This window comes from Terriglobus roseus, assembly GCF_900105625.1.
GTDB lineage: Bacteria > Acidobacteriota > Terriglobia > Terriglobales > Acidobacteriaceae > Terriglobus > Terriglobus roseus_B.
The window spans coordinates 3,629,907-3,860,592 of the sequence record NZ_FNSD01000001.1; the positions used below are offsets into that span (position 1 = coordinate 3,629,907).

A 230,686-nucleotide genomic window follows, 5' to 3' on the forward strand; every position below is an offset into this window, starting at 1 on the left:
CGAAGATCGCTGTTGTGTCGCGCGACAAGGACGTGGATCCGGTCGGCGCGTGCGTCGGCATGAAGGGGATGCGCGTGCAGTCGATCATTCGCGAACTGCGTGGCGAGAAGATCGATATCATCGAGTTCTCGGAAGAGATCACGACGTTTGCGGAGAAGGCTCTGCAGCCAGCGAAGGTTTCGCGCGTTTCGATCACGGACCTTGGCGAGAAGCAGCTGGAAGTCATCGTCGATGACACACAGCTTTCACTTGCCATTGGTAAAAAGGGTCAGAATGTCCGCCTTGCAGCCAAGCTTCTGGGCTGGAAGATCGACATCAAGAGTGAGGAAGAGAAGCGCCAGGAAGTGGAGCAGGCCATGTCCGCTCTGGGCGGCGGACCTTCCACCGCGATTGAAGCGGTCACCGAGCTGGGTGAGCACGTTCTCGAGAAGCTGATCGCGGCGGGTATCACCACGGTCGAGCATCTTTCCGACATGACGGCTGAGGAACTGGGCGAAGTCCCGGGCATCGGCGAGAAGTCGGTTGAGAAGATCGCCGTGGCGGTTCGTCACTACTTCGGTCAGTACGAAGAGGGTGAAGAGCGCCCGGCTGGTGCAGTCAGCGAAACCGCTGCGGCGTTGGGCGACAACGGCGCATCTGAATCTTCTGTGTCACACGACGCGCCAACCGAAGAGGATGGCAAGCCGTATGATCCGGCGACGGACAGCGAGGGCTCGGAAGAGGGCGAAGTGCTTCTTCTGGCAGCCGATGCGAACGAGCCGGGCGGCGTCGAGGGCGACCTGACGGAGGAAAGTTCCATGAGCAAGACACCGGAAGCGATTATTGCGGAGCGCGGCATCGACGGCATTGAGCCGGTCGAGGTCGAGGAGAGTGCCGACGAGTTGCTGGAGCGCGAAGAGGCCGAAGGCCAGATCGACGGCTTCGGCAGCGATGCGGACGTCCGCGAAGCGCAGATTGAAATGGATAACCAGACGATGGAAGACCTGGCCGATCAGGCTGGTGAAATCTCGAACGAGACCATCGATCCGGACGAGAACACCCGTGGTTAGCGGAGCAAAGGGCGGCGTGCAACTTTGCGCCGCCCACCCGCGTACCACGGCAAGCTGCTTTCCCGGCGCGAATTCTGTGTTGGTGAGCGATAATGGATGTACAGGGATTGATTCCTTCTGGAGTGGAGCTGCCATGAACAGCTAGCAGAGGGTTACGGAGTAATGAGGGCGGATGAGTAAAGTACGTATCAACGATCTGGCGCGTGAGCTTGAGGTCAAGAGCAAGAGCATTCTTGACGCGCTTACTGCTGTCGGAGTCCAGGAAAAAAAGACCCACTCGAGTTCCATCGAGGAAGATGAAGCGGAGAAGGTCCGCGGCTACCTGACCGGTGGACGCACTTCTTCACGCCCTGCCGCGTCGCAGGTAGACAGCCGGCCGAAGGTCGACCTTTCCAAGGCCACCAAGCCCGGCGATGTGTTGAAGGCGATTCTGGAGCGCAAGCAGGCGGAACAAGCTGCAGCTTCGCGCCCGGCAGTGGTCGCAGCACCTCGGCCCACCGTGGTTGCCGTCGCTCCTCCCAAGCCTGTCGCGCCGCTCGCCGAAGCTCCCGCACCCGTTGTTGTGGCACCGGCTCCGGCCCCTGTTGCAGCGGCGCCTGCTGTTCCGGCAACTCCAACGGCACCGCCCGCCGCACAGCCCGTCGCTCCGCGACCAGTTGCTGCCGCGCCGCCCGTGGTGGTTGCTGCTCCTCCTCGTCCCGCTCCAGCAGCACCCGCTGCCCCCGTCGCTCCTGTTATTCCGGCACGCGCACCGGTGACAACGCCGGTGATGCCGACCCTGAAGATTGCACAGCCGCGCACGGAAGCCGCGCCCTCGGGCGACGCTCCGCGCCGCATCGTGCCGCAGGTTCGCCAGGCTCCGTCGATCGTGCAGCCTGCCGCGCGCCCTGCCCTGGGAGCACGTCCCCCGGCCGGTGTCGTGGTTCGTCCCGGCGCACCTTCCGGCGATCGTCCCGCCATTGCCAGCAGCACGCCGCCACCGCAGGGGGTTGTGGTCGCCCGTCCCCCGACAAAGGTTGGCGAGTTCGTTCCTTCCGCCGCGATGACCGCGATGACCGCGCCCGCCGTGGTCGAAGCACCGGCACCTGCGCCCGTTGTGGAAGCTCCGCCGCCGCCGGTCCGTCGCGTCATCATGCCGCAGACGGGTCCGCGTCCCACGTATACTGCGCCGCCACCGGTTCCCGGTCAGGCGCCGCGCCGTCCTATCTTCCAGCGCCCTGGTGGCCCTGGCGCAGGCCCGGGTGGTCCCGGATCGCGTCCGCCGTATCAGGGTGGACCTGGCGGTCCCGGAGGCCCAGGCGGCCCCGGTGCACGCCGTCCGATGCACCCCACGCGTACGTTCCCCGGCGGACCTCCTGCCGGTGGACCGGGCGCGCGTCCCGGTTTCGGTGCACGTCCCGGCTTTGCCGGCCCTGGCGGCCGTCCAGGCTTCGGCGGACCGCGTCCGGGTGGCGCTCCCATGGGAGCCGAGGGCCCGGGCGCAACCAAGCCCGGCATGCGTCCTGCTGCTCGTAAGGGCGCAGCGAACAAGAAGCGTTACGAGAAGAGCAAGGAAGGCCCGATGAAGGGCTTTGCTCCGCCGTCACGTTTCGGCGGCGCACAGATCGCCATGGGCGATGCACCGATCACGCGCACCATCACCGTGACAGAAGGCATCACCGTGAAGGATCTGGCTGAGAAGCTTGATCTGCGCGGCAAGGATCTGATCGCAACCCTGTTGATGCGTGGCGTCTTCGTCACCGTGAACCAGTCGCTCGATAACGACCTGGTGAAGTCCGTCGCCGCCGCTTACGGTGCCGACGCACAGATCCAGACCGTCGAAGAGCAGATGGAGAACGAGGCCATCGAGGGCCTGCTGGAAGACACGACCGGCATGACCGAGGTCGTTCGTTCGCCAGTGGTCACCGTCATGGGTCACGTCGATCACGGCAAGACGTCGCTGCTGGATGCCATCCGCTCGACCGAGTCGGACGAGGTCAACGTGGCTGCGGGCGAAGCCGGCGGCATCACGCAGCACATCGGTGCCTACAAGGTCCATGTGCAGAAGCCCGATTCGCCGGCCTTTGGTCGCGAGATCGTCTTCCTCGATACCCCCGGTCACGAAGCGTTTACTCGCATGCGTGCACGCGGCGCAAAGGTCACGGACATTGTTGTCATCGTCGTTGCGGCGGATGACGGCGTGATGCCGCAGACGATTGAAGCCATCGATCACGCACGTGCGGCGAAGGTACCGATCATTGTCGCGGTCAACAAGATCGACAAGGAAGGCGCGAACCCCGAGAAGATCATGCAGCAGATGGCCGAGCGCGGTCTGCAGCCTGACACCTGGGGCGGCGACACGCCGTTCATCATGGTCTCGGCGAAGAAGAAGATTAACCTCGATGGCCTTGAGGAGATGATCTGCCTGGTCGCTGATACGAACGTGCAGCGCGCCATCCTCGATCGTCCGGCGGTCGGAACCGTCATCGAAGCCAAGCTGGATCGTGGCCGCGGTGTGGTCGCCTCCATCCTGGTGCAGAACGGCACACTGAAGATTGGCGACAGCTACATCGTCGGCAACACCTTCGGTAAAATCCGCGCCATGTTCGACGATCGTGGTCGCGCTATCGTGACAGCCGGACCCTCGACCCCAGTCGAGATCCTCGGTCTCGAGAGCATTCCGGACGCGGGCGACACGTTCATCGTCATGGCCGATCGCGATCGCGCCAAGGAGATTGCACGTTACCGTACGCTCAAGGAGCGCGAGGCACAGCTTTCGAAGAGCAGCCGCGTGTCCCTGGAAGGCCTTGCAGAACAGATCAAGCAGGCCGGCGTCAAGGATCTCAACCTCATTCTCAAGGGCGATGTGCAGGGTTCGGTGCAGGTACTGGTCGACAGTCTGCAGCGTATGTCGACGGACAAGGTACGCGTTCGCGTGCTGCACTCCGGCGTCGGCGCCATCACCGAGAGCGATGTGCTTCTTGCCACTGCGTCGAACGCCGTCATCATTGGCTTCAACGTGCGGCCGGAGCGCAAGGCTCAGGACCTGGCCGAGCAGGACAACGTGGAGATCCGTCTGCACTCGATCATCTACGAGCTGCAGGACGAGATGACCCGCGCGATGCTTGGACTGCTGGATCCCGTCTTCCGCGAGAACTATCTCGGCAAGGCAGAGGTGCTCAACGTCTTCAAGATCACAAAGGTTGGCCAGATTGCCGGTTGCACGGTTCGCGACGGCAGCATCCCGCGCAACGCACAGGTTCGCCTGATGCGTGGCACGGAGGAGATCTGGAAGGGCAAGATCACCAACCTGAAGCGCTTCAAGGACGACGTCAAGGAAGTGACCAGCGGTATGGAGTGCGGTATCGATCTGAGCTTCCGCGATGTCCGCGTGGGCGACATGATCGAGGCGTTCTCCACGGAGAAGATGGCAGCCGAGCTCGGCGAGAATATCGCCGACCGCAAGGCCGCCACGGCCAAGGCAGAGAAGGCAGCCGCGGCCACCGCCGCAGCCAATGCTGCCAACGAGCCAGCCGCCGTCTAACGCGTCCTAACAGCCACATCAGAAAGGCCGGGCGAAAGCCCGGCCTTTCTGCGTTGCAAAGAACGCTTACCCGCAGGAGGCGGACGCTGCAGTCCGCAATCGGGCGGTTGTCGACCGCGCATCCGTTCACTATTCTTCAGCGCAGACGCCCATGCGTGGCAGTGGTTTCCTATGCATAGGCATCTCGGAACAAAAGCGTATGAGGAGCGAATGGTTATCTCAGCGACTGTGGTGAATGAAGGCACACAGCACCGAGCCGTGGTGCGGACCGGCAGCAAGGAACAACAGCTGTCGATGACCGCAAAGCCGGAAGGCCCCGGGTCTGCTGTGAACGGGGGAGAGCTACTCTTCCTGGCCCTGGCGACCTGCTACTGCAACGACATCTATCGCGAAGCGGCGGAACGTGGACTGGAGATCACATCGGTCGAGGTGGAGGTCACAGGCCTCTTTGGCGGCCGGGGAGAGCCCTGCAGAGACATCCGCTATCGCGCATCCCTGCAATCGAAGGCCAGCGAAGCGGAGCTTTTCGATCTGATGCGCCATACCGATTCTGTCGCGGAGATCCACAACACACTACGGCTTGGAACCGCGGTGACAATGGAGGAGTGCCGGGTGGGTCGAAGCCTTTCGGACTGACGATCTTTAGCCGAGTTCGGCCTCTTCCTGCTTGTGCTTTTCTGCGTCTTCGCTGATGGCTTTTTCGCCTTCCTTGTCGGCGATGACCTGTCCGTATTCGAGCAGTGTGACGATGAGGACGCCGCCGCTGACGTTGCCGGCTACGGCGAGTGCGAGCCAATGGAAATAGCCGCTCCATGCGACCTGGTGCGCCAGGACTGCGGTCATCACTTCGCTGCTGCCTGCGATGCAGTGGGCGAAGTGGCCGAGGCCGATGACGAAGGTGAGCGTCCAGATGAGCATCATGGAGCCGGTGACGGAGTGCGACGCGGAGACAAGCCACGCCACCATGGCGATCATGCTGCCCGCTACGACGGCGCTCCAGAAGACTGCGCCTGGCGTCTGCTGCACAGCCTCAAGGCCGATGTGTGCGAGCTGCGACAGGAACGCTGGCCGGATCGCGGGTGTTCTGGCGACGAGCGATGCAAACCCGAAGGCGCCGACGACATTCGCGATAAGAACGATGACCCATAGCCGTAAGGTGCGCAGGAAATGCCTGCGCTCGGCAAAGAGCAGGGCGACTGGATACAGCGTGTTCTCCGTGAACAACTGTGCGCGGCCAAGGATGACGATGATGAAGCCGATGGGATAGAACATCTGCGCTATGAAGGCGGCCGTCGACGACGGGCCGAGCTGCGCCAACGTGATCGCGACTCCGAGCCCCGAGAAACCCGTGAAGATGCCACCAACCAGTCCGGAGATGCCAAGCGAAAGTCCGGAGCGTTTCAGCTCATCGCGGGCGTTACCGGCGACCTGAACGTAGATCTCTTTCGCGGTCGGACGCGATAGTTCTTTTTGCGGCTGTGAACTGCCGCCCTGCGATTCGTCACTCATGCATGCCCTCTGTCCCAGGTGACTCAGATGCAGAAGGGGTGCCGACGGTCCGCTATCGCGGGTCTTCCCAGGCCGGTTGCGGCAACGCATCCGGCCCGGGACGATGGCTACTGCGGGGTAGCCGGAGGCGCTGCAGCAGGAGGAGTTGCTGGTGCTGCCGGTGCCGTTCCACCGGGAGCCGGCACTGTTGGGGTTACTGGCACTGTTGGGTTCGCCGGCGCTGTCGGGTTCGCTGGCACCGTTGGGATCGCCGGTTCAGGCGTGGCAGATGCTGGCGGCGCCGGTGGCTGTGGCGTGTCCGCGGCTGGTGCTGCTGCTGGCTTGTCCATCGGCGTCGGCAGGATGACCGTGGCGACGGACGATGGATCATCCCGCAGCTTCAGGTACAGCGTGGTCCCGTCAGCTGGAGCGGGTGCCGTGAACGTCGCGTCGGAGAAGCCGGTGGGTACGTCGGCGGGCTTGGTGAAATCCTTGTCGGCGCTGAAGGTCTGCACCAGGAACAGGCTCCTGCCGTTGAGCGTGCAGTCGTTGTCCGGGGCTGCCTTGCATTGGATGGCGGTGATCTGCGGTACGCGTACCAGTGTGCCCAGTGGAGCCCACTCACCGGTGGTACCATCGCCCGCGACAGGCCGCATCTGCAGCTTGCCGAAGGCCGATGGGCCAAAGGCTTTGAGCGGCTCGAGGTTTGCGATGGCGGTGTGGTCGTCCTGCAGTACCAGTTGCGAATCGGCGAGTGACAGCAGTGTCTTCGTTGCACCGTTGGCCGTAGCGACCTCGATCTTCTCGGCGCGGTCAAAGGTGTCGCGCGTCTGGACGACGAAGGTCAGCGTGCCTTGTAGCGCAATCTCGTCCTTGCCGCCCAGCGTCACGGGAATGCCGTCACCCTGCGCAGGCTTTGCCTTCATGGACAGCAACGTGAGTGCGGGACGCGCGGCCGCGAGCGTCACCTTGACCGGCATGGTGCGCCCGTCCTTGAGCTTTGCCGTAGCCTCCGACCCGTCTTTGGGAGAGACGCCGGTCTTCGCTTCCAGGTTCAGCAGCTTGTCCGAGTTACCGGCCGCAGTTGGAGTGAACGTTGCGTCTGCAATCTGCACCGAGGTGATGTTTGCAACACCCTCTCCGGTGAGCTGCGCGAGCTTGTCACCGGCATGGATCTTCAACGCCTCCAGATGGATGTCGCCGCTATAGGCGACCAGCGGCACCTTGTCTCCGCTCGTCGCGCCGAACTGCTTCACCAGCAGGGAATAGTCGCCGGGCTGGGCGCCCTTCGTCTGCACATCCAGGTCGAGCGTGTTCTTTCCCTTGTCGCCGTCGGCAGGCTTGAAGCTGACGTCCATATCTTTGTCTTTGCCCGTCGTGAGGGCGATCTTCTCGATGCAGCCGATGCCGTCGCCCTGCAGTGACAGGTGTGCTTCCTGCCCTGCGATGACCTTTGCATCACCGACCACCTTCCAGTTCTTGCCATCGACCTGCTGCAACGTCAGGGTAGGACCTTCGAAGTCATCGAAGCCCCACGCACCGCGAACGGTGCCGGTCACGGTCAGATCGGTAGAGGCGCCGGTCTTCGCATCCGGCTTTGCCGCCGCGTCCGGCTTGATGTCTGTGAGTGGCTTGCGTCCACCTTCGTCGTTCGACACGACAAGGCCGCCTTCATAGGCGTCGGGCTTCAGTGGCAGGTCGGCGGGTGCTCCGGTACGGTTCAGGTGCAGAACCAGGTCGTGCGCGAAGCTGGTGGAGTAGACGAGCGGTGCGCCTTCCATCAAGAGAGCCAGCTTCGGCTGCAGCAGGCATGCCACCTGGTTGGCCGTGTGCGGATGCAGTGGTGGCGGTGCCGCCTTTTGAACGGCAGGCAGACCAACCACGATGACGGTCTTCGGATTCACGAAAGACGGAGGCGCGTTGAGCTTTAGGTTAAGCGTCTCCGCATTGGGAAAGCTAAGCGCCGGGATGTACTGGTACTGCGCCGTGCGGAGTGTGCCAACCAGGTGCACGAGGTCAACGACCGCGCCGACATATGCGGAGTAGACGCCAGCTCCCGCAGCCTGCGTGTAGGACGCAGCGTTCACGAAGTCGGAGGATGGGCCGGTGGAGAGCGCCTCGGCGACAGTCTGCCCATGCCCATCATTCAGGATCAGCGGGGCGCTTGAGACTGTCAGGCAGTTGATCTGCTGGTCTACCGGCTGCTTGAAGCAGTCGGCATTGGGCTTCAGCGCCAAGGTCGCCGCCAGCTTTGCGGAGTGCTCCTGAAGTGCCTTGGCATCGTTGGTGGGAGCAGCCTTCATCGCGGCCAGGTAGCGGTCGGTGCGCTGCTGTTCAAACGATGCTTGATTCAGATCCGCGTCCGCCCGGATGAACTGGCCGGGCTTGCCCTTGACCGCGGAGCGCAGTGTTTCAAAATCGCCGCCAGTCTCCGGCGCAACAAACAGCAGAGCCTGTTCGGCGCCATCTGGCACTGTGATCACAGTACCTTCGGCAGACTTCTTGTCCCATGTCTCAATTTTGGTGAACCACTTGTCTGGGGGCTCGTTCGTCGTGCCGCGCAGGAAGGCAACGATCAGCAGAAGGTGGTTCGACTGAGTGGGAGGCAGATCTGCCTTCACCCACAACTTATCGCCTGCGAGCAGGTTGGGAACCTGCGCGATAGGTAGCGTCTTTGTGCCGCGCGTGACGCGCACGCTAATCTTGGGACCAACCAGGTCGAAACGCGCGGGATCGTCCGCGTGCAGCAGTGCTGGCGCCATGACAGCAAGGACACAAAGAGCTAGCTTTTCAAGTTTCATCAACAACGTTGGACGCATTCGCGGTTTACCGTGTTGCGAGCGTTGCGCAATTGAAGCAAGAATCACGATGCGTCAGGATGAATGTACGGCCAGACCGGCGGTGCAGCCGTCTACGATTGCTCCGAAAATGCGAATCCCGTCTGCGCACTACTCACGGGTGGATGTCCTCTCGCCTCTCGGCCCATCTCTTCTGCAGTGCCGTACCAGCGCACCACCTGTCCCTGTTCGCTCTTACGTGCGGCGGCCCGGATGTGCATCCATAGCCAGTCGCCGTCCGCACAGCGAATGCGGTACTCCACATCCAGGGGGCTACCGGTCATGATCGACCTCGACCATTCTGAGAGCACGTGGGGAAGGTCGTCCGGGTGCAGCGATTGTTGCCACCCGTTTCCTAGAACCTCTTCCTGCGGGAGGCCTGTAAGCAGGCTCCACTGCGGGTGGACATCAAGAATCAATCCATTGGGGTCAGCAGTCCATGCGACCTGGGAGCTGTTTCCCGCAGCCCGCAGATACTGGGTCTCTACCTCGCGCAGAGCGTGTTCCGCCTGCTTTCGCCTGGTCACGTCGATGACGGCGACGGAGACGCCGACAACCTCGCCAACCTCATCCCGCGCCGGTTGGTAGTTCGCAAGCAACGAACGACCTTCCATGGTGATCTCAAAAGCCGTCGCTTCACCTTTGAGAGCGGCATCGAGCCGGAACCGAATCACCTCATAGACGCGGGGCAGCACTGCCGCAACCGTTCGGCCCAGGTGAGCCTCAACAGGCAGGTTGTTGATCTCTGCCAGCCGCTGATTCAGGCTGACGTAGCGTAGTTGACGGTCAAGAAAACAGATGCCGACAGGAGCGCCCTCGTAGATCGCTCGCAGCTGTGCCAGCCGCTCCCCCGGAAGCGCTTCGAGGGCCGAGACGACCGTCAGGGCGACGTCCTGCGAGGGGTAGCTGGGCAACTCGCGGGATGGTTCGGCGTTGACCATCTCGGTCGCCTCTGCGGCAGGAACAGCCTTGCCGTAGAGCCAACCCTGACCGACATGGCAGCCCAGACAGATGAGCATCTCAGACTGAACCTGCTCTTCTACGCCTTCGGCCACGGTGGTCAGGCCAAGACTATGGCCCAGGCCCACCACGGCAGCGACGATCTTCCGGTCCTCGCGCCTGAGCGTCATGGATCGAACGAAGCTCGCATCCACCTTGAGTATGTCGAAGGGCAGCGCGCGGAGATGGTTCAAGCTGGAGTAGCCAGTTCCGAAATCGTCGATGGCCAGGCGGATGCCCGCGTCCTTCAGGCTGCGCACGACATCTCTTGCGGTCCCCACATCCCCGAGCAGCGCGCTCTCCGTGATCTCCATGGTGATTCGGTCCATGGAGAAACCCGCTCCTTCCACCACGCTCCGCAATTGCCGCGCAAGGAGTCGGTTTCTTAGCTGGCTGGTCGAAAGGTTGACGGAGAGGCGAAGCGATCCCGGCCAGGTACTGGCGACCTTGCACGCCTGACACATAAGGCTTTCGGTCAGCGACTGAATCAGGCCGGATTCTTCCGCCTGACGGATGAAGTCAGCCGGTCCGAGGAATCCCCGTTTCGACTCTGGCCACCGCGCAAGCACTTCAAAGCCGAGCAGCCTACGATTGGAAAGTTCAACGACGGGCTGGAAGTACGGCACGATCGCGTCGTCTCGAATGGCTCGTCTCAGATCCCGATATTTTGAAAGCATAGGCATAGTTGGAGAGCCCTCGGGTGTGGCGGGCGACGCTTTGAGCCGTTTCGATAGGGCCGTCTATGATCCTGCGCGGAGGTCGGGGACAGTCTCAGGTGTCCTTGTGATGGATATCGAGGAAAGAACGATGCCAGCAGACGACAAGAATTGTTTGCGCTAATGAAAGTGTCTTTGACCCTGACGCTGATCCCCAGGGAGTGATCCGGCCAGCGATCAGCCTGGGATTTGCCGCAGGTCTGGCGGAGTACCGCGTACAATTCGCGTAAAGCCCAAACCCTTGTACCTCGGCAAAACCCGCATTCGCGGGTCTCCCTCTGTCGTTGCCGGTTGTCTCTACCGTTGTCCCTACCTGTTCTGCTGGAGGTTGTTTCTTGAAATCCCTGACGGCTCTTTCCCTTGTTGCGGTTCTATTGATGCCCGCGCCGGCGCTGCTCGCACAAACGGATGACGCGGCCCTGATTGCCAAGGCGAAGAAGATCCACAGCCACGTGATCCCGCTGGACACGCACAACGACATTGAGCCCTCCAACTTCACACCGGAGTGCAACTACACCATGCGGCTGAGCACGCAGGTGAACATTCCCAAGATGGTTGAGGGTGGCATGGACGTGTCGTTCATGATCGTCTACGTCGGCCAGGGACCGCTGACGCCCGAGGGGTATGACAACGCGTACAGGCAGGCGAGCGCGAAGTTCGATGCGATCCACATGCTGACCGAGAAGATCGCACCCGACAAGATCGGCCTGGCGCTGACACCAGCCGATGTCGTGTCGCTGCACAAGCAGGGCAAGAAGATCGCTGTCATCGGTGTGGAGAACGGCTACCCCATCGGCCTCGACGTGAAACGTGTGAAGGAGTTCTACGACCGCGGCGCGCGTTATATGTCGCTGGCACACAACGGCAACAGCCAACTGGCGGACTCCAACACGGGCGAGAAGGACGGGTATTCCTACAACAACGGCTTGTCCGACGAAGGCCGTCAGGTCATCGCCGAGATGAATCGACTGGGCATGATGGTCGACCTGTCGCACCCGTCCAAGGGCGCGAACCTTGAGGCCATCAAGCTGTCGAAGGCGCCGGTCATCGCGTCGCACTCCGGCGTGCGCGCCATGGCGCCCAGCGTCAGCCGCGACATGGATGATGAGCAGTTGCTGGCTCTGAAGAAGAGCGGTGGCGTCATCCAGATTGTTGGCTTCGCGTCGTACCTGAAGCCGGAGTCGCCGGAGCGCACGGAGGCCCTGTCCAAGCTTGCTGCAGAGTACTTCGGCACGGGTGCCGGTGCCGGCCGCCGCGGTGGTGCTGGTGGAGAGACGGCTGCGCCGCGCCCGTGCCCGGTGGAGAATCCCTCCGCACCTGCGCAGGCTCGTCGCAGCCCCTATGCTGCCTTCGCGAGTTCGCTGCCGGAAGAGAAGCGTGATGCCTTCATGAAACGTCTGGCAGAGATCGATGCGCAATACCCGGCTGTCCCGCGCGCCAACGTGAAGGACCTTGTGAACCAGATTGACTATGCCGTGAAGCTCATCGGCATTGATCACGTCGGCATTGCTTCGGACTTCGATGGTGGCGGCGGTATCGATGGCTGGAACAGCACGGCCGAGTCCTTCAACGTGACGCTGGAACTGGTGCGGCGCGGCTACACGGAAAAGCAGATCGGCAAGCTGTGGAGCGGCAACCTGCTCCGCGTGTGGGGCGATGTCCAGAAAGAAGCACAAAGAGAACAGATGGCTGCGAAGTAAGCACCAATCGGGTGCCCCATTCATGCGCGTTGTTTGCGCATGAGTGGGTCGCGCGACTCGCGACTGAGCGCCTCTGGCGCTCCCATTCATGACGATAGAGCTGTCATGAATGGGGAACCAGAGATTTGCGCTTCCGAACGGTTATGGATCGCGGTACTGGCGGCGCTTTAGCTCTCGCAGAGCCTGGTCGTGGCCTTGCTGTGCGGCGAGGTGGATCCAGTGGCGCGACTGGGTGTAGTCGTGCTCAACGCCCTGGCCCGTAGCGTACATATGGCCGAGCTGGAATTGTGCTTCGGCGTTGCCGTGCTCGGCAGAGCGGCGATACCAGACGGCCGCCTGCGCGTAATTAAGCGGGAGGCCAACGCCCATGTAGTACAGATCCGCCAGCTTCTGCTCGGCTTCCGGAAAGCCCTGCGTTGCGGCCAGCCGATACCAGTAGGCTGCTTCCGCATCGCTCTGCGGTACGCCTTCGCCCTTGCGATACATCAGTCCCAGGTTGTACTGCGCCCATGCCAGGTTGCTGTGCGCGGCACGCTGGCACCATGCGAAGGCCTGCGCAAAGTCGTTCGCAGCGTAGTAACGAAAGCTGAGATTCGCCTGCGCGTAGGCGTGGCCCTGATCGGCAGCACGACGCTCCCATAGCGCGGCCTCTGCGTCGTCCTGCGGAACGCCCTCACCCATGTCGTAGAGGGTGCTGAGCAGGTACTGCGATTCTGCGTGGCCTCCCTCTGCAGCCAGTCGAAAGCCGGCTGCGGCAGCAGCGAAGTCGCCCACGTTGTAGTCGAGCACCGCCTGCCGATAGTGCGGATTGGTGGCTGTGCTGGCGGCATCGCGCCGGCCACGTGCGATGAGGCCGGAACGCGTCGGAGAACCCAGCGCAAGCGTGCTGCCGGTGGCGATGTGTTGCAGGGCCTTGCTCTTATCGCTCATGCGCACCAGTGGGCTGGTCGACGAGATCGAAGCGACGCTGTGCATCGGCGATCTGTTCCCGGATGGTGCTGGCTAGCTCGGTCAGCAGGTCGCGGTGTTCCCGTGCCGCGGTCTCCGCGTCCAGGTGGAGCTGGGCGATCTCGCTAGACTGCAGCGACTGCTGCTCCACATCGAGCCGCGCGATATCGCGTTCAGCATGGCGGATCTGGCGGGTGATGCGAAGCACCTCGGCCGCGCTGTCTTCGCCTGCGACGGATGCGTTGATCTCAAGATGATCGTCGAGTAGACGTTGCAGCATTTCTGCATCGCCGCGACTGTAGGCCTGGTTGGCGCGGGCCATCAGCATGGTGAAGTACTTCGCCTCGGCTTCGTCGCGTGCGAAGTCCGGATGGATGCGTTTCGCGACTTCGCGGAAGAGCGTCTTCAGGCTGGATGGCGGCTCAAAGTCTTCGGCTTCGCTCGCGTCCCCGAAGGCGGCTTCGTGTGTCTCCTGCGCCTGGCGACGACTCTCTTCGGCGCGGCGGCGCGCAGCCTCCGAATCGAACAGGTCAGCCTCGCGTTTGGCGATGCGGGCCTCCAGATCGTCCAGCTCGGCGTAGAGCACGGCCACCTGCCGAAGGTAACGCCCTTCGAAGCTCTTGAGCTGTGCCCGCAGCTGCGCCACCTCAGACTCCCGCTCCGCCAGCGCATTGCGGACGGCAGCGAGCTGCTCCCGCTTTTCCTGCAGAGCGATGGCGTCCGGGTTGGGCTGAAGGATGATTTCGGAGGTCATGCGGCCGGCTTCCGTGCGACCTCCAGTTTAGCGGAGCGCGCGTAACCCATCTAAACTAGAGGCAGCATGTACACCGTTGCCGCCTACTATCGTTTCTTCGCCGTGGCCGATCCGTCGGCGTTGCGTGACGAACTGCGCGCGGCCTTTGTCGATACGGATCTGCTTGGTACCACGCTGGTGGCGCCGGAGGGCATCAACGGCACAATGGCCGGTTCCGCCGAGACCATCGATCGGCTGCTCCGCTTCCTGGCAGAACGGACGGGACTGGATCGGGCTGAGGTGAAGTTCTCGACCTCGGAGAAGGCTCCGTTTCGACGTCTGAAGATCAAACGGAAGCGTGAGATCATCACCTTCAACACGTCCGCAGTCGATCCTACGCGGCCGGGGCAGTATGTCGCTCCCGAAGATTGGAATGCGCTTCTGGCGGATCCCGAAGTGCTGCTGCTGGATACGCGCAATTCGTACGAGAGCGAGATCGGCACCTTTCACGGTGCGGTGGCGCCGCCACTGAATACCTTCTCGGATTTTGCGGAGTATGTCCGAGAAAATCTGGAGCCGGAGAAGCATCGCAAAGTCGCCATGTTCTGCACGGGTGGCATCCGGTGCGAGAAGGCTTCGGCTTACATGCTGCAGCATGGTTTTCCGGAGGTCTACCACCTGAAGGGTGGAATCCTGAAGTATCTGGAAGATGTTCCCGCCGAGCAGAGCCAGTGGAAGGGCGAATGCTACGTCTTTGACGAGCGCGTCGCCGTTGGACACAAAGACTACAAAGGCTAAAGCTTCGGCTGCTATGATCCGCTCGGGAGCGACCCATGAACTCTGAGCGTCCGAAACTGCCGATCGAAGCCGTCGAGTTGTACAACGAATTCATCCACGGTGGCATGAGCCGCCGCGCGTTCATCACACGCGTCCAGGGTCTCGCCGTGGCGGGGTTGGGCGCAACCGCCGTCATCGAAGCGCTGATGCCGAACTATGCACTGGGCCAGCAGGTCTCCAAGACTGACGACCGCATCAAGACCAGCTACGAGACCATTCCGTCGCCCAAGGGCAATGGCACCATCAAGGGTTATTTTGTGCGGCCAGTCAGCGCGGATTCTCGGAATGAGAAACCGTCCAAGCTGCCCGGCATCCTTGTGGTTCATGAGAATCGCGGACTGAACCCTCATATTGAAGACATTGCGCGTCGCATGGCGCTGTCGAACTTTATGGCATTCGCGCCGGACGGCCTCACCTCGCAGGGCGGCTTTCCAGGCGACGACTACAAGGGTGGACTGCTGTTCAACAAGATCGATAAGGCCAAGATGTTCGAGGACATGGTGGCCGCAGCGGAGTGGTTGAAGGCGCGAGCCGACTGCACCGGCAAGATCGGTGTGACGGGTTTCTGCTACGGTGGCAGCGTCTCCAACAACCTGGCAGCGCGCATGGGTGCGGACCTGGCAGCGGCTGTGCCGTTCTACGGTGGCGTGCCTCCTGATGCGGAGATCCCGAAGATCAAGGCTGCGGTGCTGGTGCAGCATGGCGAGTTGGATAAGAACACTGCTGCAACCTGGCCCGGATATGACAAGGCGCTCACAGCGGCGGGTGTGCCGCATGAAGGCTACATCTATCCCGGCGCTGTGCACGGGTTCAACTGCGATGCAACGCCCGAACGCTACAACAAGGCTGCGGCAGACCTGGCGTGGGGACGCACCATCGACTGGTTCAACAAGTACACGCGCGCTTAGGCTGCGTTGCGGACGAAGGTGCCGGGCATCTTGCCCGGCTCTTTCTTTGCCTGCAGGAACGTTACATGGGAATCAATGTGGAGGCCGCGGTGCCGTCTGGATCTGGCAACGTAAACAGCGGTAGTGCTTCAAACTCTGGCTTTGCCAACAGGTAGCCCTGCATCAGATGGATACCGGAGTCGCGGAGGGCCGCGTACTCGTCGGGGCTTTCCACACCCTCGGCAATCAGCGCGACGTCTATCTGCTGGCACAGACTCACCAGTGACCTCACGATGCGCCGTGCTTTTAGCCTCAGGTGCAGGTTCCGGGTCAGTCCCATATCCAGTTTTACGATGTCTGCTGATAAGTCCGCGAGTAGGTTCAGGTTCGCGAAGCCCGCACCGAAATCATCCATCGCGATCTTGAAGCCGTGCTTGTTGTACTCCCTTGCAATCGCCTCAAGATGATTCGGATTCTTCACCTTCTCACCTTCCGTGATTTCGAAGATCAGCTTGTGCAATGGGAAGTTCAGGTCGCGTGCCGTCTTCAGCGTGAGCTGGATGCATGCAGCGGGGCTGTAGACAGCGCCCGGCAGGAAATTGATGGAGAGCATTGCGCCACTGTCCGTGAGGCCAAGCTGGCTCGCCAGAGTGAGGGCACGGACCCGGCAGCTTTGATCGAAGGCGTACAGGTTCTCGTCGTTCACCTGCGACAGGACGGTGTCAGCACCCTGACCCTGCGGGCCGCGCACCAGAGCCTCATAGGCGTACACACGTCCCACCGATACATCCACGATGGGTTGAAATGCCATGCTGAACTGCATCGGCTGAGCAACGCCGTCCTTGCAGGCAGAACACTTGGAGATCACTTAGGCGACACCCTTCCGGTAGTGCTTATACGAACGGATGTAGGTCTGTCCGGAACTGTTGTACCGCTCGCGCCGAGCCGAGGTGCAACCTTCGATGTAGCTTGTTCGCTCATGGGATGTGTACGGACACCGCACGCTTAGATCATTTGCATCGGCTTGTGGGGGAATTCCGGCAGGATGACAACGATACCGGCACCCGGCGCAATCACGCCGTCCTGTACCACGATTGCCATGACGCCTGCCTTTGCCTGGATGATCCTGCTGCCATCGCGGTGGACGACCTGCTTTAGCAGGCCCGGGCAAAAGTCCTCGATCTTCTTGCAGGGCGTGCGCAATCCGGTGAGTTCCACGATTGCCTCATCGCCAAGGTGCAGGCGCGTCCCCACCGGCAGTGTCAGCAGGTCGATGTTCCGGGTTGTTATGTTCTCACCGAACTTACCCGGCTGCAGATCGAAGCCTGAAAAAGCTAGCTCATCGAGTAACTCCGACTGCAGTAAGTGGACCTGCATAAGGTTGGGCGCGGTCGGACTCTTTCGCTTCAGATACAGGTGCTGCACTGTCTCGCCGCAGTGCGCGTCGCCTTCAACGCCACGGCCTGACAGCAGGCGGATGGATGCCCGGGCTTCTTTGCTGAAGCCATGGCGCGGGCTTCTGCAGACGGCGAGAACATGTCCGGTAGATGCGTCGAGGATCATGCGACGGACTGGACGTCGACGGCGCCCTGTTCCGGACCATGCGAAGCGCCCGTGTCCTGTGCATCAAAGAGCGCGGTGCGATTGCGACCACCTCGTTTGGCAGCGTAGAGAGCCTGGTCGGCTTCATCATGCAGCTCTCGCCACGTCAGGTTGAAGCGGCCGCGCGTGTTGGTTGCGCCAATACTGATGGTTGTCTGCACGGTGGCGTCGCCCACCTGCAGGGTACGGGCGGCTACGGCCGAACGAATGCGTTCCAACACCGCCAGGGTCTCACTCTCCTGCGTGAGTGCCAGCAGAAGCACAAATTCCTCACCGCCGCTGCGGCTGACTACGTCGCTTTGCCGCAGCAGTTCGCGAAACAGGGATGCGGTGGAGCGCAGGACGTCATCACCACAGGCGTGACCATAGGAGTCATTCAGAGTCTTGAAGTGGTCAATGTCCACGACGGCAACGGCGAAGTCCTGGCGGACACGCGCGTAACGGGACAGTTCGCGCTGTGCTGCATCGTTCAGGCCGCGGCGGTTCAGCAGCTCCGTCAGCGGATCGACCAGGCTCTGCTTCAGAAGATCCTTCTGAATGCGTGCATTCATCATCCACACGATGGTGAAGGGAAGCACGCAGCCGATGACCGTCGAATTCAGGAAAAGACCTTGGTCTCTCCACCACGCCGCACGTGCCGAAGCATGGGACCACACGGCCCATGTCTGCGCGAAACGGCATGCGACGGACAAGAGGAACAGCACGCCAATGAATCGACGCGGAACACGTGTGGCCTTCTCCTTCGACAACAGAACGATGACGCACATCAGCGATAGCTGTACGGCAAGGAACAGGTAGAAGAGGCCGGAGATCACGAAGGGCGCAACGCCGGCGCGTGGCAGCAGGAGCAGAGAGGCAGAGAGCGCTGCGACGCCATAGGAGACCATCGCCAGCCAGCGCGATCGCCGGGTGAAGGCCGACATGGCACTGGCCAGGATGGCGTATCGAATGCTGATGATGGCGAAGATGCAACTGACCGTAAGGGTGCTAAGCGGCTGCGGCATCGCTACATCCAGAACGGACACAACCGAAGCGAGTACATAGCTCAGCCACGCATAACGGATCGTCTTGTTCTTGCGCATCTGCCACGCCATCACGCTGAAGATGATGGCAAAGCAGACGACCTGGAGATCCTCAATGCGATGGAGAACTGAAATCATTCGTACTGTACCCAGCGCGGCTCGTTGACCGCTGCAGACTGAAACGCGGCAGTCTCGGACTGCCGCGTTGTTGATCCACTACACGTTGAACTTGAAGAACAGAATATCTCCGTCCTTCACGACGTATTCCTTGCCTTCACTACGCAGCAGACCTTTTTCTTTCACAGCCTGTTCGCTGCCCAGGCGGAAGAGATCTTCGCAGTTGTAGGCATCGGCCTTGATGAAGCCGCGTTCAAAATCCGTGTGGATGACGCCCGCGGCACCCGGCGCCTTGGTGCCCTTGCGGATCGTCCATGCGCGGACCTCCTGCACGCCCGAGGTGAAGTAGGTAATCAGGCCGAGCATGCGGTATGCCGCGTGGATCAGTCGCGTCAGGCCGGGCTCGGTAACGCCCATGTCCTTCAGGAATTCATCGCGCTCTGCGGGGTCCAGCTGCGAGATCTCGGCTTCCAGTGCGCCGCAGATGCGCACGACTTCGTTGCCTTCTTCGGCCGCACGCTTTTCGACGGCAGCAGTATGCGCGTTGCCATCCTTGAGCCCGGCCTCATCGACATTGGCCACATAGAGCGTCGGCTTCATCGTGATCAGGTGCAGGTCGCGTACCAGCGGCTTCTCTTCGTCGGTCAGGTCCGCCGTACGTGCAGGCTTACCGGCATTCAGTGCCTCCAGCAGCTTGGTCAAGGCGCTGAACTCGTTCTTGATCTTCGAGTCCTGCGAGGTGCGCGCCAGCTTTGCGCTCTTCTCGTGGCGGCGTGTGACGGTGTCCAGATCGGCGAGCATCAGCTCGGTATTGATGACATCGATGTCGCTGATGGGATCGACCTTGCCCGCGACGTGGATGATCTCGTTGTCCTCAAAGCAGCGCACGATATGCAGCGTGGCGTCGGTGGAACGGATGTTGGCAAGGAACTGGTTGCCAAGGCCCTCACCCTTGCTGGCGCCGGCGACCAGTCCCGCGATGTCGACGAACTCCATCACCGTGGGGACGATACTGTTCGGTTTGACCAGCGCGACGATCTTGTCCTGTCGGTCGTCGGGAACGGGCACGATACCGACGTTGGGTTCGATGGTGCAGAAAGGGTAGTTCGCCGCGACGGCCTCAATGGCTGTCAGCGCGCTGAAGATGGTGCTCTTACCCACGTTGGGAAGACCGACAATTCCTACATTCAATGGCATACCTCTCCATTGTCTCGCGGGCAAGGGTTACGCGCCAATTCCCGCGGTCATACGAACGAGTTAGGGCATCGGCGACCCACTCAGCGCCAAGCCTGTGAGGCTGGGTTCCCCACCTTGCCTGCGCGAGGGTGGGGAACCCGTCAGTGCCTGCGATATAAAAGGTTAGTAACCCACAATTCTTTTCGATTGCACGGGGCCTCGTCGGATTGCGCGGCCCTGTTTGTTTCACCACGGGAGATACCGATGGATCGTCGACTTTTTCTGCAGGGATCCGGTGCGCTTGCCGGGCTTGGACTTTTGAACGGCTGTGCGAAGCGTGTTGCCGTGCCTGCGGTGGCTGCTGCGGGAGCACCGACGATGCCTTTCTACGACATGCCTGGCAACATCGTGCCCATCCGAGCCGATCTGGATCGCATCTTCCGCATCACGGTGTGCCTGCGTCCCTTCCGTGCGGCAGGACCGCGCATCGAGCTGGTCAAGGTGGGAGATAAGCCCGTCGTGACGAACTACGGTCACGGCGGCAGCGGATGGTCGCTCTCGTGGGGTTCCGCAGACTTTGCGGTGCGTAAGGCGATGGACGCTGCTCCCGGCGTGAAGGAGTGCGCTGTCATCGGAGCGGGCGCGCTGGGGTTGACAGCCGCGCTGACGGCGCAGCGCATGGGCTATAACGTGACGATCTATGCGAAGGAACGTGCGCCCTACATTCGCTCCGTCCGGGCGACAGGATCATGGACTCCAGATTCACGCATTGCTTTGGCGGACAAGGCTCCTGCGACCTTTGCAGCGGACTGGGAGAAGATGGCCCGCACCTCGTGGGGCATGTACAACAGCTACCTGGGCACGGCGGGCAATCCCATCGAGTGGACCGATCGCTACATGCTCTCGGACGCGGAGCCGCGCAACCCGAATGCACCTGCCGACCCAAACATGCCCACGGAAGCGGCGCAGGCGAAGCCAGTCCATGAGTTCGCACGCTACGCCGACAGCATCGCCGACCTTCACCCGAAGAGCCAGCTGCTGCCGCCGGGATCGACACCGTTTCCGACAAAGTATGTGCGGCGCTCCACCTCGCTGAGTTTTAACGTGGCGGGCTACGCGAAGCAGTTGATGCAGGAGTTCTTCATCGCGGGCGGCCGCATGGAGTATCGAGAATTTCACACGCCGAATGAGTTCGCCGCACTGCCGCAGGGCGTTGTCATCTGCTGCACGGGGTATGACTCTCGCGCGCTTTGGTCTGACGAAAGCGTCGTCCCAGTGCGCGGGCAGATCGCGTGGCTCATCCCGCAGGAGGGGGCGACTTACGGCATCGGCTACAAGGGGTTGAACATGCTGGCGCGGCGCGACGGCATCGTGATGCAGCCAAGTGTTGGCGGCGAAGATGAGGGTTGGAATGACACGAACGAACAGCCCGATCGTGCTGCGGCCGAAGCAGGCGTGAAGATCCTGCAGGAGCTTTACACGCGCATGGAACCGATCATCGCGAAGCGAGGCACTGCAGTTCGTGCATAAGTGACAACTTATTCTGAGTAAGTGGTCTGTCAGACATAAGGAATACTTCAGACACCGCGGCAACTATGCCGCGGTGTTTCTCTTCCAACGTGATGACTCAAGCGCGGCGATAAGCGCGCGGAGCACTCAGGGAGTGAAGACCAATGGCTTTGATGGATGTGTTGCTCGATGAAATGCGTGACCTGTATAGCGCGGAAAACCAGTTGGTAAAGGCCCTCCCCAAGATGGCGAAGGGTGCGGTTGATCCGTCCGTGAAGTCGCTGATCAAGAATCACCTGGAAGAAACCAAGGGGCAGGTTCAGCGCCTGCGTGATGCGTTCGGCATTCTTGGCAAGAAGCCCACGGGACAGCACTGCAATGGTATGGAAGGCCTGATCGAAGAAGGTCAGGACGCTCTTGAAAAAGATGAAGAGGGCGCGAACAAGGACCTCGGAATCTGTGGCGCCAGCAGCCGTGTGGAGCACTATGAGATCGCCGGCTACACCACTGCAATCGGTCTCGCGAAGGCGCTTGGTCTGAAAGATGTTGTGAACCTTCTGAACCAGAACCTGGAAGAAGAAGTCGCGGCTGCGAAGGCAATTTTTGCGGGAACCAAGCCCCTTCTGCGCGCCGCTCTCACGCAGGGTGATCCTTCCGAAAATGAGGAAGAGAAGAAGCCCAAGTCCGGGAAAGAAAAGTACAGCGAGAAGAAGAGCAAGGAAGACGAGAAGAAGGCTTCGGCCGACGTGGCTCGCAAGTCCAGGTAATTCTCACGCCGTTTTGCAGCAAAGGGCCTCCGGATACTCGGAGGCCCTTTGCTGCGTCTCAAGGTTGAGACAGAGAGGTCTTTCATGCGCATGACCGTCGTGGCTACCCTGGCCCTCGCCACCATAATGATGCCGTTGTCTCGCGCACAGCAGGCCGTCGAGCCGCATTGCACTGCCGATAAGAAGGTCGAGCACTACCTGTGTGACGCGCCCGCTTTTCAACGCCGGCTGTCCAAGGCCCATACCGTTCGTGTCGACGCGGATCGCATGGATCGGTTCGGCCGCAAGGAGATGGAAAAGCTCGTTGCCGATCTGGGTAAGCAGGTGGTCAGCGAGGGGCAGCGGCCGGATCTGATCTTCGACATCGCTCCCATCGACCGCAGTGGCCGCATCGACTTCGGGCCGGGTGACACGGCGCTTGCCACGCTCACCGTGTATGACCCGGCGAAGGGCGCAGGGCGACGCGGCATCATCTGGGTCGAGACGTTTGACGGGCAGGAAGATCGGCCATGGCCGACGGTTGTTGTGGACCTGATCCGGCAGTTCAAGACGAATGCGCTGAAGCAATAATGGGAGGAAGTGCAAGCCAATCGGTCGTCGGCACGTCTCTCTTGATAGGCTGAAGCCGTTGGTTTCGCGAGGAGATGTCTATGAAAAAGTTCGTGTTGGTTATGGCGCTCGCCGCCTGTTGCAGTACACCGATGTTTTCGCAGGATATGGGTGGCATGAAGATGGACAAGCCAGCCAGCAAGGAAGCGCTCCCAAGCCCGCGGCATGAGGCCGAAGTAGACCTGGCCGGCAAGAAGATCCACATCAGCTACGGCGCTCCAAGTGTGCGCGGCCGCAAGGTACTGGGCACCGACCTGGTGCCGTACAACACCTGGTGGCGTACGGGCGCGAATGAAGCGACCACCTTCGAGACCAACGGCGCCATGATGGTCGGCAGCCTGCATGTGCCGCCGGGTAAGTACACGCTGGTCACGCTGCCGTCTTCCGGTGTTTGGCAGCTCGTCATCTGCAAGCACACCGGCCAATGGGGCACGGAGCGCTTTGCCGAGGAAGACCTGGGCAAGGTGCCCATGATGTTCACCACGATCCCGCAGCAGGAAGTCCTGTCCATCGGCTTTGAAAAGACCGCTGGCAAGAAGACACAGTTGCACGTGAAGTGGGACACGTTCGATGTATTTGTCCCGGTCGTCGCGATGTAGTTTGCTGAACTGTCATCCCGAGCGCAGCGGAGGGCCGTGACGGTGTTCGCCTCAAATCATGTGTTCGCACCTTTCGGCCACGGAGATCGCATCCGTGGCCGAAAGACGTTCGGACGCTTCAGCCGTTCCATATCGCGGGTCGTCCGCTGCGCTCAGGAGGACAGTGCCGCGAGGAGGAAAGTTGTAGCCTTAGTCATAGAGGTGATTCATGGATCTGGCACGGGTACAGCAGGCGCTGCGCGACGCAAAGTTGGATGGCTGGTTGTTTTACGACCATCACGTCCGCGACCCGTTGGCGTATCGCATCCTGGGCCTCGATCCCGGCATGCACGTCACGCGGCGCTGGTTCTACTTCGTCCCCGCCATAGGCGAGCCGCGCAAGCTGAATCACCGCATTGAAGCCGGCAAGCTGGACACGCTGCCCGGCGATCGGACGGTCTACAGCACCTGGCAGGAGATGGAGCTGTCACTGGAAAAACTCCTGCAGGGTGCGACGACGATCGCCATGCAGTACTCGCCACGCAATGCCGTGATGTACGTGGCGATGGTGGATGCGGGCACCATCGAGGTTCTGCAGGGCATGGGTAAGACGATTGTGTCATCGGCCGACCTGGTGAGCCAGTTTGAGGCGGTGCTGACGGACCGGCAGATTGAAACACACCACGTCGCCCAGAAGAAGATCGACCGCATCCTGGAAGATGCCTGGCGCGAGATTGGTGCACGAGCGCGCGGCGACCGCGGTGTCACCGAGTTCGACATGGTCGAGTGGCTGCAGGCGGAAATCGCGAAGGAAGGTCTCATCACCGAACACGGTCCCAACGTCAGCGTCGGCGCCAACGCTTCGGATTCGCACTATGAGCCAGTGGCAGGAAGATCTTCGCGGATTGAGCGTGGATCGTTTCTGCTGATCGACATCTGGGGCAAGCTGAAGGATGATCCAACGGCTGTCTGGTACGACATCACCTGGACCGGTGTCGTGGATCGAGAGGCGACAGAGCTCGAGCGCCGCGTCTTCAAGGCGGTCACGGATGCCCGCGATGCGGCGATCCGGCTTGTGCAGGACCGCTTTGCTTCGAACCAGCCCATCGCCGGCTGGGAGCCCGACGCGGCAGCACGCGAGGTCATCGTGCGCAATGGCTTCGGCGAGTGGTTCACGCACCGTACGGGGCACAACATTGGCACGGAACTGCACGGCGCGGGTGCGCACCTCGACAACTTCGAAACGCACGACGAGCGGCTGATCCTGCCCGATACCTGCTTCTCGGTCGAGCCGGGAATCTACCTGCCGCCGGGCCGGGAGTGCTTCGGCGTTCGCAGCGAGATCGACATGATCACGCGGCCCGGGAGTGCCGTTGTAACCGGGAAGATCCAGCGGGAGCTCGTTCGCATCTAGTGGCTGGTATCATCAACAACGGAATGGCAGCGACACACTCAACAGCAGTCCCCGTGCGGCAGAGCACGATTTCACCCACGGTGGTGCTTCTTGCCGGATGGGTTGTTCCTGGCCTTGGCCACCTTCTTCTGAAGAAGCCGATCCGGGCCGGATTGTTGTTTGTTTCGGTCATCGTCATGTTCTGCCTGGGCCTTGCGATGCATGGCAAGATCTACACGCCGACTACAGGTGACCCGCTCGATGTGCTTGGATTCGTAGGGCAGGCCGGTGCAATCGGCCTTTATGCCATTGCGAAGATCGCCGGCATCGGCGCGACGCAGTTGAGCGACACGCTCAGCGACTACGGTACGAAGTTTGTCGTGGTTGCGGGTCTGTTGAACGTGATGGCGGCAGTTGACGCACAGTCGCTGGCGAACGGACGAAAGGCGGGGCTGTAATGTCGCAATTCTCCGCGCTCGCCGTGTACGCGCTCTTCGCCTCGGTGGTCTTCGGGATCACCCAGCGGTCGGAGCCGAAGATGATGATCCGTTTCGGCGCTTATTGCTTTGGCCTGTTCCTTCTGACGGCCATTGTGGTGAGCTGGGCCATGTACTTTCTCAAGCACTAACTCTTCCAATCAAAGACAGATTCCGGGCGCCCCATTCTTGCGAAGCAAGGGTGGGCTATCGCGCGTTCGCGTGACCTGGGATATCTCACGTTGCATGAAGGAGAGATGTTCGCGCCTTTGCGCGAGACCTCACCCTTTCGCGAGGAAGCTGCGAAAGAATGGGAACCCGGTTGGTCGCTCTAGCTTCTGGTGCGAGTCCATACGTTGGCGCAGAAGCTCAGGCGACGGCGGAAGCCCAGGCTCTCGTAGAGCTTCAAGGCCGGATGGTTCGCTTCTGTCACGGTCAGCGTGATGGCCTGCATACCCTTTGCTGCCAGCGAAGTTGCGACGTGCCGCAGCAGCATGCGGCCCAGGCCGTAGCCGCGCCTGCGTGGCGAAACGCAGAGTTGGGTCACATGCGCTACTTCAGGCTCCACCCGTGAGACAAGGGCGAGCGCCTCGAGCTGGCCGCTGCGGTCGTCGCGGATCACAAAGGAGTTCTCCGCATCGAAGATGCCGCAGCCGGGGAAGCGGACGATGTTGTGGAGGAATCGCAGGGAGCCCTGGACGCTGCGGTACTGGTCGTTAATGAACGAGTCGCCGTGGCCCTCGTAGCAGCGATGGATCAGGTCGCCTGCGGGCTGGTAATGCGGCGGGATCCATCGGGTCAGCTTGAGGTACTGCGGCAACTGTGGCACGGGCTCATCGGTCCGGCGGACGAGGCTGTTGTCCAGTAGCAGTTCACGCTCGTGCGGCAGATCAGCTTCCATGAACAGTCGCGTGTACGAACGGAAGTCGCATTCCTTGAAGGGCACCTGCAGCCGGTCGCTCTCCAGCAGCAACTGCGACTCGACGCGGTCTACGCCGGGCGTGTGTTGCAGCATGGGCAGCAGGTGATGCAGCAACGTCTCTTCCACCTCGCGCGCATCCTCGCCGACGGCGAAGACGTCCCCGACGACAGCCTTCTGTGTCTCGTAGACGGAGAAGCAGTAGCCCTGAATCTCGCCGCTCGCGCGGTCCACGGCGACAAAGCCGGGCAGAATGCGTGAATCGAGATACGAGATGAGCAATTCAATGGACTGTGTGTAGTCCCAGCGCAGCCGTTCGCGCCACTGTCGTCCCTCCTCCGCCAGCAGCGGGCGAAGGTCACGGCCGGTAAAGAGCCGCAGGTCGCGAATGTCGTAACGGTCGAGCACGTGGTGAGTCCGGTGGGGAGCAAACACCCAAAGAGAAGGGTAGCGGCTTTACCGGCGTGAGACGCGGTGTTTAGCGCCGGGGGAACCTTTGTGGTTCTCAACGATATCAGGGAGCGTCGCTATCGTAGACGCTGCCACCCGGTAAACCGCCAGGTCCTGCCAGCCGTTCACGAACATCTTCCGATAGGTACGATTCGGCAGCAGCTTGCCGAGAGCGCCCTCGTCCTGCACGCGGATGACGAGGATGTGCTCCTCATTCGGAATGCCCGTGATGACCGATTGTTTCTCGGTCGCGGACTCCTCCTGCAGGTAATGGCGAAGGGGCTGGTTGCGGTAGAAGCACAGGCCGTAGTCGGTGTCGCGGCGGATATGGTACGTTTCCAGCAGCTTCACGTCGGGTGCCTCTGCGGCGATCTGCCGAGCCATCGGACGTGCGGAGTAGTTCTCATCCAGCAGCCAGCCGTTCTGGTGCATCAGGAAGAACAGCAGGATGAAGATGGGCGCCAGGGTCAGCGGCCGAATCCATTTCAGACCGAAGCGCAGCGTCAGCAGAACGATCCCTGCACCGCACGCAATCGAAATGGTGAGCGCGGTCAGCAACGTGCCCATCGGCGGCACGATCTTCTGATAGATCATGTACTGCGGGCAGAGCAGCAGCACAAAGGTCAGGATGCCGCAGGTCGCTCCGTGCGCGATCAGCAGCCACTTCGGGAGGCCGTTGCGGCGGATGCGATTGAGGTAGTCGCCTGTGAGAATCGTGATGGGTGGGATTGCCGGGAGGATGTAACCCGGCAGCTTGGATCCGGAGAACGAGAAGAACAGCACCGGGAAGACGGCCCACAGGACCAGGAACTCCGGGAAGGCGTCGCCTGCCCGCGAGTGACCGAGGTAACGGGCTGGCTTGTGGCGGACACGCCACTCCGCGCGTGCAATGTCGATGGAATCCCACAGCGCTCGCAGTGCCAGCACAGTCCATGGCATCAGCGCCAGCAGCAGGACGATCAGGTAGTAGAACGGCGTCTGGTGGTGCTGGTAGCGGTCCGTCGCAAAGCGCTGCAGATTTTGCTCGAACAGGAAGAACTTGTAGAACGTCGGATTTCGGACCTGGACTGCGATGAACCATGGCAAGGAGATCGCCAGGAACAGCGCGATGCCCGGCAGCCAGATCATCCGGCGCAGCACCTGCCACTCGCGCCGCAGGCCAACGAACAGAAGAATGATGCTCAGCGACAGGAAGATGGCAACGGGGCCCTTCGCCAGGGTGGCCAGGCCGCCGAAGAAGTACAAATCGAACAGCCAGAATTTTTTGCCTGTCTCATACCAGGCGTACCAGCCCAGCATGCCGATGCAGAAGGGCGCCGCCAGCTGCATGTCCGTGGACGCACCGCGAGCGAAGGCAATGATGGCCACTGCAGATGCTGTGATCAATGCCGCATCCAGGTGGCCGCCCGGCCGGAAGCGCCGCATGTGCAGGAAGATCAGGAAGACCAGGGCGAATGCGCCGGTCGCGGACGAGAGGCGGGCGGCCCAGTCGCTCTTGCCGAACTCCTTGTAGAAGCTCATGGTGCGCCAGTAGTACAGCGCGGGTTTTTCAAGCCACGGATGGCCGTAGAGGATCGGCGTGATCATGCCGGCTTCCGCGCATTGGAAGGACTTCTTCAGGTCCGGGAGCCGGAGCGAATGCGGGATCACGCGTGCGTGCAGCTCGTGGCAGATGTTGGAGTGCTCTTCCAGCATCTCCGCTGCGATCTGCGCATAGCGTGGCTCATCCGCGCCTACCAGGCCGATCTTTGGGGCAGAGATGACGGCGTGCCCGAGGCGAAGGGGGACCAGACCGTAGAAGAGCAGCAGCGCAGCTGTGATGCACAGGATGATGAGCTCGCGCGCGCTGCAGGCGGCCTCGGAGGCCAGCCATTCTCGCCAGCGAGGCTGCGGTGCGGCGCTTTCGGGCGCGACCGGTTCGGGCTGTGGGTAGCTGCTCACCTTAGCGGATCGAACCTGGGGCTTTCAGAGTTTGTTGGATGGCACAGCCACCGCGTGTTGACCGGAGGCGCGCACAATGCGGGTGACTTCCGTCCCCAGTTCCCGCAGGATGTGAGCGACGGCGTCATCGAAGGGGCCATTCAGCGTACATCCGGCAGCATTGCGATGGCCCCCGCCGCCGCAGTTCGCCGCTACCTGCGAGACGTCGACACTGGACTTCGAACGCAGCGAGGTGCGGAAGAGGGCCTGAGCTTCAGGGTAGGGGCGTGGCAGTTCGCGCAGGAAGGCTGCTGCCTCCACGCCCGCGATCGAGATCAGGTAGTTCACTGTGCCTTCAGAATCTTCATCAGTGGCATTCATCAGCTGCAGGTCGTCCTGCGTGATCCATGTCCATGCGATGGGGCCGCGGATGCGGACGCGCGAAAGCGCCAGTCCCAGCAGATGAATGCGGGCGGCCGGCACGGAATACAGCACATCACGCGCGACACTGTCGGCCTTTGCTCCCAGGTCGATCAACGCGTGCGCCAGGGTGAAGGTCTCGGCGGACGTGCCGGGATAGGTGAAGGATCCGGTGTCCGTCATCAGCGCGGTGTAGAGACAGGTCGCGATGGCAGGGGTGATGTTGGTGGCCAGGGCGATCGCGATCTCAAAGACCATGGCCGCAACTGCGGCGGCGGTCGGGTCGATCCAGTTCAGAGCGGCAAAGGGGGTTCCTGTCAGGTGGTGATCGATATTGATGACATTTGCCATGTCATCGATGCCACGGACGCCTGTGCGTTCGGTGCCGTCGCACTCCAGAATGATGATGACGTCATATTCAGACTGAACAATATCGCGTGACTGTCGAACGCGACCGACGCCGGGGAGTGTCCGGTAGACAACCGGGATCGGGTCGGCCAGGACCATGTCTACCTGTTTGCCCAGCGCGTGCAGGACACTGCCCATCGCCAAGACAGATCCGACAGCGTCCCCATCGGGTCGGGCATGGGAGGTCACCAGGAAGCGACTGTTCTGCTGGATGGCCGCGACGATACGAGGAAGTTGCAGCGCGCCATCGCGAATTTCGGGAGACGGACCAGCAGAACCCTGCGCCGGAGAGCCGGGCGGCAGGTTGTAAGAACCCGTGATCGAAGGTGTGACCAGCGACGGAGCCATTAGGTGCGCGGCGCTCCTGCTGCGGAATTTGCGCGGCGTGCAGATCGCTTCTTCATGCGGGTTAGCAGAGAATCCATGCGCGCATTGATCTTTTCAGAGCTGTCGATGTGGAAAGAGATCTCGGGCAGATGCCGCACGCCAAGGCGTAGCAGCAACTGGGAACGGATGTAGCCGCGGGCGGCCACCAGGCCCTCCAGCGTGCTCTGTTCCTCGGCTTCGTCGCCCACGACCTGGATATAGGCATGGCCGCTCTTGCCACCGGGCTCGAGCGTCACCTCCGTGCAAGTGGCAGAGCCGATGCGCGGGTCGGAGAGTTCGCCGTCAATGATGACGCTGATTTCCTCGCGGAGGGTGTCCTGCACGCGGTTCCGATGATGTTCTCTGGCGCGATGTTCTGGCATGGCAAGCTCCTGCTGTAGACACTTCAGAATAACAAATGAGCCCGCCGGAATAGCTGAACACTGCTTTCTTTGGAGTTTCGCAAGAAAGTGCATCCGGGGCAACCGGAAAGGGCGTATAGGCAAGTGACAAGCTTGTAGGCAGGCCCGAAAAGGCACAGGACGAAGGATTGACCGCGACAGACGACGAATTCCGCGCGATGGTGGAAGGGCACAGCTCCATGGTGTTCTCCGTAGCCCTGCGTCTGCTGGGAGACCGTGGTTTGGCGGAAGAGGTGGCGCAGGACGTTTTTCTGGAGCTGCATAGCTGGCTGCCGCGACTGGAGAGCGGTGACCACGTGCGGCACTGGCTTCGCCGGGTTGCAACACACCGGGCGACAGATGCCATCCGGCGCAGGCGCGTCCGCCCGGAAGGCGCATCCGAAGAGTGGGACGAGCAGTACGAGCGACCTGCGGCGGGTGTTGGCAACGACGGCGCGGCGGCGATGAACGTCAGCATGGAGCGTATGCTCCTCTCGTTGCCGGAGTCGCAGAGAACGGTGCTGGTACTTCGCTACGGGGAAGACCTGTCGCCGGAAGAGATTGCAAGAACCACCGGGGAGCCGGTGGCAACGGTGAAGAGTCATCTGCAGCGAGGGTTGCAACTGCTGCGGCGCAAAGGATCTGTGGTGCTGAAGGAGTATGTCCGTGGATGAACATGGAATTGGGACAGAACAAAACGATTTGGATGTAAGCGCGGTAGAAAGTGAGCTGCGGCAGTCGCTGCAGCATGTACCTGCGCCGGATGGATTCAGTGACCGCGTGATGGCCAGGGTTGCGGAGCGGGAAGCCGCACGCAAATCGAGGCTCGTTCCAACGCGACAGAGCAGCAGCGGCTTCGGCGGCATGCATCGGAACGCGGGCTGGTGGACAGCGATCGCAGCCGTGTTGCTGTTGGCAGTGGGCGGTGACCTTACCTACCTGCGTCACAAGCGGGTTGAGCGCGAGGCAGCCCAGATGCAGCAGCAGATGGATCTGGCCATGCAATTGACCAGTCACGCGCTGGACAAGGTCGACGTCAGCCTGGAGCGGAGTCATGCAGGTCGCTACACGCAATTGGTCTATGAGTTCGGGAAATAGGAAGGCGAGGGTGAGCAGCATGAACACAGTAACGGGTACGAAGGCAGGTCTTGCAGCATCGCTCGCTCTTGGTCTCACCGCGGTGGGCGCGGGTGCGCAGCGGATCATGGTCCTGGGGTCCGGCGCAAGCGGCTACCGATATGAAGTTGCTGCGAGTGGAACGATGATTTCGTCCGTGGACGGCGATCCGCAGGTGAAGGACGAGTTGATGGATGGCCTCGACAAACTTGGCGCGAATGCCAAGGAGCGTAACGAGGTCAACCTGGACAAGAACATGATGGCGCTGGCGGGTGGGCGCAAGGGCGGTCGCTATGCGGGCCTCTCCGACAAGATGGATTTCATCGTGGTCCGTAACTATGAGTTCGCCGGTCGGGGGATGTACTCCAAAAGTGATCTCGATACATTGCGCCACCGGCTCGACGGCAATGGGTGGTCGCACCTGGTACGCAATGAGAGCGATGGCGAGTCCAACGACATCGTCGTTCGCACGGACGGCGAAGGGCTCATTCGTGACATGGTGATTCTGAATGTCGAGGCGAAGGAACTGAATATCGTTCACCTGCGCGGACACTTCAAGATGGAAGACGTGAACGGTGCCATGGGCTCGATGATGGGCATGAGCGGCTCGATCAATGGCATGGCGAACGGCATCACGCGCTCCGCGACACGCTCCGTCACACACTATTCCTCGTCAACGTCCAGCAGTGGAGCCGCTGCACCGGCACCGGCGCCATCCGCGCCACCGGAGCCGCCTGCGGCGCCCGCACGGCGTTAGATTTCTGCCTACCTGGCGGACCGGGTTCATCGCCCGGTCCTTTTTTTCTTAGTCAATGATCTCGATCTGCGTATCGAGAACGCTCGCGCCCAGACCTACGCCCAGTCGTGTGACCGCGTCCTCCACCTCGCGCAACTGACCGTCGAGATAGTCGCGTGAGCTATGAATCGCAGCGACCCCAAGCGTTGCGCGATTCCATAGTGCGACATCATCCAACTCTGCAACCGAGATATTGAAGCCCTGCCGCAGCTTGTCCTTCAGAGACCGCACGACCTGACGTCGATCCTTAAGGGACTGCGCGTGCTCGATGGCGAGTTCGATGATGAGGGTGGCGATGGGCATAAGGCTGCCTCTGATGCTCGGTCCATTATGCCTTGTTGTCACGGAGCACAAGCCTGCAGGAAGGTGCCGCGGCAAAGCAAAAGAGCAGCGCTTAGGCGCTGCTCTTTTTACATGCAGGGCAACGGCTGCTTATGCCTCGTGCGGAGGTGGCAGCAGATGGTCCGGCGCGACGTGCGGTTGGGAGATACGCTTGTCCTTCTTGCCGCCGAACTGGGTCAGCAGCGTCTGCAGCAAGACGTACAGCACGGGGATGAAGAACAGATTTAGCACAGTCGACAGGACCATGCCACCAACGATGGCCGTGCCCACGGAGTGTCGTCCGAGCGCGCCTGCCCCCGTCGCAAAGTACAGCGGCATCACGCCCAGGATGAAGGCTACACTGGTCATCAGGATGGGCCGCAGACGAAGCTCGGCGGCTTCGATTGCGGAGTCAATGATGCTCTTGCCCTTGTGCCGGATCTCTTCCGCGAACTCCACGATCAGGATCGAGTTCTTTGCGGACAGGCCGATCAGCATGACGAGACCGATCTGCACATAGACGTCATCCACCAGCCCACGGGCGGCTACCAGCGCGAGCGCTCCCAGCACGGCCATGGGCACCGCAAGCAGGATGATGAACGGCAGGGCAAAGCTCTCATACTGCGCGGAGAGTGTGAGATACACCACCAGCAGACCAAGCGCGAAGATGATGAGCGCCTTGCCACCGGCTTCAACTTCTTCCAGAGCAAGACCACTCCATTGGAAGGTCATGCCCTGCAGCTTGTGCCGGTTGAAGGCACGCTCCATCGCCGCGAGACCCTGGCCCGACGAAAGGCCGGCTGCCTGCGATCCATCGACCTCGGCGGAACGGAAGATGTTGTAGTGGCTGATGACCTGCGGACCGCTTGTCTCGACGATGCGAACGAGGTTATCCAGCGGGACCATGTCGCCCGAATCGGCACGGACATAGAACTGGCGCAGGTCATGCGTGTTGCGACGGAACTGTTGATCCGCCTGGATGTAGACGCGGTACGACCGGTTGTTGAAGTTGAAGTCATTCACATAGCTCGAACCCATGTAAGTGTTCAGAGCAGAGGTCACCTGAGACAGCGGAACGCCGATCGCCTTTGCCTTCTCGCGGTCGATTGTGACGAAGACCTGGGGATCGTTCGCCGTGAAGGTTGTGTTCAGCGCGGTCAGGCCAGACTGCGGGTTATAGCCCTCGGCCACCAGTTGATGGGCCACCTTATCAATGTCACCGAAAGTATTACGGCCACTGTCCTGCAGCATGAACTGGAAGCCACCGACGGTGCCGATGCCTGCAATCGCCGGCGGTTCCGCCATGAAGAGAATGCCTCCGGGAACGCCGAAGAGCTTTGGCCCGATCGACGTCACAATGCTGTGCGCGTCGTGGCCGGGCCCCTTCTTCGTGCGTTCGTCTACAGGCTTCAGCGGAACGAAGATGATGCCGGAGTTGGGTGACGATCCACCTGAGAGTGAGAAGCCCATGACCGCGAAGGTCGCGGCAACATCGTCGCTCTGGCGAATCAGGGCGGTGCCGCGTGCTGCGAATTCCTGCGTGTAAGCAAGTGAAGCGCCCGGAGGCGTTTGCACGATGACGAGCGCATAGCCCTGATCTTCCTGGGGCAGGAATGCCGTGGGTACTGCCGTGTAGGTGTAGGCCGTTGCGCCAAGCGCTATAAGGAAGAGCACAAGCATCGCGTAGCGCCAGCGGACCACAAATGTCACTGCGGTCGCATAGGCGGCGATGAGTCTCTTCAAGCCCAACTCAAACCAGCCAGCGGGCTTTTCAAACAGCCGGCCAACGGGGCCGAAGAACTTCGGCAGCAACTGTTTGTCACGATGCAGAAGGATGGCGGCCAGCGCGGGAGACAGCGTCAGTGCGTTGAATGCGGAGATGGCAATCGAGAACGCGATGGTTAAGGAAAACTGCTTGTACAGAATGCCCGTCGTTCCGGGGAAGAAGCTCACTGGAACGAAGACGCTGATGAGCACGAGCGACGTCGCGATGACGGCAGAGGTGACTTCCGACATGGCGATACTCGCCGCTTCGTGCGCTTCGCCGATGCCTTCTTCCAGGTGTCGCTGCACGTTTTCGATGACGACGATGGCATCATCCACCACAAGTCCTGTTGCCAGCGTGATGCCGAACAAGGTGAGCGAGTTGATGGAGAAGCCGAAGATCTTGATGAAGGCGAAGGTGCCGATCAGCGAGACAGGGATGGTAACCGCAGGAATGATCGTCGAGCGCCAGTCCTGCAGGAAGAGGAAGATGACCGCGATGACGATAATGATCGCCTCGAAGATGGTCTGTTCCACTTCGTGAATGCTGTCGCCAATGACGGTCGTGGTGTCGACGGCGATGATGCCCTTCATCCCGGGCGGGAAGCTTTTCTGCAGCTCCTCAAGAACAGCGCGGCATTTTTTATCCACGTCGAGCGCATTGGCATTGGAGAGCTGTTGCACGCCCAACCCCACGGCGGCGCCACCGATATTGCCATAGTTAAACTGCAGATCGGTGTTGTAGTTTTCCGCGCCCAGCTCCGCGTGTCCAACGTCCTTTAGCAGCACCAGGCCGTTCAGGCCCGTGCCGTTCTTCAGGATGATGTTGTTGAACTCCGTGGGCTCTGAGAGTCGACCGACAACACGTACCGCCATGGAGTACTGCTGCTTCGGGTCATTGGGTGGCTGGCCGAGCTGACCTGCCGCCACTTCCACATTCTGTTCTGCCAGCGCATTGGTCACGTCCAGCGCGGTCAACTGGCGTGCTGCCAGGCGTGCTGGATCAAGCCAGATCCGCATGGCATACTTTCGCTCGCCGAAGATCACCACGTCACCCACGCCGGGGACGCGCTTGAGCGCATCCTTCACGTAGACGTCGATGTAGTTGGAGATGAAGCCCTGCGACAGGCTCTTGTCGGGCGAAAGGAAACCGGCAGCGAAGACGAAGTTGCTGTTCGCCTTGGTTATGCTGATGCCGGTCGCGTTCACAACAGCGGGCAGGCGGCCGGAGGCAGTGGCCACGCGGTTCTGTACGTCGACCGCAGCGATCGACAGGTCATAACCCGTCTGGAAGGTCACCGTGATCGAGGAGGTACCGTCGTTCGAGCTGGTCGAGCTCATGTACCGCATGCCTTCGACGCCGTTGATTGCCGTCTCGAGCGGGAAGGTCACGGCAGACTCTACCGTCTGCGAGTTCGCGCCGACGTAGTTACAGGAGACGATCACCTGCGGTGGCGCAAGCTGTGGATAGAGCGAGATGGGGATCGACGGGATGGACACGGCGCCTGCCAGCACGATCAGCAGGGCGCACACGGTCGCAAAGATGGGCCGGCGGATGAAGAACTCAACCATGGTTTCTTTCCTGTAAAGCTGCGCCGCGCTCCGAAGGGATACGCGACGGTTTCAAGAGCAACGGGAGGCAATGCAGAGCTCGCTGTAGCGTCCCTTATCTACGAAGTAAAGAGTTTTAGAGCGGCTTGACGGGCGCGCCTTCCTGCAGCATCTGCACACCGGAGACGATGACACGGTCGCCCGGTTTCAATCCTGTCAGGACGGGGTAGCTGTTGCCCACGGGGTCACCCAACGTCACCGAGGTGAGGTGTGCTGTGAAGCCGTTGCTGCTCGCCGTTGCCAAATAGACAAAAGCCGCGCCACCGATACGCGTAACGGCAAGGATCGGCACGGTCGCACCGGGCTTGCTATCCCACGTGATCCGCGCGTTCACGATCTGCTGGTTACGCAAGTTGCCGGCGGCGGAGACCGGTGCCTTCGCAAGTATGCTCTGCGTGCCGTTGTCAACCTGCGGCGAGACGAAGTTCAGCTTTGTCTTCGTCAGCGTGTTGCCCGCGGTGTCGAGAAGCTCTACGGGCAGACCAGCGTGCACGAGCGAGGAGCGCTCGGTCGGGACGTAAATGTAGGCCTCCAGATCGCGGTCTTCATCGACCGTCGTGAGCACGGTGGTCGCCGAGACGTAGTCGCCCTGGTGCACCGGCACATCACCCACGATGCCGGCGAAAGGAGCACGGATCTGGTAGTACGCCAGCTGCTCGCGCTGCGTTGCTGTGGAGGCAACAGCGGCGTTGTAGGCGCCGGTGGACGTGCCGAAGCCCTGCGTGGATTGCTCGTACGCCTGCTTCGAGATCACGCCTGCTTCGAACAGAGCTTTCTGCCGCGCCAGGTCAGCCTGGTTGTACTGCAACTGAGCCTTCTGCTGAAACTCTGTTGCAACACCCTGGTTGACTGCGGCCTGCTGTTTCAACGGATCGATCTGCATCAGCAGATCGCCTGCCTTTACCGCCTGTCCGCTGCGCACGAGGATGCGTGTGATCCGGCCATCGACCTGCGGCTGCAGCGTGGTGGTTCGGCGGCTCTTAATGGTGGCAACGTAGCTGTCGCGTTGCGGTACGTCGCCGAGCGAAACCGGCATCGTCGCCACCGGCATCGCCTGGGGAGCCGCCGGGGCGGCGGGCGCGGCCTTGGTGCAGCCGGCCACCAGCAGCACTAGCAAGGCTCCGGCTGCGGCAGTCAAAGCGCGCTTTGCGCAAGGCGTTTCGGGGCGCAGATCAGCGGCAACTTCGGGAAATCGAATCGTTCGGAACACTTGCAAACTCCTGTTCGGTGTCTGGAGAGAATGGCGCACTGGGGGATGCGTCCGGAGAGGTAGGAAGTCCTTAATTGAGCTGCACATGCAAGATGTGTAAGAGATGCGTAAGGATGCGACAAAATACGCAATTCCGCTTGTGCGTCACACCGCAGCCTGCCGCAACGCAGTCATGGTTGTCCATGTGTGGAAGAATGCTCCCTGTGAAACGCAAGCCGGTCCTCGCCGTTCTAATGCTCTCCGTGACGGCGTCGCTGCCTGCTGCCCCACACCAATCCCTCGCACAGGCTGCTCCCACTTTAGAGATGCAGTACATACCGGCGGACGCGTTGCCAGCGTGGGCCTATCCAACTATCTCGCCAGCCCTGCGCAATGCCGGTGGGACTGCGTCCCAACCCGCGAAGGATGAGCCAAGGCACGTCCCCGGTAGCGCAGCGACTTACACCGGCAGGCAGATCCCCGACCTGTTCACGGTTCCGGACTGGTTCCCTCAGGAGCACGCACCCATGCCGGCGTCGGTCGCCGATGGTCGCAAACCCGATGTTCCCTCGTGCGGCCACTGCCATCTGCCCAACGGCCTCGGCCGACCGGAGAATGCGAGTGTCGCAGGCCTGAGCGAGCGCTACATTCTGGAGCAGATGGAAGACTTTAAGGCCGGTGCTCGCAAGAGCTCCGATCCGCGCATGGCTTCGGTCGCATGGATGATTCGTCTGAGTAAGAACATCACGCCGGAAGAGGCGAAGTCGGCAGCCGCATACTTTGCCGGCCTGAAGTTGACGAAATGGATCCGTGTGGTTGAAACCGACCGGGTGCCACTGACAGAGGTCGACAACCTGATGCTCGTCGTCACCGATCCGAAGAAGATGGAGCCGATTGGTAATCGGGTCATAGAGGTCTCTGAGGACTTCGAACAGACTGAATTGCGCAATCCCCACTCCGGCTTTATCGCATATGTCCCAAAGGGAAGTCTCATGCGCGGCAGACACCTGGTTAGGACGGCCAGCGCCGCCGCCCCGGCGTGCACCCAATGCCACGGAGCAAATCTGAAGGGAACTACCGTCGCGCCGCCCATCGCGGGACGTTCCCCCAGCCAGATGACGCGGCAGTTGATCGACTTCCAGCGCGGCAACCGGAACGGAGCGGGCGCGGCGATGATGAAGGCTTCCGTCGCGAAGCTCACGACAGCGGACATGGTCGCGATCACCGGCTACCTGGCATCGCTGCAACCGTAGCGGCTGGCGCCCGAAAGACAGACAGAAAAATGGCCGGATCCTAGCTATCCGGCCACCAACGCCATTCCCGGGGTGGATTTGGCCAAGCAGGCTAAGTTGATTCCTTCGCCAGCGATGTTATGCAGTTGGCGAGGCCAGATAGGCGTGCGTGGCGCCAGTGCTGGGATCAATGGCGAGTCCGATGATCTCCCCCAGCGAGTTGATGGAGCACGCCGTCAGCAGATGCAACGGGGTTTTTCCAGAGACGAGACTGTTGAGGTCGACGAGCTTGCCGTTTTGTCGCACAAAGCCCCTTAGGATCGTGAAGTCCGCATTTGCGGAAATTCCGACGATGTCTCCCGCATCGTTGATGCCAATGGCATAGCTGTAGACATCGTTGTTGACAGCGTCGTTGACCGTACCCAGGTCCTGCATCTTCGCCGCTGCCGTCCACAGGAACGCATGCGAGGTCTGATCGCCTGCGAGACCGGAGCCGCCGACCACCTGGCCGGAGGCGTTGATGCCGTGAGCCATGTTGTTGAGCGCCCCTCCCAGGTTGCCAAGGTCCGTGGCGACGCCGTCTTTCCAGAGCAGGGCGTGCGCGGGCGCGAGATGGAAGAGCCAGTTGTAGTTGAAGGGCGCACAGGTGCCCGAACCTCCGACGACCTGCCCGGCCTCGTTGATAGAGAATGCCAGGCCATTTGGATCACTCCCGGTCGGAAGTTCCTGAACATTCCCGGCCGACCAGACCACAGGCTTGAACTGATAGGTCTGCGGGGCCGGACACGCTGGATCGATCGACGTGTTTTCCGCATATCCGGCGATGACGTTGGCGCTGTTGATCTGGTTTGCAACGCCGTTCGCGCCGCCCAGCGTCTTCAGTGCCGTCATCTTACCCTGAGACCAGAGAAAGGGAACGCAGGGCGTTGGAGTTTTCGAGTATCCCATGGCCTGATAGCCGCAAAAGTCTTCTTTCGTGGTGAGGCTTCCGGACGTGCTCTCCGCCTCACCAACCGCAAATGCGCCATTGTTGACGCCGAAGGCGATACTGCTGCCGCCCATCCCAGGTGCCCCGATATCGAAGGCCTGCTGGCCATACGAGAGGACCGCGTGCAGCGCCGTGCCCACCGCACTCCCGCCGCTCACCCAACCATCGGTCGAGATGACAAAAGGTTGTCCCGGCTGGTTCGGTGTTCCCACTACACCGAGGTCCTGAATCGTATAGTGTGTCGTCGTGACACTTGGGGTTGTCGTTGTCGGGGTTGTGGTGTTGGTGCTCGATGCGGGCGCGACCTGTCCGCATCCTGTGAGCACCACGGCAAGGCATGTGATCGCCCCTACGGGCAGTTGAACATACCACTGGCCTCGGATGTTCGTGCGAGATCCGCTTGTGCACTGTGACAGAACTTTGAATTTCATGGCTTCTCCTTTGTTTGCGTTGCGTTGATTGCTGTCATCCCTGTCGTCCACGAAGTCGCTTGCCATCGCGACCTTGTGGATCTGGATCAAAGCCTCACCGCACGGCGCACGAAAGGTCTTTTTAAGAGCCGTGATTGTTTCTGATCATTTCTCGCATCCTCGCAAGCACTGGAAAAAGCGGTTTAATGTCCGAGTTTAGAAGTAGAGGAAACATTCATCAGCAAGGCATCGTGCTAACATCGCGGTCCTGACAGTCATAATCCGACAGTTTCCAGACCCCGCTAAGGTTGCATTCGTAAGGGCACCAGGGATTGGCCAGGTGTCAGCCCCTCAACCTTCCTATTCCCGGTACTTACTTTCGAAACGCGAAGGGGGTTCCAACTGACCCCGAGTGAAGATCAGAAAACTCGAGATCGTTACGAGTTCGGCCCTTTCTCCCTCGATCCGGAAAAGGAAGTCCTGCTGCGCGACAACGAAGCCGTTCCACTTACTCCCAAGGCGTTGCAGGTACTTCTTGTGCTGGTACGCCGCAACAAGGAACTGGTCACAAAAGAAGAACTGCTGCAGGCCGTATGGCCGGACACGTTCGTCGAAGAGAACAATCTAAGCCGGAACGTTTTTCTGCTGCGCAAGGCAATGGGTGGAAGTGCGCAGGACCACCAATACATCATCACCGTACCGGGCCGCGGCTATCGCTTCGCGGAAGATGTGCGGTTTGCGCGTACGGAGGAGGCAGACCTCGTCGCCCCGGGCGATCTTACAGAGAAAGGCCAATCCAGAAGATCCTGGCCGTGGGGATGGATCACGGCCGGATTGTTTCTGCTTTCTGTTGTCGCTGTTTTCAGCTTCCGGCAGCTATCACGTCGCTCCTTTGTCCTCACGGAAAAGGACACCGTAGTGTTGGCTGATTTTGGGAATTCAACGGGGGATGCGGTCTTCGATGGCACCCTGCGCCAGGGGCTGGCGATTCAACTGGAGCAATCGCCCTACCTGAGGATCATGGACGACGCGCAGGTACAGCGGGAGCAGCGCCTGATGAATCTACCGCCGGATTCCCGTATCAGCAACCAGGTGGCCCGTGATGTTTGCGTCCGTGCAGGTGCTGCTGCCACCATTGAAGGCGCGATTTCCAGCCTCGGTAAGAGTTATGTACTGAACCTTCGCGCGATCACCTGCCGCGACGGTTCGACGCTTGCCCGCGAGCAGATCCAGGCTGCGGATAAAGACCATGTGCTGAATGCATTGAGTAGCGCAACCAGCTCACTGCGCCGCAAGCTGGGTGAATCGCGGAAGTCGCTCGAGCAATTGAACCAGCCGTTGGAGCAGGCAACCACGGCTTCTCTGAATGCTCTCCAGAACTACTCCGCCGGCCTGGCTGTCATGAACCGCGGTCATTTCCTCTCCGCTGTACCCATGCTTGATCGCGCCCTCGCAATCGACCCGAATTTTGCGATGGCATCCTACTACCTGGCGATCGCTTATGAGCAAGCCGGCGATTTGGAGCGATGCGTCTTGTATGCGAACCAGGCCTTTCGCAGGGTTGATCACGTGTCCGAGCCGGAGAGGATCGAGATCACGGCGTACTACTACCGATCCACCGGGGAACTGGAGAAGGAGATCGACGCATACCAACAGGCGATCCGCACGTACCCGGGCAGGTGGGGTTTCCACCTGCAGCTAAGCCTTACTTACATCGACCTTGGCCAGTTTGAAGAAGGTCTGCGAGAGGCCGAGGAGTCGATCCGACTGCAACCCGATGTGGAGCCTCCTTACCGCCGTCTGCTGGATGCCTATCTATGCCTGGATCGTTTTTCTCAAGCGCATAAGGTAGCGGACGAAGTTCGGAAGCGCGGGCTTGATGGCCCACGCATCCACCAGCGCTACCTGGAGCTTGCCTTCGCGGAGAAGGATGATCAGGGCATCGCCCGGGAGATTCGGTGGTTTTCCGGCAAGCGGGAGGAGTACCTAAGCCTCGGACTGCAGGCGGCCAATCTGAACGTCCAGGGTCGGCGAAGCGAGTCGCATAAGCAGTATCTGCATGCCGCGGAAGCAGCCCTTCACCAGGGATTTCGCTATGTGTCGGACGAGTTTCTGGAAGCGGACGCGCGGGCAGATGCGTTGTCTGGCCGATGCGAGACGGCTCATTCGCTCGGACGCCCCGGGGTTGCACTGGCGATGTGTGGTGAGACAGCACGCGCGGAGAAGCTCGTCGCGGAGACCTCAAAGACGTCGCCAAACGCGACCCTATGGAACGCGGTCAGTCGGCCTGAGGTTGAAGCCCTGAACGCGATCTTCCGCAATCAACCCGACAGAGGCGTCGAACTTATGGCATCTGCGACGCCCTATGAACGCGCCTACCCGGACGCGGTCTACGTGCGAGGGCTGGCGTATCTGAGGATGCAGCGGGGGAGGGAAGCAGCCGCCGAATTTCAGAAGATCGCTGATCATAAGGGGGCCAGTTGGGGCGCCACCTGGATCCATCCGAATTGGGGACAGTACTATGCCTTGTCCTACCTGGGAATGGCACGCGGTTACGCGATGACGGGCAACACCGTGAGAGCGAAGGAGGCCTTCCACAACCTCCTGGCGTTATGGAAAAACGCCGATCCTGAGTTACCGGTACTGAAGCAGGCTTTGGCGGAATCGAATAAGCTCAATGGCTTGCCCGCTCTGGATCATTGATGATCTGCAAAGCGGGCGCCATCAGAGCGCTTAGTAAGCGCCGGTCTGTTCGATAGGCAGGCGCACCTGGATGCAGGTTTCGCCGGGTTTGCTGAGAACGCTCAACTGCCCCTTGTGTTTCGTCACCAGCCGGTTCGCAGTATCCAGACCGAGACCCAGTGCCTGTCCCACGGCTTTCGTCGTGAAGAACGGCTCGAAGATCCGTGAACGGATCTCCTCCGGGATTCCGGGGCCGTTGTCACAGACCTCCACCAGTACTGTCGCACCGGAAAGGCAGGTGCGCAGCGTCAACACGGACTTCTGCTTGTCCGCGCACAGTGCCATGGCATCCAGTGCGTTTTCCAGCAGGGCAGTCCATACCTGGTTCAGCTCGCCGCCGTAGCCTGAGATCAGCGGCAGATCGGCCGCGTATTCACGGCGAACTTCGACTGAGCCCAGCCGCGAATTCAGCATGGTCATGGTGTTATCGAGCGCCTGCCCCAGGTCAATCTCCTGGATCGGCGCCTGGTCCATGTACGAGTAATCCTTGATGGCCGTGATGAGTTCGAAGATGCGGCGTGTGCTGTCGATTACTGCATCGGTCATGCGTTCGGCCTGCAGCGCACTGGCGAAGGCACCCAGCGACACGGCCAACGCTTCACCCTGGATTACGGTTGCCAGGCGTTCCAACTGGGGCAGATCGATTTGGGTCTCGGCAAGCACCGGTGCAATCCGCCAGCCGTCTTCGACGCCTTTTTGCTTCAGCCACTGCATCAGCATGTCTTCGCGCGAGGAGATCTCGAGGGCATCAGCTCTCCAGGGGCGGCCGTTCGGCTGCAGCAGGTCGCGCACCGATTGGATCCACTCGCCATAGGCCTGCTTCGTTTCCGCAGTAAAACACAATGAGCCGAGCTTGAACTTCTGATCGCCGTAGTGGCGCAGCTCTGTCCAAAGATTGTTGGCCGCGCTGCGTGCAGCGCTGGCGGGGTTGTTCAATTCGTGGGAAAGATTGGCGGCCAGCTTGCCGAGCGCGTTCAGCTTTTCAGCCTGCTGCTCCATGCGCGTGACTTCGCGAGTACGATCCAGCAGCGTGGACACGATGATCTGGGTCAACGCGGGAACGGCGGCCAGCAGTGTCGGGAAAGTGCTCTCATCGAAGTCCAGTGTCCACAGCTCGCCGACGGCATAGCCGTCGCCGCCGAAGGTCTTCATCCTGCTGAAGGGCAGCTTACCGGTCACCAGGCCGCTGCGCCCGATAAAGAACGAGACCGGGCCGGTATTACGCCGCACATGAATCTCGCCGCGCAGCAGGATCGTCATGTGGTGCACGGGCGAACCGCCATGGAAGACCAGCGTTCCGTCGTGCGCCATGCGCTCGGTGCCATTTCTGGCCAGCCACTCGATCTCTTCCTGGCTTAGCGGATCCAGTGTCTTGATACGGCGCAGGGCAGCCACGATGTCAGATGGATCGGTGGGCCGCTCGGGGGCGAGCTGCGCATACAGGTAGTCATCGCCCAGAAGGGCGTCGTCGGCCGGGTTGGTGATCACTGCTGATCCCATGGTCCACTCCTAGCGCAATGGTAGCGGATGCCCTGCCTTGGAACACCCCTCGGAAGAGTAAGCAGGAAGAATTGAAGGTTGGACGGTAATACGCATACATCGGACAGCAAGTTCCGTCATCGAGCTTTTGCGCGTATCTCCGTCTGGCGCATAGGCATGGCGTCTATTGTGGAGGCCAAAGTCTCCCACGGAATGGGTTTGTCCGACCGCATCTTTTCGCCGCCATCCTTACCCACCAGAATCACGGAGAACGCGTCCGGCTTCACATGAAAACGTTTCCGCAGCGCCTCCTGTTCCGCAGGTGTTGCGACGGAAGTAGCCGGATCCTCGCCACCCTCGACGTGAGCGATCGGCGACGCCGTGACCAGAATCACGTGGACCTGCCGATCGTGACTGGCATCCGCATGCTTCAGCAGGGCCGCGTACTGTTCCGTAGCGCGTACGTCTCCTGCACCGGCGAAGATCAGAACTGGCCGCGCAAGGTGGTGCAATGCCGTCAACAGGTCCTGGGGTGCCTGTTGTGCGGTTGCAGCAACAACAGTTGCACCCACCAGCAGGGCAGACGCGGATGTTTTCATGACCTCTTGGATGCAGGCGCTACGGAAACGTAATCACAATCTTGCCGAAGTGTTCCGCTGCCTTCAAAGAACGGAACGCATCCTTCGCGTCTGCAAATGAGAAGGTCTCGTCAATGACGGCATGCTCGCCCGCGGCAGCCATCGCTTCTGCAACCTCGCGCAGCATCGCGATGGAGCCAACGTAGATGCCCTGAACGCGAACGCAGCGGCCCAGAATCTGCCGCAGATCAATCGTCGCCTCTACGCCGCTGATCAGGCCGATGATGCTGACCTGCGCGTGCATGGCGCATGAGCCCAGAGATTGGGCAAGCGTCGCTCCACCGCCGGTTTCCACCACATGGGTCACGCCGCGCTTACCTGTCAGTTCGCGGACGCGCTTGTCCCAGTCCGGCGTGGTCTTGTAGTTGATGGTCTCGTCCGCGCCCAACGCCTTGGCGCGTGTCAGCTTCTCATCCGAGCTGCTGGTGATGATGGTCTTCGCGCCGCGCATCTTCGCAATCTGCAGCGCCACAACGCTGACGCCGCCTGTGCCCAGCAGAAGGACGGTATCGTCCGGCCCGATGGCATCGGTGCTTGCCAGCGCATGCCATGCCGTGACGGCAGCGCAGGGAAGCGTCGCAGCGTCTTCATATGTCAGCGCTTCCGGGATGCGGACGAGCGCGTGCTCCGGCATCAGCATGTTTGTGGTCAGCGTGCCATCGATACCGCCACCCAGGGCAGTGCCGGAGGCGTCGAACGTAAGTTCTCCATCGATCCAGTCGCGAAAGAAGCCTGCTACAACCCGGTCGCCCGGCTTGAAGGCCGTAACGTCGTTGCCAACCGCGACCACATCGCCTGCACCGTCCGAACCCAGGATGCGCGGCTCCTCCAGAGTCGCGCCATAGCGTCCCTCCGCAATCATCAGATCGCGCTGGTTCAGTGACACTGCACGCATCCGCACCAGTACCTCTTGCGGGCCGGGGACGGGAACGTCGTAGGTATCAAATGTGAGGGCATCGATGCCAGTATCGCCGGAGAGTCGAAGCGCTTTCGCTTGCATGCACTATTCGATGCGCCCGCGAGCCTGGACGTAGCAACAACATAGGGCCTCGCCGAAGCGAGGCCCTATGTTGCGAATCGGGAAGCCGATTACGCCTTGACGACGGTGCCGTTCTCGACCTTGACCGGATCCAGGAAGGGCATGGCTGCGCGAAGCTCTGCGCCGACCTTCTCGATCGGGTGCTCGCGATCCTGCTCGCGGAACTTGGTGAACTCCTTGCGGCCGCTGTTCTGGTCTTCGATGAAGCGCTTGGCGAAGCTGCCGTCCTGAATGTCCTTCAGCAGGGCCTTCATGGCGTCCTTCACCGCAGGCGTCACGATGCGCGGGCCGGCAACGTAGTCGCCCCACTCTGCCGTGTCGCTGATGGAATAGCGCATGTATTCCAGGCCGCCACGGTACATCAGGTCGACGATCAGCTTCAGCTCGTGCAGCACTTCGAAGTATGCGAGCTCGGGCTGGTAGCCAGCCTCCGTCAGCACTTCGAAGCCAGCCTTTACCAGTGCAGCGGTGCCGCCGCAAAGGACAGCCTGCTCGCCGAACAGATCGGTCTCAGTCTCTTCCGTGAAGGTCGTCTCAAGCACGCCGGCGCGGGTGCAGCCGATGCCCTTGGCATAGCTCAGTGCGTTGGCAAGAGCATTGCCGGTCGCGTCCTGCTCGACGGCCACGAGGCCGGGAACACCACCACCCTCGGTAAAGACTTCGCGAACGCGGTGGCCCGGTGACTTGGGTGCAACCAGCGAGACATCAACGTCAGCAGGGGGCGTGATGGTGCGGAAGCGGATGTTGAATCCGTGCGCGAACATCAGGGTCTTGCCCTTGGTCAGGCCCGGCTCGATCTCCTTGTAGACAGCAGCTGCCGTCTGGTCGGGAACGAGGACCATGATGGTGTCAGCCCACTGCGCAGCATCCGCAACGGAGAGGACTTCCAGGCCCGCGGCCTTCGCCTTCTCGGCGCCCTTGGAGCCTGCGCGCAGACCCACCTTTACCTCAACGCCCGAATCCTTCAGGTTCAACGCATGCGCATGTCCCTGCGAGCCGTAGCCGATGATGGCGACCTTCTTCGCCTGGATGAGTGAAAGGTCTGCGTCCTGATCGTGATAAGTCTTTGCCATTGGTCTGCTTTCTTTCCTTTTTTGGTTGTCTCTAAAAGTCTAAGCTGTCTTTGCCGCCGCGGTGCCGCGGGGCAGTGCGATTGAAGCTAAGCGTCGTGCTCCGCGAACGTGTTCGGCAGCGCATCCATCGGGTCCAGCGCATCAGGATCGTGGTTGTCGCTGAAGACGGTCTGGTGCGCCTTGCTGCCGAGCGCCTTCATCACCTTGCCGCTGTGTGCGCCGCGACGCATTGCCATGCGACCGGTGCGGCTCACCTCCAAGATCTCGTACGCGCTCTCGCGCAGCACTTGGATGAGGCCTTCGATCTTGGAGGCGGAGCCTGTCATTTCAAGCATGACGGAGTCCGGCGCCAGGTCCACGACACGCGCGCGGAAGACCTGCGCCAGTTCGAAGATCTGCGAGCGCGACTGCAGGCCATGTGGCACGCTGGGTCCGGTTGCCACCTTGATCAGGCAAAGCTCCCGAACCACGGCTTCGCTGCGGCCGACTTCATCGACTTCGCGAATAATCTCCAGCTTGAAGAGCGATGCACGCACGCGAAACGCAGCGGTCTCCGGTGCATCGCAGACGATGGTCATGCGTGAACACTCTTCGCGCTCCGTCTCGCCGACGGTCAGTGAAACGATGTTGATGTTGAGCCGACGGAACAACGACGCCACGCGCGTCAGCACGCCGGGCCGGTTGTCAACGAGTGCAATAAACGTGTGGAGCATACTTAGGCAGCCTTTCGCCATGCGGAACAGTTATGTGCAGCGAACATCGCTGCGCGATCTATACTCGCCGCACCATGCAAGTGATGGACCATGTGGTGCTGCACGTGATCTTCAGCACAAAGAACCAGCGCCCAACCCTCATGGACGACCTGCGCTCGGAGGCCTTCGCCCGCATGTCTGAAGAGATTGGCACGACCGAAAACATCCTGATCGCCATTGGCGGTACGGCAGATCATGTCCACGTCGCCGTCTATCTCTCGCGCAAGATGACGGTCGCGAAGCTCGTTGATCGTCTGAAGACCGCGGCCACGCGCTGGATCATTCGCCAGGGGGCCAAGCACGAAGGCTTCCGCTGGCAGAAGGGCTTCAGCGTCTTCTCCGTAAGCCCCGCGGACCGCAACGCGCTGGCGCAATACATCCATACACAAGGCATCCTTCACTGCACCCGCACCTTCCAGCAGGAGATGCGAGCCATGTACGCCAAGTACGACGCCGGCTTCGATGACCGATTCGTGTGGAAGTAAGCGCAAGTTTTACTCCTCGCTCGTTTCGAGCAGCGGATTTGGACGGCGCACCATCTCGTGCAGGGCAGAACCGGGCGCGATCATCGGGTAAACACCATCTTCTTTTTCTACGGCAAAGTTGATGAGGAATGAGCCCTCATTCGTCCGGGCCCTGGTGACAGTCGGAACCACGTCGGCACGTTCGCTGACGCTGGCGCCGTCGATGCCGTGCGCTGCGGCCAGCATGACGAAGTTCGGCGACAGAATCGGCGACGAGGCGTAGTTCTTGTCATAGAACGCCTCCTGCCACTGACGCACCATGCCGAGGAAGCCGTTGTTGATGACGGCGATGTTGATGTGCAGGCCCTCCTGCTGGATGGTGGAGAGTTCCGATGCAGTCATCTGGAAACCACCGTCACCGGCGATCACCCACACGTCCTTCTCCGGACAAGCCATCTTCGCGCCAATGGCCGCGGGCAAAGCAAAGCCCATGGTGCCAAGGCCGCCGCTGGTGATGAGCGTCCGCGTGTCCTCGTGCTTGAAGTATTGCGCCTCCCACATCTGGTGCTGGCCCACGTCCGTTGCAATGACCGTCTGCGAGAGACGGCCTGCGGCCTTCGCCTCTTGCCAGATGTCGTGGATCACATGTGCGGCGTAGAGATGGCCGTTGTCGGGCAGGTTGATGATGTCGCGGACGCTGGCGTCACCCTTCAGGGCGCGGATCTCATCACGCCACGGAGCCGTCTGCGTGCGATCGAGAGATGCGATCTCTGTGGCCGACTCGATCTGCGTCAGCACCTGCTTCAGATCGCCGATCAGAGCGACATCGACCTTCACATTCTTGTTGATCTCGCTGGGATCAATCTCTATGTGGATCTTCTTCGCATTCGGCGCATAGTGCGCCAGGTTGCCGGTCACACGGTCGTCAAAGCGCATGCCGAAGGCGAGGATCAGATCGGCATTCTGGATGGCGTGGTTCACCCACGACTCACCGTGCATGCCCATCATGCCCAGTGCCAGCGGATGCGAGGCAGGGAAGGATCCAAGTCCGAGCAGTGTTGTCGCAACAGGAATGCCGTGGCGCTCCGCAAAGCGCAGAACCTCCTGCTCGGCTTCCGAGTGAATGATGCCGTGGCCTGCGAAGATGATTGGCTTGCGTGATTGCTGAATCAGATCCAGGGCAAGCTGCATGTCGCCCGCATGCGCGTGCAGCATGGGGTGCGGACGGTAAGCGCGTGGCTTCGACATGTCGAAGTCGAAAATGCAGCTTGCCTGTTGCGCGTCCTTTGTAATGTCGACGAGCACGGGGCCGGGCCGGCCACTGCGCGCAATCTGGAAAGCCTCACGCACCGTCGGCGCAATGTCCTCTGCCTTCGTCACGACGAAATTGTGCTTCGTGATGGGAAGTGTGATGCCGGTGATGTCGACTTCCTGGAATGCATCGGTGCCAAGGACCTTGCTCGCAACCTGGCCCGTGATCGCAACCATCGGGATGCTGTCGAGCATCGCCGTTGCGAGGCCCGTCACAAGGTTCGTCGCGCCGGGACCGCTGGTCGCCATGCACACGCCGACCCTTCCGCTGGCCCGCGCATAGCCGTCGGCCATGTGCGACGCGCCCTGCTCATGTCGCGTGAGTACATGGTGGATGCTGGGGAACTTGCGCAGCGCGTCGTAGATGGGAAGGATTGCTCCGCCGGGGTAGCCGAAGACCGTCGTCACGCCTTCGCCTGCGAGTGTGGCCCAGAGAATCTCTGCGCCGGTCAACGTGGGTGCACCTTGCGTTTGTTTGGTCGTATCGCTCATGCCGCGGGCTCCTGCAGGTCTTTGCTTACTTCGTTGTGGTGCTTCAGGCATTCCAGATGTTTCTCGCACTCATCGGTTCCAGCGCTAATGTCGTTCTCCTTATAGAGACTGCGCGCTTCCCGCCAAGCTGAATGCGCCTCGCGCTCGGCGTTCAGTGCGGCCACGCGCAACGCGTTCGCCAGGTCCAGTGTTGTTGCTTCTTCGCTCGCCACCAGCGCCCGATAAAGCCGGATCGCTTCTTCAATATGCGACGCTGCGACGGCGTATTCCTTTAACCGGCTGCGCACATCAGCGGCGTGGCGCAGAGCATACGCCAGTTGTCGCGTGGTGCTATTGTTCGCGCGCAGCAACGTGATCGCTTCGGCGTAGACAATGGCCGCGCCGATGCGATCGCCGCGGTCCCGCCTGGCCTGCGCGGCGGTCATCAACTCCTCCGCGCGAGCCGTGATCTCATCCGCCTTGGCAGCAAGCGCAGCCTGCTCCAGCATGAGGCGGTCAGCTTCTGCCGCGGGGTCCTCATGCTGGCGCGCGTGTGCCGCCTGCTTGAGGATCGACTTGAGAGCTTCGATCACGAGGTCACCGCGCCGAAGCTGGCGCTGCTTACGGTGTTGGCATACTTACCGAAGACGCCGCGCTTGTACCGTGGCTCCGGTGCCTTGAAGTTCTTCTTGCGAGCCTCAAGTTCTTCGTCGCTGATATTGACGCGCAGTTCGCGCTTGTTGATGTCGAAGGTGATCTGGTCGCCCTCATGCACGAAGGCGATGGGACCACCTTCCTGCGCTTCCGGTGCCACATGACCCGCCATCAGGCCGCGCGTCGCGCCGCTGAAACGTCCATCGGTCAACAGGGCAACGGAGTCACTCAACTCAGGAATACCCTTGATCGCTGCCGTAACAGCGAGCATCTCGCGCATGCCGGGACCGCCTTTTGGACCTTCATAGCGAATCACGCAGACATCGCCTGGATTGATCTGGCCCGCTTCAACCGCGTGGAAGCAGAGGTCTTCCGAATCGAAGACACGCGCCGTGCCCGTGTGCAGAACACGCTCGTGTCCCGCAACCTTCACGACGCAACCTTCAGGCGCCAGATTGCCCTTCAGGATGACAAGGCCCCCGGTCTGCTTTAGAGCGTTATCCCAGGTGCGGATGACGGGCTGTCCCGGAGTCTCGTGCGCGACTTTCGCCTCTTCGTGCAGCGTCTTGCCGCTCACCGTCATGGAGTCATGCAACTGTCCGCGCTCGATCAGGCGCGTTGCCAGCACGCGCGATCCACCTGCATCCTGATAATCCTTCGCGACGTACTTGCCGCCCGGCGAAAGGTCGCAGATGAAGGGGGTGCGCTCGCTGATCTGGTCGAAGTCATCCATGGTGAGCGGAATGTTCAGCTCATGCGCAATGGCGATCAAGTGCAGCACCGCATTGGTCGATCCACCCGATGCGCAAACTGCAGTGATCGCGTTCTCAATGGACTGACGTGTGAGGATCTGCGATGGCTTGATGTTCTTGCGCACCAGGTCCATCACCATGCGGCCCGCCTCGCGCGAGGCGGATGCCTTCTGCGGCGACATGGCGAGTACGCCGGTGATGTCCATCGGGCTGATGCCCAGGAACTCGCCTGCCATCGCCATGGTGTTCGCCGTGAACTGACCACCGCATGCGCCGGGACCGGGGCATGCCGCAGCTTCCACGGCCTCAAGCTCGTCATCGTTAATTTTGCCCGCAGCGTGCGAGCCGATGGCTTCGAAGACGTTGAGGATCGTGATGTCCTTATGCGTGCCGTCCGCCTGTGCAAGCTGGCCCGGTGCGATGGAGCCGCCGTAGAGCATCATGCCCGGGATATCGAGACGCGCCAGCGCCATCACGGCAGCAGGCATGTTCTTGTCGCAGCCTGCAATGCAGACGATGCCGTCAAAGCTGTTGCCACGCGCGACCAGCTCGATGGAGTCCGCAATGACCTCACGCGAGATCAGCGAAGCCTTCATGCCCTCGGTGCCCATCGTGATGCCGTCCGAGATGGTGACGGTGTTGAACTCCATCGGTGTGCCGCCGGCTTCACGCACGCCCTGCTTCACAGCCTCGGCCACCTTGCGCAGATGGAAGTTACAAGGACCAATTTCGGTCCACGTATTCGCAATGCCGATGATGGGCTTGTGCAGGTCTTCCTTGGAGAAGCCGACGCCACGCAGATAGCTGCGCGCAGCTGCGCGGGACGGGCCTTCGGTGAGAACTGCGGACTGACGCTTGCCTGGGAGTAATTCGTTGCTCACTTGATCTCTTTCCTTGCTATGCAGCCGTCTTCGGCGCAGACCAGAATTCGTTGTCGTGCTTCGATTCAAAGTTGTCGAGATCGGCCACATGTCGCAGTGTCAGGCCGATGTCGTCATAGCCATTCAATAGGCAGAACTTGCGGAACGGATCGATCTCGAAGCGTGCGTGGAAACCCTCGTCATCGGTGACGGTCTGGTGCTCGAGATTGATGGTGATGATGTGGTCCGGGTTCTTTGTGGACCGGTCCATCAGCGTCTTCACCTGCTCGTCGTCCAGGCGCACCAGGATGATGCCATTCTTGCCCGCGTTCGAATAGAAGATGTCCGCGAACGTCGGTGCAATCACTGCGAGGAAACCAAACTGGTTGATGGCCCACGCAGCATGCTCGCGCGACGAGCCGCAGCCGAAGTTCTTCTCGGCGATCAGGATCTTCGCGCCCTGGTACTCCGGCTTGTTCAGCACGAAGTCCATGTTCGGCGTTACGGAGTCCGCTACGTCCAGGTTGTAACGCCAGTCGTAGAACAGGAAGTCTTCGTAACCTGTGCGCTCAATGCGCTTCAGGAACTGCTTCGGGATGATCTGATCCGTGTCGATGTTCGGCAGCGGCAGCGGCATGGCCTTTGACTTGAGTTCGTTGATGGGAACCATTAGCGCGAACCTCCTTCTGCGAGGACCTGATTCGTATCGAAGGTGTTGTCGAGCGGCGTGCTCTTCCACTTGCGGATATCGGTGAAGTGGCCGGCAATGGCTGCGGCCGCGGCCATCTCGGGCGACACAAGATGCGTGCGTCCGCCGCGGCCCTGACGGCCTTCGAAGTTGCGGTTCGATGTAGAAGCGCAACGTTCGCCCGGTTGAAGAATGTCCGGGTTCATGCCGAGGCACATGGAGCAGCCGGGCTCACGCCATTCGAAGCCCGCGGTCTTAAAGATGATGTCCAGACCCTCTTCTTCGGCCTGGCGCTTGACCTGCTGCGAGCCGGGGACAACCATCGCACGAATCTTCGTTGCGATGTGATGACCCTTCACCACTGCCGCGGCCGCGCGCAGATCTTCGATGCGGCCATTGGTGCAGGAACCCAGGAAGACGGTGTCGATCTTGATCTGATCCATTGGCATGCCAGGCTTCAGGTCCATGTACTCATAGGCCTTCGCGTAGCTTTTCTTGTCCGCTTCCGACGGAGCATCTTCCAGCGTCGGAACATTACCGTCAATGGTCGCGTGCATGCCTGGCGATGTGCCCCACGTGACCGCTGGCGCAAGTGTTGCAGCATCGATGTGCATCTCGCGATCGAAGGTTGCGCCCTCATCGGTGGGCAGCGTCTTCCAGTGCGCGACGGCCTCATCCCACGCTGCACCCTGCGGAGAGAAGCGCCGACCCTTCAGGTAGGCGAAGGTCGTCTCATCGGGAGCGATCATGCCGGCGCGTGCACCTGCTTCAATGCTCATGTTGCAGACCGTCATCCGGCCTTCCATGCTCAGCGCGCGTATCGCAGAGCCTGCGTACTCCACGGCGTAACCGGTCGCTCCGTCGGTGCCAATGCGGCCAATGATGTCGAGGATGATGTCCTTCGCCGTGACGCCGAAGGGGAGCTCTCCCTCCACGTTGATACGGAAGGTCTTCGGCTTTGGCTGCGGCAGTGTCTGCGTCGCCATGACGTGCTCGACTTCGCTGGTTCCGATGCCGAAGGCGAGTGAGCCGAAGGCGCCGTGGGTAGAGGTGTGTGAGTCGCCGCAGACGATTGTCATGCCCGGCTTCGTTGCTCCAAGCTCGGGTCCAATCATGTGCACGATGCCCTGGGACGCATCCTGCACGTCGAAGAACTCGATGCCGAACTCGGCACAGTTGTTGCGCAGCGCCTGTACCTGCTTCGACGCGATCTGGTCGACGATATGCAGGCGATCCTGAACACTGGTGGTCGGCACATTGTGATCGACGGTGGCGATGTGGCGGTCAGGACGGCGCAGCTTGCGGCCTGCCAGGCGCAGACCCTCAAAGGCCTGCGGCGACGTGACTTCATGGACCAGCTGCAGATCGATGTAGAGCAAGGGCGGTTCACCCGCGGGCTCTGCCACCAGATGTTGCTGCCAAACTTTTTCGAAGAGCGTTTTCGGTGTCGACATTGGTGATCCTCAGGAGCGGAAGCTCCCTTCCTTCTCTTGGTGCTACACGGCACGGCCAAGACCGCACCCTTACGATTCGCGCCAGACGACTGCCGCAATTTAGCGTTCCAGCATGCGCCGGCGCGCACGAGCCGAGAAGTACATGAGCGCGTTGGCCGCCACAAAAAAGAATGCGTAGAAGGCAATCATGGAGCCGGTCAGTTTGCCACTGCGGTAGACCATCACCAGCCCCGTCACAATAAAGACATTCACGACGATGACCCGAAGTAGCGTAGAGACTCCAGCACGTTGAGGGGTCATGATGCCGCTGCTCCCAACTCTGCTTCCACGCGATCGAGAATCAGCCGACCCATCTCCGTGGTGGAAACTTTTCTCTGTCCCGCGATATCGCCGCGTGCGATGTCACTGGTGCGATAACCCGCTTCCAGCACCTTGACCACGGCGTCTTCGATGATCTTCGCCTCGCGCTCGAGGTTTGCGGAGAAGCGCAGCACCATCGCTGCAGTCAGAATTGCGCCGATAGGATTCGCCTTACCCTGACCCGCGATGTCGGGCGCGGATCCGTGTACCGGCTCATACAGATTCACCTTGCCGCCCAGCGTTGCGGAGGGCAGCATGCCAAGCGATCCGGTGATGACGCCGCTCTCATCCGAAAGGATGTCGCCGAAGAGGTTCTCGGTCAGCACGACATCGAAGTCGCGCGGACGGTTCATCAGGTGGATTGCCATGGAATCCACGAGCTGATGTTCGACCGTGACCGTGGGATACTCCTTCGCAACCTGGTCGACGACGAAGCGCCACATCTGCGAGCACTCCAGAACGTTGGCCTTGTCGACACTCGTCAACTTGAGCTTGGGGCGCCTGGATGCGATGTCGAATGCGATGCGTGCAACACGCTCGACCTCTTCCTGTGTGTAGACCATGGTGTTGTGCGCGCGGCCGGTCTGCTTGTCCCACTGGCGGGGCTGGCCGAAGTACAGGCCTCCCAGCAGTTCACGCACGAACATGATGTCGGCGCCTTCGGTGATCTCAGGCCGCAGGGGCGAGTTGTCCGCGAGCGCTCTGTAAGCAACGGCTGGTCGCAGGTTCGCAAAGCCGCCAAGCTCGGAGCGGATCTTCAGCAGGCCAGCCTCGGGGCGCTCACTGGGCGCAAGCTTGTTGAACTTGTTATCGCCTACCGCACCCAACAGCGCAGCGTCACAGCCAAGAGTCTGCTGCAGCGTCTCATCGGGCAGGGGAGTGCCGTGCGCATCGATGGCCGCGCCGCCGATCAGCAGTGGCACATAGTCAAACGTGTGACCGCCGCTTGCGGCAACCGCGTTCAGTACGTTGACTGCTTCCTGTGTGACTTCGGGGCCGATGCCGTCACCGGCGAGAAGTGCGATCTTCAACTTCATCTGTTTCTTGTTCTTCCTTGCATATTCATGGCGATGCCATCGGATTGCAGTTCCTTCGACTTCACTTCGTTTCGGTCAGAATCACAATGCTTAGCGAGTGGTCATACCGACTGGGGAACCAGCGCCACAATGTCCTGGTCGTAGATATCTTTCTTACGATCGGCCAAAGCGGTGAAGCGGGTGTAGGTCTGCTCGACTTCTTCCTTGGTCAGGTCGAAGCCCAGCTCCTTCAGGCGATGTTCCAGCGCGCGGCGACCACTGTGTTTGCCCAGCACGATGGTGTTGCTGTTCACACCGAAGATGGCGGGCTTCATGATCTCGTAGGTCAGCGGATTGGCCAGCATGCCGTGCTGGTGGATGCCGCTGGCATGTGCGAAGGCGTTCTTGCCGACGATGGCCTTATTGGGCGAAGGCGCGAAGGAGATAATGCCGTCCAGCATCTTGCTGGTCGCGCCAATCTCATCCATCTTCAAGTTGTTGCTGTAGGGGTACTGATCGTGGCGGATCTTAAAGAGCGCCGCTACCTCTTCCAACGCGGCGTTGCCGGCACGTTCGCCGATGCCGTGCATCGACACCTCCACCTGTCGTGCGCCGCCCTGCACACCGCTCACAGTGTTGACGACGGCCAGACCCAGGTCGTCGTGGCAGTGCGTAGAGAAGACAACGTTCTTGGCACCGCTGAAGCGAGCGCACATCGTCTCGAAGATCTCGCGGTACTCCGATGGTGTCGAATAACCAACGGTATCCGGCAGGTTAATCGTCGTTGCACCGGCTTCGATCGCCACCTCGACCATCTGTATCAGGAAATTGCGATCGGAGCGCGTAGCGTCTTCCGCTGAGAACTCGACATCTTCCACGAAGGTCTTTGCGAGACGCACACATTCGCCGGCCTGGTCCAGTGCCTGCTGGCGCGTGATGCGCAGTTTGGCTTCCAGATGCAGGTCGCTGGAGGCGATGAAGGTGTGAATGCGATTGCTGCCCGCACCCTCCACGGCGCGTGCCGCACGCTCAATGTCGCCCGCCTTGCAGCGTGCGAGTGCGGCGATGCGCGGTCCGCGCACCTCGCGGGCAATGGCCTGCACGCTGGCAAAGTCGCCGTCCGAGGCGATCGGAAAGCCAGCCTCGATGATGTCCACGCCTAACGTACCGAGCTGGTGCGCAAAGCGCAGCTTCTCTTCATGGTGCATGGTGCAGCCCGGCGATTGCTCGCCATCGCGCAGCGTGGTGTCGAAGAAAAATACACGGTCGGATGTAGTGCTCATCGGTCCCTCTGTTTGAAGTATAGCGATAAGGAATGCTTATGTGCGGTGATAGCATCATCACAAGTACTTATAGGGCGACTGTTGCCTAGCAGTCTCAGGAGTGAGAACCGAAGTGGATCTGTTCGCACTGGAAACCTTTCTCGCCGTGGCGGAGGAGCGCAGTTTCTCCCGCGCGGCGGCGCGCCTGCATCGTACGCAGCCGGCGGTCAGCCAGGCCGTCGCCAAGCTGGAAGGTGAGCTTGGTGAGGCGCTTTTTGACCGCGCATCGCGTGATGGCCTTCTTACAGACGCCGGGGAAGTGCTGCGGGAGTACGCGCAAAAATTGCTGAACCTGCGGGTCGAGGCGAACCACGCGCTAGGCGAGTTGCGCAGCCTGCATCGTGGCAGCCTGAATCTTGCGGCGAATGAGTACACGTGCCTGTACCTGCTGCCGGTTTTGGACGGTTTCCGCCGCGAACATCCGCGGGTAAAGGTTAGTGTGCAGCGGTCGCTGGCCAGCCGTATCGCGGATGAGGTGCTGCTGCATTCCGTCGAGATCGGCGTCCTCAGCTTCAAACCGGACGATCGCGCCTTGAAGTCCATCGTGGTCTATCGCGACGAACTCGCGTTTGTGGTGAACCCGCGACACGCACTGGCACGCATTAATTCCGTGTCGATCCGTGACCTGGGTGATCAGAACTTCATTGCGCACAATGTGCCATCACCCCAGCGGCTGAAGGTGTTTGAGGCCTTCCGGCGTCACAAGACGACGCTGCGGATCGACGTCGAGCTACCCAGCCTGGAGGCCGTGCGACGTTTCGTTGAACTGGGGAATGGGGTAGCGCTGGTGCCTGCGCTGACCGTAGAGCGCGAACTGAAGAGCGGCGCGCTGGTCCGCGTCCAGGTGAAAGAACTGCAGATGGAGCGCAAGCTGCGACTGGTTCACCGGAAGGAAGCGAACCTGTCCCACGCAGCCCTGGAATTCCTTAAGGGTGTGAGGGAATATGCTGAGACGACGGGCGGTGCATACTGCTTTCTTCCCGAGCGTGCGGATTGATCGCTTACTTCCGGCGACTGGGGCAGTCCTAACAGGTACAATGAAACATGTACGTCCGTTGCGCGCGCCAGACTGGCTGCGATGAGTCACCGGAAGACGTTGAGGTTGGTCATACGAATGAAGAAGATGATGTGGATGTGCGCTCTGCTGGCTGGCGCGATGTCGGCCCATGCCCAGGAGAGCCGCCAGGATGTAAGCCTTAGCGCAACCGGAAATATCCCGCCCCAGGTCAACGGTCAGGGATCGCAACTGAATGCCAGCATGGCTCTTGGCGCGCTGGCCAGCTACCGCTTTATGCTGACGCCTCGCAGTGCGCTGGAAGCGAACTACAGCTTCTCGCAGTACAACAGCGACCTTACGGCGACCAGCTTCAAGCATTACCAGGTCCATACCCGGCAGCAGGAAGTCTCGTTCGGCTACGTCTATAGCCGTAACTACCGAAACTTCAATCCGTTTGCCGAGGTAGGTATCGGCGCTTTCATGTTCTCGCCCATCCGCGACTTTGAAACAGAGTCGCTCGATGCCAAGCGGCAGATTTCGCTGGGTGGCTTCTTTGGCGCCGGCGTAGCCTATGAGATCAGCCCCAGCTACGACATCCGCATCGGCTATCGTGGATTGGTCGCCAAGGCTCCCGATTTCAAGCTGGACGTCGATAACTTCAAGACCGGCAAGTATGAAGTGATTTCCATGCCCACACTGGGCGTGGCGTACCACTTCTAAATTTCGCCAACCATTTCCGCCCTGCAGAGGGGCAAAGTAAAGGCCTCGGAGCGATCCGGGGCCTTCGCTGTTTCCTGGCTGCCTATTGCGTTTAGTGGAAGTGGTAGGCCACACCCACAGAGACCACCTTCGGACTCAGCCCCGCCGGGAAGCCCATCCACTTCTGATAGTCGAAGTCGCCGCGAACGTTGATGGACGGGACTACATTCACATCGACTCCGCCCGCAAAGGCGTAGAGGTTATAGGCCAGATTGGCTGCATCGTTGCGAAAATTGAAGACGCCGCGACCGTAGCTGACACGGGCGTATGGTGCGAAGCGACCGTAGTGCCGCACATACCGGCCGCCAAACTCGTAGGTGCGTTCGTACACATGGTCGCTCGCGCTCGAGTTCAACTGGCGAATATTCACTTCAACGCCGTAGTGGTACTTGAAATCGAGTGAAGCATAGCCACCGTAGCCGTATAGTCTCTCCGGTCCATAAAAGAAAGATGAGTCATAGCCGGCGGACGCGCCGGTGTAGCTTCCACCGATTTGCAGGTCGGCGGAACGGCTGGCGGTGGTGGAGGAGGCCTGCCCACTCACATGACCGGGGAAGACCGCTGACGCGAGCATCAGAACCAAGCCTGCCACAAAGGATCGCGAACGGTACGAAATGATCCGACCTTCGTCGCCTTGACTTTGCCCGCCGTTCGTTCTCGATTTCAACAAAGAATCTCCCTCTCGCTTCGTATCTTTTGAGCCTTGGTCGTAAAGGCGGGAAGGGCTGTCCAGCGTGCCAGATCTCATTTGTCCAGGCTGTTCAAGTTTATCGAAGGGCGTAACGGCTCACCAGAGCCACATCCGAAAGCGGAGAAGGGGGAGGCACGATGTGCCTCCCCCTTTTGTGTGCGGAACGATTGAGTTACTGGTTGTTTGGTGGAGCTCCAGCGGAAGGTGCTGCAACCGGTGCGGCCGGTGCAGTCGTTCCGGTGGATGCCGGCGGCGCTGCGACTGCGTTTCCTGCTGCGTCAGTCGTAGCGTTCGCACCGGCGGCTGCGGCTGCGGCTGCAGCAGCGTCCAGAGCGTTCGTCGGAGCCTTGTAGTAGCTCAGCTTCAGGTAGACGGGCGTGACTTCGAAGGGCATCTTGTCGCGCGACGAGAGCAGCGGCTCATACGCTGGGTGCATCTGCACGACCTGGTCGGTCCAGGGATCAAAACGCAGGAAGCTTGCCAGCGGCATGGCCGCGTTCTGCTTCAAGTCGTTCATATCCAGCTTGCCGCCCTTACCCACGAGAGCCTGCAGCCAGAACACACCGGTCTTGGGGTCCTTGACCAGCGAATCGCCGATCATGGGCTCGTTGAGCGCGGTGAGCGCCTTGGAGCGCGCCTGAAGCTGTGCGAGGTACAGGCCGAACTGCGCGGAAGCATCGTTGAGTTCCTTGGGGCTCAGCAGCTCCACGGTCTTCTTTGCAGCCTCCTCGTTGTCGTGGTCCGTGTGATGCATCGGGATTCGTGTGAAAGCCGAAGTATCGGGGAACAGCAGGCGATCGTTAAAGGCGTACTTCGTATCCAGGCGATGGCCCTGGATGATGTGCGCCACCTGGAAGGCAATGATTGCGTACAGGTTATTGACCTGTTCGTTGGCATTGCCGGGGACTGCCGTGGTGTCGATCAGGCTCTTGGAAAGGACGATGGTGTTGCCAATGGCCAGCGACTCCAGCGGCTCCGTGAGCAGGGTGCGCACACGGATCGGACGTGCAACCTGGATGTTGTTGTATGCCAGCACGTTGCCGGCAATCTGCTCCATGATCTTGTCAAAGTCAGACGGAGCATCCAGCAGGCCCGCCTGGAAGAGACGGGTGACGACGTTGTCTTCGGCCTGCTGCACCCATGCGCGCTGTGCGCCCAGTGGCGATACATCCTGCGCATCGGCAGAGACGTCATCGGCGCCCTTTACCTCTACATCCACGTTTTCCGCGTCACCGGTGGGGACCTTCAGCGCGTAGCCCCAGATGTTGCTGACAGCCTTGAACTTGACGGTGTGCTCGTCGCTCTTTGGATCGCTCTCTTCTACGTAGAACGAGGTCGGCAGCCACAGATTTTCCTGCACATTGGTGCGCCAGGAATCAAAGTGGTAGAACTCGCGGAAGTCCTTCTCGGAACCGGCGAACGATCCGTTGAAGCGGACGATGTTGCCATTGCGACGCTCAACCCAGATTCGACCGAAGAAGCGTCCACGGGACTTGCTCGAGGCCGGTTCCACGTCGAACACCATCGTGGGCACGGAGCCGAGGAAGTCATTGCGAACAAAGCCGAACTTGTAGGTGTTCTTGTCGAAGCTGTGCGCGTCAACAAGGATCATCTGCACGAAGCCCACTTCGTTGAACTGCAAATGCAGCTGCTTGTTCAGGCCGCCGATGTAGGACATGGAGTTCTTAAAGAAACCCAGCTTGCCCTTGGCCTTGTGATTATCTTCCGTCTCGTAAGTGTCTCCGCTCAGGACCTTCTTGAAGTCCACGCGGCCCAGAAAGTGCTGATCCGAAGCGGGTATCTGCAGTAGAGCCGGATCCGGCTTCATATTCTGGATGTAAGTTTCGACCAGCGGTGCGCGTTCCTGCACAACCTTGATCACTTCCGCTTCGCGTGCGATCGCTTTATCCAGAAGAGCAATCTGGGCTGGGGTCAGCTTGCGGGCGGGCAGGTCTTCCTTTTTCTTCTTGCCCAGCAGCGGTATGCCGGCCATTGCGGGCATTGCCGAAGTAGCAAGAAGGATTGCGGCGACACCCGCGATGCAAGACTTGCGAAGGTTCCTCATGGTTGAACGACTCCTGATGTTGGTCCCCAAGGGGTAACAAGTTCAGCGTACATAAAAGTTAGGTAGGGCGGTGACTGTTCTCGCCGCCCGCAGATACGGGATTCTGTGATCTCTTAATCAGCAAGTTGGAAGCTGACGCTTACAACGCCTTCCCAGTCCGTAGGCTGACCGTTTGCCATGGCAGGCTGGAAGCGCATGCTCTGCACGGCGTGTACCGCCGCCTCATCCAGACCATGTCCCAGACCGCTCTGCACGCCCACGACCGACACGGCTCCTGCAGCGGAGACGTGGATCTTCACCGAAACATTGCCTTCCAGATGAAGCTTACGCGCCTCTTCCGTATAGGTGGGCTTCGGCTTGAACAGCACCTTAGGTGAAGTCTTGGCCGGCGCCACAGAAGCTTGCGGCTGCTGGATGGAAGGTGGAGGCGTCGCCTTTGCAATCGCAATGGCGCCAACGGGCCGGGCTGACAGGGGACCGGTTCCGCCGGTCACGCCGGTGGAAATGCCCCGGATCGGCTGGACCGCGTTGTCATGGCCACCCATCTGACCGTTCGGCGATCCAGAGCCGCCAATCGCAATCTTCGACGGCGCTCCCATGCCGCTGTTGCCGGCTGGCATTCCCGGCGCGCCGCTGCGGCCCAGGTTGACCGGAGATACGGCGGGACCAGAGGTGTTGTTGATCGGATTCGTCATGCTGCCGAGACGAACCGGCGACGGATGCGCATCGTTATTCGGAACCGAAGCGGCCTGCGCCAGTTGAATGGCAACCGGTCGGGGTGCGGGTGGGGGAGTGACAGCCTTAGGGGCGGGGGGTGTAATGACTGGCACCGGGGATGCCTTCATGATGACCGGCTGGATCTTCGGCGGCTCCGGAACTTCAATCTTCGGGATATCCGGGATATTGGGCGGCGTCACCTTTACGATCGGAGGCTTGGGCAGCTTCGGCGGCGGCGGTGGCTTCGGCGGTGCCTCCTTCTTGATCGGGATGGGGGCCGTCAGCGTCGTCAAGGTCGCCGTCTTCACGATCTTTTTCGCTGTCAGGCTCACCGCAATAACGATCAACAGGATCAGGCCATTGATGACCAGGGATGTGACGACAGAGCTCTTGCTCTGTTCCCCGGCGTCGAGAACGCCAAAGGTTTTGAATGCCAGTTCCCGCTGTGACGGAGTGGTGGAGACTCGTTCCGCCGGTGGTGCAGCAGAGGCACGGGTACGCTCCAGTTGGGCCTGCTCATTTGCCATACGTAGTGCAATCCTCAAACTTCAGTGTTAGGCGACCGCAGCGGGAGACCACTGCTATCGCCGTCCCCACCGCACGGGCGTGGGATGCATACATGCCGTCATTACGGTCATGCGTCGATTCCGGGGCGGGCCACCTATTCCCGGTTACCTCAGAGGTAATCGCAACAAAACATGGGGAATATGGAATCTAACCGCCATGATAAGCGACCCGGCCGTGAAAGCAATTGAATTCGCGTGGTCAACCTTTCGGGGCAATCATTCTTTTCCCTCTTTGGTCGGCCCGCACTTTGAGACGTGGGGCATGGGTAAATAGGTCACCCGCCTTGTGCAAGAATCAGGGGAAGCGATCCCCTGTAAATTTCGCGGAATCATGAGAGTGCGAATGAATTATCTCGTTACCGGCGGTGCCGGTTATATCGGCGGAACCGTCTCCCGGCTGCTGCTTCAGCTTGGACACACTGTTACTGTGTACGACAACCTCTGTCACAGCAATCGCACAGCCATCCCGGCCGATGCAACTTTCGTGCAAGGTGACCTCGTACAACGCGACCTCCTTACCGATGTGCTGTCGCAAGGCAACTTTGACGGCGTCTTTCATTTCGCCGCTTTGATCGAAGCTGGCGAGAGTATGAAGAGGCCGGACCTGTATTTCCGGAACAACACCGCGGGTACGCTGTCCCTGTTGGAATGCATGCAGGCGACTGGTTCCACGCGCCTGGTCTTCTCCTCCACGGCAGCTTGTTACGGCGAACCCAAACGCACTCCCATTGAAGAAGATGACGACCTGCTTCCCACGAACCCCTACGGGGAGAGCAAGTTGCTGTCGGAATATATGATGCGCTGGTTTGGCAGCCAGATGGGTCTTCGTTACGCCATACTTCGTTACTTCAACGTCGCCGGCGCCGTTGAAGGCTACGGCGAAGCGCACGAGCCGGAATCGCACCTGATTCCGCTTATTCTGGACACGGCGCTGGGCCTGCGGGATAGCATTCGGATCTACGGCAGGGACTACCCGACGCCCGACGGCACCTGCATTCGTGATTACATCCATGTGCAGGATCTGGCGGAGGCGCACCTGCTGGCGATGGGGTCGCTCGATCGTCAGGAAAAGGCCACCTACAACATCGGAAATGGCACCGGTTTCAGCGTTCTGGAGGTCATCGAGAGCGCCCGGCGCGTTACGGGTCTGCCAATTCCCGTTCTGGAAGAGCCTCGTCGTCCCGGTGACCCCGCCGTCCTGGTCGCCAGCTCAGCCCGCATCACGCGCGAACTCGGCTGGAAGCCAAAATTCGCAGATCTGGACAGCATCATCGCCAGCGCCTGGCAGTGGCACCAGCAACTACGAGCAAAGTGAGCTTCGGGCGCGGAGGCTTTGCGTCGCGCAGTGCGCGACGCCTGGGTGGAAGTCATGAACAAAGAGGTAGACCCGGGCGCTGGAGGAACCCACGTAGTACAAAGCAGATGAAACGGGAGAGCTTTTGGCTCTCCCGTTTTCGCATACCTGTCTTTGCGTCACTCTAGCCTAAGTCACTTGGAATCTGCTTCTTAAAAACTGGATGACGTGGGAGTGGGTTACTCCGGCGCCTTCACGATACTCTTGCCGCATGCTGCATGACATGCTTCACATCCCGATTCCGCTGCTGGAGAAAATCCTCCGGCCCATCATCGTCTACATTGCGTTGATCCTTCTTCTCCGCGTCTTTGGCAAGCGTGAGCTGGCGCAGCTGAATCCGATGGATCTCGTCGTCCTTCTGTCTCTGTCGAACACGGTGCAGAATGCGATCATCGGCGACGACAACTCCCTCAGCGGCGGCATTGTGGGCGCGATTGCACTGCTGGCGGCGAACTACATCCTCAACCGAATCCTCTTCAGAATGCCGAAACTGAACGACCTGCTGCAGGGCACGGAGACGGTCCTGATCCGCGACGGCATGCTGGACGAGAAGGCGATGCGCGACGAGATCCTGACGAGGGAAGAGCTCGTCGGCGTTTTGCACAAGCAGGGCATCCGTGGTTTGGGAGATGTAGAGGAAGCGACCCTTGAGCCAAGCGGCACGTTCTACGTGGAAGCGAAGAAGGACAGCTTTCCACGAACGCGTCACGAGGAAATCCTCAGCAAGATCGAGGAACTGATGCAGGAAGTGAAGAAGTTGCAGCAGGCAGACGCCGCCCGCTAGCGCGTTGGCTTCTCCGGATCCTTGTCAACCTTGGCCTGTTCCTCGAACCATCGCTTCGGCTTCACGTCGCGGCCTGCATCGCGCAGTGCCGCCCGGTAGCCGCCCATGTAGATGGAGTACATGACTGCAAGTGCACAGCCAACGCCGAACATGAAACCGAGACAAACGCCGATGAGTGAGGAGACGGCAAAGCCGTACATAACTTGAGCCTACCAGCGGATGCCAGACGATGGTCAGACCACGTAGAATCGCGTGCATGGCTGAGCAGCAATCCGCAACGTCACCGAATTCCTTTACCTCCACCATGCGCGAAGACCGCCTTTTCCCACCGCCGCCTGAGTTTGCGGCGCGTGCACACATCCGCTCCCGTGCGGAGTATGACGAGATGTACCGTCGCTCCATCGACGACAATGAGGCCTTCTGGGCAGAGCAGGCGCAGTCGCTCGACTGGTTCAAGCCATTCGAAACGGTGCTGGATTGGAACGTTCCCGAGGCGAAGTGGTTCGTCGGCGGGAAGCTGAATCTTTGTCACAACGCAGTGGATCGTCATGCGCTGGGTTCGCGCGCGGACAAGAATGCGTTGCTATGGGAAGGCGAACCGGGCGAGGTCCGCTCCCTCACCTATGCGGAGCTTCACGCTGAGGTCCAGCGCTTCGCCAATGTGCTGAAGAGTCTTGGCATCACCAAAGGCGATCGCGTGGCCATCTACATGGGCGTCTGCCCGGAGATCGTGCTGGCTGTCCTTGCATGCGCGCGCATCGGTGCGGTGCACAATGTGGTCTTCGGCGGCTTTGCCGCGCAGGCGCTTGCGGACCGCATGAATGATGCGCAGTGCAAGCTGCTCATCACGCAGGACACGAGCTTCCGTCGCGGGCAGGACGTCGCTCTGAAGTCCATCGCAGACGAAGCGCTGGACCGCTCGCCGGGTGTCGAGCACGTGCTCGTTTACCAACGCAGCGGCAAGCCTGTGACCATGAAGGAAGGTCGCGATCACTGGCTGCACGAGGAACTGGCCAGGGTCGAGGCCGTATGTGCCGCGGAGCCCATGGACTCTGAAGATCCGCTCTACATCCTGTACACGAGTGGCACGACCGGCAAGCCGAAGGGACTGGTTCACACGACCGGCGGCTACGGCGTTGGAACGCTTCTGACGACGAAGTACATCTTCGACCTGCAGGACGAAGATGTGTACTGGTGCACGGCGGACGTGGGCTGGGTAACGGGGCACAGCTACGTTGTCTACGGTCCACTGCTGAACGGTGCAACGATCATGCTCTACGAAGGCGCTCCAAACTGGCCCGAGTGCGATCGCTTCTGGCAGATCGTGGATCGCCATAAGGTCAGCATTTTCTACACCGCTCCCACTGCGATCCGCGCTTTCATGAAGTGGGGAACCGAGCACGTGCACAAGCACTCGCTTGCCTCGTTGCGCATGCTTGGCACCGTCGGTGAGCCCATCAATCCAGAGGCCTGGATGTGGTATCACCGCGAGATCGGCAAGGAACGCTGCCCCATCGCAGACACCTGGTGGCAGACCGAGACAGGTTCCATCATGATCGCGGCCATTCCCGGTGCGGTGGCCACCAAGCCCGGATCAGCAACACTGCCTTTCTTCGGCATCGCGCCGGAGATCGTGACCAAGGAAGGCGAGGCGGTGCCACTTGGGCAGGGTGGACTGCTTGTCATTCGTAAGCCCTGGCCTGCGATGGCACGCACCATCTTTGGCGACGCGGAGCGCTACAAGAAGGCTTACTGGAGTGAGATTCCCGGCAGCTACTTCACGGGCGACGGAGCTCGTCGCGACGCGGACGGCTACTTCTGGCTGATGGGGCGTGTCGACGATGTGCTGAACATCAGCGGTCACCGTCTCGGCACGGCAGAGATCGAGTCTGCACTGGTCGCACACCCGATGGTCGCCGAGGCTGCGGTTGTTGGACGCCCGGATGAGATGAAGGGTGAGGGCATTGTGGTCTTTGTCTCGCTTCACGATGGCGCTGAAGTGACGACGACGCTAAAGGACGAGCTGAAGAAGCATGTTGCGAAGGAAATCGGTGCGCTTGCGCGGCCCGATGAGATCCGCTTCACGCCGTCGCTGCCCAAGACACGCTCCGGCAAGATCATGCGCCGGCTGCTACGCGAACTGGCCGCAACGGGCGACGTGAAGGGCGACACCACCACGCTCGAAGACTTTACCGTGGTCGCGAAGCTAAAGGAGAAGGACGAGGAGTAGTTCTCTCTGGGATAAAGACGCGAATGCCTTTGCGTAAATGATTGAGCCGGCGAGATGCAAATCTCGACCGGCCCAGTTCTTTGTGCGAAGCTCCCTAGCGCAGATGGCTGCTGGGCTTCGTCGGCAGCGTAAACAGGAAGCGTGCGCCATGGCCTAGTTCGCTTTCAGCCCAGATGCGCCCGCCGTGTTGCACGACGATGGAACGGCAGATCGCGAGACCCAGGCCGGTCCCGCCCATGACGCGCGAGTCGGATGCATCAACCTGCTGGAAGCGACCGAAGATGTGTTCGAGCTTGTCCGCAGGAATGCCGCGACCGTGATCGCGAACCTCAAGCGTGGCCTCACCGGGCGCGCTGTAGTAAGCGGCCATGTAGATCTCGCTGTCGGGCAACGAGAACTTGATGGCGTTGGAGAGCAGGTTTGTGATGGTCTGCAGGATGCGATCGGAGTCTGCCCACAGATGTACGCCGGGCTTGCCAAAGGTGACCCGGACGCCGTTCTTCGCGGCCGTACCACTGAGCAGCTCAGCCGCACGGTGCAGCAGGTCCGTCGCATCCACGTCGCCATAATGAAGCTCGGCTTTGCCGGAGCCGATCCGCTCCAGTTCAAGGATGTCATTCACCAGCTTCACCAACCGGTCGGTGTTGCCAATGGCGATGCCGAGCATCTGCTTCGCTTTGTCGGGCCGCGTGTTCAAAGCGCCAGAGGCGATCAGGCCAAGGGATGCGCGCATGCTGGTCAACGGCGTTCGCAGCTCGTGCGACACGGTTGAGACGAACTCGTCCTTCATGCGATCGAGCTCTTGGCGTTCGGTTGTGTCGGTGAATGCGACCACGATGCCGGTAGCGGTTCCCTGGTTCAGGATGGGACACGCAACGTACTCCACGGGGAAGCTTGTGCCGTCTTTCCGCCAGAAGATATCGGTGCTCACGCGGATGGGACGCAACTCGCGCGCTGAGTTCATGATGCGGCACTCGCTCTCAGGGTACGGAGAGCCATCAGGCCGCGTGTGATGCATGAGAGCGTGTATGTTCTTGCCGAGAATCTCGGTCGCGATCTCATCCGGTCGGTAGCCGAGAATCTGTGCTGCAGCCGGATTGCACACCGTGGCGCAGCCACTCAGATCTGTACCAAAGATTCCGTCGCCCACAGAGTCGAGGATGGAGTTGGACTGCAGCGTCAGGGCAGAGAGCCGCTCCTCCGCGCGTACCTTCTCGGTGATGTCGACGCCGAAACACAGCGCGTAGTGCTCTCGCGTGCTGGCTTCGATCAGGCGGTTCCGATAGGCCACGACATGCGACGTGCCATCGCGATGACAGAATTCAAAGGTACCTTGTGCCTCGCCCGAGGCTGCAAGGCTTGCCAAGTACTGCTCGAAGGACGGCTGTGCTGGCAGTGGCATGAAATGGGACAGCCGCCGGTTCAACATCTGCTCGGCGGTGTAGCCAAGGTTCTCTGCCCCGTAGGTGTTGATGGAGAGGATGGTTCCATCCAGCGCGTGAGTGAACACCGCACCCAACGATCCTTCGATCAGCAGGCGATAGCGCGCTTCACTCTCTCGCAAAGTGATTTCCGCTTCGCGCTGCAGCGTGACATCGATGCCGGTCGCGATCAGGAAGGCGACCTCACCCTGCGCATCGAGCAGCGCGGTTGCCGTCCACTGAATGCGGCGAATTGAACCATCGCGCGTTCTCCAGCGATTTTCAAACGCGAAAGGGAAAAGGCCATCGCGCAGCTGCGTGTAGGTCGCGATCGCGTTGTCACGATCTTCCGCAGGCACCAGCGTGTCCCACTCAGTCTGTCCTACGACCTCGCCCAGGGCATAGCCCGAGATGGTTTCGCAGATGCGATTGAAACGAACGATGCGCCCGGCGGTGTCCAGCACGACCACCAGCGCGCCGACCGTGTCGAGTACCGCAGAGACAAAGTTGCGCTCGACAGTCAGCGCCGATTCCACACGCTGCCGCGAACGCGCGTCCCGATCTGCGATGCGGTTGTTCAGGTTTAGTTCCAGCCGCGCCATCACCTGGCGGGCCAGTGTTCGAAGTGTGTTCGCTTCCAGTTCGTCCAGGCGCCGCGGCGCTACGTCATAGACGCACAACGTTCCCACGGCCTGACCGTCCGATGTACGCAGAGGAGCACCCGCGTAAAAGCGGAACGACGAGTTGCCAATGGGAATGACGCCGTTCGGATAGTGCGCATCTTCTGCGGCGTCCGGGATCTGAAAGACGTCGTCACCCAGGATCGTCTCGTCACATGGCGACTCGTCCCGCAGCATGGTGCGCGACGGAATCCCTACACGCGACTTGAACCAGATGCGATCACGCTCCACGAAAGAAACCGCTGCCGCGGGAACGTCGCATATCTGCGCAACGAGCTGCGTGATCTCATCCAGCGCCGGGTCTGGCAGGCTGCTGATCTCAAGACGATCAAGCGCCTGCAATCGCCGCTGCTCGGGCGAGATTGCCATGGCGGCGTTGAGTGCAGAACTCTCGTGATGGATGCTTGTCGCCATTAAGGGTTCGGTAGCTTGCAGCATTCACCGGCTGCTGCGGGTTCTTCGGCGCTGGCGTCCAGTGCCACTTTCCAGACCCCGTCGGGCAGGCGCTTCCACACCGTGATGTAACGGCCGCTTGTTGTCACATCATTGCCGTTGCGGTCTTTCGCGTGGCCATCATAGTGCCCCCAGGTGAAGCCCATATCCCCGCTCGGACCCATCTCGCCGCCGGTGGGTGTCCACTGCAGTTGATACTCTTTCGGATTCCAAGCGGCACCGGCCGCGATGTTCGTCTTACCGTGGACTGCTGGCTTCGCGTTGTTCAACGTCAGTGCATCATCGGCAAACCAGCTGGCGAACGCCTTGCCTCCGCCGGCAAGTGTCTCCTTCGCAAACTGCGCATCCAATTGCAGCAATTGCAGTATGCCGGGCGAAAGTGTGGGCTGCGTCACGGGATTGTTCGCAGGCGCACGGCGCGACAGTGGATCCAGCTGCGCATGGAGTGCAACAGCCCCGACGAACATCACGCTTCCCAAGAAAAGCGATCGCATGGCATTTTCCCTAGAACACCAATGTACCCGTGCAACAGCGAAACAGATAGAGTGTGGTGAATGTCTACGGATGTCTCAAAAGGTACGTCGTCGAAGTTTCGGCCGATGGAGGTTGCAGTCTGTGCTGCGGCTGCAGTCCTGCTCGTCAGCGGTTCGGTCCTCGGACTCGGGGGATCGGCGATGCATCTGCATGCTTCTCCTACGGCTGGCGAAGCACTTCGGATTGCGAGCGTGCTCCTTCTTTTTTACTGGGCGACATTCCTGCGCAGGAGATTAACACCCTGGATCGTAGTGGGCATGATTACCGGTATCGAGATCGGGCTTGACGCTCCGGCGCTTGCGATTGGCTCGCATTTCCTGAGCGACATCTTTCTCCGACTGGTGAAGACGATTGTTGCTCCGCTGATTCTTGCGACTCTGGTGAGCGGTATCGCGGGTCATGGCGACTTGAAGAGCGTTGGTCGCATGGGCTGGAAGAGCCTGCTCTACTTTGAGGTGCTGACCACCATCGCACTGGTCGTAGGACTGGTTGCAGCAAATATCTCGAAGGCGGGTGTCGGCCTGGCGATGCCAGCGGAACTGGCTGGCACTGTGCCGAGCGCAGCGCCCATGCACTGGCAGGATTTCCTGGCGCACGTCTTTCCGGAGAACATCGCCAAGTCCATTGCGGAGGGCCAGGTCCTGCAGGTCGCCGTTTTCGCGGCCATCTTCGGCATGGCGCTTGCGATGGCTCCACGCGAGAAGGCGGCGCCCGTTTTGCGACTTGCCGAGGGTTTAAGCGAAGTGATGTTCCGCTTCACAAACATCGTCATGTACACGGCGCCACTGGGCGTTGCTGCGGCGATGGCGTATACCGTCGCGAAGATGGGGCCGGGCGTTTTGGTCCATCTGGGTAAGTTGTTGTTGGTCTTTTATGGGGCATTGCTGGTCTTCATCCTCGGCGTTTTGCTGCCTGTCGCACTGCTTGCGCGCCTCCCCCTTAAGCGTCTGCTGCGTCACGTCTCAGGGCCCGCGGCGATCGCGTTTGCTACCGCAACGAGCGAGGCCGCTCTGCCCCGGGCCATGGAAGAGATGGAGGCGTTCGGCGTGCCGCGGCGCATCCTGTCCTTTGTGATCCCGGCCGGCTACTCGTTCAACCTGGACGGATCGACGCTCTATCTCGCCATGGCGATGGTCTTTGTGGCGCAGGTGGCGAACGTTCCCCTGAGTATCGGGACGCAGGTCTTCATGATGGGGACCCTGATGCTCGCGTCCAAGGGGGTTGCCGGCGTGCCGCGCGCCGTCCTGGTCGTGCTGCTGGCCACCGCCGGAACCCTGCGGCTCCCGAGCGAGCCGATCCTCGTCTTGCTCGGCATCGACGCCCTCATGGACATGGGGCGCACTGCCATCAACGTCGTTGGCAACTGTCTCGCCTCAGCGGTGATCGCCCGCTGGGAGGGCGCGCTGGATACCGAAACCGCCGAACCAGCCGTTCTGGCGGCCATGGCGGAGTAGCCGGCAGATACAATTTGAGTGCATCAATATTCGTTGGAAGCGCGGATACCCCTTTCCCAGCGCACCGGCGTCCTATTCAAGGAACAATGAGCGAATTTCTCACCACGATCGAATCTCCTGCCGACATCAAGAAGCTCACAATTCCGCAGCTTGCGGAGTTGGCGGAGGAGATTCGCGAACGCCTGATCCAAAGTGTTGCGAAGACTGGCGGCCACATCGGCCCCAACCTCGGCGTGGTCGAACTGACCATCGCCATGCACTATGTCTTTGATACGCCCCGCGACTCGTTTGTCTTCGACGTCAGCCACCAGTCGTATGTGCACAAGTTACTCACAGGTCGCGAATCCCGCTTCAATACCATTCGTCAGCCGAATGGCCTGAATGGTTTCATGCTGCGCACCGAGAGCGAGCATGACAGCTTTGGCGCGGGGCACGCGGGGACTGCTCTAAGCGCCGCACTGGGCATGGCCGTGGCACGCGATCTGAGCGGCGGCACGGAGCACATCGTTGCGCTCGCCGGCGATGCTGCCTTCACCTGCGGTATCTCGTACGAAGCACTCAACAACATCGCCGGCCAGACCAAGCGCATGATCATTGTGCTGAACGACAACGAGTGGTCGATCGACAAAAACGTCGGCGCCATCGCTTCGTACTTCCACACAATCATCACGCACCCTCGCTTCACGTACCTGCACGACCGCGCTTCCGAGTTGATCGAGCGCATTGGTGGCAAGGCGGCAAAGCACGTCCAGCGCAAAGCCGAGGAAAGCGTGAAGGGTCTGCTCGGACCTTCGATGCTCTTTGAAGAGTTTGGCCTGGACTACTACGGTCCCATTGATGGGCACGATCTTCCGCTGCTGATCAAGACCTTCCAGTTCCTGAAGGCGCAGAACAAGCCGGTGGTGCTGCACGCGATTACCCAGAAGGGACGCGGCTTCCAGCCGGCAATGGATCGCCAGAAGAAGTTCCACGGCCTGGGACCATACGATCCCGAGACGGGCGATACCGCGGCAGCAGGACAGAAGACCTACTCCGAGATCTTCGCGGAGACGTTAGTTAAGTTGGCTAACAATGATCCGAAGGTCGTCGCGATCACGGCTGCCATGCCGAACGGCACAGCGCTTGATCTCTTCCGTCCCGTACATCCGGGCCGCTTCTTCGATGTAGGTATCGCAGAAGAGCATGCCGTGATCTTCGCTGCGGGCATGGCAACGAAGGGCTACCGACCCTTCTGCGCGATCTACTCGACCTTTCTGCAGCGAGCGTTCGATCCCATTGTTCACGACGTAGCACTTCAGGAGCTGCCCGTTGTCTTCTGCATGGATCGCGGCGGCCTGAGCGGCGATGACGGCCCAACGCATCACGGCCTGTTTGACATCAGCTACCTCCGCTCTATCCCGAATATCGTGCACATGGTGCCGAAGGATGAAGACGAACTTGCGGACATGATGCAGACTGCGCTGGAGCACAAGGGCCCGAGCGCTATTCGCTATCCCCGCGGCACGGGCCCCGGAACGACTGTGAAGGCTCAGCCTGTTGCGCTGACCATCGGCAAGGCCGAGGTCATTCAGGACGGTTCAGATGTTGTGATCTTCGGGCTTGGTGCGCTGCTGCCACTTGCACGGGAGATGGCCACGCAACTCTTGAAGCTGGGCCTCTCCGTCGCTGTGATCAATCCTCGCTTTGTGAAGCCGATCGATCGTGAGTGTGTTGAGCACTATGGGCATCATTGTGGACTCGTCATCACCTTTGAAGACCATGTCCTCGCAGGTGGATTTGGATCGACGGTGCTTGAGACGCTGAGTGCCGCAGAGATTGCTACGCCGGTCGTTCGTGTCGGCTGGCCGGACCAGTTCATCGAGCATGGCAAGGTGGAGTCGCTGCGGGAGAAGTATGGCATCAGTGTCCAGGGCGCTCTGCGGGAGGCGCAACCTTACCTGAATGCGTTGCTGCAGGAACGTCTCGCACACCGGTAGAACACACTCGGCAGAAGTTCAGAAGTGGGCGAAACAGGCGACTGTTTCGCCCATGCTTTTTTGGGCGCGGAAAACACCCGTCATTCGCGGAGATTCGCGCTAAAAGCATGCTTTTGAATCGATTTAGAATTCACGCGTCAGATTGCTATCTGCAGTTTCCGCGGGAATTTTCCGATCTTCGGTCTAACGCTGTCGAGCGGCCATGTTCTCCGCGAAGATCGGCATGAGCTTTTCCGTCTGCCTGTGTCGGAAGCGGAAGATGTAGCGCATCTGGGCGCGGCCTACCGCCCAGTGCATCACGTCTCCCAGCACCCAGCCCGGCAGCTCGTACTCGACGTGATCGTGGACGAGTGTTCCCGGGATGCCGTTGCGTGTTTCTTCGCGAACGGAATGACAGTGCCGCCAATAGTGGAACGGGCCTGAGGTCTGCGCGTCGCAGAAGTGGTCATTCCATTCAAATTCGGGGATCAGCGCATGCCAGTTCAGCCGCAGCGGCAGTCCTGGTAACGCCCGGAAGCTCAGGATCATGGTCGTCCCAACGCCCGTTCCCAGCCGCGCGGGCGATCCGGGCGGCGGCGCAGGAGGTGCGATCAGCCGCAGTTCTTCAATCTTTGCGCGCTGCCATGCGGGCATTAGTGGCGGCAGATTCTGCGGATTCGCGAAGAAAGCGAAGACGACGGGCAGCGGAAAGGGCAGCCATTGATCGGCTTCGAAAATGTGACGCATGCAGCCTTGGAGTGGGGAATCGTGCGTGGGGTTGGAACGGTAATCGCATTTCGGACCGATGCAGTCGGAAATTCTTTCCAGATCAGGGACCGACCTGGTCTTACATCATGTACTCTCGTCATATCGGACTGATTGTGTCTGAGATGGATGCGGCAACGCGACCTCTCCTGTGGCCAGTGAGTCCGTGTGTAACACGGGCGTCGTTGAGGGACTTCGCAAGTGAATGACAGGGTCGCGCCGTAGAGCGCGCCCGAGCCCCGGAGCTAGTGAAATGAAGAAGATCGAAGATGCTACCCGCCTGCGTGGAAAGCTGATGCTGACCGGAACCCTGGCGATGTTTGCCATGAGCACCCTGCAGTCCGAGGCGGCCGTAACGCCCGAAACGACCAAGGAAGAGCCAAAGCTCGTAACTACCGGTCTGGATGAAAAGGGAAATCCAATCGAGCAGGGAAACCCTGCCCATGAAGTTCACAAGTTCGAAATCCCGGCCGGAACCGTCGCCGACGTGCTCGAGGCAATCCGCAAGCAGGCCGGAATCCGCATTGCCCTTGGATCTGTCGACAAGATGTCGAACATTGATTCACCTGGTGTGCACGGCGTCCTGACGGTAACCGATGCCCTGGAGCAGGCGCTGAACAACACCGGCCTATCCGCCCGTTTCGATATGCCCGATTCGGTCCGCGTCGAGATGCGTGCCAACAATGAGTCCGTCGTGGTGACGGCGGACAGCACTCCCAACATCAAGTACACCGCACCCCTGGTGGACCTGCCGCAGACCGTTACGGTCATCACGGAAGAGACGATGCAGCAGACGGCGTCCAGCACGCTGATGGAAGCATTGCGCACCGTTCCTGGCATCACGTTCGGCGCGGGAGAGGGCGGCAACCCGCTGGGCGACCGTCCCTTCATTCGCGGTGTCGATTCGCAGTCGAGCACCTATATCGATGGCATTCGCGATATCGCCGCGCAGTCCCGCGAAGTGTTCGATGTGGAAAGCGTAGAGGTACAGGAAGGCCCCGGTGGTGCCTACGGCGGTCGCGGCACAGGCGGCGGCAGCATCAACCTGAACAGCAAGCTGGCGCGCCGCGATAACTTCATCGCCGGCAGTTTCATGCCGGGTACTTCAAACTACAAGCGCGGTACGGTAGACGGCAATTTGAAGCTGGGCGCGTATGCCGCGGGTCGTCTTACAGGCATGTGGCACAGTTCGGATGTCGCCGGTCGTGATGCCGTCCACAATGGCCGTTGGGGCGTGGCGCCGAGCATCGCCATTGGCCTGGGACGACCGTCGCGACTGTACCTGGACTACTACCATCTCGTGACGAACAGCCTGCCGGATTCAGGCATACCGTATAACAATCCGCTGTTGACGGCTGCTGGTAATACGCACAATGTTGGAACAAAAATCCTGCAGCCGGGCGACGGTCAACCAATCACGCTGCCGCACCGGAATATCTTCTACGGTCTGAAAGATCGTGATCATCAGAATGAGACTGCCAAGGTTGCAACGGGCCGCGTAGAGCACGATCTGTGGAGCGAGCGTGCGCTGGTCCGTAACTCCTTCCGCTACGAGCGTACGTCGCAGGACTATGTATGGACGCTGCCGGATGATAGCCAGGGCAACCTGTACTACGGGCTTGTCTTCCGCCGGATCAACAGCCGTATGAGTGCCGTTTTCACTCTGGATAACCAGACGGATCTTTCCGGCTCATTCAAGACGGGCACCATCAAACACACGTACGCGACCGGAATGGAGTTTTCCAACGAGCGCGGAAACAATGACGCTTATACGAACAACACCACTCTGAGCAGTGTCGTAACAGCGGGCCAGGCGGCAACCGAGACATGTCCGCGCGGTACTGGAGCCGCTTCCGGTTATAACTGCACCTCGCTGTACACGCCGAACTATAACGATCCGTGGCTCGGGGCTTCTTCGACCTCTGTCAACAGCCTTGGTCAGTTGATTTCCACGCAAAATTCGTTGACCAAGAACCACAATCCGACGCACTCTTCGTCCGGTACACGCTCTGTCTACGCCTTCGACACTGTGGTGTTTAACAAGCATTTCCAGGGAACCTTTGGTGGCCGGTATGACCACTTCGACTCCGTCTTCAGACCTGCTGTATCCGCGACAGCGATTCCCAGGCAGCAAGTGATCAATAACATCGGCACTTACATTGCGGGTCTTGTGTATAAGCCGGACCAGGCAACCAGTGTGTACGGAACGGTAAGCACCGCGGCGATTCCCACCGGCAATGCGCTGGCCCAGGGTACAGACACATCGGCACTCAGCACGGCAGGCAATTCAAATCTGCAGCCGACGACCATCCGCCAGGAAGAGTTCGGTGTGAAGCGTGAGCTTGCCGGTGGACGTGCACTGGCACGTGTCGATGTCTTCCGCACCGACATTCAGAATGTCCGCATTACCGACGCTGCCGGCAACGTGTCGGTCGCAGGTACGGATCGCACGCTGGGCGCACAGATTGGCATCAGCGGCATGCTGACAAAGAAGTGGCAGTTCACCGGTGGTTATACGTACCTCGATGCCACATTGACGAACGCGCCGATCTCCACGGCAGGTGTGAATGCGAGCGGCACGGCGATGCCGAATCAGGCGAAGCACGCGCTTGCAATTACAAGCAGCTACCGCTTGATTCGTCACCTGAATGTCGGCGGTGGTATCTACGGCATGACGAAGGTGTGGGGTAGCCAGATCAATAACAAGTGGGTACCGTGTTACATCCGTGAGGATCTGTTCGCCACCTATGAATTCAACAAGCACTACACCCTGCAGGCGAACATCCTGAATCTGAGTGACAGGCTGTATTACCAGCAGGCGTACGCAACGCACTACGCCATCATGGCTCCCGGCCGCTCTGCGATCTTTGGCTTCAACGTGAAGTTCTAACGAATGATGACGACCGAGACAAAGGAGCAATCGCTGGATCTGGTGCGCACCGCGGCGTTATGCGGTGTGCACCAGGCACAGCTAATGTTTGGGCAGATGCTGCTGGATGGCAAGCTGATCGAACGTAATCCGACATGGGCATTGCACTGGTTTGAACGAGCTGCGAAGAGCGGCAACCTGATGGCGGTGAACATGGTTGGCCGCTGCCACGACCAGGGATGGGGAACGCCGCCCAGTGCCGCGCTTGCAGAGCAATGGTTTCGCAAGGCCGCGGAGCGCGGGCTGGACTGGGGCATGTACAACCTGGCGACGCTTCTCACACTGGGTGAAGGTGGTGTGAGGAAAGACAGGCTGCAGGCACTGGTGTGGTTTCGTCGTGCTGCCGAGCTTGGTCATGCAAAGTCCATGAATATCCTGGGTGGTTTTTATGAGGATGGCTGGGAGGTGCGGGCCGATCGCACCATGGCGCTGGAGTTTTATCGGAAAGCCGCTGAGGGTGGCGACTTTCGTGGGCAGTTCAACCTGGGGCGTCTGCTCGCAGAGGAAGGCGATACCGCTGCGGCCATGCACTGGTGGAAGCAGGTGCCGCAGACGGCAACGCCGGCGTTCCTGCGGAAGATGAAGAGGTTTTTAGAGGAAGCGCCAGCGACTGCGTCACGGTCGTTCGCCGCAACGCTGCCTGATGCGCAGAGCATGCAGCAGGAAGTTGGAATGAGGTAGCAACATGCTGGTACAGGTTTCAGAAGTCCTAACGCGTGAGCAGGTGAAGCAGTTTCGCCAGGCTCTGGATGCTACCGAGTGGATCGATGGAAAGGTCACGGCGGGCTACCAGTCTGCCCGTGTGAAGGACAACGCGCAGTTGAATGAGAGCAATGCAGTTGCTGCCGATCTGGGCAGGCAGATTGTGGAAGCACTCAACAGGTCACCAGTGTTTGTTGCTGCAGCGCTGCCGAAGAAGATCTTTCCGCCGTTGTTCAACCGCTATCAGGGCGGTCAATCCTTCGGCAATCACGTCGATAACTCGGTGCGTAGAATTCCGGCGACGGGTGAGTATGTCCGCACGGACCTTTCGGTGACCCTTTTTCTAAGTGAGCCGGATGAGTATGACGGTGGCGAGTTAGTCATTGAGGACACCTATGGCTCGCAGAGTGTGAAGCTGCCCGCCGGTGATGCAGTGCTGTATCCATCCACCAGCCTGCACCACGTTCGTCCCGTGACCCGCGGTGCGCGTGTCAGTTCGTTCTTCTGGCTTCAGAGTATGGTGCGCAGCGATGAACAACGATCGCTGCTGCTGACACTGGACGTTGCCATTCAGCGATTGGCACAGGATGTGCCGGATCACGCGTCCGGGGTTGAACTGACGGGTGTTTATCACAACCTGCTGCGGCAGTGGGTGGAGCTCTAGGGATCAGGCGCGCGCTTCCCCCGGAATATGCGTGCCACAAAGCTGTCCATGTCGCTTGCGGTGTGGGCAGAGAACGAGGGACCGGATGCCGCCCTCACGGCGCCGGTCCCTCGCTGTTTGTTGGATGCGTGTTGCTCGATCTCTACCAGCAACGAATTCTGACCATCCGAATATGAGCTGCAGCGAAAAGAGCGCCCGTCATAGGGCGCTCTTTTCGTGTTTCCTGGAGAGGGTTTGTACTTAGTTCGGCATTAAAACGGTGTCGACTACGTGGATCACGCCGTTCTTCTGGAAGACGTCTGCGGTCGTGATGGTAGACGTGCCGCCCTTCTCATCGGTCAGCATGATGATGGAGCCGGACATCTTCGCGGTGAGTGTGCCGCCTTCGACAGTCTTCAACGAAGCCATGCCGTTGCCCTTCTTGATCATCTTGGCGAGTTCCTTGGAGCTGATCTTGCCGGGGACGACGTGGTAGGTGAGGATTTTCGTCAATGTTGCCTTGTTCTCAGGCTTCACCAGCGTGTCGACGGTGCCTGCGGGCAGCTTGGCGAAGGCATCGTCGGTCGGTGCGAAGACAGTGAAGGGACCTGCGCCATTCAGGGTGTCGACCAGACCTGCTGCCTTCACGGCTGCAACAAGGGTCTTGTGGATGGGCGAGTTCACTGCGTTCTCAACGATGGTCTTGCTGGGGTACATGGGAGCGCCACCAACATCGGGGTCCTTCTGTGCCACTGCGGTCATGCTGCCGCCCATGAGAGCTACGGCCAGTACGGTCTTTGCGAACTTATTCATCTGAGAATCTCCTGTGATGCGTAACTTGCTTGTTGCTTCAGTCTGTTCACCGGCCGGGTGAAGTCACTTGCTGCACTGTAGGAACGTCGACCGAACCACAGTGGATTGCGTGCCTTTGATTTTTTCTTTCGCATCGTATGGGAACCTGTTTCAGAAACGGCGAAGCGGTATGCCCATGCATCAGAAGAGATGGCTGTGGTTACCAATTCGGTGTTCGGCGTGTCCCACCAATTGACAAGCTGCTGCAGGGCTTCAAAACTACAGGGGTGTACTTGACAGGATCAGAGCAGGGAAGCCGCCAGGCACACAGGCACACGCCAGGCGGTCATGGAGACGTGGTCGAACACCAGCACATTGAGGCTCGGGACTCCGGCCTGTTCCTGATCGGTCTGTTCAAGCTGGCGAAGGCCATTTTCTTCCTGGGTGTGAGCCTGGGGGCGCTGCACTTCATCCATCACGATCTGTCGCAGACCGCGGAGCGGTTCCTGCTGGAACTGCACTTCGACCCTGAAAGCCGTGTCATTGATTTTGTAACGGACAAGCTCGCCCAGGTGACGCACCATAAGCTGCGGCTGATCAGCCTGGGCACATTTCTATACGCAGGACTGTGCTGCACCGAGGCGTACGGCCTTCTACGGCGCAAGGTGTGGGCAGAGTTTGTAACGCTGTGGCTCAGTGTGTCGTTCGTGCCATGGGAGACTTGGGAACTGGCTCGGAAGCCCAGCCTGTGGCATGTCGCCATCTTGTTGGCAAACCTTGTTGTCGTGGCCTATCTACTCTGGATGCTTCGCCGCAAAAAAAGCCGTCGCGGCAGCCGTTCCTAGTCAGATCGCTTAAGGCGCGCTTAATAGCTCCCGGGGCTCGCTTGCGGTATTCGCTTTTTCTTCTCCATACTACGTCTTCCGTGTTATCCACAAGTAGCAACAGGCGTACAGAACCGGCTTAAACAACACAAGCTGTAGTGCTGTACGGCCTTGCTAACCCTGCCCGTTGGGATTTCCACATTTCGCCGAATTGTCCGAGGAAAAGAGCGGAAATTTCCCACTTGCTCTTCTGCTCGGTATCAGTAACGATGTGGAGCGTGGTGGTAAATAGTGGAGCAAAAGGGAGTGATCTTTAGCTCTTCACCCAAATTGTAGGCCGGTTCGGGCCCCTGCTGTATCAAACCCGAACCCAGAGCGGTACCGGCGGGGTTAGAAACGATGTTCCGTGGCAATCACCCAGCGCGTGTGGACGAGAAAGGCCGGCTGAAGCTGCCGGCTGAGTTCAAACGCCGCGTGGACGAGAGCTACGGCCCGCAGTTCTACATCACCAGCAAAGACGGCAAGCGGGCGGAGATTTACCCGATTCGTGAGTGGGAGCTGGTGGAAGCAAAGTTGGCGGAGATTCCGAACATGAATCCCGCGAAGAAGAAGTTTCTGGACGTAACGAACTATTACGGCCAGATGGCAGAGCTGGATGCACAGGGACGGTTGACCCTGCCGCTGATTCTGCGGGAGAGCGCGAAGGTCACCGCCGAGGTGGTGGTGCTGGGATCGCAGACGTACCTGGAAGTCGTGAATCATGACGACTTCAAGGCCAAGCTGGACCTGGAGCCGCTGACCGAGGCCGATATGACGGCCCTGGCAGACCTGGGACTTTAGAGATTTCAAACCGTAGGCCCCCAGTGGGCCCACATGGAGGCGGAGAGTGAGCGGTCCGCAACATGTGCCGGTTCTTTTAGAAGAAGTTTTAGACCTTTTACAGGTGCGCCGCGGCGGAACGTACGCCGATGCAACGCTGGGGCTGGCAGGGCATTCGAGCGCCATTGCTCGGAGGCTTGGGCCAGAGGGATTGCTGATCGGATTTGATCGCGACCCGCAGGCGATGGAGCTTGCCACAGCAAAGCTCGAAGCGCTGCGCGAGGAGCTTGGACCGGAGATGCCGCAGGTGCGGCTGATCCCGAGAGCGTTTTCGTCGGCAGCAGAAGAGCTTGAGCCAGCATCGCTGGATGGTCTGCTCGCCGACTTTGGCGTGAGCAGCATGCAGCTGGACCAGGCGCACCGTGGATTCAGTTTTCGGCAGGACGCACCGCTGGATATGCGTATGGATACGCGCAGCGGTGAGACAGCCGAGCAAGTGGTAAATCAGGCGGACGAAGAAGAACTCGCCAACCTGATTTACGAATTCGGAGAGGAAAGGAGGTCGCGGAGAATCGCCAGAGCCATTGTGAGGGCACGGCCGATACGTACGACGGCGGAATTAGCCCGAGTGATATCGGCCGCTGCCCCAGCAATGAAACAGGACAAGATTCATCCGGCGACGAAGACTTTCCAGGCACTTCGAATTCGTGTGAATGATGAACTCGGGGAGATACGGTCGCTGCTTGAAAGCGCGCCTTCTCTCTTGAAGTTCGGTGGACGTCTGGCGGTCATCAGCTTTCATTCGCTGGAGGATCGTCTGGCGAAGGATGCCTTGAAAGAAGGCGGGGAACGCGGTATCTGGAACGTGATCACACGCAAGCCTGTGATTGCCGCGGAACTTGAAGTGGATCGCAACCCGCGGTCACGCAGTGCGAAGTTACGAGTGGCGGAGCGGATTAAAGCCGGTCCGAAAGTTACAAGAAAGATTCCTCCGGTGGGCGGTAGTAGTCGCGGAAACAGAACCGGAGTAAGTTGACGGCAGTAATTGTGGATAACCTGTGGGAACTTAGGAAAACTCCTCCCCACGGTGTAAAAACAGGGCGCTCATCCGCCCTCATGGTTAGAGCAGACATCGCTCCGGGCACGAGGACGAAGGACCGCCGAATTAGTAAGCGGTAATACATCGGATCGGTGAGTAACCAATCCGGTTCTGGTAGATAAGACGTTTCTCGTACGCGATGGAAGCGGCTAAGTCCAGAAAACAAATGGAGCGGGAATCATCGTTGATTCCCCCGAGCAGCGAGAGGGTGGGCGAGCGTGATGGAACAGACGATGCCGGCAATGGGAATGGTAGCGGGACGCGCACAGCGCGAGCGCGCCGAGTCTTTTCGTGATCACAACCGTTCGGTGTATGACCAGCAGCGCCGCGCGCGCCGCGGTCCCACACCCGAGATCTTCTTCACAAAGCATCTCGATAACAGCCGCATCGTAAAGGCTGACGATCCCGAGCGCCGTAAGGAGATGCGGCAGTTCACCATCGCCATGGGCATGCTGTTCTTCCTGGTGATGACCTATGTATGGCAGCACTTCTCGTCGATCGAGATGGGTTACTCCATTGAGGCGCAGAAGCTGCAGGTGGAACACATGCGTGAGGAGAACCGGCAGTTACACCTGTCGGAGGCGCAGTTGTCCGATCCGGACCGCATTGATCGCATCGCACGTCAGCTTGGCCTGGATACGCCGCAGCCCGGACAGGTCATTCGTCCGGATGGTTCCTTTGCGAACAATGGTCCTGTGGTGGCAGAGGCGCAGGTACCTTCGGCGGTTCTCCGCTAACTTCAATTTCTTGTAACGGCCGGCAGGCTCCGCTGCGATAGTCGAGGGAACCGGTCGTTACGACCTACTCCCTCTGATGTCACAAGGTCGAGCCTGCCATGAGTAACCTCCGCCAGCCACTAACCGCTCCCATCCGGCGAGTCCGCTTTGTCTATGTTGCGCTGTTCTTTGCAGCATGGACGTCGCTCATTGGCATGCGGCTTGTCTGGCTGCAGGTAGTTCGCCATCATGACTGGGTGGAGCGCGCTGCCAAGCAGCAGCAGCGAACGTTTGAAGTTGCTCCGCGTCGCGGCGTTCTGTATGACCGAAACCTTCGCGAACTTGCAGTGACCGTCCTTGCCGAATCTGTCTATGCCGTTCCCAGCGAACTTGGCGACAACCGTGCAAACGTTGCTGAGCTTCTCTCCGGTATTGTGCACGTCGATCCCACCGACACCTTCACAGCGCAGGGCAGCATCATGGCCAGGCTGACGGCCTCCAGAAACTTCGCGTGGATTGCACGTAAGTTAACGCCGGAGCAGGCGCAGCGCGTGCGCGAATTGAACCTGAAGGGCGTGTACCTGCAGAAGGAGTTTAAGCGTTTCTATCCCAACACCGATCTTGCAGCGCAGACGCTTGGCTATGTGGGCATTGATGACACCGGCCTGGGCGGCATGGAGCGCGAGTTCGAGGACGATCTACACGGTACCGCAGGCCATGTGCTGACAGCTGTCGATGCCAAGCGCCATGCGCTGGGCAGTGAAGAGCGCGAGCCATTGCCGGGCGAGAACCTTGTGCTGTCGATCGACACCAACATCCAGTACATGGCGGAGCGCGCTCTTGATGCGCAGATGCTGAAGATGAAGGCGGCGCACGGCACAGTAGTGGTGCAGGATCCGCACACGGGCCAGATCCTTGCGCTTGCGATCTCGCCGCGTTACAACCCGAATGATCTGAAGCACCAGGATCCGACCATCCTGAAGAACCTGGCTGTCAGCGATGTGTATGAGCCAGGCTCAACCTTCAAGCTGGTGACCTATGCTGCGGCGGTGGATGGTGCCGGTGTACAGCCTACAGATATCGTGGATTGCCAGGGCGGCGCCATGACGATGTATGGCCGCACCTTGCATGACGATAAGTCTGACCACTTTGGCCGTGTGACGGTGCAATTTGCACTGGAGCATTCGAGCGATGTGGGCGCTGCCAAGATGGCGATGAAGCTTGGCAACAGTAAGTTCTACGACTACATTCGCGGCTTTGGTTTCGGTGACCGTTCCGGGATTGAACTGCCGAGCGAGACGCGTGGTCTGCTGCGGCCTGCCCGTAAGTGGGAGGCGACGAGCATCATGTCTATCGCTATCGGGCATGAGGTGGGTGTTACACCGGTGCAACTGGTGACGATGGTGTCTGCGATTGCCAATGGTGGCACCTATCTTCCGCCGCACATCCTGCTCGATGAGACGGAACTTATGAAGGGTGATAGTCGGCTGCGGCCTGCAGCCTTCCATCCTACGAACTCACTGCCTGCAAAGATGCCGGATGGCGCGCACCGCGTAATCACCGAGCTGACCGCTGCGAAGATGCGGCAGATGATGGAAGGCACGATCGTCGAAGGTACGGGTAAGACGGGCGCGCTCAATGGTTACAGTGCCGGCGGCAAGACGGGCACCGCGCAGAAGATCGATCCTGTCACACACACTTACTCGCACACGCGCACAGTTGCCAGCTTCGCCGGTATCGCGCCCATCAACAATCCTGCTATCTCAGTCGCGGTCATCATTGATGACCCGATGGTTGGAACACGCTATGGCGCTGAGACCAGCGCTCCTGTCTTCAAGCAGGTCGCACAGGAAGTTCTCGAATACCTGGGCGTACCGCACGACCAGCCACTGAAGGTTGTAAAGCCCGACAGCGCCGCTCCGAAGCTGGAGCTTGCGGGCGATGCGCCGAGCGAAGATCCGGGTGATCTGAACGTGATGTATGAGGAAATCAACTCACTGCCCGCAGACGACCCACTGCGCCAGAAGAGTGATGCAGCCGTGGTCGCGGCAACGGCGGCTGCGGCGCCCGTACCGGTGGCATCGACGGAGAAGAAGGGCATCTTTGCGGCGCTGCCGGAGAAGATGTTGAAGGCGTTCCGCGATCATGGCGGATCGTCCATCATGACGGACGAGACGACCGAGGCCAACAAGCTGTCGCCGAAACCTGTGGCGGACCATGTGCAACGAACCGATGGCGCCGTGGTCGTGGATGCCAGCACAAAAGTTGCGGTGCCAGTGATGCAGGGCGGATTGCGTGCGGTGATTCAACAGGCCGCGGGGGCTGGATTGCGTGTGCAGCCGGTGGGCAGCGGCCTGGCGCGGGAGCAGGTGCCCGCTGCCGGAACCATGGTGCCGTTAGGTACCGAAGTGGTCGTGCGGTTTACGCGATGATCGACGCGCACTGGTCCGTCATCATCCTGATTGGTGCGGTCGTCGGCGTTGTTGTGGGCACCATCGGTACCAGCGGCGCCATCATGATTCCGCTGCTGGTGTTTGTGTTCGGACTTTCGCAGACGAGTGCGCAGGGTACGGCCTTGTTGATGGCCTCGTGTCCCTTGTGGATTGCACCGATGCTGGTCTACGCGCGTGCGCACCACGTGGAGTGGAGGCTGGGTTTGCTGCTGGCGACGGGCATGGCGGTGGGCAGCATCTATGGCGCCAGGCTTGCGCTGCAGTTACCGACGGTCTATCTCAAGCGTGGATTCGCGCTGATGCTGGCGGCAGTTGCCGTGCGCATGTTCTTCCAGCGGTAGAATCGCGCGAGGATGAATTGGACTGACATCATTGCCGGTGTACCGGTGCTTGCGCTGGGTGACACGGAGCGCGCAGAGATTGTGGGTGTGGAGTATGACTCCCGTGCGGTGCGTGCCGGTTCGCTGTTCGTCGCGATGCGCGGCGAGACCACCGATGGCAACAAGTATGTGCGCGCTGCACTGGATGCGGGTGCCGTCGCAATTGTGACGGACGCGCGGGAGAGCTTTGCCTTCGCCGATGCGCGCGGTGTGCCGGCGGCGCTGATTGCCGATGGCCGGCGGGCGCTGGCGGCGGTAAGTGCGAACTTCTTTGGCCATCCTGAGCGGCAGTTGAAGCTGTGTGGCATTACCGGAACGAACGGTAAGACCACGACAGCCTTTCTGCTTGAGGGCTTGCTCAACTCTGTGGCACGCAAGAGCGTGTTGATCGGCACCATTGAGACGCATGTGGCGGGCGAGGTGCGGCCGAGTCCGCATACGACGCCGGAGAGCCGCGATGTGCTGGCGATCTTTGCCGATGGTGCGGCTGCAGGTGCGACCGAAGCGGTAATGGAGATGAGCTCGCACGCGCTGCAGCAGGAGCGTGTGTGGGCGCTGCCGGTAGACGTTGCCGTCTTCACAAACCTGACACAGGACCATCTGGACTTCCACGGCACCATGGACGCTTACGCGGGCGCGAAGGCGCGGCTGTTCCAGGGTGTGGGCGCTGCGGCGCCGCGGGTTGCGGTCATCAATGCGGACGACCCTTACACTGCGCTGATGATGGACGCCGCGAAGAATTGCGAGACGTGCTGGACCTATAGTGTCGATGCGGATGCGGACTTCAAGGCGAGCAACGTTGCGTTGCGTGCGGGTGCGACGAGCTTTGTGATGGCTACTCCCTTTGGTGATGCAGAGGTGGTGTCGCAACTGACCGGTCGCGTGAATGTCTATAACCTGCTGGCCGCTGCGGCGGCTGCAATGGGACGAGGGCTGACGCTGGATAAAGTGGTGAGTGGTGCGGCTGCGCTGCCGCCGGTGCCGGGACGCTTTGAGACGGTGGCGAACGCGCTTGGCTTCACCGTCGTGGTGGACTACGCGCATACGGATGATGCGTTACGAAACCTGATTGTGCTGGCGCGTGAGCTTGCAGGAGATGCTCGCGTGCTTACGCTGTTCGGTTGTGGTGGCGATCGCGATAAGACGAAGCGGCCAAAGATGGGCCGTGCCGCGGGCCAAGGCAGCGATGTAGTGATCGTCACGAGTGATAACCCGCGCAGTGAAGATCCTGCGGCGATTGCGGAAGAAGCGCTGGCGGGTGTGGGTGCGACGGGCAACGCGAATGTTCGGGTGGAGCTGGATCGTGCCGCTGCGATTGCGCTTGCAGTGAACGAAGCGCGCGCCGGCGACATCGTACTGATTGCCGGCAAAGGCCATGAGAAGACGCAGACATCGCGCGGCGTGGCGGTGCCGTTCGACGACGTTGCAATAGCCGCGGCGGCGCTGCGTGAGAGGGAATCAAGGGCATGACATTGACGTTGGGACAGGTTGCGGATTGGATCCATGCAGAGGGTGATTTCGACCTGCAGGCACAGGTGTTCGGCTACTCCATCGATTCCCGCACGGTAGCTGCGGGCGATCTGTTTTTCGCGGTCACCGGCGAGCGGTTGGATGGGCATGAATTCGTTGCGGCGGCGTTGAAAGCAGGCGCCGCGGCTGCGGTGGTGAGTACGCACTGGGTGGTGCCAGCCGAAGTTGATCCCTGCAAGTTGCTGCGTGTGCCGGAGAGCGAAGACTGCGTGCTGAAGGCGATGCAGGGGCTGGCGCACAAGGTGCGTCGGCAGTGGGGTAAGCGCGTCATCGGGATCACGGGATCCGCTGGGAAGACGACGACGAAGGAGTGTGTGGCGGCGGTGTTGTCTGCGCAGTTCAACGTGCTGAAGTCTGCGGGAAATCTAAACAATGGCTATGGTGTTCCACTGCAGTTGCTGCGATTGCAGCCGGAGCATGATGTGGCCGTCATCGAGATGGGGATGAACCACGCCGGTGAGATTGCGGCGCTAGCGAAGATTGCCGAGCCCGATTGGGTAGTGGTGAGTAACGTCGCTCCGGTCCACCTGGAGCACTTTCCGGATGGTATCGCCGGGATCGCTGCGGCGAAGTACGAGCTGGTGCAGTCGCTGCCCGCGGAAGGCCTTGCCTTTCTGAATGCGGATGATCCCTATGTGTCGAAGTTTGGCCGCGATCGAGAGAGGCATGCGCGGTACTTTGGTCTACGCAGTACGTCAGCGGCGGTAAGTGCGACGGATGTTGTGAGTGCCGGTGCGGATGGCATGCGCTTCACGGTTGAGGCTGGCGGAGAGCGCCGGCCGGCCTCAATTGCATTGCTCGGGGAGCACAATGTCTACAACGCGCTTGCGGGCATTGCGGTAGGGCTTGAGAGTGGGATGACACTGCAGGCGTGCATCGATGCGCTGTTGGTGTTGCAGCCGAGCGACAAGCGTGGCGAGCAGTTGCTGTGGCGCGGCGCGCGGATCATCAATGACAGCTATAACAGCAACCCGCGCGCGCTGGATGCGATGGTGGATGCGCTGATGGCGGTCGAGGCGACTCGGCATATTGTCGTTGCGGGCGAGATGCTGGAACTGGGGCCGGACGCGGATGTACTGCATGCGGAGTGTGGCGCTTACATGCTGTCGCGCGGTGTGGATGTTGCTCTAGGTGTGCGCGGCCATGCGGCGGCGCTGGTGCAGGGCGCGGGGGATCGCGGGCTGTTTGCCCTGACGCCGGAGGATGCCGGGATGTGGATGCTGGCGAATCTGCGTGAGGGGGATGCGGTGCTGCTGAAGGCTTCGCGCGGGGTGCGGCTGGAGCGGTCGCTGGTTGCGCTTGGCCTTAGCGCCGGTTCGGGGCACTGACTGGTTCGTGCTTCGCACGAGTAGCCCACCCTTTTGCTTCGGAAAAGAATGCCCGGGATCTTGATGGCTCCCTGGAACAATGGGCACCCGATGTGGGCGTTGGGAGTACCTGTGGTGGAACCCTTGCGGTATGCGCAGGCTTCGCGCGCGTAAGCTGAAATTCGATGGTGTCTGCGCTTTTTTGCGCACGGAGGACCTTTGCTTTACTGGCTGCTCTATCAAAAGCTGTACCCGGTCTTTCGGGTCTTCCGTATCTTTCGGTACCTCACGTTCCGCTGCGTGTTTTCGAGCCTCACGGCGTTGCTCATCGGCCTGCTGATCGGGCCGTTCGTGATTCGGCGTCTGCGTGAGTTTCAGATCGGCCAGTACATCCGCGAAGAGGGACCTGCGAGTCATCAGAAGAAGACCGGCACGCCGACGATGGGCGGGGTGCTGATCTGCATCTCGATCCTGGTGCCGACGCTGCTCTGGAGCGATCTGTCGAATCCGTTTGTGTGGATCGCGGTGCTGTCGACAGCGGCATTCGGTGCGATCGGATTTGCGGATGATTACATCAAGGTGCTCCATAAGCGGAACCTTGGGCTGACGAGTATTCAGAAGTTGATGCTGCAGTTCCTGGCGAGCTTCGGTGTGGCCGCAGTGTTGGTGTGGATGCAGACGCGGGGCATGTATTCGACGCGGCTGGTGGTGCCGTTTGTGAAGAAGTTCCGGCCGGATTTGATCATCGGCTCGTTGCAGCACATACACGGACTTTACTGGCTGAGCTTTATTCCGTTTGTGGTCTTCGTGATGCTGGTGATCAGCTTCAGTTCGAACGCGGTGAACCTGACGGACGGGCTGGATGGGCTGGCGATTGGCTGCACCATCATCGCCGCGGGTGCGCTGACGGTGCTGACGTATGTCAGCGGTCACGTTGTCTTCAGTGACTACCTTGAGCTGCAGCGTATGCCGATGGTGGGCGAACTGACGATCTTCTGTGGCGCGATGGTGGGCGCGTCGATCGGCTTCCTTTGGTACAACGCGCACCCTGCCGAAGTGTTCATGGGCGACGTCGGATCGCTGGCGCTGGGCGGTGCGATCTCGACGGTTGCCGTCCTGGTCAAGCAGGAGCTGCTGCTGCCGTTTATCGGCGGCGTCTTCATTCTGGAGGCGGTCAGCGTGATGCTGCAGGTGGGCAGTTACAAGCTGCGTGGGGGGAAACGGATCTTCAAGATGGCGCCGCTGCACCATCACTTTGAGTTGAGCGGATGGAGTGAGAGCAAGGTGATCGCGCGCTTCTGGATTATGGCGCTGGTCTTTGCTTTGTTTGCACTGACGACGCTGAAGCTGCGTTAGGCTGATAGCCCATGGATCTGAAGAACAAACGCGTCCTCGTTGTTGGACTTGGTAAGAGCGGTGTTTCTGCCGCGCTTTATTTGCGCCGGCTGGGCGCGCGTGTGACCGTGAGCGATACGCGCGCGGGCGAGGCGCTGGCGAAGGAGATTCCCGCGCTGCTGGACGCCGGCGTGATGGTGGAGACGGGAGGTCATGGCGTGCTGACGTTCCGGCGGCAGGACTTGATTGTAGTGTCGCCGGGGGTGCCGCTTTCTACGCCGGAGATCCAGCAGGTGATGGCATTCGGTATGCCGCTGATCGGCGAGGTGGAACTGGCTTTCCAGGGGCTGCTGGGCAAGGTGATTGCCATCACCGGCTCAAATGGCAAGACCACGACGACGTCGCTTGTCGGTCACATTCTTGCGCATGCCGGGCTGGAGAGGAAGGTGGGCGGCAACATTGGCCTGCCCGTGGTGGAGCTGGTCGAAGGATCGACGGAGAAGACGTGGAGCGTGCTGGAGGTTTCGAGCTTTCAGCTGGAGACGATCGACACCTTTCGGCCGCACATTGCGGCAGTGTTGAATATCACGCCGGACCACCTGGATCGTCATGGATCGTTTGAGAACTATGCGGCTTCCAAGGCTCGGATTACGGAGAACCAGACGTCCGGTGACTTCCTGGTCCTGAACGCCGAGGACAAGTCGACGCAGATGGTGGCGGCGAAGACGAAGGCACAGATCTACTGGTTCAGCGGCGTTCGCCGCGTGAAGCAGGGGGCGTTCGTGCATGGGGATGGCGTGTACTTCCTGGCGAAGGAGGGCGGAACGCCGGAGCCGGTGATGCCGGTGTCGGAGATCCCGCTGCCGGGTGCGCACAACGTGGAGAACGTGCTGGCGGCGATCGCGATGGCTCGTCTTGCCGGGGTTTCCGCGGAGGTGGTGCGCGAGGCGGTGGGTTCGTTCACGGCGGTGGAGCATCGTCTGCAGTTCGTTCGCCAAGTGCGTGGCGTGGCCTATTACAACGACTCAAAGGCCACGAATGTGGATGCGACGGCAAAGGCGCTTGCGTCCTTTGCCAGCGGCGTGCGCGTGATTCTTGGTGGCAAGGACAAGGGTTCGGATTACACCCTGCTCGTTCCACTGTTGAAGGAGCGGACGGTTGCCGTTTATACGATTGGTGCGGCGGCTTCGATCATCGCCTCTCAGATCGGGGAAGATGTTGTGCTGACTCCCGCGGGGACTCTGGCAGAGGCGGTTCGTTTGGCTTCGCTGACTGCGAAGGCTGGTGAGACGGTGTTGCTGGCTCCTGCCTGTGCGAGCTTTGATCAGTTTACGAGTTATGAACATCGTGGGCGGGTGTTCGTGGAGTTGGTTGAGGCTTTGCGGGGCGACTGACTCCTCGTTTGCTTTGCATCCTGAGTGGAGCGCAACGGAGTCGAAGGACCTGCATTCCGTTGGCGGCGGCAGAAATGTTCTCGGCATTCCCTCCACATTTCTGGCGCGCTAAATAGGATGCAGGTCCTTCGACTGCACTTCGCCGCGCTTCGTTTGCTCAGGATGACAAGCCTGTGGTGAGCCGGGAAAGATGGTTCACTTCGCGTGAACCATGCGAGGTACCTTGCTGCATTCGGGGTGCATCTTTTCCGTGTGGGAAGCCATAAGCTTCAGGGTGTATGGCGAAGCGTGTTGGCGCGGATAAATGGCTGTTTGGTACGGTGCTGGCGCTGGTGCTCTTCGGCCTGGTCATGATCTTTTCGACCTCGGCGGTCATGGCAAAGGCGCAGTTCGGATCGCCCTATCACTTTGTCGTGAACCAGATGGTCTTCGTCGCCTTTGGCATTGCGGCGCTCTTCATCCTGATGCGTGTGGATTACCGCAAATACAACAATCCCAAGGTGGTCTTTCCCGCCATTGCCATCACGGCGATCCTGCTGCTGGGCGTGTTCTTCATGGGCGGCATGAATGGTGCGCATCGATGGATCCGCGTGGGCGGATTGACGCTGCAGCCCTCTGAACTTGCCAAGCCGCTCATCGTGCTGTTTCTTGCCTACTTTCTGCAGAGCCGCATTCACCAGATCGATGACTGGCGCGGCACGCTCCTGCGTGCGATCGCCGTGCCGCTGCTGTTCATCCTGTTGATCCTGAAAGAGCCGGATCTGGGCACGGCTCTGGTGTGTGCGGGCGTCACGGTGCTGATGCTGCTGCTGGCGGGCATTCAGATGCGGTGGATCGGACTGGCTGCCGCCGTTGCAGCACCGCCGCTGTACTGGATGCTGTTTCATGTGGCCTTCCGGCGTGCGCGCATGCTGGCGTTCATCAATCCCGATGCGGATCCGCGCGGAGCCGGTTTCCACATTCTGCAGTCGCTGATTGCCGTCGGCACGGGTGGCTTCTTCGGCCGCGGCCTGACAGAGGGCATGCAGAAACTGTTCTACCTGCCGGAGCCGCATACCGACTTTATCTACGCAACGGTCTGTGAAGAGCTTGGTCTGCTGGGCGCTTTAGCGCTGCTGGCAGGATTTGTGTTGCTGGGGTACCGCGGCTTGCGCGCGGCGTATCTGTCGACCGATCCGTTTGCGCGCTTCTTCGCCTTCGGCCTGACCTGCGCGATCCTGATCCAGGCGTTCTTCAACATCAGCGTTGTCCTGGCTCTGCTACCCACCAAAGGCATCACGTTGCCGTTCATCTCGAACGGCGGCACCAGTGTGTTCATCACGCTGGCGAGTATGGGTGTGCTGCTGAACATTACGCGCGAGATTGACTAGTGCAGCGAGTCAGCAAGTCAGCGAGTCTGCGAGTCAGCCTTTGCCTGCCGCTCCGTGAGGGTGGGGGCTGCGTATGAGTCTGCGTGTTCTGATGGCCGGTGGTGGCACTGGCGGCCACATCATTCCGGCCCTGGCGATTGCGCGTGAGTTGCGCGATGCGCACGGCGCCGAGGTTCGGTTCGTAGGTACGGAGCGTGGGCTTGAAACGCGCATGGTGCCGGAGGCGGGCTTCCCGCTGGATCTGATTCATGTTGGACAACTGAAGAACGTCAGCATGGCCACGCGCGTGAAGACGCTGGGCGATCTGCCACGTGGCATTGTGCGCTGCGCTGGCCTGCTCAAGAGCTTTCAGCCGGATGTGGTGGTCGGTGTCGGTGGTTATGCGAGTGGCCCCGCGATGATGGCGGCTCTGCTGCTGCGTGTGCCTACGCTGGCGTTTGAGCCGAATGCGACGCCGGGCCTGGCGAACAAGCTGGTGGGCCGATTTGTCAGTGCGGCTGCCGTAAATTTTCCGGAGACTCTGCGGTTCTTTCGCAACGCGCGTGTGACGGGGATCCCGGTGCGGCCGGAGTTCTTTGCGATTACGCCTGCACCCCCTTCCGGTGCTCGGCGATTGCTGGTGATGGGTGGGTCGCAGGGTGCTCGTGCGCTGAACGCGGTGGTGCCGCAGATCGCTGCTGCGCTACTGGATGCGGTGCCCGGGCTGACGATTGAGCACCAGTGTGGTGCGCGGCATGTCGAAGCGACGGAGACTGCGTTTGCCGCGAGCGGTGCGGATACTTCGCGTTACGTGGTCGCAGCATTTCTGCAGAATGCTGCGGAGGCGATTGCCGAAGCGGACCTGCTGCTGTGCCGTTCTGGCGCGAGTACGGTGGCGGAGTTGTGTGCGGCTGGGCGTCCTGCCCTGTACGTGCCGTTTCCACAGGCTGCGGATGACCACCAGCGTAAGAATGCTGAGGCGATGGTCGCTGCCGGTGCGGCGGATCTGTTGGTCGAGCAGGGGATGACGCCGGAGGTGCTCTTCCATAAGCTGATCGCGCTGCTCGGCGACCGTGCCCACCTGGCTGCCATGGGTGCGGCGGCAAAGGGTGTAGCGCATCCGGACGCTTTGCGGGTGATTGGCAAGATGGTGGTTGCGCTGAAACGGTCTTAGCGGGTGAGGGAATCCCACGGGCGCTGAAGCCCATCCTTCACGAATTGAAATGACAGGGCTAAAGCCATGCCCCTTCGAGATCTCGCACATGGATCGATCGCATGGCAAACGGAATGCCGTGGAAGGAAAGAGAAAAGGCCCGGCAGTTGCCGGGCCTTTCTCTTTTGACCCTCTGGGGGAGGGACCCTGTTTAGCGATGACCGCCGCCACCGCCGCCGTGGAAACCACCGCCGCCACCGCCACCGTGGAAGCCACCACCGCCGCCACCGCTAAAGCCGCCACCGCCGTGGAATCCGCCGCCACCACCGCTGCTGAATCCACCGGCGCGTGCTCCACCGAAGCTGCCGCCACCACCGCCTGGTGCAGAGAAGCTACGAGCACCGCCGCCCATGTTGCCACCGCCGGAGAAGCTGCGGGCTCCGCCGCCGGCCTGTGAGAAGCCGTGCTGACCGCCGCCGTTGAAGTTCTGACCACCCGCAAAGCCTCGTGCGCCGCCGTTCATCTGACCGCCGCGATTGAAGCCGCCACCGTTCACGGAGCCACCTCGGAAGCCGTTTGAGCCTCCATTGAAGCCGCCACGGTTGCCACCGCCGTTGAAGCCGCCACGGTAACCGCCGCCGTTGAAGTTGGCGCGACCGAAGGCCGCTCCGCCGCCGTGCAGGTTGCCGTGGAAACCACCGTAGCCGCCGTTATAGAAGTGGCCGCCGAAACCCGGTCCGAAGTGGTTTACGCCGCGGTTGTACCAGAAATGACCTCCATTCCAGTAACCGCCGTAGTAGCCCGCGCCGAAGTAGCCGAAGCCGTAGTTAATGCCACCGTAATAACCGACAGACGGGCCCCAGTAGCCGGCATTCCAGAGGTAGCCGCCGCCGTAACCCGGGCCCCAGTAACCAGGCGTCCAGAGCGAGCCGACATAGGGCGGCATGACCCATGCTCCTTCCACCCAGTAGTAGTCGTTCGCAGCGTCGTCCCAGGCCCAGTAGCCGGGTGTCCAGATGTAGCCGTCGCCAGGTGCGGGTGGCTGGTCGTATTCGGGAATCGGAGGCGGCGCACCGAAGCTTGCGCCCACTTCAATGGCCTGCGCGTGTGCCGTGCCGGTCGTGAAGGCAGCCAGAGGAGCCGCTGCGAGTGCAGCAACTGCGAGCAATTTTGCCGTCCGTCCCATTTTGATTTTCGTGTTCATTTGGTTCACCTCTCCCGTCGTCCTCGCCGTTTCCCGTCGGCGTTCGGCGGTTTCTCCAGAGACGGTCGCCTACTTGCCTCGGCGCTTGTGCGGCCTTGAGGTGCAGGTTCATTGGTTAGAACACAGGATTGGGCCAGGGGTTGCGGTGCTGCGAAGGCAGCCCGAGCTTACGCTCGATGCCTGACGATAAACGGACAGGGGTATGGCGTTGTGCGCCATACCCTCTGTTTTGCCCCATTCTTTGAATCGTTTTAAGCGGAGGCAAGACCTATCGCGGACGGAAGTTCGCGTTCGCCGGTCCGTGTTGATCGCGCATCGCTCCACCATTGTTGGCAGGAGGTTGCGCCGGACGTCCGCCGTTGTTGCTGCCGGGAGCGGGTTGATTGACCATGGGTCTCTGCTGGACCGGTTGCGCTGGGGCAGGCTGGGCCTGCGGCGGCATGGGCCGTTGCTGGACCGGTTGCTGCGGCTGCTGTTGCACTGGTTGCTGCTGCGTCGGCTGGAACTGACGCGGCTGCATCTGTCCCGGCTGGCCGCCGTTGTACCGGCCGCCGCCCTCCTGCGGGAATGGCATGCGGGGTGGGTTAGCAGGCTGGGGACGAAAGCGACCGTCACCCGGCTGGAAGTTACCGCCGCGCGGGTTTCCCGGCTGCCCAGGCTGACCCGCCTGCCCAGGCTGTCCCGGTTGAGCGGGCTGTCCCGGTTGAGCGGGCTGCACGGGTTGTGCAGGTTGTCCCGTCTGACTAGGCTGATTCGGACGTCCGGGCTGCTGGCCGTTAAAGCCGTTACGGCTCCCGTTGCCGTTGTAGTTCATGCCGTTGTAGCCACCGTTTGTGCGCGGATCGACCGTTTGCGTTGCATTGCCACGGTTGTCACCGTTGAATCGATAGTCGGCAGCTCCGCGGGTGTCCACCCCGCGGTTGTCGCCACCGGGACGGTTCTGGCCGTTAAAGGCCCCGCCGTTGTTGCCGCGGGTGAAGTTGGGCGGGTTGGTGGGTGCGCCCTGTGCGGGTGCTGCGCCCTGGCGGAATCCATTCGCATTCTGAACGGGGCGTGGCGTAGCGGCTGCGGGCGGAGCGCCGTGGTTGAAGTTGGAGAACTGCCCGCGATCCTGCCGGGCGAAGTTCTGTTGGTTCCGCTGGAAGCCGGTAGCGTCGAAGTGGTGTTCGCGGAAGGCCATCTCCTCACCGCGGCTGGGACGCACATTGATGCCTCCGGGGCCGTTGTAGGCGAAGCGGGGGCCGCGATTAATCCATTCCGGACGCATCGGTCGCACGTAGGTGTTGTGCACGAACGTAAGGTTGATGCGGTTGATCGCCGTGTTGTAGAAGAAGCGGTCGCCGTTCCAATAGCCGCCCTCGTAACCGGTGCCGAAGTAGCCGAAGCCATAGTTCACGCCTCCGTAAAAGCCGACGTGTTCGCCCCAGTAGCCGTTGTGAAAGCCGTAGTAGCCGTTGTCATACGCCCAATAGCCGGGCGTCCACAGCAGGCCCGGTTCGGGCGCCATGACCCATGTGCCGGGAACCCAGTAGTAGTCCTGCACCTGGTCGTCCCAAGCCCAGTAGCCGGGCGTCCACAGGTAGCCGTCGCCAGGTGCCTCTGGCTGGTCGTACTCAGGCAGGGGCGGCGGGGGGACCTGCGTGGTGGCTCCAATATTGATGGAAAGCCCAAACTGCGCCTGAAGAGGCGCTGTGACCGCGCTGGATGCGGCGATAGCGAGTGTTGCGGCAAGTACGCGGCGGACGTTCATGGTGTTGCTCCCTTTTGCCGTAACCGCCCCAGGAATGGGTGAGGTCGGCGATGCTGGTAGGAACGCAGTTTCGCGACATATGTTGTGCCAAGACGCTGAAAAGAAATGCGCGAAGCCACCCAGGCGACGTTCACACTGCTAGATTGATCTCTGGTTTGGATACGGGAGAGGGAACGACCTTGTTTGCAGCGGCACAGCGCGTGCACTTTATCGGCATTGGCGGCATCGGGATGAGCGGCATCGCAGAGATTTTGCTGAGCCTGGGCTTTCCCGTGAGTGGGTCTGACCTGCGGACGTCGCCAACGACAGACCGCCTTCGGAAGCTTGGCGCAGCCATTTTTGTCGGCCATGCTGCCGACCAGGTGAAGCCGTCGGACGTTGTGGTGATCAGTTCGGCGGTGGCGAAGGACAATCCTGAGGTTCTCGAGGCGCATGCGCGCAAGATTCCGGTCATTCATCGCTCGGACATGCTGGCCGAGTTGATGCGACTGAAATATGGCGTTGCCGTGGGCGGCATGCATGGGAAGACGACGACGACGAGCATGATCGCGGCGGTGCTGGACGCGGGCGGGCTGGATCCGACGGTGGTGGTCGGCGGCCGGGTTGATATGTTCGGGTCGAACGCGCGAGCGGGGCAGTCTCGCTACCTGGTGGCGGAGGCGGATGAGAGCGATCGCAGCTTCCTGAAGCTGTCGCCGATCCTCGCGGTGGTCACGAACCTGGATCGCGAGCACATGGAGAACTACCGTGACATGGCCGACGTGGAACAGTGCTTCGTCGACTTCATGAACAAGGTGCCGTTCTACGGTGCGACAACCGCGTGCATCGACGATCCGATGTTGCGGGCGATTCTGCCGCGCGTGCAGCGACGTGTGATGACCTATGGCGAGAGCCCGGAGGCGGACTTTCGGCTGGTGATCCTGCCGAAGGAGACGGACAGCTACTCCAGCTTTGAGGTGAACGCGCGTGGCATCGTGCTGGGGCCGTTCAAGCTGCATGTCCCTGGCAAACACAACGTATTGAACGCGACGGCAGCGGTGGCGATCGCTGTGGAACTCGGCGTTCCGCCCAAGCAGATTGCCGCAGGGCTGGCACGCTTTCGTGGCGTGGACCGTCGTTTCCAGACGAAGGGCGTTGAGCGAGGCGTCACGGTGGTGGACGATTACGGACACCATCCCACGGAGATTCGCGCCACGCTCGCGGCGGCTCGGGATTGCGGCTTTAAAAAGGTGCACGTACTCTTTCAGCCGCATCGGTACACGCGTACTCGAGATCTGTTTGATGACTTTGTGACCGCGTTTGCTGGCGCGGATCGCGTGGAGATCGTCGATATCTACGCGGCCAGCGAGCAGCCGATCGAGGGGGTCACAGCGCAGTCGCTGGTTCGTGCAATGCGTGCGGTGGGGATCGACGCCAACTACGCGGCAAGCTTTGACGCAGCGGCGCTTCGGTTGAGCGAGGTCGCGGCGAAGGGCGAAGCCATCCTGACACTGGGTGCCGGGAGTGTTTCGCAGGCCGGTGCGACGATTCTGACAGCGTTGAAGCGGTAGCGGCTGAACGACAAGCCGGGTGCGCCCGCCAGCGTCTGATAAAACTTTCCATTACCCACGTAGGTTCCCCACGTCCGGCGATGACCGGAAGGGTGACATCCTAGCGCTGTAAGATGGCCGCAGGCGATTCTCCGCGGCCCGGCTCAGGCATGCGGAAGCTACATCAGTTCGGTGGGACGGCAGCGGTGTTGGACGCTGACGACGACGCAGGTCCGCACCCGGAGTCTCCGGCGTTGCGGATCGTGGCGGAAGCGCCGCGCCCGCGCCGCGAACTGGTCGACGACTACGCGGACGACGCCGACACGGAAGCTTATCTCCGAGCCAGCGGTCGCAACCGCCGCATCCGCCGCGGGTTGATCCCAAAGACGCGTAACGGCTGGATCGCCGCAGGTGTCGGCGTCGTGCTGGCGCTCGCTGCGATTGCTGCCGGCGGCTATGCCGCGGTGCGCTTTATGACGACGAACGAGAAGTTCCGTATGACGTCGTCTCAGAACGTTGAACTGGATGGCAACAGCCACCTCTCCCGCGCGCAGATGCTGAGCGTTTTTGGCGAGGACGTAGATGGCAACATCTTCCGCGTGCCGATGGAGCAGCGTCGTCTGCAGCTGGAACAGATGCCGTGGGTCGAGCATGCGACGGTGATGCGTCTGCTGCCGAACCGCATGCGTGTGCATGTCATTGAGCGGGTGCCTGTGGCATTTGTGCGGCAGGGCAGCAACATCGGGCTGGTCGATAAGAGTGGCGTTTTGCTCGACATTCCGCCGGACGCGCCCGGTAATCCCAGCTACTCCTTCCCTGTGGTTACGGGCGTGAAGGCGGAGCAGGAGCCGGAGGCTCGCGCGCAGCGTATGCGGCTTTACGCGGCCTTCCTGAAGGACCTGGATTCCGACGGTAAGAGCACCAGCGCCCTGTTGAGTGAGATTGACCTGTCGGATCCGGAAGACGTGAAGGCGTTGATCCCGGACCATAACAGCGAAGTTCTGGTGCACTTTGGCACGGAGAACTTCCTGTCGCGCTACAAGCAGTTTGAGGAGCACATTGCCGAGTGGCGCTCGCAGTACACGCGACTGAGCAGTGTGGACATGCGCTATGAGCGGCAGGTAGTGCTGCAGATGCCGCCCAAGGATTCCACTGTGGGCGGGGCCACCGGCACACCAGATGCCGCCGCGCAGAAGACGGATATAGCCGCGCCTCCCGCAAAGACCCCGCAGGCTGCGAAGGCCGCACCTGAAGCCGCAGCTCCAAGGGCACTTGCCGCGACCGCACAGGCCAGGCCCGCGGCGGCGAAGCCCGCTGTTGTGAGACACACAGCGCCGAAGAGCAGCGCGAAGCCGACACATCCTGCAAAGCCCGCGACGAAGTCCGCAGCGAAGGATGCTGCGACGCACAAACGCGTCGAAGCTATCAAGGCATGGATGGCCAAACGTCACGCAGCACAGGCAGCAGGCAACTAGCATTTGCCAGTGAACTCGCTTCCTGATCGCAGGGGGCATCTGGAAGGGTGCGGGTAAGTAAAGGAACGCCCCGTGGGTCCGTCGACCCCGGTTATCATGCACCCAAGGGACCCCGCCGTGAAGGAAAAGAACGACAACCTGATTACCGTTCTGGATGCTGGCAGTTCGAAAAGCTGCGTCCTGGTGGCGGAGCTGCAGGATGGCGTTTTGCGGTATCGCGGCCACGGCATCGAGAAGTCGAAAGGCATGCGAAAAGGTCTGATCGCGGAACTTGGACCGGCGGCCGACGCGATCAATCGCGCGGCACTGACCGCCGAGCGCATGACCAAGATGGGCATCGAGACCGCAGTAGTTGGCGTCGGTGGAACGCACGTGCGAGGCATCAACTCGCGTGGCGGTATCTCCATGGGAAGCCGGATGCGCGAGATCACGCGTGAGGAAGTTCGCGCAGCGGTCGATCGTGCGCGCTCCGTAGCGCTTCCGGCCGATCGAGAGATTCTGCACCTGCTGCCGCAGGAGTTCATCCTCGACGACCAGCCTGGCATTCACGACCCCATCGGCATGGTGGGCACCAAGCTTGAGGTGAACCTGCACCTGTCCACGTGCAGCGGCGGCGTTGCGCAAAGCGTGGTCACCTGCGCCAATCGTGCAGGGCTTGAGGTTGTGGACACGGTCTACGAAGGACTGGCATCGGCAGAGTCGGTGCTGAGCGCGGACGAGCGTGAGCTTGGCGTTTGCATTGCCGATATCGGCGCCAGCACGACGGAGCTGGTGGTGTTCTTTGAAGGATCAGTTGCCCATACGGCAGTCCTGCCGATCGGTGGTGATCACTTCACGAACGACCTCGCGGTCGGTCTTCATGTGAGCACCGAAGAGGCGGAGCACCTGAAGCTGACCTACGGCAACTGCGTTGTGACCAGTGTTCCTTCATTGAACGAGATTGAAGTTGGCGGCAACCTGGCCACCGGCGGCAGTACGGCTCCGCGGCTGGTGCGGCAAAGGTTCCTGGCGGAGATTCTGGAGCCGCGTGCACGCGAGCTGTTCACCATGTTGCGCGACAACCTGCGGCAGGGCGGCGTACTGGAAGCTCTCGGGACAGGAGCTGTTCTGACGGGCGGCGGCGCCAAGCTGCCTGGATTGCTGGACGTGGCAGAAAGCCTGCTGCGCACCCCCGCGCGCGTCGGTTCGCCGGTCCCACTCTCCCGCATGCCTGCAGAACTGGCCCATCCGGAGTTCGCTACGGCCATTGGAATGCTGCTGTACACCCATCGGACGCAGGTTCGCCGCGCCAGTGAAGAGATGGGCTTGAAGCAGAAGCTGAAGTCTATCTTTGCGGGTAGCTTCTAATGGTCATGGGCTGAATTGGCAGGAGAGGCCGAGGCCACTTCGGTAGACTAGAGTTCATGACTTTCCGGCATCTGCTTTCCCTGGCCACGCTCGTCGTTGGCTCCTCGTTCGTCGCGCACGCCCAGCTGGGTGTTTATGGCACCATTACCGGCGCACGGGCTACGGGTGTGCAGTGTTCCAGCGCCACGACAGCGTGTCCCGGCGCAGGGACCGACAACGTCATCGGCGGTGGTGGCGGCGTTTACTACGACTTCATGACGATTGGTCCGGCGCGGCTTGGCATCGACCTTCGTGCCAACTCGCTTCGGGGCAACAAGGCGGCCTCGATCCCGATTGCGGGCGATAATGCGGTGCGCATGGATTCTGTGCTGGGAGGCGTTCGCGCCAGCTTCCACACACCGATCAAGCCGCTGCGCGCGTATGCGCAAGCCTCCCTGGGTTGGTCGCGTCGCGTCAATCCGCAGCCATTTGGTTCTTACAACTTCCTCGCCTACCGTGGATTCGTCGGGTTGGAAGTCAATGCGCTGTCATTCATGGACCTACGTCTGCCAGAATTTGAGATCGGCCAGAACATCGGCCGCAACGGTCAGCCGACCAATGGTGTGCAGGCTGTGAGTGTAGGCGTAATCTTCCACATGCCGCGGCATTAGGAAGAGGCGATCTTGAGCAAAAGAAGGGCACGGCGGAAGCCGTGCCCTTCTTTTGCGTGCAAGAGCCGCAGTCATGTTCAGGCTGGCGCGGACCTTCAGTCCGCCTTTGCCACGGAACATGTATCCATCGGCTCTGCTTGCGACGCGTCAGCGTCACCTTCGCACACAACGCACATCCTCTGCCGTTGCACGGGACGCATGGTGGTCGCCTTCAATTGAGTTAAGACGATTAGTGCTGCAGGTGATGCTGCATGTCTTCCAGCGAGACATTGCTCGTCTCGGGATACATCGTGCTCACCATGACCAGGTCTACGACCATCATGATGGCGAAGAACCAGAAGGTTGCCGGTGTGGACCAGCGCAGCATCACCGGGAACGCGTACGAGATAGCTGCGTTAAAGACCCAGTGCGAACTGCTGCCGAGAGCCTGTCCCTTGGCGCGCACTGCTGTGGGGAAGACCTCGCTGATGTAGACCCACACCACCGCTCCCTGTGAGACGGCGAAACATGCGATGTAGAGCATCAGCAACGGCAGCAGCAGATTCATGTGCGAGTGCGTGTAGAAGATCGCTCCGACGGCAGTGAGCGTGAGAGCCAGTCCAACCGTGCCGCCCAGCAGCAGTTTTTTGCGGCCGATACGGTCGATGAGGGTCATCGCAACCAATGTTGCGATCAGGTTCGTGGCGCCGACAGCGACGGACTGTTGCGAGCCCGAGATGGAGCTTGCTCCGGCCAGCCCGAAGATCGTGTTGGAGTAGTAGAGGATCGCGTTGATGCCTGCCAGTTGCGTGAATGCCCCAACGGTGATGGCGACGAAGATACCGCGTGCATGCGTCCTGGTAAACAGTGGAACTGCGTGTGCGCGGCGCTCCTCGTCGATCTCCGCCTGGATGCGCGAAAGGCGCATCGCCGGATCGGGATCGCCCAGCAGGTGCAGGACTCGGAGCGCCTCCTCACGGCGTCCAACCATGACGAGCCAGCGGGGGCTGCGCGGGATGCCGAAGAGTGCAAGGAAGAACATCAGGGCCGGCAGTGCGGCGACGCCGAGCTGCCAGCGCCACTCGTTCGCGCCGAGGTTCAGGCGGCCGATCAGGAAGTTGGACAGGTATGCCAGCAGGATGCCGAGCACGATGTTGACCTGGAAGAAGCCGACCAGGCGTCCGCGCCACTTCGTCGGCGCCAGCTCCGAGATGTACATGGGGCCAAGCACCGAGGATCCGCCGATGGCGAGGCCGCTGAGGATGCGGAAGACGATGAGGGAAGGCCAGCTCCACGCGAGTGCGCAGCCGATGGCGGAGAGCAGGTAGAGCACGGCCATCAGGCGCAGGCTGTCACGGCGACCCAGACGCTGGCCGGGAATGCCCGCGAAGATGGAGCCGATCACGGTGCCGATCAAAGCAGAGGCAACGGTGAAGCCGAGCCATCCGGAGGTCAGGTGATACAGCGCTGTCAGCGCGGCATTCGCACCTGCGATCACAACGGTGTCAAAGCCGAACAACAGTCCGCCAAGCCCGGCCACCACGGTCGCTCGTGCGACCTGTGCATTGATATCCATACGTCTCCGTTTTGCTGCATGTTTGCGGCGCCTCGCGCCTCACAGCGCACTCTACACGGAAGCAACGGCGCTTGCATGATGACCCCGAAACGGGGGCGCTGTCGCTCGCGGCTGGCGGATGCAAAGAAAGAGGTATCTAGAGGGGAACGTCCATCCTCGGGGACGAGTTTTGCACGGGCGTCCTATCGGCCCAGCGTGCCAGAATCAGGGAGTAATGCGCGTGCGCAAATGCGCAGAGCCGTTCGCGATTCAAGATTCAAGTTTTGTGCCCGCCTGACCGAAGAGGAGTTTCCCATGATGCCCGACGAAGACCTGCGAATTCATTACCACGAAGACATGCCACGCGGCGCGCGGATCAAGGTCATCGGTGTGGGTGGCGGCGGCAACAATGCGGTGAATCGCATGATCGCGGCGAATGTTGAAGGGGTCGAGTTCATCGCAGCCAACACGGATGTGCAGGCGCTGAAGTCGTCGATGGCGCCGGTCAAGCTGCAGCTTGGCGTGAAGCTGACAAGCGGGCTGGGCGCCGGCGCGAATCCGGATGTGGGCCGTCGTGCGGCACTGGAAGATTCCGACAAGATCATCGAGGCGCTTGAGGGCGCGGACATGGTTTTTGTCACCACCGGTCTTGGCGGTGGCACCGGCACCGGCGCAGCGCCGGTGATCGCATCGCTTGCGAGTGAGATGGGCGCGCTGACCGTTGCGGTCGTGACGCGACCGTTCGCCTTTGAAGGCAAGCGCCGCATGATGCAGGCGGAGCGCGGACTGCAGGAGCTGCTGGACGCGGTCGATACCGTCATTGTGATCCCGAATGAAAAGCTGCTCGCAGTCGCGAAGGATGCGGGATTCTTCGAGTCGTTCCGCATCGCGGACGATGTGCTGAGGCAGGGCGTCCAGGGCATCTCGGACATCATCACGATTCCCGGCATCATCAACCGCGACTTTGCCGACGTGAAGACCACAATGGCCGGGATGGGCTACGCCGTGATGGCCACTGGTGTCCGCAGCGGACCGGACCGTGCGCGCGAGGCAGCGATTGCCGCGATGGCATCGCCGCTGCTTGAGGCAGGCGCGATCGATGGGGCGCGCGGCATCCTGATCAACATCACAGGTTCGTCGTCGCTGAAGCTGAGCGAAGTCAATGAAGCGTCCACGCTGATCCAGGACGCAGCGCATGAGGATGCCAACATCATCTTCGGCGCGGTGCTGGACGAGCGCCTGGGGGATGAAGTGAAGATCACTGTGATCGCTACGGGCTTCCGTCAGCCGAATGCGGACAGTGGCGACCGCCGCGAACGTATGCTGGAGCAGAGCGGCCTGTCGCGCGGCGCACTTGCGGCGGAGCAGGGCTTTGTGCCGCCGATTCAGCCGCGGTATGTTGCACCGCAAGGGGCTCCGCGTGTGGAAGTGGTGCCGGCGCCTGTCTATGTCGCCCCGCCCCCCGCCGAGCAGTCGAATCCGACCTTTGTGGCTGGCTCGCCTGCGCCTTCCTTTGGAGATCCGGCGCCGTCGTTCGCCGGCCAGACGCCTTCGTTTTCGCAGGAGCAGCCGTCCGTCTTCGCTGCGCCGCCTACCTTTTCCGCGGATCCCGCGCCGCAGGCCAGCGTTCCGGAACCTGCAGAACTGGTGCCTGTGCCTGCCTCCGCGTTTGACGACGACTTCTTTCTTCGCCAGCGGCGGCCGGCGGAGCAGACCGAGCAGACCGTCTCGCATGAGCCTGTTCTGCGGCCCGAAGTGCGTGTCCCCACCTTCGCCGGGCTTGCGCCGGCCGAGCCGCAGCATGAGCACGATGAGCTGGATATTCCTGCCTTTTTACGCCGTGGAAGCCTTTAGGGTGTCGCCATTGCGCAAATGTGGCAGTGCACACTCTTGTTTGCGTCTATATCTTCAGTGTTAGTACACCCCTGGCGGTGCGAGTGAAGCAGGAGGCAATCGACGATGAGGTTTGACCTGTTCGAGAGGCTGCGCGACCGGGCCGTCGTTGCCGTACTTCCTGTTGCCCTTGCCTGCGTCTGTGTTGCAGTGGCGCCCCTGGGCGCGCTTGCCATGACGCGTACCAGTGGAACCTCCCATCACGCGCCTTCTCGCGTGGCTGCGTCCCGCTCGCATGCTCGGACTTCGGCGCCCGCCAGTGCGGCAAGAGGCCGCGGGGCGAAAGGGCGTGTCGTTGCTGGCCGGGGCCGCGCAGTTGCCGGGCGGAATGTTGTCGCCATTATTCATGGCCGACGTGTTCGCACCTTTGTTCCGGCACGGTATGCAGAGCGTTTTTCCGCTCCATCATTCGCGCAGAACGTCGACAACATCACGCTGGGCGATGTGACTGCGGGTGAAGACCCGCTGGTCCGTGCGTCGCTGATCCAGGCGCTGGGCAACATGAATGGCACAGCCCTTGCCATCGATCCGAAGAATGGCCGCATTCTGGCCATGGTGAATCAGAAGGTCGCGCTTGGGCCGGGTGCGGAGCCGTGTTCGACGATCAAGCTGACGGTCGCACTGGCAGCGCTGTCCGAAGGCATCATCAATAAGGACACACCGGTCAACCTGGGGCACGGTTATCACCTGAATCTTACGTATGCGCTGGCGCGGAGCGTGAATCCTTACTTTGAAGAGCTCGGTCGCGAGCTGGGCTTTGAACGTGTGAAGCACTATGCGAACGAGTTCGGGCTGGGCGAATTGGCTGGTTACAACGTTGCGGGCGAGCAGCTTGGGACGTATCCCGACCATCCGTTGCCGGAGTCGAAGGGCGGCGTCGGCCGGATGTGCTCGTTTGGCGAGAGCGTCGAGATGACGCCCATGCAGCTCGGCGCAATCGTCGCGTCGATTGCAAATGGTGGCAGCCTCTTTTACCTGCAGCACCCGACCACGCCGGAAGAGGTCGCCAACTACACGCCTCGCCTGAAGCGCACGTTGAACATTCAGCCCTACATCCCGGAGATTCTGCCCGGCATGGCTGGCGCTGTGGAAGCCTCGTATGGCACGGCACGCAGTTTGCGGGCTAACTTTCATGAGTTTCCAGTCTTTGGTAAGACCGGCACGTGCAGCGACAACGGCACACGCTTCGGCTGGTTCGCAGGCTACGGCGACGGACCGAACGGGCGCATTGTGACGGTCTTCTTTCTGACCGGTGGCCGGCCGACCTTTGGCCCCAAGGCCGCGGAGTTGACCGGGCTCTTCTACCGGGCGCTGGCGGATAAGAGCTACTTCCACCAGACCGCTCTACCGAATGTGGCGGCGCAGGTTCCCGCGACCGATCCTTCTGCGGCGACGACGACAGTGCCGGGCATGAGCCCAACACCAGCGGCGATTCCGGCGGCCTCGTCGATACCTGCGACTGAGCCCACCGGCACACCGAGGATGGCTCCACTGCCCGGGGCGTCGCCTGCTCCTTGTTCCGTCAACTCGACGGCCTGCTAAAACGCATCAACGTATCCTTGCCCGTGCGTGATTCCGGCCGTCGTGCGGTCCGTGGGGACGCTTCAGGCGGGCTGAAGGCCCGAGACTTCCCACCCAAGGCGAAGCCCTGAGTGCGGGTCGATAGGCTCTGCCCGTAAAGATGCTTCGTCTGGATTCGTGCAGCCTAGTCAAAGGCGAAATTCTAAAAAGGGGAAGGCATGCCGTGAAGACCGGCTTGGAACTGTTCCAGTCAGGTCTTGGAAGTCCCGACCGAGAGGAGTTCTCCACGCTGTAGCATCCAACACACGATGAAGATTCTGACAGCAGCAGAGATGGGTGCGGCCGACCGCGCGACGACGGAGCGCTTCGGTATCCCGCTTGGCGAACTGATGGAGCGTGCTGGGACGGCCGTTGCGTCGTTCCTCTGCGCCCAGTATCCGCGTTCTGTTGGCGTAACCATCCTCTGCGGCACGGGCAACAATGGCGGCGATGGCTTCGTGGCGGCGCGTGCCCTGCTTTCCTCCGGCATGCACGTCAGTGTGGTCCTGCTGGGTGATGAGTCAAAGCTGCGCGGCATCGCTGCGGACGCCTTCGGCTTGTTGGATCGCACCGCAATCCATGTCACATCCGTGACCGACGATGCGGAGGTGCCGGGGCTACGCCGCGCTCTCGAGGCTTCCGACGTCGTGGTTGATGCGGTCGTCGGGACGGGGTTCAAGCCGCCGTTGCGTGGTGTTGCAGTGGCCGTTCGCGACCTGCTGGCGACGGTGAAGAAACCTGTCGTTGCGGTGGATCTGCCTTCAGGGTGGGACGCGGACTCACAAGCTATAACAGCGGAAGGCGCCTTCCGCGCGGACGCTGTGGTGACGTTCACCGCTCCCAAGGTGGCGCACGTCCTGGGGCACCTGACTGCACCGGAGGTCTTCGGGCCGGTTGTGGTGGCGCCCATTGGATCCCCGGCGGACGCGGTTGAGAGCGCGACCCGTCTGACATGGACAGGCGTCTCGAAGCGGCTCTTTGAGAAGCCGCGCATCATCGATTCCAACAAGGGCATGTACGGCCACGTGCTGCTGATTGGCGGGGCTTCGGGTAAGGCGGGCGCGCCTTCCATGGCGTCGCTGGCTGCGCTTCGTGCGGGCGCCGGATTGGTCACCGCCGCAGTGCCGAGATCGATTCTGAACAATGTTGCGCTAATCACGCCGGAGCTGATGACTACGCCGCTCGACGAGGACGCGAGTGGTGCTGTTGCACTTTCGAACGCATCGCCGGAACGGTTGGAGAAGCTGCTGAAAAAGATCAGCGTCCTCGCGATCGGCCCCGGACTTGGTACGGAGGGCGAGGCTCCAGAGTTCGTGAGAAAGCTTGTCGCTTCCACGAACCTGCCGCTGGTGATCGATGCAGATGGCCTCAACGCCTTTAAAGGGCAATCCGCATTGTTGAAGGAAGCCAGCAGGGGCGGAACCCGGACGCTTGTGTTGACACCGCACCCGGGCGAAATGGCGACGCTGCTGGGCGTCTCGACGAAAGAGGTACAGGCGGATCGGGTGCACATTGCGAGGAAGTTCGCACAGGAGCATGGAGTGACCCTTGTGCTGAAAGGGTGGCGGACGCTGGTGGCGCATCCAGATGGAGAGGTTTCCGTAAACACTACGGGCAACCCATCGATGGCGAAGGGCGGTTCGGGGGACATCCTCACGGGCATCGTCGCTGCCTGTGTCGCGCAGGAGAAGGACAACATTCGTGACGCGGTGAATGCGGCGGTCTATCTGCACGGTCTGGCTGCGGACTTTGCGGCGCACCGGATGGAGCAGCATACCGTGCTGGCGACAGACACGGTAGCGCACCTGAGCGACGCCTTCCGCTATCGGACGCTCGATGCGAACCGAGCAGAGTGGATCTGCGGTTTGCGAGAATAGTCTTCGATGATTGAGAAGCGGTTGAAGACGAGGAGCGTCGCGGGAACGCTGGCGCTGGCGCAGAACATCTACGAACTCATGCTGCCGGCGCCGCGACTGGTGGTGCTGCGGGGCGATCTGGGTGCGGGCAAAACAACGCTGGTGAAGGGAATCGCACAGGCCATTGGCGCCAGTGCCGATGATGTGACCAGTCCGACCTTTACCCTGGTGCAGGAGTATCAGGGGACGAAGCTGAAGCTGTACCATCTGGATCTCTACCGGCTTGAAAAGGACGAGGAACTACTGTCGCTGGGCATCGAGGAGATGGAAGTCGAGCCCGACGCGCTGGTCCTGGTGGAGTGGGGAGAGAAGTTTCCGTCACTGATGCAGCGTGCGCGCGGACAGGTAGTCATTCAGCCGGGCGATGAGCCGGACGAGCGCTGGTTTTTCGTGCAGATGCTCTGATTTCGCGGCGCGGCCCTGTTCGTAACAGAAAACCATATGTCGACTGGACGACAACTGCCAAGAACTTCGACATAGAATAAAACTGTGCCACCCGCAGCGATTCCATTGAACGAAGCCGAACGCGTCGCAGACCTGCACAGCTATGAGTTGCTGGATACGCTGGATGAACGCGGTTATGACGACATCACCTTTCTCGCGCAGTACATCTGCGAGACCCCGGTCTCCCTGGTGACGCTGGTCGATACCCATCGTCAATGGTTCAAATCCGCCATCGGCGCCGGAGATCTGCGTGAGACGTCGCGGGCCGACAGCTTCTGTTCGCACCTGATCGGCGGTTCGTCCGTTCTTGTGGTGCAGGACACCCTGGAAGACGACCGTTTCTCGGACAATCCACTGGTCACCGGAGAACTCGGCATTCGTTTTTATGCAGGTGCTCCGCTGATCACACCGGATGGCCATGTCATTGGGACCGTCTGCGTGATCGACCAGAAGCCCCGTTCCATGCGTACGGAGCAGGTTCGGGCGCTGGAGGCACTGGCGCGGCAGGTGATGGCCCGTATGGAACTCCGGCGGCAGATGCGTGAGAACACGCTGACCGCAGATGCAATGCGTACCGCGGAGAAGCTTGCCGCAGTCGGTCGTATGGCGAGCTCATTGGCGCATGAGATCAACAATCCTCTGCAGTCCGTGACCAACCTGCTTTACATGGTCGAAGTGACCGAGGATAAGGCGGAGCGCCGCATCTATCTGAAGCAGGCTGAGGATGCCCTGGCACGTGTGTCGCACCTGGTGACGCAGTCGCTGAGGTTCCACAAACAGTCGAGGCAGGCTGAGCCGGTTCGCCTGGCGGAGTTGGCAGAGTCGATCCTCATGCTTTTTCAGACGCGGCTCTCGCACGCGTCTGCGCAGGTTGTCATGACCGATCGACAGACGGCCCCGCTGGTTTGCCTGGCAGACGATATACGGCAGGTACTGACGAATCTTGTTTCGAATTCGCTGGATGCGCTCTCCGGCAGGGGCAAGGGAAAACTTTACGTCCGCGTACGGGATGGTGTGAGTGCCGGCAGGAAGGGCGTCTTCTTCAGCGTTGCGGATACCGGGCAGGGCATCGCACCGGATGCGATGGCCCGTCTCTTCCAGCCTTTCAATACGACCAAGGGGATCCGGGGCACCGGCCTGGGGCTGTGGGTGACCAAGGGAATTCTGCAGAAACACGGGGCACGGGTGCGTGTTCGGAGCAGGGTACAAGTCGGGACGGTTGTGCGGATTTTCTTTCCGGCGAAGCCAAGTTCGCCGGTCGGGAACGCTGAGGCGAAAGAATCGGCGGCTTTACCGGTAAACTAGGCGGATGCCGCCGATTCTTAACGCGCAGTCAGTCAGTAAGCGCTACGGCGCTAAGGTCCTCTTTCAGGACGTCTCCCTCGTCGTCGCCGACGGCGACCGCATCGGTCTGGTCGGTCCCAATGGCGCGGGTAAATCCACGCTGCTGGGGATTCTTGCCGGTACGGAAGACTCGGACACCGGGGAAGTTTCCGTCCGCAAGCGGGCCCGCGTCGTCACCATCCTGCAAACTTCAGAGTTTCCCAAGGGCGCTACTGTCCGCGAAGTGCTGGAGCGTGCCCTGGATATCGCCAACGTCCCGGATAACGAGCGCGAACAGCGCATCCGCGAGACTGTTGGCCGCACCGGCTTCCCGGATGAGCATGCCATTGCGACCAGCCTTTCTGGTGGCTGGCGCAAGCGCCTGGCGATTGTGGAAGGCGTGATCTCGCAGCCGGACGTCCTGCTGCTGGATGAACCGACGAATCACCTGGATCTGGGCGGCATCGAGTGGCTGGAAGAGCTGCTCTCCGGCATCGGCTGCGCCTGCGTCATCGTCTCGCACGACCGTTATTTCCTTGAAGCCGCCGCAAATGAGATCGTCGAGTTGAACCGCGTCTACCCGGGTGGAACGCTGCGCGTGAAGGGAACCTACTCGAAGTTTCTTGAAGATCGAGAACTCTTCCTCGAGGCGCAATCCAGGGCGCAGCAGAGCCTGAAAAATGAAGTCAAGACGGAGATTGAGTGGCTGCGCCGCGGTCCCAAGGCGCGTACCACCAAGAGCAAGGCGCGCATCGACCGCGCGCACGAGATGATTGGCGAACTCGCCGACGTCAACCAGCGCACGGCCAAGTCCAGCGCCGGTCTTGAGTTCAATGCGACCGAGCGCCAGACCAAGCGGCTGGTTGAGTTGGAAGGCGCGGGGCTTGATCTTGGTGGACGCACGCTGCTGGACAAGCTCGACTACGTCATCACGGCGGGCCAGCGGGTTGGCCTGGTAGGACCCAATGGCAGCGGTAAGACGACGCTGCTGCGCCTGCTGACTGGCGAACTCAAGCCGACACGGGGCACGGTGAAGACCGCGAACATGCTCCGCATCGTCTACTTCTCGCAGGCACGTGAGATCGACACATCGCTGACGTTACGGCGGGCACTGGCTCCTGAGGGCGATGCCGTTGTGCACAATGGACGCGAGGTCCACGTGGCGAGCTGGGCTGCTCGCTTCCTGTTTACCGGGGAGCAGCTGAACCAGCCGGTCGAACGGCTCAGCGGCGGCGAGCGTGCTCGCGTACTGATCGCTCGCTTGATGCTGCAACCCGCGGACCTGCTGCTGCTGGATGAGCCGACGAACGATCTTGATATTCCGACGCTGGAGATTCTTGAGGAGAGCCTGCTGGAGTATCCCGGCGCACTGATTCTGGTAACGCATGATCGCTACATGCTGAACCGCGTCAGCACCACGGTGCTTGGACTCGATGGCAAGGGCCGCGCGGAGAAGTTTGCGGACTTTGCGCAGTGGGAAGACTGGATGCGCGAGTCTGAGGCGCCGGTACCTACCGCGAAGTCGAAGGCTGCCGCCGCTTCGGCGGCCGCGGGCGCTCCCGGCGACGAAAACGCGAAGAAGAAGCTGAGCTACAACGAACAGCGCGAGTGGAACACGCTGGAGGCTCGCATCGCAGATGCAGAGGCGCGCGTAGCGAAGGCCGACGCGGCGCTGGCGGATCCTGCGATTGCAACGGATGCCACAGCCCTGCAGCGCGCCATCACGGAGCAGCAGGACGCGCAGGCTGCGGTGCTGGACATGTATGTTCGCTGGGAAGAACTGGCGGAACGCGCGAGCTAGTACGGAACGGGTGCCCCATGCTTTGCGAAGCGAAGGGTGGGGCATCGGGCGAACGTGGCAAATTCCGGGGCCCGCAGACCCTACCCTTTCGCGGGAAGCTGCGAAAGAGTGGGCACCCAGTCCTCACCTGCTGGTCTATTACCGGTTCCCGGGATCCTCTCCGTTTCTGCGCAGCCTGCGGTAAATCACGCGGTTGCAGAGTACGCAGCGCCACGGGTACAGGTTGAAGAAGGGCATCAACTGCGCGCGCACCACGCCGATGCGCGGGATCCGTTCGAAACGTACACCGGAACAGCCCGTGCACACGCGTCGCCTCTCGCTGGCGTGCGTGAAGCCAAAGACAGTCTCGTACAGACGCCGTAATGACGCCGGGATCAGCTTCAACGGAATCAATCTCCATCAGTGGCGAATTATGGCTCCGTCTTTCATCACGAAAGACACGTGCTCCACGACGCTCAAATCCTCCAGCGGATTGCCCGGCACTGCGATGCCATCGGCAAGGAAACCAGCCTGGAGCTGACCGATTTGCTTCTCCCAGTCGAGCAGCTTCGCGCCGTTGATCAGGTCCGCGCGTAGTACGTCCGCGGCCGGCATGCCGTACTGGTGCATCAGGACCAGCTCATGGGCCTGTGTGCCATGCGGAAACGGGCCCACGTCAGAGCCAACGGCAAAGGGAACTCCTGCGGCCATCTGCTTTTTGAATTCCGCTGCGTGGAACGCTTCACTTTCATGGCGGCGCGCGGCCGATGCGGGTGTCTCCGCATGGTCGGCGAAGTACTGGCCGATGGCGAAGGTCGGGACCGCGAAGATGTTGTGCTCCTTCATGAGCTTCATCGTCGCGGCAGACAGGTTATCGGCATGGTCGATTGAGGCAACGCCGGCTGCCGCGGCATAGCCGGTCCCGGGTTCGCCGGTGGCATGCACTGCGACGCGGGAACCGGTTCGCTTTGCTTCCGCTACGGCTGTGCTTAGGTCCGCCTGCGTGTACTGGAAGGGGGTGGTGAAAACGCCGTCCCGCAGCCGGTCCTGTCCTGTCTCATAAATCTTGGTAAAGTCAGCGCCCTGCTTATGCTGTTCGCGCATAACGTGGATAAGATCCTCTGCGGAGTCTGCACGGTCTGCGTTGCTTAGCAGATGTTGCTCGGGGTTCTTGCCACTGTTGTCTTCGTGGCCCCCGGTGATGTCAACCGCATTGCAGGAGACACGCATGCGGGGGCCGGGTATGAGGCCGCTATTGATCGCATTGCGCACGGCCGCGTCCGCGCATCCAGCGCCCTCACTGCCCATGTCACGCTCGGCAGTAAAGCCCGCCAGCAGGTCAGTACGTGCGGCGTCGGCGGCGATGAGCGTGCGCTGCGGCACGGTCTCATCCACGGTCTGGCCGGCTTCATTGCCCACGTGCAGGAAAAGGTGGGTATGCGCGTCGATCAAGCCGGGCATCAGCGTCACGTCGCCCAGGTCGATGACCTCTGCACCTGCGGGGCGAGTGACGTGTGTGCCCGCTTCACGTATCAGATTGCCTTCTACGAGAACTTCACCTGGCGTGATGGTCCTGCCGGCAACCACATCCAGCAGGCGTGAGGCGTGCAGCACGATGACGTGCGCTTGAGGTGAAGTCTGCGCCGGCAGGGAGGCAGGGACAAGCAGCGCCGCTATCAGTGCGAGGGGAAGTCTCATGGATGACTTGCAGGATAGCGATGTGCGGGCGGGATGTCACCCATCTCGTTGGCGAAATGCTCAGCGCCGCAGCTTCGAGGCGATCCAGAACTGCTGCAGGATGTAATTGTCTGTCATCCCTGCAATGTAGTCCGCAATAACGCGAGGCAGTCCGTCTGTTGCGCTTTCTTCCACGTAGCCCGAGGGTAGAAGCTCCGGCGACCGCATGAAGTGATGGAAGAGAGTGGTGACCACATTCTCAGCCTTGTGATGCTCCGCTTCGAGGAAGTCGCAGGTGTAGAGCACCCGGTAGAGATATGCCTTTTCCTCGCGGCGCTGTGTTTCGTACTCGGGTGAGAAGGTGGCGACACGGTGCGGACAGGCGCGCACCTCTGCGAGGGACCGCAGGTTATGTTCGCGCACGTTACGGACGGTGTTGGTGATCAGGTCCGCGGTCAATTCTGCCTGCATGACCTGCAGTGCTTCATGGAATAGGAACTTCGGCTCAATGCCTGGATGATCATGTTCCACCTGCTGATAGGCGCGGCCCATGATGGTAATGTTTGCGCAGATGTGGTCGATCTCGAGCAGGCCTGATTCGACCCCGTCGTCCAGGTCGGCGGTCAGGTAGGCGATCTCATCGGCCAGGTCGATCAATTGCGCCTCGAGCGGTGGCCGCTGATCGAGGAAGTAGGGCGAGAGCAGTGGATGGTCGCTGGCGCTGTAGTCGCGCGAATGCTTGACGATGCCTTCGCGTACACCGAGGCTCAGGTTAAGGCCGCGATGCGCGGCGTACCAGTCCTCAAAGTGCTCCACAATGCGAAGCGCGTGCAGATTGTGATCAAAGCGTAGCCCATGCTCCTTAAGGCACGTGTCCAGGGCGCGTTCGCCCGCATGACCGAAGGGCGGGTGACCGATGTCGTGAACAAGGGCAAGTGCCTCGACCAGCTCCTCGTTCAGGCCCAGCGCGCGCGCGACCTCGCGCGCGATCTGCGCGACTTCAATGGTGTGCGTCAGACGCGAGCGGAAGTGGTCGGATTCACGGCTGGTGAAGACCTGCGTCTTGCCGGCAAGGCGTCGGAAGGCACGGGACTGCACGATGCGTTCGCGGTCGCGCGCAAATGGCGGCCTTCGCGGGTCGTCTACGCCGACAATCCGCGAAGGCTCATTCCAAACGCGGGAGGAGAGTGTGTGCTCCTCCGCGCCGCGCACGCTTAGCATGGCCAGGTCCATTGCATACAGCGCTGGAGCGGACGCGCCTACGGAGTCACCTTCGCGGCCGATGCATTCTTCGCCAGCTTTACCTTCGCGTTATCGAGGCGCTTATGCAGCTTGCTGACGTCGTCCGGCTCAATATCAGCAGGCAGAGACTTGCTGTATTCCACCAGCGCACGCTCCCATTGAGCCACAGCGAGCTTCAACTTGCCCTGCTTCTCCAGCGCCTGACCCAGATGGTCATGCACGGTCGGATCGGTGGCGTTGCGCTCCACGGCCTTCTGCAACTGGTCTTCTGACAGGGCGTACTCGCCCATCTTGAAGTAGACCCAGCCCATCGAGTCCAGGTAGGCATAGTTCTGCGGATCGAGCTCCACGGCCTTCTTCACCATGGTCAGCGCTTCGGGCAGCTTCACACCACGCTCGGCGAACATGTACGCAAGGTAGTTCAGCGTCTGCGCGTTGTTTGGATCGATGTCCAGCACCTTGCGCAGCCAGGTCTCAGACTCATCCTTCTTGCCTTGTTTGTCGTCGATGGTGCCGCGCAGGAAGTAGAGGTAGACCTTGTCATCGTTCTTTTGCGAGAAGACCTCGGCCTTATCCAACGCAGCATTGGCTTCGTCGTAGCGACGCAGACGGATGTATGCCTGTGCGAGTGTCAGGTATGTGGTGCGATCTTCCGCTTTGCCGTTGATCTGTTTCTTCAGCAGCGCAAGGCCCTCTTCTGCCTTGCCGGTGTCGGCAAGCTGGCCCGCATACAGGATCTGTGTGTCGCGGTCGTTTGGCGATTCCTTTGCCGCGGCCTCAGCCACGGCGGCTGCCTTGTCCCACTCGTGCGCATCACGCAGTGCATCGACTTCGCCACCGATGCCGCGCAGCTTCATCTCTCCGCCCAGCGAAGCCATCTGTTTATAAACGTCAACGGCTTCCGGGGTCTTGTTCTCTTCGCGGTAGAGCAGCGCCAGGCGGTCGAGGAAGATCGCGCGATTGTTACGCTCGGCTTCTGTATAGGCGTCAGGCGCTTTCGCAGTAGCGGCGAGCACGCCCTTCAGCGAGTTCTCTGCATCCGTGTAGCGGCCCAGCGCGTCGTAGAGCAGGGCTTCGTTGAAGACGAGCTCCTCGGAGTCCGGAACCATCGCCTTCGCCTTCTTCAGCGTGGCAAGTGCGAGATCGTAGTGGCCCTGGCGGCGCTGAATCTCTGAGATCTTGATGTAGCTCTGCGCATCCTGCGGTTCCGCTGCGACGATGGCGGCGTAGATCTTCAGGGCATCGTCCATGCGGTCGCCTGCGAGGAGAGCATTCGCCAGGCCACGCTGCGCGTCTGTGTTGTCGCTTTCAGCATCCAGCGCGCGCTGGTAGGCGGCGGCAGCTTCCTTCGGCTTGTGCAACTGGTCATAGCTGGCACCGATGGCGAGCTCAATCCGAACTGACCGATCGCCTTCCGGCAGGGCCGTGAGCGTGTTGATGACACGCTGCGTATCACCCTGTTCGCTGTACAGGCGCGCAAGGTTCAAGAGGGATTCTTCACTGCCGTTATCAAGCCCCTGCGCAGCCTTGAACTGAGCCTCCGCCTTTGCGGACTCGTGGCTGACCTCGTAGAGCTGGCCCAGTAACAGATGATTTTCCGCGACATTGGGCTCAAGCTTGACCAGAACTTCGTATTCCGCGGTAGCGAGCTGCACCATCTGCGATTGTGCCGTGCCTTGCGCATCACCGAGTGAGCGGTAGTAGACGCGGCCGAGCAGGCGGTGCGCTTCCACATCCTGGGGGTTCTTCTTTACCTGGTCCTGCGCGACTTCGACAGCTTCGCGGATGCGGCCCAGTTTGAAGTAGAGATCGGCCAGGCCGTCCTGGAGAAACGTGGACTTTGGATCCGCGTCCAGCGCCTGTTTGTACTGTTCAATGGCCTGGGTCGCGTAGTCGCTGCGGCCCTGCGTCGTTGCAAGGTCCTCATAGATGTGCGCGAGGCCATAGTGGTAGTAAGCCGCGCTGGAGCCCGTGGAAGAGGGCGCCACGGGCTGCGGGGGCAGAACCGTGGGCACGTTCTTCTGGGCGACTAGCGGCGCGGCAACGCAAAGCGCTACCGCTGCAAGCAGGGTACGGAGGGAGGAAACGCTGACAGCGTTCTGCGGACCAATCATCAGAAGAACCAATCCTTCTGCCCGGTGTCCGCTCGCTTGCGCGACCGAGCTTGCAAACAGGTGTGCTTCAGGTTAGACGAAGATCAGGCGCCGGAGGGTGCTCTTCTGCCGCCAACCGCAATTTATCCGTGTCTAAAGTGTCGCATTCCTGTGAATACCATGGCAATTCCTAAGCGATCAGCGGCTTCGATGACCTCCGCGTCGCGGACCGAGCCGCCGGGCTGGATGATGGCGGTCGCCCCAGCCTTCGCCACGGTCTCCAGGCCGTCCGGGAAGGGAAAGAACGCGTCTGATCCGGCAACTGAGCCGTCAAGCGGCAGAACAGCCTTCATGGCGCCAAAGCGGGCGGCGTCCACGCGGCTCATCTGACCAGCGCCGATACCGACCGTCTGGCCGAATACGGTTCCGTCTGCGGCGGCTGCGGCACGGGCGTAGACAATGGCGTTGGACTTGACGTGCTTGGTGACGGTCCAGGCGAAGCGAAGGGCGGTGAGCTCTTCCGGTGTGGGCTGGCGCTTCGTGACCACCTTGAGTTCGACGGTTTCCAGTGAGCCGCGGTCGGCGTCCTGCATCAGCATGCCGCCGCTGATCTGCTTTAACGCTTTCTTCGGGTGGGCCGGATCAATCTGCAGCAGACGAAGGTTCTTCTTCTTCGCCAGCGCCTCGAGCGCGGCAGCGCTGAACGAGGGGGCGACGATCGCCTCGACAAAGAGCTTGCCGATCTCTTCCGCAGTGGCGCCGTCGAGTTCACGGTTTAGACCGATGACGCCGCCGAAGGCCGAGACCGGGTCTGCTTCCAGGGCGCTCAGGTAGGCATCGAGCAGTGATTTTCCGGTGGCCGCGCCACACGGATTGGTGTGCTTGATGATGGCGCAGGCGGGCTCGGAGAACTCGCTGGCCAACTCCCAGCAGGCGTCCAGATCGACGAGGTTGTTGAAGGAGAGTTCCTTGCCCTGCAGCTGCCTGGCGTTCGCGATGCCCTTGGTCGTGCCGTCCGTGTAGACGGCTGCTGCCTGGTGCGGGTTCTCACCGTAACGGAGGGTACCCTTCAGCGGCAGATTCAAGCGCAGCGCCTGGGGTACGGCGGCTTCGTCAAGGGTGGCGGGCTGGGTGTGCGTGCCGTCCGGCTCGGTTAGTGTCTCGAGAGCGTTGGCGATGGCGGTGTCATAGGCCGCAGTCGTGGCGAAGGCGGCCTTCGCAAGGCGCCAGCGCGTGGCCAGCGAAAGGGAGGCGTTGTTGGCCTCCATCTCATCCGCAATGGCTTCATAGTCGGTTGCAGCCGTGACGATGGCGACATCGTTGAAGTTTTTCGCGGCGCTGCGCACCATGCTGGGACCGCCGATGTCGATGTTCTCGATGATGTCAGCGAAGGCGACACCGGGCTTCGACGCGGTCTTCTCGAAGGCGTAGAGATTGACCACAACCATGTCGATGGGCTGGATGGCGTGCTCGGTCACGGCCGCGACGTGCTCGGCGTTATCGCGGATGTGAAGGATGCCGCCGTGAACCTTCGGGTGCAGGGTCTTCACGCGGCCGTCCAGCATCTCGGGGAAACCGGTGAGGTCGCTGATGTCGCGGACTGCGAGGCCGCCATCACGCAGCATCTTTGCGGTGCCGCCGGTGGAGACGAGCTCGACGCCCATGGCGCTGAGGCGCTGGGCGAATTCCAGCAGACCTGACTTGTCGGTAACACTCAAAAGGGCGCGGGTGATCTTATTGCTCGACATCTATCGTTTGATCCTGTGCAGTTCAGTCTGTATTGATTTAAGAAGTTCCGGAAGATCCTGCTCCACCGCTGTCCAGATCAACGTGTCATTGATGTCGGTGTACTCGTGGATCAGCAGGTGCCGTAAGCCAATGACCCTCTGGTAATTCGGAATGGCAGCCAAGGCAGATTCGTTCCGTTTGCGTATCTGTGACAGGGCCTCGCCGATGATAGCGAGGCAGCGCTCGACAGCACGCCGGGTCCGCCCGTCATTGAGATAGTCTCTGAGACGCATTCCCGCGGTGTATTCAAGGATTTCGTTGCCCGCGGCGACAATGTCGTGGAAGTATGCGTTGTCGTCATGCTGCATAGAGCAGCTCTTGTTCGCGTTCGATGTTTACCAGGCGGTATGGATTCTTAATGGAGCCTTCCGGGATCACGTCTACACGGCGGCGGAAGAGTGCTTCCATGGCTGACTGCAAATCCGTATACTCACCCGCCCAGGGCTTCTGTACGTTTGGCATGAACTTCACAAGGAGATCGATGTCGCTCGTATCCGGATTGAAGTCATCCCGAAGGACCGATCCGAACACGAGCAGGCGCGCGACCCCATGTTCGCGGCAGATGGCTTCAATCTGCTCGCGCCTGGAATCGATCTCGTGGCGGCCATTCATCGTTGTCAGTTTAACAAGTGTTGGTGCGCTCAAAGCCGCAAACCGCCCGTCAGTTCGGCCACTTTCGCGACATCGTGAGCGGTGCACCAGCTTTCGAGATTGTCGGCGATCTTCTCAACCGCGCGTGGGTCCGCGTAGCTTGCGGTGCCGACTTCGACGGCGGTTGCACCCGCCAGCAGGAACTCCACAGCGTCCTCTGCCTTGGCGATACCGCCCATGCCAACGATGGGAATCTTGACTGAGCGCGCCACGTCCCACACCATGCGCACCGCTATGGGCTTAATCGCCGGTCCGCTGAGTCCGCCGGTGATGTTGGCGATGCGGGGTCTGCGTGTCTCCGTGTCGATCGCGAGTGAGAGGAAAGTGTTGACGAGCGAGACGGCATCGGCTCCGGCAGCCTCCGCGACTCGCGCCATGCCGCCGATGTTGGTCACGTTCGGCGACAGCTTCACCATCAGGGGCCGCTTGCTGACGGCTTTGCACCGGAAGACGAGGTCGCCAAGCGATTCAGGATCCGTACCGAAGACCATGCCGCCGTGTTTCGTGTTGGGGCAGCTCGCGTTCAATTCGTACATCACAATGCCGTCAGCGTGGTTCAGTTTTTCAATCACGCCCAGGCAATCTTCGATGTTGTAGCCGAAGACATTGGCGATGCAGACGCTGCCCCGCATCCTGCGAATGCCCGGCAGCTTGTCCTTGATGAAGGCATCGACACCAATGTTCTGCAGGCCGATCGCGTTCATCATGCCGCCGGTGGTTTCGATGATGCGCGGAGCCTTGTTGCCGTCCATCGGCACCAGGGACAGGCCCTTGGTGACGAACGCGCCGATGCGGTCAGTGGAGAGAATCTCTTCAAACTCCACGCCGTAACCAAAAGTGCCGCTGGCAGCGATCACAGGCGAGCGAAGCGCAACCCCGGCGATGCTGACGCGCATGTCGGGCTTGCTCACTTACGCGTCACCGTTCCAGCGATCGCCGCCACTTCCGGCTTCAGCGATTCCAGGCGCACATGACCCACTGCCGCAGACGGACGGTTCACCCGCAAAAGGGACGCGAAGGTCGCCGCAATGTCCACTGGCTCTACCGGGTTGTGATAGGTGCCGGGCTGGAAGGCCGCGCCAAAGAAATCGAGCGGCACATGCCGGTCGTAGGAATTCGAAGAGTAGTGTGTCGTCCCCGTCTCGGAGCCGTAGTACTGGTACGCACCAAAGTTCATGTGCACCGCCCAGCGGATTGCAGGGGAGTAGCTATGCAGCTCGCGGCGACCCTGGTCGGTGTCGGGTACCTGTCCGTTGCGGAGCTGGCTTGCGGTGTAAACAAACTGCACACGCAATGGCTCCGGTAGGCGACCTTCCGGCGCCCCGGCCTGTGCCGTGGTGGAAGCCGCCAGGCTGGCAAAGTATTCGCGAACGGCGTCTGCCGTAGCATCTTCCGCCTGCTGCTCCGAGATGCCCTGCGCCTGGAACGGCTCCGGATCAATCTGCATCCATGGCGATTCGCCGCCAAGCACGTACTTCACGTTGCCCTTTGGCTTGAACTTCGCCTGCAGGGCCTTCTCGACGTAGTCCCACATGGGCTTGGTTGGAACGCCCCGTGCCGGCATGCCCATAGCCACAGCCGCATTGACGCTGGGCGCGACGCCATGATCCCCCGTCATGGAAACCATCACATTCTTCAAACCGATGGTGCTGTCGATCCACGTGAAAAAGCGATCCAGCTCAACATCGGACGCGTCGATCAGTGCGCGCTGCTGGGCATCGTCGGGCCCGACGCGGTGTCCCATGATGTCTGTGGAAGAGACGGAAATCGTGATGAGGTCGGTCACACCAGCCTCGTTGTGACCGAGGTGTTCGTTCTGGATCAGCGCTTTCGCAAAGTCGAGCTGGTAGGCGACGCCGGCCTGCGTTGCGCCCACCTTTTCGTAGAAGCTGCCATCCGGGATCTTTGAGGTGGCGCGAGCTCTGGCAACGGCATCGCCGCTGTTGAAGGCTTCCACCCACGACGGAAGCTGCTTCTGCCAGTAGGTCGACGTGATCCAGCGACCGCTCTCATGGTCCGTCCAGAACGCACCCTTCGTTGCGTGGCCGCTGGTCAGGATGGCAGCCCGATCTTTCAGGGAAACGCCGAAGACACGAGCCTTGCCGCTTGTCGCGAGGACGAGCTCATCGCCAAGTGTGGAGGCGACCTCATAATGCGGCGAAGCTCCTGGCGAGACCTTCGCTCCTGCCGGCTGACCGACGATGGTGTAGCGATCGTCATCAATGGACTGCACATACCGCAGCTTGCCGTCCGGGGCCTTCTCATACCAATCGTTCACGGGCACGCCATGGCCGTCGGTGTAAGCACCTGTACCAATGGTGGAGTGGCCCGGACCAGTCACCAGGTTGGCGTAGTCGTAGTAGCAATCCGTGTAGTGGGCACCCTGCTTCAGGAAGAGGTTCCAGCCGTTCCTCGCCTTGAAGTCGGCACGAAAGCGATCCAGGTAGTCACCGCGGAACTGGTCGAACACCAGCTCGATGACCAGCTTCGGAGAGCCGTCATAGGCTGCTGCGCGTGCAGGCGTGACGGTTGAGAGGATCAGGGTGGCGGAGACAGCGGCGGCGGCAAAGCGGCGAAGCAGCATACGTTCATGCTAATGCGGGCGCGCCCGGAGATTGTCTCTGGTCGATGATTTTCCGCGCCGCCGCCAAACCCGATACCATAGACAGATGCTCGATCTCGCATACGTCCGGGGTAATCTCCCGGAGGTGGAAGCCGCACTTCGCCGGCGTAACGCCGACCCCGCCGCCCTGCTGGGCAACTTCGCCGACATTGATGCGGCCCGCCGTGAGGCGATCACCAGTCTTGAGACGGTCAAGGCGCGGCGCAATCGCCTTTCAGAAGAGATTGGCAAGCTGAAGCGCACAGGCGGCGATGCCGAAGCGCTGACTGAGGAAGTCCGCACGCTGCGCGAGCAGACGGAGGCCTTGGAAGAGAGTGCCGCCGCGCACGATCTGAAGCTGCGCACAATCCTTGAGGCGATTCCGAATCTGCCGGATGCCAGCGTGCCCGAGGGCCGCGATGAGCATGGCAACTCGACCGAAAAGGTTTGGGGCGAGATCCCGCACTTCGACTTCAAAGCGAAGCCGCACTGGGAGCTGGGCGAAGCCCTCGGGATTCTCGACTTCAATCGCGCGGCGAAGATCAGCGGATCGCGCTTTGTCGTTCAGGTTGGCGCGGGTGCACGGCTGGAGCGGGCCCTGGCGAATTTCATGATCGACCTGCACACCGGCCAGCATGGCTACACCGAGGTGCTGCCGCCCTACATGGTCAATTCGAAGTCGCTGTTCGGTACCGGGCAATTGCCGAAGTTTGCGGAAGATCTGTTTCACTGCGACGACAAAGGCGCATATGTGCCGGGAGAATTGCAGGAGAACGATCACTGGCTGATCCCCACTGCGGAAGTTCCCGTGACCAACCTGTTCCGCGACGAGACGATCGAATGCGATCCGACGATCAGCCTGTGCGCCTATACTCCCTGCTTCCGCAGCGAGGCCGGCAGCTACGGTCGGGACGTGCGTGGCATGATTCGCCAGCACCAGTTCCAGAAGGTGGAGCTTGTAAAGTTCACAGCGCCGGACAAGAGCGCAGAGGAGCATGAAAAGCTCACACGCCATGCCGAAACGGTTCTTGAGACCCTTGGTCTGCCTTACCGCCGTATGCTCCTGTGCACGGGGGACATGGGCTTCGCGTCGCAGAAGACGTATGACCTCGAAGTGTGGCTGCCGGGCCAGGAACTCTACCGTGAGATCAGCTCGTGCTCCAATTTCGGCAGCTTCCAGGCACGGCGAGCGAACATCCGCTTCAAGCCCGCGGGCGCCAAGAAGGCAGAGTTTGTGCACACATTGAATGGATCCGGACTGGCCGTGGGCCGGACCTATCTCGCTATCCTTGAAAACTATCAGCAGGCCGACGGGTCCATCCGTGTGCCGGATGCACTGGTACCGTACATGGGCGGCCAGACCACGATCGGCCAGCAAACCTCGCTCGCTACGGGCCAGGGTTCGCAGGCCGCGGGCAAGGCAGGACTTTAAAGACGATGTTGAAGACGGTTCGCAACTACCTTTTCTGGAGCTATGAGCGCGGCTCGTTTCACTATGACGTGATGGTGACGATGGTGCTGTTGTTCATCTTCGTGTCGCCGCGATTCATCAACTTCCGCGACCGGCCAATCTACAACCTGCCGTCGCAAATCATGGTGGAGAACAACGGGGCGGGAGAGCTTGTCTACCAGGTAAAGCAGTCCGATGTAGATCAGAGTCTGAAGAAGGTCGGCGGTTCTGACCCGGAGCAGCGTACACGCCGCGCCCTGCGCCGGCTGATCGAGCCCATTGCCGGCGATGTCCTGGTGGAGCGTTACGAGCCGATCCGCGGCGCCGATGGTTCGGTGCAGGCGTACCGGGTGTGGGCTCACCGATAGGTTTTCGCATCGCTGAGCGCGCCGGACGGCACATCTTTGTGTCTAAGCATGCGAGGCTTCAGGAGCACGATGAATCGATTTGCACACATCATGATCGCCGCTTTTGTCTTGACGACGGCTACCGCATCCGCGCACGCTGCCACGGATCCTGCGCTGGACAAGGTCCTGCGTCAGCTTGACGCATCGTCCGCGAAGTTCCAGTCGGCGGAAGCCGATCTGCAGTGGGATAACTACGAGAAGATCGTGAAGGAGACGACCTCGCAGTACGGCAGGACTTACTTCCAGCGCAAGAACAACACGATCGATGTCGGCATTACGCTGGCGCAGAAGCAGGGCGGGGCACCGACCAAGTACATCCACTTTTCGGATGGCAAGGGCGACATGTACGACGCCGTCGCGAAGAAAGTAACCGGGTTCAGCGCGGGCGAGAACCGGTCGCGGGTTGAGAGCTTTCTGGCTCTTGGATTCGGCGGCAGCGGCAAGGATATTGAGAAGTCGTATAACGTCACGCTGCAGGGCATGGAGCCAGTAGATGGTGTCTCGACGGCCAAACTCGACTTGGTACCGAAGGATCCGGAGACCGCCCAGACGTTCAACCACATCACCATGTGGATCGACGCGTCGCGCGACATCCCATTGAAGCAGGTCACGTATACCCCCGAAGGCGACACGCGTACGGCGTTCTATCGCAACGTCCGTTACAACACGCCAGTGGATACCAAGAAATACGCCTCACCAAAGCATTAGGCCGATCTTCGAACGAGGGCGGCCCACCGTCGTTTACGATGGAGCGAGGAGATCTTTGCGATGAGCCATGAAGTTGAGCAGCCGTGGATTGAGCGTAACTGGCAGGTGTTGGTAATTGCCTTTGGTGTCGGAGCCGTAGCGCTCCTGGCCCTCTACCACCCGGGCTATGCCCATCCGTTCGGCACCTACTAAGCTGTAGGACGACGTTAAAAACTCTGGCATCCGTAACAGCGCGGAGGGGCCTGCTTTCCGAGCATCGTGAGATGTGGAGGAGGGCAGGTCCCTTCGTGTTGCTATGGTTTTCGTGACTGAAAGGCCGGGTCCGCACCGTTGCAAAGCAGTGCCGGACTCGTGGAAGCAGGAAGCTCGTCTTTCTACTTGTCCCGCTGCCGCTCGTGGCATCCCTGGTCGAGCTTCTCGCGATAGCCCACCCTTTTGCTATTGCAAAAGAATGGGGAACCCGATCCCGCGGGGGCGACCCGAGTCCGCGTGGACAACTTGGGTTTGCATGGGCGCCTCAGGGCTCTACTGGACTGTTCCCAGCGGTTTTAGACGAGTCAGTTCCAGCGCGCAGGCGACTGCGGTGCGTGCGGTCAGCTTGAGATTGTCGGCGGTCATCCACAGGGCATACCGTGTGTTGTCCGCGGTGGGCTTCAGCTGCAGCAGAACACGCCCCTGGCCTGCGCTGCTGATGTTGCTTGGCGGCTCTTCGCCGGTGATGTCGATGTACTCAGAGGCCATTGCAGCCAGTAGAACGCCGGGTGCGAGCGGCTGATCAAACTCAAGAAACAGCGAGACGCCAAAGCCGTGGAAGACCGGTGCCTGGATCAGTTGCAGCACGGGCACCGGAAGATCGGCGGAAAGCGCCTGCAGATCGCGCAGGATACGGTCTTCGCTGGCGGCAATAGGGTTACGCGCGGCTTCGCCAAGTGTTGGCAGGAGGTTGAACGCGACCTGCGCGTCAAACTCTTCAGTCGGCACCGCCTGAAAGCTCAGCAGGTTGATGCTTTGCTGCTGCAGTTCATCAAGGGCAGCGCGACCATTTTCACTGGCAGGCTGCAATACCGTGGCTGCCGCATTCCGGAGTGCACCGGCCTTTGCGGCCAGGCCGAGTACGAGTGCCAGCATGGTCGCGACGGGGTGCGCAACGCGCACGGAGTTGGCCTCAAGGTCCAGCGGTTTGGAATCACCGACCAGCGGCGAACGTACGGGAGCGGTTGTATCGAAGCCGGAGCCAGTCACATCGACCACGGCAGCGCCCATCGCACGCGCGGTCTGGCCAAATTCGCGAAGCATCTTGGTGTCCGCGAAGATGGCTACGTCAAGGTTTTCAAGGGAGGCAGGTTCCAGCGTCTGCAGGAACGCGGCTTCGTCGCCGATGGCTTCCAGGGTTCCACCCGCTTCTTCTGTGTCCAGAAGGATGGTGTTGGCTGCAGCAAGCGGACTCTCGGCGATTTCATCGCCAATTTCCTTGCCCAGCAGGGAAGATGCGCCGACCACGGCGATGCGGTATTGAATCTTGTTCATAGCTATCTCTGATGCGGCGGTGCCGCGGCTGATGCAAGGTTACGCCTGCAGTGGATGGAGCAGTGCGCTGGGTGATATCCAACAGGCGCGCATATCTTTCGCTGGTGCGGGCTTCTCTATACCTGGCTGGTGTTCGGCATCGGCATGCCAAGGCGTCTCGCGCGCCGTGACTGTGCAGCGTACATCAGCCGTGCGCCCATACCACTGACCATATAGGCAAGGGCCATCGAGATCAGCAGGTACTCCGAAAACTCTGCCAGCAGAACTCCGAGCAGGACAAGAACGACGAGGATGCGCGTGGGCTGCTTGTCGACCAGCGTGATCTCTTTCCCGCTCCAGAAACGCCACCGGCTGACCATCAGAAAGCCGGTGAATAGCAGCAATGCAAGCCAAACCAGGGCGATCCATGGATTGTCGATGGGCGAGCCATTGAAGCAGTGCACCACGCTCCCAACAACACCAGCTGCAGCGGGAATGGGCATACCGACAAAGTAGCGCCGGCCGGGGCGGCCCGGATTGCTTGGCTTAGGGTTCACCGTGACATTGAAGCGCGCGAGCCGGCATGCGCCGCAGATGAGGAAGAGGAATGCCGCAACCAGGCCGAACTCGATCAGGCGTGCATGCAGGCGCGCATTCGCCAGCGCCGGCAGCATCCGAAAGCCCCAGGTATAAGCGAGGATCGCGGGCGCAACACCGAAGGTGATGACGTCGGCGAGCGAATCGAGCTCGCGTCCGAAGTCGCTCTCCGTGTTGGTCATGCGTGCGATGCGGCCGTCGAGCGCGTCAAAGGGCAGCGCGAAGATGATGGCGAGCGCGGCCCGATCAAACGGAGCATGATCGGCCGTGGAAGCCTGCATGCTCTGCGCGATGGCGTAAAAGCCCAGCGCAATATTGCCGCCCGTAAAGATGGATGGCAGGACGTAGAGCCCACGGCGTGGTCGCTTACGGGGCGGCACGGGGGTATTGCCCACGTTATGCCTCGGCAACAGCGGCCGATGATCCGTCGTCGCAGGCGGAGTTTTGGGGAACAACTGCGAGGATGGAGCTGCCGCCACGCACGCGGTCGCCGCGGCGAACACGGAGATTCGCGTCCGCGGGCATCAGCACATCGACACGCGATCCGAACTTGATCAGGCCGAAGCGCTGTCCGCGCTGAAGGCGGTCGCCCGGCTTGACGGTGCAGACAATACGGCGTGCCAGCAAGCCGGCGATCTGCTTCACCTGGACGGAGCAATCGCCGTGTTCAATGACGACCACGTTCTGCTCATTCAGCACATTACTGTCTGCACGCATGGCGTTCAGGAAGAGGCCGTGCTTGTGATTCACGGACGTTACCGTGCCCTCGATGGGGGAACGATTCACGTGCACATCGAAGACGTTCAGGAAGATGCTGATGCGCAGACGGCTGCCGTCGGGCGTTTCGATCCACTCGGCTTCCGTGACCTTTCCGTCTCCGGGCGAGACGATCTCGCCGGGGCCGGTAGGGATGCGGCGCGCAGGATCACGGAAGAACCATAGAAAGAAGACCGCCAGGATGAGCGGTATCACGCCGATGCCCTTAGAGCCGGTGAGTTGCCACAGCAGAACAGCAACTACGATCAGGCCAAGCGCGTAAAAATATCCGTCACGAACCATACAGCGGTAATCATACCGCTTCCGGGCAGCAGAATTGCCCGCGTCATAGCCTGGGCAGTGCCTTTGGCTGGATTACCAAGCGAGATGTTGGTGCGGTAGCGGCAACGATCTCTCTTTCCATGCAAATCGCGTCTTCCCGCGGATTTGCGTAATAGGCGGTGCGTGTGGCGACATCGACAAAACCGTGGCTGCGATAGAGGCGGATCGCCGGATGATTGGACACACGCACCTCCAGCCGGATGACTGCGGCCAGTTCTCCGGAGGTTGGCAGCGAGGTCAGCCAATCGGTGGCGGCCTGCAGCAGGGCAGCGCCTGCTCCCTTGCCTCGATGGTCCGGATCCACTGCAATGCTCTCCAGTTCGGCGTCGATTGGGTAGACGGATACGAGCGCGGAGATGACTGCAAAGCCGATGACCTGCTGCTTCAGCGTGGTGAGTTCCGCAAGGAGGACCGTTCGCCGCACGGTAGCGGTTGAAGAAGTGGCAATTGACTCGCCGAACTGCTCGGTCGTCCAATGCGGCGCGGTGGGGCTGGCGAGAGTGATTCGCTGGACAGCGGGTATGTCCTCGGCGGTTGCCGGCCGGATGCGGATCATGCCGACAGTGCAGCGGCGCGGAGACGGTGAAGTTCCGCGTCCGGAATGCGAAGGTAGTTGGCGTCGAGCAGTGCTGTATCCGCGAAGGTGCCCCGGTTGAGCATCGCCGCGGCGAGTGGTAATGCCTGCCGCACGCCTACCGGTGGTACGGCCAGGGCTCGTGGGCAGAGTGTCGCGAGCCGTTCTTCCATGACAATCACCGCCTGTCCCTCGGCCTCTTCCAGTGCGCATTCCCCCGTAATCATGGCTTCGTCAGTACACACGCCATCACGATAGAGGCCGCGGAAGATGTCTCCACGGCCCGCATCGAGCCACGCTCGGACGTTGCCGCTTGCGGGGGCTTGCGCTGCCAGAACAGCAAGACGGCTGATGGCGATGAGCGGCTTGTCGAGTGCTTCTGCTAATCCCTTTGCTGCGGCCAGACCAATACGGACACCGGTAAAGGAACCGGGGCCATTCACCACGGCAACGGCATCGATCGCCGCGGGTTTCACAGAAGCCAGGGCAAGCACGTCGGCCAGCGCGGACATCAGCAGTTCCTGCGTCTCGCGGCCGGGCAGCTCGCGTTCTGCGAGGACTGTTGCAGCACTGTGACCGACATGGGCGACAGCGATGCCGCCGCCGGCACCACAGGTATCGATCAGGAGCAGGGTCTGCATCGTTTCGATGATACGTCTCGCGCGACCCGCGCCCAACACGACGCGGCCAGTAGATTCCCCGGTCAATTTTCCGTGCGGTGGGAACTTCGAGGGCTCGCGTTGCGTCAACCTGTCGTCCCCGAAACGCGCCAACCGATTTGCTTGACAATCGTTCGCCGCCAATGGGATAAGTAGTGCGCTTCCAAACGAGCAGCGAAAGTGTGGCGTTTGCACAGTATTTGTGCGATCTGGCACGCAAAAGACGGGCTGACGGATGGATGGAGCGGGCATTTATGAGACGTCTCAGAATGCAGGCTCCGAACTGAATTTACTTGCGGTACGAGAGAGGTCATCTGCATGCAGAAGAAAGTGTTGTGGTCGCTCTGTGTGGCGGCCGGATCCTGCGCCTGTGTCTGGGCTGCCAACTGGCCCAGCGTGGGTGGCAATCCGCAGCGAGACGGCTACGTCAATCCGGAGACACACATCTCCGCGGCCAATGCCAAGGACGTCAAGCAGCTCTACAAACACAAGTTCGAAACGAAGGGCATCGCCACCTCGACCATCGACCTTGAGCGCATCATCGGCATCACCGGTTTCCATGAGCTGTTGTGGACGGGCTCTTCTGCCGGCGATGTCTGGGTGACAGACGCAGACCTGGCCTACGACTTCAAGCATGTAACCCTGCCCACGAAGGGCGCGGTCAAGACCTCGGCCATGTGCCCCGGTGGCATGACGGCGCCGCCGCTTCTAACCGGCGGCAGCACCGTGGGACGTTTCGGTGGTGGTGGCTTTGGCCGCGGCACCGTTGCTGTGACCTATGTGCTGGATGGCAACGGCACGCTGATTCCGCTGCGCCAGCAGGACGGCGACCCGACCTACGTTCCCGGTCAGAAACTGGTACCTGCAGGCAGCAATGTCCCGGCGCTGAATATCTCCGCGGACGGCACGCTCTTCGCCGCGACGATCAACGGCTGTGGCGGCGCGGGCAACGGACTCTACGCTGCGAACTTCAAGGCGCCTGAGACCGAGAACGAGCCGAACAAGCCCTTCAAGTCTCCCGCCGTGTGGGGCAGCGTCGTCAGCTTCATGACGAACGGCGCTGGCTTTGCCGGTACTGGCAGCACGGCGATCGGCACGAAGAACGATTTCGTCGTTGGCACCGTTCCCGAAGGCAAGGGCGATGTCGCCGGCGCCTACAACGACACCGTGCTGAAGCTGGATCCGAAGACGCTGGAAGTGAAGGACTACTTCACACCCAGCGACAAGGAGCCGGCGTACAAGCCGGGCGCTGCTGGCGTTACGCCGGCTGTCTTCGCCGAGGGCGGTAAGGACTACGTGGTTGCGGGCGATCGCAACGGCAAGATCTACCTGCTGGATTCGACAGCACTGGGCGGCAGCGATCACCACACGCCGCTGGCCTCGACCGACGCGATCGTCGCTGCCGATGCTTCGGGCAGCAACGGTATCTTTGGGACTTTTGCGACGTTCGCGGATACCGAGCATGGCAACACGCGCTGGCTGTTCGCGGCCGTACGTGGACCGATTGCCGCGAAGTTTGCGGGAGCGAACGGCGCACTTGCCAACGGTGGCATTGTGGCCTTCAAGATCGACTTCAGCGGTGGACGTCCCAAGCTGGTTCCAGCGTGGAGCTCGCCGGACATGGTGGGCGCTTCCGGTCCGATCGTCGCGGGTGGCCTCGTCTATGGGCTCGCCTCGGGTTGGTCCGCCAAGGGGTCCAAGCCCGCGGTGCTGCACCTGCTGGATGCCGCGACCGGTAAGGCGCTGTACAGCAGCACGCCGGCCGCCACCTACTCCTCGCAGCCGCTTGCCTTTGCCAACGGCCACGCCTACTTCGTCACGCACGACAACACGCTGTATCAGTACGGCATTCCCGAGGAGAAGTAATCCATGCTGAAGATTTCTACACGGAAGACATTGTCTGCACTGGCCAGCGCAGCCCTTTGCTGCAGCATGGCCGTCGCGCAGAACGGTAACTGGCTCACCTCCGGCGGAGACGTACAGCGCAGCGGCTGGAACAAGGACGAGAAGATCCTCAACAAGAGCAACGTTGGCAGCATGAAGCTGCTGTGGAAGACGAAGACGGATGTCTATCCGCACGGCCTGCATACGCTGATGGATCCGCTCGTGGTGCAGAACGTGCCCACGGCCAGCGGCCCCAAGGAGATGGTCTACATCCTTGGCGTAGGGGACACACTCTATGCCTTCGACGCAAAGGCCGGCACCATCGTGTGGCAGCAGAAGTTCAAGTACGAGGCGCTGCCGCCGATGCGTCCGCCAGAGGGTGCACCGCCGCGTCCCGCCCAAGTGCTGCCGACGGACACGCGTCACTACAACTTCCTGAACCCCGGTGGTAGCACGGACGTGCCCGTCATCGGTGAGCCGGATGCCAAGGGTGTGCGCCCCATCTATGTTCTCGATGGCGGCGGTAACCTGCACATCCTGAGTGATGTGACTGGCGAAGACCTGAAGCCGGTGATCAAGACTGGTGCCACGTCGAAGTTCGCTCTGCAGCTCTGGAACAACAGCATCATCTATGCGGGCCGCGGCGGTATCTACTCCGTCGACCTGGCAAGCGGCAAGGTCACGCCTTCGAAGGGCTTTGGTGGCGGCGGTGGTCTGTGGGGTCGCCGTGGACCGGTGATCACGTCGGACGGCGTCGTTTGGACGACGACGGGCGATGGTATCTACAACCCCAGCAAGCCGGACAATCTCGTGCTTGGCAACTCCGTTGTCGGCTTCGAGTTGAAGGACGGCGCGTGGATGGTGAAGGACTGGTTCACGCCGCCCAACTGGGACTGGCTGCGCCGTCGCGATCTGGATCCGAACAACACGCCGACCAGCTTCATGTTCAACGGCAAGGAGTACATGGCCGCCTCAGGCAAGGAGTGCCGCCTGTACCTGCTGGACCCGAAGAACATGGGCGGACCGGATCACCATGAGCCGCTGCTGAAGACGCCGCTGATCTGCAACGAAGCAGTCGACTTCGCCAGCGCGGGTAGCTGGGGTGCTGTGTCGTCGTACCTGGATGCGAAGGGAACGCGCTGGGTGCTGGTGCCCTTCTGGGGACCGAAGCACTCGGGCATCAAATTCCCGATTGAGAACACGCCCGCAACCAAGGAAGGTGGCGTGGCTGCCTTCAGGCTGGTCGACAAGGGTGGCAAGCCCGCGTACGAGCCGGTTTGGGTGTCTCGCGACATGTTCCGCGGCGAGCCGCCGATCGTTGCCAACGGTGTGGTCTACACCTGGGGCAGCGGCGACGACACGCAGCAGGTCTGGCCGGATATTGGTCTGAACTTCGACTCTTCGAACCGTGCTGCGCTGTCGAACCACGTCACCGTATACGCACTGGATGCGGAGACGGGTAAGGAGCTTTGGTCTTCGAAGGACACGATCACCAGCTTTAACCACTTCACTGGCATCACCGTCGCAAATGGCAAGGTTTACATGAGCAGCTACGACGGAAATGTTTATTGCTTTGGGTTGTAATTTTTTGACCACTTACAACGAGAACGGCCCGCGCTGTGCGCGGGCCGTTTGTTCTGCAGGGATGAAGAGACGAGCATCCTAAGGCAGTGACCTCGGGACGCAGCCCCGGGCTCTCGCTCGGGGAGTGCGTTGGCCTGTAGGCAGGCGTTGAAGATCGGGTGCGCTTCGTCACCGGACACGAGAAAGGCCTGACCGCACCGGCTTGCTTTGTGTAGATCCCTGTCGGGGCCGAGTTGGCCTTGTAGCCTAACCCGGCCCCGGCGTTTCGTGGCCTGTTGCTAGACCCCCGAGATGGCTCCGCCATCAATCATGTAGTTTGCACTTGTCAGATAAGCCGCGGCTGGGGAGACAAGAAAGCCAACAAGCGAGGCGACCTCTTCCGGCTCCGCCATGCGGCCCATCGGTACGCCTCCGAATCGATCGCTCAGCGTCTTGTACATCTCGTTGGGCGTTGCGCCAGACGATGCGGCGAGGTGCTCCATGAACTGGATCATAGGTGCCGTTGCTACACCTCCTGGAGATACAGTGAGGACGCGCACACCCTTGCTGGCTACTTCATTCGCGAGTGCCTTGCTGTAAGAGTTCAACGCCGCCTTCGACACCGCGTACGCCATGTTGATCTCCCAAAGCGGAAGCTTGCCCGCGACGCTCGATATGTGGATGATGACACCGCTCTTCTTCTCGATCATTCCCGGAAGCAACGCGCGATCGAGACGGACCGTGGTTAGCAAGTTCAACCTCAGCTCATCTTCCCAGTGCTCATCCGTGAGGGTACTGAACCCTCCTCCGGGTGCGGTCAGGCCGCCGACATTGTCAACGAGAATATCGACTCCGCCGAATTTCTCCGTCACTTCCTTCACCACGGCTGCAGTGCCTGCGGTAGTTGCCATATCCGCCACGATCAGGTGATGTTTTTGATCGCCTTCGGGGCTGGTGCGAGCCGTGATCACTACCGTGGCCCCGGCGTACGCCAGACGGTCAGCGATCGCCTTTCCGATCCCCTTGGTGCCTCCCGTGATCAGAGCCGTTTTCCCTTCCAGAGTTAAGCCTTGCAGCAGCGAATCGGACATTTTGTTTCTCCTTTTTGAATCAATCGTTTCAGAATAGGGCGCACGAAACCGCGTCCGTGTTGTTCCCGAAGCGGATGCTTCAGAAATCGGCGAATCAGCGTGAGAGCTGTTTGAACAGAAATCGAGCCATCCGCTGGATCTTTATGGGATCTCGATTGAGGATGAATGACTCGTGCCAGCCGATATAGCTGCTTAGCAGGTAGTCGGTCAGCACTTCTGGATCTTCGTCGGCGCTGATCTCACCCTTTTCCATGGCGCTGGTGAGGAGCAAGCAGAGGAAGCGATACATGGCATCGCTGTCATCCTTCAGGATGGCCTGGACGCGGATGTCGTCGGTTGCCACTTCGAAAGCAGCCTTGATGGCCATGCAGCTATGTGGGTTAGTCGTGATATTTGACACTGCATCGTCGATGAAGATTTTGATGGTCTTCAACGGCGACCGGGAACTCGAAGCATGTTTCGCAATGTATTCCTTGCGGTCGTCCGTGTACCGCTGCACGCAGCGAAGAAAGAGTGCGTGCTTATCCCCGATCGTGTTGTATAAGCTGCTTGGGTTGATCTTCATCGCATCGGTCAAATCGCGAAGCGAAGCGCCTTTGTAACCCTTCTCCCAAAACACCTCCATGGCAGTTCGGATCGCGCTTTCTTCATCGAATTCGACGTTCCTTGCCATATCGATCCGATTTTAAATCATTCACTTCAGAACGCAATAGATCAGGTCACGCCGGTATCCAGCGCTCACGAATGGAATGCGCTGGATTTTTCGCGCTGTCGCCGATGCGCTCATTGAGGTTGGGTGACGGACTTGATTTGAGAGAGATCTAGCTACCGCCGTCTTTCATTGACGATGTCCAGTGCTTCTCTCGCAATTCGAGTTTCTGCCGTGCCTGGTCTTTCCACCATCCTTCGAGACCCTGCATCTCCAGCATGGATTTGGCGTAAGCCGGATCGAAGTGGAGATAGATGCAGCGGTTGATGGCCGGGATGGACCCGTTCGGGTTAATGCGACGCTTGAGCGACCATGTATCGCCTGCCTGCACGGTGCCTGGCTCCAGCACTCTGAGATAGAAGCCCGTGCGGTTTTCGAGGATGGTCTGTTTGACCCAGTCGGAACGTCCTATGCGGCGGGCGAGGTTTGCGCAGGGTACGCGGGGACCGCTGACCTGAACGAGGGCAGAGCCGAGAGCTACAGTGTCACCCACGCAGATCTGGTCTTCGGTGATGTTCTGCAAGGTGATGTTTTCGCCTACCGAGCCAGCTTCCAGGTTGAGTGAGAAGCGTGAGTTCCAGAAGGCGTAGTGGTCTGCGAGATGAACGCAGATGGCGGCGCCGGGGCCACCGTGGTAAGGCTGTGTCACCTTGTCGCCGGCGAGGCCAGCAAGCGAAATAGAGACAGGCTTCTCTGTGCGTTCGCGGAAGATGGACGATGTCCAGGTGCCGCGCTCGTCGGAGATTATTTTCGGCTGGCCGGTGAAGACTGCTTGTACGGTTACAGTTTGTGCCATGGCTGGAAGTCTAGCGGAGGTCTGAGCTGGCGCGTCATCCCGACGTCCCGACGGCTCAGTGCCTCTTATCGTCATACGCCGCGTTGCGCGATCGACGCCGCTGCTGCTTTTCCACCTTGCGAGCAGGGCATCCGTTACGAACAGCTCCCGCACGGATGACCCGCAGGCAAACTACCTTGCAACGCCGGTTGTCTGCGAGACGCCTCGAATTGTCCAGAAGTCGGAAGCGAGGTTGGTTTCCGTTAAGTAAGCGTAGGGGATTTTGAAGTAACCCTTCAGACCCCAGTCTGGACCCCAGGAGTTCCGAACCTTGAATTCACGCGTGGCGTCGTCATATCCGACGGCCATCACCGCGTGCCCACCGATGGACTTCTCGCCGGAATCCGGCATAGGAACTATGCCGGTCTTCGCGACCTTTTCACTCTCAAACGACGAGTACACCGTGAATCCAAAGACGAACGGATAACCTGAGGCCAGGCAGCCCTTCATCGTGTTGAGATCCTGTATCAGCCTCTGGTAGAGACTGACCATGTCCTTCTTTGCATCCGAATACGCTTTCGCTGGTGGATGCAGGCTGAAGTTGCCGATCTCGTAGGGCCAATCCGTCTCAGGCGGTGCGCCTTGCGTGGCGACACTCTTGATGCCATCACGAATCTGCGCTCCAGAGTCGCTCGCGACTGTACCTTCCATCACTCGCTCGTTGTAGTAGATAAAGAGTCTTGAGGGGACAAAGCGTTTCTTCTGATCGAACTCGATCGCTGCTGCAATCGCATTCGCGGTGCAGCTACCCAGTTGCCCCTGATCGTAGACCGGAGGGCACTTGCCGGAGAGATCCACGGAAGACGGGATCTTCTTCTGAAATGGCGCCGGCGCTGCATAGAGGAAGTCGCGCTGATCCGGAAGGTCCGGAACCCAGCCGTACTTCTGGATCGTGTGCACCGCAGGCGTCGTGGCGCCGTTGCTTTGTTTTGGGGTGGACGCAGCCTTCGACATACGTTGCTCCTCTCTGGATTCGCATCCGCAGCCGCGCTCAGCTGGGTCAGCGGCGGCAGCGACTATCGGTGGCGGGTCTCGCCGGGCTTCGGTCCGGATATGACTCATCCCACCATGCCGTTCTGTCGAACCACGTTACGGCGTTCGCATTGCATGCGGAACAGCGAAGGAGCTTTCGTCGTCAAAAGTCAGCATCCGCGAGCTGGCACTTAAACAACTCACGTTCCAAAGGATTCGGTCAGGGCGCAGCACCGTTGAACCCGTCGCGAAGCCCACTGTGGGGCTCCGCGCCTGCTCAGGATGGTGGATCACTCAGGACGACTGCTGATCCGATGGGACTGCAGCAAAGAAGGGCATGGCAAAAGCCATGCCCTTCCTGAATTGCGTTTTATCGTACTTAGTCGAGTGCGTAGAAGGCGAGGCCGCTGAGGAGTTTTGGGTAGAAGTCAGTGGACTTCTGCGGCATGACTTCTCCGCCGAGCGAGACTTCCTTCATCTGGTCGAGTGTTACCGGTTTGATGAGGAAGGCGATGTCGGCTTCGCCTCGTGCGACCTGGGCTGCTGCGTCTTCTGCGGAGCGGAGGTACCGGAGGTTTTCCTGCTGGCGGATGCTCTCGGGGGTTAGTTCGAGGAGCTGCTCGAGGACGAGGGCGTGGAGCTGCACGACGTCCATGGGGCGCTGGCGCGGGGCGACGTGCTGGAGTGCGGCGTCGATCGCGTCGGCCTTGGCCTGCAGCAGGAAGGTTCCGTCCTTCATGACAGCGAGGAACGCGACGCCTTTGGTCCCTGCGAGCGGGGCCATGCGTTCCGAGGCGGCTTCGACGCCCTCGGCATCGGACTTGCCTTCGACGGACTTCGCTTCGACCTTGCTGACTTCGAAGAACTCGGAGGCTTTGTCGAGGAAGGCTGCGGAGGAGAAATCTTTGAGGCCGTAGACGATGCGGTGGGTAGGAAGGATGGTGATGCCGGGTGCGTCGGTGTTAACGAGCGTCATCATCATGGCGGCCTCAGGGAAGGGCGGCACGGGGAGCTGCGGACCGACAGTCATGTCCGCGTCGTTCGAGGGTGATTCGTCAAAGTCGCCGACCTGCTTTTCGGACTTGCCGCTCTGGCGCGTGGTGTCCGGCACACCGAGTTCTGCGGCGCGTTCGCGGGCGTAGGCGGTGGAGGTCTCGTAGCGGTGGTGGCCGTCCGCGATGATGAGCTTCTTGTCGCTGAGCGCGCCGACGATGAGGTTCAGGATGTGCGGATCGGTGACCTTCCAGACAGAGTGGACGACGCCGTACTCGTCGGTGACGGTCTCATCGGCTGGTGTGGCGGCCTGGCCGGTGGTGTTGCCGAAGACGAGCTTCTCGACCGTGAACGACGGATCGCTGTAGAGCATGTAGATCTGTTCGCAATAGGTGCGGGTGGCCTTGAAGAGGGAGAGGCGGTCGGACTTGGGCTTGGCGAGCGTCTGTTCGTGCCGGTAGACGACCTGTTCCGCGTAGTCATACAGGTGGCCCAGGCAGATGAGGCCGCGGCGCTCGCGCACTTCGGTGGTGCCGGGGACGGTGTATTTCTGGGCGTAGCCGTAGAGGGCAGGCTCGCGCTCTTCAATAAGGACTGCCTCGCGGCGCCAGTCCTGCAAAGACTTTGCAGCGCGCGTGTAGACATTTTCCGCATCAGTGTCGGCGGGGTTGCGCTTGCCGAGGATGACACGGATCAGGTTGTAGGGGCTCTGCGCGTAGTAAGCCTCCTGCATCGCCGGCGAGATCTTGTCGTACGGCTGGGTGACGACATCGCTGAGCTTGACCTTGGCCGTGTTGTAACGGAGAGCGCGGAACGGGTAGATACGCATGCGTGCGGAACAGCTCCTTCGTGGTCTGATCACCATTCTATCGGCCCATGTGCGGGTGTTTGCCGTAATGCGGCGTGAATACTCTGCGACTGCCGGGCATCTGATGGAGACAGTTCGTGATCGAAGCAATAAGACGACAACAGGGGACAGATGGCAGAAGCACAGTGGAAACCGAGGGTAAACCCGTGGCTGATCGCGGGTACCGTGGCGCTCGCAGCGTTTATGGAGGTGCTGGATACGTCCATCGCCAATGTCGCGCTGCCGCACATTTCGGGCTCGCTTGCGGCCAGTTCCGACCAGGGCACGTGGGTGCTGACCAGCTACCTGGTGGCAAATGCCATTGTGTTACCGCTGGGCGGTTGGGCCTCCAGTGTCGTGGGTCGTAAAAACTTCTTCCTCTTGTGCATCACGCTTTTTACGCTCTCCAGCTTCCTGTGCGGCATCGCCCCGTCACTACCATTGTTGCTGGTGTTTCGAGTCCTGCAGGGATTCGGCGGGGGTGGCCTGCAGCCCATGGCACAAGCCATCATGGCGGATTCGTTTGAACCGAAGAAGCGCGGCATTGCGTTCAGCGTCTACGCGCTGGTGACGGTGCTTGCACCTTCGATCGGACCGACGCTCGGCGGCTGGATCACGGACAACTACTCGTGGCGGTGGATTTTTTACATCAACATCCCGGTTGGCCTTCTGGCATTTGTACTGGTGACGCGACTGGTGGATGATCCGCCGTGGATCAAGCACGATCGCGCGAACTTCTTCCGCGTAGACTATGTCGGTGTGGGCTTCCTGACGCTCGCTATGGCTGGTCTGCAGATTGCCCTGGATAAGGGCGAGGAGAATGACTGGTTCGCGTCAAACTTCATCCGCACATTTGCTGCAATGTTCGTCTTCAGCATGATCGCGCTGATCTATTGGGAGCTTCGCAAGGCGAAGAATCCCATCATGAATCTGCGGCTGTTCAAGTTCAAGAACTTCGCCATATGCTGCTTCCTAATGCTGCTGGTGGGCGGCATCCTGAACGCCGGAACTGTGTTGCAGCCCCAATTACTGCAGCAATTGCTCGGATATACGGCAACCAATGCCGGCATGGCGCTGACGGGTGGCGGCTTGGCTCTGCTGGTGGCAGCGCCGATTGCGGGCATCCTGTCGGATAAATTTCCCGCGCGGAATATCGTGGCGACGGCCTTTGTCTTCTTCACGATTGCTTACTGGTACGTTTCCACGCACATCAATCTCGACATGAGCTTCGGCCACAACTCGCTGCTACGCGTGATCCAGGTGCTGCCGATTCCGTTCTGCTTCATTGCAATCACCAATGCAGCGTATGTTGGTCTGCCCCGTGAGGCTTCGAACCAGGTGAGCGGCCTGATCAACTTTGCCCGCAACATTGGAGGGTCGATCCTGATCGCCATCAGCGGCGCGCAGGTGACGAATCGGACGCTCTTCCACGAGGCTCGTCTGCAGAACTACATGAGCTATGCAAACCAGCAGTACCAGCAGCAGCTTCAGTCGCTGGGCAGTTTCCTGGGGCACAACGCAGGCTCGGCCCAGGGGCAGTACGCGGCGCAGGCGACGATCTACAACCAGATGAACCAGCAGGCCGCAGTCATGGGCTATGCGGACGTCTACCGGATGCTGGCCTGGCTCACCGGCGGCATGTTCTTCCTGGCGTTCCTGCTCAGCAAGCCAAAGGGTGGCGAGAAAGCTCCCGAGGGTGCGGCTCACTAGGCGTCTCACATGGGTAATCCAGTCGCCTAACCGACATTTCATGGCGCTGTAAGCCTTTCAGGCTGTCTCTGCATCCCATGCCGTACAATCGTCTTCCGCTGACGAGACGTACCGGCGGCGGCTTCGTCCAACTGGACGAGTGAAGCATTCCGCCGGACAGTCGTTCGAGGAATACGGGCAGAGAAGACATCATGGGCACCGCATCGCCACTTCGTCACCGTAAAGGGGCCTTCCGCCGGCCGTTGATCCTGCTTGCGCTGGTGCTGGCCTTGCTTGGCATACCGTTCGCAGGTGCGCAGGAGAATCCGCTGGACAATGCGCATACCCCCGGCAAGGCCGTGACACCGACCGTGCCCGCAGCGAGCGCAAAAGAAAAGACAGTCGATGGCAGGGGACCGCTGCGTGCGGGCGCAACGATTCGCGTCGATGCCAACCTGGTGCTGGTGCCGATGACGGTTACGGATAGCCAGAACCGCCTGGTGACCGGGCTTGAGCGGGAGAACTTCTACGTCTACGAGAACAATCTGCCACAGACGATCCGGACTTTCTCCACGGACGATGCGCCCATCACCATCGGAGTGATCTTTGATCTGAGCGGCAGCATGAATAACAAGTTCGCCCGCGCCCGCCGCGCCCTGAGCGAGTTCATGCGTACGAGCAATCCGCAGGACGAGTTTTTTGTGGTGGCCTTCAATGACCGCCCCAACGTCGTAGTGGATTACACCAGCAACGTTGATGATGTGGACGCGCGCATGGTGATGCTGAAGCCTGCAAACCGGACGGCGCTGATTGACGCGGTCTACCTTGGGCTGAACAAGCTGAAAGATGCGAAACACGAACGCAAGGCGCTGCTGATCATCTCGGACGGCGGCGATAATCGCTCGCGTTACACCGAGGGAGAACTGCGGAAAGCTGTTCGTGAGAGCGATGTGCAGATCTATTCCATCGGCATCTTCGACCAGAGTGCAGCGACCGAGGAAGAGAAAAATGGCCCCGCGCTGCTGACCGATATCTGCGAGGAGACGGGCGGCCGGCTATTTCACGTCACCGACATTGCGGAGCTTGGAGACATTGCCGCGCGCATCTCTGCGGAGCTGCGTAATGAGTACGTCGTGGGCTACAAGCCCAGCGATCTGCGTCACGACGGCAACTGGCGTAAATTGAAGGTGAAACTGAACCCGCCTGCCGGCCTGCCGCAGCTTTCGGTTCACAATCGTCAGGGTTACTATGCACCTTCGGATTAGCCGCTTCACCGCACCACTGTTGTTCACAATTCTGGCTAGTCCCTTCGCCGTCATTGCCCGCGCGCAACAGAGTACGCCCGTCGCGCCGTCGGTCACGGTCGATCGCGATCCTGTGCCTTCTCCCGATCCGGATACGGGGGCTCCCGCGCCCGCAGCGCCAGACACGGCCGCCCCCGGCGCTCCGAATGGAGCGAGTGTGCAGCGCTCCGGGAACACCTACACGCTCAGAACGGAGGTTGGCGAGGTGCGCCTGAACGCCAGCGTTCTGGATGGCAACGGACGCGCCGTGCAGACGCTGCCGCGGGACGCCTTTCAGGTATATGAAGATGGTGTGCCGCAGACTATCGCCAGCTTTCGGCATGAGGATCTTCCTGTTTCGCTGGGCATCCTGATCGATGCCTCCGGGTCCATGTATGACAAGCGTGCTGCGGTGGGCAAAGCCTCTTTGGACCTGGTTCGACTTTCGAATCCGCAGGATGAGGCCTTCCTTGTGGACTTCGCCTTTGATCCCTACATCGATGCGGACTTTACGCATGACATCAAGAAGCTGGAGCAGGGCCTGAGCTTTGTGAAAGCCAGCGGCGGCACCGCCTTGTACGACGCAGTCGTGGCCTCAGCAGACTACCTTTCGCGCAACGCCAAACAGCCTAAGCAGGTGCTACTGCTGATTACCGACGGAGATGACAACGCCTCGTCTTCCACGCTGGAGGAGACGATCCGCCGCGTGCAGGAACTGGATGGTCCAACGATCTACTGTGTGGGCCTGCTCTTCGGGCCGGATGAGGACAAGCGCGAGAGCCGCCACGCCAGACGCGTGCTGGAGACACTGGCAGAGCAGACGGGCGGCGTGGCCTACTTCCCGCGCAAGCTGGAAGAGGTGGATGCGATCGCATCGCAGGTGGCTTCCGACATTCGGCAGCAGTACACCATCTCCTATTCGTCGACCAAGCCGGCGCGGCTTGGAGGCTACCGCGCAGTGCACGTTGCGGTGCAGGGTAAGGGCTACAACAAACTGACGGTTCGCACGCGTAGCGGCTACTTCCCCAAGGGGTCCGCGCCGGTGGGTGCGGCGCCTGCGGCTGGATTTAAGCAGTAGCACTTTCTGGGTCACCCGATACCTGGCTCGGATTCCGGCAGTATGCGGGACCGTAGGCAACCGCCGGCCACCCGCTACAATCACTTAGCCGTGAACCGCCTTCTTTCCCCCGTATTTTTTGTCGCCAGTGTAAGCGCCTTTGCGCAGCAGCCGATGGTCCTGCTGGACCCGGCGCGTGGCGGTTCCGAGACTGGAGGCCGCGTAGCGGAGCGCATCGAGGAGAAGCAGGTGACGCTGCAGATGGCGACCCGGCTGGCCTCGCTGTTGCGTGCGCGTGGCTTCGATGTGGAACTGACTCGCGATGCCGATACGACCGTGACCAACGATGCGCGCGCGGCGCTGGCGAACACAACACACCCCATTGCCTGCGTCCTGCTGCACGCATCGGCGATGGGAACCGGCGTTCATCTCTACACAACTTCGCTGCAGCAGGTAAATCCCGATCCATCGCAGCCCGCCCTATGGGATGCGGCTCAGGCTGCCTATGCGGAGCGTTCGCGCGCCATGGCAGGCGATCTGGCGTCGGCCTTCGGGCGCTCGAAGCTGCCTGTGTCGTCCGGGACGACGTGGATGCGTCCGCTGGACAATATGCAGTGTCCAGCCGTAGCCGTTGAAGTTTCACCGCAGAAGGATGGCACCGGTCCGGACGATCCCACCTATGAGAACAAGGTCGCCGAGGTCATCGCGGGATCGATGTTGTCCTGGCGGGGCAGAGTGGCCTCCATGACGCCCGCACCACCACCTCCTGTGCCGAAGCCCGTTGTGGACGCTGCGCCGAAACCTTCCGGGGTAACGTCTGTCCCGGCCGCCCGGCCCGCAGGGAGCGGTGCCGTCGCAAAGCCGTTGACGGCGCCTGCTACACCAGCTATGCCTGCCGTACCGAAACCTGCCGTTCCAAGGCCTGTTGTGCCGAAGCCATCGGCACCTGTGGGGACCAACCAGTGATCTCCAGATATCAGCGCATCCTGTTCGCCATACTGCTCGGCAGTTCCGTGCTCATGGCGGCGTTCCTCATCTACATGCACAAGCGCAACTTTGCAGATGTGAAAAACGCCGATAACACTCCGATCGAGGCGCCGGTCTACTCCGCCAGCGAGGATGTGACGCTGGATCTGGCGAACGATGAAGATGGCACCATCACGCCAACAACCCGGTCGCTGGCGTTGCCACAGCAGCCAGCCGTTCGTGCCCGCGCGTTGTTGGAGCATTTGCTGGCTGACTACACGTTGCCTCGTGCGAAACATCCGGTGGGTGGCGGCATCGCCGTCGATGATGTCTTCCTGGTGAGCCTTCCTCTTGGTGCGTCGGTGTTGAACTCCGGCACCTTGCTTACGAAGGACGAGGACTCCGACTCGTTGACGCATGCGAGCGGTGAACTTGCGCTGGTAAATCTTCGGTCCTCGTGGGTAGAGGCGCATCCGCCGGGCATTACGTCTGAGACACTCACGATCCAGTCCATCGTTGGTACGCTTCATACCAACCTGCCGGAGATCACGAAGGTCCGTTTCCTGGTGGACGGGCATCCACGTGCCACGCTTGCGGGCAACGTCGAGTTGGATCGCACCTACGATGCCGACAGTACGATGACGGCGCCAGTGGGCAAACCGAGTGAGTGAGCGGCCGGTCATCGGCGTCTTCGATTCAGGCTTTGGCGGCCTGACGGTTCTGCGTGAACTCCTGAAGCACCTGCCTGGTGCGGACTTTGTGTACCTGGGCGATACTGCCCATCTTCCGTACGGATCGAAGTCGCAGGCGATGATCACGCGCTATACCCATGCGGCGATTTATGAGCTGGTGAGCCACGGCGCACAGCTCGTGGTGATTGCGTGCAACACCGCGTCGGCGCTGGCGTTGCCGTCGCTGCAGGCGAGCGCGCCGGTGCCGCTGATCGGTGTGATCGGGCCGGGTGCAGCTGCGGCTGCGGCCATCGCGCCTGCGGGCAGCACCGCTCTGGTCTTGGCGACGGAGGCTACCGTGTCGTCGCACGCTTACGCTGAGGCCTGTGCGGTTGCGGGGCTGGGGGCGGTTGAGAAGGCCTGCCCGCTGTTTGTGCCGCTGGTGGAAGAGGGCTGGATCGACGGCAGCATTACGGAGCAGATTGCGGAGGTCTACCTGCGCGAGGCGCTTGCGTTGTCGCCGGAGCTTCCGTCAGCGATTGTGCTGGGGTGCACGCACTATCCGCTGCTGCGGCCGCTGTTGCAGCGCGTGGTGCAGGGCATTGCGGGGGACGTGCCGATCGTCGATTCGGCCGAAGCGACCGCTCGCCGGACGGCGCAGTTGATGCCGGAGGCGGTTGCGGATACGTTGGTTGAGCCGACGATTCGATTCTTCGCGACGGACTCTGCGGCAAAGTTTGCACGACTGGGGCCGCACTTCCTGGGACGCGCGATTGAGCATGTGGAGTCGGTCAATCTCGACGGCTAGTTTGCCGTCTGCAGGTCGCGGGCTGGTATCCTCATCGTCGAGAACACGATGCCCTATCTGCTGAAATCTGAACCCGATAAGTACTCGTACGACGACCTGCTGCGTGATGGCGAGACCATCTGGGATGGCATCAAGAACCCGCAGGCGCTGATGACCCTTCGCAACATGAAGAAGGGCGAGAAGTGCGTCATCTACCACTCCAACGTGGGCAAGGAAGCGGTTGGTACCGCGACGGTGTTGAGCGTGGATGCGACGGATCCGAAGAATCCTGCGGTGCGTTTGAAGGCGGGCAAGCGGTTGAAGACACCGAAGCCGCTGGCCGCGATTCGCGAGGCTGGTGTGTTCCAGGGATCGATCATGTTCCGGCAGTTTCGTCTGTCCGTGGTGCCGCTGACGGATGAGCAGTATGAGTGGCTCATTGCGTAGCGATAGGTGAAGTAATGGTCGCCGCCACTAAGAGCAGATGGACCGAGATCTATTTGCTGGAGGGTCTAGTCTTCGCACAATTCTTTGCGATGCCTTTTGCGATTGCTGCTCTAACACGAGCCCACTTACCTTTTCTGGCTGCCGCAATCGTCTACGGCGTCTGCTACCTGTACACCGGTTATCGAGCTGCCTCTTGGCAATGTCCTAACTGCGGTCAATCCTTTCTGCGCAACGAGCGCACGACCGTGGTGTTTCCCTTCCGCAGAAAATGCGCCAACTGTAAGATTCAAGCTGGCGCAGAGCCATTTCTGGCGCCATCTGGAAGCGAGGAATCATGATTGATCTCAAAGGTAAGACCGCTGTTGTGTTCGGGCTGGCGAACAAGCGCTCCATTGCGTGGGCTATCGCGCAGAAGCTGAATGAGGCGGGTGCTAAGGTGGCGATCTGCTACCAGAGCGAGCGGCTGAAGAAGGAAGCGGACGCGCTGCTGCCGGAGCTGAATGATGCGAAGAGCTTCCAGTGCGACGTGTCAATCGATGAAGAGATTGAGCGCGTTACCGAAGAACTGAAGGCTGCTTATGGGACCGTCGACATCGTGGTTCATTCGGTTGCGTTTGCGCCGGCAGATGCGATCAAGAATGACTTCCTGCTGACGAAGCGTGAGGACTTCCGTGTTGCGATGGATGTGAGTGCGTACTCGCTGGTGGCTGTGGCGCGCGCGCTGGAGCCGCTGATGTCGGCGGGCGGCAGCATCCTGACGCTGACGTACTACGGTGCGGAGAAGGTCTTCCCGAACTACAACGTAATGGGTGTGGCGAAGGCTGCTCTTGAAGCCACGGTGCGTTACCTGGCTGCGTCGCTTGGACCGAAGGGGATTCGAGTCAACGCGATCTCGGCTGGCCCCATCAAGACGCTGGCGGCGCGCGGTATCGGCGACTTCAACAAGATTCTGGACACCGTGACGGAGCGGGCTCCGCTGCATCGCAACGTGGAGACGGCGGAAGTGGGCAACACGGCTGCATTCCTGTTGTCACCGCTTGCGAGTGGCATCACGGGCGAGATCACTTACGTCGATTGCGGTTACAACGTCACAGGCATGTAGTTTGACGTCAAGGAGACGACGATGACTATTGCAGAGATGCTGCTGTGCGATTTCGACAGTGAAGCGATCAGCACGCGTCGGGTGCTGGAGCGCGTGCCCGATGACAAGGCAATGTGGAAGCCCCATGAGAAGTCGTCTGCGTTGAATAACCTTGCGGTTCACGTGGCGAAGCTGCCGTTGTTCGGATTTGCGATCCTGAATACGGACGTCGTCGACCTCGCTACGCATCAGTTCCCGAAGTATGAGTTTCACACCGCGGAAAAACTGGTCGAAGCCGCCGCAGGCACCGGCGCAGAGCTGCGAACAAAGCTGGCGTCGATGACGGACGAAGAATTGCAGGCGGAGTGGACGTTGCGCTTCGGTGAGCATGTCGTTACGACGGGGCCGAAGTACAAGCTGTACCGCACCATGTTTTTGAATCACCTGGTGCATCATCGCGGCCAGTTGACGGTGTATCTGCGGTTGCTGGATGTGAAGGTGCCGGGGATCTTTGGACCGTCTGCGGATGAGCCGTTTGGCAGCTAGGACGGTCGCTCGGAGCGGCTGAAGAGGCTGCTCGCAAAGACGATGAGCACCGGAAAGAACTCGAGCGTGTAGCGCTGCTCCGGGTTGTCAATCGTCAGCAGAAGCGCACACCGCAACACGATGTAAGCAAGCATGGACAGGGCCAGCACACCGCTGGCCCTGCGTGTCTTGCGCCAGCCTGCAATCGCCGCGGCGAAGCAGGCGAGATTCAGTGTGGCGTAGATCCACGCGAAGATCGTCTGTTTCGGATGAGCACGATACTGCCACCAACGCTCCGCGATCGGCAGCATTTCTGTGCGTGGGTGGAGCAGCATGTTGACCAGACGCGCCACCGGCAGCGTGATGTAGTACGCGAAGGGGTGCGTTGCTATCCGATGTTGCGCCAGCGTGGCGAACCCTGCTTCAACGGCCGGATTGAGCTTGTGTGTTGCTGCGGCTGTGTCGAGCAGGTTCGCGGTCTGTATGCGTTGCGCCGGTGAGTCGAAAGCGCGTTCGGGCAGGTCTTCGATCAGCACGGTCTCTTCCGGGTACTTCCAGTAAGCATCCTGCGTTGCAGAAAAGTCGATGCCCCAGGTGCGGAACCAGCGCTGAAAGCCCACGGGTGGTACTTCGCCGGGGTCGTTCGCCAGTTTTGGCGACAGTGGCTGAAAAACGTGGAAGGTGCGGTAGTTACGGACGGTCCACGGTACAAAGGGAAGCGCGGTCAGTGCGAGGCAGAGCAGCAGCGGAGTGACGCGCGCGCGCAGGGGGCGGGCTGAGCTCCGGAGAAAGAGGGCAGGAAGTATGGCCGCAGCCAGTAACCCCTGGTCGGGCCGCAGCAGGATGCTGCTGGCGAGCGCGATGGCCAGCACGACGATCCAGAGCGTGGTCCTGGAGTGCAACCAGCGTTGGAGCGATGAGAACGCGAGCGCCAGGAAGAAAAGTGTGAACGTCTCGGTCAGCGGGACTGCGGTGTAGTTGGCAGTGAAGGGACACAGGCACGCCATTGCCAGGGCTGCCAGTCCGGCGCGACGGCCCAGCGAACGCCGGGCGATGCCGGCGGCCAGGCAGCATGTCAGGAGGTCTGTGATCACCTGGAGCCACAGCACAGGTACAAAGCTGCGCAAGGTACCAAGGTCGGCGTTCAGGAATCGGTCGAAGGCCCAGGCAAGTGCCGCGAGGATCGTCGGGTAGCCCGGCAGCCGGATCAGCGTGGGCCGAGGTGCCGCGTCGGTGGAGAGGCCGTAGATGTGGGCGTGCAACCAGTTTTGCGCGATGTCCTGGTACAGGATGGAGTCGCCCGCGACGAAAGCGTGCCAGCGGAGAAAGTAGACGCGCAGCGCAAGGCCACAGATCAGCAGGAGAGCCGCGATGACGCTGAATCTTCGCTGCGCCGTTCTATCCTCTTTCTCGAGCGAGTAAGCCTCCTGCATTGCTTTGCATCATAACGGTGCAACCGGGAATCGCGGCGCTCGAACGGAAAGATGCGTCGAAAGCGGAACCGAGCCGCGCGAAGTCCATGGGAACGGTAGGATACGGGTTGGACATGGCAGAGCAAGGAACAAAGCCGATTTTTTACGACGAGAAGAAGCGCCGCTGGAAGCGGCTGCGTCGCATTCTCGATATTTCGGCCGCCGTCGGCCTTCTGACCTTCATCGTGTTCGTGTTGGGCGTGCTGCGCATGCGGCCCTTGCCGGGGCTTTTGCTGGATGCGCCCAAACATAACTATCGCGCGCTGAATAACCCGCTGGTGCCGGACGACAAGGCAAAGAAGTCTCGCTCGGCCCATCGTAAGACGGACCGCAAACCGTCCGATATTCCGCTCAATGCGGACGAAGGTTTGCGTGCGGCGTATTACGTGGAGTGGGATGCGGCGAGCTACAGTTCGCTGAAGCAGCATGTGAAGCAGATCGATCTGCTGTTTCCGGAGTGGCTGCACGTCATTACGCCCGACGGCAAGCTGACTGCTTACAACACCGACAACAAGCCGTTTGACGTGGTGGACGGCGGCGGTGTACATGGCGTGGACATTGAGACGAAGGTGCAGCGCACCATCGTGGAGTCCGGCTCGAATACGGAAATCTTCCCGCTCGTCAACAACAACGACATCCTTAAGAACGCCTTCATGCCGGAGGTTGGCACCTTCCTGCAGGACCCCACGGCGCGCGCGCGTTTCCAGACGCAGGTTCTGCGTTTCCTGTCTTCGAACTCGCGCTATCACGGCATTTCGCTTGATTTTGAAGAGATCCCAACCGCAGCGCAGCCAGCCTACCGGCAGTTGATTGCGTCGCTCTATGCGGCATTGCATGCCAAGGGCTTGAAGCTGTATGTCAACACGCCCGTGCAGGATGATGACTGGGATCTGAAGTTCATGGCGGATAACTCCGACGGCCTGTTGCTGATGAACTACGACCAGCACCAGACCGAGAGCGAACCCGGTGCCATCGCGTCGCAGGACTGGTTCCTGAAGAACCTGCAGAACGTGATGAAGCAGGTCCCGAAGGACAAGATGATCTGCGCCATCGGCAGCTACGGCTACGACTGGACGATGACCATGCCACCTGCGCCAGTCGCGGCGAAACCCGGGAAGCGCGCTCCCAAGGCTGCTCCGTTCAAGCCGACCGTAGTCCGGGTCGAAAATCGATCCACGCAAACGATATGGCAATCCGCGTCAGATTCCGGGTCAGAGGTCGATCTGGATGATGCCACGATGAATCCGCATTTCAGCTACGTGGACGAGGACAATCACCAGAAGCACGAGGTCTGGTTCCTGGATGCGGTGACCACGCTGAATGAGATGCGTGCGGCGCGGCAGCTTGGCCTGCAGACCTTCGCGCTCTGGCGGCTGGGCTCGGAAGATCAGTCGATGTGGAGGATTTGGGACCAGCCGATCAAGGCGAACCCCCTCACGGATCTGGCGGATGTGCCTGCCGGATGGGATATCGACATTGAGGGCACGGGCGACATCATGCATGTCTCCGGCACTCCCAAGAGCGGCCGTCGCACGCTGACCATCGACGACGATTCGAAGCTGGTCGACAGCGAGCAAATGACGCACTATCCGCTGTCGTACACGGTGAACTACTTCGGCTACCAGCCGAAGAAGCTGGCACTGTCATTTGACGATGGCCCTGATCCGGAATGGACGCCGCGGATCCTCGATGTACTGAAGAAGCGCAACGTGAAGGGCGCGTTCTTCATGATCGGCGAAGAGGCCGAAAACAATATCGGCGTGATGCAGCGTGTGTACCGAGAGGGGCATGAGGTGGGGAACCACACCTTCACCCATCCCGATATCAGCGCCATCAGCAACCGTGAAGTCGATCTGCAGATGAACCTGACGGAGCGTCTGTTCGCCGCCAAGCTGGGCGTGCAGCCGTTGTTCTTCCGTCCGCCATACTCCATCGACCAGGAGCCCGATACAAGCGACCAGGCTGCGCCCGCAGAGCGCGTGCAGCAACGCGGTTACATCGTCGTTGGCAACAAAATCGATACGAACGATTGGGATGAGCACCCGAAGAAGACGCCGCAGGAGATTGTGGCGAGTGTTCTGCAGCAGATTGAGGACATGAAGGACCGGCCGGACAAGGCAGGCTCCGTGATCCTGATGCATGATGGCGGCGGCGATCGAGCTGTGACCGTTGCAACGCTGCCACTGCTGATCGACACACTGCGCGCCAAAGGATATGAGTTCGTGCCGGTCAGCGAACTTGTCGGCAAGACGCGTGCGCAGGTGATGCCGCCGCTAACGCCGCGGCAACGACGACTGGCGTGGGTGGATTCGCTGGCATTTTTCGGTCTGTCCGCGTTCAACCATTTCGTCGTCTGGGTGTTCTTCGTCGGTGACATCCTGATGAGCGGCCGGCTGATCATCATCGGTCTGTTTGCAATCATCGACCGCTTCCGCCGTCGCAAGAACTTTGCGGATGAGAGCTACGCGCCGCGTGTGGCGGTGCTGATCCCCGCCTACAACGAGGAAAAGGTCATCGTCCGCACCATCCGCAGCGTGATGATGTCGACGTACAAGAATCTGCACATCATCGTCATTGATGATGGTTCGAAAGACCGTACGGCCGAGGTTGCTCGCGAGGCTTATCCCGCGGACATCGCGAGCGGTCGTCTGACCGTTTTGAAGAAAGAAAACGGCGGCAAGGCCGAGGCGCTGAACTACGCGCTGCAAGGCTATGTGCATGAGGAGATCTACGTCGGCATCGACGCCGATACGGTCATTGCTCATGATGCGATTGCGCGCTTGGTGCCGCACTTCGCCAACCCGCAGATCGGCGCCGTCGCAGGCAATGCGAAGGTCGGCAATCGGGTGAACCTATGGACGCGCTGGCAGGCGCTGGAGTACATCACCAGCCAGAACTTCGAGCGTCGCGCGATGGATCTGTTCGACGTGGTGGTGGTCGTTCCCGGCGCGATTGGTGCGTGGCGCACGGATGCTGTACACAAGGGCGGCGGCTACCACTCGAACACGGTGGCGGAAGATGCCGATCTGACAATGATCCTGCTGGAGCAGGGACTATCCGTGATCTATGAAGATCAGGCGCTTGCGTTTACTGAGGCGCCAATCAACATGGACGGCCTGATGCGGCAGCGCTTCCGTTGGTCTTTCGGCATCATGCAGGCGGTCTTCAAGCATCTGGGTGCGATCACGAAGCGGCGCGCGATGGGGCTGTTCGCATTGCCAAACATCATCGTCTTCCAGATTCTGCTGCCGCTGGTTTCGCCCCTGATCGACCTGATGTTTGTGGTCAGCTTCTTCAAGTTCCTGTACGACCGCCACTTCCATCCGGAATCGGCGAGTGGTGCGGACTTCATCAAGCTGCTCTACTTCTTCCTGGCGTTCATGCTGATCGACTTCTCGGCGTCCGCGCTGGCCTTCATGCTGGAGCGGAAACACCCCGCCAGCAAGGGCGACGCGTGGCTGCTGATGCACATCTGGATCCAGCGCTTTACGTATCGGCAGGTTTTCAGTGTGGTGTTGTTCAAGACGGTGAAGCGTGTGATCGATGGCCGGCCATTCAGTTGGGACAAGCTGGAGCGCACAGCGCAGATGAGCAAGTCGACGGATCAGATGATCAACGGCGAACCCTCACCGAAGTAGCGGCTTCCTGCATTCGGTGCCCCATTCTTTCGCGGCATGATCGCGAAAGAGTGGGGTATCGCGCTTGCGCGAACCAGCGATCTGCGCGGAAAGAGGGCCGCGCTTCGCGCGCTGCGCCACCCTTTGCTCCGCAAAGAATGGGTCTGCAACGTCCCGGTACTAACGCTGGAAGGTAAACTTTCCTTATGGCAACGAACAACATTCCGACGATCAAAGACGCGTTCCACGCACTCACCACCTTTCGCAATGAAGACTTCCAGGACTTCACGCACGCCGACGCCAAGGCGGACATGCATGAGGCGCTTCGACTGGTTGAGAGCGAGTTAGGGCATGAGTATCCGCTGATCATTGGTGGGGCGCGCGTGCATGCGACGGCGAAGATTGTGTCGACGAATCCTGCGCGGCCGGCGGAGAAGATAGGTGTGCACCAGGATGCGGAGTTGCCGCATGTTCAGCAGGCGGTTGACGCTGCGGACAAGGCATACCAGGCGTGGAGCCGTGTGCCTGTCGCGACGCGTGTGCAGTTGTTGCTGGATGTGTCGAAGAAGATCCAGGCGCGCAAGAATGAGTTCTGCGCATGGCTGACCTTTGAGACGGGCAAGAACTGGGCCGAGGCAGACGCGGACGTTGCCGAGACGATCGACTTCCTGGAGTTCTACGCGCGCGAAGCCCTGCGTCTCGATGGCGCGAAAACGCCGATCCAGTTCCCGGGCGAGCGTAATACGCTGCGCTACATCCCGCTGGGTGTTGGCGCGGTTATCCCGCCGTGGAATTTCCCACTGGCCATTATGGCCGGCATGACGATGGCTGCTGTTGTGACGGGCAATACCGTTGTGTTGAAGCCTTCGGTCGATGCACCGACGGTCGCCGCTCGTTTCTTCCTGCTGCTGGAAGAGTGCGGCATGCCGGAGGGTGTGGTGAATCTTTGCCAGGGTTCGGGTGAGCTTGCAGGTGCTGCGCTGGTGTCGCATCCGAAGGTTCGCTTCATCGCCTTCACGGGTTCCAAGCGCGTTGGCCTGATCGTGCATGAAACCGCTGCGAAGACGCAGCCGGGACAGCACTTCATCAAACGGACGGTGCTGGAGATGGGTGGTAAGGATGCCATCATCGTCGATGCCGATGCGGACATCGATGCAGCGGTTGAGGGTGTCGCGGCCAGCGCGTTTGGTTTCAATGGGCAGAAGTGTTCCGCCTGCTCGCGCGCGATCGTGGATGCGCGCATCTATGACGCCTTCTGCGATCGGCTTGTCGAGCGCGTGGAGAAGATCAAGGTGGGCGAGCCTGCAGAGAACTTTGCAGCGGGTCCCGTAATTAACGCGGTTGCGCACAAGCGCGTGCTGGACTACATCGCCATTGGTCGCATGGAAGGGCGCCTGTTAACGGGCGGTGACCCCATCGACAACGGCACCGGCGGCTATTACATTCAGCCAACGGTCTTCGCGGATGTGGCGCCGAACGCTCGCATTGCGCAGGAAGAGATCTTTGGACCGGTGCTGGCGGTCATCAAGTCGAACAGCTTCGACGAGGCGCTGGAGATTGCAAACGGTACGGAATATGGCCTGACCGGCGCAATCTACTCCGGCTCGCGTGAGCGACTGAACCGTGCGTCCGAAGAGTTCCATGTCGGCAATCTCTACCTGAATCGCAAGTGCACAGGGGCCATGGTGGGCGCGCATCCCTTTGGTGGCTTCAACATGAGCGGCACGGACTCCAAAGCGGGTGGAGCCGACTACCTGCTGCTGTTCACGCAGGGGAAGAGCATTGCGGAGAAGGTCGGCGTGATTGACGAAGGTGACCAGATGCCCAGGCCGATGGGCATCTAGAACGCTTGATTGCGTGGTGCCGCAGGGCGGTAACGGCCCTGCGGCGCTTGCGAGTCAGCCGGGAAGATTATGCAAGGGAAGCCTGCAGCGCCTCGCAGGCCCTTGCGGCGGCCTCTGCCAAAGTGCGGTGATGCAGGGTAAAGAGCGCGAGTTCCAGCCGGTCGCTGGAGCCGCTTTTGTCGTAGATGGAGCGCAGGTAGTTTTTGATGACCTGCTCCTTGGTGCCGAGTTCTTCGGCGATCTGCCGATTCTTCCAACCCTGCACGACGAAGCCAACAATTTGCAGTTCGCGTGGCGTCAGGACGGTGAGCATACGCTGCGCCACGGTATCGATGACATTGGTTGAGCTAGGGGCCACAACGCGTTCCCCAACGCCCACGCGCCGCACGCAAGTCAACAGGTCGGAAGCAGACGCCTGGCGGGTCAGCAGGCCGTCGAGACGCCATACCAACGCTGTCTCCGGCTCTGATCCGGTCTCCGTCATCAGGATGACGCGTGTGTTCGCTGCCGCTGCTGCCGCCAGCAGGCGGTCTGCGTCCGCGCCGAGTGACTGGGCAACAACGGCGACGCAGTCGCGGGAGTTGGCGACGAGGTCCAGCAGTGCCACAGGATTGTCGCACTGTCCTAAGATCGACAGGTCCAAATCTGCGTCCAGGACGCGGGCGGTACCGGCGCGGAAGATCGCCTGGTCATCGGCAAGAAGGATACGAATCATGGGATAAGGCACATTTCTCTACAGGATGCATCTGTCGCGGTGAGCCCCGTGGGACAAACCGCGTAATGCCCTGAGTATGCAACAGATAGGCCATAATGCAGAGAATATTTGCATCGGCGACATCAATCGGCCAATCTAAAGCTCGGGTAAGTTGCGTACTGGGCAACTCCGGCAGGAATTTAGCAGGGAGCAGCGGCAACATGGCACGACCGATTCTGTTGGCAGTGGACGATGACACGAGCGTGCTTGAGGCAGTCGTGGGCGATCTCCGCCGGAAATATGCGCAGGAATACCGCATTGTGCGGGCCGCCAGTGGACAGGCAGCGCTGGATACCTGCAGCCAGTTGAAGGAGCGCGGTGATGCCGTCGCGCTGTTTCTGAGCGATCAGCGTATGCCCGGCATGACGGGTGTCGACTTCCTGAGCCGCGCGATTCCGCTGTATCCCGAAGCGAAGCGCGTCCTGCTGACGGCGTACGCGGATACTGAGGCAGCGATCCGCGCAATCAATACCGCCAAGATTCACTACTACCTGAACAAGCCCTGGGATCCGCCTGAGGAGAAGCTGTATCCGGTGCTGGATGACCTGCTGTTCAGCTGGCACCAGGGCTACCGGCCTCCATACGAGGGTGTGCAGGTGATTGGCACGCGGTGGGGATCGCAGGATCATGCGGTGCGCGACTTCCTTTCGCGCAACCAGGTGAACTACCGCTGGCTAAATCCCGAAGCGGGCCCTGAGGCCGCCGAGGCCTTGAAAGCACGCGGCCTGGATGATTCCAAGCTGCCGGTGGTGATCTTCAGTGACGGCACTGCTGCTGTCCAGCCGACGCAGATGGAATTGGCGAATAAGGTCGGCCTGAAGACGCATGCGGATAAAGAGTTTTACGATGTTGTCGTCGTTGGGGCTGGGCCGGCTGGGCTGGCCGCGGGCGTCTATGGAGCCTCCGAGGGGCTGCGCACGCTGGTGATCGAACCGGACGCGGTTGGCGGGCAGGCTGGATCGAGCTCGCGCATCGAGAACTACCTGGGATTCCCCGAGGGTCTGCGCGGTGACGAACTGGCAAAGCGCGGCTTCATCCAGGCGCAACGTCTTGGCGCAGAGTTTCTGACACAGCGTGTGACTTCGATCGAGGTCGACAACCAGTACCGCATCGTCAAGCTCGAAGACGGCCGCGAGGTGAGTTGTTCCGTTGTGCTGGTGGCGACGGGTGTCAGCTGGTGCAAGCTGGACGTTCCGGGTGCTGACGATCTCATCGGCGCGGGCGTTTACTATGGTGCGGCACAGAGCGAAGCAGCTGCGTGCAAGGACGAAGATGTCTTTGTGGTGGGCGGTGCAAACTCCGCCGGACAAGCCGCAATGAACTTTGCGAAGTACGCGCGTAAGGTGACCATGCTGGTCCGCGGCAAGGGGCTTGAGCAGAGCATGTCGAAGTACCTGATCGACCAGATCGCGAGCATGCCGAACATCACGGTTGAAACCGGCACAGAGATCACGCGCTTCTGTGGCATGGGGCATCTCGAAGGCATCGAGTTGAAGACGCCAAACGGCATGGAAAATCGTGCGGCAAGTTCGGTTTTCATCTTCATCGGTGCGGCCCCCAAGACACAATGGCTGCCGGAGCAGGTGTGTCGCGATGAGCGTGGCTTCGTCCTTGCTGGACCGGACCTGAAGCGGGTGGGCATCGAGCGTATCGCAGGGAGTGCGGGCGACCGCGATCCTTACCTGTTAGAGACAAGTGTTCCTGGAATTTTTGTGGCGGGCGATGTGCGTCATGGCTCCGTAAAGCGTGCGGCTTCGGCCGTGGGCGAAGGCTCCATCGCAATTCAGTTTGTACATCAGTACCTGGCGGGGTTTTAAGGAAATGGCTACCTTTGCGGATTGCCTTGTGAACAGCGTGGAATGGCAGCGTGCGGCGATTGCCGAACTGCAGCGGTTACAGGTCTTTGGACCGGATGCGCCGGAGAGTGAGCTGGCTTGCCTGGTGGCGGTCGCACAGGAGCAGCACACGGCCGCGGGCGTTGTCCTTGTGGACGAGGTGGACAACTTGAACGAGTTCCACATCCTGCTCGAGGGCAAGGTACGCGTCTCGCGCAAGGACGCGAAGGGAAACTTCTACTTCAACAAGGTTGTGGAAGCGCCGGAGTTCATGGGCGAGGTGCCCCTCCTAAGCGGCATGCCTGCGCAGATCAACCTGGTGACGGTAACGGAAGTTCGTGGTCTGCGTCTGGATGCGGATGCTTTCTGGCATGGCATGGCGGAATGCCCGCATCTGCGTGCCGTCGTGCTCTCAGAGATGCGGCTGCGCATGCGCGGCCTGCAGCAGCAGCAAAGCCAGCAGGAGAAGCTCGCCATGCTGGGCACCATGACCGCCGGCCTGATGCATGAGTTAAATAATCCAGGCGCAGCGGCCCGCCGTGCAGCGTCGCAGCTACGTTCAAATCTGCAGCGAATGCATGCGCTGGCACGCAGTTTCAGTGAGCGCGGCCACACACCGGATCAACGCGCATGCCTTACCGGTCTGCAGGAGCGCGCACTGTCCGTGCGGTCCGAGTCGTGCATGAGTTCGATTCAGCAATCCGACGCGGAAGAAGAGATGGGCGTGTGGATGGATGAGCGCGGCATCAGCAAGGCGTGGGAGTTTGCCCCGGTCCTTGTCGCAAGCGGCATTGAGCCAGGCGACCTGAACTGCCTCGCAAACGTCTTCTCCCCCGGTGAGTTGAGTGAGCCGATCGAGTGGCTTGAGGCTACCGCCTCGTCCATGCAGATGGTCAGCCTGGTGGAAGACAGCGTGGCTCGTGTGACGGAGCTGGCGCAGGCCGTGAAGACCTATGCGCACGAGGGGCAGGCGGGCATTCAGGATGTGGACTTGAACGAGAGCATCCATACCACTGTCGTCATGATGAAGCACAAGTTGCGGGAGAAGAATATCCGCATGCAGAAGGACTTTGGACCCAACATGCCGAAGCTCCATTGCATGTGCAGCGGCCTGAACCAGGTGTGGACCAATCTGCTGGATAATGCGATCGATGCGGTGCCGTCTGAGGGGGGCATGATCGCGGTGCATACGGCCCGCGTCGGCGATGAGCTGGAAGTGTCCATTACGGACAATGGTGCCGGTATCTCGCCTGAGGCTCAGGAGCATATCTTCGATCCGTTTTTCACGACGAAGGCCGCGGGCGTCGGCAGCGGCATGGGCCTTGGCATCGTCCGTCAGATTCTCGAGAGCTATCACGGCCGTCTGGAGCTGGAGTCCAAGCCGGGGCGTACTCAGTTCACTGTCCGCATTCCAGCGGACCAGAACTTCTAAGCAGACACCGTTCCGTTAGGCATATCGCATCCAACGCCTCGACCGAGGTGAGGGTGTATGGCGATCAAGGCTGTTTTGTGTGACCTGGATGGAACGCTGCTGGACAGCAATGCCTTCCATGCGGAGTCCTGGCAGCGCACGTTGGAGCACTTCGGTTTCTCTGTTGACTTCGAAACCGTTGTGAAGCAGATCGGCAAAGGTGGTGAGTATCTCCTGCCGCAGTTCGTTCCCGCCGACAAACTCCCGTTGCTTGAAAAAGAGATCAACGCCTTTCGCAAGAAGCTCTTCCACCGCGAGTACATTGATCGCATCGTGCCCTTTGCGGATGCGCGGCGATTGCTGGAACGAATGCGGCAGCGTGGCCTGCGAATCGCCGTCGCAACGTCCAGCGAAAAGGAAGACCTGGAAGCCTTCAAGACGATTCTCAAGATCCACGACCTGATTGAGGAAGACGCGACTGCCGACGACGCGGACAAGCCCAAGCCCGAGCCCGACATCTTCCAGGCAGCCTTGAAGCTGCTGAAGATCGAACCGGCCGAGGCGCTCGCATTGGGCGACACTCCCTGGGATGTTCAGGCTGCTTCGAAGGCTGGTGTCCGTACGGTGGCTGTGCAGTCCGGCGGCTGGCGCAAGGAAGACCTGCGGGACGCCGGCGCGCTGGCCGTTTATGTGGACGTAGCGGACATTGTCCGTAACTTCGACAACTCGCCTTTTGTGAAGTAGATCGCGTTTGCTCCGATTTCCATTTGCTGCTGGAGCCTCCGGACTGGAATGATGGAGTCGCCGATGCGGATCGCTTATTATCTTCGCCAGCTCTTCCGGATTCCTCCCGCAAAGATCGCATTGCTGTTTGAGGCGACTTTCTGGCTGGCAGTGGCGAGGCTGGCCCTGTGGCTGGTGCCATTTCCGCGGATCGGGCGTCATCTCGGTAAACTGCTGCCGCCGTCTCCGCACACCGCCACATCAAGCGAAGAAGAGATGCGGACGGCAAAACGAGTTGGTTGGGCAGTGAACACTGTTGCCGACCATCTGCCCGTGAACCTTGTCTGCCTGCCGCGCGCGCTGGCTGGATGGCAGATGCTGCACCGTCGCGGTATTGCTTCGCGATTGCACTTCGGCGCACTGCGCGAGCCTTCAGCCGGAGAAGCGGGCTTGCAGACACATGCGTGGCTCAGTACGCCGCAAGTGGAGATCACGGGATACCCCGTCGCCCATGGCTGCGTGGAGCTCGGTTATTTTGCCCGTGCCGACGGAAACGGTTCTTCGAGTGCCGCTGGCGCGGCAGTCTGAGAACGGGCGATACTGATGCCAGTGCCTTACGTTTCCGACCAGATTCCGCCTGACTCTACTGGAGCTGGGGGCCACTTTCATTACGTGATCTCCGGCCTCACGGTCTGGTCAGAGATCGAGATGCCCTCTGCCATCGTGGCGGAGGCGATCGGCGGCGGCGAGCCTGACGTCCGTATCACTCTGGGAGAGGTGCCTGCGCACCTTGCAGCACCGGCAAAGCAGGGGGCGGAATGGGAGTTTTCGCCCAGTGAGTTCTTGTTGCGCATGCGGGACCTGCTGGACGTCTACGTAAGCGGTGGGAACAGTATCCTGCTGCAGCCGTCGGCGACGTGCGACCCCGGCGACCTGGTGCTCTATCTGCTCGGCACCTGCTTTGCGATCCTGTTGCAGCAGCGTGGGCGCGTGGTGCTGCATGCCAGCGCAGTTGCTGTGGGCGACCGCGCCATGCTGTTCTGCGGCGCCTCCGGGATGGGGAAGTCGACCATGGCCGCGATGCTCAGCGAACGAGGGTACCCGCTCTTGAATGATGATGTGTGCAACCTCAGCCCGGGAGAGGACGGGCAGTATTCCGTGTACCCCGACGGTCGCATGCTGAAGCTATGGGCGCGGTCTGTCGATCATCTGCAGTGGACGAAGACCGACCATGCACGTGTCCGGCACGATGCCGACAAGTTCTACATGGCACCTGCCAGTGTGGATCTGAAGCCGCGGTCTGTCGGGAGTGTGTACATGTTGCACGTAGCAGAAGGGGATGATGTGGCAACACTAACGCCGCTTAACCTGGCCGAGTCAATGTCGCAACTGATTCTGAATGCCTACCGCCCGGCGCTGGTCCATGCCATGGACATGGTGCCCGCGTATTTCGCGGCTTCCGCGGGCATCCAGCGTCACGCAGGTGTCTTCCGCTTGTCACGCCCCATGGATTTCAGCCGCGCAGCCGAGGCTCTGGATCTGCTGGAATCCCAATGGTCAAGTGCCCTGTAAACAACGCCGGGCAGCTTCGACTATCCTGTTGGCTATGACTTTGGACATCCAGGGCCGCACGATCGTATCGCGCGGCGAGGGTTGGCTAACCGCATGGGTTGGTCAGGAATACGTGATGATGAGCGCAGAGACCGGCACCTGCATCAGCCTGTCCGAGACCGGTGGCCGCATCTGGGAGCTGATGGAACACTCGCGCTCCGTGGATAGTCTCTGCAAGGAGCTGGGCGAGGAATATCAGGCAGAGCTCGGCGTAGTCGACCACGATGTCCTGGTGTTTCTGGAAAATCTGCAAGCGGAAGGCGCGATCGTGGCGACCGACCCCGCCGAACGATAGGCGAGCGAACATCAGGTGCCGCAGAACGTCTGCAGTACGCATTCCTCGGGACGTGCCGGGACGGTAAAACGATCTGCTGTCGCGGAGTCCTCATACGGGGCTGCGGTGGCCGTCAGCAGGTCATGGAACGGCTGAAAATCCCGCCGCAGCACAGCAGCATCAATGACTTCCTGGACGCGATGATTTCGCGGGATGATGGCCGGGTTGACGTGGCGCATCTGTGCCGCTCGTTCAGCGGGCTCGGAAGGCTCCTGTGCCAGCCGAGTCCGCCACGCAACGGCCCATGTGTCGAAAGCAGTTGGATCTGAGAAGAGACGACGCGCGTTTTCGTCACCGGTGACACCTGCGGCGGCGTCTGCCAGTTTGCGGAAGGTCAGGGTGAAATCCGCGTGATTCGCGGCCATGCGCTGCAACAGATCCTCAGCAAGCGCGATGTCTCCCTCCTGCGAGGTCAGCAGCCCGAGCTTGCGACGCAGCCCCTCTTCGCGTGCTGCTTCGAAGTGCGTGGCGAAGGTCGCTAGCGCTGCGTAAGCCGATGCCAGTCCTGCCTCATCGCTGCCTTCCTCAATGACAAGCAGGGGCAGTACAGACTCGGCCAGTCGCGTCAGGTTCCAGTGCATCGCGTCAGGCTGATTGCTGTAAGCGTAGCGACCCTGCTGGTCGATGGAACTGAAGACCTTGTTCGGCTGATACGCCTCAAGAAATGCGCATGGCCCGTAGTCGATGGTCTCGCCGGAAATCGAGGTGTTGTCGGTATTCATGACACCGTGGATGAAACCGAGCAGCATCCATTGAGCGACCAGCTTCGCCTGCCGCTCGATCACACCCTCCAGGAAGGCGCGGTACGGCTTAGCCGCGTGCGCTGCGTCAGGGTAATGGCGTGCCATGGCAAAGTCTGCAAGCGTGCGCAGGTCTTCCATGTTGCCGCGTTTGGCGAAGTACTGAAACGTCCCAACGCGAAGGTGGCTCCAGGCCACGCGCGTGAGAATGGCGCCCGGCAGCATGCCCTCCCGAACGACGTGCTCGCCGGTGGTGACCGCTGCCAGTGCACGGGTTGTGGGGACGCCCAGCGCGGCCATCGCCTCGCTGACAATGTATTCGCGCAGGACAGGACCCAGCGCCGCCCGGCCATCGCCACGACGCGAGAAAGGTGTTGGCCCGGAACCCTTCAGCTGGATGTCGTAGCGCCTGCCGTCGCGACCCAGTACCTCACCCAAGAGGTTGGTGCGGCCGTCACCGAGCAGCGGTACGAAGTAACCGAATTGGCTGCCCGCATACGCCTGCGCCAGTGGCTCTGAGCCCTCTGCAACGCGATTCCCGGCGAGGACGGCAATACCCTGCGGAGTGGCCAGCGCGTCCGCATCAAGGCCGAGTTCGCGGGCCAGCGCTGCGTTTACCTGGATCAGCTTCGGCGCAGCAACGGGCGTCGGAGCCAGCCGCGCAAAGAAGCGATCCGGCAGCCGGGCGTACGTGTTCGCGAAGGCAAAGAACGGCAGGGCAGTAGCGGACTCATCCACGGAAAGTGGGGCGATCGAGGCACCATCAGAACTCATGCTCTTTGGATGCTGTCGCGACGCTTTCGCTCTATGCCGCGTTGCGGAGCCGACTGACCTAGGGGTGTACCGTCGACTCTACCGACATACCAGGCAACAGCGGCCGCCCTCCGACCCGCGTCGCATCCAGACGAACACGCACTGGAATCCGTTGCACGACTTTGACGTAGTTGCCGGTCGCATTGTCCGGAGCGATCAGTGCGTACTTCGAACCGGTTGCTCCGCCGATGCTTTCCACGCGGCCCTGAATGTCGCTGCCATAGGTGTCTACATGAATCGTGACCCTTGCGCCGGGCTGCACGTGACGCAGTTGCGTCTCCTTGAAGTTGGCAGTGACCCAGATGTCATCTGTGGGGACGATGTTGAGCAGCAGTTGGCCGGTTGCGATTCGCTGGCCGGTCTCGATACTGCGACGCCCGATGATGCCGCTCACGGGCGCAAGGATGTCGGTGTAGCTAAGATTCAGTTGCGCCTCTCGCAACGCGGCCTTCGACTTCTTCAAGTCGCCGGAGACACGATCGACACTGCTCCGCGCGGTCGCCACCTGTCCGGGCGCTGTCGCAGCGGAGGCGGTGTCCTGCTTGCGCTGCACGATGTGCTGCAAGGCAGCCTGGACTTTCTGCTCCGCCGCCTGCACGTTTGCCTGTGCCGCGGAGAGTTGTGCTGCGCTCACATTGGCTTCCGTCATACGCGTGTCGTACTCAGAGCGCGAGATCTCGTGCGAGATCACGAGCTGCTCATACCGCACCCTGTCTGCTTCCGCGCGGCGCGAGCTGGCTTCCGCCTGCTTGACCTGTGCCGTCGCAGCGAGCACACCGGCGCGTGCGCTGGCGAGTTCGGCTTCCGTCTCAACCTCGGATGCCTGCGCGGACGAGAGACGGCTCGAGGTTGTGGCTTGCGTAATTGGCACGGCGAGTTGTGCGCTCTGCAGTTGCGCCTGCTGGGCCTGCACATCGCCCTCCAGGCGCTCGACTGTGGGCTGGTAATCATTCGTATCCAGCCGCGCCAGCACTGTGCCTGCCTTCACGAATTTCGTGTCGTCGATATCGGGATTCGTCCAGACGACGGTTCCTCCAATGCGCGCGTTGATCGGGTGTACATGCCCATCGATCTGCGCGTCGTCCGTGGAGATTGTCCCGAACGAGTTATCCCAGAGAAGGTAGCCTCCGACGATCAGGATGAGGATGGCCGCAAGGGCGAGTACGGCAGCAGTGCGAGTTTGCAATTTCGATTGAGTGTCAGACATGGTTAGCGAACTCCGAGATAGGTCGTGTAATCGCGCTCCGCTGTTCCGAGCGAGCGCACAAGCAAAAGCTTGGCAAGATTGTGGCCGTAGATGCTGGCGATGTCGTTGTCTTTTGCCGCGGCGACTGCCTGCTCGGCCTGGATGAGTTCAAGGCTGTTCGATACACCGGCTTCGAAGCGGTCCTTCGCCTGCCTGAGACCTTCTTCCGCAAGAGAAGAATTTGTACGAGCTACCTGCACACTTTTGTCGGCGGCGCGGAGGTCGAGGAGGGCTGAACGAACGTCATACTTTGTCCGTTGTTGCAAATCTTCGAACTCGGCCTGGCGGCGGTTCAGGGTTGCAGTCGCGGTCAGGACCGCCGCTTCGATCCGTCGACCGGTAAAGATGGGCACACTGACCTGTCCTTCAATTCCGTAGTTCCCGTAGACGTGGCCGAAGTTCACGCCGACCTCGCCGCCATTGGCTCGAACCTCCACCGACGGCAGATTCTGCGCGCTCTGCGCCTTCACCTGCTGTCGCGCGAATTCGACACGCGCTTCCGCAGCTTTCAGGTCCTGCCTTGAGGCCGCAGCCTGCTGGACGAGGGTGTCGAGGTTCTTCTCCGGAGCGTCATGGAACCCCAGGTCCGTGGTCAATGTGAATTCCTGCTCCACGGGTAAGCCGATGATGCGAGTCAGTCCGAGCTTGTCTTTCTCAAGACGTACCTGCGCAAGCGCCAGCCGCTGGTCTGCACTGTCACGAGCCACGGTTGCGCGAATGGCATCGATCTCAGGGGAGACTTCACGCTTCACACGATCACGCAGCAAACTTTCAACGGCTTGCGCGGAGGCGAACTCTGCCTCTGCGGCCTTGACACGGGACTGGCTTGCAAGCACCTGTAAGTAAGCGCTCGTCGCAGCAAGCACCACGATGTTCTTGGCGTCGGCCAGAGACGCGGAGCTCATTGCCTCTTCAGCGTGGGCCGCTTTGACCTCATGCCATGCAGCGATGTCAACTACCTTCTGCTTGTAATCCACGGATGCCAGTTGGTAGTTGTAATTCGGCACGATGCTCGGAAGACCCAGCTTCTGACCACCAATCGTGTTGACCGGAAAGTTCTGGAAGTCCTCCGCGAACTGCGCGGAAAGCTGTGGCAGCAAGGTCGAGAGTGCGCGAAGGCGAGCCGCGCGCGACTGTGCATGGTCCTGTTCACTATCAATCAAGCCAAGGTTCGCGTGAAGTCCCCGATTCACAACGTCCGTCAGCGACAGCTCAAGAATCCCGGGCATCAGTGTGCTCGTGGGAACGCTGCCCAGGAACGGATTCTGCGCCTGCACCGCAAGCGCGCTCGGATTCGTCGTGTTCGTTCCAGGATCGAACGGACGTGGCGTGCTGATGCTGTTGGACAGTGGACTGAAGCTGGAGGAGCTCTGGGCAAAGACCGGCACGGACAGCACAAGTGCGGCAAGGATGACTGCGACTTCATAGATAGGAGTGGAAGATTTCATGCGTTTGACTCGAGGCCGGGCAGAAGCGATTGACCGCTGACGGTTTCTGTTACGCGCTCGGACGCGACAGGTGCAGCAGCGCTGGGAAGCAGTGGAAGGAAGAGGAGCATCACGGCAGCGAGAGCTGCCATAACGTTGAAGACATCAGCGAACGTAAGTACAAGTGCTTGCCTGGAGACAAGAGCTGCAACGCGACCAGCATTGGTGGAGTCGATCGTTACGCCCAACGTCGATAGATCGCGGCTGAAGAGCCCATCGATCAATCGGGAAGAATGCAGCATCGCGCGCCGGTCAATCAGGACCACCACGAGTGTGACACCCAGCGACGCGCCCAGTTGGCGGGCGCCGTAATAGATCGCCCGAGCACTGGAGGCGTGGGAGTCTTCCATGCGTGCAAAGGCTCCGATGGCAAGCATCGGCACCGAGATCCCGATGAAGATGCCATGCAGTAGCAGAGGAATCCAAAGCTGCCTGTCGGGGGTATCGCCCGTAACAATGTACCCGAGCCACCCCATGGCCAGCATCTGGACAAACAATGCGAATGCCATGATCTGCTTCGCACCGACATGTCCCGCGGCTTTGACCAGCAGTGGCACGATCGCCAGCATGGCAACAGCGCTGAGGCCAGCGACAGACATCAGGAGTCCGGTCTGCGTTGCGGAGTGCGATTCCACGCGGCGCAGGTATTGCGGCAGCACGTACAGCCCGCCGGCAAGCTGCATGCCAAGCGCAATGCCGAGCACGCTCGCCGACATCAGGCCTCGGTCACGCAGAAAGTGAAGATTCAGTAGCGGCCTGTGATTGAACGGGAGGCATTGCCACGCGGCAAAGAGCAGGTTGAAAGCTACGCCGATGGATACGAGCAGAATGATGCGGTTCGAACCAAACCAATCGTCGATCTCTCCGCGGCTCATGGCTGCCTGAAGCGCACCGGCACCGACCAGCAGCAACCCAATCCCGAGCAGATCTGGATTGTGCTCTTCCACGTCATCTCGCCAGTGATCCGCGGCATACCGGCGGAGGATTGCCGCAGCGACAAGCATGCCTGGAACTGTCACGAGAAAAAGCAAACGCCAGCTGACAGCATCTGCAAACCAGCCTGAAGCTATCGGGGCCACAATGCGGCCCACCACGAAGAAGCCGCCGGCGTAAGTTCGAAGACTTGAGGGGCGTTCACTACGCGGATATTGGTGCGTGATGAAGACCAGCGTCCTCGCAAGGAACACGCCGCCAGCAAACCCCTGGAACACTCGGCAGAGGAGAAACAGCGCAAGGTCAGTACTCGCAGCGCAACCCAGGGCAGCCACAGCATAGAGAATGCAGGCGAGGCTCAGAAGGCGACGATTGCCAAAGTAGCTCGCCAGCCGATGGGTCAAAGCAACTGAGACCGCAAACGCCGTGCTGTACACGGTCACAGCCCAGCTTGCTTCGTCTGCGGAGGCTCCAAGAGCGCCAGTAAGGTCCGTAAGGGTGACGCTCAGCCCGTTTCCAGTCCACTGTTCCATGCCGGTCGCGAGGGTGAGCCCGGCGAGGGTGGCCGCAACAGAACCTTCCATTTGCCCGACGTACTTCGATTTATCTGACAGAGCGGACACATACCTTTAGAACACGGGACGTAACAGAGGTTCCAATACAGTTTTGAGGCAGTTAGCATCAAATAAATTGATGCTAAATCGCTCTTGAGTCCTAAAGCCTGGCTGCAGCTGCCAAATTTTGGATTTTCAGCAATTAATTTATGATCAGCGCATGGTTGAGAATCGCCATTTGCGGTATTTCCTCGAGGTGGCGAAGACACTCCACATGACCCGCGCCGCCGAAGGGCTGCACATCGCTCAGCCCGCGCTCACACAGAACATGCACCAGCTTGAGGCGGAGTTGGGCGTGAGACTATTCGACCGGGAAGGGCGGCGCCTGTCCCTGACGGCTGCTGGTCTGGTCTTCGTCGAGGAAGCCAGAAAAAGCTTGAGGACGTTTGAAGGTGCTCAGCTTGCCGCACAGCGCGCGGCCCGGGGTGAGGGTGGTGAAATCGCCATCGGATTCCAAAGCACTGCAGGGTTGGCCGTTATTCCCAAACTGCTGAAGGAGCTCGGGAATCGCTATCCTGAGATCAAGGTCGTCCTGAAGGAAATGGGAAGCTCCGCGCAGAAGAATGCGCTGCGGCAGGCGGAGATCGATGTGGGCATCCTGTACTCTCTCCCCGATCGAGAGTTCGCCCATCACATGCTTGTGCCGGAGTCCCTAGTCGTTGCGATACCAGAAGTCCACGCGCTCGCGGCGCGCGAATCCATCTCCATGCAGGATCTGCGCGATGAGATCTTCGTTCTGCCAGCCCTGGAGTCTGCGGAACTTTTGCGCGAGTCCGTGATGGCTGAGTGTGCGGATGCCGGATTTAAACCATACCGAATCCAGGACATCACAACGGCACAGACGGCCCTCGGCCTCGTCTCCGTAGGATTCGGAATCTCGATCCTGCCAGCTTCCATCCGCTTTCTCGAACGCCCAGGCGTCGTAATCCGCCCCATCCGAAACAGCCGACTGCAAGCGCAGCTGACCCTGATGTGGTCGCCAACTCACCCATCGCCGATCATTCCAAAATTAAAGGAATGCCTCGACTAAGGCCGGTTTAAATTCGAAGGGATTCTTGGAAGTGTTGGCGTCCCCGACGGGATTCGAACCCGTGTTACCGCCGTGAAAGGGCGGTGTCCTGGGCCACTGGACGACGGGGACGCAATGCGCTGATCACGTGAGGAACACGCGACTGGCCAGACCTAAGCTTAGTTGCCCGGCGCTGCTGTGTCAAAGCGTGCTGTGAATCGCTCGGTGCTTCGTCGGGCCGCGTAGCTTGGGGAGCGGTGCTACCCTCTGCTTTGGGCCTTATGCTGACGACCTATAGCGACCTGAATGGTCACCTGACACCTACAGCCGAGGGCGACCTCCGCAACGCCCTTTGGATTGACCTCTATGAACCATCGCGCGAGGAAGAGATCCGTGTGGAGGCGATGCTGCAGCTTGAGATCCCGACGCGCGACGAGATGCGCGAGGTGGAGAGCAGCAGCGCACTGTATCGCGAACACGGCGCAACCTTCGTCACCATCCGTTTGGTGGAACGCGGGGCATCGCCACAGCCCCGGCTTGCAAGCGTCACGCTTGTTCTTGCAGGGCAGCAATTCGTAACCATCCGATATGCAGATCCAAAGGCATTCCAACTGTTCACGGCCAAGGCGCAAAAGCCTGAGAGTGTTCTGAAGACCGCTCTCTCCGCAATGATGTGTCTGCTGGAAACTGTCGTGGACCGTGATGCAGACCTTCTGGAAGAGATTGGCGATGCGCTCGATCCCATCTCGTTGGAGATCTTCAGCCAGAATGCAGTCTCTATGGACAAGATCGCGGCTGCGGATCTGGGCGGAGTGCTCAAGCGCATTGGTAATGCGGGGGAACTGGCGTCCCGGGTGCGGGAAAGCCTGCACAGCATCGGTCGCTCCATTCCATTCCTGCAGATGCAGATGGTCGATGACAGCGCGCTCCAGACCCGGCTGAAGACTCTCTCCACGGATGTCCAGTCATTGCTGGAGCATGACAACTTCCTCCAGACACAGATTCAGTTTCTGCTCGACTCCAGCATCGGACTCATCTCGATCCAGCAGAACGCCATCATGAAGACCTTGAGCGTGGCAGCGGTAGTCTTCCTGCCGCCGACACTCATCGGATCCATCTACGGCATGAACTTCGAACGGATGCCGGAACTGCACTGGCACTATGGATACCTGTGGGCGCTTGGCCTGATGGCGATGTCGGCCTGCGGTCCGCTCCTATTCTTTCGGCTGAAGCGCTGGCTTTAAATCCGTGATCGCACCGCGCGTGACGGACACTCTACCCGAAGTCGCAGCAGCCAGTGCGCGAAAGATGCCGTGTTCTGCGAAACTGTAAGGGCTCACCAACCAGCCGCAACCCTGCGGCTCAAAAGCCGGGATGGCGGAATCGGCAGACGCAGCGGACTCAAAATCGTCCAAGACAGTGTCTAGCATCCGCATAAATCTCTAAAAACAAAGCGGTTACCTGGCATTAGAAACAGCCTTTTGTGTTGCACAATGCTTGCACACTTCCGTAGTATTTTGATGTCGGGAGGTGCTTCTGCATGTCCGAACATCACACAATCCTTGGTGGCAAGGTCCACGTCTACAAACGCCCGAACAGTTCTAGCTGGCAGTGCGCGACTTACTTGGCTGGGAAGAACCGGCGCACAACGACCAAAGAAGACAGCCTCTCGAAAGCGAAAGAATTCGCTGAAGATTGGTACTTGCAGTTGCGGGGCAAACTTCGCGACGGCGACTTGAAGAGCGGCAAGCCGTTCCGGGACGCGGCCAAGTTGTATCTGCGCGAGTTCGACATCATGACGCAGGGACAACGAAACGCAACCTACGCGCGCGGCCAGCACGCGCGTACGAATGGCCATCTCGTTCCTTTCTTTGGCAGCATGGTTCTGCCTGAGATCACTGCGGGCACGATTAATGAGTACCGCATCCATCGCCTTGAGGAGTCGAAGGCATCACGCGGCAAGCCGCCGGCGCATAACACCATGCACCAAGAGATCGTAACGTTGCGCCAGATCTTCAAGACGGCTTTGCGTCACGGATGGATTGAACATCTCCCGGATATGTCCGCGCCCTATCGGGCGTCGGCCAAGATTTCTCACAGAGCGTGGTTTTCGCCCGAAGAGTACAAGCAGCTTTACGAAGCGACCCGCAAGCGGGCGCAACACCCGAAGCAGCCGCGTTTTCGCTGGGAAGCGGAACAGCTTCACGACTATGTTCTGTTCTCCGCAAACACAGGGCTTCGCCCCGATGAAGCGATGCGTCTGCAGTTCCGCGATGTGAAGATTGTCCAGGATGAAGGTAGCGGCCAAACAATCCTAGAGATCGAAGTTCGAGGTAAGAGAGGCATTGGCTTCTGCAAGAGTACGGTCGGAGCTGTGCGACCGTTCGAGCGCTTGAAGACTCGCCTCCGTCCCGACGGTGGGCCGGGACGTGCGGGCAGCCGCAAGGATTCATTGGAGAGTGGCGAATGGCAGCAGCCGGTCGCAACGGAACTGCTGTTTCCGAAGTGGTCGCGCGATCTGTTCAACGCGATCCTTGAAGAAGAAAAGCTTCGGGTAGACCGCGATGGCAGGCCGCGTACTGCCTATAGCCTTCGTCACACGTACATCTGCTTGCGGCTTCTCGAAGGGGCTGACATCTACCAGATCGCAAAGAACTGCCGAACCAGTGTAGAGATGATCGAGAAATACTATGCGGCTCACCTGAAGACTCAGCTCGATGCTTCAGCGATCAATGTGATGAAACCGCGTCCGAGAAAAGACTCAGCCAAGAAAGCGCCTCGTAGGGTTGAGCTTCATCCGCTGGCGGATGCGATGTAAGTGGTTCACCCGGATGGAAGCATCCGGGTTTGCTTTTGGTGCCGGATCAGGGCCGCTCCGGCCCGCTTTGATCCGGTGCTGCCTTATTGCATACGAACGTATGCGATAAGTCTAGATATGGCATGGACCAAACTCTGTCATCCGCTCAGGAACTGATGTGAACGTTGGTCAGTGTGGCCGCTTCCTTTTCTCTACTCTCCACGTTCGAGCCTAGGAACCGACCTACGCATCCACCATAATGGGGTCGCGAGCATATTCGGCAGCATTTATATTCGTTTCATGCCCACTGACCAAGTCAAGAATCGTTCGTTCAAAGAACTACTCACCGGAACGGTCAGGTTCAAAATTCCGTTTTTTCAACGGGGGTACGCCTGGGAAAAGAAACAGTGGGAACAGCTATTCCTGGACCTACAGGAACAGGTCATCACCGAACTCGACGCTGGCTCATCGCCGCTCGAAATTCAACACTTCTTTGGCCCCGTTGTAGTAATGGAGGAAGCTGGCGTTCCGGAACTCAAAGAGTTCCTGGTCATCGACGGTCAACAAAGGATCACAACGGTATATCTGCTACTCGGCATAATCAGGGAACATCTGCTAACCAAGAAACACCTCTCTGTTGATGCGACAGACTATTCGAAAAAGCTGATGAAGTTCATCTCAAATGATATCGAGACGGGAGACGACTATCTCCACCTCAAAGTATTTTCATCAAAAGGTGACCGGCTTCCGTCGTATCGGGTCCTGTTCGGTACCGAAACGAATCCCAAGACCCCGCTCCTTCAAACCGATCTACAAGCATTCGTTCCTGGAGCCTCAAAAGTTGAGGGTTTCAAGAAGTACGCCGACAAGAAGCTGAAGAATGATTTTCCGGATGTACCGTCGTTGTGGAGGCTCGCCCAAGTATTGCTGCAATGCTTGACAATTGTTTGGATCCCATTAAGTCAGGGGAAAGATGATTCGCAAGCCATTTTCGAGAGCTTGAATGATAAAGGGATGCCGCTGACTGCAAGCGAATTGCTATGCAATTATTTATTTCGCCCTATTCTCGACGCGAAGGAGTCTCCAGATCAAATGCACGATGATTGGTGGCTTTCATCAATCCGGCTACTCGGCGACAATGACAACTTCGAAGAGTATCTGCGCAATCTTTTCTCCATCGGCGAGAGCAAGATGGTTGGCAAGAACAGGAAAGTCTACGTCCACTTCAAGACGAAACATAAGATGTTAAGCGTTGCTTCCGCGAAAGGGCAATTGGCTGGGATCAGGGCTGGAGTAGATCAATACCGGATGATTCTTGATCCTATTGGAGCGCCCCACGAAGACGAAGGAATCACTAAACTCCTCATTTCGATATCCCAGACACGCATGGAGTCAAGCACGCCGTTCGTGCTCTCAGTTCTGCAAGCGCACGCGGCGAACACATTATCTGTAGAAAAAGCGAGAGCAATCCTCTCTGAGACAACTGTCCTCCTCGTTCGACGCAAGATGGCGGAACTCTCCACAACGGCTTACGACGTTATGTTTCCTCAGTTGCTAAGCAAGGTAATAAATGAGCCGAATCAAATCCTCGCACTACATGAGCAGTTTCGAAAGCACGGAGTTTGGGTCTCGGACCAAGAATTCTCCGCAGCCGTGGAAACAAAGTCTGCTTATAGGACCAGAGACCTGCCGTTTGCTCGTTTGCTCTTGATAGAGCTGGATAAGGCTTTTCAAGCCTTCGGGCAGTTTCCGGATTACTCGACTGTTCCGACCATCGAGCACGTGCTTCCACAGGAACTGAACGGCGATTGGCTTGCTTACTTGGGGGCGGACGCTAGTGATGAACATCTGCCGCAGCTCATCCACACGATCGGCAATCTCTGTCTGCTAAGCCAGCCAGCAAATAGCTCGGCAGGACAGAATCCGTTCACTACAAAGATCGCCGGATATTCTGAGGTGACCGCTTTAGCTCGACAGATCAAGAACCACCCTGAGCCGTGGGATCTTGCAGCGATTAGATCGCGATCAAAAAACCTCGCAAAGGCGGCCGTAGAGCGCTGGGCTTGGCGCAACTGATTGCGTTGAGGTGATGAGAGCAGGGCCTTTCGGCAACTGTCCCGTCGGCGATCGCCGAGTCCGCTCTGCGGACGTAGATCTCATACAGCGAATCGTTCTTCAGCGTAGCGGTATGGCGAAGCAGCTGATGGCGCATTTTTTTGCCGATAGGCTATCACCCCGAAAGATCTACGTGCTCTCGCCCTCACGTCTGTGTGAAGAACTCTGCACCGCCATCTTCTACAGTCTTGACAACTAGAGCGCGATCCAGAAAGTCGTTCTGTTGCTCACAGCTGGTTTCCGCGATAAGAAGGCAACCGTGACATGCTGCGCCAAGTAAAAAGTTACGTTCGTGAGGGTTGGCAGGAATATGCTGCGAGCAGATCGGATCGTTTGAACACAGTGCGGCCAGCTGGAGCGCTCCCGCGATCACATCCGCAATGCGATTGCCCACTTCTATTAGACCGCCCAGTGTCCCTTCCGCATCCGAGCTGCCCGTGAAGATTAGTACGCCATACCCTGATTTGGGGATCGCATAGATTCTTTCTTTGAGTGAGCTAGCCGGGTACCCGCATTCGAGCGATATTGCGGTCATAAGCAGGTGCGAGAAGGTGTGGAGCAGGATATAAGCGGGATCGGGAAATTTCCTGGTCGATGAGGTGCGGTCTTGCTTCCAGGCTTGAAACCCTTGTATTAACTGGACAGACCTTGCAATGACGCCGTCCCTCTTTTTCCATTTCTCGATCTCCCCGCCGTCAAATTGAATGAAAATCCCTTCCCCGCGGTTCTCTACGGTAGGGACCCACGTTACGGAGCGCGCAAGAGCTGCGCGGGTCACTTCGAAGTCCAGCTCTCCTTCAGCATCCGTCGCTGCCGCCTCAAACCGCGTGAAGCCGATCAGCGATGTAACCTCTCGCAACCTCTGCACCAATACAACTTTGGCGATGCCCGACATCCACGGACGCTTCCATTTTTCCGGGGCCAGGGTGCGGGCGTAAAAGAGGCCGGACGGGCGATCCTCGCCAATCTCTTCTCCGATCGAAAGCAGGGTCTCCAGCTCAACAGCTTTGACAGACTTCTCTCCCTGCTGGGCGGGAGCTCGTCTCAATTGCAGCTCTTCTAAGACAGCCGCGTCAGAGACTCCCTTCAACGCATCTCCAGCCTGCGGAATCCGCCGGTAAACCGCAATCTCTTCAAGCGTGGTCGCGGTGCTCACAAAGACCCAAGCCGCATCAACGGCCGCACGAACCTTCTGGCCGTGGTCCGGCAGCGAGATGACGCTAATTCTCTGCGGAAAGTAAGAGTTCGACGCGGTGCGCACGAGTAAGCGGTTCATCTCGGGGCACGACTCCCGCATGTTCGGCCCAAGCCAAGGACGGTCCCCATCGCAGTGGTCGAATCCCTCGGCTTTGCTGCCGCCGACAGCAGCTAGACTTCTTTCTCTGCCGCACGCGCAGCGCACCCAAATCTCACCGAGGTCGCCGCTTGTTCCACGCTCCTCAAGGTGCAGTTGGCGCCCTGAACGGGAACACGAGTCATCGGCCCCGTGCACGAACTTGAACCAATTGATGTCGCCGATGTGGCCCCTCTTACAGGCTCGAACAAACCGGATCGGGGTGACTCGCAGCCTCTTGCGACTCTGTGGATCCTCAAAGACGCCACCACGCAGCAGGCTGCGAGCATTGACCAGGAAGCGACTTACAACCGCTCTCTCGCTCTGCACCGATGACTCATCCTGAGTTACAAACCACTCGGGAAAGCGAAAGACCGGTACCCCTGTTTGTACGGCCGAATCCGCGTCACCTGCCGCGGGCGGCGTGAGCAATTCAACTTCCGTAATCTCCAGCAGCTTCTTGATCTTCGCGCTGAGTCGCGGTTCGTGGATCGGCTCGCCGCGGCCTTCCCAGAAGTCAAGCCCGGAGATGAGGACGGAGTGATCGGGGAGATCCGTCATCGCACCCGGTCCATAGGTGGAGATCAACTGGCCCTGGCGGAGCTGTCCCTCCGCTTTGATTACCTTGCGCCTGGTTGCCATGCTTCTTACAGCTCCTCGTCGTTACGTGGTTGATCAAGGCGGCGCAACCAAAGATTGACGTTCGGTTCGACGTCGCGCAAGGAGCGGTTAGCGCGGAACTTCATCTCCCAACTATCGGGGAGTTTGGTCCGCAACTCGGGATCGAGAAAGTCCTTTAACAGGCTTGGGCCCGTCGTCCCTGGCTCGTATTGGTTGTAGCGTCTGACAGTCAGGACATCCTGATCTTTCTGGACAACGTCAAGCCACTCGTCCAGCAGATCGGTAGCTCTGCTCTGCACTCTGGCTTGTTCTCGCTGGCGCTCTGCCGCATCGCCATCTTTGTAAGTGAACGCGCGATCGGCGAAGTAATCGACAACCTCTTTCAACCTTTCCCGCTGTTCGACGATGTGGCCGACGCCGTTTGCGGCTGTCATTGGCTCATAGCCGAGCCGGGTGAGAGCGACCATCGACGCCGCGAGCCCGCGATCCAATGCGCGGGGGGAGAATGGGGTCACGCTGGTCGCTTCCACACTCCTGTAGAAACTCTCGTGATACGCGCAGAACCGTTCATAGTGCGAGCGGTCGCGGGGCTTGTGGACGTTCAGGATCGTCACCACCAAGCCGGGGCGTTCCGGATCTCGCCCGACACGGCTTGTTGCCTGGATGTACTCGGCGGAAGTCTTCGGCTGGCCGAAGACAACCATCAGGCCAAGCCGAGTGATATCCAAGCCCACTGAAATCATGTTGGTTGCAATCGCCACGTCGGCGTGACCCGGCTCGGAAAATGGAATTCCTAAAGTATCCTTCGCCTCAGATACCCTGGCTGTGCTTATGCGGCTCGTCAATTCCACCGGCTCGTAAGCGATTTTCCTGTCTAGGAATGAGCCGTGCGTCTCGGATACTCGTTTCCTTGATCCATAGCGCTCCAATTGGCTACGAACTTCGTCTTCAATCAAACGTCGTGCACCGCCGAGTTCGCGCAAAGCGTTGAAGTAACCAAGCAGCGTCATATACGGGTCCGCCGGGTTCTCTCTATTCTTTTTTGAAAGCCGATACGAAGTTTCGCCCGCCCCGAGCAGCGCACGATAGACCCGTAGCATGGCTACCTTGGGACTGCGCCCTTGCGCGGCGATGCCAACGTAAAGTCGAGCATTCGTCTTCTGGTCACCGTCAGTTGGCGTCAGAGTCTCTGCGAAAAACGAATCCCGACGATCAGGTCCGGGCGGAGGAAAAATCTCTACCTTCGGACGATTGAAAAGAGCCTGAATCTGGCTTTGTGCGCGGCGCACAGTTGCGGTTGAGGCAACAATTTTAGGCCGTACCTCGCGACCGTCAGGCAAGGTGCGACTCGCCAGCTTTTCGAGTGCACTCTCATACAGTCCCACCATTGTCCCAAGTGGGCCGGAGATCAGGTGGAGTTCGTCCTGAATGATGAGTTCTGGCGGCAACAGCGATCCATCAGGCAGACGTGCGCCAACGTCGGGTGTCGTGGGTCCGTAGAAGCCGTTTTCATCGAACCGCTGCACCTTGCCGAAGAATCCGGCGGTCGCTCCCATAAACGGCATGCCCGCAAACTTATCAACTGTTGCGATCATGAAGCACGGCAACCGCCGGTATATCTGATCATCGACCGCCAAGATTGGGAGAGAGCGCTCGCGGATGAAAGGGCAGTCGCGGTTGACGCACACAATTTCGAGGTCTGTCGGGAACGACTGGTTCGCTATGCCATTCCGCATCAGACGAAACGAGTGCCGTTCAAACCGAGTTCCGCACCATGGGCAAAGCTCGAGCGGAATGGGAGACGGTTTACGCGAATCCGCACCGTAATCGATGGCACGTCGGCGGGCTGTATCTGGATAGTCCTGATCTTTGCTACCCATGACGTTGGGCGTCGCAGCTCGCCCTACCCACAGGCCGATTTCAAAGCGCCACTCGCCCAAGTCAGTGTTCTTCTCGCGTAACAACTCAAGGGCGCAGATTAAGGTGGCCCCGCGACCCAACTGGTCAAGCGTCAGCAGACGCAGCGTATACCGCATCAGCACGCAAAGCCCGGCGCCCTGAATGCCGGGATTGCGCAGACGGCGCAGAACGAGCGTGAAGGCTGCAAGGCCCAGATACGCTTCGGTCTTACCTCCGCCAGTCGGGAAGAACAGCAGGTCCACAATTTCGCGATCTTCTGATTCAGGCTCGGCGATACCCGGCAGATTCATCAACAGAAAGGCAAGTTGGAACGGCCGCCAGGATGGTGGTTTCACCTCAGCGGGTGCGATTGCCTCCATCGATCCGAAGCGCTGGCGAGCCTGCATGGCCATAGCCGCATTCGCGAGCGTGAAGGCTCGCAGGCATTCCCTGTTCGCAAGCAAGAGGATGCCGCGCTTAATACGCTCGGCCGCCACGCTAGCCTGTGCCATAAGCTGGTTCCCGACCTTCTGGCGTTCAACGGGAGACACCGGAACCGTTGCTTTCTGCTGCTCGATCCAGGAGCGGTACTGATCGACCAGCGGCATCAACGCGGCTTCTGCGGCGGCACCGTCCGGCAGTTTGGAGAGACTTTCCATCTCCAATGTCACACCGGGGATGGTCGAAGGCGCGACTCGTTCAACTTGGGCTACTCCATACAGGCAGCGCTGGGCGACGAGGCGTCGGGCGTGGAGGACTTCATCTTCATCGGGCGGGATGATGGGTATATCGCCATACAGATGCCAGGCTTCGACGAGCACATCGCCAAGCTGGCGGCAGGCTTCGACGAGAAAGGCACCTGAACCCATGGCCGGATCGCAGACCTTGAGCGCGAGGACTTGCCAAGGGCGCGGGTGCTGTCCCGCATTCGCGGCCATAAGTCCGTCAAGCACGGGCTTGAGCGCGTGCTCAACGATAGGAGCGGTAAGGGTGCGCGGAGTGTAGTGGGAGCCGGAACGGCGGCGCTCGGGAGAGGGCTGAAAGATCATGGCACCCGCGCGGACAGGCTCGGGTGTGACGTTTCGGGCTATGCGCTTGTCGAGGGCGGCAAGAAGCTCGTCGACTGTGGCGGCATCTTTCAGAGCCTGCTCGGGTTTGCCCGAGAGCTTCTGGTCGGCGGCGTTGTTCAGCCATTCATTCCGCTTCGCCGCGGGCTCCGCGAGGAGCCGTTCGAGGCTGATGGTGATGGGAGCTCCATGCTTCTTCTTCGGCTTGAGAGCGATGGATTGCCCTGCCGCCAGATGTAGCTCGAAACCCATCATGGTTTCGTAGACGGATCCGATCTGTTCGACGTCGAGGTTGCGATAGCTGAGGCGCTCACCGTCGAGAACAAGCAGCAGTGCCAGGACCTTCTGAACGCTGCCATCGGAGATGCGAGGCAAAACGAGGGGCGAATCAGTCTGGCGACTGGGCTGACCACTGCGACGACCCTCTAGAAAGGGATAGCGCTCAGGATCAAACAGATAGCCACGCCGTGCAGGGATCTTGACTGAGCCAGAGTGAGCGCCCTCAAAGATGATGCGAAAGAGGACGAGCAGTTGCGCCCAGGCACCGTAGCGCTGGTCCATGGTGTCGGGGAACTGGGCTCTGTCGGCGGTAAGCCGTTCATGCAGGCCCCCGACGGAGTAGTTGTTGACCCAGAGTTCACCCGGGGAAAGCAGGTCGCGGTCTTCCGCGTAAAGGACGAAGACAATCCGAAGTAGGACCGTGAGTAGCCCAGCGTAGACCTCATTAGGATCTCGATCAAGAACCTCGTCGAGAATGCCAAGTTGGTCGTGGGCCGATTGAAAGCCGCGCAGGAGTTCGAAGAGAGCCTCAGTAACCTGGCCCGAGAGCTTGGTGGAGACGGTGTTCTGATAGCGACGGCTGGCTTTTAGGAGAGCCGGAAGGCGCTGGCCTTCGCTTGCAGTGAACAGGCGCTCCGGCGAGAGCAGCATGTACAGCGCAGACAGGATTGGGCGACCTGCGACCTGGATCATGTCCGCGACGCGAAAGGTGATGTAACCGCTTGACTCGCCTTTTGGTGCGTACACAAGGCGGATCGCCTCCGCCGAAACAAGAAGGCCTATCGCGACGCCCGTCTCGCGCAGGAGACGTTCGAAGCGAGCCTGGGGAGATGCGGGCCAAGGATGGCTGGAATCGTGGAGTGTCTCGTCGAACGGGTCTTTGGTCTTGACGATGAGCAGGAGCGGTGTGTCGCCGTCTTTCACGACGTAATCAGGGTGCAGAAGCTCGTCGTAGCCAGGTACGGGAATAGTAAGAGTCTCGTCGGGACCGGCCAGATCGGATGAGCGCCACTTGAGAACCTCAACGGCGAAGCGCTGAAAGTCCTCGAGCCGTGGCTCGGGTTGTCCGAGCGATGTCTCGGGCAGCACAGCAAGGAAGTCGCGATGCAACGGAATCGAGGCACGGTCGGCGGCGATCCCGGCTTCAATCAGTGCAGGAATGGACACGACAACGCCGATCGGCTTTACGTAGCCGATCCACTCCTGGTGCGCCGCAACAGCGGGATCGTAGCTCATTCGGTCACGCTCCCTTCGGCCACGGGCCAGAGGTAGACAAGGCCGACCGGCTCGATCCGTTGAGCATGGACTTGATAGAGATCCCGGATGCGTTGCGGTTCGCTTTCCAGCTCCAGCTCGAGCTTGGCAAGTCGCGCAGTCCAGTGGCGCCGGTCAGCGTTGAGCTGGCGGAGCTCGTCTTCGGAGAAGTTGAAGGCGATCTGCGTATCCTGCTGCTGCCTGACGCCGATGTGTTTGCGTTGGAGTTGGAGGAGCTCTCGCATTTGGGCGGATTCCTGTTCACCGCGTTTGGTGAGCTTCTCTTTCGCTTCGTCGGCGTACTGCTCGGCGCGTTGGGTCAGATGTGGGAGTAGTTGGACCACGTCGTCAACCGCGGATGCAACGAGCATTTTTTGTATGGTCTCGTTCGTGGTTCCACGTGTAAGAAGAGCCTGATCGAGGAGATCCAGAGTCTTGAGCTCCGTTTCGCGGCCGTACGGGCTGAGCGGCGAGGTACGGATGGCGGGATCCGACCACCGTGCGGTCACCGTGACAATCTCTTCGTGCAGCCTGGCCGCGCCCGGACCGTAAAGCGCCAAACGAGCAAGCAGCAGAACGCGTGGGATGGCATCCTGCGTTTGAGCCAGACAAGCACGGGAAAGATCGTGATGCACGAAGCCTTGTGAAAGAAAGCGGCTGAGGAGGCGCTGGACTACGCGCTGCTCAAGGTGAAGCTGGACGACCTTATCAGTGACCCGACCCGGATCGTTGAAGACAACCGGACGAATGCGAGAGGTGGCACAGCGTGCTTGCGCCGATCCCGAGCATTTTCGCTGCTTGCCGAGTGGAAAAGGTCTCCATATATGGGGCAGTGTTCGAGATATCCGAGCCGATGTCAAGCCCTTAACGCGGCGTACTTTCCGCTACGTCATCCGTAAAGGCTCTCCGCTGCGCTTCGATAAACGCGCGCAGAACACGCGGCCTTGACTGATGGCTCCGCTACGAGTGATGGCTGGTCATGAGGAGCATGTCTGCTCCTCTTTTTGAGAGCAAGCGGATGATGAAAAGCGCCTTGGCAAACGTTCAGTGAACAATCCGATGGTGCCCGAGTTACCGACAGCTGCGGTACAATGTAAACACGGCCGAGTGGTGAAATTGGCAGCCACAGCAGACTCAAAATCTGCCGAGGGCAACCTCATGTCGGTTCGAGTCCGACCTCGGCCACCATCCCTATCTATCTACCTACGCCTCGAAGAACTCTTCATCAATGTTCTTGATAGTGAGAGTCTCCTCGATACGGCAACCGATATTCTGGCGAATCATGAGTTCCGACAGCTGATTGCCATCGATAAGCACGATGCGCTTGCTCAGGAAGTCTGCCGTCTCTCTTGCCGATTGAGAAAAGCTTGAGGTCGTTACGAAGAGACCTTTGTTTGCTTTGTGACGATCAAGGCTGCCGAAGAAATCGCGGATTGCACCTGAACCGATGTTATTTCCAGCGCTATATCGTTTGGCTTGAATATAGACACGATCCAAGCCCAGGATGTCTTGATCGACCACACCATCTACGCCGTCATCTCCCGAGCGCCCAAGTGTCCGACCTGCTTTATCGGCGCTTGTGCCACCGTATCCCATGCTCAAGAGGAGATTCACGATCAGGCGCTCAAAGAAATCAGGTGGCGCACTACGAACTCGTGCCAGAAGATCTTCTGCAAGTGCTGTCTCAATCTGCCGATGTGCTGACCGCATAATCTCATCTGGCGTTTCCTTTTGATCGGTGAGACCTTCCACCACTTGTGGTTGCAGCACAGCCTCGTCGGTTTCATTACTCCGACGCCGGAACTCTCGAAATTCTTCGAATTGATCGAGGAAGCGGTTATCTATGGCAATCGGGTTGGAAGCCAAAATCTCTTGTCCACGCGAGGAGATTTTGAAATGGCCTCTCTACGTAAGTTCCACGAGCCCAGCCTTGCTGGGGTAAGACTTCGCCCAGTGAACCCGGTTGCTGAAGACCGATTGCTTGCCTGATGGCAGCAGTGCTGTCCGATCCTCGGGACTGAGAGACAGTTCATCCGCAAGAGACTCGACTACAGTGCCAATGCGTACTTCTCCCCGCGCTGCCTTCCGAAGAACAGGGAGCATAAGGAATTGGTAATCAGGAATTGCCATGATTCAAATGCTCGTGAATATGAGATTATTCGATTCTACTCAAGTGGCTTCGGAAAGTGACATCAAGCGGAGAAGTTACGACCGTGCGGCTCTATTGCAGAAAATCCGTCAATGTTTGTGGAACTCAGGCGGTGAGCCAGTTCGGATAGCGCAATCGGCTTTTGAGAAACCTTTATTTTGTGATTCGAGACGCAGTGAGATTTGTTCACACGAAGGCGGGAACCATTCACCCAAAACTGCCCTTGCGAACCTCAGATCAGCCAAAAGGCGTTTACGGGGCACGGACACCCCTGTAGTCTTGATGCTGCAACATTAGCCGAGGCTGTAATGATCGTTATTTTGCATTCTCCCTCCACTCTCGTCATCGCGCAAGCCATCCGGGCAGACCTGGAAGTTGCATTCAACGGCCATGTTGGGACCACGACACAGTCTGCGGACTCAGACAGCGTCTGGCCTGCTGCCGCTTCATGGGATGACTTGCTCTTGGTCGTATATGACAAAGATGCTTTCCCCAGCCAGGGCAAAAAGTACATCTCGGATTATCTGGCAGTGCGACCGAAAGCGAGTCTCCTCCCAGTAGCAATCGATCTGAACCACACAAAGCCGCCGGAGCCTGCTGACGGCATCAAAGCGCTCGCGTATGACGATGCTGCTAAAGGAGCGGTTGGCCGACTAACTCACCGGGCGGGCTGTATGTTGGGCCTGCGCCTGCAAGGTCGAGACAGCAAGATCTTCATTTCATATCGGGCTTCTGATGGAAAATTTATTGCCGATCAACTTTACGATCATTTCGTCAGGCTTGGTCACCAGCCTTGGAAGGACGAAGCGCGTGAACTGGACGGTGACACGAAGATCTTACCCGGTGAGAAGGTGCAGGAAGAAATCGACCTGGCGCTCGCGGATGCAAGCCTCGTTCTGCTCCTGGACACCCCGGATTCACCCTCTTCGAAATGGATAAGGCACGAAGTCAATACTGCTGATGGCCAGCTGCTGCCAATCCTGCCTATCGTCTTTCAAAAGAAAGACGATAAGAAAGGGCCCAGATTTAGGTCCCTCCTCGCTCTTCGGCGCTGGATTACGTTCGACGTACCCGATGCCAAGGCCGCTCCGTTGAGCGATACTCAACTGGAAGAGATCGTTGCGGCGGCGGAAAAATACCAATGTGAAATCTTCCAACGGAAATGTAGAGTGCCATTCATCGTGGAGAAGCATTTCCTCTTGCAAGGCTTCGATTGGAATGAAGTCGATAAGCGTCTCCTAATGTTCGAGTCTCTGCGTAAGCAGAACGTACGCTTACGGACACGGGTGCTCAGTCACTGCTCGATCTTCGATCAGATCCATAGCCCAGCAGTGGCGAAGTTTCGCGAATTCGTCAAGATGACAACACCGTCGAATTACTCACTGTTTATTTACGACGGACAACTACTCTCTGAATCGGAGATCGAAGATATCGTGCAGAGCGAGGCAGAAGAGCTGATCATTCTTCATCACCAGGAACTCGCCTCGCTGCTCAGCTCCAACTTCATGAAGCTGGAGGCGGCATGAGCGTAACCAGGCTCGGTGTAACGCTAGAGGAATTTGAAATTGGCTTGACGGGAGCCATCCCCGAGATTGAATTATGGTCGGAACCTGCTATGGACAGGGGGATTTTAGAATTTGTCTCTCTCTTCTGTGGCATGGTTTTCAAATACGGTGGCCGTATCATTCATGGGTCTCACCCTGCGTTCACTCCGATCATCCTCCGTCAGGCGCGTCTTCAGGCCGGGAAGCGTTTACGAAAACCCGTGACACTTGTAATGTCGGATTTGTTTGCACGAGATCGCTCGAACGACGATCTTGAATCGCTCACCGACATCGCGGAACTCGTCATCACTAAGAAGATTGGAGAAAAGGACGCCCTCGATCCCGAAACACGAAATCTCAGCCTGACCGCGATGCGCCGCGTGTTGATCGACTCCCAGAATGTCATGGTTGCCGTAGGTGGAATCTCGCATAAAGGTGATGGTATGGTGCCGGGAGTTGGCGAAGAAATGCAGCTTGCTGGACAGCGCGGGATACCGAGATTCCTGATCGCCGGGTTGGGTGGTTATGCGCGCGAATTAGCTAAGGAGCTGGAACCCTCGTCGCTAAATAATGCCCTTTCGGATGATTCAAACTTGGAACTCTTCAGGACAGATGACGTGGCCGCTAGTGTCAACTTAGTGTTCAACCATCTAGCTGAATCGGAAGACCTCGCCAGGTCAGCCTCGCAGCCAATCAAATGGAACCCGGAATTGAGAATGATAGTGGATCACCGCGATGGCACCATTCATGAGGAAGCGAATCAATATATCGAGCAGGCTATGGCTGTGTAGACCTGAATCAACGTATAGACGGAGGCAAGTTTCACATGGCACGGAGAGTCTTTTTCAGTTTCCACTATCAGCAGGATTTATGGCGCGTCAATGTCGTGCGCAACAGCGGCCTTATTGAGGGCGTTGCTGCGGCTGGCTTTCACGATACGTCTCTATGGGAAGAGACCAAGCGTCAGGGTGATGACGCGGTCATAAGGCTGATCGATAACGGACTCAAGGGCACGAGCGTGACGGTCGTCCTGATCGGAGAGCAAACTGCCTCACGTCGTTATGTGACCTATGAGATTGATAAAAGTGCAGCGGAGGGCAATGGCTTATTGGGTATCTATATCCACAATATTAAAGACAGGTCTGGCAAGCTAGGCACACTGGGACCGATACCAGCTGCGCTGTCTAAGCGTGGCGCCCCGATCTATACGTGGGAATACGGTCAATTAGGAAGATGGGTTGAAGCGGCATACCAGGCCGCTCATCCTCACGGCTGACAGGCTTACGTATAGTTGTTGCGGATGGTTATCGCTTCTTCAACCCAATCAGCTATGTTGCTTTTGATTGACGCATATATTTCTGTGCTATCTGCACCTGACGGCCATTTCAATTGCACTTGCGAAGATAGAGAAACAGTTCCGTTCTTCAGCGTCAATTTGTCGAACGGGTTTGCGCCCGCGCTGCTTGTATATTCTGAATGATTCTTCAGGCCATGTATGCGTATTCCAACCACGCCTTTCTTCGCATTCCATGCTTCCTGAATCTCATGGATTACCCAAGGGCGTGAGGCCGTTTCGCTTCCGACGAGCACTACAGCGCACGATTTGCCGGAAAGTTGATCGGCGATCCATTTCTCGATGGCCGCGTTTCCGCCCTTCTTTACCTTCTCCCAGTCATTGTCTGAGCAGGGTGCGTCAGCTTCAAGCGCTCCCATGTTGCGGACCTGACCAGCACGCCATGCATCATTATCAAAATGAAAACTAAAAAATACCTTCCTGGCCATCTGCCTTCCTTTCGTGTCTAGGTCGGTTCTTCGATGCAACTCCTCTTCTACCTTGCCGCTATGGCTGTTCAACCTCGATGCTAAATTAACCTATCTTTGCTTTCGGGTACCAATTGGATAAAAAAGGGGAATCCCGCTATCAGGACCATGGTCTTGCGGGCCCAAAGCCAGCGAGATCGTGCTTTCGGCGGCCTCTGCATTTGTACGAACGGCTACGGCGAAATATGGCAATTCAAGTCGCGCGGTGTCACTTTGTCAAAGTTTTTTGGTGTGTCTGCTGATGGAACCGCGTGCAGTCGGGGCCGAGGCCGCTAGCGATTATTCCTCGGACAGCATTTCCATCCACAACTTCATCGTCAGATCCTCACGGTCCGGCCTTCCAAGTTGCCAACGCAGCTCCGTTTCATAGCGTTGCTGGAGCGTAGCCAGATTGAACGGAACCGTGCTGCTGAGATACCGAACGTCATCACGGTCTTTCTGACTGTTCCGTTCGAGTTTTGATAAGGCGATATCGTACGGATCGAGAGCCATCAGTCTGAGGTGTCGATAGGCTCCAGGGAACATCTCTGTGAGCCGGTCTTCGTAATTCTCTGGGATTGCAGCCACACCTACTCGATCAAGGTAAATTCGATGCTTTCGGTGAAGAGGACCTCCTTGCAATGCGATCTGCATCAACGTCTCAGACGCCTCCCTCGGTGCGAGTTCGATGACATCCACATCCGCCGTAGGCCGGGTGAGTCCGTATAGCTGCGTGACAACGAATCCTCCGATACAGTCCAGACGCGCAGGGGATTGCAATGCGTCATCAAGATCTCGGAGAAACGAGTGCCAGGGTTCGGGAGGCCTTAAGTCAGAAGACATGCTGGAGGTCCTCGGCTTTCAGGTCGGTAAGCAAATTCCAGTGTGCTGCCAATGGAGTTCGGTGGGTGCGCAGCCATTTGCGTTCAGCCTGTGACATGGAACTTTTAGCGAGCGTGTCTTCGTTGGCTAGGCGAGAGCATTCCAGCGCAGCCGCACGAGAGCGCAGTTTCTCCGAGAGCTGCGTCTCTCCGCGTTTTTGTGCAACATCGCTTGCCAGCAGAGCGACGTATGCAAGCCGATTCTGTCGATCCCGAGACTTGCTTTCGGATGTGAGCCAATTCCAGTTCATCTCAGGGAAGTGAAACGGGAGCCACGGCAAGGCTTCTGTCACCCGAGCATCAAGATTTTCGCTGTCGAGTGCGAGGAGAAGCAATTCGGCTGGATTGAGCAGTTGCTGACTTTCCAGATAGGCAAACCCCGGATATCCCAGCTCTCCCAAAGCTCGCTTGAAGAACTCTTCTCCTGCCTTCATGCCGGAATGATCTTCTATGGGCCGTGCCGTTGCAGGTAGAGGGAAAACCCGAAGAGCTGCGGACGTGAGATCGTCCGAGACGGGCCTATTGCCGCGTTCAACCATAGAAAGGTAGGCCTGCGTCACGCCAAGGCGATGAGCCGCCTCAGCCTGAGTCCAGTTCGAAGCGGTGCGAGCCGATTTGAGGTCATGACTAGTCACAGTATCATTATAACAATAGCTGTTATATAGCTGAGAAGCCCGCAGAAGGCTTGGCAGGTAAGGCGGCTAAAAAAGTGCAAATTTTGCACATTTTCTTACACAGTACACAGTGTTATCGAAATAACTATATATTTATCAATAGCTTAGGAATGTCCCGAAAGGACTCAAAATCCGCCGAGGGCAACCTCGTGGGGGTTCGACCCCCCTCCCGGCACCAATAAGTTCAGGATCGATACGGATATGGCCTTTCGTTAGCGAAGAAGGCCATGGCTGTTTGATACCCATTGGTCGTTCTGTTCTCGGGTGCTGACTGCAGAGAGTTCAGATTCATTTATCAGGGCGGGCTTCGGACAATCGATTATCAGCCGCCCGGGACTTTAGTTCCGCTTTGCGTAGCGCAATTGAGCGATGATTGTTCTGTGCGGTATAGCGCACAACGAGATTCCCCCAAGATCCAAGAAGACCCCTCGAGAGCCATTGAGGCGAGGTGTCGACCGTGTCCCTTCTTCGCAGTCTGCGATTGTTTCTTGGCGCAACGCTTTTCACGTTTCTGACTACGGCGTTACTCGCATGTCGCGGGGCTGATCGGGCTCCGGGCGATGGACTCCTTTCGCTTATCGCTATCTTCAGTTGTTGCGTCACCCTGATCCTGGCGTGGATTGTGGTACGCGGGGCGGCATTGCAAATGCGGCTGACCGACGGGATCGCGGAATATGTCCGGCTCAGCAGCATGCTGCTGGAAGGCACGCCAGATTATGCGCTTCTCCTGCTTGATCCTAAGGGCGAGATCGTAACGTGGAACCGGGGCGCTGAGACGCTGACAGGCGCTTCGTCGGCGGATGCCGTCGGGCGGAACATTGCCTCCTTCTACTCCCCGCTGGACCAAAGTCGCGGCAGGCCAGAGGAGGTTCTCCGGATCGCCGCCACCATCGGCCGCTACGAAAATCTTCGCGTGCGGGTTGAGAAAAACGGCACCCGCTACGATACGGCGTCGACCTACACGGCGTTGCGCAGCCCGGACGGAACCTTGCTGGGATTTACGGTGGTGGGCCGCGACCTTGGTGAGGGTGAGGAATCCGGCGCAAGGTATCGAGGACTGTTGGAAGCTGCTCCTGATGCCATGGTCGTGGTGGATCAGCAGGGCAACGTCGTGATCCTGAATTTGCAAACGGAAAAGCAGTTTGGCTATTCGCGCGACGAATTGATCGGTCAGCCAGTAACAACCATCATCCCGATTGGTTTTGCGGAGCGCCTGATTGCAGACGGCACCCGAACCGCCTCTGAGGCGATGGCGCAGCAGATCGACACGGGCATCGAGCTCATCGGCCTGCGTAAAGATGGGACGGAGTTTCCCATCGAGATCATGTTGAGTCCCCTGGAGAACGCTGACGGTACGTTGGTGACCGCGGCGATCCGGAATATCAGCTTACGTGCGGCGGCTGACCAACACCTGGCACAGATGGAAGAGCGCTACCGCGGTCTGCTGGAGGCTGCGCCGGATGCGATGGTCGTCGTGAATCCCATCGGCGAAATTGTGTTGCTGAATGTTCAGGCCGAGAAGCAATTCGGCTATCGCCGAGATGAGCTCATCGGGCAACAGGTCAAGAACATCATTCCGGAGGGATTTGCGGAACGGCTAATCGCTGATGGCTCGCGCACCGCCGCTGAGGCGTATGCGCAGCAAATTGGCACTGGCATTGAACTGAATGGTCGCCGCAAGGACGGTACAGAGTTTCCGATCGAGATTATGCTGAGCCCGTTGGAGAACGCTGCAGGGATCCTCGTCACCGCTGCGATCCGTGACATCAGCGTGCGCAGGGCCGCAGACAAACATCTGGCTCAAATGGAGGGTCGGTATCGGGGTTTGCTGGAAGCAGCTCCTGACGCAATGGTCGTCGTGAACTCAGACTGGGAGATCGTCCTGCTGAATGTCCAAGCAGAGAAACAATTCGGTTACAGCCGGAACGAGCTCTTGGGGCAGAAGGTCAAGAATATTATCCCGGCAGGCTTCGCGGAAAGGCTGATTGCGGATGCCCTGCGCACCACCGAGGATGCGCTGGCACAGCAGATCGGAACTGGCATCGAGCTGACGGGGCGCCGTAAAGACAAGACAGAGTTCCCGATTGAAATCATGCTCAGCCCGCTTGAAAACACTGACGGCATCCTTGTAACGGCAGCCATTCGAAACATCACGCTCCGCAAGAAAGCCGAGCAGGAGCTGGTGCAGAAGATCGAGGCGCTTAATCGATCCAATGAGGAATTGGGGCAGTTCGCGTATGTCGCTTCTCACGATCTGCAGGAGCCTCTCCGCATGGTCGCAAGTTACACGCAGCTGCTGTCCAAGCGTTATAAGGGCAGGCTCGATTCGGATGCCGATGAATTTATCGCCTTCGCAGTAGATGGTGCAAGCCGCATGCAACGACTGATTCAAGATCTGCTTGCTTTCTCACGCATTGGAACGAAGCTAGAAAAGCTCGAGCATGTGTCGAGTGATGATGCGTTAACGCAGGCCCTGCGCAACCTGCGTGGTGCAATAGAAGACAGTGGCGCCGAGGTCACGCACGATCCATTGCCCGAGATTCTGGCCGATGAACTGCAGTTAGTCCAGCTCTTCCAAAATCTTGTTGGGAACGGTATCAAGTACCAGGCTCCGGGGACTCCACACATTCATGTTTCTGCGAGAGAAAGCGGAGATAAGAGTTGGGAATTCACTGTCGCCGACAACGGCCTCGGCATTGCACCGCAGTATTTCGACCGAATTTTCGGCATGTTTCAACGGCTTCACAAACGAGATGAATTTGCTGGAACAGGTATCGGTCTCGCCATCTGTAAAAAGATTGTCGAGCGTCATGACGGAACGATCACGGTCGAATCCCAGCTTGGCGTCGGCTCGACCTTCCGATTCACCTTGTCCGGCGAAGAGAGGAAGCTATGAAAAGCGAAGTAGACGCAAAGAAGCGTCGAGTTCTGCTGATTGAAGATGGATCAGGAGATGTCCGTTTGACGAAGGAGGCCTTTCGCGAGGCAAACCTTTCAGTCGACATAGATGTTGCCTCGGACGGCATCGAGGCGATGGTCTTTCTGAAGAAGACGCTGGGTGATCATGAAGCAGGATTGCCTGAGATCATTCTGCTGGACTTGAATCTTCCAAAGATGGACGGGCGCGAGGTGTTGGCGCAGATAAAGGAAGATCCCCGCCTCCGCCTGATTCCGACGATCATTCTGACAACGTCTACTGCTGAGGCAGACATTCGGAAGGCCTACGAACTCCGCGCCAACTGCTATCTCACGAAGCCCGTTCAGCTCGAGGACTTCGAGGAACTTGTTCGAAGCATCAATGATTTCTGGCTTGAAAAAGCGCAGCTCACGGCGCCCGGACACCCCTCTTGAGCAGCGCCGCGATGAGGATCCTGCTTGTGGAAGACAACCTGGGAGATGCTCGTCTGCTGCGCGAAATGCTCAGCGAGGCGCACACGCATCCGACAGAACTGAGCCACGTGACCAGCATGCTGGAAGCAGAGTACTATCTGGAGTCCAAGCCGTTCGACCTCATCCTGTTAGACATTGGCTTGCCGGATGCTCAAGGCGCACCGGCGATCCTCCGGGCACGCAAGGCTGCACCAAATGTGCCGCTGGTTGTTCTTACTGGGTACGACGATACTGCGCTGGCTTCTATCGCGTTGCAGCACGGCGCGCAGGACTATCTCATCAAAGGCGAGATTGAGACTCGCGGCCTGATCCGCGCGCTGCGCTATGCCGTGGAGCGCAAGTCGATGCAAAGCGCAGTCTTTGCAGAAAAGGAGCGCGCTCAGGCCACGTTGAATTGCATCGGCGATGCCGTCGCTTGCACGGACAACGCAGGCAATATCACCTTTTTGAATGAGGCCGCCGAAAAGATGACTGGATGGTCGCTGCTGGAGGCGACTGGACGCTCTATGGCGGAGACGTTCGTCATTCTGGATGCGACCACGCGTCGGCTTGTCTCGCTTGAAGTGGCCACGCCGGGCGAGGAGCGTAGCGCATCGTCCATGCCTCCAAACTGCATCCTGATCCGCCGAGATGGTTTCGAAGTGCCTATTGAGGATTCTGTTTCGGCGATCTTTGACCAGGATGGAAATGCCGAGGGAGCGGTCATCGTGTTTCGGGATGTCAGTGCGGCCCGCGCCATGTCAGGGCAGATGTTGCGTTTGGCGAAGCATGACTTTCTTACTGGCCTTCCGAATCGAATGACACTCTATGACCGGATCGATCAAGCGATCTCACTGGCACCACGCCATCAGAAACGCGTTGCCGTCCTGTTTCTCGACCTGGACGGGTTTAAGCACATCAATGATTCGTTGGGCCACTCCACGGGCGACAAACTTTTGCAGTCAATCGCGAAGAGGCTGGTGGATTGCGTGCGTAGTTCCGATACCGTTAGCCGGCAGGGGGGTGATGAGTTTGTCGTTCTGCTCTCAGAAGTAGAGATCCCGGATAACACGGACATTACCGCACGCAGGATGTTGCATGCGGTGGCGGAGCCACACACGATCAACCAGCATCAGTTGCATATCACCGCCAGCATTGGCACCAGTGTGTATCCGGATGATGGCCTGGATGCGGAAACGCTCATCAAGAACGCAGATACCGCGATGTACCAGGCAAAGGAAAATGGTCGTAACAGCTCTCAATTTTTCAAGTCCGCAATGAATGTAAGAGCGGTTCAGCGGCAGGGCATTGAAGAAAGCCTTCGCGTGGCGCTTAAGCGTGAAGAGTTTTCTGTCCATTACCAGCCGAAGGTCAACCTTGTAACCCAAGAGATCACCGGCGCGGAGGCTCTGCTGCGTTGGACCAACCCTGTGCGCGGGTCTGTTTCGCCAGTCGAGTTCATTCCCGTTGCGGAAGACTCGGGATTGATCGTCCCGATTGGTAACTGGGTGCTTCGGCAAGCCTGTATTCAGGCCAAGCAGTGGAAAGACGTCGGGCTGCCGATCAGGAACATCGCGGTGAATATCTCTGCGATTGAGTTCCGCAATGAGGCCTTCCTCGATGGCGTGCTTGCTATCCTGGAAGAGACAAATCTGGATCCGACCTGCCTTGAACTGGAATTGACTGAAAGCGCTTTGATCAAGCATGCGGAAGCGGCTGGGTCCATCCTGAAGACCCTTCGCCATCTCGGTGTGCAAGTGGCCGTTGATGATTTTGGGACCGGATACTCGAGCCTGAGTTATCTTCGAAAGTTCGCGATTGACTCGTTGAAGATCGACCAATCGTTCATTCACCAGATTGGTGCCTCTACAGAGGAAACAACCATCGTGACGGCGGTGATCGGGATGGCTCGCGGCCTGAATCTGAAGGTCGTTGCGGAAGGCGTGGAGACCAGGCAGCAAGCGGCATTTCTTCTGGACAGCCAATGCGACGAAGCGCAAGGCTACTATTTCAGTCGGCCCGTAGCACCGCAGGAATTCGCGAAGCTGCTCCGTGAAAATCCTATGGACCGCCGCGTCCACTAAGGTGAGTTGCTGACCCAGGACATCGCGAACTGCATGTGACGTCTTTCAGAAGCCTCACATTCCAACTGTGACCGCCATCACATCCATGGCTTCGGTAGTACGCGAAGCTGTGGCTGTTTGCTACTTAGACAGGACATCCAGGCCCAAGTTGGGCACGTCTTCGTTGCAGCGGAAAGCGGTGACTTGATGGGCTTTACCGGAAACGTTCCTCTCGACAGTTTTTCGCTTCCACTGCTGGAAAGTATTCTTGCGTTTGCTCGGCCAATCCGACTGGTGCCTGGGATGGTCCTCCAGCATCGAGGATCGGCAGCGACGAGCCATGTGTTCCTTGCTTCGGGACTGGCCTCAATGGCGGTCATGCTGGCGAATGGCGTGGTTGCGGATGTGGCGACATTCGGCAGCGAGAGCATGACTGGACTCGCGACACTCCTGGGACAGGACACGGGGAACGCAGACTGTGTCGTCAGGATCGAGGGCGAAGGACTGAGAGTGCCGAGTCGGCACCTGGCCGAGCTCTTCCGTTGCTCGCCCGAGTTCCGTGCGTGCATTCTGCAGTTGACGCAGCGACAGATGAGCATCACGGCGCAGATCTGCGCGTGTAATCTTCACCATCAGGCACTCTCGCGGCTGGTTCGGTGGCTGCTGACCACTGCCGACCTCACAAAGTCGTCGTCCATTCCGCTCACGCAGGATGCGCTCGCCGAGATGCTCGGGATAGGCCGTCCCACGGTCTCTCTGCTGCTCCAGCCACTCTTTGAGAGCGGTGTTGTCCGGGGTCGCCGTGGAACGATTCAGATCATTGATCGTAAGGGCCTCTTGCCGCTTGCCTGTGAGTGCTATGACCTCGTTCACCGATGGACTTATCCACCAGCCCAGAACGCTGCTCAACAACCGCTTCCCGACGCATTGTGGAGTCAGGAAGCGGGCAAAGGGTTACCAAGGCCGCACAGGAGTGAGATCGGCGTTGCAGAGAAGCCGAATTGCGTCGTGAAGGACGTATTTGCCTCGTCGGCGCCGGTCGCGGCGCGTGCCAATCCACTTCACGCATGATCGAGCAGTGAGCGATTCGGCTTCTTCTAGAAGCCGAGTCGGCATAAAGTGGTCCGGTTCGGCGCGACACATGGAACGATTGGGCAGTAGGCACGTCTCCCTTAGGAGGGTAAGGTTGCGTAGATAAGGAGAGGAGTTTTCTCTCCTCGTCTGTCAACCCGTATCCGTTCCGAAGGGTCCTACTGCTTATGTTGCAACCGCTCCAGTTGAAAGACGTGTCATCGCGCTATCCAGTTGAGATCGCTGAGCTTCGTGACTTTCTGAGCAAGGCTGGCTTTGCTCTTGGTACCGCCGACACGCTTTCTGCCGTGGCTGCGAGCCTGCTGCGCGACCGCGCCTTTCATCGCGACCTGATTCTTCACGTGTGGGTTCTGATCGATCGCTGTGGCGGCACGGTCAGCCCTTCGGATCTGCTGGGCGTGCTTGCGATCGCGGCTGCGGGCCAGCATTTCGCGGCCGAGACGACCGAAGATGATGCACATGACCTGCTGCGCTTCGTCATGGAGGCGCGGCGGTCGATGGACGCTCCCACCCACACCAAGGCGCCGGAGCCTCTCACGACCGACTCGCGACCGATACGGCTCGTGCCAAGCGTCGCAGCGCCCGCGGACACTGTGCTTCCCGCTGCTGACGCGGTATGGACCGCACACCCGGCAACAACGCACGTGGCTGCAGAGGCTGCGGAACCGTTTCGCGCGGACACTGAATACCGCGAACCGGAGCGAGCGGCAGGGAAGCGAACCACTTGGGCGATTGCGCTCGCGCTCTGCGTGCTGGTGCTGGGATCGCTTGCCGTCTGGCAGTACCGCAAGCCATCTTCCGGGGCCGAAGCTCCTGCGGCATCGACGATTGCCTCGCCGCCCACAGCCTTGCCGTCCACAACCTCGGCATCCACAGACGTCTCGCCGGGACAGGCTGAGACGCGGCAAAACGCAACCGGCGGCCAGTCCATTGCACGGTCCACTCCGGCGACCTCACAGGTTCGACCGGAGATCGCGCGAGACTCGACTTCACGACTTGCGCGCGAGGCGTCTGAGGTTGCGAGCGTTGCAAGCTCAGCGGTTCCCGGGACCTCCATTGCCGGCAATCCTGAAGCAGCAGCTCCCATCGTGCGCTCGACAGTCTCGGCGGTAACGGCTGTGACACCGTCGCCGATCGTACGGCCGGCTACGCCGGCTGCAGCGGCTCCGCTGATCGCTCGTTCTGGCACCACGCATCCTGCGCCGACGACCGTTCCGGCGGATGCGTTGAGCAAACAACTTGGATCCAGCACCATTCCGGCTTATGCTGCTCTGCCCGATGCGGATGCGACCACGGACGGCCGCAGATATCCGCGACTGCTGCGGCGCCGCATGCCGCTGAACGGCAGCGGAACGATGGTCGCCGATCTTCGGGCACCGGGCGCTCCAAACGACTCCGGCAGCACGCCTGCCATCCCTGTTGGCGTCGTCCGACCAACCTCGATCGGCATCATGGCAGGAAACCTGCTTTATAGTCCGACACCCGCTTACCCGGCCGCTGCCGCCGCGGCGCATGTGCAGGGGGAAGTGAAGGTGCAGGCTGAGATCGACCGCGCCGGCAACGTCGTCTCAGCGCGCGTCGTCAGCGGTCCACCGATGCTGCGGGATGCTGCCGTCGATGCTATCCAGCATTGGCGGTACAAACCGTGGACGGCAGGTGGAAAAACCGTTCCAATGAGCGCGGTAGCGGTGGTCGACTTTCAACTGCCGTGACCGGCACCGGGACCCTCCCCCCCCTCTAATTTCTCGTAAATATCTCAAAACAGGTGGTTTGACGATTCCCGTTTCTGCAAATATTAGATAACAAGAGACTTATTCGCAAAAAACAGAAAACAAATCACTTACCGTGAAAATAAGACGGGAGAGCCGCCTGGCTCTCCCGTTTCGCATTGGTTTTATTCTATCGTGCGTGTCAAGCCCTGGAGTCTTTGATGATGAGGGGTTATCACGCTCCGACGGCCATGAGACTGTGGTTCCTGGTATCCCCACGGCAGCCAGCAAGCCGGTTCGTTCGCGCTTTGCGCGATGCCCACTCATGCGCCAGGAGCGCATGAATGGGAAACCCAGAGTCATGGTTAAGGGTTGATGCCCAGCCCTCTAGTTATTTAGCTGCAGCTTCGAGGGACTGCCATTCGCTGTCACTCAATTCGAGGTCGAGCGACTTGAAGTTTTCTTCGAGGTGCTCGATGGAGGTGGTGCCAGGAATGGGCAGGATGACCGGACTGCGATGTAGAAGCCATGCCAGCGAAAGTTGTGAGACGGTTGCGTTGTGCTGCTTGGCTGCTGTGTCGAGCGGGCCGCCTTCTTTGGCCAGCTTGCCGGCGGCTACGGGGAACCAGGGAATGAAGGCGATGTTGTGCTTGTCGCAGTATTCGACGGTGGCTTCGCTCTTGCGCTGACCGATGTTGTATTCGTTTTGCACTGAGACGATGTCTGCGACGTTGCGGGCCTGTTCGATCTCTGCCGGTGTCACTTCGCTCAGGCCAATGTGCTTGATCTTGCCAGCCTTCTGCAGCTTGACGATGGGCTTCAGAGACTCTTCGACAGGTACCTTTGCATCGATGCGATGGAGCTGCCACAGATCGATGGTTTCGACCTTCAGGCGGCGCATGCTCATCAACGCTTCCTGCTCAAGGTATTCCGGACGACCGACGGGCAGCCACTTGTTGGGACCTACGCGGCAGAGGCCACCCTTGGTCGCGATGACGACGCCGGCCTTGTAGGGAGCAAGAGCTTCCGCGATCAATTCTTCACTGACGTAGGGGCCATAGCTGTCGGCGGTGTCGATAAAGTTGACGCCAATTTCGACCGCTCGCTTGAGAACCTTGATGGCGCCGTCGTGGTCCTTGGGCGGACCCCACACGCCTTCGCCGGTGATACGCATGGCTCCGTAGCCGAGCCGGTTGATTTCGAGGTCGCCGCCGAGTTTGAACGTCTTCTGAATGCTCATGGTTCGTTGGATGTGTTGTGGGTTGGCTTGGTTCCTTGATTGGTGAACGGGATTTGGTGTGGCACCCGGGTGAGTGGTCCATACACCACGGGCATGAAATCCCTCAGCGGCTGAAGCCGATCTTGCCTTGGGGCTGTTATGGCATGGCTAAAGCCATGCCCCTCCGACAGAAGTCGCGCTTTGCGCGAAACCCACTCATGCGCATGGAGCGCGCATGAATGGGGCACCCGGTCGATGGGGTGGCTAAAGCTCTGCCTTCGCAGGAAGTCGCGCTTTGCAGGAACCCGCTCATGCGCATGGAGCGCGCATGAATGGGCACCCGGCGCCCGGCGTGTCTAGTCGTTCGGAAGGGCACAGCTGAAGCTGCGCCCTTCCGAACGCTCGGCTATCGTGCCTATAAAACCGTCCGGGTTCGCGGTTTGCGCGGATAGCCCACCCTTTTCCTTCGGAAAGGAATGGGGCACCCGGTTGGTTGGGCTGGTCGCTTTTGGTTTGCGTCTAAACTGCTGTGCGGGCCATGTCTTTTTCTCGGGTTGTGTTGCTATGCGGTTGTCTTGTCGCTTTTGCTGCGCCGATGGTGCGCGCGCAGGAGCGGCCTTCGTTGCCTCTTGAAGCTTCGCCGGGGAACGGGTTGCGGCGGACGCGGCTCTATCTGAAGGACGGTTCGTTCCAGGTCGTGCTTTCGTACACGGTTAAAGGAAGCAACGTCTTCTATCTATCGGCCGAACGTGGCGCCGAGCAGGAGATCATCCCGCTCAATCTCGTGGACCTTGAAAAGACTCGCACGTGGGAGCAACAGGCGCAGGCACAGCGGAGCGGGGCCCCTGCGGTGCAGATTGATCCGGAACTGGCGAAGGAAGAGGCAGACCGTGCGGCCCACAGTCCCGAGGTGGCGAAGGATCTCCACCTGCCGGATGAGGATTCGATCCTCGTGCTGGACACCTACCGGGGCCAGCCGCAGCTTGCGATCCTGCAGCAGACCGATGGCGAGTTGAATCGGCAACAGGCCCACAACATCCTGCGGCAGACGCTCAACCCCATGGCGCACGCGCACCAGTTGGTTGAGATCAAGGGACAGACAGCGCCGGTGCAGTTGCATGTGGCCGATCCGGAGATCTACGTACGGATGGACGATGAAGAGAGCGAGCCGGCGCGCGGTGGCGCTTTCGAGGTGGATACCAACGGCAATCGCGGCCGCAAGATTGAATCACCCTCGCCGAAGAGCCAGTATGTGATCGTGCGTGTGGATGTGCGGCGCGACGTGCGGATTGTGACCAGTTTCAGCATCGGCCTGCTCGGCAGCACCAAGCGTCAGGCAGATGTGGTCGAAACGACTCGCACGCTGATGCCCGGTGGCCACTGGCTTAAGATCGTGCCGAAAGAGCCACTGAGCTTCGGCGAGTATGCGCTGATCGAAGTGATCGACGACAAGACGGTGAATACCGGCGTGTGGGACTTCGGGGTTCGGCCTACTGCGGGACCGAATCGCGACGCGATTCTGCCGGAAGTCCGCCGCGCGCCATCGCTGGCACCGCGTCGTTCGCAGCCGTAGAGGTCTCATGCCCGTCGATGGTACCGGGCGAAAAGATGGATCCCATGCCTGCCACCGCAAGGTTGTCTCGCGTGGTGCCCTTGACGTGATACATCATGTCGTCGGCGGCTTTGATGATGCCCTCGATATCGCGCGCGTCATCCGGGTAGGTGGCCATGCCGAAAGAGGCACGCAGTTCCAGCGACAGACCCTCACCCTCAAGAAACCGTGCCTCGCGCAGAGCAAAGAAGAGCTTTGTGGCCAGTTCGCGACCGGCGACCTTGCCGTGGTCGGGCAGCAGGCAGACAAACTCGTCACCACCATAGCGGAAGGCCGGTACGGCGGGGCCGATGGTCTGTTTGATGAGGTCGCCGACCTCGGCCAGCAGGCGGCTGCCGACCAGGTGGCCGTGTGTGTCGTTGATGCTCTTGAAGTGGTCCAGGTCCAGGAAGAGCAGGCTGAAGGGCGCGCGTTGATTCGTCGCCAGGCGCTCTTCCAGCAGCGTGTACAGGTGCCTTGCGTTGAACAGGCCGGTGCAATCGTCCGAGATGGAGAGCAGGTGAATCCGCTCCATGTCCGCGGCGTTACGGACGGCGATGGCGGTGAAGTCGCAGAGCACGCGCAGGAACTGGATGGAGTAATCGCTGAGCAGGTCGACCTTGCTGTTGAGCAACTGGATGACACCCACCACGCCATCTGCGGACCGGACGGGCACGCAGGCGATGGAGTTGATGTTGAGGCCAGGATTCTTACGGCTGAATTCCTGCCATCGGGGCTCGACGCTCGTGTCCGGGACGACCATTGGATTACCCGTCAACGCCACCCAGCCGGCGACGCCTTCGCCCATGGGAACGCGCAGGCCTCGCAGGCTCTTGCTGTCTTCCCCGACCGCGATGACGTAATAGAGGTCGTTCTTTTCCTTGTCGACGAGCATCATCGACCACCGCTCCGGACCGAAGAACTGGGCCATCTTGGTCATAACGGTGGTGAGCACGATTTCCAGTTCCAGCGTGGAGGTCAGCGCGCGGGCAACATCGTGGAACAGCCGCGTGTAGTCCTGCTGGATGGCGTGCGTGAATTCGAGTTCTAGGTCTTTCTGTGACTTTCTTGCCATGATCTCCGCTGCGGGTCGTGCTCTGGATTGGTGTAACCCCGGACGATCTTCGTGTCGCTATTGGATGAGTAAAACACGCGTATCCGCGGGTGAACAGATGCCACGAAGTCAAATACGTGCAAGGACGGCATGGCGATCTACAACGAAAGTTGTAGAAGGCCAAATGCCGTCAGGTTTTTATGGGAGAGATGAATTCCGTGACAAAAAATCGGGGGTCTAACCGCCGATATGCACCATGGAGCGGGATGGCTTGAGGAAGCCCGCCTCGCCGATGTGGTGGCGCTGCTCCTTGGTATGGACGACCGCCCGGATGTAGTCGCGCAGGCCGTTATCGTCAGCGCCGCGTGCCATACGCCCGTAGAGATCGTGGTCAACCTGGGAGAAGAGGCACGTACGGAGCTTGCCGTCGCTGGTGAGACGGATGCGTGAGCAGTGACCACAGAAGGGCCGCGAAACCGGCGCGATGATGCCGATTTCGCCGATGCCGTCGGCAAAGCCGTAGCGGCGGGCGGTTTCGCTGAGCGCGTTGGCGGGCAGTGACACGAGCGGCAGGACCCTGTTGAGGCGTTCGAGGATCTCGGCTTCCGTAACGACGGTGTCGCGGGACCAGATGCGGTCCTCTTCCAGCGGCATGAACTCGATGAAGCGGAGGATAACGCCTTCGCGCCGGGCGAACTCGCCGAATCCTTCGATCTGGTCGTCATTGAAGCCGCGGAGCAGCACACAGTTGACCTTGACGGGCGAGAGGCCGGCGTCCTGAGCGGCATGAATGCCGTCGAGGACTTTCTGGAAGGCTCGGGGAACGCGGGTGATGCGTGTGAAGGTTTCGGGATCGACGGCGTCCATGCTGACCGTAATGCGGTCCAGCCCAGCCTCCTTGAGGTCGCGCGCCATGCCGGCCAGCAGGTGGCCGTTGGTGGTGATGGCGATGTCGAGCGGCTTGCCGTCTTCGGTTGCGTTGTCGAGCTTGTCGTAGGCCGTGCGCAGGGTGCGAAGGTCGCGAATCAGATCCAGCAGGCCCGCTCGCAAGAGCGGTTCGCCGCCGGTGAGCCGGATTTTCTCGACGCCCATCTCGACCATCAGTCGCACCATCTTTGCGTAGGCGGCGATGGGCAGTTCGCTGTGCTCGGCACCATGCTCACCTGTGCGGCAGTAGACGCAGCGGTAGTTGCAGCGGTCGGTGACGGCGACGCGCAGGTCTGTGATGGCCCGGCCAAAGCGGTCGCGCAGACGCGGCTGGGCGTCTGCCGGCAGAATCGCGGGTTCGTCTGCCGGAATGGGGAGCGTTGTGGCCATGGGGCTAACTATTGTTGGATGCGAGGATCTGTTGGTTGGACGTAACTCTCTTTGATCGGTATTCGGGTGTCAACGACAAGACCCGTGCCAGGGCACGGGTCTTGGAACTTCCGACTACCGAAGGTGCCTAGTAGCTGGTGAACTCATGGAAGCCGCGGCGCATACTGATGCCCGAAAGCAGGCAGACAACGGAGATGGTGCCGGTGATGCAGGCCCAGTAAAACATGGGGTGAACCCAGCCCGGCGAGTGCGTCAGATCCTGGCCGACCCACAGAACGCCCACCAGCGTGGTGATGATTGCGGTCTGGAAGCCGATGGTGAGCAGCAACTGTCCGCGGCGGCGGCGACGGTCGACGATCTCAACTTCGGCCGGGGTCAGGTGGCGCTCGGATGTAAGAACAGGTGCGTGGCTCATCGGACTTGGAGTCTCCTGCGGGAAATCTTCTCAGTTATTACACCACATTCGATGCAGTCCCTGTAGCTGCAATCGGACACCGTTAGTCGATAAACGCCATGGTCTTGATGCCGGCGATGTCGAAGCGCTTGCGGCAGCGGGGATTGGTGCAGTTTGCCGTGTCGTCCCGCAGCACCATGTAGTTCATCGCCTTTGCGAAGCGGGCGCGGTCCCGTTCGTCGGCACGGCCGTTCAGCTGCTTCTTCTTGCGGCGCACGATCCAGTTCAGCGCGTACTCACCCGCGACGCCGCACTTGGTGCAGGTCAGCGTCATCGTCCGGGGCTCGGTCCGCTCATCAAAAAAGTCACGCTCTTCCATGTTTGTGAGCCTCCGTGGGAGAGCATAATCCTTTACGGCATGGCCGCGCGAATCGGTGGGCCAGGAGTGACCGGGATGAGCAGGGCGAAGAAGGAAGTGTTCTCGGTGACGAAAGCGGTGAAGTCGAATGCGCGGGATCGCGTCGGCACGCCACCGCCGGAGGTCGTGATTCCGGACGAGAAGACGCGGGCGGCCCGGCGTACGTCCAAGCACAAAGTGACGCTGCAGAAACTGTTGCAGCGGGAGGATGCATAGATGAGGAAGGTTTGGCTTGCCGCTGTTTTCGCGGTTGTTACGAGTGTTGCTGCGCAGGCGCAGGTGGCGCAGACGCTGGGGATCAACAAGGACAATCGCAGCATCACGGTGACGGCGACGGATATGGCTTTTGCAATGGCTGACCAGGCCGTCGTGCAGATCGGCTACCAGGCCTACGGCGAGGATGAGCAGACCGCCTACGCCGAGGGATCCCGCCGCTCCAACGCCATCACCGAGGCGCTTGCCGCAGCAAAAGTCCCTGCCGAGGCCATTGAGAGCCAGGACCAGCAGTTGCAGCCTCTGAATGAGTTTGAGCTCAAAAACCTGCCGGCTGCGCTGAAGAACATGAAGTTCCGCATCACGCAGAGCTGGAGCGTCCGCACCACACCCGATGCTGCCGCGAAGACGCTGGATATTGCGGTGAAGGCCGGAGCGAATCAGAGCGGCTCCATCGGCTGGGAGATGAAGGACGGCAGCATGCTGGAGGCTGCGGCGAGCGCGAAGGCGTTGGCGCACGCGCAGGTGATCGCCGCTCGTATGGCGGAGGGTCTGCACATCAAGGTGGGCTCGCTGCTGTACGCAAGCAACCAGGCACAGGAGCAGGTGCGGCCCGTGCCGATGATGGCGATGGCGATGCGGGCGAAGTCTGCGGATGTGAAGCCGCTGAGCATCTCGGCGCGACGTGTGGAACGTTCGGCGACAGTGTTTGCGATCTTTGCGATCGAATAACACGAAGTTTCGGGTGGAGCGGAGATCGGGCTTTCGGGAACTTTGCGTTCTTTAGAGTTTCCTGAGGCACTCCACTCCACCTTTCGCTTCGCAAGGAACGGGACACCCGGATTTCTGGTTGCCTGTTTTGTCCTGGTATCTGCGAGCCATCCGGGAGTAGACAGGCGTATAACGAGGGTGCGCACGACAGGGAGCCAGCCATGACCACCGCAACGCAGGAAGCGCCTACCGAGACACAGGTTCACCCGGAAGTTCCGCGTCCGCTGCCCGAAGCCGAGGCGATCTATCGCCGTTGGCTGGCACACCTGAACGCGGAGTTCACGCGCTACAACACCTGCACACGCCGCAGCGAAATCGTGCGTGACGAGCTGCATTCGCTGTTGCTGGGGCGCCCGCACGGTGGACGCATGAATGCTGCTCTCATCAGCGAGCTGCCGCTTGCAGTCCTGGCCGAGTCCATCGACCCGCGCAACGTGACGCTGCCGGCCGAGATGGAAGCCGACCTGGATCGGGAAAAGTTCAACAGCATCAAGCCGCTGCTGTGGTTCTGGCGGGGCTTCGACCGCACGGTTCTCGGCGCAAATCTCTGGCTGGGGCTACGCTTCCGGGCGATGCTTGGCCAGCACATCTTCGCCGGTCTGGGGAAGAATGTGCGGTTCTATCGCGATGTGAGTTTTGAGCGAGGCTACACGCTGACGTTCGAGGACAACACGATCGTGCGCCCCGGCACGTGCATCGACGACAGCAAGCCGCGCATTATCCGCGGAACGCTGGAACGGTAGCGGCGGGCGCCTGAGCGGGAGTCTCGAAACGCCGCGCTGGTAGACTCGCGAGAAGTATGAACCAGGAAGTTGCACTCATCCTTTTCGAGTTTGCCGCGCTCATCTTTGCGCTGACGTTCCACGAGTTTGCGCATGCGTGGACGGCGTCGTTCTTTGGCGATCAGACCGCTCGCCTGATGGGCCGCGTCACACTGAATCCTATCCGGCATCTGGATCCGCTTGGGTCCGTGGTGCTGCCGCTGGTGAGTGCGTTCGCACACTTTCCGTTGCTGGGATGGGCGAAGCCAACGCCGGTAACGACGCGCAACCTGCGCAACATCAAGCGCGACGACATCCTGGTCACGCTCGCCGGACCTGCTTCGAATGTGCTGCTGGCGGTCGCATCGCTGATTCTGCTGCTGATCATCAAGCATGCGTTTCCCGGCGGCCAGGTCGCCGTGCTGAACGCGGCGCTGCTCTCCGCGCGCATCGAGGGAGCAACGTTGCAGGGGCAGTCGGCCATCTTCCCCATCTCGCTGCTGCTCTACAGTTCGGTCGTCATCAACCTGCTGCTGGCCATCTTCAACCTGCTGCCAGTACCGCCGCTGGATGGATCGCGCATCCTGCGGCACTACCTGCCGTATAACGCGCTGCAGATGTATGACAACATCGGCGGGTTTGCGAACCTGATCATCCTGTACCTGTTAATGCGTTCGGGTGTGCTGAACATCTTCTACGGACCGGCGTTTACCTTGTTCAACCGGCTGTTGCTGTCGGCTTAATTTGTGCCTCAGAAGCATCGCGCTGAGCCGAACGCTTGGGTGCCCGCTTATTTCGCTGCTTTGTGAGAAAGGGTAGGGTGCCGTGCCTAGGCGACGCTTCATGCGATGTGGATGGTCCAGAATAGTTCGCTTGCGCGAATAACCGACCCTTTGCTGTGCAATGAATGGGGCGCCCGGGCCTTCATGCGGCACCCGGGTTGCTGTTCCGCTCGATGGTGACGGCCTTGTCCTTCCGATCCGCGCGGTTCAGCTATCCTCAGAGCAGTCATGAATGATCTTCAAGCCAAGCGCCGCGTATTGAGCGGCATGCGCCCCACGGGCCGTCTGCACCTGGGCAACTATATGGGCGCGCTGTACAACTGGGTGCGTCTGCAGGACCAGTACGACTGTTTCTTCTTCATTGCCGACTGGCATGCGCTGACGACCGACTACGCGAATCCGGGCGATGTCTGGCAGAAGTCGCATGATGTTGCGTTGGACTTTCTCGCCGCCGGCCTGGATCCCGAACGCTGCGTTATGTTCCGGCAGAGCGATGTGCTGCAGCACGCGGAGCTTAACCTGCTCTTTGGCAACCTGACGCCGCTGGGCTGGCTCGAGCGCGTGCCGACGTACAAGGACCAGCAGGAGCAGCTTCGCGAGAAGGATCTTGCGACCTATGGCTTCCTGGGTTACCCGTTGCTGCAGTCCGCGGACATCCTGCTGTACAAGCCGGCCTTTGTTCCCGTCGGGCAGGATCAGGTGGCGCACGTCGAGCTGACCCGCGAGGTCGCCCGTCGCTTTAACCAGCTCTATAGTTCGGCAGTCACGCCAGAGGTCGCAGCGGCGAAGTCGGACAAGGAACTGATGAAGGCAGAGGTGAGCGAGAACCTGATTGAGCTCGCGATCCTGCCGGAGCCGAAGGTGCTGCTTACGCCCTCGCCCAAGCTGCCCGGACTCGACGGCCGCAAGATGTCGAAGAGCTACGGCAACACCATTGCCCTGACCGAGAGCGAGGCCGACGTCCGCAAGAAGTTGAAGACGATGGTGACCGATCCCGCGCGTGTTCGCCGTACCGACCCTGGCGATCCGGATGTCTGCCCTGTGGGCGATCTGCACAAGGTCTTCTCCTCACCGGAGACGATGGCGAAGGTCTACGAGGGGTGTCGCAGCGCCGGCATTGGTTGCATCGAGTGCAAGGGCTGGGCGGCGGACAGCATCGTTCGCGAGATCGCACCCATCGCCGCACGCCGTGCGGAGTACGAGGCGCAGCCGGAGAAGGTGGAGCAAATTTTGACAGAAGGCGCGGCACGCGCCCGTTCTGTTGCTGAGGCCACCATGCGCGAGGTCCGCGTCGCGATGGGCCTTGCCCGAGCAAGCCACTAGAACTTCGGAGGCATCAGACATCGCCAGAGGAGAACCCGATGAGCAATGCTGCTGATGAGAAGTTCGTACCGAATGAGCCGAAGCCCGCGCCCGCAATGGATGCGAACCGCGCGGCCAATAGCAATCTTGCTCCGCAGGGTAAGGTGGACCTGAGCGATCAGGCGCCCGGGAGCAATTTCACGCCGGAGGGCGACCAGGAAGACGTGCCGAACATTGCGGCTACGGCGGAGTAAGGTTCTCACTTTCCCGGTATGCCCGCTGAGCCGGTTCGTCCCATGACCCGGTGCTCCACTCATGCGCCTTCTTTGCGCATGAGTGGGATATCGCGCGAAGCGCGACCCTGGCTGGAACAGTGCAACCCACTCATGACGATGAAGCCGTCATGAATGGGGCACCCCCTCGGTGATGCCGCCAGGTAGCGTGACCCGCGATCGTTTCGGTATTTTGTCCCCAGCTTTCCTCAGCCTCCGCTCGATGGCCACCGGCCTATTGCGCGATACTTGAAGGCAAGTGAGCGAGACGGTCGAACTCGAAGAGCGGGGGAGCGAGCAGGCGGAACCGCAGGCGCCTGCCGGTGAATCGCTGGTCCTGCAGTCTCCTCCGACGCCGGAGCCGGCAAAGCAGCCGAAGAAGCGTGAGCCTTCGCCTCCAAAGGAAGAGGCTTCGCAGTCGCCCTTCATGCTCACCGTGGGAGCCGTCTATGATGGCCCGCTGGATCTGTTGCTCGATCTGATCCGTCGGCAATCGATCGATATTTACGACATCCCGATTGCTCGCCTGACCGAACAGTTCCTGGCTTACACCGAGACGCTGAAGCAGACGGACGTCGACTCTGCCGGCGACTTTATCTACACGGCTGCGTTGCTCATTCACATCAAGAGCAAGATGCTGCTACCGCGTGAAGCGAGCGGCATTGCCGCAGGTGAGATTGAGGATCCGCGTCGTGAACTGGTCGAGCGGCTGTTGGAGCATGAACGCTTCAAGGCCGCCGCGCAGATGCTGATGCAGAAGCAGCAGATCGAAGACGCGACATGGACCACGCCGGGGATTCGCGAGTTCAAGGAACAGGTGAGTGCCGAGCGGGAGATCGATGCGGACACCACGGACCTTGTGCGTGTCTTCGGCGAGATCATCGAGCGGCTGCGCAAGCGCCCTGTGCTGAACGTGAACGAAGAGACCGTCACGGTAGCCCAGATGATCGAGTACACGAAACGTCGCCTGATGCTCGAAGACAAGCCGACGAGCCTTCGGAAGCTGCTGCAAAATACGCACTCGCAACAAGCGCTGATCTGCATGTTCCTGGCAATGCTGGAGCTGGTACGGCTGCAGGCGATCCTGCTGCGCCAGTCGGACAAGTTCGGGGACATCCTGATTAAGAAGACCGACGAGTTCGACGAAGTGCTGGCGCACCAGGAACGCATGCGGGACGACTGGCGCTAACGCGCGGACGGAAGGTCCGCGACTTCCCAGCCGGGCCAAGGCCCCGTGGTGTCGGGACGAGTGAAGTACTGCGGACAGAAGGTCCGCGACTTCTCAGCCCAGGGCAAGGCCTGGGTGTCGGGACGAGGCAAGCACTGCGGACTGAAGGTCCGCGACTTCCCAGCCCAGGGCAAGGCCCTGGGTGTCGGGACGAGGAAAGCACTGCGGACTGAAGGTCCGCGACAAACTCTCTCGCTGCCTGCGATATCGGTAGCTGCCAATCTTTGTCGCGGGCTTACAGCCCGCAGCACGAAATGCAACCGTTGACCCAGGGCTTTGCCTGGGCTGGGGAGTCGCGTGCTTACAGCCCGCCTTCTTGGGATCAGCCATCGAACAGCTAAACAGGACAGGCCCCAGACAACTCATCAGCCACCCGGGCCGGCATTAAGCCATGTGTCCGCTCTAACGCGTGATGTCGACATACTCGTCCGCTCGCAACGACCGCTTTGACTTCGGTCTGCCGGGAATGCGCAGACTTACTGTCGTCGATGGCGTCCGGTTGCTGATGCCGACGAGTGCCTTGGGCGTGCCGTCTTTCGTCGTAATCAACCGGGCACCTTCACTCTCAAGGGTTGCGATCAACCTGCCATTCAGCGACAGGCTTGCAGATTTGCCGGTGTAGTGCATCTCGGCGATCTTGCCGTCATTGGCCTTCATGCGGAAGCTGGCGTTCTGTGCGGCGGGATGGCCGGCGCGGATGTTCCACCACAGCTCATCGCCTTCGTCGTGCACGCCTGCCAGGCGCCATGTGTAGGTGGTCATCACCAGCGATGATGGCGAGTATTTTGGCGCCTCGTCGGGGGAGAAGGTGCCGCTGACGGGGTCGATGCCCTGACGGAAGGTGGGGTCTTTCTGGAGGGCTTCGCACCATTGATCCATCATCCAGGCGAAGTCGGAGGAGCGACCGTAGTGGTCCATCCATCGTGATGCGCGCATGGCGGTGAGCGACTGTGACGATCCACCCCAGGAGTTGCGCGGGATGGGGCGGACGAAGGTCGGCTCATCGATTGCGGAGGATGGCATGGGGAACTGCGGCCAGAAACCTTCGGGGCGATGAATCTGCCGCTGCCACAGCGTGTCGAAGAGTTGCTGGTCCGGGACGTGTTCGCTGCAGACGCGCGAGAGGATGTCGCAGTTGATCCTGACGAAGTGGTTTTGCGCGTCCACGTCGTAGAAGGCTGCGTCCTCTGCGACGTAAAGCTTGCTGAGGATGAGTTGGCGGATGGTGGCTGCCTTCTCCTGCCACATGCTTGCTTCAGCCGTTTTGCCAAGCGCCTGCGCCATGGCTGCGAGGGCGATGCGCGCGCCGTAGGTGGTGGCCGATAGGTCCGGGCAGAGCCGTGGGAGCGAGGCATTCTTCGGGATGTTGCGGGCGCTGCCGTCGGGGCAGGCGTTGGCCATGCCGTGCCAGCGCGGGCTGTTGTCCATGCCGGTGTCATAGGTGCAGAAGCCCTCGACGAGGCCGGTACCGCGCGTGTTGCGATAGCGCATGAGCCAGTCGTCCCAGCGCGAGCAGGAGGCGTATGCCTTCTCCAGCAGTTCGTGGTCAGCCGTGGCCTTTGCGAGATCCCACGCGGTTGCCGCGATGGGGACGACCATCTGGATCTGCGCCCAGCCGGGCGAGGTGACGTTGGCCTTGTTGTTCGCGGGGAGCTGGCCGTCTTCCTTCTGCAGCTCGAAGAAGGTGAGGTGGCTGTTGCGCGCGGCGTCAGGGCGGAACTTGCGGTAGAGAAGTGCCTCGTGCGGGCCGCACTCCATCCAGATGCCGGCGTAGGAGGAGCCTTCGATGAGCACGGGACCGGGGAAGCGGGGCATGATCTGCACGTTGCCCGCGAGGACGCTGAGAGCCTTGTCGTAGGTCGCCTGCCAGCGCGTGTTGCTTGTACGGAAGGTGGGTTCGCTGCTGGCGAATGCGCTGCTGTCACGTGTGGTTGTGAGTACGGCGGCGGATGCGGCTAGGAATTCCCGGCGGTTCATTCGGTCAGGCTAGCAGAGCGCGATAGATGGCCTCTGTCGCCTCGTTGTAGCAGCAGAAGATCGCTCGTTCGACGCCGCTGGCTTGCAGGTGTTCGCGGACGGTTGCGATGGCGATGCCTGCGGCGCGGTTGGGTGGGAAGCGATAGACGCCCGTGCTGATAGCCGGGAAGGCGATGGACCTCACGTTGTGCTCGCGGGCGAGTTCCATGCAGCGGCGGTAGCAGCTCCGCAGCAGGGCATCCTTGGCGTCTTCGGCAGTTTTGCCGCCACGTTTGACGCTCCAGACCGGGCCTGCGGTGTGGAAGATCCATGTTGCGGGCAGGTTGAAGCCGGGTGTGGCCTTCGCGTCGCCGGTTGCACAACCGCCGAGGGGTGCCGTGGCGGCGAGCAGGTGGGCTTTGCCCGCGGCGCGATGGATGGCGCCGTCGACCCCTCCTCCACCTTTGAGCTTTGTGTTGGCGGCGTTTACGATGGCGTCGACTGCCAGCTTCGTGATGTCGCCCCGAATCACTTCCAGTTCTGCCACGTTCGGTCTCCCCTGACAGAATGGGATGCACGGTCGGCGGGCGCGGGCAGGTACACTGCTTTAGGCCCCGCGAACCGAGCCGGACGAACCTACAGACGAGCGCAAACCCGAACGAATGAGCCTCAAGTCCAAGATCGAAGCTGTCATCTACGCCTCCGAAGAACCAGTCACACTGCCGCAGCTTGTGGGCCTGCTGGCCGGCGAAGCGCAGGCGGAACTGGATGAGATCGCCGCGAACCAGTCGACGTTGCCGCTGGACGGCGAGCCCGAACAGACAGGCAAGGATGAGCAACAGACCGGACGCAGTGTGCTGGAGGCGGGTACACGTGAGTCGAACGAGGCCGATTCGTCGGAAGAGCAGGCCGTCGATCAGGGCGAAGTCGCTGGCGCTACGCCGGATGGCGCTCCTGTGGAGCCTGAGGCGGTTGCGGAGCTTGATAACTCGGAAGCGACGGCGGAACCGTCCGAACTTGCTGACGAGGGCTTGGAGAGCGTCGAACCGAAGCCGGATACGGAGGCAGAGAAGCGTCTGCAGCGGGACCGCGATCGCGCTGTGCGGGATCACATTCGGCGGGTGTGTGACAGCCTGATCCGCGAGTATGCGGAGAGCGACCGTGGGATTGAGATTCGTGAAGTCGCAAGCGGCTTTCGCATGGGCACCAAGCCCGAATATCACGATGCCGTGCGCGGTTTCGTGAAGAGCCTGAAGCCGGCGCTGAAGCTGACGCTGCCTGCGCTCGAGACTCTTGCCGTTGTGGCTTACAAGCAGCCGGTGACGGCTGCGGAGATCTCAGAAATTCGTGGTGTCGATTCGGCCGGTGTGCTGGGCGGCCTGATGACGCGGAAGCTGATTGCGACGGCCGGCCGCAAGCAGGTGATCGGTCGGCCGATGCTCTACAAGACGACGCGCGATTTCCTATTGCGCTTCGGTCTGAAGGACGTGAACGAGCTGCCGTCGATGGAAGAGTTTGAGCGTATGGCCGGCGAGCTTGCGGAACAGGAAGACCTGCCAATGGATGGCAGCGCGGACGGCATCATCGAAGAAGCGAATGCGCGCGGCGACGCGGAGATGATCCGCGATGTGAATGAGCCTGCGGCTGAGAGTGAAGAGACTCCATCGACGGCTGAGACGCCTGTCGAGACGACAACGAACGATAACGAGGAAGCCACTGCGGAGAGCGCAGCGGGAGGGAACGATGAAGAACAGGGAATCGAAGGACAAGCCGCTGTACGTGCCACAGACGAAGCTGGCGAAGACTCCGGAAGTGAAGAAGATCACATCGAAGGCGTCGAAGAAGTTAAAGCCTAGCGAACCGGAAAAGCCTGCAGGCACGCGTCTGCAGAAGATTCTTGCCGACGCCGGCATCGCCTCTCGCCGCAAGGCTGAGGAACTGATCCTGGAGGGCCGCGTTCAGGTCAATGGCACGGTGATTACCGAGCTGGGGACGCGCGCCGACGCTGCGAAGGATCACATCCGTGTCGATGGCAAGCTGCTTCAGGGCCCTCAGGAGCACCGTTACTTCATGGTGAACAAGCCACGCGGCTACGTGACGACGATGGAAGATCCGGAGCGCCGCGATACGGTTGTCGACCTGTTGAAGGAGTCGGCACGTCTGTCCGGTAAGAAGCTCGATGTGCGGCTGTATCCCGTTGGTCGTCTCGATTACAACTCCGAAGGTCTGCTGCTGATGACGAACGATGGCGACCTTGCCAACTCGTTGTCGAAGGCGGCGAACTCCGTTGAGAAGACGTACCTGGTGAAGGTGGCGGGACGTCCGACCGAGGACTCGATCAACCAGTTGCGCACCGGCGTGATGATCGATCGCGGCCGCCTGGCGGAGACTCGTGGCGAGCGCCGCGATCGTGTGTTGACCGCGCCCGCAAAGGTGGAGCTGGCGCGTGGTGGCGAGAACCCGTGGTACGAGGTCACGCTGACCGAAGGTCGCAATCGTCAGTTGCGCAAGATGTTCGAGGAGATCGGACATCACGTCGAGAAGATTCGCCGCATTGGTTATGGCGCGCTGGTGCTTGATGTTCCGACGGGTGAGTTCCGTGAGCTGACGCCGGGTGAGGTGATGGCCCTGGGCCGCGCTGCGGCCGGTAAGAAGGTCGAGCGGAAGCACAAGCTGCCGGATGCTGCGAAGCTCAAGCAGATGGGCCAGAAGACCGGTTCACGTGGAGCTCGGCCTCGGTTCTAGCAGTGTTGGAAATATTCTTGAGGGCACGGCTCTGGCCATGCCATCTCGATCACCAGAGAGGACCGGGCTTTAGCCGCTGAGGAGAAATCCCTCAGGGACTAAAGCCGTTTCCTTTTGCGAGCGGGGTTGGCGGCTGAAGCCATGCCTCTCCGAAAGATTGCGAACGTCAACTCGTGCGAGCACATCAGGATGTACCTCAGCGGAATTTTGAGAAGACCCTGCGAGCGCTCAGGGAACGAAGACCAATCGCTTCCCGCCCGTATTGCGTGTCCATGCGTTGGTCACATCGCTCAGCGGCACAGTCTCCGTTTCGATAACGAACTTTGTCGTCGCCGCAGCGGCATACATGGTGCGCAAAGATTCCAGGATGGCTTGCGCGGATAGACTGCCGAGGCCGCTGCCGAGTATTTCTACGCCGGACGAGCGCAGGATGTCTGCGGGCAGAGGAATGGTGCGGCCGCTGATAGCGCCGATCTGCACGAAGCGGATGCGGGGTTCGCCGCGCAGCGAGCCGTGACCGCCGCATGCCGTGAGGATGGCGAGTGCTGATGGTCCCCACAGGTAATCGAGTACGACCTGGATGCCACCGCCTTGAACGACCGGATCGAAGCGTTTGGTAAGTTCTTCATCGGTGCCGTTGAGCGAGATGGTCTCGGTGGCACCAAGATCGCGAAGGCCTTCGAGTGCTGCTTCACCGCGACCTGTGGCAACGATACGGGATGCGCCCAGGTACTTTGCGACCTGAATGGCCTGACGGCCCGCGGTGCCGGTGGCCCCGTTGATCAGGACGGCTTCCCCGCTCTGAAAGTTTGCGCGTCCCAGCAGAGAACCCCACGTGGCCAGGCCAGGATTGCCCAGCGCTGCAGCGGTCACGTCATCCAGCGAATCGGGCAGAGCGATGGTGCGTCTACGGTCGACGACAGTCCACTCTGCCATGGAGCCGGTCTCTGGTCCGACAAAGTAGACACGCGTGCCGTCGGGCAGCGTACCGACGCCATCATTGCCGGGGATGGCAGGGAAGACTGGTTCGGAGCTGTAGTGCGTACCGCTTGCCTGTCCCCGTACCAGGTTAGTCAATGCTGCAGCCTTCACCCGTACCAGAACGTCGTCTTCGGTGGGTTCCGGTTGTTCGATCTCGCCGTAGCGTGGGGAAACTCCAAAGCGGTCGACCAGTGCTGCATGCATCATGCTCATACGCAGCAGATGCGTGCAGCACTGGGATGGCGTCAACTAAATCTGCGATGACGCTAATGGGCTTAGGTAAAGGTTTGTGATGTTGTTCACGATATCTGCATCGCTCAGGCCCGGGCGGTGCGAGATCTCTTTCCATTCTGGTGAACTGCCGAAGACGGACCAGTTGGCGCTGAGTGTCGGGAGATCCGGGAAGGTGAGCATGTACGTCAGCGACGGTAGGCGCGTGCCTGCGAGATTGTGGCCGAAGAAGACGGGGGTGAGTCCGGACTTCTGGAAGATGGCAATCTCGCCACCTTCGAACATTCCAACCTTCTTGGCGTGCGCTGCGTAGCTTGGGCTCTCGTACGTGCGGAGCTGGAAGATGCGCTTGGTGGGCTTGGGTGCGATGAGCTTCGGGAAGCCGTTGAAGGCGCCCATCATTGAAACTTCGGATCGCTGGAAGGCGGTGGCGGTCGCAGGCGCTGCCCAGAACTCTGCAGCGGCCTTGCTAAACTCGGCATAGTCTGGCAGGCGCATGTCGAGCGTCAGCAGCATCTCGGCGGATGTGGACGGGATAAGCGCGTAGTAGGTCGGTGTCTCTGGACCGATGTCAATCTTGAAGGTGCCGACGCGGTCGATGCCCATGCGGTTTAGCGCGGGGATCAGCGCATGCGCAAAGTAGTTTTGCACCATGGTGGTCTGTGGGCCGTTGCGCAGCTCGTAACGCCGCAGCTGGTAGAACTCCCTGGGTGCTGCCGGTGCCTGTGCCATACCTTGTCCCTCAACCATTGCCATCGCGGGCAACGAAGCTGCAGCCGTTGCCATGAACTTTCTTCTGTCCAATGTCGTCCTCCGGGCACAGCGTAAAGGCGTGCCGCACTGCTCACAATACCAGCGGTTGCGCGTCCGTGCGGTCATCGTCTTTTCACCTTCAAGGTGGGTGACAAATGAGGGTCTGTGGCATCAAAATGCCTGTGCTGGATCGGGGGCTGCACTGCCGCGGTCCGGTAGCAGGAGGTAGTTGTAGTGGCAAAGGCAATCGCAACATTTGCTGCGGGATGCTTCTGGGGCGTGGAAGCGCGCTTGGATGAGATTCCCGGAGTTCTGGAAACATCCGTTGGATACGAGGGTGGCACGATCGATCACCCAACTTACAAAGATGTCTGTACCGGCAGTACCGGTCATGCAGAGGCTGTGCAGATAACCTACGATCCATCGCGAGTGAGTTATGACGCACTGCTGGATCAGTTCTTTTCCCTGCATGATCCAACCCAATTGAATCGACAGGGTCCTGATTTTGGTACGCAGTATCGGAGTGCCGTGTTTGTGCACGATGAGCAGCAGTGGCGCGAGGCGAGGGAGAAGATCGCAGATCTGAATGCAGCGGGAGTCTTTCGCCAGCCGATCGCTACAGCCATCGAGCCTGCGGGAACCTTCTGGAAGGCAGAGGAATATCACCAGAAGTACCTTGAGAAGCGCGGCATGGTGGCTTGTCACATTTGAGCAAACGAGCAGTCAAAGATAAGTGGTGGAGATGCTTCCACCACTTACTTCGTGCGCAGTAAGTCAATGACCTGGGCGATGCGGCGTTGTTTGTCCGGCCGCCAAAGTCCCAGTCGCGACGTAGTTATCAGTCGCTCAATCCTCGGCAAGTCCCACATACTCAGAAAGCCTTCGACAACGGCACGCCGCTCGGCCGTCATCTCCGCGCCATAAAGTTCGAGCAGCGACTGCGCTTGTGCGCGGTCCGCACGGTATTGCTTTCGCCGTGCAGCGACGCCTTCCTCGCTGACAAAGCGTCCGATTTTTTGGCCCAGCGACTTCTCACCCACGACTGCACCGACGACATTGCTGGCGTGCTGGCGGTAGAGCACGGTCGCGCGCGGGACGGCAGTCATAGCGCCAAGGCTGCTCGCGAGAAGTGCAGCCCAGTGGTCGTGCATCTGTGCGGTTGCAGGCATCGTCTTCATGCGATCAATGAGCGCACGATTCAGCAGAGCACTGCATCCGGTGACGACGTTCTCTGAGAGCAGGCCCGCAAGAGTTGGGCGCGGTGCTTGAGCAAGGCTGTTGCTCTGCCACAGAGATTCGCTTACCGTCGCGAGTCGCTCATCGACCACGCGAAGGTCGGTATAGACAAGCAGTGGAGTCTGCACTCCATGTTGTTCCTCCATGGCAAGCATGCGTGCCATGCTGACGGCGAGCTTGTCCGGTATCCAGAGGTCATCCTGATCACAGAAGGCGGCATAGGCGCCTGTCGCTGCCTGAAGCAGAAGACCGAAGTTACCGCGAGCAGTACCGGTGCGCACGTCGTCCTGCAGTACTTCAAAACGGTTAGGGAGTGCGCTGGCGTACTCTGCCAGCACTTCCTGCGTGCCGTCCCCGGAGCCATCATCGCGCGCAAGGATGTGGACCGCTATACCTTGCTGTTCGAGTACAGAATCGATCTGCTCCCGCAGGAAACGGGCACCGTTATAGGTAGCCAAGAGCACTTGAACGGCTGGCACGGCATCGGGGGCATGTGCGGAGGCAGACACAGATCTATAGTAGCGGCGTCGAGACGGAGGCCTGGAACGGAGCCTGCTGCCAGCGCTGGTACCATGGAGTTGCCTCCTCCCCCTGGAGAACCATCGCAAAAATATGTCTGCAATAGAACCAGCTGAAGTCAATCAGATCACTGCCGTAGAGCCATTGGTTACGCCGTCGTTGCTTCGTCGCGCATTGCAGGCCACAGGTATTGATCGCGCTATCGGTTACACCATCCTGGCGCGTGGCTGGGCGTCGATCGCAGGCCTTGTTTCGGTCGCACTGATCGCGCGGACGTTCAGCCGGGCCGAGCAAGGGTATTACTACACGTTTGGCTCCCTTGTCGCGTTGCAGATCATCTTCGAGCTTGGCTTCTCCGTGGTCATTCTGCAGTTGGCATCGCATGAAGTGGCGCATTTGAAGATTGACCCCAGCGGGTTGATCGTGGGTGAGGCACGTCCGCACCGCAGGCTGGCTTCGGTGCTTCAGAAGGCCGTGGTCTGGTACGGAGCCGCTGGACTGTTAATGCTTGCGGTGTTGTTGCCGGTCGGCTGGCATTTCTTCGCCACGAGTCCCGGCGCCGGCACGGTAGCGTGGCGAGCGCCATGGACCTGTGTAGTCCTGGCATCGTGTCTTACTTTTCAGATCGATCCGATCTTCTCATTCCTGGAAGGTTGTGGAATGGTCAAGCGCATCGCGATGATGCGTTGGCAGCAGGCGGTTGCGGGTTCACTGCTGTCGTGGGGCATCATGCTGTTGCACCATGGGCTGTTCTCGCCTGCGCTGGTGATCGGCGCGCAGGCAGGCGTGGGCTTCTACTTCCTCTTTCGTAACCGACGCCTGTTGCTGGGGCTGCTGCGGCACAATGCCGGAGAAGACGCGATCGTGTGGGGCACGGAAGTTTGGCCCTTTCAATGGCGCATCGCGATCTCGTATGGCTGCGGCTTCATCATCTTCCAACTGTTTAATCCTGCGCTGCTCCGCTTCTATGGGCCGGTCGTAGCAGGGCAGATGGGTATGTCGCTCAGCATCACAAACTCACTGGCAGCGGTTGGCATGTCATGGCTCAGCACGAAGGCAGCACCGTTTGGTTCGCTGATTGCGCGCCGCGAGTTTGTGGAGCTTGACCGCCTGTTCATGCGCTCTGTTGTGCAGAGTCTTGTACTGCTTGTTTGCGGATCTCTGGTGATCTGGACCGTGGACGTGGAACTGGTGCGGATGGGTGTGCCCTTTGCCAAGCGCCTGCTGGCTCCGTTGCCGTTTGGCCTGCTGCTGCTGAATATGTGTGGGAACCAGGTCTCATCTTCAATCGGCATCTACCTGCGGGCACACAAGCAGGAGAAGCTGCTGATCACGTCTATTCTGGGTGCGGTTGTTATCGGCATTTCAACGGTCACGCTGGGGCGCTGGTACGGCGCGATTGGCATGACGACCGGGCAGCTTGGTGCCACTCTCGTCATCGGCATCGGCATCAGCGGATACATATTCCAGAAGTACCGGAGAATTTGGCATGCCTGAAGATGCTCGGCCGCTGCTGACAATTGCGATTCCCACTTACAATCGCGCCGTTGAACTGAAGATGCTATTGGAATATCTCGCGCCTCAGTTAACGAACCGCAGAGAAGTGGAGCTACTGATATTTGATAACGCGTCACCTGACGATACGCAGCAGGTAGTGGAAGCGTATCTCAAGGCTGGCCTGCAGTGCTCCTACATCCGAAGGCCAGAGAACGTGGGGCCGGACGGTAATTTTTTGGATTGCTACGGGCAAGCGAAAGGTAAGTTCGTTTGGGTTTTTGGCGATGATGACGTAATTTTTCCTGGCAGCATAGAGCGCATTCTGCAAGTGCTGAGGGTTCCGGATGTGGATCTGGTCTTCGTGCCGGCTGAGGGGTTCGTTGCGCGGCCAGATGAGCGCGTCAGACCGGACGCTGAAGCATCCGCAAGTCTGTATCGGTCGGCTTTGGATTTCATTACTGCGGTGAGTCATGTCGGTGATCTGGCACTTATCTCCGCAATCATTGTGAATAAGGATCGCGTGGAGGACTTTCCCCATCGGGATTTCAGAGAAGGTGCAGGATCCTATTTGATCCAACTAGGTTGGACCTTCAGTTGCGTAAAGAATCTGCGGAGTGCTGTTGTCTTTTGCAAGGGCCTGATCGCCACCTGCGAGAAGGCAGCGTCGCGCCCGTTTGACATGGTTGAGGTTTTCGGAAAGCACTGGAAAGAGCAGGCGCAGCGCTTTTTGGGGGAGGGCACGCCGCTGTACGATGCCGTGATTCGTCGGCAATTGGACTCGTGGTTCGCGAATAACTGGATACGTCTTCGAGAACAGGGCTACGCTATGAATACCGCGGATCCTCCAGGCCAGATGCGTCAGGATTACGGAGATAGAGTTCTGTACTGGCTGATGATCTACCCACTGTTGGTGTGGCCTTTACCACTTGCAAGAGTGTGGAAGAAGGGGATTCGCGGCGTCCGCTACTTCAATCGGCGTTGGACCAACAGGAAGGCCACGGTCGTCCCCGTCTAGGTAACGCAGCGGATGCGTCCTGACGCGGCCAGCGTGGCGAAAGCGCCTGTACCGCATGGTTGTCATGCATCTGCGACTGAATGGACGTTTCCGCTGCCATTGCAGAAATCGAATTGTTCTAAGTCCGGCATTTGTCGAAGAGGAGAATTGACATGAGCGAGCATCGACCTCTTCTTACCATTGCGATTCCGACGTTCAATCGGGCGGTATTCTTGCAGGAATTGCTCGAATTACTGGTGCCACAGTTAGAGAATGTGGCTGACATCGAGTTGATCGTCTGTAACAACGCATCGACGGACAGTACGACGGAGGTCGTCGACGCTTATCTTCCAGCCGGGGATCAGCGGTTCCGCAGGATCGTGAACGAGAGCAATATCGGCTCTGACGCAAACTTCGTAAAGTGCTTTCGCGAAGCGCGCGGAAAGTATTTCTGGCTCTTCGGGGACGACGACATCATTCGTCCTGGTGCCATCGCATGCATCATGGGACACTTGCGCTCCGGCGAGTACGATCTTGTCTATTTCGAGCCACATGGCTTCCTGCAGGACTGGCGTGAGGAATTCGCGCCTGTCTCCGACGGGCGGACGTTCCAGGTCTTCCGTTCCGGCCGATCGATGGCACTGATCATGGGGACCATGGTTGCCTTCATCACAGCGACCTTGGTGAACCGTGACCGGGCACTTCAGGTGATCGAGGAACAACCGGAAGACTTCATCGGAACAGCGCTTGTTCACCTCAGTTGGCTTTTCCCGTTGCTTGCCAATCATCGGCAGAGCCTGTGCCTTTGGGAGCGCTGGGTAACCGGTCGAAGCATGAACTCCATGTTTAACGTGGTGGAGATTTTCGGGCGGCGCTTCGGCCAGATCGCACGTCGTCTCCTTCGTCGCCGACCGCAGCTTGCGCGTATCTTCATCAACGGTACGCTGCGCGGGTGGTTTCCGAGCATGATTCTGGAGATGCGGGCCTACCAGTTGAAGAATGACAACTATGGTCTTTCGGAGACAGAGATCGGGATGAAGCAGTTGTTTTGGAAGAACCCACGCTTCTGGCTTTTTGTTTATCCCGCGTTGAAGTTGCCTCTGCCCATAGCGTCGCGCGTCCTCGCGGCTCAGCAACGTCTAGAAGTTGTCACAACGACGATCCTTCGTCCCGGTAAGCTGGTCACAAAGATCCAGCGCATGGTCAGACAACGCCGCGCCAACGCGTCGCGGTAGAGAACGGACGGGAAGATCAGCCAGTCATCCGGACCTGCAGCGCGGCCTTCAGTGTGCGCCAGGCGAGCTGGAAGTGCCTGTGCCGGATGGCTGCGTTCGCGGTCGCACGTAGCAGTTTGCGGCGATACCACCGGAGTTCTTCGGGTGTGCCGTAGCGACGGTAGTAGAGCGCCTCTGCGGCAAGTCCGTTGGCGTGGCGTGCCAGGTAGGCCGGGCTGTTTGGCTCGGGTGCTGCGTTCGATGAGAGTGTGTGGAGGATGCTGGCGTTCATCAGGAAGACGCGTCCGCCGTGCTCGCGCAGAAGGTGGAAGACTGCGTGGTCCAGGTAGTCCAGCCAGAAGTCTTCCGGAAAACCGCCGATCGCGATCAGACTGCTGACCCGCATCAAGGCGCCGGAGTTGTAGATGTGCTGCCCACGGTTCTCCAGCAGGCCACTGGCATTGAGCGGGAGCGGCGTCCATGTCTTCGTGCAGATGCCCATGTGCGGCGATTGCACCATGCCGTTCTCGACAAGTTTTGGCACGATGGCGACGACACCCTCGTCATCGGCGAGCTCTGCCGCGCGGCGACCGACCTCCTCGAAGTAGTCCGCCGTCAGGTGTGTGTCCTGGTCGAGCAGCATCAGCCACGTTGCACCGTTCTGGCTGGCGCGCTGCAGGGCAAGGTTGTAGCTCTTCGCCAGACCGGGATTTTCGGGCTGCGCGAGGTAGGGGCCCTGGAAGTCGGCGGGCGGCGCGCCTGGCGTACCGGGGGTGTTGTCGCAGACCATGAGGTCCGCCGTCGCACTGAAGCCGGCAGCGTTCCAGGCGTTATAGGTCCCGCTGTCCTGCAGACGCATTCGGTAGAGAACAAGGACGGCCTGGATCTGCTTAGACATCGCTTCCTCATCGTAAGGCAGTGATGCCTTTCGGGGCCGAAGCCTCTTTCGTTCGCTATGCGGCAGATCTCTGCTATACTAAGTCGCAGAGCAGAATGATGCTCTGTACGTCGCGGGAACGGCCCAATGTGGATTCGGGCTGGCCAGAGACTGCGATGTTCTATCCCACCGCTGTATGCCATCCCTCGAACATATGAGAGGGAAGCGTTGGTTGCTCTGGCTTGAAGGTCACCTGAGCTCTTGGAATGAGGCTGCGCGAGCGGTTTCATGTGGGAGATACAGGATCGGGACCTCGCCCTTGCAGCAGCACAGCGCCCATACGACTTCCAAGTCACAACGGGTTCATGCTGAAAGCGATCCATGGTGTTGCGCCCCCGCCAAGGGAGCCGGAACACACCTGCATCACAGCATCGATTGGCAGGCAGGCCGCCCAATGACGGAGCGCGTCGCCGCATACATAAGAAAGATCCTTTGAATACTGGAAACACTGCAGTCGCTGAGAACAACGTTCCCGCCACCACCGCAGCTCCCACCACCCCTGAAGTTTTCTTCAACGATTTCGCGATCTCGCAACAGCTGAAGGATCGCCTGGCTGTCGCGAAGTACATCACGCCGACGCCCGTACAGGCGCGCGCAATCCCTCCGGCATTGGAAGGCCGCGACGTTCTTGCGACTGCCGCAACCGGCACCGGTAAGACCCTCAGCTTCCTGATCCCGATGATTCACCGCATGGACGTGAATCCCGCGCCGGCGCCGGTGCAGCAGGGCAAGCGCACCATCAAGCCCATCCGCTCGCTGATCCTGCTGCCCACGCGCGAGCTGGCGATGCAGGTGCTTGAGAACTACTCCAAGATTCAACCCCAGGCGAAGCACGAATCTGTCCTCGTCTGCGGTGGCCTCAGCGAAGGCGCCCAGCTGGATGCGCTGCGCCGTGGACCCCGTCTTGTGGTCGCAACGCCCGGCCGTCTTGAGGATTACCTGAAGCGCGGTGAGATCAGCCTGCGCAACGTGGAGATGCTTGTTCTGGACGAAGTCGACCGCATGTTGGACATGGGCTTCCTGCCCGCGATCCGCCGCATTGTGGGCGCTCTGCCGAAGACGCGCCAGACCATGTGCTACTCCGCAACGCTGGATGCAAATATCACCGAGATCGTTCGCGACTATGTGAACAAGCCGGTTCGCATCGAGGTTGGCACCACCTCCAAGCCGAACGAGCGTGTTGAGTTGCGTGCGCACATCGTCATGCAGGACCAGAAGCTGAGCCTGCTTGAGAAGATGCTGCAGGAAGAGGCCGGCACCTACCTTGTGTTCTCGCGCACGAAGCATGGCGCTGACCGTATCGGCCGCAAGCTGGAAAAGCTGGGTCACGAGGTCAGCATCATCCACGGTGATCGTTCACAGTCGCAGCGTTCGGCTGCACTGAAGGCCTTCGCCACGGGTAAGAGCCGCGTTCTCGTCGCAACCGACGTTGCTGCTCGCGGTATCGACATCAAGCACATCGCGCACGTCGTCAACTACGACCTGCCGGGTGCCAGCGATGACTTCGTGCACCGCATCGGCCGTACGGGCCGCGCGTCTGCAACCGGTATCGCAACCACGTTCGTCATGCCCCAGGAGCGCAGCGATGCGCGCAAGATGGAGCGCGAACTGAAGATCCAGTTTGACTGGCGCGATACGGACAAGAACCTTGCCAAGGAAGAGCGCAACTCGCCCATCGACACAGGTCGTGCAGGCGACCTGATGACGCTGGAAACGCGTGCATGGAAGACCAGCCCTGATGGCAGCCACCTGCAGGACACGACGGTCCCGTCGCGCTCGTCGCATGGCGGTGGACGTGGTGGTAACGGCGGTGGATCGTCCAACGGTGGCGGCTTCGGTCGTCGTCGCCCGGGCGGCAGCGGCGGTAGCAGCAATGGCGGCCGCAGCGGCGGCGGTGCTGGACGTCGCGGCCGCTAACTGCCGGTAGCTTCGTTCGAATCTTTATGTAAAAGAGAAAGGCGCCCGCAAAAAGGGCGCTCTTCTCTTTTTGTGGAGATGGTTTTCGTGTGATGGTTTGGCATACCCCCGCTGCGCTGCGGGATGCCAACGTCATGAAGAGAGAAGTCTGTCGACAGGCCTATTTGCTGTACATGTAGGTGCCGCAGAGCGAGGTGCTGGTGTTCAGATCCTCTGCTTTCATCTTGGGGACGGCCGATCCTGAGAAGAACGCAACCTGCAGATCCTTTCCTGTGCGGTAGGTCGCCATGTACTGCGTTGGTTCGGCACCGCAGAGCGTGTTCTTATGTAGGAAAGTCTTTTCGCCGGGGATGTTGAGCCGGTACAGGTTGCCACCGGATTCGGTGGCGTCTGCGTTGAAGACGCCGTTGATCTCGGCTGGTTCCAGCGTGCGAATCTGCGCGATGGTAATGCCGGTGAAGTTCATGGTGAGGCGTTCGCCCCGCAGCACGATGTCGCCCGTGATCGATTTCGCGGTCTTGCTGGTGGCCTTCCAGTAGCCGTCGTCCTGGGCCATCGCCGGAAGGGCTGCTGCGAGCAGCAGGGTCATCGCGCTGAGATTTCTCAATGTCATCGATTGAGCATGACATCCGCAGATGGTGCAGGGCAATGTCGCCGGGCCTTATGGCAGCGCGAAGGCGACATAACGCGCTCCCTGCTTCGCCTTTGGATTACGTGCGCTGCTGGTTGCGATCACTACGTATTGCTTGCCGTCGACCATGTAGGTAGCCGGCGTGGCGTTGCCGGCGAAGTCCATCGTGTACTCCCACAGCAGCCTGCCGGACTTCGCATCGAAGGCGCGCATCTTGTTGTCGAAGTTGGTTGCGCCGATGAAGAGCAGGCCGCTGGCCGTCAGCACCGGGCCACCATAGTTCTCGCTGCCCGTGTCTTTCATCCCCTTCGCGGCAAGCTCCGGGTACTGGCCCAGGGGGACCTTCCAGAGGTACTTGCCGGTGTTCAGGTCCACGGCCGAGAACGTGCCCCACGGCCCTGCGATGGCCGGATAGCCGTCGGGGTCCAGAAACTTCCTGTAGCCGGTGAAGCGGAACTTCGCGACGGGGCCGGTGGTTGAGCTGGAACCGGGTGGCAGCTCTTCCTTGTCGCTGCGGTCGGGGACAGGTAGCGGTTGGGCCGGTCCGGTAACGCCAATGGCGCGGCCCTCCGGCTCTTTGCCGGTGCGGACGAAGGCCAGCAGGGCCGTCAGGGTCTCGCCGCCCAGGCCAGAGAAGCTGGGCATGCGGCCACGGCCATCGTGGATGACCGTGGTCATCTGTTCGGGTGTCAAGGTTCTGCCTGCGTCGATCAGCGAAGGAAACGTCGGCGGCTGTCCTTTGCGGTCGGCACCGTGGCAGGCCGCGCACTGGCTGCCGTAGGTGGCGGCGCCCAGGCCTGCTGCCGTCACTTCTGTCAGACCGCCTGTCCAGGCAATGTCATTCGCGTTGAGGTACATCACGCCGGTTCGTGGGTCGGCAGCTTCACCGCCCCACTCTGCACCGCCGTCAAAGCCGGGGAAGATCACCGTCTGTCTGCCCACGCTGAGCGGTACAAACTGACCGTCGCTGATGAAGGTGCCAAACTCCTTTACGGCCCATGCATGGGCTTCGGGCGTTCGCTGGGTGAGCATGTCCGCGGTCAGGCGTTGACGCGCATAAGGCTCGATGGCGACAGACATAGGCTGCGTGGGCGAGGCAACTTCGCCGGGTGTGGTGCTGGCCGGGAAGGGCTTCTCTTCAATCGGAAAGAGCGGTTTTCCGGAGACTCGGTCGAAGACGAAAATCTGACCGTGCTTGGTGGTTTGCGCGATGGCGTCTACCATCTTGCCGTCGTGCTTCAGCGTCAGCAGCACGGGGGGCGCGGGGAAGTCGCGATCCCACAGGTCGTGGTGGACAGCCTGGAAGTGCCACAGCAGCTTGCCGGTGTTGGCATCGAGCGCAAGCAGCGAGTTGGCGTAGAGGTCATCGCCAATGCGGTCGGCTCCGTAGAAGTCCGTGACAGCAGAGCCGGTGGGCGCGTAAAAGATGCCGCGCTTCTCATCGAGCACGCCGCCCGTCCAGTTGTTTGCGCCGCCGGTGTACTTCCATGCGTCCTTCGGCCATGTCTCATAGCCGGGCTCACCGGGGTGCGGAATGGTGTGGAAGCTCCACCGCATGGCGCCGGTATGGACGTCGTAGGCGCGGATGTCGCCGTGGGGCGACGGCTCTGCTTCGCCTGTGCGAAAGCCCATGATGATCAGGTCTTTGTAGACAGTGCCGGGCGTGGTGATGGCGACGGTCCCTGCGGGCGACTCTGCACCGAGGTTGTTGCGGAGGTCGATGCAGCCCTTGTTGCCGAAGGTCTCGATGGGCTTGCCGGTATCGGGATTGAGCGCCCATAGCGCGTAGAGCGTTTGCGCGAAGAGGATCCTGCTCCTGCCGTCAACGCTGGTCCAGAAGCTGAAGCCACGGTCGGGCTGGCCGGTCCTGATGCCGGAGTCGAAGCTCCAGAGCTGCTTACCAGTCGCCGCGTCCAGTGCCACGACCTTCTGGCTGGGCGTGTACGCGAAGAGAGTGCGGCCGACGATAAGCGGGTGTGTCTGGAGGCCGGTCGTCTCGCCGGTGTCATACGTCCACGCTACCTGAAGTTTCTTCACATTCGCTGGAGTGATCTGCGTCAGCGGTGAGTACCTGTCGCCTGTCTTGCTGCCACCGTAGACCGGCCAATCGACGGTCTTCGTCGTCGCTGGGGCGCCAGCCAGCGCCGGCGTCGGTGGGTACGCGGTGACGGCCAGAATGGAGGCTGCAAGGACGGCGAAAGATGCTGCGAGGAGCGGACGTTTCGGAGCAGCCGGGAAGGGGAGACGCATCGCGGCTTGATTGTATGCGTGACCGCGTGTCGCGTGCGTCAGGCTTTGACGCCTACCTGCAGCTCTGGTCCCCAGCCCATCTCCAATGCAAAGGAATTCCAGAGCGCAATGGGCAGCGCGCCGCCGCTTGCCTGGTCGTGCCCGCCGCCAAAGGTACCGTCGGCGCCTGCGGGCGTGTGCGCGCGAAGGAAGTGTACGAGGTTCACGGACTTTGGTGCCCGTCCGGCGAAGTGGACGTAGCCGGGCCGGAAGCCGACGTTCACGCCGAAGACAACGGCCTTCGGGAAGCGTGGCCGCCAGATCTGCGCCACCAGTGGATGCACCTGGCAGGGCGTGTCAATGCGAACGGCGATGAGATCCGCACCAAGCTCTTCGCGCCAGCGGCTGGAAAAGCGGGGCGGACTTTTACAGGCGATGGCGAGTGCTGCCGCCACTTCTGCCTTGGCGGTGCGCAGACTTGCCAGTTCTGCCGAAGGTTCTGCCAGGGCCTGCTTCGGCGTATCGACTCGCAGCAGCAAATCCATGGCAACGGTAGCGTCCCCCGCAGCTGTGCGTCGCGGTGCGTTCAGCAGGCTGGTAAGGTCTTTCAGAGCTGTTGCTCCGAATCGCTTTTTGCCTTCCGCAAGTTCAGCGAAGGGCGCCTTATCGCCAAGGTCTGACAATAGCGAGATGGCGGCCATCCACTCCAGATCGGCAGCAACTGCAGGCGCAACGGCTTGCGCGCACCACAGAGCCAGCAGGCCGCTGGTCGCGGTTGGCTCGGTGCCGTAGCTGGTCAGCAGCGTTGCGCCAGGCGGCGTGCCGAAGGGAGCGTGATGATCGATCAGCAGCGTGGCCACGCCAGGCAGGATGGTGTCAGGACGTGCGCCAAGATCAACGATCAGCAACGCCTCGGGAGCGAGTCTGCGCAGTCGCTCGTGGACGGTGGGCATCCAGGCGTTCTCAAACTTGCCTCGTGTCTCGACCGTCACGTTGAGATAGCCAGCGGCATGGAGAGAGCGCAGCAGCAGGGCTCCCGCTGGCAGACCGTCCGCATCGGCATCGGTGAAGATGTGCATGCGTGTCGCAAGGCCGAGCGGCAGTACATTCAGAAACTGCTTGAAGAGAGTGCCGGCCTGCTCGCGATCCATCCTGCGTAGGATGCGCGTGCCACAAATTCCGAGAGCCCTAGCGGACGTCGAAGGTGATCTCGCGCACAAGACCGTCGCCGGTCGTCGTCCACATCACATTGGTCTCCAGCGGTGCGCCCACACCGGAGCGGGAGACGACAGTGTCCGTCTGGCGTACCGGACAGGTGCTCGCCTTAATGGAACCCGTGGCATCGACATGGATATTGGTCGAACGATCTTCGCTCAGACCCGTGCACAGGATGCGCACGTGACCGTGAAAATCCGCCGGCACTTCGATCTGCACCTTACGAGCACAGCCCATCAGTACAACGCCGGTCAGGGCAAACGCAATACAAGCATGGCGTGAACGAAATCTGGAGCGGGGAAGCATCATCGGCACCTTTAACGCTATCATGGCGGCATTAAAACTTCGGGCGTATCAGTGGGGTGCAGTGTGGCCGCAAGCAAAGGAAGAGTAACGGGCATCGGTGGGGTGTTTCTGCGCGCTCGCGATGCAAAGGCTTTGACGGACTGGTATCACCAACACCTGGGGCTCCCGGTGAGTGATTACGGCACCACGTTCCTTTGGACCGATGAGGTACCAGCGGGCACCGGAATGACCACGTGGAGCGCTTTCGCCGACAACACCGATTACTTCGGGAAGGGCAGCCGCCAGGCCGTGATGATTAACTATCGCGTGGACAACCTGGATGCACTGCTGGAGAAGCTGCGCGCAGCGAAGGTCGACGTCGATCCTCATCGTGAGGACTACAGCTACGGCCGCTTTGCCTGGATTACCGATCCAGAGGGCAATCGAGTTGAACTATGGCAGCCGATCGGCAAGTCTCAGGAATAGAGGGCGACATTGAACAAACTTTGTATTGCAGCGACGGCGCTCGCACTGGCGTCGCCACTGGTGTCGCAGACCGTACCGCCGAGTGAACTTGTCGATGCTGTCACGCTGCATTCGACAGGCGATGCGCTGCTGCAACAGGCCAGGACCGCCAAAGACGGCATCGCCTTTAAGGTACTGCTTTCCCGACCGGACGGGTCGGAACAACTTGCTGTCCGCGTTAAGAGCGGCCAGGGCGAGTGGCACCGTGACTTCGCGGATGTGTTGATTGTCCTGGAGGGCGAGGGCAAGGTCGTCACCGGAGGCGAAATCGAAAACGGCAAGCAGACAGCGCCGGGCGAGATACGCGGTGACGGCGTGAAGGGCGGGAAAGTTCAGTCGCTGCACGCGGGCGACACGATCCGTGTCGAGGCCAGGGTGCCACACCAGTTCCTGCTGGAACCAGGACACACCATTCGCTATTTCGCCGTGAAGGTGAAGACGAAGTAGACGGAGACGGTCGCGGATTTGGGCCCGCCTTTTTCACAAGCGCGAGCCGGTACGATATCCGAATGCAACCAGTCGACAGCGGCTCAGACACGGCGCCGTGCGCAACTCCCGGTGTGTTGGAAGTCATCACGGGGCCCATGTTCTCCGGCAAGAGCGAAGAGCTCATCCGCCGGCTGAAGCGTGCGCGCATCGCACGGCAGCGTGTGGCGTGCTTCAAGCCGGATATCGATCTGCGCTATCACCGCACGGCAATCGCTTCGCACTCTGAGCAGACACATGAGGCCGCGGTTGTGACGCCGAACGCCGAGCGCCTGCGTGAGGAACTCTTCGCAACGCGTCTCGTCGATGACGTGGAAGTCATTGGCCTGGATGAGGTCCAGTTCTTCGATGAGGCGATCCAGCCGCTGGCTCTGGAGCTGGTAGGCATGGGGAAACGCGTGATCCTCGCCGGTCTGGACACGACGTTCGCAAACGAGCCCTTCGGCCCTGTTCCCGCGCTCATGGCGCTCGCCGACAAGGTGACAAAGTTGAATGCTGTCTGCATGACCTGCGGACTGCCGGCCATCCACACGCAGCGGTTGGGCCATTCGCAGGAGCTCGTGGTGGTGGGTGCAGCGGGGATGTATGAGGCGCGCTGCCGTGCGCACTTTCAGCCGTACGTGGAAGAGAGCGCGGAGCAGATGGACCTGCCCGTTGGTCCGACCGCTTAGAAGCCCAGTTCGATCAGCGACAGTTCGGTGATGGTCTCGGTCTTCGGGGTGTGCGAGCGTTGCTCCGCGTACTTCGCCAGCACGTCCACCTCAAGATTGATAGGGTCGCCCGGCTGCAGCGTATGCAGGTTGGTGACGGCGTAGGTGTGGGGAATGATGGCGATGGTCACCAGCGCATCCCCGTGCTCCACGCGCTCTACAGCGGCCACGGTGAGCGAGATGCCATTGACGCTGAGCGAACCCTTCTCCACGATGTAGCGCGTGATCGTAGCGGGCGCAGTCAGCTTCAGCAGCCAGTCCGTCTCACTTTCGGTGCCCATCGTCACCGCGGTCAGAGAGACGAGTCGTCCCACGCCATCGACGTGTCCCTGCACCACGTGACCGCCCAATGGCGTGCCTGCGGGCGTCGGCAGCTCAAGGTTCACACTGCTGCCAGGTGCCAGCGCCTCCAGCGAGGTGCGGCGCAGCGTCTCATCCAGCAGATCTGCCTCGAAGCCCGTCGGCGTGATCGCGAGTGCAGTCAGGCAGACGCCGGAGACAGCGATGGAATCGCCCGTGTGCAGCTGCGTCGCCAACGTGGGTGCGGTGACGCGAAGGCGCGCGGCGCCGGACTTCTTTTCAAAGGAAATGATGGTGCCGGTCTCAGCAATCAGGCCAGTAAACATAGTCTGATTTTATGCCGCGGAGGTCGGTGTGAGCGTGAAGGTCTCGGCCCATGGGTCGTGCAGCGTGCCGCGCACGCAGGCGTCGAGCTGACGTGCGCCGCTGGTGAGCTCACTGACAAAGTCGCAGCGATCGATGTTGCTGAGCTGCTCGATCAGCGCGAAGGGTGAAGGACCGCCGGTGGCAAAGGGGATGGCATCGTCGCCCAGTTCGGTTTCGCTGAAGAAGAGAACTGCCTTGTCGACCAGGCCGGCGTTGAGGAAGGCCGCGTTCAAGCCGGGACCGCTCTCCAGCAGCACGCTGAGCATGTCCATCTCGCCGAGCCGCTTCAGGATGGCTCGCAGATCAAGCTCAGGCTTCGTGCTCTGCGTGCCGCGCTGCGCGGGCGTGAGCGTCGACATGGTCTCCACGATGGCACCACGCTGACGGAGAGCGCGTTGGCGGTCGTTGGGTGCGGAGCGTGCGCAGAAGATGATGAGATCTTCATTGGCGCTTTCGACCAGCCGCGAGGTGAGCGGTGTGCGGCATTTGGTATCGAGCACAACCCGCATCAGCCGGCGGCGGCGTTGCAGGTTGCTGCGGTCGCTCATCAGGGGGTCGTCGGCCAGCACAGTCCCAATACCCGTGAGGATGACGTCGCTCGCATGACGAAAGCGGTGAACCTCTTCTCGCGCGGCCGTTCCGGTGAGCCAGAAGGGTGCGTTGGCCGTGCGTTGAATGGGGAGGGGTGCCAGCTTACCGTCGACGCTGAGCGCGGACTTCAACGTGACCAGCGGCAGGCCAGTTAGGATGTGTCGCGCAAAGGCGTCGTTCATGGCGCGCGCTTCAGCCTGTAGCAGACCATGTTCTGCGATCACGCCGCCGCTTTCAAGAATGGCCATGCCGCGCGTGGCGACCAGCGGATTCGGATCAAGCGTCGCGGCGACGACGCGCGCCACACCCGCATCCAGCAGGGCATTGGCACACGGCCCGGTACGGCCATAGTGGGAGCACGGTTCCAGCGTGACATAGGCGGTAGCGCCCCGCGCCTGTTCCCCTGCCTGCTTCAGAGCTACCACTTCCGCATGATCGCGCAGGTCGAACCGATGCGCGCCCTCTCCAACAACGACGTTGTCCTGCGCGATGACACAGCCCACCTGCGGATTGGGCGAGGCAAGGCCAAGCGTCGCCCGCGCGAGTTCCAGCGCGCGCTGCATGTGTGCTAAATCCGTGGCAGAAAAGGGCATCTGTGCATTCAGATGCGTTGCGGCAGCAAACCGATGGAGAAAGCTAGAGATCCTGTGCGATCGTCTGGATCTTCAGCCCAATCTGGTGGGAGGCCAGTTGGTACAGCACGAAGGGATGCAGCTGGACGGAGTGCGCCAGGTCAATCGATGGGGTCACCTTGAACGACAGAAGGATCTCCATGTGTGCATCGACATCGGCAAAGTCCGCCAGAATGGAGCGGTGTGCTTCGACGTATTGGAGAAGTGCCGCCAAAGCTTGCTCGAAGTCGTGTGCCGTCTGCCCGCCGAAGAGCTGAGCATGCCACACACTCGTCTTTCGCACGGTGCTTCCAACGGCCTGCCCCGCCGTGAAGCAGAAGACCGGCTTCCGATCCAGCGCCTCCGACAGGAAATGGAGATCACGTTGAACATGATGGATCTGGAAGCTGATGGTGAATGGGCCTTGAGACATTCTCCCCCTTGGTCAGCCTTCTTCTTGCAGGTTGCTGAGACCTAGCCCAGCAACGAATCCAGAAACGCGTCGGAATTGAACGGGATGATGTCTTCCATCTTTTCGCCCGTGCCCGCGAAAACAACGGGAAGGCGCAGCTCGCGTGCGATGGCGATGACAATGCCGCCTTTAGCTGTCCCGTCGAGTTTGGTGAGAACGATGCCGGTGACGCCGGCGCTTTCCGTGAAAAGGCGCGCCTGTTGCATGCCGTTCTGGCCGGTGGTTGCGTCCATCACCAGGAAGACCTGGTGCGGTGCGTTCGGCACCAGCTTCTGGGCCGTGCGCCGCATCTTGTCGAGTTCCGCCATCAGGCCGGCCTTGTTATGCAGCCGGCCTGCGGTGTCGACGATGACAATGTCCACACCACGCGCCTTGCCCGCGGTCATGGCGTCGTAGAGCGCGGCCGACGGATCGCCGCCCTGCTTGGTCTTGATGATCTCCACATTCGAGCGCTTCGCCCATACCTCTAGCTGCTCGATGGCGGCAGCGCGGAAAGTATCCGCGGCACACAGGAGTGCCTTGCGGCCATGCGTGCCGTACAGAGCGGCCAGTTTGCCGCTGGTGGTCGTCTTGCCTGTGCCATTAACGCCAACCATCATGATGACTTCGGGCGGCTGTGGCGGGTGGTTCGTGGGCTGCTGAACGGAGTCGAGGATCGCTCGCAGCTCTTCCTTCAGCATGAGCTTCAGATCGTCGGTGGTCGCCTTCTCGCGCAGGGCGCGCTGGCGCAGGTTTCGAATGACCTCCTGCGTCGTCGTCGCGCCGATGTCGGCTGTCAGAAGGACGGCTTCGAGGTCGTCGAGGACATCGTCGTCAACGGTGCGGCCAAGCGCGAGGACGCTGTTAAGGGAATCGCCGAACTGATCCCGTGTGCGCTCGATGGCGGAACGCATCTTGTCGAGGAAGCCGGCCTCCTCTTCTTCCGCGCTGGCGTATCCGCCGAAGGAGAAGTTGGAGGTCATCGGCCTGAGGCCGAACTCGTTGCGCGTGAGGTCGGGTGCGGGGGGCGTGATCGTTACGGCCTCTGGGCCAAGCTCGCGCGCTACGGTCTCATCGGCAGCCTGCGCCAGGTCAGCAGGGGAGATCGTCTCAGGTTCGAGGATGGGCAGCGTGCCCGCGCCTTCGCGCTCCAGCAGTTCAAAGGGCGTTTGCGGCGCGCCGGTGTCGGTATCAGGCGTTGCGGGCGCGGGAGTGGTCTCGCCGGTGACGGCGTCGCGCATGCGCTGGAAGAAACTTGGCTTCTTCGGCTTGTCGCCGGAGTTAAAGAGCGAGATCGGCATCGCTCTTTAGTCTACGACCGTTGTGGCGGTCGCCGCCCGCGTATCGCACGAGCTGCGATTCCCAGGGGTTGGAGTGTATCTGAAAGATCTGCATCTCCGCTGGTTCTTCCGAAAAGTGCAGTTTAGAGGCATTCGGGACCATGGCGGACCGAACCACACGTTTTGGCGGCACAGGGGGATGCAGATCCTTCGACTTCGCTGCGATTCGCTCAGGATGACAAGTCCCACAGGACTTGTCATCCTCTGAGCGCTTAGTCGATGGGGGCCACCAGCTTGTGAGAGATGGCGAAGAGCGCGAGCTCCAGCCGGGTGGAGACGCCGGTCTTGTCGAAGGTGTTCGACAGATGGCGCTTGACGGTCTCCTCGCTGATGGTGAACTGCTTCGCGATGTCCTTGTTGCTGCAGCCTTCCACGATGCACTGCACAACCTCAAGTTCACGCGGGGTGAGGCCGAAGGTCTTGCGCTCCGGGACTGCTGCGGCCTTCGCCATCAGGCCGTGGAGGGCCTGCAGCAGGTTCACAACACGCTCGCCACCAATCCAGTAGTCGCCGCTGGTAACCGCGCGGATGGACTCCGTGAGGTCGCCGACGACCGAGTCCTTCAGAACGATGCCGCGTGCGCCGATCTGCAGCGCTTCAATGATCTGCTGGGTTGAGATGGTGCTGGTGAGCAGGATGATCTTAACGCGCGGTGACTTTGACATGATGGCGCGCATGGCCTCGAGACCAGGTAGGCGCGGCATCTGCAGATCCAGCAGAAGCACATCGGGTTCGTGCTCCAGGGTCTGCGTGATGGCCTCTTCGCCATCCTCGGCTTCGGCAACGACCTCAAACCCGGGCTCGCTCATCAGCATGTTCTTCACGCCAAAGCGCACGACGGGATGATCATCCGCAACGACCAGGCGAACGGGTGGCATGCCGGTTGCTACGGGCCTACGGACACTTGCTTCTGGTTCGGTTGACTTCACGTTGCCTTCTCACCTTCATGCCCTTCACTGCGCTTCTAGACGCATGGGCAGAAATCGCTACTTCGTTGATTTATGCCGCACCGGATGCTCACGATGCACTGGGGAGGAGCGACTCCAGCATATGACGGATCGCCGTTAACTCTGCATGGAAATCTAAGAGGGGATTCAACTGGATGACCGTTGACGCTGGCAGCCCCTCGTCTTCTGCCTTCGCGGCAAGTGTACGCAGACGCGCTGCGCCGACCATGCCGCAACTGCCTTTCAACGCGTGGGCCTCGCGTCGATAGGCCGCATCGTCTCCATTTGCCGTTGCGGCGGACATGCGAATGATTCGACTTTCCGCGTCCGAAAGCGCGAAGTCATACAGGTTGCGCAGTTGTGCGACAGGCATGGCGACCTTCATGCGGTCAAAGATTGCCGGCGCGATCGATGGTTCTGCAGGCTCGGCTTCAACGGACTTCGGAACGAAGGGGGCCTTGCCCTTCCATAATGCGTCGCAGCATTCACGCAGGTCGTTGGGAGTGAAGGGCTTTATCAACAAGGCATCGAAGCCTGCAGGAAGTCCGA

Annotated in this window: 199 protein-coding genes and 2 tRNA genes (2 of these 201 only partly in view); 105 read left to right on the forward strand and 96 right to left on the reverse strand. The window is 60.3% G+C overall.

Annotated elements, in window-relative coordinates:
- The 3 genes from nusA to BLW03_RS15135 all read left to right on the forward strand — a co-directional run.
- Positions 1-1,049 carry the 3' portion of a transcription termination factor NusA gene (gene nusA / locus BLW03_RS15125; protein WP_074654817.1) on the forward strand. 706 nt of this gene lie to the left of the window's left edge, so only the last 1,049 of its 1,755 coding nucleotides appear in the window; the start codon falls outside the window, past its left edge; its stop codon occupies positions 1,047-1,049.
- Positions 1,050-1,221: 172 nt separating this feature from the next.
- Positions 1,222-4,572: a translation initiation factor IF-2 gene (infB, locus tag BLW03_RS15130; RefSeq protein WP_074654819.1), complete on the forward strand. Its 3,351-nt coding sequence runs from the start codon at positions 1,222-1,224 to the stop codon at positions 4,570-4,572.
- 210 nt (positions 4,573-4,782) lie between these two features.
- Positions 4,783-5,208, forward strand: coding sequence for an OsmC family protein (locus BLW03_RS15135; RefSeq protein WP_074654821.1), 426 nt, complete (start codon positions 4,783-4,785; stop codon positions 5,206-5,208).
- 6 nt (positions 5,209-5,214) lie between these two features.
- On the opposite strand, the gene BLW03_RS15140 is transcribed toward BLW03_RS15135, so the two are convergent.
- From BLW03_RS15140 to BLW03_RS15150, 3 genes are all read right to left on the reverse strand, one after another.
- On the reverse strand, positions 5,215-6,081 hold the full coding sequence (locus tag BLW03_RS15140; RefSeq protein ID WP_074654823.1) for a formate/nitrite transporter family protein: 867 nt from the start codon (positions 6,079-6,081) through the stop codon (positions 5,215-5,217).
- A gap of 107 nt (positions 6,082-6,188) precedes the next feature.
- Positions 6,189-8,822, reverse strand: a complete 2,634-nt coding sequence (locus BLW03_RS15145) for a hypothetical protein (protein WP_244502109.1) — start codon at positions 8,820-8,822, stop codon at positions 6,189-6,191.
- Between the two features lie 149 nt (positions 8,823-8,971).
- Positions 8,972-10,579 (reverse strand): EAL domain-containing protein, encoded by a 1,608-nt coding sequence (locus BLW03_RS15150; RefSeq protein ID WP_074654827.1) that lies wholly within the window; start codon positions 10,577-10,579, stop codon positions 8,972-8,974.
- 368 nt (positions 10,580-10,947) lie between these two features.
- On the opposite strand from BLW03_RS15150, the gene BLW03_RS15155 reads away from it, so the two are divergent.
- The gene (locus tag BLW03_RS15155) at positions 10,948-12,312 is read left to right on the forward strand and encodes a dipeptidase (protein ID WP_212733210.1); all 1,365 of its coding nucleotides are present in this window, start codon (positions 10,948-10,950) and stop codon (positions 12,310-12,312) included.
- Between the two features lie 141 nt (positions 12,313-12,453).
- Here BLW03_RS15155 and BLW03_RS15160 read toward each other — a convergent pair whose 3' ends face one another.
- Entirely contained in the window at positions 12,454-13,242 is a 789-nt protein-coding gene (locus tag BLW03_RS15160; protein WP_074654829.1) for a tetratricopeptide repeat protein, read from the reverse strand.
- Positions 13,232-14,014 carry a coiled-coil domain-containing protein gene (locus tag BLW03_RS15165; RefSeq protein ID WP_074654831.1) on the reverse strand — a complete coding sequence of 261 codons (783 nt, stop codon included), beginning with the start codon at positions 14,012-14,014 and terminating at the stop codon, positions 13,232-13,234. The genes BLW03_RS15160 and BLW03_RS15165 overlap by 11 nt, the downstream gene beginning before the upstream one ends.
- A 66-nt stretch (positions 14,015-14,080) precedes the next feature.
- Between BLW03_RS15165 and BLW03_RS15170 the strand changes: the two genes are divergently transcribed.
- The gene (locus BLW03_RS15170; RefSeq protein ID WP_074654832.1) at positions 14,081-14,791 is read left to right on the forward strand and encodes an oxygen-dependent tRNA uridine(34) hydroxylase TrhO; all 711 of its coding nucleotides are present in this window, start codon (positions 14,081-14,083) and stop codon (positions 14,789-14,791) included.
- A 35-nt stretch (positions 14,792-14,826) separates the two neighbouring features.
- Complete coding sequence (locus tag BLW03_RS15175; protein WP_074654833.1) at positions 14,827-15,738, forward strand: dienelactone hydrolase family protein; 912 nt, start codon at positions 14,827-14,829, stop codon at positions 15,736-15,738.
- 61 nt (positions 15,739-15,799) lie between these two features.
- Here BLW03_RS15175 and BLW03_RS15180 read toward each other — a convergent pair whose 3' ends face one another.
- The 4 genes from BLW03_RS15180 to ychF form a co-directional block, all read right to left on the reverse strand.
- Entirely contained in the window at positions 15,800-16,528 is a 729-nt protein-coding gene (locus tag BLW03_RS15180) for an EAL domain-containing protein (protein WP_244502110.1), read from the reverse strand.
- 194 nt (positions 16,529-16,722) lie between these two features.
- On the reverse strand, positions 16,723-17,280 hold the full coding sequence (locus tag BLW03_RS15185) for an MOSC domain-containing protein (protein WP_074654835.1): 558 nt from the start codon (positions 17,278-17,280) through the stop codon (positions 16,723-16,725).
- Entirely contained in the window at positions 17,277-18,479 is a 1,203-nt protein-coding gene (locus BLW03_RS15190; protein WP_074654837.1) for a GGDEF domain-containing protein, read from the reverse strand. Before BLW03_RS15190 ends, BLW03_RS15185 begins: the two co-directional genes overlap by 4 nt.
- Before the next feature lie 78 nt (positions 18,480-18,557).
- On the reverse strand, positions 18,558-19,655 hold the full coding sequence (gene ychF, locus BLW03_RS15195; RefSeq protein ID WP_074654838.1) for a redox-regulated ATPase YchF: 1,098 nt from the start codon (positions 19,653-19,655) through the stop codon (positions 18,558-18,560).
- A gap of 243 nt (positions 19,656-19,898) precedes the next feature.
- On the opposite strand from ychF, the gene BLW03_RS15200 reads away from it, so the two are divergent.
- From BLW03_RS15200 to BLW03_RS20670, 7 genes are all read left to right on the forward strand, one after another.
- Complete coding sequence (locus BLW03_RS15200; RefSeq protein ID WP_074654840.1) at positions 19,899-21,164, forward strand: FAD-binding oxidoreductase; 1,266 nt, start codon at positions 19,899-19,901, stop codon at positions 21,162-21,164.
- Positions 21,165-21,307: 143 nt separating this feature from the next.
- Complete coding sequence (locus BLW03_RS15205) at positions 21,308-21,910, forward strand: YciE/YciF ferroxidase family protein (protein ID WP_074654842.1); 603 nt, start codon at positions 21,308-21,310, stop codon at positions 21,908-21,910.
- 84 nt (positions 21,911-21,994) lie between these two features.
- Positions 21,995-22,480 (forward strand): hypothetical protein, encoded by a 486-nt coding sequence (locus tag BLW03_RS15210; protein ID WP_212733211.1) that lies wholly within the window; start codon positions 21,995-21,997, stop codon positions 22,478-22,480.
- A gap of 80 nt (positions 22,481-22,560) precedes the next feature.
- Positions 22,561-23,118, forward strand: coding sequence for a DUF2911 domain-containing protein (locus tag BLW03_RS15215; protein ID WP_170835048.1), 558 nt, complete (start codon positions 22,561-22,563; stop codon positions 23,116-23,118).
- Positions 23,119-23,326: 208 nt separating this feature from the next.
- The gene (locus tag BLW03_RS15220; protein ID WP_074654847.1) at positions 23,327-24,511 is read left to right on the forward strand and encodes a M24 family metallopeptidase; all 1,185 of its coding nucleotides are present in this window, start codon (positions 23,327-23,329) and stop codon (positions 24,509-24,511) included.
- 23 nt (positions 24,512-24,534) lie between these two features.
- The gene (locus BLW03_RS15225) at positions 24,535-24,948 is read left to right on the forward strand and encodes a DUF6677 family protein (protein ID WP_074656057.1); all 414 of its coding nucleotides are present in this window, start codon (positions 24,535-24,537) and stop codon (positions 24,946-24,948) included.
- A complete protein-coding gene (locus BLW03_RS20670) occupies positions 24,948-25,118 on the forward strand; it encodes a hypothetical protein (RefSeq protein WP_170835049.1) in 171 nt (56 codons plus the stop codon). The genes BLW03_RS15225 and BLW03_RS20670 overlap by 1 nt, the downstream gene beginning before the upstream one ends.
- Positions 25,119-25,297: 179 nt before the next feature.
- On the opposite strand, the gene BLW03_RS15230 is transcribed toward BLW03_RS20670, so the two are convergent.
- The 4 genes from BLW03_RS15230 to rbfA are packed head-to-tail and all read right to left on the reverse strand — an operon-like array spanning position 25,298 to position 29,832.
- Positions 25,298-26,320 (reverse strand): GNAT family N-acetyltransferase, encoded by a 1,023-nt coding sequence (locus BLW03_RS15230; RefSeq protein WP_244502111.1) that lies wholly within the window; start codon positions 26,318-26,320, stop codon positions 25,298-25,300.
- A gap of 21 nt (positions 26,321-26,341) precedes the next feature.
- Positions 26,342-28,276: an ArnT family glycosyltransferase gene (locus BLW03_RS15235; protein ID WP_074654850.1), complete on the reverse strand. Its 1,935-nt coding sequence runs from the start codon at positions 28,274-28,276 to the stop codon at positions 26,342-26,344.
- A 24-nt stretch (positions 28,277-28,300) separates the two neighbouring features.
- Positions 28,301-29,431, reverse strand: coding sequence for a DHH family phosphoesterase (locus BLW03_RS15240; RefSeq protein ID WP_074654851.1), 1,131 nt, complete (start codon positions 29,429-29,431; stop codon positions 28,301-28,303).
- On the reverse strand, positions 29,431-29,832 hold the full coding sequence (gene rbfA / locus BLW03_RS15245) for a 30S ribosome-binding factor RbfA (protein WP_074654852.1): 402 nt from the start codon (positions 29,830-29,832) through the stop codon (positions 29,431-29,433). The genes BLW03_RS15240 and rbfA overlap by 1 nt, the downstream gene beginning before the upstream one ends.
- A gap of 167 nt (positions 29,833-29,999) precedes the next feature.
- On the opposite strand from rbfA, the gene BLW03_RS15250 reads away from it, so the two are divergent.
- Genes BLW03_RS15250 through BLW03_RS15260 form a run of 3 tightly spaced genes read left to right on the forward strand, consistent with a single transcriptional unit; the run spans position 30,000 to position 31,723 of the window.
- Positions 30,000-30,524, forward strand: a complete 525-nt coding sequence (locus BLW03_RS15250; protein ID WP_074654853.1) for an RNA polymerase sigma factor — start codon at positions 30,000-30,002, stop codon at positions 30,522-30,524.
- Positions 30,517-30,948, forward strand: a complete 432-nt coding sequence (locus BLW03_RS15255) for an anti-sigma factor (protein WP_139285221.1) — start codon at positions 30,517-30,519, stop codon at positions 30,946-30,948. Before BLW03_RS15250 ends, BLW03_RS15255 begins: the two co-directional genes overlap by 8 nt.
- A 19-nt stretch (positions 30,949-30,967) precedes the next feature.
- Positions 30,968-31,723: a DUF4252 domain-containing protein gene (locus tag BLW03_RS15260; protein ID WP_074654856.1), complete on the forward strand. Its 756-nt coding sequence runs from the start codon at positions 30,968-30,970 to the stop codon at positions 31,721-31,723.
- A gap of 48 nt (positions 31,724-31,771) precedes the next feature.
- On the opposite strand, the gene BLW03_RS15265 is transcribed toward BLW03_RS15260, so the two are convergent.
- The 3 genes from BLW03_RS15265 to BLW03_RS15275 all read right to left on the reverse strand — a co-directional run bounded on the left by BLW03_RS15265 (position 31,772) and on the right by BLW03_RS15275 (position 36,668).
- Entirely contained in the window at positions 31,772-32,065 is a 294-nt protein-coding gene (locus BLW03_RS15265) for a DUF503 domain-containing protein (RefSeq protein ID WP_074654858.1), read from the reverse strand.
- A 129-nt stretch (positions 32,066-32,194) separates the two neighbouring features.
- A complete protein-coding gene (locus BLW03_RS15270; protein WP_074654859.1) occupies positions 32,195-35,419 on the reverse strand; it encodes an efflux RND transporter permease subunit in 3,225 nt (1,074 codons plus the stop codon).
- Positions 35,420-35,534: 115 nt separating this feature from the next.
- Positions 35,535-36,668 (reverse strand): efflux RND transporter periplasmic adaptor subunit, encoded by a 1,134-nt coding sequence (locus BLW03_RS15275; RefSeq protein ID WP_244502112.1) that lies wholly within the window; start codon positions 36,666-36,668, stop codon positions 35,535-35,537.
- Between the two features lie 203 nt (positions 36,669-36,871).
- Here BLW03_RS15275 and BLW03_RS15280 point away from each other — a divergent pair, with 203 nt between their 5' ends.
- The gene (locus tag BLW03_RS15280; RefSeq protein WP_170835050.1) at positions 36,872-37,900 is read left to right on the forward strand and encodes a c-type cytochrome; all 1,029 of its coding nucleotides are present in this window, start codon (positions 36,872-36,874) and stop codon (positions 37,898-37,900) included.
- 117 nt (positions 37,901-38,017) lie between these two features.
- On the opposite strand, the gene BLW03_RS15285 is transcribed toward BLW03_RS15280, so the two are convergent.
- Positions 38,018-39,298 (reverse strand): hypothetical protein, encoded by a 1,281-nt coding sequence (locus BLW03_RS15285; RefSeq protein WP_170835051.1) that lies wholly within the window; start codon positions 39,296-39,298, stop codon positions 38,018-38,020.
- Positions 39,299-39,760: 462 nt separating this feature from the next.
- Between BLW03_RS15285 and BLW03_RS15290 the strand changes: the two genes are divergently transcribed.
- Positions 39,761-41,980 (forward strand): transcriptional regulator, encoded by a 2,220-nt coding sequence (locus BLW03_RS15290; protein WP_280138048.1) that lies wholly within the window; start codon positions 39,761-39,763, stop codon positions 41,978-41,980.
- Between the two features lie 30 nt (positions 41,981-42,010).
- On the opposite strand, the gene BLW03_RS15295 is transcribed toward BLW03_RS15290, so the two are convergent.
- The 5 genes from BLW03_RS15295 to ilvN form a co-directional block, all read right to left on the reverse strand.
- Positions 42,011-43,519 (reverse strand): sensor histidine kinase, encoded by a 1,509-nt coding sequence (locus BLW03_RS15295; RefSeq protein ID WP_074654864.1) that lies wholly within the window; start codon positions 43,517-43,519, stop codon positions 42,011-42,013.
- 116 nt (positions 43,520-43,635) lie between these two features.
- Positions 43,636-44,097 (reverse strand): DUF4174 domain-containing protein, encoded by a 462-nt coding sequence (locus BLW03_RS15300; RefSeq protein WP_074654866.1) that lies wholly within the window; start codon positions 44,095-44,097, stop codon positions 43,636-43,638.
- Positions 44,098-44,116: 19 nt separating this feature from the next.
- Positions 44,117-45,136, reverse strand: coding sequence for a zinc-dependent alcohol dehydrogenase family protein (locus BLW03_RS15305; protein WP_074654868.1), 1,020 nt, complete (start codon positions 45,134-45,136; stop codon positions 44,117-44,119).
- Positions 45,137-45,225: 89 nt separating this feature from the next.
- Positions 45,226-46,248, reverse strand: coding sequence for a ketol-acid reductoisomerase (gene ilvC / locus BLW03_RS15310; RefSeq protein WP_074654870.1), 1,023 nt, complete (start codon positions 46,246-46,248; stop codon positions 45,226-45,228).
- Between the two features lie 86 nt (positions 46,249-46,334).
- The gene (ilvN, locus tag BLW03_RS15315) at positions 46,335-46,961 is read right to left on the reverse strand and encodes an acetolactate synthase small subunit (protein WP_074654872.1); all 627 of its coding nucleotides are present in this window, start codon (positions 46,959-46,961) and stop codon (positions 46,335-46,337) included.
- Between the two features lie 74 nt (positions 46,962-47,035).
- Between ilvN and BLW03_RS15320 the strand changes: the two genes are divergently transcribed.
- Entirely contained in the window at positions 47,036-47,485 is a 450-nt protein-coding gene (locus tag BLW03_RS15320) for a transposase (protein WP_244502113.1), read from the forward strand.
- Positions 47,486-47,494: 9 nt separating this feature from the next.
- Here the strand turns inward: BLW03_RS15320 and ilvB are convergent, their stop codons facing one another.
- From ilvB to BLW03_RS15360, 8 genes are all read right to left on the reverse strand, one after another.
- The gene (ilvB, locus tag BLW03_RS15325; RefSeq protein ID WP_074654874.1) at positions 47,495-49,267 is read right to left on the reverse strand and encodes a biosynthetic-type acetolactate synthase large subunit; all 1,773 of its coding nucleotides are present in this window, start codon (positions 49,265-49,267) and stop codon (positions 47,495-47,497) included.
- Positions 49,264-49,839 (reverse strand): hypothetical protein, encoded by a 576-nt coding sequence (locus BLW03_RS15330; protein WP_074654875.1) that lies wholly within the window; start codon positions 49,837-49,839, stop codon positions 49,264-49,266. Before BLW03_RS15330 ends, ilvB begins: the two co-directional genes overlap by 4 nt.
- A complete protein-coding gene (ilvD, locus tag BLW03_RS15335; protein ID WP_074654876.1) occupies positions 49,836-51,533 on the reverse strand; it encodes a dihydroxy-acid dehydratase in 1,698 nt (565 codons plus the stop codon). The genes BLW03_RS15330 and ilvD overlap by 4 nt, the downstream gene beginning before the upstream one ends.
- A gap of 16 nt (positions 51,534-51,549) precedes the next feature.
- On the reverse strand, positions 51,550-52,182 hold the full coding sequence (leuD, locus tag BLW03_RS15340; RefSeq protein ID WP_074654877.1) for a 3-isopropylmalate dehydratase small subunit: 633 nt from the start codon (positions 52,180-52,182) through the stop codon (positions 51,550-51,552).
- Positions 52,182-53,654 (reverse strand): 3-isopropylmalate dehydratase large subunit, encoded by a 1,473-nt coding sequence (gene leuC, locus BLW03_RS15345; RefSeq protein WP_074654879.1) that lies wholly within the window; start codon positions 53,652-53,654, stop codon positions 52,182-52,184. Before leuC ends, leuD begins: the two co-directional genes overlap by 1 nt.
- Before the next feature lie 99 nt (positions 53,655-53,753).
- Positions 53,754-53,954: a hypothetical protein gene (locus tag BLW03_RS15350; RefSeq protein ID WP_074654881.1), complete on the reverse strand. Its 201-nt coding sequence runs from the start codon at positions 53,952-53,954 to the stop codon at positions 53,754-53,756.
- Positions 53,951-55,051: a 3-isopropylmalate dehydrogenase gene (gene leuB, locus BLW03_RS15355; RefSeq protein WP_074654883.1), complete on the reverse strand. Its 1,101-nt coding sequence runs from the start codon at positions 55,049-55,051 to the stop codon at positions 53,951-53,953. Before leuB ends, BLW03_RS15350 begins: the two co-directional genes overlap by 4 nt.
- Positions 55,052-55,152: 101 nt before the next feature.
- Positions 55,153-56,313, reverse strand: coding sequence for a 2-isopropylmalate synthase (locus BLW03_RS15360; RefSeq protein WP_074654885.1), 1,161 nt, complete (start codon positions 56,311-56,313; stop codon positions 55,153-55,155).
- Positions 56,314-56,425: 112 nt separating this feature from the next.
- Between BLW03_RS15360 and BLW03_RS15365 the strand changes: the two genes are divergently transcribed.
- The gene (locus tag BLW03_RS15365; RefSeq protein WP_074654886.1) at positions 56,426-57,349 is read left to right on the forward strand and encodes a LysR substrate-binding domain-containing protein; all 924 of its coding nucleotides are present in this window, start codon (positions 56,426-56,428) and stop codon (positions 57,347-57,349) included.
- Positions 57,350-57,466: 117 nt separating this feature from the next.
- Positions 57,467-58,069, forward strand: a complete 603-nt coding sequence (locus BLW03_RS15370; RefSeq protein WP_074654887.1) for an outer membrane beta-barrel protein — start codon at positions 57,467-57,469, stop codon at positions 58,067-58,069.
- A 91-nt stretch (positions 58,070-58,160) separates the two neighbouring features.
- On the opposite strand, the gene BLW03_RS15375 is transcribed toward BLW03_RS15370, so the two are convergent.
- The 3 genes from BLW03_RS15375 to BLW03_RS15385 all read right to left on the reverse strand — a co-directional run bounded on the left by BLW03_RS15375 (position 58,161) and on the right by BLW03_RS15385 (position 62,108).
- A complete protein-coding gene (locus tag BLW03_RS15375) occupies positions 58,161-58,682 on the reverse strand; it encodes a porin family protein (RefSeq protein WP_139285224.1) in 522 nt (173 codons plus the stop codon).
- Positions 58,683-58,971: 289 nt separating this feature from the next.
- Positions 58,972-60,864: a hypothetical protein gene (locus BLW03_RS15380; protein WP_074654891.1), complete on the reverse strand. Its 1,893-nt coding sequence runs from the start codon at positions 60,862-60,864 to the stop codon at positions 58,972-58,974.
- 113 nt (positions 60,865-60,977) lie between these two features.
- Positions 60,978-62,108 carry an energy transducer TonB gene (locus BLW03_RS15385; protein WP_074654893.1) on the reverse strand — a complete coding sequence of 377 codons (1,131 nt, stop codon included), beginning with the start codon at positions 62,106-62,108 and terminating at the stop codon, positions 60,978-60,980.
- 382 nt (positions 62,109-62,490) lie between these two features.
- Here BLW03_RS15385 and galE point away from each other — a divergent pair, with 382 nt between their 5' ends.
- Together galE and BLW03_RS15395 are read left to right on the forward strand one after the other, a co-directional pair.
- Positions 62,491-63,462, forward strand: a complete 972-nt coding sequence (gene galE, locus BLW03_RS15390; RefSeq protein WP_074654894.1) for a UDP-glucose 4-epimerase GalE — start codon at positions 62,491-62,493, stop codon at positions 63,460-63,462.
- A gap of 250 nt (positions 63,463-63,712) precedes the next feature.
- Positions 63,713-64,285 (forward strand): DUF421 domain-containing protein, encoded by a 573-nt coding sequence (locus BLW03_RS15395; RefSeq protein WP_074654896.1) that lies wholly within the window; start codon positions 63,713-63,715, stop codon positions 64,283-64,285.
- Here the strand turns inward: BLW03_RS15395 and BLW03_RS15400 are convergent.
- Positions 64,282-64,485, reverse strand: coding sequence for a hypothetical protein (locus BLW03_RS15400; RefSeq protein ID WP_074654897.1), 204 nt, complete (start codon positions 64,483-64,485; stop codon positions 64,282-64,284). The genes BLW03_RS15395 and BLW03_RS15400 overlap by 4 nt on opposite strands.
- A 56-nt stretch (positions 64,486-64,541) precedes the next feature.
- Here BLW03_RS15400 and acs point away from each other — a divergent pair, with 56 nt between their 5' ends.
- Positions 64,542-66,515, forward strand: a complete 1,974-nt coding sequence (acs, locus tag BLW03_RS15405) for an acetate--CoA ligase (RefSeq protein WP_074654898.1) — start codon at positions 64,542-64,544, stop codon at positions 66,513-66,515.
- Between the two features lie 94 nt (positions 66,516-66,609).
- On the opposite strand, the gene BLW03_RS15410 is transcribed toward acs, so the two are convergent.
- Entirely contained in the window at positions 66,610-69,030 is a 2,421-nt protein-coding gene (locus BLW03_RS15410) for a PAS domain S-box protein (protein ID WP_083350564.1), read from the reverse strand.
- On the reverse strand, positions 69,030-69,563 hold the full coding sequence (locus BLW03_RS15415) for a YybH family protein (protein WP_074654900.1): 534 nt from the start codon (positions 69,561-69,563) through the stop codon (positions 69,030-69,032). The genes BLW03_RS15410 and BLW03_RS15415 overlap by 1 nt, the downstream gene beginning before the upstream one ends.
- A 60-nt stretch (positions 69,564-69,623) precedes the next feature.
- Between BLW03_RS15415 and BLW03_RS15420 the strand changes: the two genes are divergently transcribed.
- Both BLW03_RS15420 and dxs read left to right on the forward strand, forming a co-directional pair.
- Positions 69,624-71,057, forward strand: a complete 1,434-nt coding sequence (locus BLW03_RS15420; RefSeq protein WP_083350565.1) for a dicarboxylate/amino acid:cation symporter — start codon at positions 69,624-69,626, stop codon at positions 71,055-71,057.
- 86 nt (positions 71,058-71,143) lie between these two features.
- Positions 71,144-73,033: a 1-deoxy-D-xylulose-5-phosphate synthase gene (dxs, locus tag BLW03_RS15425; protein ID WP_074654903.1), complete on the forward strand. Its 1,890-nt coding sequence runs from the start codon at positions 71,144-71,146 to the stop codon at positions 73,031-73,033.
- A 183-nt stretch (positions 73,034-73,216) separates the two neighbouring features.
- Here dxs and BLW03_RS15430 read toward each other — a convergent pair whose 3' ends face one another.
- A complete protein-coding gene (locus BLW03_RS15430) occupies positions 73,217-73,759 on the reverse strand; it encodes an SRPBCC family protein (RefSeq protein WP_074654904.1) in 543 nt (180 codons plus the stop codon).
- A gap of 271 nt (positions 73,760-74,030) precedes the next feature.
- Here BLW03_RS15430 and BLW03_RS15435 point away from each other — a divergent pair, with 271 nt between their 5' ends.
- Genes BLW03_RS15435 through BLW03_RS15445 form a run of 3 tightly spaced genes read left to right on the forward strand, consistent with a single transcriptional unit; the run spans position 74,031 to position 78,072 of the window.
- Entirely contained in the window at positions 74,031-76,667 is a 2,637-nt protein-coding gene (locus BLW03_RS15435; protein ID WP_074654905.1) for a TonB-dependent receptor, read from the forward strand.
- A gap of 3 nt (positions 76,668-76,670) precedes the next feature.
- Positions 76,671-77,387, forward strand: coding sequence for a tetratricopeptide repeat protein (locus BLW03_RS15440; protein ID WP_083350567.1), 717 nt, complete (start codon positions 76,671-76,673; stop codon positions 77,385-77,387).
- A gap of 4 nt (positions 77,388-77,391) precedes the next feature.
- Positions 77,392-78,072, forward strand: a complete 681-nt coding sequence (locus tag BLW03_RS15445; protein ID WP_074654907.1) for a Fe2+-dependent dioxygenase — start codon at positions 77,392-77,394, stop codon at positions 78,070-78,072.
- A gap of 240 nt (positions 78,073-78,312) precedes the next feature.
- On the opposite strand, the gene BLW03_RS15450 is transcribed toward BLW03_RS15445, so the two are convergent.
- Positions 78,313-78,864: a fasciclin domain-containing protein gene (locus BLW03_RS15450; protein ID WP_074654908.1), complete on the reverse strand. Its 552-nt coding sequence runs from the start codon at positions 78,862-78,864 to the stop codon at positions 78,313-78,315.
- Between the two features lie 335 nt (positions 78,865-79,199).
- Between BLW03_RS15450 and BLW03_RS15455 the strand changes: the two genes are divergently transcribed.
- From BLW03_RS15455 to murG, 12 genes are all read left to right on the forward strand, one after another.
- Positions 79,200-79,688 (forward strand): DUF2127 domain-containing protein, encoded by a 489-nt coding sequence (locus BLW03_RS15455; protein WP_074654910.1) that lies wholly within the window; start codon positions 79,200-79,202, stop codon positions 79,686-79,688.
- A gap of 378 nt (positions 79,689-80,066) precedes the next feature.
- On the forward strand, positions 80,067-80,507 hold the full coding sequence (locus tag BLW03_RS15460) for a division/cell wall cluster transcriptional repressor MraZ (RefSeq protein WP_074654912.1): 441 nt from the start codon (positions 80,067-80,069) through the stop codon (positions 80,505-80,507).
- Between the two features lie 46 nt (positions 80,508-80,553).
- Positions 80,554-81,522, forward strand: coding sequence for a 16S rRNA (cytosine(1402)-N(4))-methyltransferase RsmH (rsmH, locus tag BLW03_RS15465; protein WP_074654913.1), 969 nt, complete (start codon positions 80,554-80,556; stop codon positions 81,520-81,522).
- A 296-nt stretch (positions 81,523-81,818) separates the two neighbouring features.
- On the forward strand, positions 81,819-82,322 hold the full coding sequence (locus tag BLW03_RS15470) for an FtsB/FtsL family cell division protein (protein ID WP_244502114.1): 504 nt from the start codon (positions 81,819-81,821) through the stop codon (positions 82,320-82,322).
- 98 nt (positions 82,323-82,420) lie between these two features.
- A complete protein-coding gene (locus tag BLW03_RS15475) occupies positions 82,421-84,733 on the forward strand; it encodes a penicillin-binding transpeptidase domain-containing protein (protein WP_074654915.1) in 2,313 nt (770 codons plus the stop codon).
- Positions 84,730-85,095: a sulfite exporter TauE/SafE family protein gene (locus tag BLW03_RS15480; protein WP_074654916.1), complete on the forward strand. Its 366-nt coding sequence runs from the start codon at positions 84,730-84,732 to the stop codon at positions 85,093-85,095. Before BLW03_RS15475 ends, BLW03_RS15480 begins: the two co-directional genes overlap by 4 nt.
- Before the next feature lie 12 nt (positions 85,096-85,107).
- Complete coding sequence (locus BLW03_RS15485; RefSeq protein WP_074654917.1) at positions 85,108-86,604, forward strand: UDP-N-acetylmuramoyl-L-alanyl-D-glutamate--2,6-diaminopimelate ligase; 1,497 nt, start codon at positions 85,108-85,110, stop codon at positions 86,602-86,604.
- Entirely contained in the window at positions 86,601-87,992 is a 1,392-nt protein-coding gene (locus BLW03_RS15490; protein ID WP_074654918.1) for a UDP-N-acetylmuramoyl-tripeptide--D-alanyl-D-alanine ligase, read from the forward strand. The genes BLW03_RS15485 and BLW03_RS15490 overlap by 4 nt, the downstream gene beginning before the upstream one ends.
- A gap of 198 nt (positions 87,993-88,190) precedes the next feature.
- Positions 88,191-89,327 carry a phospho-N-acetylmuramoyl-pentapeptide-transferase gene (gene mraY, locus BLW03_RS15495; protein ID WP_074654919.1) on the forward strand — a complete coding sequence of 379 codons (1,137 nt, stop codon included), beginning with the start codon at positions 88,191-88,193 and terminating at the stop codon, positions 89,325-89,327.
- Positions 89,328-89,338: 11 nt separating this feature from the next.
- On the forward strand, positions 89,339-90,700 hold the full coding sequence (murD, locus tag BLW03_RS15500) for a UDP-N-acetylmuramoyl-L-alanine--D-glutamate ligase (RefSeq protein WP_074654921.1): 1,362 nt from the start codon (positions 89,339-89,341) through the stop codon (positions 90,698-90,700).
- 278 nt (positions 90,701-90,978) lie between these two features.
- A complete protein-coding gene (ftsW, locus tag BLW03_RS15505; RefSeq protein WP_074654923.1) occupies positions 90,979-92,070 on the forward strand; it encodes a putative lipid II flippase FtsW in 1,092 nt (363 codons plus the stop codon).
- Positions 92,071-92,143: 73 nt separating this feature from the next.
- A complete protein-coding gene (gene murG, locus BLW03_RS15510; RefSeq protein ID WP_244502115.1) occupies positions 92,144-93,223 on the forward strand; it encodes an undecaprenyldiphospho-muramoylpentapeptide beta-N-acetylglucosaminyltransferase in 1,080 nt (359 codons plus the stop codon).
- Positions 93,224-93,413: 190 nt separating this feature from the next.
- Here murG and BLW03_RS21155 read toward each other — a convergent pair whose 3' ends face one another.
- Positions 93,414-94,406, reverse strand: a complete 993-nt coding sequence (locus BLW03_RS21155; RefSeq protein WP_074654924.1) for a YXWGXW repeat-containing protein — start codon at positions 94,404-94,406, stop codon at positions 93,414-93,416.
- A gap of 268 nt (positions 94,407-94,674) precedes the next feature.
- Positions 94,675-96,156 carry a YXWGXW repeat-containing protein gene (locus BLW03_RS15520; protein WP_074654926.1) on the reverse strand — a complete coding sequence of 494 codons (1,482 nt, stop codon included), beginning with the start codon at positions 96,154-96,156 and terminating at the stop codon, positions 94,675-94,677.
- A gap of 179 nt (positions 96,157-96,335) precedes the next feature.
- On the opposite strand from BLW03_RS15520, the gene murC reads away from it, so the two are divergent.
- The 4 genes from murC (at position 96,336) to BLW03_RS15540 (ending at position 101,157) form a co-directional block, all read left to right on the forward strand.
- Positions 96,336-97,706 carry a UDP-N-acetylmuramate--L-alanine ligase gene (gene murC, locus BLW03_RS15525; RefSeq protein ID WP_074656063.1) on the forward strand — a complete coding sequence of 457 codons (1,371 nt, stop codon included), beginning with the start codon at positions 96,336-96,338 and terminating at the stop codon, positions 97,704-97,706.
- A gap of 149 nt (positions 97,707-97,855) precedes the next feature.
- Complete coding sequence (locus BLW03_RS15530) at positions 97,856-99,160, forward strand: cell division protein FtsQ/DivIB (protein WP_244502116.1); 1,305 nt, start codon at positions 97,856-97,858, stop codon at positions 99,158-99,160.
- Between the two features lie 96 nt (positions 99,161-99,256).
- On the forward strand, positions 99,257-100,507 hold the full coding sequence (gene ftsA, locus BLW03_RS15535) for a cell division protein FtsA (RefSeq protein WP_083350568.1): 1,251 nt from the start codon (positions 99,257-99,259) through the stop codon (positions 100,505-100,507).
- 56 nt (positions 100,508-100,563) lie between these two features.
- A complete protein-coding gene (locus BLW03_RS15540; RefSeq protein WP_074654929.1) occupies positions 100,564-101,157 on the forward strand; it encodes a hypothetical protein in 594 nt (197 codons plus the stop codon).
- Positions 101,158-101,386: 229 nt separating this feature from the next.
- Here BLW03_RS15540 and BLW03_RS15545 read toward each other — a convergent pair whose 3' ends face one another.
- Positions 101,387-102,712: a sugar porter family MFS transporter gene (locus tag BLW03_RS15545; RefSeq protein ID WP_074654930.1), complete on the reverse strand. Its 1,326-nt coding sequence runs from the start codon at positions 102,710-102,712 to the stop codon at positions 101,387-101,389.
- Between the two features lie 294 nt (positions 102,713-103,006).
- Here BLW03_RS15545 and ftsZ point away from each other — a divergent pair, with 294 nt between their 5' ends.
- From ftsZ to BLW03_RS15575, 6 genes are all read left to right on the forward strand, one after another.
- Positions 103,007-104,545, forward strand: coding sequence for a cell division protein FtsZ (gene ftsZ, locus BLW03_RS15550; protein ID WP_074654932.1), 1,539 nt, complete (start codon positions 103,007-103,009; stop codon positions 104,543-104,545).
- 105 nt (positions 104,546-104,650) lie between these two features.
- A complete protein-coding gene (locus BLW03_RS15555; RefSeq protein ID WP_074654933.1) occupies positions 104,651-106,126 on the forward strand; it encodes a penicillin-binding transpeptidase domain-containing protein in 1,476 nt (491 codons plus the stop codon).
- A gap of 287 nt (positions 106,127-106,413) precedes the next feature.
- A complete protein-coding gene (locus tag BLW03_RS15560) occupies positions 106,414-108,021 on the forward strand; it encodes a bifunctional ADP-dependent NAD(P)H-hydrate dehydratase/NAD(P)H-hydrate epimerase (protein WP_074654935.1) in 1,608 nt (535 codons plus the stop codon).
- Positions 108,022-108,027: 6 nt separating this feature from the next.
- The gene (gene tsaE / locus BLW03_RS15565; protein ID WP_074654937.1) at positions 108,028-108,465 is read left to right on the forward strand and encodes a tRNA (adenosine(37)-N6)-threonylcarbamoyltransferase complex ATPase subunit type 1 TsaE; all 438 of its coding nucleotides are present in this window, start codon (positions 108,028-108,030) and stop codon (positions 108,463-108,465) included.
- A gap of 84 nt (positions 108,466-108,549) precedes the next feature.
- A complete protein-coding gene (locus tag BLW03_RS15570) occupies positions 108,550-109,809 on the forward strand; it encodes a sensor histidine kinase (protein ID WP_083350569.1) in 1,260 nt (419 codons plus the stop codon).
- 4 nt (positions 109,810-109,813) lie between these two features.
- On the forward strand, positions 109,814-111,628 hold the full coding sequence (locus BLW03_RS15575) for an ABC-F family ATP-binding cassette domain-containing protein (protein ID WP_074654941.1): 1,815 nt from the start codon (positions 109,814-109,816) through the stop codon (positions 111,626-111,628).
- A 138-nt stretch (positions 111,629-111,766) separates the two neighbouring features.
- Here BLW03_RS15575 and BLW03_RS15580 read toward each other — a convergent pair whose 3' ends face one another.
- From BLW03_RS15580 to BLW03_RS15620, 9 genes are all read right to left on the reverse strand, one after another.
- Positions 111,767-112,012 carry a hypothetical protein gene (locus BLW03_RS15580; protein ID WP_074654942.1) on the reverse strand — a complete coding sequence of 82 codons (246 nt, stop codon included), beginning with the start codon at positions 112,010-112,012 and terminating at the stop codon, positions 111,767-111,769.
- A gap of 15 nt (positions 112,013-112,027) precedes the next feature.
- Positions 112,028-113,305: a metal-dependent hydrolase family protein gene (locus BLW03_RS15585; RefSeq protein ID WP_074654943.1), complete on the reverse strand. Its 1,278-nt coding sequence runs from the start codon at positions 113,303-113,305 to the stop codon at positions 112,028-112,030.
- A 60-nt stretch (positions 113,306-113,365) separates the two neighbouring features.
- A complete protein-coding gene (locus BLW03_RS15590) occupies positions 113,366-114,505 on the reverse strand; it encodes a deoxyguanosinetriphosphate triphosphohydrolase family protein (protein ID WP_074656065.1) in 1,140 nt (379 codons plus the stop codon).
- A gap of 38 nt (positions 114,506-114,543) precedes the next feature.
- Entirely contained in the window at positions 114,544-116,640 is a 2,097-nt protein-coding gene (locus tag BLW03_RS15595; protein ID WP_074654944.1) for a tetratricopeptide repeat protein, read from the reverse strand.
- A 122-nt stretch (positions 116,641-116,762) separates the two neighbouring features.
- Entirely contained in the window at positions 116,763-118,367 is a 1,605-nt protein-coding gene (gene purH / locus BLW03_RS15600; RefSeq protein ID WP_074654946.1) for a bifunctional phosphoribosylaminoimidazolecarboxamide formyltransferase/IMP cyclohydrolase, read from the reverse strand.
- Entirely contained in the window at positions 118,368-118,715 is a 348-nt protein-coding gene (locus BLW03_RS15605) for a HepT-like ribonuclease domain-containing protein (RefSeq protein WP_074654947.1), read from the reverse strand.
- Positions 118,705-119,019, reverse strand: coding sequence for a nucleotidyltransferase family protein (locus BLW03_RS15610; RefSeq protein WP_074656066.1), 315 nt, complete (start codon positions 119,017-119,019; stop codon positions 118,705-118,707). Before BLW03_RS15610 ends, BLW03_RS15605 begins: the two co-directional genes overlap by 11 nt.
- A 29-nt stretch (positions 119,020-119,048) precedes the next feature.
- Positions 119,049-119,954, reverse strand: coding sequence for a dihydroorotate dehydrogenase (locus BLW03_RS15615; protein WP_074656067.1), 906 nt, complete (start codon positions 119,952-119,954; stop codon positions 119,049-119,051).
- Between the two features lie 11 nt (positions 119,955-119,965).
- Positions 119,966-121,642, reverse strand: a complete 1,677-nt coding sequence (locus tag BLW03_RS15620; protein ID WP_074654949.1) for an alkaline phosphatase family protein — start codon at positions 121,640-121,642, stop codon at positions 119,966-119,968.
- Positions 121,643-121,727: 85 nt separating this feature from the next.
- On the opposite strand from BLW03_RS15620, the gene serS reads away from it, so the two are divergent.
- From serS to BLW03_RS21160, 4 genes are all read left to right on the forward strand, one after another.
- Positions 121,728-123,092 carry a serine--tRNA ligase gene (serS, locus tag BLW03_RS15625; RefSeq protein WP_074654951.1) on the forward strand — a complete coding sequence of 455 codons (1,365 nt, stop codon included), beginning with the start codon at positions 121,728-121,730 and terminating at the stop codon, positions 123,090-123,092.
- A 5-nt stretch (positions 123,093-123,097) separates the two neighbouring features.
- Entirely contained in the window at positions 123,098-123,478 is a 381-nt protein-coding gene (locus BLW03_RS15630) for a hypothetical protein (RefSeq protein WP_074654953.1), read from the forward strand.
- A gap of 69 nt (positions 123,479-123,547) precedes the next feature.
- The gene (locus BLW03_RS15635) at positions 123,548-124,225 is read left to right on the forward strand and encodes a LolA family protein (protein ID WP_074654955.1); all 678 of its coding nucleotides are present in this window, start codon (positions 123,548-123,550) and stop codon (positions 124,223-124,225) included.
- Between the two features lie 60 nt (positions 124,226-124,285).
- Positions 124,286-124,417 carry a hypothetical protein gene (locus BLW03_RS21160; protein ID WP_014786890.1) on the forward strand — a complete coding sequence of 44 codons (132 nt, stop codon included), beginning with the start codon at positions 124,286-124,288 and terminating at the stop codon, positions 124,415-124,417.
- Between the two features lie 333 nt (positions 124,418-124,750).
- Here the strand turns inward: BLW03_RS21160 and BLW03_RS15640 are convergent, their stop codons facing one another.
- The 5 genes from BLW03_RS15640 to tsaB all read right to left on the reverse strand — a co-directional run bounded on the left by BLW03_RS15640 (position 124,751) and on the right by tsaB (position 128,641).
- A complete protein-coding gene (locus BLW03_RS15640) occupies positions 124,751-125,752 on the reverse strand; it encodes an Asd/ArgC dimerization domain-containing protein (RefSeq protein ID WP_074654957.1) in 1,002 nt (333 codons plus the stop codon).
- A gap of 116 nt (positions 125,753-125,868) precedes the next feature.
- Positions 125,869-126,723 carry a CDP-diacylglycerol--serine O-phosphatidyltransferase gene (gene pssA, locus BLW03_RS15645; RefSeq protein ID WP_074654959.1) on the reverse strand — a complete coding sequence of 285 codons (855 nt, stop codon included), beginning with the start codon at positions 126,721-126,723 and terminating at the stop codon, positions 125,869-125,871.
- 1 nt (position 126,724) lies between these two features.
- Positions 126,725-127,387: a phosphatidylserine decarboxylase gene (locus BLW03_RS15650; protein WP_074654961.1), complete on the reverse strand. Its 663-nt coding sequence runs from the start codon at positions 127,385-127,387 to the stop codon at positions 126,725-126,727.
- A gap of 43 nt (positions 127,388-127,430) precedes the next feature.
- Positions 127,431-127,982 carry a GNAT family N-acetyltransferase gene (locus tag BLW03_RS15655; RefSeq protein ID WP_074654963.1) on the reverse strand — a complete coding sequence of 184 codons (552 nt, stop codon included), beginning with the start codon at positions 127,980-127,982 and terminating at the stop codon, positions 127,431-127,433.
- A complete protein-coding gene (gene tsaB, locus BLW03_RS15660) occupies positions 127,979-128,641 on the reverse strand; it encodes a tRNA (adenosine(37)-N6)-threonylcarbamoyltransferase complex dimerization subunit type 1 TsaB (RefSeq protein ID WP_170835052.1) in 663 nt (220 codons plus the stop codon). Before tsaB ends, BLW03_RS15655 begins: the two co-directional genes overlap by 4 nt.
- Before the next feature lie 336 nt (positions 128,642-128,977).
- On the opposite strand from tsaB, the gene BLW03_RS15665 reads away from it, so the two are divergent.
- Both BLW03_RS15665 and BLW03_RS15670 read left to right on the forward strand, forming a co-directional pair.
- On the forward strand, positions 128,978-130,525 hold the full coding sequence (locus BLW03_RS15665) for a PQQ-binding-like beta-propeller repeat protein (protein ID WP_074654966.1): 1,548 nt from the start codon (positions 128,978-128,980) through the stop codon (positions 130,523-130,525).
- A gap of 3 nt (positions 130,526-130,528) precedes the next feature.
- Entirely contained in the window at positions 130,529-132,127 is a 1,599-nt protein-coding gene (locus tag BLW03_RS15670; protein WP_074654968.1) for a PQQ-binding-like beta-propeller repeat protein, read from the forward strand.
- A gap of 278 nt (positions 132,128-132,405) precedes the next feature.
- Here BLW03_RS15670 and BLW03_RS15675 read toward each other — a convergent pair whose 3' ends face one another.
- The 5 genes from BLW03_RS15675 to BLW03_RS15695 form a co-directional block, all read right to left on the reverse strand.
- Positions 132,406-133,197 carry an SDR family oxidoreductase gene (locus BLW03_RS15675; RefSeq protein WP_074654969.1) on the reverse strand — a complete coding sequence of 264 codons (792 nt, stop codon included), beginning with the start codon at positions 133,195-133,197 and terminating at the stop codon, positions 132,406-132,408.
- A 94-nt stretch (positions 133,198-133,291) separates the two neighbouring features.
- Entirely contained in the window at positions 133,292-133,870 is a 579-nt protein-coding gene (locus BLW03_RS15680) for a TetR/AcrR family transcriptional regulator (protein WP_074654972.1), read from the reverse strand.
- A 148-nt stretch (positions 133,871-134,018) separates the two neighbouring features.
- Positions 134,019-134,702 carry an MOSC domain-containing protein gene (locus tag BLW03_RS15685; protein WP_074654975.1) on the reverse strand — a complete coding sequence of 228 codons (684 nt, stop codon included), beginning with the start codon at positions 134,700-134,702 and terminating at the stop codon, positions 134,019-134,021.
- A gap of 171 nt (positions 134,703-134,873) precedes the next feature.
- Positions 134,874-135,695, reverse strand: coding sequence for a C1 family peptidase (locus tag BLW03_RS15690; RefSeq protein WP_074654977.1), 822 nt, complete (start codon positions 135,693-135,695; stop codon positions 134,874-134,876).
- A 397-nt stretch (positions 135,696-136,092) separates the two neighbouring features.
- A complete protein-coding gene (locus BLW03_RS15695; protein WP_074654979.1) occupies positions 136,093-137,535 on the reverse strand; it encodes a DUF1015 domain-containing protein in 1,443 nt (480 codons plus the stop codon).
- A gap of 150 nt (positions 137,536-137,685) precedes the next feature.
- On the opposite strand from BLW03_RS15695, the gene BLW03_RS15700 reads away from it, so the two are divergent.
- The 9 genes from BLW03_RS15700 (at position 137,686) to BLW03_RS15745 (ending at position 146,080) form a co-directional block, all read left to right on the forward strand.
- The gene (locus tag BLW03_RS15700) at positions 137,686-139,263 is read left to right on the forward strand and encodes a DHA2 family efflux MFS transporter permease subunit (protein ID WP_074654980.1); all 1,578 of its coding nucleotides are present in this window, start codon (positions 137,686-137,688) and stop codon (positions 139,261-139,263) included.
- 191 nt (positions 139,264-139,454) lie between these two features.
- A complete protein-coding gene (locus tag BLW03_RS15705; protein WP_074654982.1) occupies positions 139,455-140,507 on the forward strand; it encodes a VWA domain-containing protein in 1,053 nt (350 codons plus the stop codon).
- Positions 140,491-141,603, forward strand: a complete 1,113-nt coding sequence (locus BLW03_RS15710) for a VWA domain-containing protein (RefSeq protein WP_074654984.1) — start codon at positions 140,491-140,493, stop codon at positions 141,601-141,603. Before BLW03_RS15705 ends, BLW03_RS15710 begins: the two co-directional genes overlap by 17 nt.
- 90 nt (positions 141,604-141,693) lie before the next feature.
- Positions 141,694-142,548 carry an N-acetylmuramoyl-L-alanine amidase gene (locus BLW03_RS15715; protein WP_170835053.1) on the forward strand — a complete coding sequence of 285 codons (855 nt, stop codon included), beginning with the start codon at positions 141,694-141,696 and terminating at the stop codon, positions 142,546-142,548.
- Entirely contained in the window at positions 142,545-143,219 is a 675-nt protein-coding gene (locus tag BLW03_RS15720; protein WP_074654987.1) for a GerMN domain-containing protein, read from the forward strand. Before BLW03_RS15715 ends, BLW03_RS15720 begins: the two co-directional genes overlap by 4 nt.
- Positions 143,212-144,027, forward strand: coding sequence for a glutamate racemase (gene murI / locus BLW03_RS15725; RefSeq protein ID WP_074654989.1), 816 nt, complete (start codon positions 143,212-143,214; stop codon positions 144,025-144,027). The genes BLW03_RS15720 and murI overlap by 8 nt, the downstream gene beginning before the upstream one ends.
- Before the next feature lie 48 nt (positions 144,028-144,075).
- Positions 144,076-144,453, forward strand: coding sequence for an EVE domain-containing protein (locus BLW03_RS15730; protein WP_074654990.1), 378 nt, complete (start codon positions 144,076-144,078; stop codon positions 144,451-144,453).
- Positions 144,454-144,787: 334 nt separating this feature from the next.
- Positions 144,788-145,555 (forward strand): enoyl-ACP reductase FabI, encoded by a 768-nt coding sequence (locus tag BLW03_RS15740; RefSeq protein ID WP_074654994.1) that lies wholly within the window; start codon positions 144,788-144,790, stop codon positions 145,553-145,555.
- Between the two features lie 21 nt (positions 145,556-145,576).
- On the forward strand, positions 145,577-146,080 hold the full coding sequence (locus BLW03_RS15745; protein ID WP_074654996.1) for a DinB family protein: 504 nt from the start codon (positions 145,577-145,579) through the stop codon (positions 146,078-146,080).
- On the opposite strand, the gene BLW03_RS15750 is transcribed toward BLW03_RS15745, so the two are convergent.
- Positions 146,077-147,492 (reverse strand): glycosyltransferase family 39 protein, encoded by a 1,416-nt coding sequence (locus BLW03_RS15750; RefSeq protein WP_074654998.1) that lies wholly within the window; start codon positions 147,490-147,492, stop codon positions 146,077-146,079. The two genes, BLW03_RS15745 and BLW03_RS15750, sit on opposite strands and share 4 nt — an antisense overlap.
- A 113-nt stretch (positions 147,493-147,605) precedes the next feature.
- Here BLW03_RS15750 and BLW03_RS15755 point away from each other — a divergent pair, with 113 nt between their 5' ends.
- Both BLW03_RS15755 and pruA read left to right on the forward strand, forming a co-directional pair.
- Entirely contained in the window at positions 147,606-151,169 is a 3,564-nt protein-coding gene (locus tag BLW03_RS15755) for a trifunctional glycoside hydrolase family 18/polysaccharide deacetylase/glycosyltransferase family 2 protein (RefSeq protein WP_074655000.1), read from the forward strand.
- Positions 151,170-151,354: 185 nt separating this feature from the next.
- Complete coding sequence (gene pruA, locus BLW03_RS15760; RefSeq protein ID WP_074655002.1) at positions 151,355-152,992, forward strand: L-glutamate gamma-semialdehyde dehydrogenase; 1,638 nt, start codon at positions 151,355-151,357, stop codon at positions 152,990-152,992.
- A 67-nt stretch (positions 152,993-153,059) separates the two neighbouring features.
- Here pruA and BLW03_RS15765 read toward each other — a convergent pair whose 3' ends face one another.
- Positions 153,060-153,707: a response regulator transcription factor gene (locus BLW03_RS15765; RefSeq protein ID WP_074655004.1), complete on the reverse strand. Its 648-nt coding sequence runs from the start codon at positions 153,705-153,707 to the stop codon at positions 153,060-153,062.
- A gap of 200 nt (positions 153,708-153,907) precedes the next feature.
- Here BLW03_RS15765 and BLW03_RS15770 point away from each other — a divergent pair, with 200 nt between their 5' ends.
- The 6 genes from BLW03_RS15770 to BLW03_RS20680 all read left to right on the forward strand — a co-directional run bounded on the left by BLW03_RS15770 (position 153,908) and on the right by BLW03_RS20680 (position 159,621).
- Positions 153,908-155,563: an NAD(P)/FAD-dependent oxidoreductase gene (locus BLW03_RS15770; protein WP_074655006.1), complete on the forward strand. Its 1,656-nt coding sequence runs from the start codon at positions 153,908-153,910 to the stop codon at positions 155,561-155,563.
- 4 nt (positions 155,564-155,567) lie between these two features.
- On the forward strand, positions 155,568-157,013 hold the full coding sequence (locus tag BLW03_RS15775; RefSeq protein WP_083350573.1) for an ATP-binding protein: 1,446 nt from the start codon (positions 155,568-155,570) through the stop codon (positions 157,011-157,013).
- A gap of 57 nt (positions 157,014-157,070) precedes the next feature.
- Positions 157,071-157,736: an HAD family hydrolase gene (locus BLW03_RS15780; protein ID WP_083350574.1), complete on the forward strand. Its 666-nt coding sequence runs from the start codon at positions 157,071-157,073 to the stop codon at positions 157,734-157,736.
- Between the two features lie 63 nt (positions 157,737-157,799).
- Complete coding sequence (locus BLW03_RS15785) at positions 157,800-158,303, forward strand: lasso peptide biosynthesis B2 protein (RefSeq protein WP_170835054.1); 504 nt, start codon at positions 157,800-157,802, stop codon at positions 158,301-158,303.
- A gap of 21 nt (positions 158,304-158,324) precedes the next feature.
- Positions 158,325-159,287 carry a hypothetical protein gene (locus BLW03_RS20675; RefSeq protein ID WP_170835055.1) on the forward strand — a complete coding sequence of 321 codons (963 nt, stop codon included), beginning with the start codon at positions 158,325-158,327 and terminating at the stop codon, positions 159,285-159,287.
- A gap of 34 nt (positions 159,288-159,321) precedes the next feature.
- Positions 159,322-159,621: a PqqD family protein gene (locus BLW03_RS20680; RefSeq protein ID WP_074655013.1), complete on the forward strand. Its 300-nt coding sequence runs from the start codon at positions 159,322-159,324 to the stop codon at positions 159,619-159,621.
- Between the two features lie 11 nt (positions 159,622-159,632).
- Here the strand turns inward: BLW03_RS20680 and BLW03_RS15800 are convergent, their stop codons facing one another.
- The 4 genes from BLW03_RS15800 to BLW03_RS15815 are packed head-to-tail and all read right to left on the reverse strand — an operon-like array spanning position 159,633 to position 165,502.
- Positions 159,633-161,174 carry a protein adenylyltransferase SelO gene (locus tag BLW03_RS15800; protein ID WP_074655015.1) on the reverse strand — a complete coding sequence of 514 codons (1,542 nt, stop codon included), beginning with the start codon at positions 161,172-161,174 and terminating at the stop codon, positions 159,633-159,635.
- Between the two features lie 58 nt (positions 161,175-161,232).
- Complete coding sequence (locus BLW03_RS15805; protein ID WP_074655017.1) at positions 161,233-162,420, reverse strand: HlyD family secretion protein; 1,188 nt, start codon at positions 162,418-162,420, stop codon at positions 161,233-161,235.
- 2 nt (positions 162,421-162,422) lie between these two features.
- Positions 162,423-163,907, reverse strand: a complete 1,485-nt coding sequence (locus tag BLW03_RS15810) for a TolC family protein (RefSeq protein ID WP_074655019.1) — start codon at positions 163,905-163,907, stop codon at positions 162,423-162,425.
- Positions 163,904-165,502 (reverse strand): MFS transporter, encoded by a 1,599-nt coding sequence (locus BLW03_RS15815; protein WP_212733212.1) that lies wholly within the window; start codon positions 165,500-165,502, stop codon positions 163,904-163,906. The genes BLW03_RS15810 and BLW03_RS15815 overlap by 4 nt, the downstream gene beginning before the upstream one ends.
- Positions 165,503-165,653: 151 nt before the next feature.
- Between BLW03_RS15815 and BLW03_RS15820 the strand changes: the two genes are divergently transcribed.
- Entirely contained in the window at positions 165,654-166,523 is an 870-nt protein-coding gene (locus BLW03_RS15820) for a LysR family transcriptional regulator (RefSeq protein ID WP_074656069.1), read from the forward strand.
- Positions 166,524-166,558: 35 nt separating this feature from the next.
- On the opposite strand, the gene BLW03_RS15825 is transcribed toward BLW03_RS15820, so the two are convergent.
- Positions 166,559-166,634: transfer RNA gene (locus BLW03_RS15825), tRNA-Glu, on the reverse strand.
- A 149-nt stretch (positions 166,635-166,783) separates the two neighbouring features.
- Between BLW03_RS15825 and BLW03_RS15830 the strand changes: the two genes are divergently transcribed.
- The 3 genes from BLW03_RS15830 to BLW03_RS15840 all read left to right on the forward strand — a co-directional run bounded on the left by BLW03_RS15830 (position 166,784) and on the right by BLW03_RS15840 (position 171,375).
- Positions 166,784-167,746, forward strand: coding sequence for a magnesium transporter CorA family protein (locus BLW03_RS15830; protein WP_074655022.1), 963 nt, complete (start codon positions 166,784-166,786; stop codon positions 167,744-167,746).
- Between the two features lie 296 nt (positions 167,747-168,042).
- A complete protein-coding gene (locus tag BLW03_RS15835; RefSeq protein WP_074655024.1) occupies positions 168,043-169,320 on the forward strand; it encodes a tyrosine-type recombinase/integrase in 1,278 nt (425 codons plus the stop codon).
- A gap of 279 nt (positions 169,321-169,599) precedes the next feature.
- On the forward strand, positions 169,600-171,375 hold the full coding sequence (locus tag BLW03_RS15840) for a DUF262 domain-containing protein (protein ID WP_074655025.1): 1,776 nt from the start codon (positions 169,600-169,602) through the stop codon (positions 171,373-171,375).
- Between the two features lie 184 nt (positions 171,376-171,559).
- Here the strand turns inward: BLW03_RS15840 and drmB are convergent, their stop codons facing one another.
- The 3 genes from drmB to BLW03_RS15855 are packed head-to-tail and all read right to left on the reverse strand — an operon-like array spanning position 171,560 to position 178,502.
- A complete protein-coding gene (gene drmB, locus BLW03_RS15845) occupies positions 171,560-173,389 on the reverse strand; it encodes a DUF1998 domain-containing protein (RefSeq protein WP_074655027.1) in 1,830 nt (609 codons plus the stop codon).
- Positions 173,390-173,394: 5 nt separating this feature from the next.
- The gene (gene drmA, locus BLW03_RS15850; protein ID WP_244502117.1) at positions 173,395-177,849 is read right to left on the reverse strand and encodes a DISARM system helicase DrmA; all 4,455 of its coding nucleotides are present in this window, start codon (positions 177,847-177,849) and stop codon (positions 173,395-173,397) included.
- Positions 177,846-178,502: a hypothetical protein gene (locus BLW03_RS15855; protein ID WP_139285225.1), complete on the reverse strand. Its 657-nt coding sequence runs from the start codon at positions 178,500-178,502 to the stop codon at positions 177,846-177,848. The genes drmA and BLW03_RS15855 overlap by 4 nt, the downstream gene beginning before the upstream one ends.
- A gap of 466 nt (positions 178,503-178,968) precedes the next feature.
- Between BLW03_RS15855 and BLW03_RS15860 the strand changes: the two genes are divergently transcribed.
- Positions 178,969-179,055 (forward strand) — tRNA-Leu (locus BLW03_RS15860).
- 15 nt (positions 179,056-179,070) lie between these two features.
- Here the strand turns inward: BLW03_RS15860 and BLW03_RS15865 are convergent.
- Positions 179,071-179,733: a restriction endonuclease gene (locus tag BLW03_RS15865; RefSeq protein WP_212733213.1), complete on the reverse strand. Its 663-nt coding sequence runs from the start codon at positions 179,731-179,733 to the stop codon at positions 179,071-179,073.
- 39 nt (positions 179,734-179,772) lie between these two features.
- Positions 179,773-179,997 (reverse strand): winged helix-turn-helix domain-containing protein, encoded by a 225-nt coding sequence (locus BLW03_RS20900; protein WP_212733214.1) that lies wholly within the window; start codon positions 179,995-179,997, stop codon positions 179,773-179,775.
- A 327-nt stretch (positions 179,998-180,324) separates the two neighbouring features.
- On the opposite strand from BLW03_RS20900, the gene BLW03_RS15870 reads away from it, so the two are divergent.
- Genes BLW03_RS15870 through BLW03_RS15880 form a run of 3 tightly spaced genes read left to right on the forward strand, consistent with a single transcriptional unit; the run spans position 180,325 to position 182,836 of the window.
- Positions 180,325-181,542 carry a toll/interleukin-1 receptor domain-containing protein gene (locus BLW03_RS15870; RefSeq protein ID WP_074655029.1) on the forward strand — a complete coding sequence of 406 codons (1,218 nt, stop codon included), beginning with the start codon at positions 180,325-180,327 and terminating at the stop codon, positions 181,540-181,542.
- Positions 181,539-182,351 carry an SLOG domain-containing protein gene (locus BLW03_RS15875; RefSeq protein ID WP_074655030.1) on the forward strand — a complete coding sequence of 271 codons (813 nt, stop codon included), beginning with the start codon at positions 181,539-181,541 and terminating at the stop codon, positions 182,349-182,351. The genes BLW03_RS15870 and BLW03_RS15875 overlap by 4 nt, the downstream gene beginning before the upstream one ends.
- Before the next feature lie 35 nt (positions 182,352-182,386).
- Positions 182,387-182,836, forward strand: coding sequence for a TIR domain-containing protein (locus BLW03_RS15880; protein WP_074655031.1), 450 nt, complete (start codon positions 182,387-182,389; stop codon positions 182,834-182,836).
- 5 nt (positions 182,837-182,841) lie between these two features.
- Here the strand turns inward: BLW03_RS15880 and BLW03_RS15885 are convergent, their stop codons facing one another.
- From BLW03_RS15885 to BLW03_RS15895, 3 genes are all read right to left on the reverse strand, one after another.
- Complete coding sequence (locus tag BLW03_RS15885) at positions 182,842-183,342, reverse strand: TIR domain-containing protein (protein WP_074655032.1); 501 nt, start codon at positions 183,340-183,342, stop codon at positions 182,842-182,844.
- A 318-nt stretch (positions 183,343-183,660) separates the two neighbouring features.
- Entirely contained in the window at positions 183,661-184,203 is a 543-nt protein-coding gene (locus BLW03_RS15890; RefSeq protein WP_074655033.1) for a DUF6036 family nucleotidyltransferase, read from the reverse strand.
- Positions 184,193-184,876 (reverse strand): helix-turn-helix domain-containing protein, encoded by a 684-nt coding sequence (locus BLW03_RS15895; RefSeq protein WP_074655034.1) that lies wholly within the window; start codon positions 184,874-184,876, stop codon positions 184,193-184,195. Before BLW03_RS15895 ends, BLW03_RS15890 begins: the two co-directional genes overlap by 11 nt.
- 496 nt (positions 184,877-185,372) lie before the next feature.
- On the opposite strand from BLW03_RS15895, the gene BLW03_RS15910 reads away from it, so the two are divergent.
- The 5 genes from BLW03_RS15910 (at position 185,373) to BLW03_RS15930 (ending at position 193,151) form a co-directional block, all read left to right on the forward strand.
- Complete coding sequence (locus tag BLW03_RS15910) at positions 185,373-187,811, forward strand: PAS domain-containing sensor histidine kinase (RefSeq protein WP_139285226.1); 2,439 nt, start codon at positions 185,373-185,375, stop codon at positions 187,809-187,811.
- On the forward strand, positions 187,808-188,266 hold the full coding sequence (locus tag BLW03_RS15915) for a response regulator (RefSeq protein ID WP_074655035.1): 459 nt from the start codon (positions 187,808-187,810) through the stop codon (positions 188,264-188,266). Before BLW03_RS15910 ends, BLW03_RS15915 begins: the two co-directional genes overlap by 4 nt.
- An 11-nt stretch (positions 188,267-188,277) precedes the next feature.
- Positions 188,278-190,368: a putative bifunctional diguanylate cyclase/phosphodiesterase gene (locus tag BLW03_RS15920; RefSeq protein ID WP_074655036.1), complete on the forward strand. Its 2,091-nt coding sequence runs from the start codon at positions 188,278-188,280 to the stop codon at positions 190,366-190,368.
- Positions 190,369-190,650: 282 nt separating this feature from the next.
- On the forward strand, positions 190,651-191,418 hold the full coding sequence (locus BLW03_RS15925) for a Crp/Fnr family transcriptional regulator (protein ID WP_170835057.1): 768 nt from the start codon (positions 190,651-190,653) through the stop codon (positions 191,416-191,418).
- 188 nt (positions 191,419-191,606) lie between these two features.
- Positions 191,607-193,151 carry a TonB family protein gene (locus tag BLW03_RS15930; protein WP_074655038.1) on the forward strand — a complete coding sequence of 515 codons (1,545 nt, stop codon included), beginning with the start codon at positions 191,607-191,609 and terminating at the stop codon, positions 193,149-193,151.
- Between the two features lie 388 nt (positions 193,152-193,539).
- On the opposite strand, the gene BLW03_RS15935 is transcribed toward BLW03_RS15930, so the two are convergent.
- On the reverse strand, positions 193,540-194,388 hold the full coding sequence (locus BLW03_RS15935; RefSeq protein WP_074655039.1) for an aldo/keto reductase: 849 nt from the start codon (positions 194,386-194,388) through the stop codon (positions 193,540-193,542).
- A gap of 601 nt (positions 194,389-194,989) precedes the next feature.
- Here BLW03_RS15935 and BLW03_RS15940 point away from each other — a divergent pair.
- The gene (locus BLW03_RS15940; RefSeq protein ID WP_083350754.1) at positions 194,990-195,940 is read left to right on the forward strand and encodes a hypothetical protein; all 951 of its coding nucleotides are present in this window, start codon (positions 194,990-194,992) and stop codon (positions 195,938-195,940) included.
- On the opposite strand, the gene BLW03_RS15945 is transcribed toward BLW03_RS15940, so the two are convergent.
- From BLW03_RS15945 to BLW03_RS15960, 4 genes are all read right to left on the reverse strand, one after another.
- Entirely contained in the window at positions 195,858-197,033 is a 1,176-nt protein-coding gene (locus BLW03_RS15945; RefSeq protein WP_074655041.1) for a sensor domain-containing diguanylate cyclase, read from the reverse strand. The genes BLW03_RS15940 and BLW03_RS15945 overlap by 83 nt on opposite strands.
- A gap of 216 nt (positions 197,034-197,249) precedes the next feature.
- Entirely contained in the window at positions 197,250-198,329 is a 1,080-nt protein-coding gene (gene moaA, locus BLW03_RS15950; RefSeq protein WP_074655042.1) for a GTP 3',8-cyclase MoaA, read from the reverse strand.
- Positions 198,330-198,456: 127 nt separating this feature from the next.
- Positions 198,457-198,744, reverse strand: coding sequence for a hypothetical protein (locus BLW03_RS15955; RefSeq protein ID WP_074655043.1), 288 nt, complete (start codon positions 198,742-198,744; stop codon positions 198,457-198,459).
- 82 nt (positions 198,745-198,826) lie between these two features.
- Positions 198,827-199,102: a hypothetical protein gene (locus BLW03_RS15960; RefSeq protein ID WP_074655044.1), complete on the reverse strand. Its 276-nt coding sequence runs from the start codon at positions 199,100-199,102 to the stop codon at positions 198,827-198,829.
- A 75-nt stretch (positions 199,103-199,177) separates the two neighbouring features.
- Here BLW03_RS15960 and BLW03_RS15965 point away from each other — a divergent pair, with 75 nt between their 5' ends.
- The 7 genes from BLW03_RS15965 (at position 199,178) to BLW03_RS15995 (ending at position 204,431) form a co-directional block, all read left to right on the forward strand.
- On the forward strand, positions 199,178-199,357 hold the full coding sequence (locus BLW03_RS15965) for a hypothetical protein (protein ID WP_074655045.1): 180 nt from the start codon (positions 199,178-199,180) through the stop codon (positions 199,355-199,357).
- Complete coding sequence (locus BLW03_RS15970; RefSeq protein WP_074655046.1) at positions 199,358-200,086, forward strand: SIMPL domain-containing protein; 729 nt, start codon at positions 199,358-199,360, stop codon at positions 200,084-200,086.
- Positions 200,087-200,286: 200 nt separating this feature from the next.
- Positions 200,287-200,868 (forward strand): hypothetical protein, encoded by a 582-nt coding sequence (locus BLW03_RS15975; protein WP_074655047.1) that lies wholly within the window; start codon positions 200,287-200,289, stop codon positions 200,866-200,868.
- A gap of 56 nt (positions 200,869-200,924) precedes the next feature.
- Entirely contained in the window at positions 200,925-201,629 is a 705-nt protein-coding gene (locus BLW03_RS15980) for a site-2 protease family protein (protein WP_074655048.1), read from the forward strand.
- A gap of 267 nt (positions 201,630-201,896) precedes the next feature.
- Entirely contained in the window at positions 201,897-202,991 is a 1,095-nt protein-coding gene (gene trpS, locus BLW03_RS15985) for a tryptophan--tRNA ligase (RefSeq protein WP_074655049.1), read from the forward strand.
- 38 nt (positions 202,992-203,029) lie between these two features.
- Positions 203,030-203,224, forward strand: a complete 195-nt coding sequence (locus tag BLW03_RS15990) for a hypothetical protein (protein ID WP_074655050.1) — start codon at positions 203,030-203,032, stop codon at positions 203,222-203,224.
- A 277-nt stretch (positions 203,225-203,501) separates the two neighbouring features.
- Positions 203,502-204,431, forward strand: coding sequence for a segregation and condensation protein A (locus BLW03_RS15995; RefSeq protein WP_074655051.1), 930 nt, complete (start codon positions 203,502-203,504; stop codon positions 204,429-204,431).
- A gap of 441 nt (positions 204,432-204,872) precedes the next feature.
- Here the strand turns inward: BLW03_RS15995 and BLW03_RS16000 are convergent, their stop codons facing one another.
- Positions 204,873-206,447, reverse strand: coding sequence for an MGH1-like glycoside hydrolase domain-containing protein (locus tag BLW03_RS16000; RefSeq protein WP_074655052.1), 1,575 nt, complete (start codon positions 206,445-206,447; stop codon positions 204,873-204,875).
- 4 nt (positions 206,448-206,451) lie between these two features.
- Positions 206,452-206,973 carry an O-acetyl-ADP-ribose deacetylase gene (locus BLW03_RS16005; RefSeq protein WP_074655053.1) on the reverse strand — a complete coding sequence of 174 codons (522 nt, stop codon included), beginning with the start codon at positions 206,971-206,973 and terminating at the stop codon, positions 206,452-206,454.
- Between the two features lie 115 nt (positions 206,974-207,088).
- Here BLW03_RS16005 and scpB point away from each other — a divergent pair, with 115 nt between their 5' ends.
- Entirely contained in the window at positions 207,089-208,282 is a 1,194-nt protein-coding gene (gene scpB / locus BLW03_RS16010; protein WP_074655054.1) for an SMC-Scp complex subunit ScpB, read from the forward strand.
- Positions 208,239-209,171, forward strand: a complete 933-nt coding sequence (locus BLW03_RS16015) for a pseudouridine synthase (protein WP_074655055.1) — start codon at positions 208,239-208,241, stop codon at positions 209,169-209,171. Before scpB ends, BLW03_RS16015 begins: the two co-directional genes overlap by 44 nt.
- Before the next feature lie 228 nt (positions 209,172-209,399).
- On the opposite strand, the gene BLW03_RS16020 is transcribed toward BLW03_RS16015, so the two are convergent.
- Both BLW03_RS16020 and BLW03_RS16025 read right to left on the reverse strand, forming a co-directional pair.
- Complete coding sequence (locus BLW03_RS16020) at positions 209,400-210,359, reverse strand: quinone oxidoreductase family protein (protein ID WP_244502118.1); 960 nt, start codon at positions 210,357-210,359, stop codon at positions 209,400-209,402.
- A 42-nt stretch (positions 210,360-210,401) separates the two neighbouring features.
- The gene (locus BLW03_RS16025; RefSeq protein WP_244502119.1) at positions 210,402-211,169 is read right to left on the reverse strand and encodes an NIPSNAP family protein; all 768 of its coding nucleotides are present in this window, start codon (positions 211,167-211,169) and stop codon (positions 210,402-210,404) included.
- A 201-nt stretch (positions 211,170-211,370) separates the two neighbouring features.
- Between BLW03_RS16025 and msrA the strand changes: the two genes are divergently transcribed.
- The gene (gene msrA / locus BLW03_RS16030; RefSeq protein WP_074655057.1) at positions 211,371-211,847 is read left to right on the forward strand and encodes a peptide-methionine (S)-S-oxide reductase MsrA; all 477 of its coding nucleotides are present in this window, start codon (positions 211,371-211,373) and stop codon (positions 211,845-211,847) included.
- 44 nt (positions 211,848-211,891) lie between these two features.
- On the opposite strand, the gene BLW03_RS16035 is transcribed toward msrA, so the two are convergent.
- On the reverse strand, positions 211,892-212,881 hold the full coding sequence (locus tag BLW03_RS16035) for a glycosyltransferase family 2 protein (protein ID WP_074655058.1): 990 nt from the start codon (positions 212,879-212,881) through the stop codon (positions 211,892-211,894).
- Positions 212,882-212,984: 103 nt separating this feature from the next.
- On the opposite strand from BLW03_RS16035, the gene BLW03_RS16040 reads away from it, so the two are divergent.
- From BLW03_RS16040 to BLW03_RS16050, 3 genes are all read left to right on the forward strand, one after another.
- Entirely contained in the window at positions 212,985-214,388 is a 1,404-nt protein-coding gene (locus BLW03_RS16040) for a polysaccharide biosynthesis protein (protein ID WP_074655059.1), read from the forward strand.
- Positions 214,381-215,403: a glycosyltransferase family 2 protein gene (locus tag BLW03_RS16045; protein ID WP_074655060.1), complete on the forward strand. Its 1,023-nt coding sequence runs from the start codon at positions 214,381-214,383 to the stop codon at positions 215,401-215,403. Before BLW03_RS16040 ends, BLW03_RS16045 begins: the two co-directional genes overlap by 8 nt.
- A gap of 152 nt (positions 215,404-215,555) precedes the next feature.
- Complete coding sequence (locus BLW03_RS16050) at positions 215,556-216,617, forward strand: glycosyltransferase family 2 protein (RefSeq protein WP_074655061.1); 1,062 nt, start codon at positions 215,556-215,558, stop codon at positions 216,615-216,617.
- Positions 216,618-216,633: 16 nt separating this feature from the next.
- On the opposite strand, the gene BLW03_RS16055 is transcribed toward BLW03_RS16050, so the two are convergent.
- Positions 216,634-217,494 (reverse strand): glycosyltransferase family protein, encoded by an 861-nt coding sequence (locus BLW03_RS16055; protein ID WP_074655062.1) that lies wholly within the window; start codon positions 217,492-217,494, stop codon positions 216,634-216,636.
- A 471-nt stretch (positions 217,495-217,965) separates the two neighbouring features.
- Between BLW03_RS16055 and BLW03_RS16060 the strand changes: the two genes are divergently transcribed.
- Positions 217,966-219,450 (forward strand): DEAD/DEAH box helicase, encoded by a 1,485-nt coding sequence (locus BLW03_RS16060; RefSeq protein WP_074655063.1) that lies wholly within the window; start codon positions 217,966-217,968, stop codon positions 219,448-219,450.
- A 160-nt stretch (positions 219,451-219,610) separates the two neighbouring features.
- Here the strand turns inward: BLW03_RS16060 and BLW03_RS16065 are convergent, their stop codons facing one another.
- From BLW03_RS16065 to BLW03_RS16080, 4 genes are read right to left on the reverse strand one after another with little or no spacing between them, the layout of a single operon-like run.
- The gene (locus BLW03_RS16065; protein WP_074655064.1) at positions 219,611-220,063 is read right to left on the reverse strand and encodes an NAC family transcription factor; all 453 of its coding nucleotides are present in this window, start codon (positions 220,061-220,063) and stop codon (positions 219,611-219,613) included.
- 48 nt (positions 220,064-220,111) lie between these two features.
- Complete coding sequence (locus BLW03_RS16070) at positions 220,112-222,331, reverse strand: outer membrane protein assembly factor BamB family protein (RefSeq protein ID WP_074655065.1); 2,220 nt, start codon at positions 222,329-222,331, stop codon at positions 220,112-220,114.
- 38 nt (positions 222,332-222,369) lie between these two features.
- Positions 222,370-223,461: a hypothetical protein gene (locus tag BLW03_RS16075; protein WP_083350582.1), complete on the reverse strand. Its 1,092-nt coding sequence runs from the start codon at positions 223,459-223,461 to the stop codon at positions 222,370-222,372.
- A gap of 37 nt (positions 223,462-223,498) precedes the next feature.
- Complete coding sequence (locus BLW03_RS16080; RefSeq protein WP_074655066.1) at positions 223,499-223,834, reverse strand: hypothetical protein; 336 nt, start codon at positions 223,832-223,834, stop codon at positions 223,499-223,501.
- A 60-nt stretch (positions 223,835-223,894) separates the two neighbouring features.
- Between BLW03_RS16080 and BLW03_RS16085 the strand changes: the two genes are divergently transcribed.
- The 3 genes from BLW03_RS16085 (at position 223,895) to BLW03_RS16095 (ending at position 225,492) form a co-directional block, all read left to right on the forward strand.
- The gene (locus tag BLW03_RS16085) at positions 223,895-224,296 is read left to right on the forward strand and encodes a VOC family protein (protein WP_074655067.1); all 402 of its coding nucleotides are present in this window, start codon (positions 223,895-223,897) and stop codon (positions 224,294-224,296) included.
- 9 nt (positions 224,297-224,305) lie between these two features.
- Positions 224,306-224,782, forward strand: coding sequence for a cupin domain-containing protein (locus BLW03_RS16090; protein ID WP_074655068.1), 477 nt, complete (start codon positions 224,306-224,308; stop codon positions 224,780-224,782).
- Positions 224,783-224,844: 62 nt separating this feature from the next.
- Positions 224,845-225,492: a thymidine kinase gene (locus tag BLW03_RS16095; protein ID WP_074655069.1), complete on the forward strand. Its 648-nt coding sequence runs from the start codon at positions 224,845-224,847 to the stop codon at positions 225,490-225,492.
- Here BLW03_RS16095 and BLW03_RS16100 read toward each other — a convergent pair.
- The 6 genes from BLW03_RS16100 to BLW03_RS16125 all read right to left on the reverse strand — a co-directional run.
- A complete protein-coding gene (locus tag BLW03_RS16100; protein WP_074655070.1) occupies positions 225,489-226,157 on the reverse strand; it encodes a riboflavin synthase in 669 nt (222 codons plus the stop codon). The genes BLW03_RS16095 and BLW03_RS16100 overlap by 4 nt on opposite strands.
- A gap of 9 nt (positions 226,158-226,166) precedes the next feature.
- The gene (gene ribD / locus BLW03_RS16105; protein WP_074655071.1) at positions 226,167-227,381 is read right to left on the reverse strand and encodes a bifunctional diaminohydroxyphosphoribosylaminopyrimidine deaminase/5-amino-6-(5-phosphoribosylamino)uracil reductase RibD; all 1,215 of its coding nucleotides are present in this window, start codon (positions 227,379-227,381) and stop codon (positions 226,167-226,169) included.
- A gap of 43 nt (positions 227,382-227,424) precedes the next feature.
- On the reverse strand, positions 227,425-227,832 hold the full coding sequence (locus BLW03_RS16110) for a hypothetical protein (RefSeq protein WP_074655072.1): 408 nt from the start codon (positions 227,830-227,832) through the stop codon (positions 227,425-227,427).
- A 41-nt stretch (positions 227,833-227,873) separates the two neighbouring features.
- Entirely contained in the window at positions 227,874-229,151 is a 1,278-nt protein-coding gene (gene ftsY, locus BLW03_RS16115; RefSeq protein ID WP_432279817.1) for a signal recognition particle-docking protein FtsY, read from the reverse strand.
- 251 nt (positions 229,152-229,402) lie between these two features.
- Positions 229,403-230,068 carry a response regulator gene (locus BLW03_RS16120; protein WP_074655073.1) on the reverse strand — a complete coding sequence of 222 codons (666 nt, stop codon included), beginning with the start codon at positions 230,066-230,068 and terminating at the stop codon, positions 229,403-229,405.
- 139 nt (positions 230,069-230,207) lie between these two features.
- Positions 230,208-230,686 carry the 3' portion of an Hpt domain-containing response regulator gene (locus tag BLW03_RS16125; protein ID WP_074655074.1) on the reverse strand. The gene runs 280 nt beyond the window's last position, so the window shows 479 of its 759 coding nt (coding positions 281-759); its start codon lies beyond the right edge, outside the window — the gene reads right to left on this strand; its stop codon occupies positions 230,208-230,210.

Excerpts from the sequence above, each read along its gene's own strand:
- infB (WP_074654819.1), top strand. The coding sequence starts at position 1,222 with ATGAGTAAAGTACGTATCAACGATCTGGCGCGTGAGCTTGAGGTCAAG.
- BLW03_RS15135 (WP_074654821.1), top strand. The coding sequence starts at position 4,783 with ATGGTTATCTCAGCGACTGTGGTGAATGAAGGCACACAGCACCGAGCC.
- BLW03_RS15140 (WP_074654823.1), bottom strand. The coding sequence starts at position 6,081 with ATGAGTGACGAATCGCAGGGCGGCAGTTCACAGCCGCAAAAAGAACTA.
- BLW03_RS15145 (WP_244502109.1), bottom strand. The coding sequence starts at position 8,822 with ATGGCGCCAGCACTGCTGCACGCGGACGATCCCGCGCGTTTCGACCTG.
- BLW03_RS15150 (WP_074654827.1), bottom strand. The coding sequence starts at position 10,579 with ATGCCTATGCTTTCAAAATATCGGGATCTGAGACGAGCCATTCGAGAC.
- BLW03_RS15160 (WP_074654829.1), bottom strand. The coding sequence starts at position 13,242 with ATGAGCGATAAGAGCAAGGCCCTGCAACACATCGCCACCGGCAGCACG.
- BLW03_RS15165 (WP_074654831.1), bottom strand. The coding sequence starts at position 14,014 with ATGACCTCCGAAATCATCCTTCAGCCCAACCCGGACGCCATCGCTCTG.
- BLW03_RS15170 (WP_074654832.1), top strand. The coding sequence starts at position 14,081 with ATGTACACCGTTGCCGCCTACTATCGTTTCTTCGCCGTGGCCGATCCG.
- BLW03_RS15175 (WP_074654833.1), top strand. The coding sequence starts at position 14,827 with ATGAACTCTGAGCGTCCGAAACTGCCGATCGAAGCCGTCGAGTTGTAC.
- BLW03_RS15180 (WP_244502110.1), bottom strand. The coding sequence starts at position 16,528 with ATGGCATTTCAACCCATCGTGGATGTATCGGTGGGACGTGTGTACGCC.
- BLW03_RS15185 (WP_074654835.1), bottom strand. The coding sequence starts at position 17,280 with ATGATCCTCGACGCATCTACCGGACATGTTCTCGCCGTCTGCAGAAGC.
- BLW03_RS15190 (WP_074654837.1), bottom strand. The coding sequence starts at position 18,479 with ATGATTTCAGTTCTCCATCGCATTGAGGATCTCCAGGTCGTCTGCTTT.
- ychF (WP_074654838.1), bottom strand. The coding sequence starts at position 19,655 with ATGCCATTGAATGTAGGAATTGTCGGTCTTCCCAACGTGGGTAAGAGC.
- BLW03_RS15200 (WP_074654840.1), top strand. The coding sequence starts at position 19,899 with ATGGATCGTCGACTTTTTCTGCAGGGATCCGGTGCGCTTGCCGGGCTT.
- BLW03_RS15205 (WP_074654842.1), top strand. The coding sequence starts at position 21,308 with ATGGCTTTGATGGATGTGTTGCTCGATGAAATGCGTGACCTGTATAGC.
- BLW03_RS15210 (WP_212733211.1), top strand. The coding sequence starts at position 21,995 with ATGCGCATGACCGTCGTGGCTACCCTGGCCCTCGCCACCATAATGATG.
- BLW03_RS15215 (WP_170835048.1), top strand. The coding sequence starts at position 22,561 with ATGAAAAAGTTCGTGTTGGTTATGGCGCTCGCCGCCTGTTGCAGTACA.
- BLW03_RS15220 (WP_074654847.1), top strand. The coding sequence starts at position 23,327 with ATGGATCTGGCACGGGTACAGCAGGCGCTGCGCGACGCAAAGTTGGAT.
- BLW03_RS15225 (WP_074656057.1), top strand. The coding sequence starts at position 24,535 with ATGGCAGCGACACACTCAACAGCAGTCCCCGTGCGGCAGAGCACGATT.
- BLW03_RS20670 (WP_170835049.1), top strand. The coding sequence starts at position 24,948 with ATGTCGCAATTCTCCGCGCTCGCCGTGTACGCGCTCTTCGCCTCGGTG.
- BLW03_RS15240 (WP_074654851.1), bottom strand. The coding sequence starts at position 29,431 with ATGGCTCCGTCGCTGGTCACACCTTCGATCACGGGTTCTTACAACCTG.
- rbfA (WP_074654852.1), bottom strand. The coding sequence starts at position 29,832 with ATGCCAGAACATCGCGCCAGAGAACATCATCGGAACCGCGTGCAGGAC.
- BLW03_RS15260 (WP_074654856.1), top strand. The coding sequence starts at position 30,968 with ATGAACACAGTAACGGGTACGAAGGCAGGTCTTGCAGCATCGCTCGCT.
- BLW03_RS15265 (WP_074654858.1), bottom strand. The coding sequence starts at position 32,065 with ATGCCCATCGCCACCCTCATCATCGAACTCGCCATCGAGCACGCGCAG.
- BLW03_RS15270 (WP_074654859.1), bottom strand. The coding sequence starts at position 35,419 with ATGGTTGAGTTCTTCATCCGCCGGCCCATCTTTGCGACCGTGTGCGCC.
- BLW03_RS15285 (WP_170835051.1), bottom strand. The coding sequence starts at position 39,298 with ATGAAATTCAAAGTTCTGTCACAGTGCACAAGCGGATCTCGCACGAAC.
- BLW03_RS15295 (WP_074654864.1), bottom strand. The coding sequence starts at position 43,519 with ATGGGATCAGCAGTGATCACCAACCCGGCCGACGACGCCCTTCTGGGC.
- BLW03_RS15300 (WP_074654866.1), bottom strand. The coding sequence starts at position 44,097 with ATGAAAACATCCGCGTCTGCCCTGCTGGTGGGTGCAACTGTTGTTGCT.
- BLW03_RS15305 (WP_074654868.1), bottom strand. The coding sequence starts at position 45,136 with ATGCAAGCGAAAGCGCTTCGACTCTCCGGCGATACTGGCATCGATGCC.
- ilvC (WP_074654870.1), bottom strand. The coding sequence starts at position 46,248 with ATGGCAAAGACTTATCACGATCAGGACGCAGACCTTTCACTCATCCAG.
- ilvN (WP_074654872.1), bottom strand. The coding sequence starts at position 46,961 with ATGCTCCACACGTTTATTGCACTCGTTGACAACCGGCCCGGCGTGCTG.
- BLW03_RS15320 (WP_244502113.1), top strand. The coding sequence starts at position 47,036 with ATGCAAGTGATGGACCATGTGGTGCTGCACGTGATCTTCAGCACAAAG.
- ilvB (WP_074654874.1), bottom strand. The coding sequence starts at position 49,267 with ATGAGCGATACGACCAAACAAACGCAAGGTGCACCCACGTTGACCGGC.
- leuD (WP_074654877.1), bottom strand. The coding sequence starts at position 52,182 with ATGGTTCCCATCAACGAACTCAAGTCAAAGGCCATGCCGCTGCCGCTG.
- leuC (WP_074654879.1), bottom strand. The coding sequence starts at position 53,654 with ATGTCGACACCGAAAACGCTCTTCGAAAAAGTTTGGCAGCAACATCTG.
- BLW03_RS15350 (WP_074654881.1), bottom strand. The coding sequence starts at position 53,954 with ATGACCCCTCAACGTGCTGGAGTCTCTACGCTACTTCGGGTCATCGTC.
- leuB (WP_074654883.1), bottom strand. The coding sequence starts at position 55,051 with ATGAAGTTGAAGATCGCACTTCTCGCCGGTGACGGCATCGGCCCCGAA.
- BLW03_RS15360 (WP_074654885.1), bottom strand. The coding sequence starts at position 56,313 with ATGAGCACTACATCCGACCGTGTATTTTTCTTCGACACCACGCTGCGC.
- BLW03_RS15370 (WP_074654887.1), top strand. The coding sequence starts at position 57,467 with ATGAAGAAGATGATGTGGATGTGCGCTCTGCTGGCTGGCGCGATGTCG.
- BLW03_RS15375 (WP_139285224.1), bottom strand. The coding sequence starts at position 58,682 with ATGCTCGCGTCAGCGGTCTTCCCCGGTCATGTGAGTGGGCAGGCCTCC.
- BLW03_RS15380 (WP_074654891.1), bottom strand. The coding sequence starts at position 60,864 with ATGAGGAACCTTCGCAAGTCTTGCATCGCGGGTGTCGCCGCAATCCTT.
- BLW03_RS15385 (WP_074654893.1), bottom strand. The coding sequence starts at position 62,108 with ATGGCAAATGAGCAGGCCCAACTGGAGCGTACCCGTGCCTCTGCTGCA.
- galE (WP_074654894.1), top strand. The coding sequence starts at position 62,491 with ATGAATTATCTCGTTACCGGCGGTGCCGGTTATATCGGCGGAACCGTC.
- BLW03_RS15395 (WP_074654896.1), top strand. The coding sequence starts at position 63,713 with ATGCTGCATGACATGCTTCACATCCCGATTCCGCTGCTGGAGAAAATC.
- BLW03_RS15400 (WP_074654897.1), bottom strand. The coding sequence starts at position 64,485 with ATGTACGGCTTTGCCGTCTCCTCACTCATCGGCGTTTGTCTCGGTTTC.
- acs (WP_074654898.1), top strand. The coding sequence starts at position 64,542 with ATGGCTGAGCAGCAATCCGCAACGTCACCGAATTCCTTTACCTCCACC.
- BLW03_RS15410 (WP_083350564.1), bottom strand. The coding sequence starts at position 69,030 with ATGGCGACAAGCATCCATCACGAGAGTTCTGCACTCAACGCCGCCATG.
- BLW03_RS15415 (WP_074654900.1), bottom strand. The coding sequence starts at position 69,563 with ATGCGATCGCTTTTCTTGGGAAGCGTGATGTTCGTCGGGGCTGTTGCA.
- BLW03_RS15420 (WP_083350565.1), top strand. The coding sequence starts at position 69,624 with ATGTCTACGGATGTCTCAAAAGGTACGTCGTCGAAGTTTCGGCCGATG.
- dxs (WP_074654903.1), top strand. The coding sequence starts at position 71,144 with ATGAGCGAATTTCTCACCACGATCGAATCTCCTGCCGACATCAAGAAG.
- BLW03_RS15430 (WP_074654904.1), bottom strand. The coding sequence starts at position 73,759 with ATGCGTCACATTTTCGAAGCCGATCAATGGCTGCCCTTTCCGCTGCCC.
- BLW03_RS15435 (WP_074654905.1), top strand. The coding sequence starts at position 74,031 with ATGAAGAAGATCGAAGATGCTACCCGCCTGCGTGGAAAGCTGATGCTG.
- BLW03_RS15440 (WP_083350567.1), top strand. The coding sequence starts at position 76,671 with ATGATGACGACCGAGACAAAGGAGCAATCGCTGGATCTGGTGCGCACC.
- BLW03_RS15445 (WP_074654907.1), top strand. The coding sequence starts at position 77,392 with ATGCTGGTACAGGTTTCAGAAGTCCTAACGCGTGAGCAGGTGAAGCAG.
- BLW03_RS15450 (WP_074654908.1), bottom strand. The coding sequence starts at position 78,864 with ATGAATAAGTTCGCAAAGACCGTACTGGCCGTAGCTCTCATGGGCGGC.
- BLW03_RS15460 (WP_074654912.1), top strand. The coding sequence starts at position 80,067 with ATGTTCCGTGGCAATCACCCAGCGCGTGTGGACGAGAAAGGCCGGCTG.
- BLW03_RS15470 (WP_244502114.1), top strand. The coding sequence starts at position 81,819 with ATGCCGGCAATGGGAATGGTAGCGGGACGCGCACAGCGCGAGCGCGCC.
- BLW03_RS15475 (WP_074654915.1), top strand. The coding sequence starts at position 82,421 with ATGAGTAACCTCCGCCAGCCACTAACCGCTCCCATCCGGCGAGTCCGC.
- BLW03_RS15480 (WP_074654916.1), top strand. The coding sequence starts at position 84,730 with ATGATCGACGCGCACTGGTCCGTCATCATCCTGATTGGTGCGGTCGTC.
- BLW03_RS15485 (WP_074654917.1), top strand. The coding sequence starts at position 85,108 with ATGAATTGGACTGACATCATTGCCGGTGTACCGGTGCTTGCGCTGGGT.
- BLW03_RS15490 (WP_074654918.1), top strand. The coding sequence starts at position 86,601 with ATGACATTGACGTTGGGACAGGTTGCGGATTGGATCCATGCAGAGGGT.
- murD (WP_074654921.1), top strand. The coding sequence starts at position 89,339 with ATGGATCTGAAGAACAAACGCGTCCTCGTTGTTGGACTTGGTAAGAGC.
- ftsW (WP_074654923.1), top strand. The coding sequence starts at position 90,979 with ATGGCGAAGCGTGTTGGCGCGGATAAATGGCTGTTTGGTACGGTGCTG.
- murG (WP_244502115.1), top strand. The coding sequence starts at position 92,144 with ATGAGTCTGCGTGTTCTGATGGCCGGTGGTGGCACTGGCGGCCACATC.
- BLW03_RS21155 (WP_074654924.1), bottom strand. The coding sequence starts at position 94,406 with ATGAACACGAAAATCAAAATGGGACGGACGGCAAAATTGCTCGCAGTT.
- BLW03_RS15520 (WP_074654926.1), bottom strand. The coding sequence starts at position 96,156 with ATGAACGTCCGCCGCGTACTTGCCGCAACACTCGCTATCGCCGCATCC.
- BLW03_RS15530 (WP_244502116.1), top strand. The coding sequence starts at position 97,856 with ATGCGGAAGCTACATCAGTTCGGTGGGACGGCAGCGGTGTTGGACGCT.
- ftsA (WP_083350568.1), top strand. The coding sequence starts at position 99,257 with ATGCACCCAAGGGACCCCGCCGTGAAGGAAAAGAACGACAACCTGATT.
- BLW03_RS15540 (WP_074654929.1), top strand. The coding sequence starts at position 100,564 with ATGACTTTCCGGCATCTGCTTTCCCTGGCCACGCTCGTCGTTGGCTCC.
- BLW03_RS15545 (WP_074654930.1), bottom strand. The coding sequence starts at position 102,712 with ATGGATATCAATGCACAGGTCGCACGAGCGACCGTGGTGGCCGGGCTT.
- ftsZ (WP_074654932.1), top strand. The coding sequence starts at position 103,007 with ATGATGCCCGACGAAGACCTGCGAATTCATTACCACGAAGACATGCCA.
- BLW03_RS15555 (WP_074654933.1), top strand. The coding sequence starts at position 104,651 with ATGAGGTTTGACCTGTTCGAGAGGCTGCGCGACCGGGCCGTCGTTGCC.
- BLW03_RS15560 (WP_074654935.1), top strand. The coding sequence starts at position 106,414 with ATGAAGATTCTGACAGCAGCAGAGATGGGTGCGGCCGACCGCGCGACG.
- tsaE (WP_074654937.1), top strand. The coding sequence starts at position 108,028 with ATGATTGAGAAGCGGTTGAAGACGAGGAGCGTCGCGGGAACGCTGGCG.
- BLW03_RS15575 (WP_074654941.1), top strand. The coding sequence starts at position 109,814 with ATGCCGCCGATTCTTAACGCGCAGTCAGTCAGTAAGCGCTACGGCGCT.
- BLW03_RS15585 (WP_074654943.1), bottom strand. The coding sequence starts at position 113,305 with ATGAGACTTCCCCTCGCACTGATAGCGGCGCTGCTTGTCCCTGCCTCC.
- BLW03_RS15590 (WP_074656065.1), bottom strand. The coding sequence starts at position 114,505 with ATGCTAAGCGTGCGCGGCGCGGAGGAGCACACACTCTCCTCCCGCGTT.
- BLW03_RS15595 (WP_074654944.1), bottom strand. The coding sequence starts at position 116,640 with ATGATTGGTCCGCAGAACGCTGTCAGCGTTTCCTCCCTCCGTACCCTG.
- purH (WP_074654946.1), bottom strand. The coding sequence starts at position 118,367 with ATGTCGAGCAATAAGATCACCCGCGCCCTTTTGAGTGTTACCGACAAG.
- BLW03_RS15605 (WP_074654947.1), bottom strand. The coding sequence starts at position 118,715 with ATGCAGCATGACGACAACGCATACTTCCACGACATTGTCGCCGCGGGC.
- BLW03_RS15610 (WP_074656066.1), bottom strand. The coding sequence starts at position 119,019 with ATGAATGGCCGCCACGAGATCGATTCCAGGCGCGAGCAGATTGAAGCC.
- BLW03_RS15615 (WP_074656067.1), bottom strand. The coding sequence starts at position 119,954 with ATGCGCGTCAGCATCGCCGGGGTTGCGCTTCGCTCGCCTGTGATCGCT.
- BLW03_RS15620 (WP_074654949.1), bottom strand. The coding sequence starts at position 121,642 with ATGCTGCTTCGCCGCTTTGCCGCCGCCGCTGTCTCCGCCACCCTGATC.
- serS (WP_074654951.1), top strand. The coding sequence starts at position 121,728 with ATGCTCGATCTCGCATACGTCCGGGGTAATCTCCCGGAGGTGGAAGCC.
- BLW03_RS15630 (WP_074654953.1), top strand. The coding sequence starts at position 123,098 with ATGTTGAAGACGGTTCGCAACTACCTTTTCTGGAGCTATGAGCGCGGC.
- BLW03_RS15635 (WP_074654955.1), top strand. The coding sequence starts at position 123,548 with ATGAATCGATTTGCACACATCATGATCGCCGCTTTTGTCTTGACGACG.
- BLW03_RS21160 (WP_014786890.1), top strand. The coding sequence starts at position 124,286 with ATGAGCCATGAAGTTGAGCAGCCGTGGATTGAGCGTAACTGGCAGGTG.
- BLW03_RS15640 (WP_074654957.1), bottom strand. The coding sequence starts at position 125,752 with ATGAACAAGATTCAATACCGCATCGCCGTGGTCGGCGCATCTTCCCTG.
- BLW03_RS15650 (WP_074654961.1), bottom strand. The coding sequence starts at position 127,387 with ATGGTTCGTGACGGATATTTTTACGCGCTTGGCCTGATCGTAGTTGCT.
- BLW03_RS15655 (WP_074654963.1), bottom strand. The coding sequence starts at position 127,982 with ATGATCCGCATCCGGCCGGCAACCGCCGAGGACATACCCGCTGTCCAG.
- tsaB (WP_170835052.1), bottom strand. The coding sequence starts at position 128,641 with ATGCAGACCCTGCTCCTGATCGATACCTGTGGTGCCGGCGGCGGCATC.
- BLW03_RS15665 (WP_074654966.1), top strand. The coding sequence starts at position 128,978 with ATGCAGAAGAAAGTGTTGTGGTCGCTCTGTGTGGCGGCCGGATCCTGC.
- BLW03_RS15670 (WP_074654968.1), top strand. The coding sequence starts at position 130,529 with ATGCTGAAGATTTCTACACGGAAGACATTGTCTGCACTGGCCAGCGCA.
- BLW03_RS15675 (WP_074654969.1), bottom strand. The coding sequence starts at position 133,197 with ATGTCCGATTCGCTGCTGCAAGGCTTAACTCTGGAAGGGAAAACGGCT.
- BLW03_RS15680 (WP_074654972.1), bottom strand. The coding sequence starts at position 133,870 with ATGGCAAGGAACGTCGAATTCGATGAAGAAAGCGCGATCCGAACTGCC.
- BLW03_RS15685 (WP_074654975.1), bottom strand. The coding sequence starts at position 134,702 with ATGGCACAAACTGTAACCGTACAAGCAGTCTTCACCGGCCAGCCGAAA.
- BLW03_RS15690 (WP_074654977.1), bottom strand. The coding sequence starts at position 135,695 with ATGTCGAAGGCTGCGTCCACCCCAAAACAAAGCAACGGCGCCACGACG.
- BLW03_RS15695 (WP_074654979.1), bottom strand. The coding sequence starts at position 137,535 with ATGCGTATCTACCCGTTCCGCGCTCTCCGTTACAACACGGCCAAGGTC.
- BLW03_RS15700 (WP_074654980.1), top strand. The coding sequence starts at position 137,686 with ATGGCAGAAGCACAGTGGAAACCGAGGGTAAACCCGTGGCTGATCGCG.
- BLW03_RS15705 (WP_074654982.1), top strand. The coding sequence starts at position 139,455 with ATGGGCACCGCATCGCCACTTCGTCACCGTAAAGGGGCCTTCCGCCGG.
- BLW03_RS15710 (WP_074654984.1), top strand. The coding sequence starts at position 140,491 with ATGCACCTTCGGATTAGCCGCTTCACCGCACCACTGTTGTTCACAATT.
- BLW03_RS15730 (WP_074654990.1), top strand. The coding sequence starts at position 144,076 with ATGCCCTATCTGCTGAAATCTGAACCCGATAAGTACTCGTACGACGAC.
- BLW03_RS15740 (WP_074654994.1), top strand. The coding sequence starts at position 144,788 with ATGATTGATCTCAAAGGTAAGACCGCTGTTGTGTTCGGGCTGGCGAAC.
- BLW03_RS15745 (WP_074654996.1), top strand. The coding sequence starts at position 145,577 with ATGACTATTGCAGAGATGCTGCTGTGCGATTTCGACAGTGAAGCGATC.
- BLW03_RS15750 (WP_074654998.1), bottom strand. The coding sequence starts at position 147,492 with ATGCAGGAGGCTTACTCGCTCGAGAAAGAGGATAGAACGGCGCAGCGA.
- BLW03_RS15755 (WP_074655000.1), top strand. The coding sequence starts at position 147,606 with ATGGCAGAGCAAGGAACAAAGCCGATTTTTTACGACGAGAAGAAGCGC.
- pruA (WP_074655002.1), top strand. The coding sequence starts at position 151,355 with ATGGCAACGAACAACATTCCGACGATCAAAGACGCGTTCCACGCACTC.
- BLW03_RS15765 (WP_074655004.1), bottom strand. The coding sequence starts at position 153,707 with ATGATTCGTATCCTTCTTGCCGATGACCAGGCGATCTTCCGCGCCGGT.
- BLW03_RS15770 (WP_074655006.1), top strand. The coding sequence starts at position 153,908 with ATGGCACGACCGATTCTGTTGGCAGTGGACGATGACACGAGCGTGCTT.
- BLW03_RS15775 (WP_083350573.1), top strand. The coding sequence starts at position 155,568 with ATGGCTACCTTTGCGGATTGCCTTGTGAACAGCGTGGAATGGCAGCGT.
- BLW03_RS15780 (WP_083350574.1), top strand. The coding sequence starts at position 157,071 with ATGGCGATCAAGGCTGTTTTGTGTGACCTGGATGGAACGCTGCTGGAC.
- BLW03_RS15785 (WP_170835054.1), top strand. The coding sequence starts at position 157,800 with ATGCGGATCGCTTATTATCTTCGCCAGCTCTTCCGGATTCCTCCCGCA.
- BLW03_RS20680 (WP_074655013.1), top strand. The coding sequence starts at position 159,322 with ATGACTTTGGACATCCAGGGCCGCACGATCGTATCGCGCGGCGAGGGT.
- BLW03_RS15800 (WP_074655015.1), bottom strand. The coding sequence starts at position 161,174 with ATGAGTTCTGATGGTGCCTCGATCGCCCCACTTTCCGTGGATGAGTCC.
- BLW03_RS15805 (WP_074655017.1), bottom strand. The coding sequence starts at position 162,420 with ATGTCTGACACTCAATCGAAATTGCAAACTCGCACTGCTGCCGTACTC.
- BLW03_RS15810 (WP_074655019.1), bottom strand. The coding sequence starts at position 163,907 with ATGAAATCTTCCACTCCTATCTATGAAGTCGCAGTCATCCTTGCCGCA.
- BLW03_RS15820 (WP_074656069.1), top strand. The coding sequence starts at position 165,654 with ATGGTTGAGAATCGCCATTTGCGGTATTTCCTCGAGGTGGCGAAGACA.
- BLW03_RS15830 (WP_074655022.1), top strand. The coding sequence starts at position 166,784 with ATGCTGACGACCTATAGCGACCTGAATGGTCACCTGACACCTACAGCC.
- BLW03_RS15835 (WP_074655024.1), top strand. The coding sequence starts at position 168,043 with ATGTCCGAACATCACACAATCCTTGGTGGCAAGGTCCACGTCTACAAA.
- BLW03_RS15840 (WP_074655025.1), top strand. The coding sequence starts at position 169,600 with ATGCCCACTGACCAAGTCAAGAATCGTTCGTTCAAAGAACTACTCACC.
- drmB (WP_074655027.1), bottom strand. The coding sequence starts at position 173,389 with ATGGCAACCAGGCGCAAGGTAATCAAAGCGGAGGGACAGCTCCGCCAG.
- drmA (WP_244502117.1), bottom strand. The coding sequence starts at position 177,849 with ATGAGCTACGATCCCGCTGTTGCGGCGCACCAGGAGTGGATCGGCTAC.
- BLW03_RS20900 (WP_212733214.1), bottom strand. The coding sequence starts at position 179,997 with ATGGCAATTCCTGATTACCAATTCCTTATGCTCCCTGTTCTTCGGAAG.
- BLW03_RS15870 (WP_074655029.1), top strand. The coding sequence starts at position 180,325 with ATGATCGTTATTTTGCATTCTCCCTCCACTCTCGTCATCGCGCAAGCC.
- BLW03_RS15875 (WP_074655030.1), top strand. The coding sequence starts at position 181,539 with ATGAGCGTAACCAGGCTCGGTGTAACGCTAGAGGAATTTGAAATTGGC.
- BLW03_RS15880 (WP_074655031.1), top strand. The coding sequence starts at position 182,387 with ATGGCACGGAGAGTCTTTTTCAGTTTCCACTATCAGCAGGATTTATGG.
- BLW03_RS15885 (WP_074655032.1), bottom strand. The coding sequence starts at position 183,342 with ATGGCCAGGAAGGTATTTTTTAGTTTTCATTTTGATAATGATGCATGG.
- BLW03_RS15890 (WP_074655033.1), bottom strand. The coding sequence starts at position 184,203 with ATGTCTTCTGACTTAAGGCCTCCCGAACCCTGGCACTCGTTTCTCCGA.
- BLW03_RS15915 (WP_074655035.1), top strand. The coding sequence starts at position 187,808 with ATGAAAAGCGAAGTAGACGCAAAGAAGCGTCGAGTTCTGCTGATTGAA.
- BLW03_RS15920 (WP_074655036.1), top strand. The coding sequence starts at position 188,278 with ATGAGGATCCTGCTTGTGGAAGACAACCTGGGAGATGCTCGTCTGCTG.
- BLW03_RS15925 (WP_170835057.1), top strand. The coding sequence starts at position 190,651 with ATGGTCCTCCAGCATCGAGGATCGGCAGCGACGAGCCATGTGTTCCTT.
- BLW03_RS15930 (WP_074655038.1), top strand. The coding sequence starts at position 191,607 with ATGTTGCAACCGCTCCAGTTGAAAGACGTGTCATCGCGCTATCCAGTT.
- BLW03_RS15935 (WP_074655039.1), bottom strand. The coding sequence starts at position 194,388 with ATGAGCATTCAGAAGACGTTCAAACTCGGCGGCGACCTCGAAATCAAC.
- BLW03_RS15945 (WP_074655041.1), bottom strand. The coding sequence starts at position 197,033 with ATGGCAAGAAAGTCACAGAAAGACCTAGAACTCGAATTCACGCACGCC.
- moaA (WP_074655042.1), bottom strand. The coding sequence starts at position 198,329 with ATGGCCACAACGCTCCCCATTCCGGCAGACGAACCCGCGATTCTGCCG.
- BLW03_RS15955 (WP_074655043.1), bottom strand. The coding sequence starts at position 198,744 with ATGAGCCACGCACCTGTTCTTACATCCGAGCGCCACCTGACCCCGGCC.
- BLW03_RS15960 (WP_074655044.1), bottom strand. The coding sequence starts at position 199,102 with ATGGAAGAGCGTGACTTTTTTGATGAGCGGACCGAGCCCCGGACGATG.
- BLW03_RS15965 (WP_074655045.1), top strand. The coding sequence starts at position 199,178 with ATGAGCAGGGCGAAGAAGGAAGTGTTCTCGGTGACGAAAGCGGTGAAG.
- BLW03_RS15970 (WP_074655046.1), top strand. The coding sequence starts at position 199,358 with ATGAGGAAGGTTTGGCTTGCCGCTGTTTTCGCGGTTGTTACGAGTGTT.
- BLW03_RS15975 (WP_074655047.1), top strand. The coding sequence starts at position 200,287 with ATGACCACCGCAACGCAGGAAGCGCCTACCGAGACACAGGTTCACCCG.
- BLW03_RS15980 (WP_074655048.1), top strand. The coding sequence starts at position 200,925 with ATGAACCAGGAAGTTGCACTCATCCTTTTCGAGTTTGCCGCGCTCATC.
- trpS (WP_074655049.1), top strand. The coding sequence starts at position 201,897 with ATGAATGATCTTCAAGCCAAGCGCCGCGTATTGAGCGGCATGCGCCCC.
- BLW03_RS15990 (WP_074655050.1), top strand. The coding sequence starts at position 203,030 with ATGAGCAATGCTGCTGATGAGAAGTTCGTACCGAATGAGCCGAAGCCC.
- BLW03_RS16000 (WP_074655052.1), bottom strand. The coding sequence starts at position 206,447 with ATGAACCGCCGGGAATTCCTAGCCGCATCCGCCGCCGTACTCACAACC.
- scpB (WP_074655054.1), top strand. The coding sequence starts at position 207,089 with ATGAGCCTCAAGTCCAAGATCGAAGCTGTCATCTACGCCTCCGAAGAA.
- BLW03_RS16020 (WP_244502118.1), bottom strand. The coding sequence starts at position 210,359 with ATGATGCATGCAGCACTGGTCGACCGCTTTGGAGTTTCCCCACGCTAC.
- BLW03_RS16025 (WP_244502119.1), bottom strand. The coding sequence starts at position 211,169 with ATGGCAACGGCTGCAGCTTCGTTGCCCGCGATGGCAATGGTTGAGGGA.
- BLW03_RS16040 (WP_074655059.1), top strand. The coding sequence starts at position 212,985 with ATGTCTGCAATAGAACCAGCTGAAGTCAATCAGATCACTGCCGTAGAG.
- BLW03_RS16045 (WP_074655060.1), top strand. The coding sequence starts at position 214,381 with ATGCCTGAAGATGCTCGGCCGCTGCTGACAATTGCGATTCCCACTTAC.
- BLW03_RS16050 (WP_074655061.1), top strand. The coding sequence starts at position 215,556 with ATGAGCGAGCATCGACCTCTTCTTACCATTGCGATTCCGACGTTCAAT.
- BLW03_RS16055 (WP_074655062.1), bottom strand. The coding sequence starts at position 217,494 with ATGTCTAAGCAGATCCAGGCCGTCCTTGTTCTCTACCGAATGCGTCTG.
- BLW03_RS16065 (WP_074655064.1), bottom strand. The coding sequence starts at position 220,063 with ATGACATTGAGAAATCTCAGCGCGATGACCCTGCTGCTCGCAGCAGCC.
- BLW03_RS16070 (WP_074655065.1), bottom strand. The coding sequence starts at position 222,331 with ATGCGTCTCCCCTTCCCGGCTGCTCCGAAACGTCCGCTCCTCGCAGCA.
- BLW03_RS16075 (WP_083350582.1), bottom strand. The coding sequence starts at position 223,461 with ATGGATCGCGAGCAGGCCGGCACTCTCTTCAAGCAGTTTCTGAATGTA.
- BLW03_RS16080 (WP_074655066.1), bottom strand. The coding sequence starts at position 223,834 with ATGATGCTTCCCCGCTCCAGATTTCGTTCACGCCATGCTTGTATTGCG.
- BLW03_RS16095 (WP_074655069.1), top strand. The coding sequence starts at position 224,845 with ATGCAACCAGTCGACAGCGGCTCAGACACGGCGCCGTGCGCAACTCCC.
- BLW03_RS16100 (WP_074655070.1), bottom strand. The coding sequence starts at position 226,157 with ATGTTTACTGGCCTGATTGCTGAGACCGGCACCATCATTTCCTTTGAA.
- ribD (WP_074655071.1), bottom strand. The coding sequence starts at position 227,381 with ATGCCCTTTTCTGCCACGGATTTAGCACACATGCAGCGCGCGCTGGAA.
- BLW03_RS16110 (WP_074655072.1), bottom strand. The coding sequence starts at position 227,832 with ATGTCTCAAGGCCCATTCACCATCAGCTTCCAGATCCATCATGTTCAA.
- ftsY (WP_432279817.1), bottom strand. The coding sequence starts at position 229,151 with ATGCCGATCTCGCTCTTTAACTCCGGCGACAAGCCGAAGAAGCCAAGT.
- BLW03_RS16120 (WP_074655073.1), bottom strand. The coding sequence starts at position 230,068 with ATGCCACCCGTTCGCCTGGTCGTTGCGGATGATCATCCCGTCGTGCGC.